Genomic DNA, 230,686 nt, shown 5'->3' with positions numbered 1-230,686 from the left:
CTTCGTCAAATTCAAATTGCAATCACTCATCACATTCAATACCGTTGCCAAACTCCCTCTTTTGTGATCGGTAATAAATCGCAAAGAAGCCTTATTGATTTCTTCTTTGGGCAATACTTTATTTACCTTTTTGAGAATTATAAAGCGGGTCGCGTTGTTCTTTATGGTTTGGATTTCCGGAGCAATGATATTTAAATCATACAATGTTGCGGCTACTTTAGGGGCAATTGCAGCTATGGTCTTTAATTGTCCCTCCTGAATTTTTCTTGCGGTTTCAGCGGTATCCACATCTTCCACCAGTTTGATTTTTGGGTACTGCTTCAAAAACTTCTTGCACTGCAACAACGCCATGGGATGGGAACGCACTTCTTCAATTTGTTCTATCGCCACCCCTTTCAAGGCCATCAAATTATGATGGATGCTCAAATAATGTTCACCTATAATGTGGATGTTATTATGGTAAACCAAGTTGTAATTGGGAATAATAGAACCGGCAATCGAATTCTCTATGGCCATGATTCCCTTATCGGCAGTCCCATTGCAAATATGTTCGATCATGGTATCAAAGGACAAACATTCTACCAGTTTAATGTCCTTTCCAAAATAGTCCATAGCTACCTGATGATGGTTTGAACCCTTGATACCTTGTATGGCGACTCTTAAATCCATTGTAAAAAAAAAGTCCCGATCTACACCGGGACTTAATCTGTTGTTATACGTTATATATATCTAGAACAGTCCCTCGCTTCTCTTAAAAAAGAAGTAGAAATAAAAACCGTTCCAGAAATATGTTTTTGTCATTTTTGATAAAATCTGAGGCTAAGATAGACATTCATATGAAATGCCATCCTAATGCCCGAATTTTTTTCGATTTTTTGTTTATGCGTCCTTTTTTTTGAATTTCCATAGCCGAAACACATGTTTTGTTGGGAATTTTCAATGGAATCATTTTAAAACCTCCGGCAATTCACAAACAGTTAAAACCGTATTTTTGGATTTAAATTCAATTTCATGTCCATTGCCGTTAAGAACATAACCAAGACTTTCGGAAAACAAATTGCCCTGAACGATGTCTCCTTTACTATTGATAAAGGTGAAATAGTTGGCTTCCTAGGTCCAAATGGCGCCGGCAAATCCACCATGATGCGAATTCTGACCACTTATTACAAGGCAGATTCGGGGGAGGCGAAGGTTAATGGATTCAATCTTACTTCAGCTAAAAAGCAGGTTCAAGAAAGTATCGGTTATCTTCCTGAGCATAATCCTTTATATCTGGATATGTATGTGAAAGAATACTTGTCCTTCAATGCCAGTGTTTATGGGGTAGATAAAATTAGAATTGATGATGTAGTTGAAAAAACGGGACTAAGCCCGGAAGCACATAAAAAAATAGGTCAACTATCCAAAGGATACCGGCAAAGAGTAGGTTTGGCCGCCGCATTATTGCACGACCCAGAGGTGCTAATACTTGATGAACCAACTACTGGACTAGACCCTAATCAATTGGTTGAAATCCGTAAACTCATTCGTGAAATTGGGAAAGAAAAAACGATATTACTTTCAACACACATCATGAAAGAAGTTGAAGCAGTTTGTGATAGAGTAATTCTCATTAACAAAGGACAACTTGTTGCCGATAAAAAGTTGGAGGCCCTACGAGATGCGAATGAACAGATTATTGAGGTTGAATTCGATTATCGGGTTGAAGATGTGTTACTGAACAAATTACCTCACGTAGCTCGTGTGAAGAACACCGGAGGATTTGTCTATGAAATCACTTTCAATACGGATAAGGATATGCGGCCTGCGGTTTTTGATTTTGCTCATGACAATAAGTTGAAAACACTCCAACTAAGTCGAAAAAACAAAAATCTTGAAAGTTTGTTCACTGAACTTACCTCCTAACCCCATTTTTTCCTTTCGATTTCTGCTAAAAGTCATTTTGTTGCCATGACAAATGGGTAATTTTGCAGCAAATTTTGAGTATTTCAATATGAAGAAGAACCGTGCTACGCTAGAATTATCGAAAGATGAGATGACCAATTTAGGTTACCGCATTGTTGACGCCATTGTAGATCATCATCATACACAGCAAGATCAATTACCTGTAGCATTGGGATCACGCAAGGAAATGGATTCCCTTTTTCTGGAAGAAGCTCCTGAAAAGGGAGTGGAGTCTGCAAAAGTTCTGGACTTTGTTTTGGAGCATGTTATGACGAACAGTACGAATATGGCGCATCCAAAATCGTACTCCTTTGTTCCTGGGCCAAGCAATTACGTAAGTGTAATGGCCGATGCCCTAGCAACAGGTTTCAATGTTTTTTCCGGCGGATGGGCAGCTTCACCAGCAGCGGCAGAGTTGGAAATCATCACAATCCAATGGCTGTTGAAAATTTTCGGTTTTCCTGCGAAAAAGGGTGGCGGAATTTTTACTAGCGGTGGATCCATGGCCAATTTAACGGCTTTGGCCACAGCACGAAGAATAAAATGTGGTTCGGATTTCTCAAAAGCCGTGATTTACCTCTCTGATCAAGCGCATTCTTCAAACATTAAAGCCATAAGGGTTTTAGGATTTAAAAAAGAACAGATCAGAATAATTCCCACGGATGGGGAGTTCAAATTTGCAGTGAACAAACTTAAAAATTGTATCGCAAAGGACAGGTTGGAAGGACTTCACCCATTTTGCTTAATTGCTACTTCGGGAACCACAAATACTGGAACGGTTGATCCCCTGACAGAGCTATCCTCCATTTGCAAACAAGAAGACATTTGGTTCCATATTGATGGCGCGTACGGAGCAGCAGCAATTCTTGCCAAAAATGGAAAACAAGTTTTAAAGGGTATCGAAAAAGCGGATTCGCTCACGGTAGACCCGCATAAATGGTTCTATCAACCTTATGAAATGGGTTGCCTTTTAGTTCGCAATCATAAGTTTCTTAGTCAAACCTTTACTGAGAAACCTGAGTATTTGAGGGATATTGAGGGCAATACTTCAGAAATTAATTTTTATGACCATGGCATTCAACTGACCCGTAGATTCCGTGCTCTTAAATTCTACATGTCTATAAAAACCTTTGGTCTGCAGGAATTTCGAAAAGCGATCACCTATAATTTTGATTTGGCTGAAGCCGTGGAGAAACGCCTTAGAAAGAGCGGAGAATGGGAGGTTGTTTTTCCTGCAACCCTGGCAGTGATCAATTTCAGATATCATCCTTTGGGTAAAAAGCACAACGCCAATACTCTGGATAAAATAAATCAGTACATTTCAGAGCATGTTGTGGCTTCACGAGAGGCACTTTTAGTCACTACCATATTGCATGGACAAGTGGTATTGCGTATGTGTTTGATAAATCCAAGAACTACAATGGACCAAGTTCAAGAAACATTGGACTTATGCGAGCATTTTGCAAAAGAATGCCCTGATAACCAATAAACTTGTTTATTGTGAAAGTTGCTGTTTTTGCTGTTCAAAAATAGCGATGAACATACGCACACTTATATTTCTGGCGCGCTGTTTTGCTTTCTCTGCATTGGTTCCTACAAAATAGGTGTCGATGGTGCCAATCCAATGTCTTAACCAAATACCAAAGTGATAGTTTGTAATCGTGTATCCGGTTTTGGCGTCAACCTCTGCATGCACCTTCAAGGGGTTTCCCCTGTATTTTGGAACAAAGAACAAATTGGTTTCCCAGAAATTGGTCAGTTTTTCCATATGTTCGGGCCAATCTTCAATCAATTCATTAAAAAAATGTCCGATTTCCTTGTCTGCCCTTACCTTTTCATAAAATTTGGTAACCAATAAATTAACGTCCTCCCTAGTGGTTAAATCCATTCTTTCCATACTACCACAAATTTAGAATTATTACAATGGTACTAATCATCCAACTACTTAGAAACAGATTGAAAACTACCTTTGGCTTTAACTGAGACAAAACCGCTGCATTAAAACCCATACAGGCTATGGTAACCAAAAATAACTGAAACATTTGCCAAGGGCTTACGCCATTAATCAATATAAACATGGCAGCGGCTGAACCCAAGCAACTTTGAGCTATTATTCCGATGGTAGAATACCCACGAATATCTTTTTCAAATACTTCCAGACTTTTAAGATAGCGTTCCATAATCATGTCATTTGTCATTGTTTTTGACAAAATTATTTCGGAACCATCAGCCAATTTTATGACCGAAATCATAAAACTAGATATGAGGCATTAATTCAACGACGGATTTTGTGCGCATCTAGACTCAGTTCTCCTTTTTTTTCCAAGGATTTTATCGCTCTTATGACGGTTTCAACCCTAAGTCCAGTCAAATCGGCTAGTTGCTGTCTGGAAAGTTCCACCAAATAGGGTGTTTCAATAGGAATATCGTAAATATGAACCTTAAAATAATCAATAAGCTTCAGTAAACGATGTTCTGGATTTTCCGTGGAGATCTCAGCAACCATTGTAGCTTTATAATGCAATCTACTTGCCAGCACTTTGGTAAGTTCCAAATGAACTTCGGGATTTGCCTTTAGTAATGTAAAGAAATTCGATTTCTCCAATTTCCATAGTACGGAATCTTCAACAGCTTCTGCTTGCGCCGGATAGCTCAATTCTTCGAAGAGAGGTGGTTCACCAAAACTTTGACCAGCAGTGAAAATTCCTTGAATGAACTCCTTCCCGTCTTCATTGAAATAATTCATTTTGATTCTACCTTGATGAACCTGGTAAAAATATTGAGGTCGTGAATCTAAATGAAACAAGACCTCCTTTTTTCGCACTGAAAACTTGTGCGCGCCATATTGCATCAAAAGGGCTTCGGAAATCATACGTTTGCTTCAAATTCAACGCAATCCAATCGAATATCAGCATCTTTTAATTGCTGTTCCAGTAAGTGACAATAATGATTTGAGGTGGTCTTTTGATAAAATTTACAAGCATAACAGGTGCGCTGTACCGATAGAATACCATTTTTATTTAATTGATAGATTAAATTTCCAAGGATTCTATACAACCCTTTTTGATCCTCCTCGTTCAACTTATCAATTTGCGTAACTAGATAAGAGGTAAAATTCTCAGTATTCTTAACCACATCCTGACCAAGATTAGATAGCAATAACGTGTAACTTCTGCTATCTGGAGAAGAATGATCTTTTATTACCAATGACTTTCGTTCCAATACTTTTATAGCGTCACTTATGGTAGGTTTTGTAACATTAAACTCTTGTGCCAAAGCACTTACATTATTAAGTGGCCCATTATGATGAGCGATAAATATGAGAATTTGTATCTGTATAGGACTTAGACCCAGTTCTTTGGCTTGTTGCCATAGTAACACCTTGAACGCCTGTGAAATTCGTTCAAGTCCAACTACGATTTTACTGGACAAATCGTTTTGCTGGGTATTTGGGTCAAAAACTTTTTTTACGCTCATGTACACAAAGTCTACCGGGAAAACCCGGTAGACAAAGTTAGTTATCCTAATTAACCTTGTACGTTTAAACCTAAAAAATATATGTAGGACTCCTAACTTTATGGATTAAAACTAAGCCTTTACATCTTCAATAGAAGCTCCATAGTTAATGTGCAACACATTTCCATTAGGTGTCAACAAGGCCGGAACCGACTTCACACCGACTGCTTCCGCCTCAGATATTCTGGCCCTTTCTTCGCCAATATTAACTACGCTAACATTGTCGGCACCTAATAGCGTTACTAGTTCTTGTTCCGCATCCACGCATACTGGACATCCTGCATGATAAAAAATTGATTTACTCATTGATTTTAGTTTTTGTTATTGCAAAATTGCAATACAAATATAATAAGGATTCCTAACTTTTTTAATTTATTCGATTTAAATTTTCATCAACATCTTTGTTTTTAAATTTCGCATCTCTTTTTTGTCCCCAATTGTATTTTATGGAACAGGCTAATTCACGGCCATCAGAAAAATAGCTCCCAGATGCCCTCACACCAGCTATCTGGTAACTATCTTCAAACTCCAGTTGTCTGAAAATGTCATTAATGCGCAGGGTGATCATCAAGGATTGCCCAATTTTCTGGGCAAAAGTCAACTCACCGGAACATAATGCGTTCCGTTGAAACAGGCCCTCGTTTCTTTTTGTCATGGCCCATGCACTAAAAGCCAGTGTAGTGTCCTTTGTAATTTTAAATTGATGCTGTGAATAGAGGTATAAAAATGGAGTTGTTCGTCCTTCGACACCAGTATCATCAGAAATTTTATTCCGATTTAGACTGATTGTATTGTTGGATGTCCAAATTCCTTTTGAAAACGGTAGCAATGCACTGATGTAATACCCTTGTTCCTTGTCCAAATTGACTTGGGATAGGGCTGCTACCCCCAGGGAATCATCATAACTTATGGTGAAATTAAATGGGTAGTTTGTTTTATAAAAACCAAACCGCAATGATTTATCCTTGTGCTGGACATTCATAGATACTTCATCAGTGATACTGGGCTGTAAGTTAATATTACCAGTGCCTTCCAATACGGGGTTGATAAATGCGGCAATGGAACTGGTTCGTGCGTAATTTGGTCGTGCTATACTTTTTGCATAACTGCTAGATAAAGAAATCCCATTTTTAAAATCGAAGTGCATAGCAAATTTTGGAAAAAACCTTGTTTTTTTTCTTTCAACCAATGGGGTTTCAATAGTTTCCAGTTCGCTTTTCACTTCATTGTGCTCCATTCGCAATCCCGAATCCAATTTCCAACTTTTTAAGAGTTGCAGAGATAGATTAGTATACGCCGCATATAACTGCTCGGTATATGCAAAATCTATGATTGTATTCTCTGTATCGGAAAGGTTTTCAATCAACGAAAACGCATTTGCCCTGGCTTGACTGGAACTTGCTCCCCACTCCCACTTTGCATCGGTTTTAATGTCATAAGCCACATCCATTCGCAATGCCCAAGTGTTCAATGTGAACTTTTGATCACGTGTTTGTTCCAAGTTATAGTCTTCCGTTGTAATTCCATTGGCGATTTCCGTACCTAATTTCCGGGCAAAATACGAATGTTGTGCACCCAAAAACAATTCCCATTCATCATCAAATGATCTGTTAAAATTCAGGTTGCTGGTAATGTAGTCATTGGAATTGTCATTATCAGTTAGGGTGTATATGGTTGACGATTCTTCTCCAATGGCTAAAAAAGACGCAGTTACAATGTCAAATTCATCGGTTTGAAACTTTCCCACGGAATTGACCGAGATATACGAATCTCCATTTAATGGTAGATAGACGCCCAAACCATAATTTCGCTGGATTCTTTTGTTTTTAGGGACCAAAACCAAATAATCGGAGGTTATTTGTGCTCTTGGAATTTCAAATAAAAAACCATTGCTTTCCCAAGTTTGTAAATGATTAAGATTTGCGCTTGCTCTCACCTCCAATTTGCCATTTCCAAAATTGGTGTTAGCGGCGAGATAATTGTTGTAATTCCTTTTAAAGGAGGCTGTTTCTTGAAGACTACCATTTATTCCCCGTTTGGTGTTCCTTTTGCTTTTGAGTACCAAAACTGCCCGTCCACTTGCTTCATATTTGGAGGAGGGATTCATAATCAATTCAACTGATGATAGATTTGCGACGTTCAATGTGGAAAGTACTTCAAAATCCACCAATTGATTGTCCAAATAAATCAGAGGATTGCCTTTACCAATTACTGTAATATTATCCCTTGCGGGGGACAATTGTACGTTTGGAATCCGTGCAAGTACACCAAGTGTATCTGGAATTGCCGAAAATACAGGGTTTTGGACGTCCACTTCAACAGTACCATTTTTATAGCTAATTGGATTTTTAGTGGCCACCATTGTTACTTCATCCAACTGATTAACACTTTGTGTTAGCTGGTATTCCACGAATTTATTGTCATCCAAGTATACTTCAGTGGATAATTCTTTAAAACCCGCACAATTAATGCGAAGTGAATAGTTACCTCTTGGAAGATCGTCCAACGTGAAAAAACCCTGTTCAATCGGGACATATCTAACTGGATTCGCCTGTTCCTTTTTCAGGAGCAAGACTTCACCAAATTCAATTGTAATTCCATCAGTGTCTGTAATCTTACCTTTTATTGAAAAAGTTTGCTGTCCAAATCCAATAGTCAAGGTTAAATAAAACAAGAGTGTAATCTTATGTTTCAAAACGAATATTTTGAATCAAAGAAATTGACAGAAATGAGTGACTACAAGCTTTGGAGGTCTGATTTAGGTGCTAGTACCTGCATTTTTCGACAATAATTCGCGTCTATTGGTTACTTGGAGCTTATTGTAGATATGGGTGATGTGGGTTTTTACCGTACTTAAACTAATAAAAAGTTCATCAGCAATTTCCTTATTACTCTTCCCTTGCAGTATGAGGTTCTTTATGTTCTCCTCTTGTCTACTTAATGGCGAGATAATCTTAGTCTGTGACTTTATGCCGAGTGTAACAATTCCAATTAGTACAAGCAAAACAATCAGTCCAACATTGAGGAAACGACTCACTTTTAAATCCTGTTCCAGCTTGGTTTGCGATAGGTATGCCAACCTTTTCTCCAAAAACCAATATTCTGTAGGTTGAATGGTACTTTCTTTAAGTTGACCCAACAATGCAATATAATAACTAGGATTTTCGTGGATATCCCTATCCAGAAGCTGATTCTCGGCCAATTGTTTTATCCCGATAAGTTTTACCATCAAAATCTGCAAAGAGTCCTTTACATATGATTTTTGCGAATTTGAGATAATCTCATCGTTTACGTACTGCGTTATTAACTTACTTTGAAAATCCCGCATTTTTTGCCACTCCAAATCTCCGGAATTTGAGGTAACGTATTTCGAGAAAACCCGATTGCCTTTCTCAAAGACCATGCGATCTTTATTGGAAAGCATAAAGGTGACTTGCTTGTTCACTGTATCGTTTACAATTTTGTTCAAACGCCTAACATGGAGTTGATACAGCTTGTTTTTATCCGAGAAGTATTTCTTGTCAATCTTAAAATAACCATCCTCAGAAATGGCTACCTTGGTCAAAGGTCTATTGGCTTTTATGCCTTCAAACTCGTCCAAAGAAACCTGGCTCAGTTCAACCATTGGATGCCAATCTCCTTCCTTATCAAAATTGACGTAACCGGAAACCGCCTGTGCCGAAATGGCTTGGGTGCCCATCAAAACAATGAAGAATATTAGTCTTTGAACCATGATATTCGAAGCTAGTTATTTTTCAGCTAGTATACAATTCACCATTTCGTCCAATTCCAACTGGATTTTTGGATCTGTACAGTTGACCAAAATGGATATGACAGTTTCAGTTTTTGAATAACAGAAAAAATTGGAATATGCCCCAACGCTATTACCAACATGACCGAAGAATCGTCTTCCTGCCTTATCCAGACTTACCTGAAAACCCATACCATAGTACGTAGGATTGCCATTGACGTATTGTGATTTCAGTATTTCCCTTAAAAATGGATTTTCGGCATTCTGTTTTTCCATGATATAGTGTCCAAGTTTGGCCACATCCATACTGGTAGATAGGTAACCTCCCCCGGCCAATTTGTACTGATTGTTCACGGCAACTGCTTCCTTAAAACCATTCCTTGTTTTTGTATAGAACGAAGCTAGTTCTAAAGCTCTTGTTGTAAAATCTACCGTTTTACCATTGATTTCCTCAGGTGTAAATGTGCATTTCAATCCAATGGGTTCCAATACATTTTCTTTTACATAAATTTCAAATGGAATTCCACTGGCTACCTCCATCACACGGGAAAGTAGCGCAAAATCGAAGCTATTGTACAGATATCCTTCACCAGGATTAAATTGCAAAGGATCATCTTGAAATAAGCTCAAGCTGTCTTTAATAGTCAAATTCTTGTTCAAGGCATATTCCTTACCGCGATAGGCTCGTATTCCTGCAGTATGTCCCGCCAATTGCCGAAGTGTAATATCCAAACCTTTCTTTGGATAATCTGGAAGATAGGTGTATACGGAATCATCAAAGTTTAATATTCCTTCCTCCGCCATCTTAGCTAATGCCAATCCTGTGATGCATTTGGAAATACTGGCAATCCTGAAAACTGTATTCGTTACATCTACCTTTGACTTTTCTTCCAAATTGCAATAACCATAGCCATTTTTAAATCTAATTTTCCCATTTTGAATTACGGTAATGGAAAGGCCGGGCACTTTTTTAGAATTTACAAGATTCTGGCAACGCACATCTACCCTGGCAAAATCTGATACTTCTTCTGTCGATTTTGGCGCTGTAGGGATAAACCACGATTTGATATGTTGAATTAACTTGCTAATACCTTTGTGCTATGGATTTTCATTTCTAATCAAAACAAAAATAACGCTAGTTGTAGATTCAGCAAGAATGGAAAAGAGATCCTTTTGAAGACAATCTACATTTGTTCAAACAAATTCCGATAATGACTCAAAACAAGCACAATAAAGATTATTACTATCAACAAATGAATCGGGTTGTTGCCTATATCCATGATCATCTGGATGAAAAGATAGATATCAAAAAATTGGCAGAAATCTCACATTTTTCACCCTTTCATTTCCATCGCATCATGAGGGCCTTGTTAGGCGAGCCTATTGGCTCCTATATCTCAAGGATAAGGTTGGAGACAGCCGCCAAAATGATACGTTACAGTGATGAATCCATGGAGCGCATTGGATATGCAATCGGCTACGATTCACCTTCTTCCTTGAGCAAGGCTTTTAAGTCGCATTTTGGTATCAGTCCTTCGGAATATCGAAAAAACAAATCCATAACTTTTCAAAATGTCAATCCAATGGAAGCAACAGCATTGAACATCAAAAAACCAAAAATCCTGAACATTGAGGATAAAAACTGTATCTACATCACCTTAAAAGGTGCCTATCAAAAATTAGATTATCCAGGGGCTTGGACTACTTTATGGTCCATTGTCAAAAGTCAAAAACTATTTACTGCGGGTATTGAACACATAGGTCTACCTTACGACGACCCCAAAGTAACTGAAGAAAGCAATATCCGTTACGATGCTTGTTTAATCATCCATAAAGAAGCAAAACCCTCTGGCGAGGTTGGGATAAAAAAACTGGAGGGTGGTAAGTTTGTAGTGTTCCATTACCAAGGGACCTATAAAAATTTAGATCAAGTTTATGACCACATATTCAATACTTGGTTACTTGAAAGTGGACACGAACTGCGGGATGCGCCTTTGCGTGAAAAATACCTCAACAATCCTGAACGGACTGAAGAAAGTAAACTGAAGACTGAAATCTATATCCCAATAAAGTGATCAGTCAGTAAAAATCAATCGCCCATTGAAGAGTTCTTCCACGGAAACCTCCGGTGGGCGATTAGTGCTTATCACATCCCCAGTACTCCGAATCACTCCTGAAATTCGCTGTTGTGGATTAACAAAAATGTCATTGGTTCCCCTATGGTTCACGATAACATTGGTGGCAATCAAGTTTTCGGCTTCCACCCGTGAATCTCCTGCTGCTATGTTTACATCAAGTTGTTCTGTAGTGCCTGCCAATTTAAAGTAAGCTATACCATTGACTACTATTTGCACACTTGTTGCGTTCAAATCCAAATCGAAACTGCCATCCGTAGTTTCGGTCTCTGGATTATTGAAGCTCTCTGAGATCAAAGTTAGATTGGGATAGTCCAGCACGCCTTGGCTAGATATCAAAAGTCCTGTGCTGCTCCTGATTAAATCAATGTTAGGTGCTGTGACGTAAATTGTGGTAAGGCCATATTCTCGAAACAAGTTGCAGCCGTTTTCATTGCGCAAAACCAGTCTATCTCCTTCCACTATTGCTGAAATTTCATTTTGAAGAAACTCCCCGGTCTCTACCATAACTTGATGATCTGGCCCTGACCTTAACACTAGATTGATACGTTCAAATACGGTTATTTTGGTAAATGGGCCAATATCCACTGAACGCTGGGTTAAATCACCCGCATTTTGAAAACAGTCCGGAGCATTTTCCCCATTACAGGAGAACAATAACAATGTCACCAAATAATAAACAAACAATCCCTGGTGCTTCAAGTGCATGGATAATCGATATGAACTAAGATGTTTTACCATTTACGTTATAGTCTAATCCCTATACCAAATTCTACAGTTTCTGCTTTTGCGCCATGTGATTTTAAACTTATCGCACCAAAAATGGTATCAGCAAAATAGCGTTTCATTCCAATTCGATTGTAAACTCTTCCTTCAAAATCAAATGGATAATAAACATAGTAGCCTAACTGTGTCTCCACACTCATTTTATTAATGAACAACTCATGGCCCACAAACAACCCAACACGTTTAAAATCGGTATCAGAGGCCACATTCAATTCTGGAAACGAAGTTGCCTGCAAACGAATCAGTTCTTTTAAAAAGTTGGAGAAAAATGCATCTGCCCCAAATTGTATCGCGCTCTTTCTACCCAACCGTTTATCAGCATATGCCGATAAAATCCAGAAGCCATAGCGTCCAGAATTGATCACATCGCTTTCATTTACGCCCCCTCTCAACACCAAATTCAATTTAACAGGTTCTACCGTCTTTTCTGAAATTTGTTTCGAAATAAATTCGGGGTTCATTTTAGGGTTCAAATCGTAGGTAAACCCAAAATTCAATGCAAATGTGTTGGTCGATGTATTAGGTGCTTTAAAGTTAGCATTGGAATAATGGATCAAAGAAAATCCAGCTTTTAATCCCAAGTTCTTCCAAAGTCGGTCTTTTTGATAATTGAGCATCATCATGGTGGAGCTCAGTACATGTGTTCCATACGCATTGTTCCGGAAATTGGAATTTTTGTCATAAGGGTTGGTGTTATATGCCACTCCTTGCCCCACCCTTAACTGGACATTTCGCTTAAGTAGATAAAAATTAAAGTGCGCGTAAACGCTATAATGTTCCCCCAATGTGGGGTTTTGCATGTTTTGATAGATAAAGGTAAAGCCCGTATCCGGGTAACCATAAAGTGCTTCCCATTCTTCTTGACCATAACGTTTCTGGCTCAATCCCAAAATAAAGCCACTGGGATGTTCCGTAATCAAATGGGAAATATCCGGATTGTGCAGAAGTACCGATCCATAGAAAGGACTGGCATCCAATATATACTTCTTACCATCTGTGTCAGTTTGGGCAAAACACTGAAACACAAAGACCGGAACCACTATAAAAAATGAAAGTAGGCACTTCATGAAGCCCAAAAATAGTCATATTTAATCGATGACTTTGCTACAAACAAGGGTATTCCTGTTTAAAAAACTTCTTTGGCGATGGACATGATATTATCCGATTTACCCATGGAATAATAATGTAAAACAGGAACTCCGGCATCTTTTAGCTCCTTGGATTGTTGGATACACCATTCCACACCAACTTGTCGTACTTCTTTGTTGCTTTTACAGGATTCCACGGCCTCTATCAAATCCTCTGGGATATCCACACGAAAAACCTGCGGTAACAGTTGCAAATGCCTTTTAACGGCTATAGGTTTAATACCCGGAATAATTGGCACTTCAATACCTATTTTTCGCACCTCTTCAACAAACTGAAAAAATTTCTGGTTATCAAAAAACATTTGAGTAACAACATAATCAGCCCCGAGATCCACCTTATGTTTCAACCTTTTTAAATCCGATTTGAGTGAGGGCGCTTCCATATGTTTTTCTGGATAGCCCGCGACGCCTACACAAAAATTAGCACAATTATCAGTTTCAATGACTTCATGCAGGTAATTTCCTTTGTTCAATTCCTGAATTTGACCCACCAAATCCGATGCGAATTTATGACCCCCATTGGTTGGCGCAAAGTACTTTTCCTCCTTCATCGCATCACCCCGCAAGGCCATTACATTATCAATACCTAAATAATGACAGTCCACCAACAAATACTCTGTTTCCTCGCGTGTAAACCCGCCACAAAGGACATGGGGTACCGTATCCACATCATATTTGTGTTTGATGGATGCACAAATACCAAGAGTTCCTGGTCGCATTCTGGTCAACTTTTTATCCAATAACCCATCCCTGTCGATATATACAAACTCCTCACGCGAGGTGGTCACGTCAATAAATGGAGGTTGGAATTCCATCAATGGGTCAATATTGTCGTATAGTTCTTGTATACTCCTTCCTTTTACTGGTGGAATAATCTCAAAACTGAAGAGTGTCTCTCCTTTGGATTGTTTAATATGGTCTGTAACTTTCATTCGGTTTTAAGGTCAATTTTCAACAATATTTGGCGCTAGCCATTTTTCTGCTTCCGAAATTGCGATATCCTTGCGCTTTGCAAAATCCTCAACTTGGTCTTTTTGAATTTTACCCAATCCAAAGTACTTGGCTTCTGGATGTGCAAAATAATAGCCACTAACGCTGGCAGCTGGCCACATTGCCAAGCTATCGGTTAATTCCACTCCTATACGTTCTTTAACTTGAAGCAATTCCCAGATGGTTAATTTTTCCAGATGATCAGGACAAGCTGGATAACCCGGTGCAGGACGTATTCCTTGGTATTTTTCATCAATAAGTTCGGTGTTGGACAAGGACTCTGTAGAGGTGTATCCCCAATACTTGGTTCGCACCTCTTTGTGCAGGTATTCTGCAAAAGCTTCCGCAAGTCGGTCAGCCAATGCCTTCACCATAATGGAACCATAGTCATCCAAGTTTTTTTCATAGGAGCTGGCCAATTCTTGGGTTCCAAACCCCGTGGTAACACAAAAACACCCTACATAATCTTGGATTCCGGAAGATTTTGGAGCAATGAAGTCGGCCAATGCAATATTGGGCACTCCTGCCCTTTTCTTCAGTTGTTGCCGTAATGTTCTAAATATAAATGGTTGTGTACCTTCCAGTTCAAGCTTAATATCATCATCTTCAATTTGGTTTGCCGGAAATATTCCAAACACCGCCTTGGCCTTCAATAATTTCTGATCCAAAATCTCATCAAGCATGGTCTTGGCATCCTCAAACAATTCGGTGGCTTGTTTCCCAACTATTTCATCGGTCAAGATATTAGGATATTTACCGTGTAAGTCCCAGCTTCTGAAAAATGGACTCCAATCAATGTAATCCTGAAGTTTCTTTAGGTCAAAATCTTCCAAAACTTGAATTCCCATTTGATTGGGTTTTACGATATCCTCTGGTTTCCAATCAATTTTAAGCTTGTTCTTTCTAGCATCATCAATGGATAGATATTCCTTTTGCTTGCTTCGATTCAAAAACTTGTCCCGAAAACTTTCGTAATCTAATTTGATCGCTTTTTTATAGCCATCCGAGGTCTCCTTTTTTAGCAAATCCCCAACAACGGTTACAGCCCTTGAAGCATCATTGACATGTACTACGGATTGACTGTAAACAGGATCAATTTTTACAGCGGTATGCGCTTTACTCGTTGTAGCACCGCCTATTAAAAGTGGAACCGAAAAACTTTGTCGTTCCATTTCTTTCGCTAGAAAGACCATTTCATCTAGAGATGGGGTAATCAAACCGCTTAATCCAATAACATCCACTTGTTCATCCTTGGCTTTTTGGATAATGACTTCTGGCGGTACCATAACCCCTAAATCCACAATCTCATAATTGTTGCAGGCCAACACCACACTCACAATGTTTTTACCAATATCATGCACATCTCCTTTAACTGTGGCCATAAGAATTTTTCCTGCTGCAGCGGTATTTTTATCCTTCGAGGCTTCAATAAATGGTGTTAGGTGTGCAACTGCCTTTTTCATTACACGGGCAGATTTCACTACCTGCGGTAAGAACATTTTGCCGCTTCCAAATAGATCACCAACGACATTCATGCCCTTCATCAAATTCCCTTCGATGACCTCTAAGGGACGAGAAGCCAGCAAGCGCGCTTCTTCTACATCCTCCACAATGTATTGATCAATACCCTTGACCAAGGCCCTTGTAATCCGATTTTGAAGCGGTTCCTTACGCCAAGACAAGTCCACTTTGGATTCCTTGGCTTTACCCACCACGGTTTCAGCAAATTCCAAGAGTCGTTCAGTAGCATCGTCTCTCCGATTTAGAATCACATCTTCTACATGCTCCAGTAAATCTGCAGGGATATCATCATAAACTTCTAAAAGTGCAGGATTTACGATACCCATATTCATACCTGCTTCGATGGCATGGTATAAAAAGACAGAATGCATGGCCTCACGCACAGGATTGTTCCCTCTAAATGAAAATGACACATTGCTCACACCCCCACTCACGCTGCAATACGGTAGGTTGTTACGAACCCATCGTGTACCTTCTATAAAATCCAACGCATTTTTTCGATGCTCGTCCATACCCGTTGCCACCGGAAAAATATTCAGGTCAAAAATGATGTCTTCAGGCGGAAAGTTCACCTGGTTTACAAGAACATCGTAGGAACGTTGAGCTATTTCTACCCGCCTTTCGTAGGTATCTGCTTGTCCAACTTCATCAAATGCCATCACAATAACAGCCGCACCGTATCTTTTGATTAGTGTAGCCTGCCGGATGAATTCTGCTTCTCCTTCTTTTAAACTGATTGAATTGACCACGCACTTACCTTGTACCACCTGAAGACCGGCCTCGATGATTTCCCATTTGGAACTATCAATCATGATGGGAACCCGTGCAATGTCAGGTTCGGAAGCTATAAGGTTTAAAAAATTGACCATGGCTTCCTTACCATCGATAAGTCCGTCATCCATGTTGATATCAATAATCTGGGCACCTCCTTCTACTTGATGTCGTGCTACATCCAGGGCTTCTTCCAACTTGCGCTCTTTTATCAATCGTAGAAATTTCTTTGAACCTGCCACATTGGTTCTTTCACCCACGTTGATAAAATTACTATCAGGGGTAATTATCAAGGGTTCAAGACCGGAAAGTTTTAGATATCGTGATGGTTTATTTAGCATTTCTATGGAAGGTTATTCAATTCTGAGGTATTTTTCAACGATATATCTTTTGATTCCTGCTTCCGGGACATCTTCAACTCCGGATTGAATCAGGGTATCACCTTTGATTTCTATTTGGAAAGGAAACCGATGTCCTCTTATTTCCTCATAATCGATATATTCAAGAATTTCGGTATAAGCATTCCCATCCAATTCGTAGGTTCCTGCACCTGCATAAAAACCCTCATCCCCATTCTTTGGTTGATTGATAAATGCGAAATGGTCATTATTCAGGATTTTGATAAAATCTGCTTGGGATAGATCCTTTAGTTCAATACTATCATTTTCCCTTATTTCCCCATAAACCAGTTTCCATGTTCCAGCAATGCCTACTAAACTAAGTTTGTTGTTGGCGACACTAATGGGGTTTTCCTTCTTTTTGCAGCCTTGGGCAAACAGGATAAAAACTAGTATTGGAAGGCTATGCTTTAAAGTAATTTTCATCGCTTACGAAACTGTCTCTTGTTCTAACTTTCTTGGTTGAAACTGCGCCGCCAAATCAGCAATAGCTTTTATATGCTCAGGTGTAGTACCACAGCAGCCCCCAACAATGTTAACCAATCCTTTTTCCAAGTATTCTTTAATTTGCGCGGCCATTTGTTCTGGTGTTTCATCATAAGCTCCAAATGCATTGGGTAATCCAGCATTTGGATGTGCTGATACTCCAAACTCTGTTTTGGCTGAAAGTACTTCCAAATGGGGAACCAACTGACTTGCACCCAAAGCACAATTGAAACCAACAGTAAGAATTGGCAAATGCGAAATAGAAATTAAAAAAGCTTCTGCTGTTTGACCTGACAATGTCCTGCCTGAGGCATCCGTTATCGTACCACTAACCATTACCGGAACATGGATATTACGCTCTTCCTTCACTTCCTCAATGGCAAAAAGGGCAGCTTTAGCATTAAGTGTATCAAAAATGGTTTCAACCAACAAAATATCCGCACCTCCATCCAACAAGGCTTCCACTTGCTCTTTGTACGCTATTCGTAGCTCATCAAAAGATATTGCCCTAAAACCTGGATCGTTTACATCAGGCGACATACTAGCGGTTTTATTGGTTGGACCAATACTGCCAGCAACAAACCTCGGTTTAGTGGGGTCTTTTTCGGTAAACTCTTGTGCCACTTCCTTGGCAATTTTTGCAGATTGGTAGTTGAGCTCGTAGACCAATTCCTCCATGTGGTAGTCTGCCATGGCTATGGTTGTCCCGGAAAAGGTATTCGTTTCAACGATATCAGCTCCTGCTTCAAAGTACTTTCTATGTACTTCTGCAATAGCATCTGGCTGAGTCAAGGATAACAAATCATTATTACCCATTAAAGGATGCTTCCAATCCTTGAATCTATCACCTCTAAAATCTTCTTCCTTGAATGCATAACGCTGCAACATGGTTCCCATGGCGCCATCTAGAACCAGTATGTGTTCCTCCAGTAATTTCTCAATTTTTGACATATCCTATCAATACATTTATTCCTAAGTCCAATCTACTCAGGAAGGCTGTTAAATAAATGATATCAAGAATTGTGAAAAAGATACGGAGTCCCGTAATGCTTGGTTATCCTTCCCATTTGGTTGGGTAGAATTTAGCACCTTCTCGAAGTCGAGGGTTGCTAAGGTTTCATCGGGTCTATTCCCTCCACCTTTCTTGATAACAAATTCAGTCTTTTTATGAACTGGGGACAAAATAAAAGTGTTTTGTCCTTAAAAACAACAGATTTCTGTTTTTTGTTTGCAAACACCCTTAAAGTATTGAAACCAAAAAGGTGCTTGCTGACTCAAAATTAGTGCTAATTGCTATTATACAATACTTTGTACAACTTCTTTTTTTGCTTCCTTTTTAGAGCCATCAAATCCTTGTACACCCCCTACTGTGGTATACTTCATGACAAACCTTTTATCCGGATTGATGATTTGATATGCGTATTGACACATTACAGCAGCTTCGTGAAAACCGGAAAGGATCAATTTTAGTTTTCCAGGATAGGTATTAACGTCTCCAATGGCAAATACACCTGGAATGTTGGTTTGGTAATCTTTAGCATTATTGACTTTGATGGCATTTTTCTCAATTTCCAAGCCCCAATTGCCAATTGGACCTAATTTTGGGGATAGCCCGAACAATGGGATAAAGTAATCCGTTTCCAAATAGGTCTGCCCTTTGGCTTCGTCATTGTGCTTGATTACAACGGCTTTAAGTTGATCTTCGCCATGGATTTCCTTTACCTCAGCTTCCGTATAGAGTTGAATTTTTCCGATTTTAGCCAATTCAGATGCTTTTTCAACAGAATCCAGTGCACCTCTGAATTCGTTGCGACGATGCACCAATGCTACTTCTGAAGCTACATCAGCTAAATAAATCGCCCAATCTAATGCAGAATCACCACCTCCTGCAATCACAACTTTTTTATCGCGATAAACCTCTGGGTCCTTGATCATATAGACCACGCCATTATCTTCATAGTCCGCAATGTTGGAAATCAACGGTTTTCTTGGCTCAAAAGAACCAAGCCCACCCGCAATTACCACCACGGGAGCATGATGTTTGGTTCCTTTGTTCGTGGTAACAATAAAGGAGCCATCATCTTGTTTCTCTAGGGTTTCTGCACGTTCACCCAAAGTAAATCCCGGTTCAAACGGTTTTATTTGTTCCATCAGGCGATCCACCAAGTCCCCTGCCAATATTTCTGGGTAGGCGGGAATATCATAAATCGGTTTTTTAGGGTAAATCTCTGAACATTGGCCACCAGGTTCTGGTAAGGCGTCAATCAAATGGGTCTTCAATTTTAAAAGTCCTGCTTCAAATACAGTGAACAAGCCCGTAGGACCCGCACCGATTATAAGTATATCCGTTTTTATCATCTTATTGTAATTCTGCTAACTCAATTTCCTTTTTACTGAACTCATTTTGCAATTGGATTAGGTTGTGCCTGTGATTTACAACCGCTCCAATCACGATTATTGCAGGATTGGATAACTGCTGCTCCTTTGCCTTGTACTCAATGGAAGCAACAGTTCCAATTCCTATTTTTTCATTTACCGTGGTGCCATTTTGAATGATGGCAACAGGGATATTTTGTTTTCCTTCTTTTTTGAATAATTCCATGATTTCATGCAATTTGGACATCCCCATTAGAATGACCACTGTAGCATTGGATTTTGCTGCCAAGGCAACATCTTGGGAAAGCTCATGCGATTTTGTTGTGCCTGTTATTACCCAAAAACTTTCGGCAGCTCCTCTTTTTGTAACTGGAATGTTTTGTGCAGCAGGTACTGAAACAGAAGAAGAGATTCCAGGAACTACTGCTACATCCAAACCAAATTCAGCGGCATATTCCATTTCCTCTGCACCTCTTCCAAAGACAAAGGGATCACCTCCTTTAAGTCTTACCACATGGCCTTTCAATTTTGCTCTTTGGACAATCAACTCATTGATTTGAACCTGTTGGTAGGCATAACAACCCTTGCGTTTGCCCACAAAAATCTTTTCTGCTTTTGGAGCATACTCCAATAAGGCGGTATCTACTAAGGCATCATACAAAACCACAGCCGCGCTCTGCAATGCCTTAATCCCTTTAAGGGTAATCAAATCCACATCGCCTGGACCAGCCCCAACAACAGTTAGTTTTCCCTTATGCATGACTCAACTCCATTTTTCTAAAAGCTTCCAAACGATCCAATACCAACATGGCGTCGGATAGAAAATTTTGAGCAAATTCCTTAGAAGGCTTTTGTTTGTTCAATTGCAATGCCAAAGCTTCAAAACCGCCAGTAAATGGTATTTTTCTTGTAGCGACATAATGCGTATCAAAATCACGGATGATACCTGCATGGGTATTGACTTTTACTTTTCCGGAAGTAAGAAGTGCTTTTGCCGAATTCACGATAGATTGATAGGAGTAATAAACACTCGCTGCCCATCGTTCTTCCAACAATGCTTCCCTTGCACTATCAATTTTCTCCTGACTCTCAAAGAAAAGGGTAGCCACCAAATCCACTATTACACCTGCGCATTCTCCTATTCCGATTTCCTTTTTATACTTCTCTTCGTTTCCCCAATCAATAAAATCATCAAGAACAAGATTGTCAACGTCTGCCAATGGTTTTAGAAAATCATAGAAATAGGGTTCTCCTTTTTCCCAATAATAATCAGCAAAACTTGCTCCATTTCCATTGGCGTTGAAATCATCCAAAATCAATCGCAATGCCTGTGGGCCTCTTTTACTAGGAATCTTGATAACCTTATCTGCAAAGCGGGCGTTGCCGTTCCCAAAATTTCCACCGCCTAGCAATACCTGGAGCGCCGGAGCAACTAATTTATCCTTTGTTCTAACGGACATACCTTGAAAACCGATGTTGGCCATTGTGTGCTGACCACATGCATTCATACAGCCACTAATTTTAATTACCACATCCGGATTATCAATATACTCTGGATATTCAGCCTTGATTAACCGTTCCAATTCCTCAGCTATTCCTGTACTACTTGCGATACCAAGATTACAGGTATCCGTTCCGGGACATGCGGTGATATCCAATGCTTTATTATACCCAGCTTCAACAAAGTCCAATTTTTCCAATTCTTGATAGAAAAAAGGTATTAGTTCCTCTTTGACATAAGGGATTAGGATGTTCTGTCTTAAGGATAATCTGATTTCACCAGCAGCATAGTTTTGCACCAATCGAGCCAGTTTTCTAGCCTTATCCGTATAGAAATCACCCAAAAGCACTTTGATACCAATTGCAACGTACCCTTTTTGCTTTTGCGGAACCAAATTGGTGGATTTCCATTTTTCAAATGCAGCTTGGTTAGGTATTACGACATTCGGTGTCTCAACTTCAGCTACCGAAGTAGATGGGTAACTTTCATAATCTATGGGGTAGGTTTGGTGCGGAATTGCCAATTGCTCTTGTTCCAATAGTATCTTGAAACCGTCCAATCCAATATCCTTTAAGAGAAACTTCAATCGCGCTTTTGCCCTACTTTTCCGTTCACCATGACGATCAAATATTCGTATGACACCTTCCATCAATGGAATGATCTTATCCGCAGGCAAAAAACTATAGAGTTCATCGGCATGACGAGGTTGTGAACCTAATCCTCCAGCCAACATGACTTTAAATCCTCGTTCCCCGTTTTTTACCTTAGCGATGAATCCCAAATCATGCATGTAGGACAATCCTGTATCGGCATCACTCGCAGAAAAAGACACCTTGAACTTCCTTCCCATTTCTTGCCCAATAGGATTTCTTAGGAAATATTGGAAAACGGCATGGGCATAAGGTGAAACATCAAAAGGTTCGTTTATATCAATACCCGCTGTTTCACTAGCCGTAACATTTCTCACGGTATTTCCACAAGCTTCACGAAGCGTAACATCATCCCGTTCCAATTCGGCCCAAAGTTCTGGGGTCCTGTTAAGATCTACATAATGGATTTGTATATCCTGTCTGGTGGTAATATGCAATCTACCTCGTGAATATTCATCAGAAACATCAGCGATTCGGAGCAACTGTTTGGAGGTGACTTTTCCATAAGGTAGTTTAATCCGAATCATTTGCACACCTTGTTGGCGCTGACCATAGACCCCTCGGGCCAAGCGAAGACTTCGGAACTTTTCCTCATCAATATTTCCCCCATTGAATTCTCGGATTTTTCTATCCAATTCAATAATATCCTTTTCTACAAGTGGATTTTCTATTTCTGTTCTAAAGCTTCTCATATTCCTAGTTTTCCTATCTAATTAATAGGATATAATTAAAATTTTTCCTTACATCGTCAAGAATAACGTTTATAGTGGATAGTCTACTCTATAAACCCTACTCCTGCCGTATGATTAGTTCTAGTATCTATTATGATAAACGAGCCATTGGTTCTATGATCTTTAAAACGGTCATAAAAAATCGGCTTGTTGAATTTCAAACGCACTTTAGCAATGTCATTCATTTGTAAAGTGTTTGCGTTTTCTTCAATTCCGCTATAATCCGGATTGATTTTATGCTCTATAGCATCAACTTTGGCCAATACCTTATTGATTCCGTGTTGAACCACATACTTGCCCCCGGTAACAAGACTATCAGAATCCATCCACGATACTGTTGCCGTCAATTGCTTGTCAATAGTAGGTAAATCTCCAACTTTCACTAACATATCACCCCTACTCACATTTACCTCATCTTCTAAGGTAATGGTAACGGATGAGCGTCTTGGTGCTGTCTGGTATTCCTGATCATAAAAGAAAATATTCTTGATCTTGGATCTTGTCATGGATGGTAATACCACAATTTCATCACCAACACTCAATTCCCCGCCGTACACTTTACCAGTAAATCCACGGAAATCATGAAATTCTTCTGTTTTTGGGCGCACAACATATTGAACTGGGAACCTTGGAGTACCCGTGTTGTAGATGTCTTCCAAATCCAATTCTTCTAAGTGCTCCAACAACGTTTGTCCATTATACCAAGGTGTGCGCTCAGAACTATTTACCACATTATCTCCCTTTAAGGCACTTACAGGAATAAATGTGATTTTTTGACCTTGATAATCACGTTTGGCCATCAATTTTTCAAAATCTGACTTTATCGTATTGAATACTTCCTCAGAATAATCGACCAAGTCCATTTTATTGATCGCCACAATCACATCTTTAATACGAAGTAGATTGTTGATGAAAAAATGCCTATTGGTCTGTTCGATCACCCCTTTTCTGGCATCAATCAAAATAATGGCAGCTTGGGACGTGGATGCCCCAGTAACCATATTTCTCGTGTACTCCACGTGGCCAGGAGTATCTGCTATAATGTAACTCTTGGAAGCAGTAGAAAAGTAAATGTGGGCTACATCAATCGTAATTCCCTGTTCTCTTTCTGCCACTAGACCATCTGTTGCCAGTGAAAAATCCAGATAATCATATCCTTTTTGCTTACTGGTTTTTTCGATGGCTTCCAATTTATCGTCAGTCAATGATTTGGTATCATAAAGCAGCCTCCCAATTAAGGTACTTTTACCATCGTCTACACTTCCTGCTGTTGCTATCTTAAGTACTTTCAATGTCTTTTTCTTTAGTTCGATTTAGAAATAACCTTGTTGTTTGCGCTTTTCCATTGCCGCCTCAGAACGTTTATCATCGATTCGTGCTCCTCGTTCCGAGATTTTTGATTCCCGTATTTCCACTACTACTTTTTCGATAGTATCAGCATGGGATTCAACAGCAGCGGTACAACTCATATCGCCAACGGTACGGAAGCGAACCATACGTTCTTCAACTGTTTCATCTGCTGCTCTAAATACAACGGCGTCTTCTGCAGACCAAATCAATCCATCTCTTAAAAAAACATTTCGCTTATGCGCAAAATAGATGGATGGTATTTCTATATTTTCTTTTTCAATGTAGCTCCAAACGTCAAGCTCTGTCCAATTACTTATTGGGAAGACACGGACATTTTGACCTAATTCTATCTGACCGTTCAACATATCGAACAATTCCGGTCTTTGGTTCTTTTCATCCCATTGTCCAAAATCATCACGTACAGAAAAGATGCGCTCCTTGGCACGTGCTTTTTCTTCGTCACGTCTGGCACCACCAATACAGGCATCAAATTTGAACTCCTCAATGGCATCCAAAAGTGTAGTGGTTTGAAGCATGTTTCTACTTGCATATTTCCCGGTCTCCTCAACTACTTTGCCTTGATCAATGGAATCCTGAACTTTGCGTACTATCAATTCCACGCCCAACTCATCTACCAACTTATCCCTAAATTCAATGGTCTCTGGGAAATTATGCCCCGTATCAATGTGCATTAATGGAAATGGAATCTTTGCGGGCCAAAACGCTTTCTGCGCCAATCGAACCAAGGTAATGGAGTCTTTCCCTCCAGAAAATAGGAGTACAGGCTTTTCAAACTGGGCCGCAACCTCGCGAAAAATATAAATGGCTTCATGCTCTAAGGCATTTGCAATAGGTCTTTCCGGTAGTTCCAACACTTCAGGTTTTACTATTTCTTCTGTTAATGTATTCAAGTCTTTGTTTTATTTAGATTTCCGATAATCGGAAAATAAGGTTGTATTCTTTAGTTTAAGTATGTAATCCACATTCACGATTCTCCAACACTTTGGTCGGATCAAAATATTTATGTTCGTTTGGTAGATCGTACGATTTTAAATAGGCATCCAATTGCGTATCATCCCAATAATAAAAAGGACTGACTTTTAGTACTCCATCATTGCTTAAGCTCAGCACATCCAAAGAATCGCGGTGAGCGGTTTGTCCTTTTCTCAAATTTGTAAACCAAACATCTGGTTTATGCTCCTCCATTGCCCTTCGAAAGGGTTCTAGTTTCACCTGCTCTGTAAAAACAGCATGCAACGGGTCTTCAATGTTTGGTATTCCCATTACAGCATCACGATGTGAAGAGGTTTGCTTAGGCACATACAATTGAACGTTCAAGCCCAATCGGGAAATTAGTTCTTCTGCATGTTTGTAGGTGTTTGGGGTATTATATCCAGTATCGCACCATATTACAGGAATATCGGCGTCAACATCGGTCACCGCATGTAATATAGCAACCTCATAAGGTCTGAAATTGGTGGTTACTACAGGATTGGTTCCATTGCTAATGGCCCACGAAATAATCTCCTGTGGCGGAATTCCCCTAAACTGCTTGTTTAAATTCTCAATGTCTGCAACTGTAAATGCCATACGATTATAACTTTATCTACCCCAAGAAATCTTATTCCAAATGCGCTCGTGGAAAAAATAAAGGACCATCTTGGTGACCAATTCCACCAAACCGATGGAAAACGCCAATGAAAGGGTCCCTGTAATGATCCAAGAGATTATGATGGTGTCCAACGTACCAACAATTCTCCAACTTATGGATTTTACGATACTTCGCTTTGGACTTTCGGAGTTTTTATCCTTGGTATAGGTATCTCTCTTTCCTCCGTTATCTAGAATTAATTGGTCTGCTATCATTTGCTATTTTAATACCCTACTAACTTAATAGGAAATTCAAAAGTAGGTTATATTTTTTGAACCAATCGTTAATTTGAACACAAAATTACCTTTACCCTATCGTTTTTATAGATTTTAACAAAATAGCTTTGAAAATTTAAGAAATTCCCACCCTAGAATAGATGGATCTGAAGTTTTGTGTATTAGGCGATCAAGTCAGCCAATGTATTGTTCCGGTACACTTCCAAGGCCCCATCCCGAACTTGCAGCATTAATTTGTGCACTGAACATTTGTTCTCGTCTGGACAGTCATCGCATTTTTCGTAGAAATTTAGGCTAACGCACGGCACCATTGCAATTGGACCTTCCAATACACGTATTACCGCGGTCATCACAATTTCCTCTGGTTCTTTAATCAGGTAATAGCCTCCACCCTTACCTTTCTTAGAGCCCAAGAATCCATTTCTACGGAGTGTAAGTAATATACTCTCCAAAAATTTTTGGGATATATTCTCGTGCTTTGCGATTTCAGCAATTTGCACCGGCTCCTTTGAGTCAATTGAAGCTAGATAAGTAAGTGCTTTTAAGCCGTATTTTGTCTTCTTGGAGAGCATCTCACGAATATAGCCAAAAATTCGTGTTGATTAGGTTGATGACACCTTTATCGCTCCAAAGCTTGTTGAATATCTGCAATAATATCATCAATATGCTCCAGCCCCACAGAAACCCTTACCGTTCCATCTGTTATTCCAACTGCCAAACGTTCCTCTGAGGAGAGTTTACTATGTGTTGTTGAAGCAGGATGGGTTACTATGCTACGGGAATCCCCAAGATTTGCTGAAAGTGATAACAACTGTATTGCATCAAAGAAATTTCTACCTGCCTCTAAACCACCATTTACTTCAAATGCAACTACACAACCACCGGCTTTCATTTGCCTTTTGGCAACCTCATAATTTGGATGTGACTTCAAAAATGGATATTTCACCCATGAAACTTTTGGGTGACTTTCCAAAAATGTTGCCAATTGTAGGGCATTTTCACAATGCCTGTCCACTCGCAACGCCAAGGTTTCCAAACTCTTGGAAAGCACCCACGCGTTGAAAGGCGAAAGTGCAGGGCCAGTGATTCTGGCAAACCTGTAAATTTTGTCCACAAGGGCCCCATCACCAACTGTTATTCCTGCCAATACCCTACCTTGACCATCCATTAATTTGGTACCGGAATGAATAACCAAATTAGCGCCAAACTTTATAGGCTGTTGTAAATAGGGTGATGCAAAACAATTGTCAATAATAAAAATCAGATTGTATTTTTTGGCAATAGCCCCTAGAGCTTCCAAATCTAAAACATCTACACCTGGATTGGTAGGGGATTCCGCATACAGAATTTTGGTATTTGGTTGGATCAAAGCTTCAATACCATCCAATTCATCTACATCAAAATAATCCGTTGCAATATTCCATTTTGGGAAAAATTGGGTAAACAATGAATGTGTAGAACCAAAAACACTTTTTGACGAAATGATGTGGTCACCACTTTCCAGTAATGCTGCAAATGTGGAATAAACGGCAGCCATGCCTGAAGCAAATGCGAAGCCAGCCTCAGCTCCTTCCATTTTACAAACTTTCGCTATAAACTCATTGGAATTGGGATTTGAGTATCTAGAATAGATATTCCTATCCTTTTCTTCAGCAAAGGAAGCCCTCATATCTTCGGCATCCTCAAATACAAAGCTCGAGGTAAGATACATAGGTGTAGAATGTTCCAAAAATTGCGTTCGTTCCGTTTGCGTACGTATGGCTTCTGTTTCAAATTTTCTGCTCATGCCAATTACATTTTTTCTGCTATTCGTAATATATCGCCAAAAACTCCCCGGGCCGTCACTGCCGCACCGGCACCAGCTCCCTGTATAACCAGTGGGTTTTCACCGTATGATTCAGTATAAATCTCAATTATGGAATCAGAACCGCTAACCTGACCCAACGCACTTTCCTTTGGAACCGATATCAACTTCACTTCCAATTGTCCTTTGTCCTGTTGCAAATCACCATGTAAGTCGCCTACATAACGAAGCACATGCCCTTCTTGCTGTTTTGCTTTAATAGCATTGAAAACAGCGTCCATTACTTGTATCTTAGACTGGAAATCCTCAAAACTGGATTCACGTAATTCTTCCGGTATCAGGTTCTCAATGTCGATATCGGTAAATTCATTTTTAAGATCCAATTCCCTGGCTAAAATGAGCAACTTTCGTCCTACATCATTTCCTGAAAGGTCTTCTCTGGGATCAGGCTCTGTAAATCCCTGTTTCATGGCATCTTCAACAATTTCTGAAAAACTGGCCTCAGATTCCGAATAGGTGTTGAAAATATAGCTCAATGAACCTGAAAAGACTCCCTTTATTCGTGTTATGTTCTCGCCAGATAAATGCAATAACTTTATGGTATCAATCAATGGAAGACCAGCTCCTACATTGGTTTCGTACAAATATTGTTTTTGATGTTTTTCCAAATCAGAACGTATGGCATTGTAAAAATCGAACTGCAATGTATTCGCAATTTTATTTGAAGACACTAAATCAAACCCGTTTTCAATCAGTAAACCATAATCAGTGACAAAGGTTTCGCTGGCAGTATTATCAACAGCTATCAAATTTTCCAAATGATGGTCCTTCGCATATTGAACGATATCCAGAATTCCATAATCTTGTCCTTTCTTCTCCAAATCCGATTCCCAGGTATGCGCTACACCTTTTTTATTTAGTAATGCCTGCTTAGAATTGGTAACAGCAAAAACCCTAAGATCTATCCCTTTTCTTTGTTCAATACTTTCCTTTGATTCCAAAATTTGGTCAATTAAGGTCCCTCCCACATTTCCATGACCGAAAATTGCCAGATTCACTTTTTTGGCGATACCAAAGATCTGACCATGAACCACATTGATGGCTTTATTCAAATCCGATTTACGAACTACCAAACTGACGTTTTTCCCGGTTACGGTATTGTTGAACAGCAAGGGCACTATATGGTTTTTTACCAAGGCATTGAAGGGTTTATGGAATGTACTTAAATCCATTCCAACAATGGATATCACCGAAACATCCTTCTCAACTGTAATCTGATTCACATCTTGGGCTGAATAATCGGTTTCAAACTCAACATCCAGTACTTTTTTTGCTTTTTGGGCCTGTTTGGAATCCACCACCAAGCCTATACCTCGCTCAGAAGATCCTTGCGAGATTATACCCACACTGATGTTGTTCTGCCCCAAAACCCTAAATATCCGGGCATCGATTCCCACTTTTCCCAGTAATCCACGTCCAGACAGATTCACTAGAGACACGTTTTCCAAAACAGATAATGACTTAATGCCTCCATTACCAGTTTTTGGACCTATTAATGTACCCTTACTTTGATCATTAAATGTGTTTTTAATTCGCAGCGGAATATTCTTTTCTATTAATGGGATAATCGTCTTTGCATGAAGAATGTTGGCACCAAAGTTCGCCAATTCATTAGCCTCCTCATAAGAAATGGAATCAATGAGTTTGGCATCTGACACCAAATCTGGATTGGCTGTATAAATTCCATCAACATGGGTATAATTGACCAGCACTTGGGCATCTAGATAATTGGCCAAAAGAGCAGCGGAATAGTTACTTCCATTCCGACCCAAGGTAGTAGTTTCACCATTTTCCGTTGACGCGATAAAACCGGTTGTAACTACTATTTCCCCTAGTTCCAGTTCCCGAAAACAACGAATTACATTTTCTTTTGAAACAGATTCGTCTACTTCAGCATTGTTAAACGCATCATCGGTTTTGAGCAAAGTACGAGAATCTACGAAGCGTGCAGGCACATTTCTTTTTTGCAACAAGGCAGTTACCACCTTTGCAGATATCAATTCACCAAAAGCCAATAACTCATCCTGGGTTTTTAGACTATAATCCCCGGTCAACGAAACCCCTTTGAGCAATTTTTCAATTGTTTGGAATTCGCTTGCTAAATCAATATTGTCCACTACGGCTTTTTGATAGCTTGCAAATGCCTTCAGGTCTTCTTGGAATTGTTCACCTCGGGCTGCTTTATTCAGCATTTCTTCCAACTCGTCCGTGGCCTTACCTCTTGCGGAAAGTACCACGGCAAAATGTTCTTGGTTGTTGGCACGTTTTTCAATTACAGAAAGTACATTTTCCAAGCCCTCTCCATTGGCCAAAGATTTACCTCCGAATTTTAAAATCTTGATTCGTTCAAGTATGGATTGCTTTTGGAAAATTGGATTCAATAAGTTCTCCAATTGCTGGAATTCTATCAAAAAAGCATCATGTCCGTGCAAGGATTGAACTTCACCATATGTGACATTGGCATTAGCTTGTGCTAGGTGGCGAAAGGTTTCCTTGTTTTCCTCAGCTGTAAAAAATAAATCCGAATTAACTCCAATGATGTGGATCTTGGTATCACTTGCCTGTAATTGTTGAAATGCTTCATCGCCATTTCTAGTGATATCAATGGTTTTTAGCAATTGGTTCATCAACTTGTAGGCGGATAACTGAAAGCGTTCTTGCAATTTCTTACCATGGTGCATCAGCCAACTCTCCACATTGAAAACCTGGAGCTCTTCATTAGTGCTACGTTTAAATCGTTCCTTAAACGACTCTGGCGTACGGTAACATAACATCGCATGCATTCGGGCATCATGGACTGGTTGTTTGGAATTCACCAAAAACTGCTCTTGGATTTGGCAATTGGCGATCAACCAATCGGTCGATTTCCAATCTGAAGCAACCGGAATCAAATGCCTGGTCAAATTAGGATGAAGCGCCGCCATTTCCCAGGCTATACCTCCACCCAAAGAACCACCAATAATCGCAAACAATCGTTCAATTTTCAATTGCGCCAACCCCTGCAAAAAAATACGAGCTACATCCCCCGCAACAAAATCCTTGTAATTGTCCACTACAAAACCATCATAGCCGTTACCTGGCACATTGAACGCTAGAATAGTATAGACTTCGGTGTCAATGCATTTCTCTTTCCCTATAATCTCGGACCACCATCCGTTTTCACCAGTAACATTTGAATTTCCAGTAAGGGCATGATTGACCAATACAATAGGAGCCGTATGTAGTTTTTGCCCAAAGATTTGATATGACAGTTCCAAATCTTGGGATTTGCCATTGAGGGTTGTAAACTTCTTTATTTCCAGTTTGCTGAGCATTCCTTTCAACTATTAAAACCTATTATCCGTCTTGCTAATCTAAAGTTGCAAAGGCACTTTCCAAATCCGCTTTTAAATCTTCAAGATTTTCCAAGCCTACGGAAAGTCGAATTAAATCCTTTGTCACTCCGGTTGATTCTTGTTGGGCATCATCTAACTGCTGATGGGTTGTGCTTGCAGGGTGAATGATCAAAGATTTGGTATCTCCAATATTGGCCAAGAGGGAGAATATCTTTGTTTCATCGGCAATTTTTTTGGAAGATTCAAAGCCACCGTTTACACCAAAAGTCAGTATGCTACTTTGGCCATTGGGAAGGTACTCATCTGACAATTGCTTGTATTTGCTGGAATCCAATCCTGGATAATTGACCCAAGTAACTTCATCTCGGCCCTCCAACCATTTAGCTAATGCCAAAGCATTTTCACTGTGTTTTTTCATGCGAACTTCGAGTGTTTCCAACCCTTGGATGATTTGAAAAGCATTAAAAGGACTTAGGCAAGCACCATGGTCGCGCAAGCCTTCAATTCGCACCTTGGCAATAAAAGCTGCTGGTCCCAATGCATCATGATACACCAAACCATGATAGCCAGGTGAAGGTTCAGTGAATTCCGGAAACTTCCCGTTGGCCCAATTAAAGGTGCCTGCGTCAATAATAGCACCTCCTAAGGCAGTTCCATTACCATTGATGTATTTGGTCAAGGAATGGATAACGATGTTCGCGCCATGCTCAATAGGATTCAATAAGGCTGGTGAAGCTACCGTATTGTCCACAATAAATGGCACTTCAGCAGCTTGCGCTTCTTTGGAAATCGCTTTTAAATCAAGAACATCCAATTTTGGATTTCCTAGAGATTCTACAAAGAATGCCCTTGTATTTTCCTGCACAGCTTTTCCAAAATTTGAAGCATCTGATGGATCTACAAATGTGGTGGTGATTCCCAATCTTGGAAGGGTTACACTAAACAGGTTATATGTGCCACCATAAAGGCTATTGGAAGCAACTATATGATCTCCCGCTTTCAACAATACAAGTAATGCTGTATTGATAGCACCTGTACCTGATGAACATACCACAGAGGCAATTCCACCCTCCAAAGCCGCAAGTCGTTGTTCCAGTATGTCGTTGGTAGGATTATTGATTCGGGTGTAGATGTTTCCGAACTCAGCCAAAGAGAACAGATTGGCTGCATGGTCCGAATCATTGAATACATATGCTGTACTTTGATAAATAGGTACTGCCCTTGTTCCTCCATTGGCAGTAACATCGTGCCCTGCATGAAGGGCGTTGGTTGCAAATTTTTGATCACTCATGATTTCCAGTTTTTTAAATTTTAGTCAACAAAAACAATTTAAAAAGCCAAACCCCGGTCAATTTTAAATCAACGGGTAAAATCAAAAAGTTATAAGAAAGAGAAATCGAAGCTATTCGATCGTTGTTATCTATTCCCTCACAGGATAGAATTTAGCACCTTCTTGGATCAGGGCCAAGGGTTGCTAAGGCTTCATAGGGTCTATTCCCTCCACCTTTCTTGATAACTATTCAATACGTGTTTGAACTTAGGCAACAAAGATAAAGGCAGAAAAATTTAATATCCTAATCATTTCTGCAAAAAATAAGTAAATCCTAATTCAACACGGTAAATTCAATTTCTGAATCCGTGAAAACGGAATGTGTTTGGGTTTTGAAGTCACTTTCTTGAGCTTTAAAGATATTATCCACATAGGTTTGCGGATTTAAATCAATAAGTGGGAACCAGGTACTTTGTACCTGAACCTGCAGTCTATGTCCTTTTTTTATGGTGTGATAAACATCTTGCAATTTAATGTTCACATCCGTTTTTTTATTGGGCTCAAAAGGCTCTGGATTAGAAAAGCTATTCCTGAAACGGCCACGTAATACCTCACTTCTCACCATTAAATGATAGTTCGCCATTTTTAGGTGGTCCTGCATTTCTTCATTTGTTTCAGAGTTTGAAGGATGTACGTCTATAATTTTGACAATCCAATCCGCAGCAGTACCAGTGGTTGCGACTTTTAATTTGGCCATGATGTCCCCTGCCAAAGTCATATCCTTTTCCATCACCTCGGTTTCAAAGACCAAAACATCAGATCTTCGAGCCGCAAAGCGCTGATCGTCCGTCATATATTTTCTTGGGGTAAATACCGATTTGATATCTTCTGAGTATGGCACAGGTTTTTTGACATTGCTTACAAATTTCAATGCCAATGGAGCACCCTCGGTTGTCGTTAATTTTTCCTCATCAGCTAGATAGAATGTTTTTTTCTCAGCATTTTTAGGCGGCCACGAATCCAATGTACTCCATGCCTTTTTCCCAGAATCAAAAACATAAGCCTCGGGTAAACCAGTATTATGATCGCCACTGCCTTTTAAAAAGTGGTTGAAGAATTTGGTTTCAATGTTCTTTTGATAAAACAAGGAAATTGAATCCCCAAAATAGTAGTTACCTACTACATTCCTATCCTTGGTTCTTGCCCAACCTCCATGATCCCATGGTCCGAAAACCATGGTATTATAATTTCCTTCATTGTGAGCCTCAATGTTTTTATAGGTCTCCAAGGGCCCATAAAGATCTTCTGCATCAAACCAACCACCGACAATCATCGTAGCAACGTGTGATTTTACATCCTTTAAATGTTGGATAATACCCCTACGTTGCCAAAGTTCATCGTAATTAGGATGTTCCTTTAATTCATTCCAGAAGTAATCGTCAGTAACTCCATCCGGTCTAAGTGTAGGGGTGTCAACAGTTTCATATTCAAAAAATGAGTTTAGGTTTTCCAATGGGCCATTATCCAGAAAGAATTGGTATTGATCTTCAGTCTGAATATCCGGTAAAACATACCAAGCCGTGTCAATAGGTTGATCATTGTTTGGTCTGGGGGTACCGAATAAAGAAGTTGCTCTAAAATAACTCAACAAATAGGCTCCATTGTGATGGAAATCATCAAAAAAGAAATCTCCAATACATGCTTGTGGTGATGCCGCCTTTAAAGCAGGATGCGCATCAACCGTAGCATACGTGGCATAAAATCCTGGATATGAGATACCCCAAACGCCTACTTTACCGTTGTTATGTTCTACATTGTTAACCAGCCAATCTATGGTGTCATAGGTGTCCGAACTCTCGTCTACTTGATCATTATTGGTTTTATTTGGAATGTAAGCGCGCATATTCTCATAATGTCCTTCGCTAAGCCATCTACCTCTTACATCTTGATATACAATGATATTCCCTTCCTTCATAAGATGTTCATTCGGACCTATTCGCGAGCGGAAATTCTCTTCGCCATATGGTCTTGAACTATAAGGGGTACGTTGCATTAAAATGGGGTATTCCTTGGATGTATCCTTGGGCGAATAGATTGTCGTATGAAGTTTCACTCCATCCCGCATTTCAATGTCAACCTCCTTTTTAGTATAGTTTTCTGAAACGTAATTTTCGTCCTTGACTTTAGTTTTTGTAGTTTCTTGGCAGGATTGTAAGACCATCATTACTAAAATAACGACGGACAAACGGAAGGAGATTCGCATGAATTTGAATTTTGATTGAGGCCTAAAGCTACAAAATATCGCTAGCACGTCCCCTTTTTTTTATGTCCGGATTTCGGTTAACTTCGTTTGTAACGAAAAACCAACCCATTCCTAAAAATGGCAAAGCAAAAACGCAAGTTCAACGATCTAGGCTTAGGCACTAAAAATGATGTTGGCGGATATAGGGCATTGAACAAGGATGGAACCTTTAACGTGAAGAAAATCAATGTTCCGTTCTTTGAACGCTTGAATTTCTTCCATTCCTTGATTACCATGTCCTGGTCCCGTTTTTTTGGATGCATTCTGCTGGGATATTTTGTAATCAATACTGTTTTCGCATCCATTTATACCTTAATCGGTGTAGAAAACTTAACGGGTATTGAAGCTGCAAACGGGTTTGATGAATTCATGGAAGGCTTTTTCTTCAGCGCACAGACCATAACCACTTTAGGTTACGGAAGAGTTGCACCAATGGGGTATCCTGCAAACATAGTTGCCGCAATAGAATCCATGTTGGGTCTTTTGGGTTTTGCCCTTGCTACCGGTGTACTTTATGGCCGGTTTTCAAGACCTTCCTCCAAAATCCGTTATAGCCAGCATGCGGTTATTGCTCCCTATCAACAGATCAATGGCTTCATGTTCCGAGTTACCAATCCACAAAATAATCAGTTGTTGGAGATGGAAGTGCAAATCAATTTGGCAATGCAAAGAGACAACTCCGAATTGCGTGACTTTTTTGCCCTGGATTTGGAACGAAAGTACGTGGCCTTCATGCCTTATATGTGGACTATAGTACATCCTATTTCGGAAAGCAGTCCACTTTTCAAGATGTCACCAGGTGACTTGGCCAAAAAAGATGCAGAATTCATTATTGCCATAAAGGCATTTGACGAATCATCTTCACAGACCGTGTACTCACGATCTTCATATAAAGCTGATGAAATCAAATGGGGAGAGAAGTTCGTTTACACCGTTAAACGCGAAAATGACGGGTTGACTATTGACGTAGGTAAAATCGATACCACCGAAAAAGCTACATTGAATCCGTGATTTAAATCCCGAATTGCTTTTTCACCTCATCTACTTTATCAAGCTTCTCCCATGTAAATAGCTCCACTTCCTTTTCGATTCTCCCATTGTATGGAGATTCAAATATTTTGGCAACCATCTGCGGTTGTTTTCCCATGTGACCATAGGCTGCGGTTTCCAAATAAATGGGGTTCCGCAACTTTAATCGCTCCTCAATGGCGAAGGGTCTCATGTCAAACAATTCAGCCGTTTTACTAGCAATTTCCCCATCTGTCAAATCTACTTTTGCAGTTCCATAAGTATCCACAAAAATAGAAGTGGGTTCCACTACACCAATAGCATAACTTACCTGTACCAAAATTTCATCGGCAACACCAGCTGCTACCAAGTTTTTGGCAACATGCCTCGCAGCATATGCCGCACTACGATCTACTTTACTAGGGTCCTTTCCACTAAATGCGCCACCTCCATGCGCGCCTTTTCCACCATAAGTATCCACAATAATTTTGCGACCCGTAAGTCCAGCATCTCCATGAGGTCCACCAATTACAAATTTGCCTGTAGGATTGATATGGTATTTGATTTCATCATTGAAAAGCTTCTGAATAGCTGCAGGCAGTAAGGCTTTTACTTTCGGTATCAATACTTCAATTATGTCCTTTTTGATTTTGGCAAGCATGGCATCATCTTCATCAAAATCATCATGCTGCGTGGACACAACAATCGTATCAATACGTTGCGGTACATTGTCGTCTGAGTATTCTATGGTAACCTGTGCTTTGGCGTCAGGTCTTAAGTAGCCAATCTGAGAGCCATCATGTCTTAAATCTGCTAGAACTTGAAGAATTTTATGGGAAATATCTAAAGCCAATGGCATGTAATTTTCCGTCTCCTTCGTGGCGTACCCAAACATCATACCTTGGTCGCCAGCACCTTGCTCTTCCTTCGCACCACGATCCACCCCTTGGTTTATATCTTGGGATTGTTCATGAATCAATGATATCACCCCACAGGAATCCCCGCTGAACTGATATTCTCCTTTTGTATACCCGATGGTATTGATAACTTCCCTGGCAATGTTCTGGACATCCAAATAGGTCCGGCTTTTTACTTCACCTGCTAAAACAACCTGTCCAGTGGTTACCAAAGTTTCACACGCCACTTTGCTTTCTGGATCAAAAGCCAAAAAGTTATCCAATAATGCATCACTTATTTGATCTGCGATTTTATCTGGGTGTCCTTCACTAACAGATTCGGACGTAAACAAATATGCCATTTTCAATTTTTAGTTGGACTCGATTTGACGGAAAGACGCAAAGAAGTTTACAAATCCCAGAAGAGAATTCCCTTATTTTTTGGGATAAACTGCTTTAGCATTTTTATACTCCGAATCGAATTCGGAACAAGAGGTTGCAATCAGTCAAATCTGTCCTCATTTGGAAGCACAAAAGTACACCTTTGGCACAAAATTTAAAACTTTATTCTTTGCTTGGTATTTCATCCCATTTCCTTCCTATTTTTTTCACCAACTGGATATACTTTGTATATTGCGTGACTGGGTTCCCCCCAATAAATTATAGACCAAACTTAAACACCACTACCCCATGCACGTTGCTGTAGCAGGAAACATTGGAGCCGGAAAGACCACCCTAACCAACTTATTGGCAAAACATTACAAATGGGACGCCCAATTTGAAGATGTAGTTGACAATCCCTATCTGGATGATTTTTATACCCAGATGGAACGATGGAGTTTCAATCTCCAAATCTACTTTCTGAATAGTAGATATCGTCAAATTCTGAAAATCAGGGAAAGTGGTAAAAACGTGATTCAAGATCGTACCATTTACGAAGATGCTCATATTTTCGCACCCAACTTACATGCCATGGGACTTATGACAAATAGGGATTTTGAGAACTACTCCAGCCTATTTGAATTGATGGAAACCTTGGTTCAACCACCTGATTTATTGATTTATCTCAGAAGTTCAATTCCAAATTTGGTCAATCAAATACACAAAAGAGGCAGGGATTATGAAAACAGTATCTCTATTGATTATCTAAGCCGATTGAACGAACGTTACGAAGCTTGGGTAAATACATACGAAAAAGGGAAACTTCTCATTTTCGATGTTGACAATTTGAATTTTGTGGATAATCCAGAAGACCTTGGAACCGTAATCAACCGAATTGACGCTGAGCTTCACGGACTTTTCTAGTCCTATACCTATAACTACTTTGAAATTCTATTTTTCACTCACCCAAAGGGTGCAGTGACTCATTCTTGGTTTTTATTGAATCGCTTTCAGCCTAGATTGGACAATGGTATTAACTGCCTATATCCTTACTAGGCTTAAAAATGAAAATTATGGAACCAAAAAAGTATCAAGAAATGGAATTGAAACGTAACAGCATGCTCTATTTTGTTGTTGGGCTTACCGCTGTCCTGCTATTGACTTATGTAGCATTGGAATGGAAATCTTACCAAAAAACACCTTATGTTGATCTAACGGATGCAACATTACTTAACGAATTAGATGAATTACCTCCTGTTACCATTCAAAAGTTACCACCTCCGCCACCACCTAAAGTCCAGCCAACTATCTTGGAGATTGTACCTGATGTGGAAAAGGTCATAGAAACCGACTTCGCCTCTACAGAAACGGATTATTTGGATGAAGTAATTGAGGTTGATGATATTCCTGTGGTTGAAGAACCAATACTGGATGAAATCTCATTTATTGCAATTGAAGACGCACCCATATTTCCAGGTTGTGAAAACGCCCAAGACAAAAAGGTATGCTTTCAAGAAATGATGCAAAAACACGTTAGACGTAATTTCAGATACCCTGAAATAGCTCAGGAAATGGGATTACAAGGTAGAGTGAATGTAATTTTCACCATCCAAAAAGACGGAAGTATAGCAGATGTCCGAATGCGCGGTCCGCATGAAGTATTGGAAACAGAAGCATCAAGAATCATTGGGAAACTTCCAAAAATGACCCCTGGAAAGCAAAGAGGCACACCGGTAAAAGTTCCATTTTCAATCCCTATTACTTTCCGATTGAATTAAGCTTGATCATATATCTGAAACAAAAAAGGCCTCGCTATTGCGAGGCCTCTTCTATATTATGCATTAAGGAATTTACCCTTTGGACTCTTCCGTATATTCGTCCACTAACTTTTGGACTTCTTCTTTGGTAGCTCCAACAAACTCCTTTACTTCTTCTTTTTCTTCTCCAGCTTCAGTATGTATGGAAGTAACCACTGCTTTAAACTCACCTTCAGCCGTATTGCTCATCTCAACACGAACTTGCTTTTCAACAGCAACAGTTTCCTTCATACCCTCAGTAGTAATTGAAATCTTTGTGCCATCCTCTTTAAGCATACTCACTTCATCAGCAGGGGAAAGGCTCACCAAACTAGGAGCAATTACCAATGCCACAACAGACATTAATTTCAACAAGATGTTCAAAGATGGTCCTGAAGTATCCTTGAAAGGATCACCTACTGTATCTCCTACTACCGCAGCTTTATGCGCGTCAGAACCTTTACGTCCTTCACTCTCAATAGTCTTTTTTGCGTTATCCCATGCACCACCGGCATTGGATTGGAAAATTGCCATAAGTACACCAGCGGTAGTTACACCTGCAAGTAAACCTCCTAGCATGTTGGCTCCTCCAAGGAATCCAACAGCAACAGGAACTGCAATTGCCAACAATCCAGGTAATACCATTTCCTTGATGGAAGCCTGTGTGGAAATCGCAACACACTTATCATATTCGGCAACTCCGTCAGCAGCATCAAAAATCTTACGATCTTCTTCTGTTGCTTTTGATAAATCAGAATCATACTTCACCATGATTTCCAATGCATTCTTAAGTGCAGGAATATCCCTGAACTGACGACGAACTTCTTCGATCATAGCCATCGCAGCGCGTCCAACAGCATTCATAGATAAAGCAGAGAACACAAATGGTAGCATACCACCTACCAATAGACCAGCCATAATTTTAGGCTGGGAAACATCGATGGATTCAATACCCGCAGTCTGCATAAACGCAGCGAACAATGCCAAAGCAGTCAATGCTGCTGAAGCAATTGCAAATCCTTTACCAATAGCAGCGGTAGTGTTACCAACTGCATCCAATTTATCCGTACGTTCTCTTACCTCACTTGGCAATTCAGCCATCTCAGCAATACCACCGGCGTTATCGGATATTGGACCGTAAGCATCAACAGCCAGTTGAATACCTGTATTCGCTAGCATACCTACCGCAGCAATTGCAATACCGTAAAGACCAGCAAAGTGGTGGGAAACAATGATTGCAGCTGCAATCAATATAATTGGAATCATGGTAGACATCATACCCACACCAAGTCCAGCAATAATATTAGTAGCAGAACCAGTTTCTGACTGACGCACAATAGAATTAACAGGCTTAGTTCCTGTACCCGTATAATATTCAGTTACTTTACCAACAAGCAATCCAGCAACCAAACCAGAGATTGTTGCCCAGAATACACCCATTGCACCAAATGGCAATCCTTCAATTGATTCAGGAATAAAACCATTGATCAAAAAGTAAGAAGCTACCAACATTAAACCTGCAGAACCAAATTCACCAATGTTCAATGCTGTTTGTGGGTTACCACCATCCTTAACTCTTACAAAGAAAGTACCGATAATGGACATGATGATACCAACAGCGGCCAAAGCCAATGGCAAGTAAACTGCTCCTAGACCATCAAAATTAGGAGTAACAATAATGGCTCCCAAAACCATGGTACCAATAATGGAACCTACATAAGATTCAAACAAGTCCGCACCCATACCAGCAACGTCACCTACATTATCACCAACGTTATCCGCAATAGTTGCAGGGTTAAGCGGGTGATCCTCTGGAATACCTGCCTCAACCTTACCAACAAGATCAGCACCTACGTCAGCAGCCTTAGTATAGATACCACCACCAACGCGCGCAAAAAGTGCAATAGAAGAAGCACCTAAGGAAAAACCAGATAATACATTCAATACTTCCGACATTTCCCAACCTTGTCCGCTATAAATCATAAATAGACCGCTCAAACCAAGCACACCTAATCCAACTACACCAAGTCCCATTACAGCACCTCCGGCAAAAGCAACTTCTAAGGCCTTACCTAAGGATTGTCTCGCAGCATTTGTAGTTCTTACGTTCGCCTTTGTAGCTACCTTCATTCCAATGAAACCTGCCAATGCAGAACAAATTGCACCTACAATAAATGATACGGCAACCATTCCGTTGGAGCCATCTTCACTGCTTCCTTTAAAGTAAAGCAAGATTGCTACCGCGATAACGAATATGCTAAGTATTTTGTATTCTGCCTTTAAGAATGACATTGCACCATCAGCAATGTTTTTGGCGATACGTGCCATCTTCTCATCCCCTACTTCTTGTTTTGACACCCATATGTTTTTGATAAAAACATACAATAAGGCCAAAACACCGAATGCAGGCAGAAATTTTACGATTAATTCCATAATTGTCTAGTTATTTATGAGTTTTTAAGTGGCAGCAAAAGTAGTAAAATACACACTAATAAAAAAAATGCGCTTTTGATGACCAAAAGCGCATAATTAGCTCGTTCTTATTACCTAAATGGTAAAGGTTCGTTTCTTTTTGTGTTCACTCTCTTCATAGCGCTCCACACATTTTCTATAAATTTCAATGGCTTCCTTGGCATCACCCCAACCACCGGTATCTACTTTCTTTTCTTCCAGGTCCTTGTACACTTTAAAGAAGTGTTCTATTTCCTTTTGACGATGTGGGTTGATATCACTTACATCATTTTTTTTGTTCCAGACCGGGTCACTAACAGGTACACAAATGATTTTTTCATCCGGTCCTTTTTCATCTGTCATATGGAAAACCCCTATAGGTTTAACTTCCATCACTACCATTGGATATGTGGGTTCGGTACCTAACACCAAAACGTCCAATGGATCTTTATCCAGCGCTAAGGTTTCGGGCACAAAGCCGTAATCACCAGGGTACATCATGGAAGAAAACAAAGTTCTATCAAATCGGATTTTATGAAGGGCAAAATCGTATTCGTATTTATTACGACTTCCTTTGGGTATCTCTATTAAAACATCAAAAGTAACTTCTCCTTTTTTCGCCATCGTATCGCATTAAAATTTTTGCAAAAATAGTCACATATAAAGGAACGAAGCCAACAAAATGCAGTGAATATGTTGATTAAAAGTTAAATCCGAAGCTTCCAGTCACCCCAAATCGACGGGCATCGGGATTGTCAAGGTAATTCCCACGGAAATTAAAATCGATGCGGAAGATTTTGAAGATGTTTCCAATTCCAAAGGAATATTCCCAATAAATCTGATCTTCTGGCGCCATAAGCGGAATATTGGCTGGTGCACTCAAAGCTCTGTTTTCATCGGACAATTGTCCCCAAGCGCCTCGTAATCCGACAATTTCCCTCAAATTCCAATTTCGGAGTATGGGAATGCGGGAAAAGATGCGTCCGTTGAAATTATGTTCCAAATGCAAAGTCGCGTAGGTATCCGTCACAAATTCATAGAAATCCAGATTGGGAAAAGTATTGTACAAGGAGAAAAGTGTTTGGTTACCAGGCACAACACTTAACAAACTCAAAGGTACTTCACCAAAGGTCTTACCAAGCTCAACACTACTGGTCAATCGTCCAAAACCACCAATCTGCCAAGGTTGACGATATGAAAATTGCAAGCGTTCGTAATCGAAATCACTTTCCAAAAAGCCTTCTATACCTTTGGTATAGTTCAATAGTAAGGTACTGTAATCATCATTGACGTTTACTGGTTCCACACCATAACCAATGATCCTTCGACCTGGGGTATAAATCAATGTAGTATTGATATCAAACTGTTTTACCTCTGATGAAACCCCTGTGGGTGATTCTGGATCTACATAATCCAAATTAAAATCTTCGGGCAAAGCAGAACTTAAATTCCGAAAACTACTACCGAAGCGAACCCTGAAATTCTTCAAAGGTTCCATTTCAACATTGAAGGTAGAAAGGTCAATGTTGGTCAATCTATTATTATTACCCACGGTGACCAACGAAGATGATGCTATACTTCTTCCCAAAACATCATTGGTACTGGTCAGACTCAATCCGAGTTGTTCTATATCACGCCGATGTCCTCCTGACACGATCAAGCGAGATTTGCGATCCAGCAAGAATTTAGCAGAAAATCCGTGTTTAAATTTTTTATCCGTAAATCCATAAGCCATATACCCTTCCAGTCGCCAGGTATCGTTTTGCCCAAAATAGGTTCGAGCACCGGCCCGAATTCGAGTTCCTTCGGCATCATTGAATCCAAAAGTGCTGTAAATATCCCCAATGTCTATGTTCCATTTATCAATTTCCACATAACCAGAGCCCAGAATACTTACAATATCGTAGTAGGTTCTGAATTTGGGAACGGTTTTGAGGGTGTCCAACAATTGGAAAATTCCGAATTCATCATCATTTAACCGTTCCAATCTAGCATTGGACCAAAATGTACTATCCCTTGAAAAAACCCTGGGGTCATAGGGGTCGGATACCGATTTATAGAAATCTTCGGGTCTACTGGTGTTAAATTGGTAATTGTCATAAACAGATGTTCGTTTACCATAAATTCCCCGGGACTTCTCTTTTTTGGAAATACTGAAATCACTCAGCATATAATCCCGTTTCAATAGGAATACGGAATCGTTCACTACATCAAACTCCTGTTCAATGTAAATTTCCTTCACCCAATTAATGTTCGCACTTTTAGTAACCTGCAAGTTGATCTTCTTAATCGCGAAGGTGGTATCTGCAACCCAAAAATCCCCTTTAAAGGTCAACTCGTTTTTACGTCTGGGATAATAGATAATGTTATAGCACCATTTGTTATCAATATAGGTACTGTCCGATAACACATAATTATAGGTATCGACCCCTGTCTTGGATAATGGACTGGTAAAACTCTTGTCGAAGAACTTCAAATAATTATCATAGACATCGTAATCCGTGTATAAATCCTCAACAAATGCCGTAATTGCCTGATGTCCTTCAAAGCCGGAGCTTTTATTCCCTAGAACATCTTCTTTTTCCTCTTGGATCACATTATCCCCATACACCTTGGAAAAAGTTTCATTGAGAAACATTGGTAGATAGGTTTTACCGGTAACTCGGGAAGTATCCAAATTCTCGAACATGAATTCCAGACCTCGGAATAGCTTACTCTTGATCAAGGCACTGTCAATGGTATTTAAGTCAAATTCAATTTTCTCGTATTTATCGTATTGATACTGCTTAAATTTTCGAACCCCGTTCTCACGTTTTTTGGCCCAAATCTTTTTAAGAATATCAACCGCTGGATTGTTTTTCTTGGATTGCTTACCCGTATAAACCACAACCTCCTTCAACTGCTCCATGGATTCGTTAAGCACAATTTCCATGTTGTAGTTCACTTTTTTATCCAGTTGGATATCCATCGATTCGTAACCAATAAAAGATATAGTTACCGAATCATAGGTATTATCGGATTCAATATAAAACCGCCCATTATCATTGGTAATGGTACCCTCCGTGGAATTTGGGAAAACGATATTGGCAAATGCAATAGGAGAGCCAGACTCATCTATTACAATACCACTAAGTTTAGTCTGTGAAAAGCCGGTAAAAAACGAAAAAAAGAATATTATGATTAGGAATCGTTTCATGATATGATGAATAGAGCAATCTAAAATCCTAAGGATTCCGCATGCTTTAATGGTCAATTTGATTTTAAACGTAATTATCTATCAAAAACTATTCCTTAAAAAGAAACCTCGTCAACAATTGTCGACGAGGCTAATATACCTTACAAATATAAACTGATTATTTATATAACACTTTCTTAACAGCCTTGATCACATCCTGATGATTTGGCAACCATTCTGCTAATAATACTGGAGAATACGGTGCTGGTGTATCTGCTGTATTGATTTTTACTATCGGAGCATCCAAATAATCGAATGCTTTGTCCTGAACATGATAAATAATTTCGGTGGCCACATTGCCAAATGGCCATGCTTCTTCCAAAATCACCATTCGATTCGTCTTCTTGACAGAATTCAAAATTGCGTCATGATCCATAGGACGTACAGTACGTAAATCTATGATTTCACAGCTAACACCTTCTTTTGCAAGTTCATCAGCCGCTTTATATGCCTCTTTTATAATCTTACCAAAGGACACAATAGTTACGTCCGTTCCTTCTCTTTTAATATCTGCAACACCCAAAGGAATAGTGTACTCTCCTTCTGGAACTTCACCTTTATCCCCATACATCTGCTCAGATTCCATAAAAATTACCGGATCATCATCACGGATAGCCGATTTCAATAAACCTTTGGCATCAGCAGGATTTGAAGGTACAACCACCTTTAAACCTGGGCAATTGGCATACCAGCTTTCAAATGCTTGTGAGTGCGTAGCTGCTAGCTGACCCGCAGAAGCTGTAGGTCCACGAAAAACAATAGGGCAAGGAAATTGCCCAGCGGACATCTGCCTAATTTTAGCTGCATTATTGATAATCTGATCAATTCCCACCAATGAGAAGTTGAAGGTCATGAATTCAATTATTGGGCGGTTACCAATCATGGCGGAACCTACACCGATTCCTGCAAAACCAAGTTCTGAAATAGGTGTATCCAAAACCCTCTCAGGACCAAACTCATCCAACATTCCTTTTGAAGCTTTGTAGGCACCGTTGTATTCGGCTACCTCTTCTCCCATTAAGTATATGCTATCATCTCTTCGCATCTCCTCGGACATTGCCTCGGCTATGGCTTGCCTGAACTGTAGTGTTTTCATTAAGTAGTACTAAAAAGATTCGTTAGTGTGCTTAAAAACGCACGCAAAAATAGCAAAAACCATGGGAACATTATAGGACATCAAAGCAAAAAAAGAACAAAATTTATTATGCATGCATAATAAATTTTGTATTTTTATAGCTATCTTTGAAGCCTTAAACATATATATCATATGAAGATTTTAGTTTGCATTAGCAACGTCCCGGACACCACTTCTAAAATCAATTTTACAGATGGTGACACCAAGTTTGACACAAATGGAGTTCAGTTTGTGATTAACCCCAATGACGAATTTGGATTGACCCGCGCCATGTGGTTCAAGGAAAAACAAGGGGCAGCAGTTCATGTAGCCACCGTTGGTGGTGCTCAAACCGAACCGACGATACGAAAAGCATTGGCCATTGGTGCCGATGAAGCCATACGAATCAATGCTGAACCTACCGATGGTTTCTTCGTGGCAAGACAATTGGCGGAAGTCATAAAAAACGGAGGATACGATTTGGTAATCGCTGGTCGTGAATCCATTGATTACAATGGTGGAATGGTACCTGGTATTGTTGCCACACTATTGGACATGAATTTTGTGAATACTTGTATTGGTTTGGAAGTTGACGGTAACAACGCTACTGCATCTCGTGAAATAGATGGGGGAAAAGAGACCATTAGTACTAGCCTGCCTTTAGTCATTGGTGGACAAAAAGGTTTGGTGGACGAAAGTGACCTTCGAATCCCAAACATGCGTGGAATCATGATGGCACGTAAAAAAGTCTTAAATGTAGTAGAACCTGTGGATGCACCACAACCTACACAAGATCAAAAATTTGAAAAACCAGCTGCAAAAGGACCTGTTAAACTGGTTGATGCTGGTAATGTAGGCGAATTAGTGAATTTATTGCATAGCGAAGCTAAAGTCATTTAAAAAAGAAAACATGTCAATCTTAGTATATACAGAATCCGATAAAGGAAATTTCAAGAAAAATGCCCACGAAGTAGCTTCTTATGCTTACCAAGTTGCACAAGATATGGGTGAATCAGTCACTGCTGTTACCATCAATGCCAATGACGACAGTAATTTGGGAGCGTACGGTGTTTCAAAAGTACTCAAGGTATCCAATGGAGATTTAGACACCTTCAATGCAAAAGCCTATGCCAATGTACTGGCACAAGCTGCGGAAGCTGAAGGTGCAAAAGTGATTATCCTTAGTTCAAGTGCCGATACCAAATTCTTGGCACCTATTCTAACTGCAAAGTTAAACGCAGGTTATGTACCCAATGTGGTAGCAGCGCCAGATAGTACCTCCCCGTTTGTGGTAAAGCGTACGGCGTTCAGTAATAAGGGATTTGCACACACCGAAATCAATGCGGACACCAAAATTGTAGGGGTTTCCAATAATTCCTACGGGGTGCATGAAAATCAAACTGATGCCGCCGTTGAAGACTTTTCCGCCAACCTTGGTGATGCAGATTTCGCCACTAAATCCGTGGAAGTAGATAAGGTAATAGGTAAAGCTACTATTGCTGATGCTGATATTGTGGTTTCAGGTGGTCGAGGACTAAAAGGACCTGAAAACTGGGGCATGATTGAAGAATTAGCCGATGTTCTAGGAGCAGCAACGGCCTGTTCCAAGCCCGTTTCCGATTTAGGATGGAGACCTCACGGCGAACACGTAGGGCAAACCGGTAAACCTGTGGCAAGTAACCTTTACATCGCGATAGGCATCTCGGGTGCCATTCAGCATTTAGCCGGTGTTAGTTCATCAAAAACCAAAGTTGTTATCAACAATGATCCAGAAGCGCCCTTCTTTAAAGCAGCGGATTATGGCATCGTTGGGGACGCTTTTGAAGTGGTACCGGAGCTCATCGAAAAATTAAAGGAATTTAAAGCGCAGAACACTTAAATTTTGTTAATTTGCCTTTTGCAAGGGGCTGTTCAGATAATGGTAGTGCCACTTATTTGAACGGCCTTTTTCATATTTAGGAGGTTGATATGAGCTTAGTACGATTAAAAATAAAGGGGATATCCTATAGCCAAACCCAAAATGGTGCCTATGCCCTTATTTTGAATGAAGTGGAAGGTGATCGCAAGCTGCCCATCGTAATCGGTGCGTTTGAAGCGCAGTCCATTGCTATTGCGTTGGAAAAGGAAATAAAACCGCCAAGACCTCTAACTCACGATCTTTTCAAGAATTTTGCCGACCGTTTTGAAATTGTGGTCAAACAAGTCATTATCCACAAATTGGTCGATGGGGTATTTTACTCCAGTATCATTTGTGAACGGGACAAAGTAGAGGAAATAGTTGATGCCCGTACCAGTGATGCCATAGCACTCGCACTTCGGTTTGATGCCCCTATTTTTACGTACAAAACCATTTTGGACAAAGCAGGCATCTACCTCAAATTCTCCTCTAAGGAAAATGAAGAGAATGAAGACGATGATAGCATTGTAGTGGATGAAATCCTCCAAGAAGGAGAAACGGTTGAAATCGAAACTGGAGCATCATCTCAAGGATATCGAGAGATGACACTCGAAGAACTCCATAAAGAATTGGACAAGGCAGTAACCAATGAAGACTACGAAAAGGCTGCCAAACTTCGGGACGAAATCTCCAAACGCAAATAACCCCTTCATGCCAAAATATTCCAGAATTTTCTTTGTGTTTTTGTGTTTTGCCGTAACCACTGCATTTGGACAAGAAATTCTTCCTGCAGATTCAGTTGCCACTACGGTTGACACCACCATAATAAACGATATTTCCCAACCCAATACCCCACAATTGGTACCCAACCAAGGTTTTTCCATAAATACCCTATGGCGTGGTGCCCTGGGTATGGTGGTATTGATACTGATTTCCTTTTTATTCAGTGCAAACCGCAGCGCCATCAACTGGAAGACGGTTGGAATTGGACTTTCGATTCAATTTATAGTTGCTATCGGCGTACTTAAAGTATCATTCATAAAAGTAATTTTTGAATGGATTGGCGATAAATTCATAAGACTTTTAGATTACACACGGGCAGGAAGTAAGTTTCTATTCGAAGGATTGGTAGTGGATATGGATACCTTCGGATTTATTTTCGCTTTTCAGGTACTTCCCACTATCATATTCTTTTCGGCCCTTACTTCGGTTTTGTTCTACTTAGGCGTCATCCAAAAAGTAGTGCGGGCATTGGCTTGGTTATTATCCAAATCTTTGGGCATTTCAGGTGCGGAGAGTCTTTCCATCGCCGGAAACATATTTTTAGGTCAAACTGAAGCACCGCTGCTTATCAAGGCCTATTTGGAAAAAATGAACAAATCCGAAATCCTTTTGGTCATGATCGGTGGAATGGCCACGGTGGCCGGAGCCGTACTAGCGGCGTATATCGGATTTTTAGGTGGCGATGACCCAGAGCTTCGATTGGTTTTTGCAAAACACCTGTTAGCGGCATCGGTAATGGCTGCTCCAGGGGCAATTGTGGTTTCAAAAATTCTATATCCCCAAACTGAAGAAGTAAATACAGATGTTCATGTATCTTCCGAAAAAATAGGTGCAAACATTTTAGATGCCATTTCCAACGGAACAACCGAAGGATTAAAATTGGCCATGAATGTAGGTGCCATGCTTTTGGTATTTGTGGCCTTTATTGCCATGATCAATGGCATTCTAGGTTGGTTTGGCGACCTTACTACTTTCAACAATTGGATTGCAGCCAACTCCCCCTACGAAAGCTTCTCCTTAGAAGCCATTCTCGGTACGATTTTCGCTCCATTGATGTGGTTGATAGGTGTAGCCAACGAAGATATTATGCTCATGGGGCAATTGCTGGGAATCAAATTAGCTGCAAGTGAATTTGTGGGTTACATCCAACTCGCAGAGCTCAAAACCATGACCAATAATCTACATTTTACATACAATAAATCCGTGATCATGGCTACTTACATGCTATGTGGATTTGCCAATTTTGCCTCAATCGGTATACAGATTGGTGGAATTGGTTCTTTGGCTCCAGGGCAACGCAAAACCCTTTCCGAATTCGGTATGCGCGCCGTATTGGGCGGTTCCTTGGCCTCACTACTTTCGGCCACTATCGCTGGAATGATTCTGGGATAGCGCGAATGATGAAAGGTCAAGGGTTAAGCTAGGGCCGGAAAAGTATTATCGACCTCGAAAACACGTAAAGGTCGTTGTTATGCGCAATTTTCGAGAGTTGGAAGTATGGAAAGATGCCAGGAAATTGGTGAAAGAAGTATACCTAATCACCAAGCTTATACCAAAACAAGAGACCTATGGTCTTATTCAACAGATTCAGAGATGTGTAGTTTCAATACCTGCCAATATCGCTGAAGGATGTGGTAAATATTCGAACAAAGATTTTGCCCGATTTCTACAAATAAGTTTAGGATCCGCATACGAGCTTGAATCCCATATCATTTTATGTCAAGACTTGGGATATATCAACATCAAACAAGCTGCTTCAATAATTTATCAAATCCAAACATTACAAAGGAGAATAGCATCCTTGATCAAATACCAAAGATAACTCTCACCTTCACCTTTCACCCCTAACCCTTAACCCTCCACCCTTAACCCTCCACCCTTCATCTTCCACCTTTCACCCTTAACCTCTCCCCCCTAACCCAACGGTTAATAAATTGCTCAAAACTCCCGCCCTTTACCTTTTACCCTTTCCCCTTTACCCCGTAACTTTAACCCCACTATGAAACAATACCACGACTTACTCAAACACGTACTCACCGAAGGAAATGCCAAAGGAGACCGTACAGGTACAGGAACCGTCAGCGTTTTTGGCTATCAAATGCGGTTTGATCTTTCCGAAGGCTTCCCTATGGTAACCACCAAAAAATTGCACTTAAAATCCATTGTACACGAATTGTTATGGTTTTTAAAGGGTGATACCAATGTGAGTTACCTGCAGGAAAACGGAGTACGTATTTGGAACGAGTGGGCTGATGAAAACGGAGACCTAGGTCCTGTCTACGGACACCAATGGCGTAATTGGAACAGTGAGGAAATCGACCAAATAAAAGAGGTCATCGAAACCTTGAAAACCAATCCGAACAGTCGTAGAATGTTAGTTTCTGCTTGGAACCCCAGCGTATTGCCAGATACTTCGGTATCGTTTAGTGAAAATGTGGCCAATGGAAAAGCCGCCCTTCCCCCCTGTCATGCCTTTTTCCAATTTTATGTGGCCGATGGCAAACTGTCTTGCCAATTGTACCAACGTAGTGCCGATATTTTCTTGGGCGTACCGTTCAATATTGCATCCTACGCGCTATTCACCATGATGATGGCGCAAGTTTGTGGTTATGAGCCCGGTGATTTCATTCACACCTTTGGTGATGCCCATATTTACAACAACCACCGAGATCAGGTGGAACTACAATTGAGTAGGGGCCCAAGACCTTTACCAACCATGAAAATAAATCCAGCCGTCAAAAATATCTTCGATTTCACCTTCAATGATTTTGAACTGCTCAATTACGACCCGCACCCGCACATTAAAGGCGTTGTAGCGGTATAAACAACCTTAAAAACCACAGCCATGACGTCAAGAATTGAAAATGTGTTACAAGTTGCATTCTCAATACTGACGCTTTGCACTGCTTTAAATTTTGCCCAGGCACAAGAGCACCCCAATGTAATTGTGATCATTACCGATGATCAAGGTTATGGGGATTTGGGTATTACCGGTAACCCCCATGTACAGACCCCGGTTATTGACCAATTTGCTACCGAAAGTGTACGCTTTAACAATTTTTACGTCTCCCCGGTCTGCGCCCCTACCCGTTCCAGTTTAATGACGGGTAGATACTCCTTGCGTACAGGCGTGCGCGACACCTACAATGGCGGCGCGATCATGGCATCCAATGAGGTGACCATTGCCGAAATGCTGAAAAAAGGAGGCTACACTACAGGCGTTTTTGGCAAATGGCATTTAGGCGACAACTACCCCAGCCGACCCAGCGACCAAGGTTTTGACGAATCTTTGATCCATCTTTCTGGTGGTATGGGACAGGTGGGCGACATTACCACCTATTTTAAAGGAGACACCAGCTATTTTGACCCTGTACTTTGGCACAACAACCAACAAGAAGCCTACCAAGGCTATTGTTCGGATATTTTTGCGGATGGCGCTATCCAATTCATTGAGCAAAACAAGGATGCCCCCTTCTTTTGTTACCTCTCCTTTAATGCACCGCATACCCCGTTACAGGTACCGGACGAATACTACCAAAAGTATAAGGACATTGACCCTACCTCAGGATTTGAAGGCGATAATCGCCCTTTTCCGGAAATGAGTGAAAAGGACAAAGAAGATGCACGAAAAGTGTATGCCATGGTCTCCAATATTGATGACAATCTTGGCAAACTCTTTAAAAAATTGGAAGATCTGAACATAGCGGACAACACCCTGATCATTTTTATGACGGACAACGGCCCACAACAGCGACGCTACGTGGCCGGGATGCGTGGCCGCAAAGGCAATGTATACCAAGGTGGGGTGCGTGTACCTTTTTATGTGAAGTACCCCAAAGCTTTTGCCCAAAACAAGGACATAGAAACCCTAAGTGCCCATATTGATGTGCTGCCTACCTTGGCCGATGTCTGTAAGGTAGACCTACCCATAAACCGGCAACTCGATGGAAAAAGTCTGCTCCCCTTGATCCACGGCAAGACGGTGGATTGGGCAAACCGTTCCCTATTTTTTTACTGGACGCGCCGCTATCCCGAACTGTACTACAATATGGCGTTGCAAAAAGATGGTTACAAATTGGTGGGAAAGACCAATTACAACGCCGCCCTTGAGGATTTTGAATTGTTTAATCTTAAAACCGACCCATATGAGCAAAACAACTTGGTTTTGGAAGACAAAGCGAAGGCCACAGCCCTTAAAACAGAGCTTGATGGACTTTATAACGAATTAATCACTTCTGAAAACCTCATAAACCAACCTCGAATTGTTGTGGGGAGCAAAGCTGAAAATCCCATTTTCCTGAACCGGAACGATGCCGGAGGTGAACGCGGTATCTGGAACCAAGAAGAAATTTACGGTACTTGGAAGGTGCGTATTGAAGAAGGCCATTACAACATACGCATGAAGTTTATAAAACCTGTAAAAGCTGGTGGGCGACTCTATCTGGAAGCCAACACACTAGTAAAACAGCAGACAAATTCCCAAGATAACGTGGATGTACTGGAACTAAAAAACGTATATCTCCCAAACATGGACTGCGACCTATTGACCCATTACGCCATTGATGGCAAACATATCATGCCGTTTTGGGTGGAATTCAAAAGGATAAATTAAGTAAATTTCCCCGGGGTAAAAATAGCGGAAACAATTATTCAAGATAGTACTATCAGTCCAAGGAGCTTTAGAATATTTAAAAAGAAGAAGGGGTTTTACATTTATCCTGAACAATGGGGAGCAATCATTTTAACCATTTTTGTTTTCTCCATCATTTATTTAGAACCATCATTTGGTTATTATCTTAAAAACTGGAGAATCATTTTTGCCATAATATGGAGCCTTTATATGATTGGTTATACCATCAGCTGTTTCTTCAGATATGAAAAAGAACTAGGTACCTATTCAGGAAATCTATCACTGTTTGAAGAAAAAATAATCGTTGATGATAAAGAATACGATTTATCTAAAGTTAGAGAATTAAGTTTTCTCAGCTCTACGGTAAGAGGTAAACACATAAGTTCACGTTTTACATTTTCCCCAATGTTGTCCAATGGCTTGAGTAGTAGATTTACGCTAACTTCAAAAAGTGGGCAAAAAATACAAGGTAACTTTCTTCAAACCGAATCAAATAGACTTAAATATTGCAAGGAAATCCTGGTTCACTACCACAAGAAAGGGATTGTTAGTTGGCACCAACTTCTGAATTTATTGGAAATTGATAAATATCAGAAAATTCAAGAATTCAAAAAAGAAATAAATGCTGATGGGTAATAGCACAGATAACTAATCTCAATAAGCCCCAAAAATCCGCTATGCCAAACAAAAAAATCTACAGATATACAAACGTTGAACTGTTTGACCAAATAAAAAACGGTTCTTCCAAAACCTTGGTAGACGAAGCGCAAACTGAACTTGATAAACGTGATTTGTCCGATTTGGAATTGAACAAGCTGGAAGAAGAGTATTCGAAATTCAAGGATTATCAGGAAAAACGTAAGGATGAACCTTTGACACGAGAGGAATGGTTCAACTTTTTCTTCTGGTCTTTTTTACAGCCAAATTCGCGGTGGATCAAGGATAACTTCTCGGAATCGGAATATGAACGGTTTCAAACACATGGGTTTGACAAAAAACTCCGGCAAGTGAGAGAAGCCAAATTCTACGGGTTTATCTTTTGGTTTATTATTATCACAGCATTTGTTTTCTTTGTTTTGCCAAAATTAGGTTTATAAAGAAGAATTTTAATCATTAGCAAAAAGCTACTCTCGATATTTAACATCATACATGTTTCAAAAACATCTCAGGAATACAACACTTTTAATTGCATGGATTTTCACTTTAATGTCATGTAACCAAAGCCGTTTTGTGGAATACAAGCCACACTATTTGAGCAAGAATAACGAAGATAAATTCTATGGTGACCCCGAACTAGACTCTATTGAATTTAATAACACCATTCAAGTGCTTGAGTATTATGGTCACACATATAAAACTAATGGGAACAAAATTTTTATTACTAAAACCTTGAACGGTGATTGGGAACTTTTATGGAATTACACCACCAAGGCAAATGATCCAGATTGGTTAAAAACGCACGAGCCTGAAAAAACAAAACCAAAGGTCAAACTAGTACGATTAAACCCAGATTTAATTGGAATTTACGAATTCAAGACAGCTGAACAATCCGGAAATCATTATATAGCTATTGACACCTTAAAAGGGGAGTATAATGGACTTTATTTTGGCACGGAAGCTAGTGGTGGGCATGGTATTTTTTTTTACGGAAATAGCATGGAAAACCTAAAAATCGAAAACGAAAAAATAAGTTTTGAAATTGGAAGAAGAGATTTATATCAAACTACCAGATTTAGAATTATGAAACACGAAACAGATCTAGTAAAAGACTCTGCAGTTGGAGTTTCCAAAGAAAAACTAAAGTATAACGGAGAAATATTGAGCCATGAGTTAAAATTGATGTGTAAATCTGACTTAGAATATTGTTGGGAAAACAAGCTTAGTTTTCAAAAACTAACCGAAAAAAACAAATGAACAATCAATTAAAAGAACAATTAGAATTATTAGCGAGCTAAAAAGCCAACCGAATCAATGACTACTTGCCATTTCTCCTATTCACCCCCTCAAAACTCCAATAATTCCTCTTAAGGCGGTTACCACTTGTTGAATTTCCCGTTGGGTAAAGGCTTCTTCTTCCACATAAAAGAGCATTTCTATTCCAAGATCTAAAATTTTGGTGAATTCAGCGGAGCCGCCATAACCATCTTCAATCAAATCGGTTAATTCTTCGGTCAAGTTTATTTTATCAGAATTCTTCATCGTCATAATATAATATGACCCAAATATATCGTTTTATCGTCAAAAGTCATAATTTGTTATGACCCTGTATCGACTTAATCTATCCAAATTTGTTTTGCTAGGAACTTTTAGATGTTGTCGAAACAGGAATTATCAAAAAAAATAGGCGCTCGAATCAAACAATTGAGGAAAGAAAAAGGTATTTCTCAAGCTGAGCTGGGCAGACTATGCAACAAAGACAAACAACACATCGAACTTATAGAAAATCATAAGGTTTCTGCGAACACGTATACGCTATACACCATTGCAAATGCCCTTGATATTGAGCTCAAAAAACTATTTGACTTCTAATATATGCTTAGGACTGGTTTTTTTCTGTATGTATTCATCACTACAATTGCAATCCATTTTAACTCTAACCAAAACTACACTATGGGATTTTTTGATAAACTATTCGGCAATAGTTCACAGATTCAAGCAACAAGTGAATTATTGAATGAAGAAGTTTTTTGGAATATTGTAGACTTATCTCTTCAAAAAACCAACAATCAAGATGATCAAGAAAGGTTTCTTATAAAGGAAATTCAACGATTATCCCCAAAAGAGATTATTGGATTTAGATTAAGAACGGATAAACTACTTTACGACACCTATAACTCAGAAATGTGGTGTGCGGGCTACATAATGAATGGAGGTTGTTCCGACGACGGATTCGAGTATTTTAGAAATTGGGTTATTTCCAGAGGTAAAGATGTTTACTATTCGGCTAAAGAGAATCCAGACACCTTAATTTCTCAATATGACGAAAGCATCGATATTTACGATTTTGAATCATTTTGGTATGTCGCCCTAGAAGCATTTAGTCAAAAAACCGGAAAAGAACTTTACGATTATATTTCCGAGGATTTTCAGTTTGGAGAAGGAAACTACCCTCAATTTGAATTCAATTGGTCAGAAGAGAAACCCGAAACAATGAAAGGTATCTGTCCAAAATTATATGATAAAATGTGGCGTTAATTCACCTTGATTGGTTAACAAATTACATCTGGGACATTTCCACTTTAGTTATCTTTAACGCTTCACCATTCTAACCCATAAAGTGCAAAACCTCTTACAGTCCATCGCCACCCGTGCTTATGTAAGCGTACCGCTTAAAGAGGCCATCCAATCCAGTTTTGAGGTGGTGAAGGCCCAAAAAGGCGAGAAAGTACTATTGGAAAACAACAAGGCTGGACATCTTTATTTTATAGAAAAAGGGGCGGTACACACTTATCATTACCATAATGGCAAGCAAATTACTTCGTGGTTCTACACGGAAAACCAATTTGTTACCGCTTGGTACAGTTTTTATGCACAAAAGCCCAGTTTTGAGGAGGTGGAATGTCTGGAGGACTGCGTACTGTACCGTATCAGTTATTCCAATTATCAAAAACTAATTGCGGATTACCCGGCCTTTGGCAACTTTGCCCGTTTGCTGGCCGAAGAAATGCTGGCCTTTTTGGACGAGTTCTCCAAAGGGTGGTCCTTTTTATCCGCCAAGGAAAAGTACTTATTGCTCAAGCAGAGCTTCCCCCAATTGGAGCTTCGGGTAAAATTGGGGCTTATTGCCTCTTTTTTAGGTGTTACCCAAGAGACTTTGAGCCGTATTCGCGCCCAAAAGTGATTTTTTGATATAGATCAAAAGAACACAAATTTTGCCCTCCTACTTTTGTCCAAAACAATCAGATATGAAAAATTCAACCTTAGTTTTTAGGAGTTTGGGGATTATCATTTTCCTAGCCGGACTGGCACACCTGTTCTCATTTGGTGTGGAAATATCAGACGACAACCCCGTTCCTACGCAGGAAACCAACAGTGCTCCTGTAGAAGAATCGGAAGCCGCAACTCCTTCGGAAACACCAACGGCAACATCAGCCAATGATCCAGAAACAGATTTTCTCATCGACAAATGGCAGGTGAGCTATAAAACGGAGGATTACAATGGCGCGATCATCTACGATATCAAAAAGGAGGATAAGACCTTCAATGCCTACTTACATCAATACGTAGATCAGATGGGCTATGCCGTAAATGCCGAGGGTGACAAGGTCCTTACCGTAACCAAATTCAATGGTCGCAAAGGCAAGGGCATTTACACCATTACCTACGAGGGTAAGCAATACGAAGTGGCCTGTAAGATCGCCAGAGTAAATGAAAATACCTTTAACCTAAGTTATGACTACTACGGCTACGCCGATGTAGAAACCTGGAAAAGACACTAACATGATTGAATTTTTAGCAAAAAAACTGGAATGGTTGGATGTAAACTATTGGTTTTACATTTTCAACGACCTGAGTCTGTTCTATATCATCATACCCTTTTTTATACTGGAGCTCATTCGTTATGCCTACCTCAAACGCCTGAGCAAGGATCTGGTATTGGACAGTATCGCCAACATCCTCACCTTTGGTGGCTTCTTTTTAATTGAGATCATCCTGGGCATCCTAGCCATCACCAAGGTGTATTATTGGGTCTACAACAACATCAGCCTACCGCATTTGGAGCTCAATTGGGCCACGATCATTTGCTGTGTGCTCCTGGCCGATTTTGCCTATTACTGGGAACATCGTACCATGCACCGGATAGGTATTGGGTGGGCCACACATACGGTACACCATAGCTCGCCCCACTTTAATATGTCGGTTGCGTACCGCTTTGGGCCGCTGGATGCCATTATGCCCATTGTGTTTTCGCTACCCATAGTTATGCTGGGCTTTGATCCTATTCTGGTACTGCTGTCCGAAGTATTTGTACAGGTCTTTCAGACCTTATTGCATACGGAGATCATTGGCAAACTCACCAAACCCATTGAGTTTATCTTTAATACACCTTCGCACCACCGGGTGCACCACGGCTCCAACCGGCAGTATTGGGATAAGAACTATGCCGGAATTTTGATTATCTGGGATCGTATGCTGGGCACTTTTGAGCCCGAAAAAGAAAAGGTGGTCTATGGTATTTCGCAACCCATAAACAGTGTCAACCCTATTGTAGTGTTCTTCCATGGTATAAGTCGCTTTGTGAAAAAACTAGGGGAAATCAAAGGCTTTTCCAATAAGTTACTAGCCTTTGTAAAACCTCCGGATTGGATGCCCAAACAATAAGTATTTTTAAGCATATGAAACCGAACAATTTTATATTCGCCGACCTTTCTACATACACTCCCAAAGAGACCATGGTCTTTTACGAAACTGTTTTTGGGTGGACCTATTATGAATCGGATGGCTACTACTCGGCCTACAAGGGCAATAAAGAGATTTGTGGGCTGTACGAAACCCCAGAAAAGTTCAAACAAATGCGCATGCCCCATTTTTGGATGTCCTATATTCAGGTGAGCAGTGTAGACCAGACAGTGGACAAAGCAAAGAAGCTGGGCGGGATCATTGAAATGGTAGATGAGAGTGTATTGGGCAACGTAGCATTGATTCGTGACCCCCAAGGGTCGGGATTTACCGTGTACGAAGGCGAAAACCTTACCCACACCCGTACCCAAAACGAGGCCAACACTCTCATTTGGAACGAACTCCACGTATCCAATGCAGCCAACGTAATTCCTTTTTACGAAGGAATCTTTAATTGGGATTTCGTAAATCGCGGTAACGACACCTACAACATCCAAACCCATAATGGAGACCATATTGCGGACCTTATGGAAATCCCCAACGATTTTAAGGGTAAATATGAATACTGGGTCTGCAGCTTTGGGGTGGAAGACCTTTCCAAAACACGAGATAAAATCTTGAATCTAGGAGGCACCTTGGTGTCTGATGAAGGTGATAGAATTCTGTTAACCGATAATTCTAGGGAGGCGTTTTTTTATGTGCAGGAAGTATAGCCATGTAAATCACAAGGTGTAATTTGTAACAAAATGAAGCACTTGGCTACTTTTAATAGAGATCAACTGAGACTTTTGGCATGCGCAACCTAAAGGAAGGTACTTATTTTGGCGAATATCTGGATGCACGGGAAAACGACTTCTTTAAACTAAGTTTAACGGCCTATTCCCCAGAAAGTGTCTTGGAAGACCATTACCATGACAACAGCTATATAAGTGTACTTACTTCTGGCAGCTATTTAGAGCATAGTGATGGTTCGAATACCTTGGTTCAGCCTTCGGATGTATTGTTTCGTCCCACTTCTTGGTGCCATCAAAACACCTTTCTGGAAGATTCAGCAACTTGCTTCAATATCGAGTTCAAAAAAGATTGGCAACAACGCTTGGATTGGGAAGTAAAACTACCAAACACCCACATACATTTCAATAAAACGGCCTTCCCTTCATTGTATAAACTGCTCCTCAACTTTAAAATCGATTACAATGCCGACCTAAGCACCGAATTGATTTTGGATTGGTTGCATGTAATCAGTCCTTACAAAATGGACAGTGGTTCCAAGGCATGGATCCCTAAGGTTGATAGTATCCTTAAGAACGAACTTGAACAGTTTCATTCATTGCAATCCCTTTCAGAACGCATACACGTGCATCCTGTTTATATGGCAAGGGCCTTTAAGGCTGAAAAAGGGCTCACCATAGGAGAGTTTCAACTCAAGTCCAAATTACATAACGCAGTCTATTTATTGTCCACTACACACCAATCCATTTCGGATATTTCATATGCCAATGGATTTTTTGATGATGCCCATTTCATCCGTTCCTTCAAAATGGCCTATGGAATTTCGCCCAATCGGTTCCGGAATATCCTAAATAGTTAATCTGGTACAATTTCCTAAACGTAATACGCTTGATTTTTGTCTAATCAATCAAATCACGTAATCATGTTTAAATTCAAAGAAATCCTTTGTGCCTTCTTACTCCTTTCAGTTTTCGGAGGGAAGGCACAGCAGCAAAAATCAACGCTTCCATATAGTGAAATCTATGCCTACGGTATGGATGCCAACGTAACGCCAATATTCAAACTTCTGAATAAAGATGGCCTAAATGCGAAAGATCTAAAGTTCAAAACCACATTTGAACAACGATTTAAGGGCGATGCAGATAAGACCATTGGCACTCCAAACTCCCAAATAGAAACCTTGATTTCGTATTTCAAAAGTTATTGGCGAAAATCACTATTGGACCCTTACCAAAACTTTGAACGGGAATTGGCTGGTAATGTGGTTCCTTTCTTAATGAAAAATTACCCACCCGTACGCGGTAAAAAAGTTACGCGGGACAGTTTGGGCTTTTATCTTAGGGATTACATTCTAGAGCAAGGGATGTACACTACCAAAGAGGTCACCTATCACGGCAGACTAATTGATTTAATGGTCTGGAAAAAGCAAACTCCAAAGGTTTACCAAGTAGATCTAGGCAAAGGCGAAATTCAGGACGTTCCCGTTTATTTTATGGAAGATTTTGCCACATTAGGCTGGATGGAATATGCCACCTTAGGCGCCCACCATCCAGGAGGCTGGACGGAAGCAGAAGGTATTTATTGCGTAAAAAAAGCATATGATTTAACCAGTGAGAATTTTAGAATCAGCTATTTGGCTCATGAAGCAAGACATTTTGCAGACAAGCCTTTGTGGCCAGATCTAAAATCCGCCGATTTGGAATATCGGGCAAAACTAACCGAGTTAAGTCTGGCCCAAGACACGCTGTTTAATTTGATCACCTTTTTTTCTGAAAACAGCAATAGCGAAAGTGAAAACGGGCATCAAATCGCCAACTATTTTGTGATTCGGGATTTATCCAAAAAACTATTCAAAACAGAGGTGGAAATTGAGTTGGCAAAATGGAAAACTGTTGGAGTCAAAAAAATCAATAAAGCCGCTATGCAGTTACTCAAAAAACATACAAAGGCCTTAAATGCCTCAGGAGCCTCCACGCAATCTTTTATTGCCAATTAAAAACCCGTGAGCTGCAAATGGCAGGTTAAGCGGAAGATACATTTTGATTAACTTAGAATGGTAAAACCTATTTCGATGGACCTCAGCAGCCTTGACCAATCATATACATTAAGTCAAACTCAACTTGATTTTTACCGAAAAAATGCCTTTATCAAAATCAAAGAGGTCTTGTCTCCTGAAATAGTTACCCATTTTAACAGCATCATTTCTGCGAAGGTTAAAGAGCAAAACACCCAAACCTCACCTTTAGAGGATCGTGACACTTATGGAAAAGCCTTTTTGCAGATATTCAATCTTTGGACTTTGGATGACAACATCAAAGCACTGGTATGCTGCAAACGACTAGCTCAATTGGCTGCTGACCTTATGGAGGTGGAGGGTGTACGCATGTATCATGACCAAGCCCTTTTTAAAGAAGGCGGCGGAGGAATAACACCTTGGCATGCCGATCAATATTACTGGCCCTTGTCCTCAGATAAGGTCATTACGGTATGGATTCCCCTGCAAGCAGTCCCTTCGGAAATGGGACCATTGGAATTTGCAGCTGGCAGTCAAAATATCCTAACGGGAAGGGATCTTTCCATCAGTGATGAAAGTGAAATACAGATTGACGAAAAACTCAAAGTAAGTGATTGTCCAAAAATTTCTGAACCTTTTGATATTGGAGAGGTCAGTTTTCATTCCGGATGGATTTTTCACAGGGCCGGACCAAACACTACAACGCGAACTCGTAAGGTGATGACTTCCATTTATATGGATAATAACATGCTATTAAAAAAGCCTGAAAACGATGGTCAAATCAATGATTGGAAGACATGGTGTCCTGGGGTAGCAATAGATTCCGTCATTGATTCACATTTGAATCCGGTTTTGTTTAAGTACTAATCCTTACATCGATTTAAGTACCTTTAGCCTCCAAAAAACCGCACAAAACCAATGCATAATTTTGAACACCAGGCAATGGCCACTCGTTTTCTAATTACGATGACCGAAGTGGATATTAACTATGCGCGAAACGTGACCCAGCGTTGCTTTCAACGCTTGGATGAATTGGAACATTTCCTTAGCCGATTTGTCGCTGACAGTGATATTAGTCGTATTAACAAATTGCATGCGGATTCCCAATTGGCTTTGGAACATGAAACTTGGGAAATCATTAAACAAGCAATTGAAGTGCAGCAATGGACCCAGGGTACTTTTGATATTGGTGTAGCGGAACACATGAATATTTTTCGGGCTGCCAAAGAGGGTATTCTAAATGAATTCGAGATGAATAAGGCCTTGATCAAGGCCCAAGAGGAAAAATCAAAAGCCAGTCTTTACGTAGATCCAGAAAAGCCTTATTTCTATTGTATTCAACCAGGTATGTACTTTGATCTGGGCGGTATCGGAAAGGGTTATGCATTAGATCAACTTTCACTTCTGCTTCATGAAATGGAAATTGAAAATTATTGCATCAGTGCCGGGGAGAGTACCATATTGACAAAAGGTTCGCCGAAAGAAGGTGAAAAGTGGACTCATTCCTTAAGTGCCTCCGAAGAACATAAAACCATAACATTGGATGCTATTGCAGTGAGCGCCTCTGGAACCTTTCATCAAGGCAATCATATTTTTGACCCTAGGACAGGTAAAAATTCTGGTGTTTCAGAATTTGACCGAATCTGGGTAGCAAGTAAAAAAGCTGCATATTCAGATGCATTTGCAACCGGATTTTTTCTTCAATCTGTAAAGGAAATTGAAAATATTGTTAAAAACGTACAGGAAATTGCATGGGTGGCGTATAGCAAGGATGGAAAGCTCTTTTCCATTGATTGAAATAGCTTACATTTGAACGACTAGCCACATTTACTGAACTAAACAATTAAGATTTTCAATGAGTACTTCAAATCATACGGACAGAAGAAACTTTATCAAAACGTCTACACTATTCGGAACAGGATTGATGCTGGCCAACCCATTCAGCATTACCGCTAACCCGCTAAAAGTTGGCGACAAAGTTAATGTAGGTGTTGTTGGCTGCGGTGGCCGAGGAGGGGGCGTTATATTCAGAAACATCCCAAAAATTCCAAGTGCCAATTTGGTAGCTGTCTGTGATATTGTGGAAAGCCGAAGGGAGAATGCAAAAAACCAGTTCAACAGTCAGTATGGGACAAAGGTGAAGGCCTATGAGAATTTCTATGAGATGTTGGAAAAGGAAAAATTGGATGCTGTAGTCTTGACAACTCCAGATTTCTGGCATATGAAGCATGCAGTAGACGCACTGGAAGCCGGAATCCATGTGTATTGCGAAAAAGCAATGTCCAACAATATTGAAGATGCCCGTAAAATGGCTGAGGCCATGAAAAAATCAGGCAAATTACTCCAAATTGGGCGGCAACGTCGAAGTGATGACCGCTATCGTTTTACCCATCAGATCTTATTGGAAAAAGAACAAATGTTCGGTAGGCTTACCCACGCTATTGGCCAATGGAACAGATCCCGTATTTGGACACAACAACCCAACAAAAAAGACAATCTTGATCTTGGCAAATTAAAGCAGTACGGTTTTGACACTGTGGATCAGGTTTACAACTGGCGTAATTATAAGAAATTAGGCGGTGGTGTAGTTTCCGATTTAGGGTCACATCAGATTGATATTTTCAATTGGTATTTTGGCGCTTATCCGCACACCGTTTATGCCGCAGGCAACAATTCGTACTTCAATTTTGAACAAGCGGATACCATGGCCACAATCTTGGAATACGATACCCCAAAAGGACCTGCCATCGGTATTTATGAAAACATCTCTAACTCTAGGGCTATTGGTGTTTATGAGCGATTTATCGGGGATGATGGCGCATTTATCATTTCACAAGGAAAAGACAATAAAATATATCGTGAATCACGTGTTGAGGCCAACAAATGGCAACAATATATTGATGCAGGTTACATTAGCAACCTAGCGGATATGCAGAAATACAAGGAAAAGGAATCAGGGGATTCCGGGATTAAAGAAACCGCACCTCAAATCAGCTATGACATCAATGAAATGAAGGATATGGACAAGGTGTACAATTTAGCCAGTCATACGGCCCACTTGTTCAATTTCATTGAATCTGTCCGGGAAGAGGAGTCCTTGAATTATGACGCTATTACCTCTTACAAATCTGAGGTATGTATCTACAAAATCCATGAAGCTATCAATGCTGGTGGTAATCGAATAAAAATTGAAGCGGAAGAATACGAGGTTTAGACCATTTCAAGGCTAATCTCCTATCTCATAAAAAAGAAGCACCCAGACTAATGCCTGGGTGCACTTTGCAAACAATTAACTCTAACTTTAGAACATTCTCTTTTTCATGTTTGCTTAATGGGGCAATTCCCGTGTAACTTCTATGGAATTGGATAGCGCGTAATAACCATCCAGGTCCGCCACGTTCATTCCTGCTTCCAGTCCTGAAAGACCAGCTTCATACGTAATATGCCAGATAAAGCAGACACCAACACCTGCGGCATCAAAGTCAACACCTTCTACAGCATCCAATGTTGGAGGTAAGCCTAAGATATTGTTTGAATCATCAGTAATTACCCAACCTTGCATAGAACCATTGAGCTCGGAATCGTCAAGGGTTATACCACTTACCATATCAGGAGTGCCATCCACTTTGAACACAAATGGACCTCCAGCTAGACTTCCCGCATTCAGGGCATTTCTGGTTACGGTCAAAGAGTTTGAAAGTGCGTAGGCACCGTTTAAATCAGATACATTGTTCCCGGCTTCCAAACCAGTTAAACCATCCTGATATGTGATATGCCAGATTAAACATACACCTGCGCCAGCAGCATCAAAATTGACACCTTCTACAGCTTCCAAAGTAGGTGGAAGACCTAATATATTGTTTTGATCGTCTGTAATTACCCAACCTTGGTTAGTTCCGTTCAAATTGGTATCATCCAGTGAAATTCCACTGACCATATCTGGGTTTCCATCGACAGTAAAATCAAACGGACCCCCATTGATACTCCCAGCATCCAACGCATCTCTATATACAGTCAATTCGTTGGAAAGGGCATAATAACCTTGCAGATCAGAGACATTCATTCCTGCTTCCAAGCCGGTCAAACCTTCTTCATAAGTGATATGCCAAATCAAGCAAACCCCAACTCCAGCAGCATCAAAATCTACACCTTCTACTGCATCCAATGTTGGTGGCAAGCCCAAGATATTGTTTGAATCATCCGTAATGACCCAACCTTGCATGGATCCATTCAATTCTGAATCGTCCAAGGTAATTCCACTAACCATATCTGCCACACCATCTACAATAAAGTTGAATGGTCCACCAGCCAAAGAACCAGCATTCAAAGCATTCCTAGTCACCATGATGGAGTTTGACAAACCGTAAGGTCCTTCCAAATCAGAAACATTGTTACCCGCTTCCAAACCAGTTAAACCCTCCTCATAAGTGATGTGCCAAATGAAACATACTCCTGCTCCCGCACCGTCAAAATCCACACCTTCAACAGCTTCCAAAGTTGGTGGCAAGCCTAAAATATTGTTCTCATCATCGGTAATAACCCAACCTTGCATAGAACCTGTTAGCTCAGTATCATCCAAGGTAATTCCACTGACCATGTCAGGTGTCCCATCCACAGTAAATGTAAATGGACCTCCGGAAATACTTCCAGCATTCAATCCATTTCTGGTAACCATAATGGAATTTGACAAAGCGTAGTTACCGCTTAAATCCGCAACATTGTTACCCGCTTCCAAACCGGTTAAACCATCTTCATAAGTAATATGCCAAATAAAGCAAACTCCAACACCGGCACCATCAAAGTTTACACCTTCCAGTGCTTCTATGGTTGGAGGTAATCCCAAAATATTGCTTTGATCATCTGTAATTACAAAAGTTTGATTGGTACCATTAAGATTGGTATCATCCAATGAAATTTCACTGACCATATCAGGCGTTCCGTCTACTACGAATGTATAAGGTCCACCAGATAACTCCCCAGCATTCAAAGCTGTCCTGGTAACGGTCAAAGCATTGGACAAGTCAAAATCCCCATTGAGATCATCCAAATTCATCCCTGCTTCCAATCCGCTTAATCCTTCTTCGTAAACCAAATGATAAACAAAGCAAACACCTACACCTGCTGCGTCAAAATCAACGCCTTCCAATGCTTCCAAGGTTGGTGGTAAGCCTAGAATGTTCCGTGAATCATCTGTAATTACGTAAGTGGTGTTGCTACCAGCCAAATTTGAGGCATCCAATGCAACCCCGGAAATCATATCCGGTGTTCCATCAACCGTGATGTTAAAAGGTCCGCCTGAAAGCGTCCCTGCTTCCAGCACAATGGGTTCATCGTCATTTTCGTTGCTACAACCTGCAGCTAAAACGACAATTCCCACTAGAATCCATAATTTTTTTAAGTTGCTCATTTTCTGTGTTTTTTTAATTGCAACACAAAGCACGTTTACAATCATTGCAGAAGTATCACAGAAGATTAAAGAAAGTTTAATTGCTGTATTTCAGTGTTTTACGATAATATATTGAAAATTTTGTAAAGAAATCACGTAAAATCGGACTTTTAGTAAGGGATTATGCATCAAGTTTTTAGCATTTGGTGAACTTTCCGTGATACTTTACTATTTAATTAGCCGAATATGAAAAAAGTGTTGATTGTTGAGGACGATTTGGAAATCGTTCGCTTGTTAGAAATCCATTTAAAGGATTTAGGCTGTGAAGTCCTTACGGCAACGCAAGGGGATACCGGTCTGGAAAAAGCAATCAATGAAAATCCGGATTTGATAATTCTAGATGTGATGTTACCAGAAATGGATGGCATTGAAATTTGTCAAAAAGTTCGGGCAAAAAATATCACTACACCTATTATGATGCTTACCGCACGTTCTGAAGAGATCGACAAGGTCCTTGGATTGGAAGTAGGCGCAGATGATTACCTTACCAAACCTTTTAGCGTTCGAGAATTCATTGCTAGGGTCAAAGCGATCTTTAGGCGTCAGAAAATGGATGTGGTGGAGACCGCACAGGAAGAAAATCCCAAACTGATGCAATTTGACGTTTTATCCATTGATATTGATATGCGCAAAGTGCTATTGGATGGCAAAAAAGTAGAGCTTTCACCAAAAGAGTTTGAGCTTTTGGTATTGTTGTCTTCAAACCCGGGGAAAAGTTATGATCGCAGTAAACTCCTCAATATGATCTGGGGCTATGATTTTAAAGGGTATGAGCATACCGTGAACTCCCACATCAATAGATTAAGATCCAAAATTGAACCCGACATGAGCAATCCTAAATTCATCCTAACCACCTGGGGTGTAGGGTATAAATTCAATGAGGAATTGCTGGAAAACCAACTGAGACAAGCATGAAAAACAGTATACTCTCCTTACGCTTTATACTAAAACTTACACTGTCGTTTTTAGCGATTCTTTTGCTAGCTGGAATTGGATATACCATTACATCCATTTATCTCTCCAATAAGTATTTTAACGAAACTACCCAGCGTCTGCATGCTAATTTGGCACACGACCTTATTGAAGAAAAATTTGCAAATACCCAGCCATTCGATTCTGTTGGAAACGTGAACAAAGCGTTATTTGGGGACATCATGCATGATATGATGGCTGTAAACAGGGCCATTGAAGTGTATTTACTGGACAAACAGGGAAAAGTGCAGTACTCAGTGGTTTTGGACCATGATGCTCCGGAAACCAAGGAAAAAAGAATTAATCTTGAACCTATTCATCAATTCATCAATGAAAGTGGTAGTAATTACGTATTGGGCGATGATCCAAAAGACTTAAGTAAACAGACCATTTTTTCTGCAGCGGAATTCAATAAGGATGGTCACGAAGGATATGTCTATATCATTTTGGCCGGCGAGGATTTTCTAGCGACACGCAGCGATCTATTTAATAGTTATTTCATGCGATTAGGTCTTCGGGGTTCCTTACTCACCCTCATATTTGCCACGCTACTAGGTGTTTTGGTTATCTGGTATTTGACCCGAAGTCTTCGTAAAATCATCTATGCCGCAAAACGCTTTCAACAAGGTGACCTGGAGTACCGAATAGAGAATGCTGAAAAAACAGACCTAGCCAATGTGGCCAGCACGTATAATAGCATGGCGGATACCATTCTTTCCGATATTGAAAAAATCAAGTCAGTTGAACAACTACGGCAAGAACTCATCGCCAACATTTCCCATGATCTACGAACACCTCTTTCTGTTATTCAAGGATATATTGAGACCTTGCATATGAAGGATGAACAATTAACACCAGAGGAAAGAAAAGAATACCTTAAAACAGTTAGCAGAAGTAGTGAGCGATTATCTAAACTGGTTTCTCAGCTATTTGAATATTCTAAATTGGAAGCCAACCAAATCCAACCAGAAAAAGAACCGTTCTTGATCAGCGAGTTGGCCAATGATATCCGAAGAAACTATGCATTGATTGCTGAGCAAAAAAACATTGAACTTAAATTATCCATGGAAGACAACGTCCCACTTGTCTTTGCTGATATTTCACTGGTGGAACGGGCCATTCAAAACTTAATGGACAATGCCTTGAAGTTTACCCCTGAAGGTGGTAAAGTCACAGTGAAAATCGAGTCTGGAGAAAATGATGTGGAAGTTACAATCAAGGATTCCGGACCGGGTATTAAAAAGGACAATCAAGCCTTGATTTTTGAACGGTACCGTCAGACCAAAAACGGGAAGGAAAAAGCAGGGGCTGGCTTAGGGTTGGCCATAGTCAAGAAAATTATGGAAATCCACAATAGCAGTATCAAAGTGTTCAGTAAACCCAACGAAGGAACATCTTTTAGTTTTAGTCTTCCGGTATATGCCGCAAACTAACGCATATTCCCTATCTTTAATAGAAAATCCCATTCATGATTCTAACAGATTCCTTGTTGGATTTCTTTTTGGAAACCCGGCAGACTTCGGAAGATTTGTGCAAACCGCTGGAAATTGAAGATTATGTAGTTCAACCAATTGTAGATGTAAGTCCTCCTAAATGGCATTTGGGACACACCACTTGGTTTTTTGAGGAATTTATCTTGAAACCGCATTGCGCAAATTATCAGGAATTTGATGCTGATTTCTCATTCGTTTTCAATAGCTATTACGAAACTGTAGGTAAACGTGTTGTTCGTTCTGATCGCGGTAATCTCTCCAGACCTTCTGTGAAAAAGGTTTACGAATACAGAGCATATGTAACCAATCATATCAAAACATATTTTGAAACTAATCCCGCCAAAGAACTGCATGATTTATTGGAAATTGGGATTCATCATGAAAAGCAACATCAGGAATTGCTGCTGACCGATATCAAATACATACTTGGCAACAACCCTCTTCTACCGGAATACTCCGCAACCTTTCTAGACCATCCGATTGAAACCCATCAACAAGAATGGATTCATATGGAAGAAGGCATTTATGGAGTTGGCCATGCCACTGAGGATTTTTGCTATGATAATGAATTGGGAAGGCACAAGGTTTACTTACATCCCTATGAAATATCAAACAAGCTAGTGACCAATGGTGAATTCACGGAATTTATTATTGCTGGTGGCTACAGTCAATTTGACCTTTGGCATGCAGAGGGATGGGATTGGGTAAATCAAAATAAAGTGGTTTCTCCGTTATATTGGCATAAAATCGATGGAGAATGGTGGCATTACACATCTTCCGGACTGAAAATGGTGGATGGGAATTCACCATTAACACACATTTCCTATTACGAGTCCTTTGCTTTTGCGCAGTGGAAAGGATGTAGGCTACCAACAGAATTTGAATGGGAAGCGGCGCAAAGTTATTTTCCATGGGGCAAACGCTGGGAATGGACGGAAAGTGCTTATTTGCCTTATCCCAATTACCAAAAAGCACCCGGTGCCCTAGGCGAATACAATGGCAAATTTATGGTCAATCAAAAGGTATTACGCGGAGGTTCGGTGGCCACACCAAACAACCATACCAGGCCAACCTATAGAAATTTTTTCCAACCACCACTGCGTTGGCAATTCACCGGTTTAAGGTTAGTTAAATAATCCCGACGAAGCAATTATGCAAAATCAGAAAACCAAAAACTTCACCTCCGAATTTGAAAAGGAGGTGTTTGAAGGATTGACTGCTTACCCAAAACATTTATCCTCCAAGTATTTTTATGATGAAATTGGAGATAAACTGTTCCAAGACATCATGGCCATGCCTGAATATTATCTCACCGATTGTGAATTTAATATTCTGGGCGCCAACAAATCTGAGATTTCAGCATTGTTTCAAGCAGATAATGTCCCATTCAGTCTGTTTGAATTAGGGGCTGGCGATGGTAAAAAAACCAAGATTCTGCTTAATCATTTGGTCGAGAACAAGACCGTTTTTGATTATCGACCTATTGATATCAGTCAAAACGCCTTGGATCAATTAGAAGCCTCGTTAAAGGCTGAAATCCCGAATTTAGAAGTAAATCCCATTCAAGGAACCTACTTTGAAACGCTTCGTGATATAAATCAAGCCAACGGCAGAAAGAAAATCATTCTCTTTTTGGGTTCCAATATTGGTAACTTATTGCATGAGCAAGCGGTTGATTTTCTCAATAATCTAAGAGATTCCATTAATGAAGGTGATTTGGTCTTTATGGGATTTGACCAAAAAAAACACCCACAAACCATCCTGGATGCCTATAATGATCAAACTGGGATTACCGCTGCATTCAATAAAAATATTTTACGGCGAATCAATCGAGAGCTAGACGGTAATTTTGATTTGGATAAGTTTATCCACTGGGAAGTTTATGATCCTGAAACAGGTACTGCCAAAAGTTTTTTGGTCGCCACTGCGCCAGTTTCCGTAACCATTGAAAGGTTAGGCTTGGAAATACGTCTTAATCAGTGGGAAACAATCCATACGGAAATTTCCCAAAAATATGATGACGCTGTTGTGGAATGGCTAGCCGATAAATCAGGTTTAAGCATTGTATCCCAATTTACGGATGCACAGCAGCATTACAAGAATTACGTATTTAAAAAATAACAGATGAAAGCCATTTGGAACAATACTGTAATCGCCGAAAGTGACGATACGGTAGTTATTGAAAACAACCATTACTTTCCCGCAGAAAGTATTAAAAAGGAATTCTTTAAATCCAGCGAAAGCCATACCACATGTCCGTGGAAAGGTGTAGCCAGCTATTATACTTTGGAAGTGGATGGCAAAGAAAACAAGGATGCCGCATGGTTCTACCCTGAAGTAAGTGAATTAGCTAAACCCATTAAAGGAAGAGTTGCATTCTGGAAAGGGGTATCCGTGGAAGAGTAACACCGAATCTAATCCATAAAAAAAAACCAAGATCATAGGGTAAAATTACCCAAATCTTGGTTCTTTTTATTTTAAGGAACTGACTAAACTATAACTCCAGAACAGCGTTTTCTGCTCCTGCAAAGTCATTCCATTGGTAACGGTCAGCTGCTTCATCATTGATGTAAGCACCGTCTACTAAATATCTAAATTCAAATGAATTTTCCTTAGGTAGATCAAAAGTACCTTTGAACGTTCCATTCTTCAATTTCTTCAATGTACTTCCTTTTGGACTCCAGTTATTGAAATCTCCAACAACCGCAACATTCTTTGCTTCTTCCGCAGGCACGGTAAATGTAACCTTACATACCGGCTTGCTTTTTAGGTATTGTTTCTTTATTGCCATGATACTCTAATTTTCATTAGTAAATACAGGACAAAGCAAACTATAAAACAGTTTCCCCACAATAAGTCAAAAGCGATTTATCAAATTCGTAAAATGCCGCTAACAATGGGGTTACTTTGAAAAAATATCGGTTATAAAATTTGCATTATACAATAATTGCCATTTAGGATTTTAGTAAATCCACAATCGCATCAATCTCATTTTCTGTATTGTAGAAGTGAAAACTTAGCCGAATTCCGTCTCCTCGCTGTACACAAACCACATTTTCATCACTTAATTTTTGAAAAACATTCTTGTCTGCCCGAATATTGAAAATGCTACTGTGGTCCTTTCTATTGGCAACATAAGGTTGGAGTAGGTCCAAATCTGTAAATGCTTTATGAGCTTTTTGTGACAATTGCTTTACTTGGGCCTCTATATGATCCATTCCTATATTGCTTAAAAAATCCATTGAGAACTGAAGGCTACCAAAATTCAAGGAATCCAAATGACCGGGCTGCAATAGTTTATTCAATGGGATATCAGTCGACAAATCTCCTGCGCGATCTACCGACCAGTTGCCTATGGCCTTTACATCCAATCTTTCAGATACACCATCTCGAAGTAAAAAGAATCCATTACCATATCCGGCCAAGAGCCATTTATACGCACTTGCACCTAGAATATCTATACCAGATTCCAAAAAATTGAAGTTTTGTGTACCACAAAATTGTGTGCCATCGGCTATGATCAGTAAGTCTGGGTAATCCTTTTTAATGTTCTTTAAGAACTCCAAATCAATCTTGACGCCATTGATCCATTGCACCAAACTAAGGGCCAACACATTAAAATTCCTAGTTTTCAATTTATCAAGAATATGTTGCTCCATATTCTCCGCGATTGAAATGTACTCTCGCTCAAAATTTCTTCGCTCAAAGGGCCAATTAAGTGAGGGATAATCATTATCCAACAACAACACTTTATATTCCTTAGATAATCCCTCTAGAAGCATATTCAAACCAATCGTGAAATTTGGCACCAGTGCTACGTTCTCCTTTTCACAACTAAAAAAATCAGCGATCGTCAACTTGACTTCGTCAATCTTATCATACCAAATTTCCTTCATTCTGCTCCCTCCAATAAGAAAATCAAGATCGTGTTCCTGGCGCCACTCCATAAGATCTTCATACAACAAGCCGGTTGCAGCTGTGTTGGCGTATATACCTTGTTGGAGGAATGGAAACTTCTTTCTTAGATGGTTCATGGGCGCTAATTTGGATTGATATCAATTATATTTGTTGTTAAAGATAGCCATTCAATGTTTTCCAAAAAGAAACCTCAAAACACTGTTGACATGGAGCAGCACGAACTGCTGGAAAATGCCCAAAAGCGCATCCGTCAGAAAAAGCGCCTGTTCTCTCACTTTGTCATCTTTTTAATTGGTAGTATTCTTTTGGTATTGATTAATAAGATTCTTAAGTATGGCGAAAGTTATGATTGGTTTATCTGGGGAATCCTGATTTGGTCGTTTATTTTTCTATATCACGCTTTCAATGTATTTGTGACCCATAAGTTTATGGGAAATGACTGGGAGCGTAAACAAAGGGAAAAGTTAGTGGCGCAACAAAAACAAAGAATTTCGGAGATTCAGAAGGAGATTGAAACAGAGTTTCCGCTTTCAAATGTCAATAAAAAAAAAGATCAATGAAGCGATTGATCATTATAGCTGCTGCAGGTGAAAACAATGCTTTAGGAAAAGACAACGATTTACCTTGGCATTTACCCGACGATTTCAAAAGGTTCAAATCCTTGACTTCTGGCCATAAAATTATCATGGGACGAAAAACCCTTGAAAGTTTTCCTAAAGCGTTACCCAATCGTGAGCATATTGCTATAACACGAGATAAAGGTTATGAACCCAAATTTCCCTGTAAAATAGTTCATTCCCTAGAGGAGGCTTTGGCTTTGGTAAACGTAAATGAAACCGCTTTTATCATTGGTGGTGGTGAAATTTATCGGCAATCCATAGCAATTGCCACTGAAATCGAATTAACCCGTATCCATGCTTCTTTTGATGCTGATGCCTATTTTCCTGAGATTGATGAATCAGTATGGAAACTAACCAAAGAGGAACATCATCCAAAGGATGACAAGCATGAATATAGTTTTACCTATCTTACTTATACTCGAGCATAGCCGTTAAAATTGGAGAAACTTCACAGTGGTATTCCCGCCCCCAACAAGTTGCTCCAAAACAGTGAACTCTGCATTGGAAAAAAACGTATGTTGAGACGGACGCAGTGATGCCAATAGTCCATTTTGCTCCAAAATAGCCTTGGTTTGCCGGGCAACTGCTTCACCAGAATCAATGATCACAACAGTGTTCGGGACAATCTGTCTTAGCACGGGTATCAAATAAGGGTAATGCGTACATCCAAGGACCAAATGATCTATACCTTCATCCAGCATTGGTTGTAAGTACGTTTTTAAAAGTTCTTTGGTTTCATCTGAATTTACCTTGCCTGCCTCTATCAATTCCACTAAACCTGTTCCTTCTTGTTCCAGGACCTCGATACCGGCCGCAAACATTTTGGATGTGCCGAAGAACAAACTACTAGACAGCGTACCCTTGGTAGCCAGTATACCTACTTTTTTGGTGTTGGTTTGAAGTGCCGCAGGCTTAATGGCCGGTTCAATACCTATAAAAGGGACTTGATAGTTGACTCTTAGGTAGGCTATGGCATTTGTTGTCGCGGTATTACATGCAACAACAATCAGTTTACAATCGTGCTTTAATAAGATTTCTGTATTCTTTATGCTCAACCTAAGGATTTCTTCTTTAGAACGCGCACCATAAGGAGCATTAGCACTATCCGCCAAATATATGGTGTCCTCTGAAGGAAGCAGTTGATGGACCTCTTTCCAAATGGAAGTACCCCCTACCCCGGAATCGAAGAACCCAATTGGTTTTGTCATGCTTAAAAATAGCTACTAAAATTGATGGTACAAAAAAACCGCTTGTCCTAAGAGAAGCGGTTTTTTAAATCGTTATCGGGTCCTTAGAAGCCTAATTCCTGTTTTACATCAGGTAAAAGATCTTTTCCTTTGGCAACGATCAAGCTCAATCCTGGGCTTGCGTCCACTACATAATCATAACCTTGGGCTGCGGCTACCTTTTCGATTGCTGCTTTGGCCTTATCGGAAATTGGAGCAAACAATTCTTGCTGCTTTTTCTGCATTTCCTGAAGAGCTGCTTGTTCAGCCTCCTGGATATTCTTTTCATATCCTTGAAGTTCTACTGCTCTCTTCTGGTTTTCCTCTTCAGATTTAGAAGTAGCTTCGTTTGAATATTGGGTATATTTATTTTTTAGCTCAGTCATGGAGCTTTCGATATCCGCTCTGTAAGTTTCCTGCAATTTCTTAAGCTCGGCTTGAGCTGCTTTCATCTCCGGCATTTCGGACAACAATTGCTGTACATTGATATGCGCAACCTTACTTTGTGCGTTTACAAAACCCGTAGCTGCAACAAATAAGACTAGGGCTACAGCAATCTTCTTTACATTTTTCATGATTCTCTAAGTTATACTATTTTGAATTTTACTATTAGTGTTTCAATATTATTTTTGTATTGAATCCTGTTGTTGTTCTTGCGCTTTTTTTCGTTCCTCCAATTTGGCTTTCCGTTTGGCATCGCGCTCTTCCAATAATTTCTTTCTTCTTGCTTCGTAAGCCTTTTTACGTTCTTCCCGTAGTCTCAATTGTTCTGTTCTACGGTCTTCAGCAGCTTTTGCTTTGGCAGCTTGGCTTTCATCTGCTTGGGCTTTACGTTGTTTCAAGGCTTCACTGATCTCCTTATCCTCTTCTGCCTGCTCTTCCTGAAAGCGATCCAGCCTATTTTGTTCCTTTTCTTTCTTATTGGATTTGCTCACCTTTCTTGTGCGAGCTATTTCCCTTAGAACCAAGTCACTGATATCGTGTCTTTTTTCGGAATACAACATTACGACATCTGCTGATTTATCAAAAATAAAATCATATCTTTTATTTCCGCCTATCTTCTGGACCTCATTGAAAACTTGATCCTGGATAGGCTGTATCAGCAATTGCTTTTGCAAAACCAAATCTCCTTGTGGACCAAAACGATCTTGCTGATAGTCCAGCATTTCCGTTTCAAGTATTTGGATTTCCTCCTCACGTTCTGCAATGAGCTCATCCGTCAACAAAACTTTTTCAGCCATTAAATCCTTCTTCATTTGCTCAACTACACTTTGTTTGAGCTCAATTTCCTGTTTCCACTTTAAAGCCTTGGTATTTAATTGTTCTGTGGCATCCCGATATTCCTCTACATTTTCGAGGATATACTCCATGTCTACATAGCCAATACGCACACCTCGCTGGGAGAAACCATAAAAGGATAGCATCAAAACAAGTAATGTCAAAAGAACTTTGGTCTTCATTTTTTGTTTCCGTTTGTTACAAAGAAAATATCATGCCAAAATAACTAATTAATTTATAATGAGCTATTTACATTTTTAAGACATGATAATCTTATGGTTAAAACTGCTGCCCGATAATGAAGTGCGTTTGCCAGCCACTTGGTCCTGTGGAGTTTGGATTTGCATCTCTATCAAACCCATATCCAAAGTCTATACCCAATAGACCGAATGCCGGCATAAAAATTCGAAGCCCCACTCCGGCAGATCTTTTTAATTCAAACGGATTATACTCACTAAAATTGTTGAAGGCGTTACCTGCTTCTAAAAATGAAAGCGCATAGATGGATGCCGATGGTTTCAAAGTAAGTGGATAACGCAATTCCAAGGAGAATTTATTATAAATGGTTCCCCCATCTCTTTCTTGGTTACCAGTAATTGGGTTTATACTAAATGGCGTCAAGGAGCTATTTTCATAACCTCTTAATTGAACTACGTCCCTACCATCCAAAGTAAAGTTTCCTAAACCATCACCTCCTACGAAGAATCGTTCAAATGGAACCGCTCCTATATCATTGTTATAGCTACCCAAGAACCCAAATTCTGCATTGGTACGTAACACTAATTTATCCACTAGATTGGTGTACCAATCTCCTTTGAACTTGATTTTATAAAATTCCAACAACTTGAATCTTTCTTCCTCCAAGCGTTCCAATTCGTTACTTAATTCGTTGAACTCAATTTGTTCTTCTATGGTTCCAGGTGTAGGGCCCAATTCGAACAATCGTGTTGTAATATCATTAATATCGGTTTTAATTTGCTTGAAGTCCTTTCCACTGAACCAGGAATAGGGTGGTGTGAATTTAGCCGTCAATTCAAAGTTGGAACCGCTCAATGGGAAAATTCTACTAGGTCCTTGCGAACTACGAGAGATACCCAACGTATAACTCAATGAATTGGAACTACCGTTACCAAAATTAAATAGACCATTGTTAAAATCGTTGAAATCATACAACTGATACGCCAAGGAATGCGAAATGGTAAAGAAATCATCTGGCCATTGCACCCTCTTTGCCAAACCAGCAGAAACTCCGGTAATTGCAAATCCTCGGTCCCTGTCTACATCTATTCTACCTTGATTATTGAAATTTGTTGCAAATTGTTGCGTTCTGGAAAGTGACAAGTTGAAACGTACCGGTTTTTTACCTCCAAGCCATGGCTCCGAAAAATTCAAACTATAAACTCTAAAGGTCCTACTTGCTTGTAATCTAAGGGCAAAAGTTTGACCATCTCCCATTGGTACAGGCTTATAGGCCTCACCATTAAAAATGTTCTTTAAAGAAAAGTTACTGAATGAAAGCCCTAAGGTACCGATGAAGCCACCTCCACCGAAACCACCTTGTAGTTCAATCTGACTGGAACCCGACTCCACCAAACTATACTGAACATCCACAGTACCTGCATTGGGGTCAGGGTTTTGAATATCCGGAGCGATTTGCTCAGCATCAAAAAATCCTAGTTGCCCTAATTCACGAATACTACGAACAATATTGTCCTTACTGTACTTCTGACCTGGACGTGTTCTTAGTTCACGGAAAATCACATGGTCATTGGTCTTATCGTTCCCAACTACGGTAACATGATCCAAGAAAGTTTCCTTCCCTTCAATAATTCGTATTTCAAAGTCAATGGTATCGTTTACTGCAGATACTTCAACGGGATTTATACTTGAGAATAAGTATCCGTTGTTTTGATAAAGATTGGTAAGGTCTTGACCATCTGGTTTGGTATCATCCGCTATACGCTTCTTAAGCAGTACACCATTGTATGTTGCACCCTTTCGAATTCCGAGTATTTGGCTTAACTGTCTATCCGTATAAACCGAATTACCAACAAAATTGATGTCACCAAAGTAGTATTTATCACCTTCCTCAACTTTGATACGTAAATCAATATTGTTTTCATCTACCTTGACAAAGGTGTCATTCAAAACACGGGCATCTCGGTATCCTCGTTCTGCATAGGCATCAACTAAACTAGAAAGGTCTTCTTTATAATCTGCCTCTATAAATTTTGACTTTTTCCAAAAACGGTAAAATTTCTTTTTCTTGGTATTTTTCAGCGATTTTTGAAGTCGTTTATCGCCTAATTTCTCATTACCGTCAAATACAATATTCCTGATTTTGACCTTATCACCTTTTTTAACATTGATGACCATGTTCTCAGTATTCGTCCCAGTTGTATCGGACGCAGTAACAATTTGTACCTGAGCATTTAAAAAGCCTTGTTTTTTGTATTTGTTCTGAAGGTAATTCTTGGTGTTAGCAATTAAGCTTTCGGTAATTTTCTTTCCCTTTTTAAGATCGGTGTCATTGATGATATCCTCAACCTTTCGCTTTTTAACCCCATATACGGTAACGTTGGATAAGGTGGGGCGCTCAAGGATATTCAACTCCAAGAAAATCTCATTCCCTTCAATTTTTGTGTAGTACATCTCCACATTGCTGAAAAGCTCAAGACTCCATAACTTTTTTATAACGGCACTTATCTCATCCCCTGGAATAGTTATGGGTTGACCAACCCTTAAGCCTGTATAGGTTTTTACAGTCTGCTCATTATAACTTTGCAGACCGGTAACCGAGAGACCTCCCAAAATATAATCCTTCCCGTCCTCAAATGAGGTTTCTTGTGCAAAGCCATTGGCGGTGAAAAGAAGTAAGAGGAGTAGTTTAAGGTATAGCCGGGTAGTATATTGTGTTTGCTTAATTGAGTTGTTCGCTTGTTTTTCCAAATCGTCGTTCTCTATTTTGGTAACTTAATATTGCCTCTACCAAATGATGTTCACTAAAATCGGGCCAAAATACGTCAATAAAATATAATTCGGCGTATGCAATCTGCCAAAGTAAAAAATTACTGATTCTTTGTTCTCCACTAGTACGGATCAGCAGGTCCACATCTGGCAAAAAATGCGTGTAAAGATGTGTATTTATAACGGTTTCGTCAATATTTTCAAGTGAAATTATATTATTTTTAACTTTGGATGCAATCTCCTTTACCGCGGATTTCAGCTCTTCCCGTGACCCATAACTAAGTGCCAGAGTAAGTGTAGTTCCTGTATTACTGGATGTCTTGGAAATTACTTCCTGCAACTCTTTTTGCGCCTTGGAAGGCAAAGAATCAATATTACCAATGGTTTTGAGCCTTATGTTATTCTTATTAAGCGTTTTCAGCTCTTTTCGCAATGAAGCAACTAGAAGTTTCATTAAAGTTTGTACTTCCAGTTTTGGGCGGTTCCAATTTTCTGTTGAAAAAGCGTAAAGTGTTAGGTAGTCTATTTGGAGTTTGGCACAGTTTTCCACAGTTCTTCGAACCGCCTCAACACCATTTTCATGTCCAAAAACCCTTAATTTCCCTCGCTGTTTGGCCCAGCGACCATTACCGTCCATAATTACGGCAACATGCTTGGGAATCTTATTTTTATCTACGTCCGCTAAAGTGTGCATTATTATTCAAAACAATCCTGGCAAGGTTTACGTCCAAAGGTATACGTCAATGTAAAACCTGAAAAAACGTACCAGTCGTCGCTCAAGATGTTTCCGAATCTAAATTGCTCAAAATTGGAACCCGTGGGATTACTTGCATCCAAGTTATCCGTAAAGGTATATCGTGCCCCAATTTCAGCACCCAAAATCAAAAACTGATTTAGGCGATACTTGGCCCCTACCGTCATTGGAATTGCAAAACTACCGTCTTTTTGGTTAATATCCTGCACTTGAAGGGCATCAAAATAATTAAAATCGTACCTGAAATAGGTAAAACCCGTGTAAAGGTAAGGTGTAAAGGCAGGTCCCAGCTTATGAAGGTTATATTCAACAAAGTTGAATTCCAGTCCCACTGATGCTTCCAAAACGGAATTATCCACCTCATAACCCCTTTGAACCCTTGCCGGTTGACTTGATTTAGTATCATCAAAAGAGAACTTCCCATAGATGGCTGTTGCACGCCAGGAGTATCTCTTACTTTTATTCCATTTAAAGATTCCACCAAAAGCTGGGCCACTAGGTAAGATATAATTGGTTCTACCTACGTCTCCAATACCATTGGCACCACCAGCAAACACACCAATTTCATAGGTTTGTGCGTTTACTTGCAAGGCAGCACAAAAGAAAATAGCAAACAGGACTATTCGCATGCTTTTCAAAAAATTATACATTTTAGAAGTAGAGGAAAGTCTATAGAATATTGGGTTACAAAAGTTCTCCCTTGTTAAACAGTTTTTGACTTCTTTTATTGTTTCAACACTGCTAATTGCGTTTATCTTCGCCCCAAAGTAATTTGTTCCGCAGGGTTTTTAAGAAGCTTTCTGACTTATATTCAATCATTTTTATCGTAAAATCGGATTTTCTGATTCGAATTTCCTTTCCATTGGGAATGCTCGCAATTCTTGAATCCAAAGAGACCAAATGATTTTCTTCCCGTCCTGAAACCCGAAGCCGTATGTGAACATCATCAGAAATCACCAAGGGCCTAGCACTAAGATTATGTGGAGCAATAGGTGTTAATACCAAAGATTTAGCTGTTGGCACAATAACAGGTCCTCCACAACTCAAGGAATACCCCGTTGAACCTGTTGGTGTAGCAATGATAAGACCATCTGCCCAATACGAAGTGAGATATTCTTCATTAAGATAGGTATCCACAGTAATCATGGATGTTGTATCCTTTCTACTGACGGTTATTTCGTTCATTGCAAAGTTCAATTCCCCAAACTCTTCCAGATCAGGGCCAAGGGCCACTTCTACCAAACTGCGTTCTTCTATACTGTAATGTCCTGCTACAAACTCTGTAACTACTTTTCTAACATCTTCTTTTTTGAAAGTGGACAAAAATCCAAGTCTTCCGGTATTGACGCCTACTATTGGTATTCCCAAATCACGCACATAGGTCACAGCGCGCAACATGGTCCCGTCACCACCAAAACTTACGAACATATCAAAAGTACTGTCCAAGCCGGTATCCTGAGAAAACTTACCATACTCATATCCTGAGAGGCATCCATCTATTTGCATACAGAATTCCTCTTCTATAAAAACAGTGGCATTTTCCCCTTTCAGTTCTTCCAACAAGTCCCACACACAAGTTTTGTCTTGCTCATTGAAAGTCTGGCCATAAATCGCGACTTTCATATTAAACGTTAAGGTATTTTTCCAAGTAATCCGATCGTTGCTTTAGGTCTTCCAAGAATTGATCATCAGAGTTTCCAAAAACTATGGAATAGTTATAGCGCCTAAAGGTCTGTGCAACTTCATTGAGGTTCAGCGTACCTATCTTAAGGGTAATCTGAACAACATCATTTTGGGAATCCGTGATAAATGCACCTAGAAGTCGTGCATTATTGCTTTCCACAATTTGGGCAATTTCGCTAAAGGAGTAATCCTTAATCCCCGTTGCAATAACCAAAATCCCACCAGGCTCTTTAAAAAATGGTGTGTCAATAAAATCGGCTACAACATCTCCAAGGTCATAATAGCCAACAATAACTTGTTGCTCATCCAATACCGGGATAATATTGGCTTCATTTCTGGCAAAAGCCTCCAACACATCCAACCACAAGGTGTCTTTCTTTACAAAAAAGTTTTCCAAATCAATTCGAAACGCATCAATCGTTTTATCTGGCTCAAAGCAAGCAAGGTCATTTTCAGACAGCGAGCCAATATATGATCCGTTCTCGGTTACCGCTACATGCGAAAAAGTGGTTTCCTTAAAAAAACCAATAACTTCTTCCAAAGTTTCTGAAACCTCGAAAATAGGGACAGTGTTGATAATTTTGCTTTGGATTTGCATAACTATTCTATTGGGTGCAAAATACTAATTTTATATCGCAAAAGGCGTGCCCAATTTGTATTTTTGACATTCCAAAAAAAGGAAATCCATGACAAAACTTAGTGTCAATATAAATAAGCTGGCCACGCTTCGTAATTCTAGAGGTGGTAATGTTCCCAACCTCGTAAAATCCACTCAAGATATAGAGTCGTTCGGTGCTCAAGGAATTACCATTCATCCAAGACCTGATGAACGCCATATCCGTTATCAAGATGCGCGAGACCTTAAAAAGGTTGTCTCAACAGAGTTCAATATTGAAGGAAATCCCATTCCCAAGTTCATAGACCTGGTTTTGGAAGTGAAGCCAACCCAAGTAACATTGGTACCAGATGCTGAAGATGCCATTACTTCAAATGCCGGGTGGGATACGCTAAAACACAAGGATTTTTTGATTGACGTAATAAAGACCTTCAAGAAAAACGGAATTCGCACCTCTATATTCGTAGATCCGGATGTAAAGATGGTACAGGGTGCTGCAGAAACTGGCACTGACCGCATTGAACTATATACCGAAAGCTATGCGGATGCATTTCTAAAAGGTGAAAAGGAAACTGGGGTTCGTCCTTTTGCCGATGCCGCTTACGTAGCAAATGACTTAAACTTAGGCGTCAACGCAGGGCATGACCTTAGTTTGGATAACATTACGTTCTTTAAGGACAACATTCCCAATCTATTGGAAGTTTCCATAGGTCACGCACTAATTTGTGAATCCATTTATTTAGGGATTGAAAATGTGGTTAACATGTACTTACACAGATTGAAGTAATGGAAGTATTGCATGCTAAAATATTAGGCGAAGGCAAACCCTTGATTATTTTACATGGTTTTCTAGGGATGTCCGATAATTGGAAAACACTAGGTGCCAAATATGCCGAGCAAGGATATCATGTGCATCTTGTAGACCAGCGCAACCACGGAAAGAGTTTTCACGCTGTAGAATTTGACTATCAGCTAATGGCTCAGGATGTATTGCACTACATGTACATAAACAACTTGGACAGCGCAGCAATCATCGGGCACTCAATGGGAGGTAAAACTGCAATGCAACTCGCAACTTCACATCCAGAAGTCATCAACAAGCTATTGGTTGCGGATATTTCGCCAAAATACTATCCCCCGCATCACCAGCCTATAATTGATGCATTAGGGCATTTGGATTTTGACATCATCAATTCCCGTAAACAAGCGGATGAAGTACTTTCAAAGTATCTGTCAGAGTTCGGCACTCGGCAATTTTTACTAAAAAACCTTTATTGGGCTGAACCTGGAAAGCTTGGGTTGCGCTTAAATTATAGCGTTTTAAAGGATAAAATGGATGAAATTGGTGAAAGCATTGACACCAATGCTACCTTTGATGGACCCACACTTTTTCTAAGAGGAGATCGATCAGAGTACATTCTTCCCAACGATTACACCGAAATAAAACGACATTTCCCAAAGGCTGATATCCAAACAATAGAAAAAGCAGGACACTGGTTGCATGCGGAAAATCCCAGTCAGTTTTTTGATAAGTCCATAGCATTTCTGAATTCGTAAAAAACAATGCATTTTATTATGCATGCATAATTTTTTTGCCCATTTTATTGTCTGGATGACAAATTTGATATAGATTTGGTCAAATCGGGGTAACCATTAGGTAACCTAGTCTAACTCAAATAGCTATTAGTATGAAAAAGTTTTATGCCCTATTACTCCCTCTACTAGGGTTGATTTTTGTTGCGTGTGAAGATGATGACCCAGCAACAAACCCGGACCCTGACCCAACGCCATCATATACAGCAGGATCTGCGAATTTTTCCAATTATGTTGCGGTAGGAAACTCACTTACCGCTGGATTTTCAGATAACGCATTGTTTATTGCAGGACAAGAAGCCTCCTTTCCAAACATGTTGGCTTCCAACTTTGCTTTGGTTGGTGGTGGTGCTTTTAACCAACCTTTAATGAATGACAACTTAGGAGGTCTGACCTTACAGGGCAATCCGATAAGTAATAATAGATTGATTTTATTGTTCACACCTGATGGTCCCGCACCAACTGTAAAAGACGGTGCCGGCAGTACAGAAGTATCTACTAAACTTTCGGGTTCCTTTAATAACATGGGAGTACCAGGCGCAAAAAGTTATGAATTGCTTGCTCCAGGTTATGGCAGCGTAGCAGGAGTGGCCATGGGAACTGCCAACCCATATTTTGCACGTTTCTCATCTTCGGAAACCGCTACCGTAATTGGTGATGCCGCAACACAAGGGGCAACCTTCTTTACTTCCTGGATTGGTTCAAATGACATATTATTATATGCGACAAATGGCGGCTCTGGCGTAGATCAGACAGGAAATCTTAACCCAGCCTCCTATGGCAGGAATGATATTACTGACCCAATGGTATTTGCCGGTGCATTGGATGGCATCCTTAGCACAATGACAGCCGGTGGCGCTGATGGTGCTATTGCTAATTTACCTAGCGTAACAGATGTTCCATACTTTACAACCGTTCCGCATAATCCCGTCCCACTTGATCAAGCAACTGCAGATTTGTTAAATGGAGCATATGCTGCTTACAACGGAGGCCTATTACTAGCGCAGAGTTTTAACTTGATAACGGCTGATGAAGTGGCAAAAAGAACAATATCGTTTGCTGCTGGAGACACCAATGCTGTAGTATTGCTTGATGAAGATTTAACAGATTTGACAGGTGTTGATCCAGGTTTAATAAATATGAGACAAGCTACTGCAGAGGACCTGTTGATTTTACCGTCCAGTGCATTCATAGGCACGTTAGCGAATCCCGCAGATCCCACTTCAATTAACGGTGTAGCAATTCCATTGGCAGATAATTGGGTTTTAACCCCAGAAGAGCAATTGGCTATTGAAACTGCTTTAAATGCATATAATGCCACAATTGCTGCGCTAGCCACCCAATACGATTTGGCATTGGTTGACATGAACACCAAATTGGCCGAATTGAACAGTACTGGATTCCCTCAAGCCGACGGAAGTGTTGTAACCAGCACCTTCGCTACAGGAGGAGGATTTTCGTTAGATGGAGTTCATCCAGCACCTAGAGGTTATGCTATTATTGCAAATGCTTTTCTTGAGGCTATAAATACCAAATATGGCTCCAACCTACCTGGGGTAAATCCTTTGGATTTTACTGGACTATACATCGATTGATCTACACTTAAATTCACTATATTAAGGCATCGCAATTGCGATGCCTTTTTTATTTAAACCATACCTCATGAAACTTATTTTGAAACTATTACTGAATGCCTTGGCGGTTGTCATACTAAGCTATGTATTGCCCGGTGTTGGAGTGGATTCGTACCAAACCGCAATAATTGTTGCCTTGGTATTAAGTGTCCTCAATTTTTTAGTGAAACCTATTTTGGTGATTCTTACGTTACCCATTACCATCCTCACCCTGGGATTATTTCTTTTGATAATCAATGCGATCCTTATTTTGACTGCCGCGCATTTCATTCCAGGATTTGAGGTTTCAAGTGTATTATGGGCTATAATTTTCAGCCTATTGCTTTCCTTCCTGCAATCAATTTTACACTCTTTACTGAAAGAGGACAAGTAGAAAAGTTTTCATTTGAAATTCAACACTTTAAAAAGTTGCCCTACTAATGAAAATGCATTACTTTTGCCACCCATTTTTGAATAGCAAATTAGGTAGGAGATGAATATCACAAAAGAGCAGATAGATGAGCTAAACGCCGTGGTGAAAGTGGCCATCAGCAAGGATGATTATCAAGAAAAAGTTGACAATATCCTAAAAGATTACAGAAAACAAGCCAATATTCCTGGTTTCCGTAAAGGTCAGGTACCCATGGGTCTTATCAAAAAGCAGTATGGAAAAGCTGTTTTGGTGGACGAGGTGAATAAATTACTTCAAGACAACCTCAACAAATATCTTACCGAGGAAAAGTTGGATGTTTTGGGGAATCCTCTTCCAAAGCAACAAGATAATTTTGACTGGGACAATGAAAATCTTGATTTTGAATTTGAATTGGGATTAGCACCCAACTTTGATGTAAAGGTCAAGACCAAAAAAGCCGTGACCCACTATAAAATTGTTGCAGACAAGAAGATGATAGATGAGCAGGTGGAGCGTATTCAAAAACAATACGGCAAATTGGTTTCCAAGACAGAAGTAGGCAAGAAAGATGAAGTTACAGGGACTTTTGTTAATGAAGCAGAGGAAATTGAGCATAAAACCACTATTGAATTAGATAAAATCAAAAGCAAAAAAGCGGTTGATGCCTTAGTGGGCAAAAAAGTAGGTGAAAGTGTTAACCTAAAAACCAAAGGATTGTTCAAAGAGGATTACCTATTGTCCAGTGCTTTGGGAATTGATCGCGAAAAAGCTGAAAAACTGAATATTGATGTAACCTTCAATATTGAGGAAATCAATGAGCGTGAAGCAGCAGTATTAGATCAAGAGTTATTTGATAAGCTTTTTGGAAAAGACGGCGTAAGTTCTGAAAAAGAATTACGTGAAAGAATCAAAGAAGATTCTGAAAAGCAATTTGAGCAACAGTCCGATCAAAAGCTTTTGAATGATATCACCGAAAAATTAATTGATGACACCAAATTTGAACTTCCATCAGAATTCTTGAAAAAATGGATTCAGGTGAGCGGTGAAAATCCTTTGACTGACGATGAAGCCAGTGAAGAATTCGAAAAATCTGAAAAAGGACTTCGCTATCAGTTGATTGAAGGTAAAATCATAAAAGAAAACGACCTTCAGGTACAATTTGATGAACTAAAAGAATTTGCCAAAGGTTTCATCAAATCACAAATGGCGCAATACGGTCATATGGATCCACAAGAAGAAGAGTTGGAGAACATCGCCAACAGGATTATGGGGAACCAAGACGAGGTAAAAAGATTATCCGATCAATTGATGAGTCAAAAATTATTGACTTATTATAAGGAAAACGGCAATTTAAAGGTGAAAGAAGTTAACTATGACGACTTTGTCAAGGAAGCTTATAGCTAAACAGGAGCTAAAAGAAAATTAAGTATCTTTACGGTGCCGGAAAATTTATTTTTCGGCACCTTTTTTTTAAGCAAAATCGAAAGAAATCCTATGGATTACGGTAAAGAATTTAAAAAATACGCCACACAACATCACGGAATTAACAGCATGTATTATGACAAGATCATGAGTAGCATGTATCCTGTGGGCATGACTCCAAATATTATTGAGGAAAGACAATTGAACGCCATTGCAATGGACGTCTTTTCTAGATTGATGATGGATCGTATCATCTTTTTAGGTACAGGAATCAATGATCAAGTGGCTAATATTGTTCAAGCACAGTTGCTGTTTTTGGAAAGTGCAGATGCATCCAAAGACATTCAAATCTATATCAATTCCCCGGGAGGAAGTGTTTATGCCGGTTTGGGCATTTATGACACCATGCAGTTCATTAAACCTGATGTAGCAACCATTTGTACTGGTATTGCAGCATCTATGGCAGCTGTATTGCTTTGTGCGGGTCATGAAGGTAAAAGAAGTGGCCTTACCCATTCCAGGGTAATGATCCATCAACCTATGGGTGGTGCACAGGGACAAGCCAGTGATATTGAAATCACTGCTCGGGAAATTTTGAAACTAAAAGAAGAACTCTATCACATCATTGCTAAACATTCTGGACAAAAATTTGATAAGGTAAGTGACGATAGTGATCGTGATTACTGGATGAAAGCCGATGAGGCCAAAAAATACGGTATGATCGATGAAATATTGGTAAGAGAGAAAGGATAAAAACGACTGATACCGTCAAAACCACCGCTTTGGAATAAACCAAATGGAGTTTTTTTCCGTTATTAGTGGTTGAACAGTAATGTTAGTAAGCTGAATATGGCAAAGGAAAACTTGGAATGTTCGTTTTGTGGAAGAAAGAAGCCGGAAACCAATTTATTGATAGCTGGCTTGGATGCGCACATCTGCGATCGCTGTATTGAACAAGCATACAGTATTGTAGCTGAGGAATCCAAACAATCCAAAAATCAAGACCTATCCTCAGAATTGGTCTTAAAAAAACCAATGGAAATCAGAGATTTCCTTGACACCTTCGTGATTGGACAAGAGCGCACAAAAAAAGTAATGTCCGTTGCCGTTTATAACCATTACAAGAGATTACTACAACCCAAAAGCAAGGAAGACGAGGTAGAAATCCAAAAAAGTAACATTGTGATGGTAGGGCAAACCGGTACGGGGAAAACCCTAATTGCCAAGACCATAGCAAGAATGCTTAATGTACCACTCGCCATTGTAGATGCCACTGTGCTTACGGAAGCAGGCTATGTTGGTGAAGATGTGGAAAGTATACTTACACGCTTGTTGCAAGCTGCAGATTACAATTTAGAAAAAGCAGAACGCGGTATCGTATTTATTGATGAGATAGATAAGATTGCCCGTAAGAGTGACAACCCTTCTATTACGCGTGATGTATCCGGTGAAGGTGTTCAGCAAGGACTTTTGAAATTGTTGGAAGGAACAGTAGTCAACGTACCACCTAAAGGTGGCCGGAAACATCCAGATCAGAAATTCATAGAAGTCAACACCGAAAACATACTTTTTGTTGCAGGAGGTGCCTTTGATGGTATTGAACGAATCATTACCAAACGTTTGAACATGCAAGCTGTAGGGTATAGCGCTTCTAAAGCTGAAGATCGTTTGGACAATGAAAATATCTTGCAATACATTATTCCAAAGGATCTAAAAGAATTTGGCTTGATCCCTGAGATAATTGGACGTCTACCCGTTTTGACACATATGAACCCATTGGATGCCAAAACCTTGCGCGCTATTCTTACTGAACCTAAAAATGCCATTATCAAGCAATACGAAAAATTGTTTGCCATGGACGGCATAACCTTTAGTATTACAGAGCAAGCCTTGACCTACATTGTGGATAAAGCAGTCGAATACAAATTAGGTGCAAGAGGACTTCGCTCATTATGCGAGGCAGTATTTACTGACGCAATGTTTGAGCTTCCAAGTACTGAAGACAAAGAATTCAAGGTTACAAAAGCCTACGCTGAGGAAAAACTATCCTACGAGACCATCAAAAAATTAAAAGCAGTATCCTAGATTGCTTTTTTGGTTACTTTTTCCAAAAGATCCAAGCAGACATCGGTAATGATTTTTTCGTCGGAGTACAATTGATGCCCAAAACTTGGGATAATCTTTAAGTCAGCACCAACTTTCATAGCCCATTTCATACTTGGCTTGAATTTGTCACATTCACCAAAAATCAAATCCATTGGAATTTCAGGCTTGTTTTCCTCAAAACGAATTCTAGTAGGAGAAATAGCGGTCAAAGATTTCATCGGCAAGCCTTTTAATGCAGCTTTCCATGCTATGGTACCGCCAGTACTAAATGCCAAATAGTGTGCTGGCTCCGTTTCCTTTTTAAGTAAATGGGCAACCGCAGTATCAATACCTCCATTTACAAAGGCATTGTGGATGTTCTCTTCTGTTAATACAGGAATATCAATGTCTGCCAGTTGTTGGCAATCGTGGAATTCAATATTGTAGTATTGTTGTAAATAACCAAAATATGAAGTAATCCAAAGTCCTTTTTTTACCCCCCACATATCGGAGATAACTACAAGTTTTTCAGCCATGTTAGTACTTTTTTAGTTTAGTTTTAAGATTAGGGAACTTAAAATTATCTGAACCAAACTTCAGTCATTAACGATAGAATACCATATTTATTTGTCCAAAAGAAAAAATTGTTCGACGAATGGCAAAGATTTACGAAAACGTTTTCGTAAAATGTAGAAAATCCAATTAACTATGTATTGAGTTCATTTGCAAAAGCTCTTCTAGGTGATTTCGCTCGTTTGATAACCTAGGAATCTTATGTTGCCCCCCAAGCTTATTCTTGGATTTCAGCCAATCATGAAATAGATTTTGACGTGCCACATGAACTGTGGGCATTTTAAGGGTAATATTATTGTATCTCTTGGCTTCATAATCAGAATTCAAGGACTTAAGGGCGTTATCCAAAAATTCAGTGAAATAGTTTACATCTTCCGGAGGTTTACGAAACTCGATTATCCATTCATGTGCCCCCTTTTCAGATCCATCCATAAATATGGGAGCCGCGGTGTAATCCATTATCTCCGCATTCGTCTTTTTACAAATCTGCTTCAATGCCTCTTCCGCGTTTTCAATGATCAATTCTTCACCAAATGCGTTGATATGATGTTTGGTCCTACCAGTAATTCGGATACGATAGGGATTTGTGGAGGTAAATCGAACCGTATCACCAATCTTGTAACGCCATAGACCAGCATTGGTGGTTATCACCATGGCATAGTTGACCCCCTTTTTCACATCCCATAGTGGCACCGGTTTTTCATCTTTCTCATAGGTATCCATGGGGATGAATTCATAGAAAATGCCATAGTCCAACATCAACAAAAGATCATCTGCATTATTTCGGTCTTGGATACCAAAAAAACCCTCTGAAGCATTATAGGTCTCATAATAATTGAAATTACGTCTCGGGAGCAATTTCTTATACTGATCTCGATAAGGTGTGAAACTTACGCCTCCATGGAAATAGACTTCTAGATTTTCCCATATCTCGAACAAATGATTTTTACCGGTCTTTTCCAAGACATTGTTCAACAAAACCAGCATCCAAGAAGGCACACCGGCTAAACTTGTCACATTTTCTTGAATACTTTCCTCAATTATGGCTTCCAATTTGGATTCCCATTCGCTCATCAGAGATACTTTACTACTTGGCGTACTGCTGTATTCTGCCCATAGCGGCATATTATCAATTAGAATGGCTGAAAGATCTCCAAAAAATGTTCCATTGTCTTCGTAGAGCTCCTTACTCCCTCCTAGTCGCAGGCTCTTACCGCGAAACAATTGCGAATTCTCATTGTTGTTCAAATAAAGGCATAACAAATCCTTACTGGATTTATAATGACAATCTTCTAAGGCTTCCGTGCTAACCGGGATGAACTTACTCTTGGCATTTGTTGTACCACTACTCTTGGCAAACCATTTAATGGAGGTAGGCCAAAAAATGTTTTGTTCACCCTTCCTAGACCTTTCAATAAGATCTGCCACACCCTCATAATTTCGGATAGGCACACGCTCTGCAAATTCGGAATAGCTGGTAATATCTTGAAAACCAAATTGCTTTCCTATTTGAGTATCCTTGGCAAAATCCACAAGGTTATGCAGCAATTCCTGCTGAACATCCAATGGATATTTTAAAAAAAGCTCCATTTGATGATAGCGCTTTTTCAGTAACCAAGATGCGATGGAATTAAATAAGGGTATTGGCATTTTTCGGTATCTTTAACCAAGTTGGGGCAAGGCCACATGAGCTAAAATAAAGTATCTCCCCTAGATTTTCAAATCAGTTTTAAATCAGTCATAAAACTATGCTATACGAAGGTGTACTCCGTAAAATGCAAACCGAGAACGGAAATCCCATTCAATATTATCTGGAATTCGAGAACGATTTCATCCATATGAACCAAGCCTTGAACCGAAGGATTCAAATAGATTTTATCAAATTTCAATGCCTTGGTACTGGAAAAAACGAACCCATTTACCGACAAGGGTTTTGTAGATCCTATTTTTTTGAATCCGCAGCAGCAGGTGAATGGATTATGAAGCCCGAACTCAGCAAAGCACACTTAGGCATAGAAGACCGTGATTTGGAGTACGAAAAAAAGGCACAATTACAACCTCATATCGTGTATCTGGCAAATTCCAGCAATGTTAAGGTTGGAGTGACCAGAAAAAGTCAAGTCCCAACAAGGTGGATTGATCAAGGTGCACATGAGGCCATGGAAATTGTTGAAACACCAAATCGTTATTTAGCAGGAATCACAGAAGTTGCCCTAAAAGCCCATGTAAGTGACAAAACGAGCTGGCAGAAAATGCTAAAGAATGACATTGAAGATGTAAACTTGGCAGAATGGAGGGACAAGTTAAAAGACTATATTCCATCAGAAGTGGCAGATTACTTTATTGATTCAAATTCAGAAACGCATCTCGAATTTCCAGTCCTGCAATATCCTGAAAAAGTGAAAAGTCTTAATCTCCTAAAAACACCTAGTTATACCGGGGTATTGAAAGGCATAAAAGGGCAATACCTCATCTTTGAAGACCAAACTGTCTTTAATATCCGTGCAAATGAAGGGTATTATGTTGGAATCGATTTTCTTTAATACCATTGTTGGACGCTACGTAAATTGGCCCTTCCTCGGATTGACTTTTTTATTCGGGTTTCCACTTTTTGGCCAACAAGCGCAAAAAGTCTTATTTGCCCCAAATACCATATCCACAGAGAATGTTGAGTATGCCACCACTTTTTCTCCAGATGGCACTATAATCTATTTTGCACGTAGTTTCCAGGCTTGGGGTTCTGGTGAGATGAAAAGTACAATTTACAGATCGGAACATAAAGACACCCATTGGACAGAACCCAAAATAGCAGAATTCTCCGGAACTTTCAATGATAGTGACCCACACCTAACTCCGGATGGAAATCACATGTATTTTATCTCAAGTAGACCTATTGACGGTTTTCCTTCTTCCTCCAACATATGGGTGATCTCAAAATCGGATAATGGTAGTTGGGGAGTTGCAAAACCATTACCATACCCCATTAATTCAGATGCAAGTGAATATAGTCCCACCACAGATAGATCTGGCAACCTCTATTTTGCATCCACAAGAAACGGAGGTATGGGGCAAGGTGATTTGTATTTTACAAAACAGGAAGACGGGCAATTGCTATCCCCAACAAATATTGGGAAACCCATAAATACATCCAAAGGTGAATGGAATGTAGAGGTAAATGACAATGGCAACATTCTCCTGTTTGAAGCTTCTGAGCGTAGTGAAAATGTTAGCGGCTATGGAGATCTGTACATTAGTTTCAAAAAAGGTGTGTCATGGTCAAAACCCCAAAACATAAAAGAGCTAAACACTTCAGGTAGTGATTTATATCCTGTCCTTAGGGAAGCAACCAAAGAACTATTCTTCACTAGCAGTGACAGTCTACCTAGTAAAGACACCAATATTTATAGCATTGATATTTCCCAAATTATCAAAGACTATCGCCGAAAAGCCATAAATTGATACGTATTGCAAACAACAGACAATGATCGTGGCTTCAAAATTATTCAGATTGCTATTCTTTTGCTGTGTGCTGTTGCAATCCACCAATGATGTAATTGGTCAAACCAAATTTCCAGAAAAATGCCTAACAAATCATCCTTCCGAAGATCGCTATGCTTCGTATTCTCCAAATGGTGAATGGATTGTATTCGAATCCAATAGGGATGGAAACTGGAATATTTATCTAATGGATAAAACTGGAGGTCAAGTGAAACAAATCACACAAGACCCAAATGATGATCGCAGGCCATCTTGGCATCCTAATAGCAAAAGCATCCTCTTTGAATCTTCTCGCAAAGGGCAAACGGCACTTTTTACTTTCAACCTAAAAAGCAAGCGAATAAAACAAATCAACAATAGTAGCGCGTATGGAGAGCCTATGTTTGCATCATTTTCCCCAAATGGCAGGCATATAGCTTGCAGTTACATTGTTGGCGAGAACAATTCCCATATCCTCTTATTGAACCAAAAAGGAAAAATAATAAAGACATTGGTTGCAAACGCCTATCGCAACTTCTATCCAAAATGGTCCAATGATGGCAGTAAACTAAGTTACTTCTCAAGGAAAGAAACAGCTAACGTGGATGACGAAATCTATATTCTTGATGTAAAAACAGGAAAAGAAAGTAGGATTACAGATTGGCCCAAACACAATTTCTGCCCATCCTGGTCCAATACTGATGACAAACTTGTTTACGCCACCTCTATGAAAGAAACACGCCCAGAAATATTCATTCGAAACATTGATGGAAGTGATGAAAAAAGAATCACATTCAATGAAGATGGGGATACCCTACCCAATTGGCATCCATTTGAAAACAAAATTCTTGTAACCGCTTATAGAAATGGTAATTACGAAATCTGTGAAATAGAGCTTTGAATTCTTATTCCACCGAGTCCTTTTTCTTTTTACCCAGCAAACTACCCAATACCGATTTAGCCGTTTTTTTCACAGCGTCATCATCCGTGTTGGTTGAATCTTCAGTCGTTTCCTTGTTGCCCAATAGGCCACCAATGGTTTTCTGGAGGGAATCATCTTCAGCTTGGGCGGAATCCTTTTCTTGATTAAATACATCCGCAATTAAATCCTTGGCTTTGTCCTTTCCTTGATTCACCAATTTTTGTTTTTGGATTTCTACAAGTTGGTTTGTCAATTTGGAAATTCCGGAGCTCCAATCAGTTTGAACCTTAGGATTAGAGTAGTCCCCACCTATTTTTGCAGTAACGGGAATTGTCAGGCTTTCCAAATCTGAATCATCCAATTTGGCGATTAGGCTATTAACCTCATCACCTAAGTATTTGGAAGGCACATCCAAGGTAGCGTTGTATTGCAATTGACGGTCAAACGTATGGCTCCCAGCAACATTTACCGCAATATCCTTGTATTTTAACTCAAACGGTTTTACTGAAACGGCGCCATTATCAAAACTCAAAGCTGTTTTAAGCCCACTTAAATCCAATTCTTCCGAATTCAGGAAATTAAGCTGATCATTCAATGCGGAGAACAAAGGCGCTTTTTCCGCATCTACTTTTGTAGCCAAAAGTTCCGCCAGAAGATTTCCCGAAATGGTAGCCAAATCAGGCGTAAAATCATTGTTTAAATTTCCACCGATCTTCATGTTGGAGTTAAACGTTCCCTGCAAGGCATTCGCCAATGGCGCCAATGTTTTAAACAATTCCATAGCACCAAACGACTCACCAATATTCAAATTTTCCAAACCTAAATCCATGGCGAACATGGCTTGGTCCTCTTTAGTTGAAACAGAACCATTGACACCAACTACCCCTCCAAACAAATCCGACCGTAATCCTTCTAGAATTGCCGTTTCATCCTTGATGATGAGTTTTCCCTTTACATTCCTCAAGCTGAGATTATCATACAAAACCGTATTGGCGGATGCGTTGATGGTACAATCCAAGAAGGAGGGAATCTTGATTTTTTCTTCTGTGTTTTCCTGACCATTATTAGGTTCACTTTTTTCCGAAGCCTCTTCTACCATAAAATCATTCAAGGCAAAGGTATTTGCGTCAAGACTGAAATTGCCCTCCACATTTTCATTGTTGAACAGGAATCCAAGCAGATTGGTTAAAATTCCACTGGCCTTAAAGTCCGTATTCCCAGTTTTGCCATCAAACTTTTCAAGAATTACTTGGTCAGGTGTCAAATTAACTACCGCAGTGGTAATAGTTACCGGATGCTTTAGTTCTTCGGAATTGTATTCAAAAGCATCCAATTGTAGCTGACCCGCGGTTCGTGTATTGCCGTATGCTTTGCGCTCCAAAGAAGACATATCAAAGGCTGTGGTCACATCGGCTGTCAGTTTTCCTTTTAAACCATAATCTTCGGGCATTGGATACGCCCTAGAAAGGTTGGCTAAATTCACAACTCCATCCAAATGCGCATTTACCTTGGTATTCCCGGTCAATTCACGCAGTTTGGCGTTCATATTAAACTTATCTTGGTCAATAGCAAAAGAAAGTCTATTGATATCCACGTAGGTATCATCTGCTAGTCCTGATTCATTTTTAATCTCTGTATCAATAAAAACATTTTGCACAGACTTGGGCAGTTCTGGATACTTGAACGATGCGTTTTCCGATTTCAACTTGATACCAAAGGTTGGAATATGGATGGCATCAACTATTCCCTTAAAATGACCTTCCACTTCAAAATTTCCAGAGGTTTGAACGCCATCAAGGTTTGTTGCGTACGCCTCAGGAACAACAGCCAAAAAATTCTTGAAATCTGAAGATGGTGTCTTGAATGTAATGTCCACTTCCTGGTTTCCTTCATTAACCTGCACAAAGCCATCAAAGACCAGCGGTAATTGGTTCACCATGGCCTTATTGTCCAAAAAGGAATATTTGTTTTGATTCAAATCTATTCCTATCAATGCATCCAAGAACAACTTGTTGTTGTTTAAATACCTTGTACTATCCATTTCAAAGGAGACAAGGGCATCGGTCAAGGTATTCAACTCCGATTGTTCCAATGACAAATCCCCTGTACCCGAATGGTTCAGTTCGGTTAGGGAAAGTCGCATTCCTGACTCAAGGTCTTTATATATAATTTGGGAATTGGTTATAGCGTAAGTGTCCAATTCCAAACTAAAACTATTTGTTTCTGATGCGGTTTCGTCCTGGGGAGTCGAAGAAGCTTTACCTATATCATAATTGGCATTCCCTTCTGCATCATTCTGAATCAATACATTCGCACCATCTACCTCCAAGCTTTTTATCCCAATAGGTTCTTCTGCTGATTTTAAAAGCTCGGATATCCCCATTTTCAAGGCAATCGCATCTGCAGCAAACAGTGTATCGCCTTCAAAAGGAACATTATTGATCAAAGAAAGGTCCTGAAGTTCCAGATGTGCATTGGGAAAACTTTTAAGCAAACTCAGACTAGCCGATTCAAAGTCCAATGTAGCATTGATGTTTTGGTTGACCTTGTTTTTGATGATTTCGGAAATCTTACCTTCCAATAGCAACGGGAGTGTAAAGAGCAACCCTACACTAATAAGCAGGCCAACTCCAACGATTTTAAGCAGTTTTCGTTTCATAATTTGGGAATTTGTAACAAAGTAAGAAAGAAGAACTTAATCCAAGTGAATCTCCTCCCCTATTTTTAAGTTAAATCTTTTCCGCAAGAGATATACGAAAAGATAGAGCAAAGGGGTGTCCAAGAGCGCAATAAATACTTTAAAAAGAAAACCACTAATCACCAAACCATAGAATAATTCCCATGGAATCTCTCCAAAAGTACAGAGTAACAGCACAACTGTAAACGTATCTATAAACTGAGATGAAAAGGTAGAAAAGTTATTCCGGAGCCATAAATATTTGCCTTTAGTAACCCTTTTCCAAAAGTGGTACAACTGAATATCTATGAACTGGGCCAACAAATAGGCCATCATTGAAGCAAAAACAGCCACAACAGTATTCCCAAACACCGAACTGAATAGTTCATTGTTTACAGGGGACCAATCCGTTGCTGGCGCTAAATTGGCCGTGGTAACTATCAACAAGGAGAAAAAAGACGCAAAAATACCTGCAATTACCACCTGATTCGCCCTTTTCTTTCCGAATATTTCCGAAATCAAATCCGTAATTAAAAACGTAATGGGATAAGGCAATATACCTACGGAGACTTCAAAGAGGGGTGCGCCAAAAACTTCAATATCCCCAAAAGGGTTCCAATAGAAGAATTTTTGGAATATTAAATTAGACACCACCAATGAGGTGATGAACAAAGCTCCCAAATAGAGGTAAATGGAAAACGCTAACTTCTTGTCCTTTTGCGTCATCCGTTATTTTATGTTGAGACTAAATGGCATTCTGGCCTGTATTCCTTTTTGATTGCTGATATTCTTGAATTCCTTTAATATGCTATAGGCTTCTTCCCCCAACTCTTCCTTAATGAAGATGGCACCAAGATTTGATTTTGCACTGGACATATCATCCATAAAACGTTCAAAATTGGATTTGTACTTTGGATATTTACGTATACCATAATTGTCCAATTCAGCCATTTCAGCTGCCGCCTCAATGGCATCATCCAAGCTGCCAAGTTCATCGACCAAACCGTTCGCTACGGCATCCACACCACTCCAGACCCTTCCTTGCGCCAAGGCATCAATCTGCTCAATACTCATATTTCTTCCTTCCGCTACACGATTCAAAAATGTCATATAGGTATCCTCAATACCTTCTTGAACCACTGATCGGAACGAATCCGACATAGGTTCGAACAAAGAATAATCAATGGAGTTTTGGTTGGTACCCACTTGTTCCGCATTGATTCCGATGTTGGTAGCCAATTCATGTGCATTGGGAATGGTTCCAAAGACCCCAATAGAACCTGTAATGGTAGTCGGTTCCGCAAATATTCGGTCACCACCAACGCCAATATAATAACCTCCTGACGCCGCTACGTTTCCGAAAGAAACCACCACGGGTTTCTCTTTTTTTGCCAATACAACTTCTCGCCAAATAATGTCTGAAACCAAGGCGCTCCCGCCCGGTGAATCCACACGTAGTACGATTGCTTTTACACTTGAACTGTTCGCTGCTTTTTGTAAGGCACGGGTCACGATACCTTGTCCGATGAATTCTTTGCCACCTTCACCATAAAATATCTCGCCTTGCGCATAAATCACCGCAACTTTGTCGGAACCTTTTTTAAGTCGTTTCCCGCCGGAAATCATCATATAATCCTCAAAATCCACATAATTGAGGGATTCCTGTGATTCCAAGCCCATTTTCTCCCGAAGCAGTTCCTCATATTCATCAAAATGTACATGTCCGTCTATAAGATTGTTCTGTACGGCATACTCCGGTGTCCTGGCTCCCAAGGTATCCGCAATACGGTTCAAAGCGTCATTGCTCAGATCTCTTGATGCACCAATGTCAGTAATCATTTGATCCCAAAGGGAAGTTATCAGCACTTTGATTTGCTCCCTATTTTCATCACTCATGCGATCCGAAAGATAAGGTTCAACAGCGCTTTTGTATTTACCATGACGAATTACCTCCATTTTCAACCCGGTTTTTTCTTGAAGGTCTTTAAAGTAAAGTACTTCGGAAGCTAGTCCCTTGAAATCCATGGCACCAACCGGATTTAAATAGATGGCATCAGCCACACTGGCCAAATAATAGTCCTTTTGACTGAAAAAATCGGAATGGGCATAGATAAACTTACCTGAAGCCTTGAAATCGGAAAGTGCTTCCCGAATTTCCTGGGTTTGCGCCAATCCCGCTTGTATAAAACTTGTCGTTAAACTAATTCCCTCAATAGTATCATCAGTGGTTGCCACGTGAATACCATGGACAATGTCGTCCAATCCAACTTCATTCTCCCACAAACCTGCAAACGGATCCGTTTCATCCCTGCCAACATAATCGCGGATTGGTTCCGTAAAACTCAATTCCAAAATGGAGTTCGGTCCTACCGCAACACCTTCATCTGCATTTCCTACCAAAAACAGGAAAAAGAAAAACATGGCCATCAAAATTCCAAACGCCATCAAACAGCCCAAAATAGCAGCCAAAAGATTTCTCAAAAACTTCATGCAATCAAATTTTATTTAGGTCCAAAGATAACCATTGTGGATTGTTTTGTTATTTTGTTTCCTTGATTATGAAAGGAACACAAAAGGCATATCTGTCGTTGGGCAGTAACATGGGAAACCGTGCCCTTACGTTGCAAAAGGCGGTTTTGGAGATTTCCCGACAATTGGGAAAAGTGGAGGCCGCTTCTGCTGTGTATGAAAATGAAGCGGTTGGTTTTGAAGGTGGTGATTTCCTCAATGCCTGTCTTGTTATTCAAACGGAACTTGCACCTACGGATTTGTTGGTGAAACTGCTACAAATCGAAAAGGATTTTGGTCGCGAACGTTCGCAAACCGAAGGCTATACATCACGCACATTGGATATTGACATCATCCTTTATGATAACCAGGTTATCCAAAATGAGAATTTGACCGTTCCGCATCCTAGCATGCACGAACGTAATTTTGTTTTGAAGCCTTTGGCGGATATTGCCCCACAACTGTATCATCCAATTTTGGAAAAGGACATCCGGAACCTATTGCAACAATGTAAGGACCGAAGTGACCTGATAAAGACCAATCATAAACTACAACTAGACAGAGCTGCCGTTTTTGGACAGTTGCAGTTCTTGGCCATTGAAGGAAACATTGGCGCGGGCAAAACCACGCTTTCCAAAATGATTGCAGACGATTTTAATGGCAAATTGGTCTTGGAACGCTTCGCGGACAATCCTTTCCTTCCTAAGTTTTATGAGGACCAATCCCGCTATGCCTTTCCTTTGGAAATGTCTTTTTTGGCGGACCGTTACCAACAATTCACGGACGACACTTCCCAGTTTGACTTGTTCAAGAGTTTTATGGTAAGTGATTACGACATCTTCAAATCCTTAATTTTCGCAAAAATCACCTTACAGGAGGAAGAATTCAATTTGTACCGGAAGGTTTTCAATTTTATGTACCGCGAGGTTAAAAAGCCGGATATTTACCTATACCTCTATCAGAATACAGAACGTTTATTGGCCAACATCCAAAAAAGAGGTCGGGATTACGAACAAAAAATACCGAGCGATTATTTGGAAAAAATCAACCAAGGGTATTTGGATTTCATCAAAGGGCATCCCAATCAGAACAGCATGATTTTGGATATCAGCCACTTGGATTTTGTACATAATCCCCAAGATTATGAAACCGTGCTTTTAGCAGTGGAAAACGCTATTTTGAATCTTTCCTTTTAAGAGAAATTTTAGAAAAAATTTTGGATATAACGAATGGTTTTATTTTATTAGACCTCTCTAAACGAGAAACTAACTAACTCAAACTATATGTTTAGCCCTGATTTTTCAGGGCTTTTTTGTTTTTTGACCGTTCTGTTTGTTCCAAATATCCCAAACAACAATTCCTGCACTTACCGAGATATTCAATGAATGTTTTGTCCCAAATTGCGGAATTTCCAAAACCTCCTTACAGACCGAAACCACATCCTGGGAAACTCCTTTTACCTCATGACCAAAAACCAAGGCAACGGTCTCACCCATATTCGGTTCGAATGCATCCAGCATAATAGCAGTTTCCGCTTGCTCTACAGCAATGGTCCTGATACCTTTGGTGTTTAACTCTTCAATCAAAGGCAGCGTTGAATCTCGGTATTCCCAATCCACACTTTCTGTGGCACCCAAGGCAGTTTTGCGAATATCCTTATGTGGTGGCGTGGCCGTAATCCCGCACAAATAGATCTTCTGTACCAAGAATGCATCTGCGGTACGAAAAACGGATCCGATGTTATTCAAGCTTCGGATATTGTCCAAAACCACAATGATTCGCGACTTTTCCACTTTTTTAAAAGCCTCCACATCCAATCTTCCCAATTCGCTGTTTTCCAGTTTCCGTTTCATATTTTTCAACTATCCCGGCAAAAATATCAACAATAATTTTGGAAAAAGGTGGAAAAGGCTACATTCGTTTGAATCGCATCTTTCTAATTTCAAATAAGAGCAATTGGCAGCTTCATCCAAATCCAAGAAGGTTACTCCTTTAATGCAGCAATACAATACCATCAAGACCAAACATCCTGATGCCTTATTGCTATTCCGTGTAGGCGATTTTTACGAGACTTTTGGGGAAGATGCCGTAAAGGCCTCCAAGATTTTGGGCATTATCTTGACCCACAGAAACAATGGGGGCGATAAAACGGAATTGGCAGGTTTTCCGCACCATTCGCTCAACACCTATTTACCAAAATTGGTAAAAGCAGGACAGCGGGTGGCCATCTGTGATCAGTTGGAAGACCCAAAAATGACTAAAAGCATTGTAAAGCGGGGGGTTACCGAATTGGTTACTCCGGGTGTCGCATTAAATGATGATATTTTGACCGCCAAGGATAACAATTTCCTTTGTGCGGTTCATTTTGGGCGAAACCGATTGGGCGTTTCTTTTTTGGACATTTCCACGGGGGAATTCCTAACCGCTGAGGGTAGCTCGGAACAGGTGGACAAACTATTACAGAATTTTGCTCCTAATGAAATCTTGGTGTCCAAAAGCCATAAAAAAGAGTTTTTGGAGGTTTTCGGTCCGCATTTCCATAGTTTTTTTCTTGAAGATTGGATTTTTCAGGAGGATTATGCATTTGAAAGTCTAAATGGGCATTTCAAGACCAAATCATTACAAGGTTTTGGGATAGACCATTTGACCCAAGGCATCATCGCCTCAGGAGCAGTTCTGCACTATTTATCGGAAACGCAGCACAAACAACTGCAGCATATCAATAAAATCCAGCGGATTGCAGAGGAGGAATATGTTTGGATGGACCGATTTACCATCCGAAACTTGGAACTCTACCATTCCACCAACTTGAATGCGGTGACCCTCTTGGACATTATCGACAAGACCTTGTCGCCCATGGGTGGTAGACTGCTTAAACGCTGGCTGGCCCTTCCGCTCAAAAACCTAGAAAAAATACAACTACGGCATCAGGTGGTTTCCCATCTAAAAGCTGATGACACGCTTTTGGAGAAAATTCAGCATTGGATCAAACCCATGGGTGATCTGGAGCGTTTGATCTCCAAATTGGCCACAGGTAAAATCAACCCCAAGGAAGTCATACAATTGAAAAACTCTTTGGAAGCCTTGGTGCCTATCAAACAACTTGCCCAAGAAAGTCCGAACACTTCCTTACAGCAAATAGGTTTGGAATTGGACGCTTGTGAAAGTTTGCGCACCAAAATCAAAACGATTTTGGATGAGGATGCCCCGGTTAACCTTGCCAAAGGCAAAACCATTGCGGATGGTTATTCCGAGGAATTGGATGAATTGCGAAACTTGGCTTTTTCCAGCAAGGATTACCTGGATAAAATGTTGGAACGGGAAACCGAACGTACAGGTATCACTAGCCTGAAAATAGCTTCCAACAATGTTTTTGGATACTATATTGAAGTGCGCAACACCCATAAGGACAAAGTCCCAGAGGAATGGATACGCAAACAGACCTTGGTGAATGCGGAACGCTATATTACGGAGGAACTCAAGGAATACGAGGCCAAGATATTGGGTGCAGAAGAACGTATCCTTCAATTGGAGCAGCAATTGTTTGAGCAGTTATTGGTCTGGATGCAGGAATTCATCAGTCCGGTGCAGCGCAATGCCTACTTGATTGCCAAGTTGGACTGCCTTTGTGGTTTTGCCCAGCTGGCCCGGGAAAACGATTATGTGGAACCGCAACTATCGGATTCCACCCAACTCCATATTAAAGATGGGCGACATCCGGTAATAGAAAAGCAATTGCCCCTTGGGGAAAGTTATGTGACCAATGATGTATACCTAGATCGAGAGGCGCAGCAGATTATTATGATCACGGGACCCAACATGAGTGGTAAATCGGCCATATTGCGGCAAACTGCCTTGATCGTTCTTTTGGCCCAGATGGGAAGTTTTGTTCCTGCTTCGGAGGCCCATTTGGGTATTGTGGACAAGATATTCACGAGGGTAGGTGCCAGTGACAACATCAGTATGGGCGAATCCACCTTTATGGTGGAAATGAACGAGACTGCATCGATTTTGAACAACCTTTCGGAACGGAGTCTGGTCTTATTGGATGAAATTGGAAGAGGAACCAGCACCTATGATGGAATATCCATTGCCTGGGCCATCTCTGAGTACCTGCATGAACATCCGGCCAAGGCCAAAACCTTATTTGCCACCCATTACCACGAACTGAATGAAATGTGTAACACCTTTGATCGCATCAAAAATTACAATGTTTCGGTTAAGGAATTGAAGGACAATGTACTCTTTCTCCGAAAATTGGTGCCCGGTGGCAGCGAGCATAGTTTTGGAATCCATGTGGCAAAAATGGCGGGCATGCCCCAACAAGTCATCCAAAAGGCCAATAAAATCCTGAAAAAATTGGAAAAGTCGCATTCCAGTGATGAGATTTCGGATACGCTTCAGGCGAGCCAAAATGAAATGCAGCTCAGCTTCTTTAATCTGGATGATCCACTATTGGAGGAAATCAAGGATGAAATCCTTCATTTGGACATAGATACCTTGACGCCGGTGGAGGCTTTGATGAAATTAAATGAGATAAAGCGGTTATTGAGTAAAAAGAAAACGGCTTCTTCCTAAAAAATTCTTTCGCATTTAAAGAAATATATTAAATTTGCATCCGCACCGGAAAAATGGGTGCTAGTTCTTGTAAATGCGAAAATAGCTCAGTTGGTAGAGCATCACCTTGCCAAGGTGGAGGTCGCGGGTTCGAATCCCGTTTTTCGCTCGACTTCAACTCCGCTCACAGCACAAGAGTGGAGTTTTTTTTTGCAGTCCAATGCTCGAGTGGTGGAATTGGTAGACACGTTGGACTTAAAATCCAATGGCCATTGTGGCCGTGCGGGTTCAAGTCCCGCCTCGAGTACCAATTAGTAGAAAAGTCGTAACCTAGTTTACGGCTTTTTTTGTTTGAGGAGTTGGGCAAATTATAATTTGTAAAAGTTCGAAGACAAAATAGGCAATTCCCGCCTAGAGTACATAATCCCTGAAAGTCTTAAGATTTTCAGGGATTTTTATTTCTTGATGATTGAAGAACCATTACAAATCGTCAAATGGGCTTGTGATATTTAGGAGAGTTGGCTCCGTTACATGCGTATAAATCATTGTGGTCTTAATGGAATTATGCCCTAAAAGTTTTTGAATTACTCGAATGTCTGTTCCTTTTTCCAAAAGATGCGTGGCATAACTATGCCTAAGGCTGTGAGTAGTAATATTTTTACTGATCTTCGCTCTTTTTGCCGCAAGTTTGAGCAACTTATTGAGACTGGAAGCACTGTACTTACCTCCTTTTTGTCCTTCAAAAAGATATTCTTTTGGTAAAAACTCCTTATAATAGCTACGTAATTTCCCAACAATTTTTTCAGCTAAGGGTACGATCCTATCCTTATTTCCTTTTGCGTTTCTTATATGGATGACCATCCTATCGGAATCAATATCTCTAATTTTCAACGCTAAAAGCTCTCCAATACGCAATCCAGCACTATAAGTAAGTGCAATCATACACTTGTGTTTGGCGTTATTTGCATTTTGTATTAATAGCATTACCTCTTTTTTAGAAAGGATGACAGGTAATTTTTGTGGCTTTCTAGCTGGAAACAAAAACTCTAGATTAATGTTTTTGTTAAACATTTCCTTGTAATAGAGTTTTAATGCAAGTGCAATTTGTTTTTGGTAAGAATAGGAAACCTTTTTCGTATGCACCATAAAATAGAAATAACGGTGAAGCTCTGTTTCATTTATTTGGTCCAGCGGTTTTTTAAAAAAATGTCTTGCAAGTTTAACAATAGAGGCATAGCTATTGATTGTATTATCACTATACCTTTTAACCTCCAATATTTTCATAAAATCCCGCACCGACATACCATTGGCAATATATAGAAAATGTATAAATAAGTAGTACATTTAGTACAAATATGAAGGGATATACGGAATAGTCTTTATATCCAATAGTTGTAAGTAATTTTCGAAAACCACACTCAAAAAAATAAATCGAATTGAATTGAAAGAAAAAAAGAGGAAAAATAAATGGCAATTTCAGATTTTAATTGTGTTTATCATTTCGTTAATAGGAATCGGATTTTGGAGCAGTTTAAAGGAAAAGAGTGAACTTAAAAATTCAAAAATTACAGTCGGAACCATTACTGAAATCGAAGAAAGGTTTCAGAGAGGTTTTTTTGTGCAATATGAATTTATAGTAAACGGAAAAAAATATACCGAAAATCAAAAACTGACGATAAAAAAGGAATCTATAAAAATTGGAGATAAGTTTGAAATTAATTATTCGGAAAATAACCCTGAATACAACGAACTTGAATTTGAAAAAAGAGTTGTGGAATGAATAAAAAACTACTTACAACAATGTATAACCGCAATTACGGCGGATTCGACTACGTCAGAATCCACTCGGAATTGCGAACGTCAGTGCCAAACCGAAAATTAAAGCATATAAACCCGTAACTGACGGTTATACGAGACCGTTGTATACCATTGTGGAAAAACTAACCACTCATTAAAAATATTTGGACCGTAATCACTTCGAATTTCTACTTGTCGGATATTTGAACTGTTGCTCTTTGAATTGACCGATTTCTTCCCTGAGTGTTTGGTTGATACTTTGGATTAAATCATTTTGGACTTTCATAATGCTCAATAAATCGTGCATAGCATTTAAGTTTTCTAGTTGTCTGTAAACAATTTCTTCTAAATCTGCTTTGGTATATCTTTTGCTCATAATATTATGTTTTTAAAATATTCAAAAAAAACCTTAATAGGTTTATTTTATGCTTTTAAAGCATAACAAAGATATTAAAAATATTTAATTGAATACTAAAAAGCATAAAATAATGCCATTAACATTAAAAATGAAGTCATTACATTTGGCTTTGAACGATAATAATTCATCATGGATAAAGAAGTTTTCAACCGAATAAAGGCTGTTTTAGCTGAACAAGGAAAAACTAATAATTGGTTAGCTGACCAATTAGAAATGAACCGAACAACAGTATCAAAATGGTGCAGAAATGAGATGCAACCAAGGGTAGAAACATTGTTTCTAATAGCTAAAGTTTTGGATTTAGACGTTAGAGAATTATTAATCTCAACAAAAAATTAGTGCTTGAATGCTTGAGATAAAAGAACATACAACTTTAAAGAAATCACTTGAAGAAGATTTACCAAAGGAATTGGTAGACATTGCGGACAAAAAAAGAAGTAATCTTTTTGCTTGGAGAGGTCAATTTTCTCCACAATTAATTGAATCTCTAATTGAGAATTATTCTGGGGAAAATGATGTAATGTATGACCCTTTTTGTGGTAGTGGAACTTTACTTCTTGAATCAGCCCTATTTAATTTAAAAGCTTTTGGTACAGAATTAAATCCAGCAGCCTTCGGCTTAGCTTCAATTTATAGATTAACTCAAATTGACAGAGACATACTCAACTCATCAATTGAATTTGTTGAAAACCTCATTCTTGATTATTTCCCACTTGAGGATTTATTTAATAATGCACAAGGCAAAGATTTAAATGACCTTAAAAATGAGCTGGTAACAGCTCTAAATGAGAATAAAGATTCAATCAATGGATTAATAATAAATGCATTGATAATAGGGCTAGATTTTGAGCAAAAAAAGCTAACGCACGGAAAATTGCAAGTAGCATGGGAAAATCTTAAATCAAAAATTAAAAGCCTACCTCAGACTAATAAAGAAATAAACATATTTCTTGGAGATGCCCGAAAATCAAAAATCAGGAATAATTCAATAGATTTTGTTATTACTTCTCCTCCATATATAAACGTATTTAATTATCATCAAAACTATAGGAGGTCAGTAGAAGCTACAGGATATAATGTTCTTAGAGTAGCAAAATCAGAAATAGGTTCAAATCGAAAGTTCAGGTCCAATAGATTTTTGACAGTTGTTCAATATGCAATGGACATTTTCCAAGTTTTTGAAGACTTAAAAAGAATTTGTAAGCCAGATGCGAAAATCATTTTCATTGTTGGACGTGAATCATCTGTTCGTAAAACATCATTTTCTAATGCAAAACTTCTAACTGAAGTCGCCAACTTGCTAGGATTTAGATTGGTAGGAGAACAACCAAGAATGTTTAGGAATAAATTTGGATTAGAAATTTATGAAGAGATTCTTCGATTTTCAATAGACTTTAATTTCAAAGAATCATCTATTAAATCAGCAAAAGAAATAGGAATTAATTACCTGAAAAAAGCATTAAAATATGCTCCTGACGAAAGCCTTGAAGATTTGAAAGAAGCTATTCAAAAGGGCACTAGTGTAGAACCATCAATTATATATTCAAAAGATTAATATGAGTTTACCAACTCCTCATCTCGATAAGCTAAAAGCAGCTCTTGAAAACGAAAAGTTACCAGCAAATGAAAAGCCTAGGTTACAACAAGCAATTCAAAAATATAATCAATGGATTGCCGATATTTCAAATATTGACAACGATAGTGAATCGTTAATCCCTGATTTGATTCAACTATTTAATGATTACAAGTTCTATATAGATTATGACTTAATCTTCTGTAGCCCTAATGATTTTCTCTACAGACAGAAAGGACAATTAAAACTTGATAATACCGTAATTGAAGAATTTCTACCTCATTTGACCTCAAAGAAATTTCCATCTTTGAATAATACTATTGTCTTTGGTCCTCGAAAGTGTTTCTCTGCAATGTACTTTAAGTCAACTCTTAATGATACTAAAAAAGGTGGTGGAGTTGAAATCAGAACTAAAGACCAAGACTTTGCCATAGCCAAAAAATTGTTTATTAGAACTTCGCACAATGATACGTTTACAGAATATGAGACTAAAGATGCCTACTTAGGTTATGTAACCTCAGAATGTAAAACGAACCTTGATAAAACAATGTTTCAGGAAGCAAATGCAACTGCACATGATGTAAAAACAGCTATACCAGGTTCAAAATACTTTCTATTATGTGAATGGTTAGACATGACCCCAGTAAGTACAGCACCAACAGACATTGATGAAGTATTAATTTTGAGAAAGGCTAAACGAATAAGCTCTAACATCAGAAAAAATTACTCAACTTCGGCAGGCAGAGTTGCAAATGCAGATAGTTTTAAGAACTATTTAGAAAGTAACCCTTATGATGCTAATGTCTTTACAAGGTTTCTCAATCACATTGAATCTATGCTTAATGATGAAGACCCAGAGGAGGGTTCTGTACTAACTGATGGATACTTTTAAAAATAAAACGGCATACAACAAGGTATAAAAAACATAACCACCCTGCGGGATGGCAACGTTTCTTATACAAAACGTTGTGTTTCATTCAGGAATGACTAAAGAGCATAGAATAATCTTAAATGCAATCGAAGAAGCACTGAATCGAGACCCCGAACTGCGATTTGGTCAGGCTCTATTCAATTTGAGCATTAACCAATTTGTCAATCCCGACAACCCAGCGGAAGCCGATTACAAAATGAGAGACATTCATGGAGATAAGGACTCAGATATAATTGCTCGAATTAGAAGGCAACAAGAATGGAGAGAACTTCAGCAAAAAATCATGAGTGCTCTTGAAAAACCAGATTTGAATGGAATCGGTGGAATGACTGTAAACGAACGGCTTTATGTTTCAGGGCTAATGGATGATTTTGATAAATACAAAAAATCAAATAAGCGATTTGCCCAATTCATCTTGGAAAGATTGAAGGTTGACAGAGACTCGATTGAGAAAATATTAAAATAAAAACGTGCTACAACAAGAGCTAAAATGCATGCCCAACCAACCTAACCGTTGCACGACATTTTAGCCAGAACGTTGCTATTTTAACGATTCTCCTAAGACCAAATTAATATTTATGAATCCTTATCCAAATCATAGTAAACGAATACACTATCATTTATAGTCATGGGAGAAAAACATGCAGTTCGCATCAACAAGTACTTTAGTGAAGTTGGGTATTGTTCCCGCAGGGCAGCTGATAAGTTTGTGGAGCAAAAACGGGTTACCATAAACGGCAAGGTTGCGGAAATGGGCAGCAAGGTTTCCGCAGGTGATGAAATTAGATTGGATGGTCAACTGATTTCCGCCAAGATCGATAAACTAGTTTACCTTGCCTTCAACAAACCTAGGGGCATTGTTTGCACCACTGATACCAAAAGAGAGAAAAACAATATCATTGATTTTATCAATTACCCTGAACGTATTTTTCCGATTGGAAGACTGGACAAGGACAGTCAGGGATTAATTCTGTTGACCAATGATGGCGATATTGTAAATAAGATTCTTCGCGCCAGGAATAATCATGAAAAGGAATACCTGGTTACTGTAACTCGACCAATTACGCAATCGTTTATCAAAAAAATGGGCAATGGCGTACCAATCTTGGGAACGGTGACCAAAAAGTGTTTTGTTGAGCAGGTTGGTAAATTTGAATTTAAAATCACCCTCACCCAAGGTTTAAACAGACAAATCAGAAGGATGTGCGAACATCTTGGGAACAAGGTTTCAAAATTGGAACGTTATCGCATCATGAATATTGATTTGGATGTTCCCATCGGTAAATGGCGCCATTTAACAAAAGGGGAACTCATTCAAATACAAAAACTATTGGTTGGTTCATCCAAAACAAATGAAAGCAATTAATCCGAACCAAAATCGCAGGACCCAGCATTAAACCACCACCTATGAGCCATCAAAAAGCTTCAAAACACCTATGTTTTTTCGCACTGATTTTCTTGATTCATTCCTTATTCGCACAAACTACAGCCAAAGAAAAGATGGCACAACTCAACTATTTGGTCGGAGAATGGGTAGGTACTACAAAAATCATTAGCAATGGGGTGGTTACCAAAGAAGGTGCGGCCTACGAGAATATAGCTTACGATTTGGACAGGTCCATTTTGGTAATCGATTTGAATACCGAGTTTTTGCAGCTCCATACCATTATCAATTACGATGAAAAAGACCAGAAATACTACTACCATCGCTTTTCAAAAGACGGTGCAACAGTATACCCTGCGGAATTTAAGGGTGGACAACTTATCGTTTGGCGTGATGAAAAAACGCGGTTTTTTTTCACCGGAACCACAGATGGTGGCTTTCAAGAATACGGCGAAAAAATGGTCGACGGAGAGTGGAAAAGGTTTTTTGAAGATACTTTTATCAATACGCAGTGAAAAATAGTACAGAAAATAGCGTGCAGGCCAGAGTCTATTCTCTTGGTTTTTTCATGTTGGAATAAAAACCCTTTGCATAAATCCATTCCAATCTACATAGCAAACTAATCGAAAAGCACTAAATTAAGACCATGAATTAGAACTTCAAAAACAGCTTCACATTTAAAGCAGGACAAATTTGATTTAACCAAAGCTTATGAAAAAATGAAAACAACTACATTTTTAACATTTGTAGGTGAATATTGTGGCAAGGCAGAAGAAGCTATTAATTTCTATGTATCCATCTTCCCCAATTCTGAAGTAAAAAACATAATCAAATACTCAGAAGGAGAGGCTGGAGGAACACCCGAACTTATTAAACATGGCGTGTTTATCTTAAACGATGTAGAATATATGGTTTCAGAAAGTAATTATGATCACGCTTGGTCTTTTACTCCTGGAGTTTCCATTTTTGTATCCTGTGACACCGAAGACCAGATTCAAACGCTGTTCGAAGCACTTTCTTCAAATGATGGACAGGTTATGGTTCCACTAGACAATTACAGAGGCATTGGCGATTACGGATTTGGTAAAAAATTTGGATGGTGCGAAGATAAATATGGCATTTCTTGGCAATTAAATCTTTCGGAATAAAGAAAATGGATTCCACATTCCTTTTTGGATAAACCACTTGAACTGATAGAGAAAACGTCTCCACGCTTAAAAAATTAAATGTAATATTACACTTATTCAATTTGAACTATAACGATTAAAATCCTTACAGGAACTCACTACAAGCACTACGGTTTAGAGATAGTTCTTTTCGCATATAAGGCTTTCGTATGATGCTAGTTTTTACTAGCTTAGGGAAATTGTAACCGACACACATCCTCATATGAAAACAACTATCCTAGGCTTCCTAGCCTTTATCTTATTCCTCCCCCTTAATGTTGCTGCCCAACAGCTTCCCGCCAAACAGATGGATCAACTGAAATTCCGTCATATTGGCCCAATTGGTAATCGAATAATTTCTGTCACTGGTGCTGCGGGCGACCCTATGACCTATTATGTAGGTGCTGCCTCTGGGGGCATTTGGAAAACGGTAGATGGTGGGCTCAACTGGAAGCCTGTTTTTGATAAACAACGGGTACATTCCATTGGTGCGCTTGCTTTGGCTCCGAGTGAACCTGAAGTAGTTTACGCCGGCACGGGTGAATCTTTTATTCGTTCAAATGTTTCCATAGGAAACGGTGTTTGGCGATCAACTGATGGCGGAGCCAATTGGACACATCTTGGTCTGGAAAGCACAGGACGAATCAGTAGAATCATAGTACATCCCACAAATCCTGAAGTAGCATATGTGGCAGCCTTAGGGCATGGCTATACCCCACAACAAGAGCGTGGAATCTACAAAACGACGGATGGTGGAAAGACTTGGAATCAAGTACTTCATGTGGACAAACGCACCGGAGCTTCGGATTTGGTTATGGACCCTTATAATCCTCGGATTCTTTTTGCTGGAATGTGGTCCTTGGAAATACGCCCATGGACACGCACAAGTGGAGGACCCGGTGGTGGCATTTATCGATCTCTTGATGGTGGCGAAACCTGGGAAAAATTAAAAAGTAAAGGCCTTCCAAAAGGTGAAGTGGGCAAAATTGCGTTGGCAATGACTCCTGCCCAACAAGGAAGATTATACGCCTTAATTGAAACAGGAGATGGGATTCCATTGGGCGGTGAACCTACAAATACCGGAGAACTTTGGCGTTCCGAAGACAGAGGAAATACCTTTGCATTAATCAATTCAGATAGAGACCTCACAGGACGTGGAGCCTATTATACCAGGTGTACGGCATCACCTGACAATGCCAATGAAATCTATTTCTTTTCTGCCGCATACGCTACCAGTATCGATGGTGGTAAAACAGCCTCACTTGCAGCCCCAGGAACAGCACCCAATTGGGACCATCACGAAATGTGGGTTGACCCCACCAATGGTAACCGACAGATTGTGGTAGGTGATGGTGGCCTATCCATAAGCCATAACCGTGGGAAATCATGGCATAGAGTCCAATTGCCCGTAGCGCAGTTATACCATGTAACCACAGATACTGCCGTACCTTACAACGTTCTTACCAACAGACAGGATGGCCCTTCCATGAAAGGTCCAAGTAGAAGTAGAATGCAAAGCTTTTTTGGCGGTTTTATCCCAACAGGCCTATGGCATGATGTAGGTGGTGGGGAAAGTGGCTTTGCCACGGCTGACCCTACGGACCCAAATATCGTTTGGTCCAGTGCATCTGGATTTGGTGCACTAGGTGGCGTAGTTACACGTTACAATGAAAATTCAGGGCAATTTAGACAGGTTGAAGTATGGCCAGAACTGACCGCAGGTATGCCAGCAGCTGATGTCAAATACAGATTCCAATGGACTTTCCCATTGCTCATTTCACCACATGACAACAACACCGTTTATGTGGCAAGTCAATATGTACATCGAACAACCAATGGTGGGCAAAACTGGGAAATCGTCAGTCCAGATTTAAGCCTTAATGACCCAAGCAAACAGCAGTTTTCAGGAGGTCTTACAGGCGACAATATTGGGGTGGAATATGCCAATGTGGTTTATGCATTGGAAGAATCCCCATTGAAACAAGGCCTGTTATGGGCCGGTACCAACGATGGGTTGGTACATATGAGTCAAGACAATGGTACCAATTGGAGCAATGTTACCGCAAAAATCCCTTCAATGCCAAGTTACGGTGCTGTGCGGAATATTGAGGCTTCCAAGCATGCAGAGGGGACAGCTTACCTTACCGTGGACGCCCATGAGATGGGCGATTTTAACCCCTATGTTTACCGAACCACTGATTATGGAAAAAGTTGGACAAAAATCACTGCAGGAATAGAACGTGGAAAATTGAGCTATTGTCGCATGATCAAGGAAGATCCAATAAATCCTAATTTGCTCTATTTGGGAACCGAGAATGCCTTGTACTTCTCCTTGGATAAAGGCGCCAATTGGCAATCCCTAATGACCAATTTACCCTCTAGCCCTATGTATTGGATGGACATTCCTGAACATTTCAATGATTTAGTAGTGGGCACCTATGGTCGTGGAATTTGGATTTTAGATGATGTAACACCACTTCAGCAATTTAATGGAGATGTGAAAAATTCTGCCCTGCATTTATTCAAACCGAAGAATGCATATCGATTACAGCCGGTTTCTATGGTAATGCAATTCTTTAAGGAAGCTTCTTTTGGGGATGACCCACCAGCGGGTACATCGCTTCATTACTGGCAATCGGGAGAAGCAAAAGACAGCGTTTCCCTTGTTATCGCCAATGCAGATGGCAAAACAGTTAGAACCCTTAAACATAAAGGGAAACCGGGAATTAATCGTGTATGGTGGGACTTTAAGGAAGACCCAAGTACCAAATTGGTTTTACGGACCAAACCCCTATATGCACCTTGGATTCAACTATCAGAAAAAAGAACCCGGAAATCATTGGTGCCACCTATGTCTCTAATGGCGAGTCCAGGAACCTACACTGTAAGTCTTCAAGTTGGTGATGAAGTACAGCGTCAGAGTTTTAATTTGATGAAGGATCCCAATACAGAGGGAACTGCAAGTGACATCGATGCGCAGAAAGAGCTTTTGGATAAAATCCGAAGCGATTATGAGGCGATTTCAAAAACCGTGAATGAGGCAGAAAAAATTCGGCGACAACTGAAAGACATGCTTCCTCTTGTTTCCGGTGATAAAGCTGAGCAAGTTCAAAAACTGGATAGTACGGCGACAGAAATTGAGAATAAGATGCTGCAATTAAAGCATACAGGCAAAGGTCAAGATCAGATTCGATTACCAGGTATGCTCATGGAAAAATTGAATTACTTAGCGGGCACTATTGCTGTTGCCGACTTCAAACCGGCAAATCAATACGTGGAAGTGTATGAGAAGTTACATGGCGAATGGCAAGCCGTTCAACAAGCATGGAATCAATTCAAAAACAATGAGATTTCCAACTTTCAAAACACGATGCATAGTAACACTGACGGACCAATAATCCTGGGTACGGAGAAGTAAGGTTTTTTGTTTTCGATGTGAACATGAAAACAGAATTATTATAGTCAAAAGGTCTCGGTTAAATTAAAGTATAACCGAGACCTTTTGTTTTTAGTGACCATTAGAAAATCTTAAAATGAATTTCAGAAAAGCTACCAGAAATGATGTAAACGAAATAGTCCAAATGATTGCGGATGATGAACTGGGGAAAACACGTGAAAACTTTCAAATCCCATTGCCCACAGCATATCTTCAAGCCTATGAAAATATTGACAAGGACCCAAATCAGGAATTGATCGTTGTTGAAAACGAGAAATCTGAAATCATTGGAACCTTGCAATTGTCATTTATACAATATCTTACCTACCGGGGCGGCATACGAGCTCAAATTGAAGCAGTTCGAATACGAAAAGACCACATGGGCCTGGGAATTGGGAAAACAATGTTCGAATGGGCCATTGACCAATCCCGAAAGCGAAACGCACATTTAATTCAGCTCACAACAGACAAAAAACGTCCGAAAGCCATTAAATTTTATGAAGACCTTGGGTTTAAAGCAACCCACGAAGGAATGAAAATGCATCTGCAATGAAAAAATAGTTGAAATGAAAACCTATTGCCTTGGATATGAATAAAAGATTGATAATATTATCTTTAGTTCTTATACTGATTGGCTGTAAAAACCAATCGGATCAGACAGCTCGAAGTTGGGATATTCCTTCCTCAAAAAACTGGAATCATCATGGTTTTCTGAACGTAGAAAGTATCACCTATGATAACCTGAATCAGGTTTTTTATGTTTCCAATGGTTTGGATTATAAACCAGGTAGCAACGGCTTTATCTCCAAAATTTCCAAAGAAGGTCAGCTAATGGACCTGAAATGGGTAACTGGCCTCAATAGACCAACTGGAATGGCCATTTATGATTCCATTTTGTATGTCGCCGATGTCAATTCTCTTGTGCAAATAAATACCAAGAATGGGAAGATTATTAATCGTTTTGCTGAACCAATTTCCAATTCAGGTTTAAACGATGTTGCTATTACTAAAAAGGGGGAAGTCTTCGTTTCCGCTTCATTCGTACATTCCATCTTCAAACTAAACAATGGCGTTTTGGAGCAATGGCTTAAAGAACCAGAAAAGCTTAAATTGGCAAATGGGATATGTTTTCAAAATGATAAGCTAGTTGTAGCTGGATTGGATATCAGTAGCATTGATTTGGGTTCCAAAGAAATCGCCTTATTGCCATTGAACCCGATGATAAAGGACTTTGATGGCATTAGCCCGGATGGTCAGGGTGGCTATTTTTTAACAACGGTAGAAAACAGCGGCCTTTATTATTTTAACGGAAAAGAAAACATTATTAAGTTGCTGCAAACCGATGCCTACTTTGGGGATATTGAATTCAATCCAAAAAACAATGTTCTTTATGCCCCAAGAGGTGAAAAAAATGCTGCCGAATTTTTCATATCTGAACTGATTTTGGAACTAGGCGATTAGCCACATCTATTTTCAAAAAGTGCTTTACCATACCTTTGCGGTCTAAAGCAATCCATTCACAATACCAACACGATGAAATTTTCAAAATCACTTAGCCTTTTTTGTTTTTTAATGATGATCCATTTTTCCTTAATTGGACAAACCCAGGTGATGTCATTCAATATTCGATACGACAATCCAGACGATGGGGAAAATTGGTGGGAATTTAGAAAAAGTGAGGTTGTGACTCTATTAAACCATTACCACCCTGATTTTTTCGGATTGCAAGAAGCATTACCACATCAAAGTGATTTTATTGCCAGCAAACTTCAAGATTATGATCATATTGGACATGGCAGGGACGGCATTGGCACGAATAGTGAAGGCGTCCCGTTATTTTTCAATAAGGATAAATACCAGCTATTGAAAAGTGAATTGTTCTGGTTGTCCGAAACTCCAGATAAACCATCCATAGGCTGGGATGCAAGTTTAAATCGGATCGTTGTATATGGTGGCTTCAAGAACAAGGAAAGTGGGGAGACCATTCATGTTTTCAATTGTCATTTTGACCATCTTGGAGCAAAAGCCAGGGAAAAATCCGCAGAACTACTTATGAAGTACCTGAACCAACATCAATTGCTAGATGAACAGATTATCGTAATGGGGGATTTAAATTGCTTGCCCATGGATAAGCCCATAAAGATATTGTCCCAACATCTAAAAGACTGTTTTTCCGAGAACATTGATGGCAGTTATGGTCCTATCGGTACATTCAATGCGTTTGACACTCAAAAAGTGCTCACAAAAAGAATTGATTATATCTTTGTACGCAACATAATGGTAAGCAGCTATAGGGCTATAGACGATAAAAGAAAGATTAATCTATACCCCTCAGACCATCTTCCTGTCCTAATAAAATTTTAAGCATAAGTAAAGCTTCTCTTCTTTGTTGGTATTGTTGCCAAGGAAACTCTAAATAATAATCCACTGCAGGCGTTAATTGAAAATTCAAAGCCACTACCAGTCATAATATCAAGCTGCTAATCAGTTTTCAAGGTATTATTTCACTATTTTTAGGAGAATGGATTCTATCCAGCATTTAAGCGGAATCCTTTTGACACCAACAGTGAAAAGTTTGAAATGAGAACAGCTACCATGGCGTGGGTAATCGCAATTTTGATTTCCCACAATGTTTATTCGCAAAACAAAAGGTTACGTGACTATGGAATTGAGATTGGTGTTTTAAAAACTGGAAAAAACAATGCAATTACCGATGTTGAAGGTGTCAAAGTGGGACACACTACCCGATATAAAGGGGAACATATACGAACAGGCGTAACGGCAATTTTACCACATTCTGGAAATTTATTTCAATTAAAGGTTCCCGCGGCCATCTATATCGGAAATGGATTTGGAAAGTTGGCAGGATACAGTCAGGTTAAGGAATTAGGGAATATAGAAACGCCTATTGTCTTGACCAATACACTTAGTGTTCCTGTTGCCAGCGATGCCCTTATAAGCTATACCCTAAATGCCAATCCAAATGTACGCTCTGTTAATTCCATTGTTGGCGAAACCAATGATGGTTGGTTAAATGATATCCGGGGAAGACACATCACGCAAGACCATGTGCTTGATGCGATAGATAAGGCTAGCAGTGGTCCCGTGGATGAAGGAAATGTTGGGGCGGGAACAGGTACTGTGTGTTTTCAATATAAAGGTGGAATAGGAACAGCGTCACGTGTAGTAACCGATAAATTTGGAGGTTACACCGTAGGTGTATTGGTACAGTCCAACTTTGGAGGCGTTTTGGAAATCAACGGTGCACCAGTTGCAAAGGAGTTGAACAATTATCCTTCCCAATTCAAATATGACGTAGATGGGTCCTGTATGATAGTGGTCATTACAGATGCCCCTCTGGATTCAAGAAATTTGGAGCGACTGGCTAAACGAGCCATTATGGGCTTGGCAAAAACTGGAGGGATAGCATCCAATGGTAGCGGAGATTACGTTATTGCCCTTTCCACAGCAAAGAAAAATTTAATTCCATATTCAAGTGAAGAAATACACAGGGAATCCAAGGTAATGCGAAACGAGGCCATGTCACCTCTCTTTCTTGCCACTATTGAAGCCACGGAAGAAGCAATCTTAAACTCCTTGTTTGCGGCTGAGACAATGACCGGTAGGGATGGTCATGAAGTGAAGTCAATCCCCAAAAACAAAATCCTTGAAATTCTTGAGAAACACCATAAAATTAAAGGAAACTGATGGCTCCTGATTAAAATGGTGCACATATATGACTACTATAAAAACCATCGATAATCATGATTTTACAGTTTGTTAGTTTAAAATCCAATCTACAAGAGGATGTCCTTTTTTATAAGGCCAAGGAAAGAGAGTCCAAATTCAAAGCCATTCCAGGGCTCATTCAAAAATATTATGTAAAAAAGGATCAGCCAGGCCACTATGGTGGTATTTACGTTTGGGATTCTGCAGAATCACTTCGACTATTCCGCGAATCGGATTTGGCTAAAAGCATTCCTGAAGCCTATGAAGTAACCGAAGCACCAAAAATTGAAATAATGGACATCTTGTTTCAATTACGGGACTAACCAACATTCTGATATTGTACGAATTTCCGAGCAATGCATATCCAATTTAAAAATAACTACTTTTAAATGGAGCTACTAATTGCGTTGAATCAACCAGTTCGTTTTCAGTATTTAAACTGAATTACCAACCTACAGTTAAAAACAAATATGAAGCTTAGATTTATCTTCTTGCTATTCACTGCGCTTATTTCCTGTGAGAAAAGAGAGTCAAATTGGATTGATAGATCTAAGCATGAAGGACTCTTTAAACAAGAACTAACTGATGAATTTGAAGTATATGCTTCCTTAGAAGAACCGAAAAACATAAATAATAGTATTTTATTACTTGACACGTCAAAAAAATATTTTGATAACGTTTTTAGCGAGAATCTCAAGTTTGCAGTACTTTTTATTGATAGTGAAAATTGGGACAAGTATGCATTTTCACCTCCACCTGGAATGCCTCAAGCATACTACCAAGGTAACATGGTTTTAGGTCTTGGTAAATCCGTGATTGCACTTAATGCGGAAAATGGAATTAAAAATGCACCTGAACCAGTCCATAAACTCCTTAAAAAACACTTTGGGGAAGACATAGATCTTGACCTTTTTTACCGAGATGCACTTTCCTTGCATGAATTGGGGCATTTGTATCAGTTCTACAGAACTGGCAAATACTCCCAACGCAAGTGGTTAAATGAATTGTTCGGCAATTTATGTCAAGTTGGGGCAGCAAGGAGTCTCGATTCGGAAATGGTGTTCAACCGTATGGATGTACTGCAATCTGTAATGTCAAAAGGAAAACAATGGGATAATCTAAAATTCAAGACTTTAAGTCAATTTGAGAATGATTATTTCACGATTATGCAAGCAGGACAAAACTACGGTTGGTATCAAACCCAGTTTTTTTTTAGAGCAAAAAAACTTCATGAATTATTTGGAGATACTATTCTAAACCAGTTCAGGAATTTTTTAATGGAAACCAGTCCTGAGGTTGCTGGTGAATTGGATGACGAGACCTTACAGAAACTCATACGCGAAAGGTTTGGAAATGATTTTTTCGAAATAGTACAGTGGGATTACCATTGATAACAAAACAAACATGAAAACCATCAAAAAATGAAAAAACCATCTTCTGTAGCTGCACTGCTTACTGTCTTTTTTGCATTATTTACTACCTCATGTATTGTTGTAACCAACGACAAAGCAACAGTTAACATTCAACTTGCCTATCCTTCAGAGCATTACGAAGAAGCGTTGGACGGACGTTTGATTCTCTTGATTTCTGAAGGGATAGAAACCGAACCTCGATTTCAGCTTAGGGATGATGCCAAAACCTGTCAAGGCTTTGGTATGGATGTATTGAATTGGAAGCCAAACGAGACACAACAATTTAACTGTGATGCATTTGGTTACCCGATTGATAATTTTCAAGATTTACCCTCTGGAGATTATTATGTGCAGGCACTTTTCCATAAATATGAAACCTTTGAACGCGCCGATGGACATATAGTAAAATTGCCAATGGACAGAGGTGAAGGTCAGCAATGGAACCGTGCTCCTGGGAATCTTTACTCCACTCCACAGAAAATTACCATCAATAATGGAGAGCTGCCAAATCTTACGCTAAACTTAGACCAAAAAATTCCCCCTATCGCGGAGCCCGAAGACACTAAATACATCAAACATATAAAAATCAATAGTAAATTACTGAGTGAGTTTTGGGGCAGAGATATGTATTTGGGCGCGCATGTATTATTACCTGAAGGATGGGAGTCACATCCCGATGTAAAATATCCGCTCGCTATAATGCACGGACATTTTCCAAGTGATTTTGGAGGATTCCGAACTACGCCACCAGACCCTGACCTTAAGTCAGAATATAGTGAGCGTTTCAATGTGGACGGGTATAATCGTATTGTTCAGCAAGAAGCCTATGATTTTTATAAAACATGGACCGGTCCAGATTTTCCGAGGGTTCTCGCCATCAAAATACAACACCCAACCCCCTACTATGATGATTCCTATGCAGTAAACAGTGCCGCTCAGGGTCCTTATGGCGATGCGATCACCTACGAACTTATTCCCCATATCGAAGCAGAGTTTAGGGGAATTGGAGAAGGATGGTCACGATTTGTCTATGGCGGAAGTACCGGAGGATGGGAAGCACTTGCCGTTCAAGTTAAGTATCCTACGGAATACGGTATGTGCTTTGCGGCCTGCCCTGACCCAATAGATTTTAGGGCTTACTGTTTGGTAAACATCTATGATGATGACAATGCCTACTACCAAGAAGGAACATTCCGAAAAACACTGGTAGCAGGGCATCGCGATTATTTAGGGAATGTAGATGCCACGCTGAAGGATATGAACTATCGAGAATTGGTGTTGGGATCAAAAGGACGTTCTGGTCAGCAGTGGGATATTTGGGAAGCAACATATTCCCCTGTAGATGATGAGGGTTATCCCAAAAGAATCTGGGACCGCTTAACCGGAGAAATTGATAAGGAAGTGGCAGCCTATTGGAAAGAAAATTATGACCTTGCCTATATCCTCAAAAGAGATTGGGCAAAACACGGAGAGGATTGGAAAAACAAAATCCACTTGTACTGCGGGGATATGGATAATTACTACTTGAACAATGCCGTTTATTTGGCCGAAGAAATCCTCTCTGAAACCACGGCACCCTATTATAACGGAGAAGTGGACTATGGGGATAGAGCGGAGCATTGCTGGAATGGAGATCATGACAATGTAAATCATATCAGCAGACTGCGATACCATCAAATGTTCATCAAAAAATATGTAGATAGAGTACAAAACGTTGCACCAAGTGGGGCTGATTTGACCAGTTGGAGGTATTGAGTGTTCTCATTTCAATCATTTTAGGCCACGTGGGAATTAATTTAGATGCGCACCATTATTCACTATTAAAATGACTGAAAGTCTTATTAATTCAATTTCCAAACACGTTGAATTAAATTCTGATGAGGAAAATTTGATAAAGACGTTTTGGAGCAATAAATCACTTGACAAAGGCGACTATATTCTCAGGAATGGTGAAACTTGTCGGACCGACAACTTTGTGGTAAAAGGAGCGCTAAAGGCCTATATTATAAATACCGAAAGTGGGAAAGAAGAAGTACTGTACTTTGCGATAGAGAATTGGTGGGCAACTGATATCGAGAGCTTTCGAACACAAAAACCTTCTGCCTACAACATACAAGCAATCGAGAGTACGGAAATTCTTCAAATCCGATATGATGCATTTCAGGATATGCTTCACCAAATTCCCAAACTTGAACGCTTTTTTAGAATTATTCTTGAAGGCTATGTTGGAAGTCTACAGCGAAGATTAATCATCAACAATGTCATGGATGCAGAAAAAAGGTACTTCGATTTTATAGCAACCTATCCCAAAATAGCAGAACGGGTACCCAACTATTTAATTGCCTCGTATTTGGGCATTACTGCCGAGTTTTTGAGTCGTATCCGAACAAAAAAGCAGTAATCTTAAACTATATCAATTTTTTTCACTTTTTCGATTTGGAACTTTGTTGTGTAAATCAAAATCGAGTAAAATGAATAAAATACTGATAATTAATGCGAGTGTGAGAAACAAAAAATCGCATAGCAGAAAATTGACTCAACTTTTTGTAGAAAACTGGAAAAAGAAAAATCCTGATGACATTTTTACCCATCGAGAAGTTGGCTTGGAAACAATCCCAGCAGTTGATGAAAAATGGATTGCCAGCGCTTTTATCAAGCCTTCGGACAGAACTGAAAAAAACCAGTTAGGTGTTAAATTGAGCAACCAACTGGTCAATGAATTTAAGGATCATAATATTTATGTAATCGGGACTCCTATGTATAATTGGTCAATTCCCAGTGGTTTAAAATCCTATATCGACCAACTTATGAGAATTAATGAAACTTGGAAATTTCGCTCAGGTAAGCCTGATGGGGATTATGTTGGACTTCTTAAGAATAAAAAAATGTTTATTCTGTCCAGTCGTGGAGATACCGGATATGGTGAAAATGAAAAAAACGCACATATGAATTTCCAGACGACCTACTTGAACTTCATTTTCGGTATTATGGGTATAACTGATATTTCTACAATTTCTTTGAACAATGAAGAATTCGGCGGTGAAGTATTCGAGCGTTCAAAAAGAATCATCTATAAAGAGATAGAACGGATATGAAATAGTGTATCGGATTTATGTCTAAGTGCGCATTAAAACATAGGCTAAAGTTAAGACCCGATCGGTTGTCTAATTTTGCGACAAATTAGTATCTTCAAATCCTAGATACTATTAACAGCCGAATACGTCAGTTAAGGGAATTAATTTGCTTTTTAAGTAGCTGTAAATGCATTGACAAGGTTGTGATAATTCAAATTAACCAACCATTGAAGCATGATTAAATCTATTTCACTTTCAACAACTTTTACTGACAAATCCCGATTTTGTACGACCCTAAAATTACTTCTAATCAGCCTGTTGTTGCTGCCCCTGACCAATCAAGCGCAACGAAGAAAAAAGGCAACCACAGAACCTACAGTAAAACTAGTGGATTCCTTGTTCCATGGTTTGAAGTGGCGTAATATTGGTCCATTTAGAGGCGGAAGGAGTGTTACCTCATCTGGCGTAATAGGCCAACCCCACACCTACTATATGGGATCTACGGGCGGGGGTGTTTATAAAACCACAGATGATGGGATCACCTGGAAAAACATTTCCGACAAATTCTTCAAGACAGGTTCTGTTGGTGCAATTGCAGTATCAGAAAGCGATACAAATGTGGTTGTAGTTGGCATGGGTGAACATGCTGCTCGAGGTGTTATGACCTCTATGGGTGATGGTGTTTATAAATCAACCGACGCGGGAAAGACCTGGTCGCACATAGGTCTGGACAAAACACGTCATATTTCTGATGTGATTATCCACCCAACAAACCCAGACATCATTTACGTTGCTGCCCAAGGTGCGCAATATGCACCAACCAATGAGCGTGGTATTTATAGAAGTATGGACGGGGGTAAGTCTTGGGTACAAGTATTATCAGTCAATTCAACAACTGGTGCATCGTCTTTATCCATGGATATGACCAATCCACGGATTTTATATGCTTCAATGTGGCAACATCGCCGTTACCCTTGGATCATGGAATCCGGTGGTGCAAATTCCTGTTTGTATAAATCAACGGATGGCGGCGATACTTGGAATAAAATGGAAGAAGGCTTACCAAAGGAATTTGGCAAATCCGGAATTTCGGTTTCAAGGGCTAATCCAGAACGTGTTTTTGCCGTCATTGAGGCCGAAGGAAAAAAAGGAGGGGTTTATCGTTCCGATGATGCCGGAAAAAAATGGAAGCAGGTGAACAGTAACCGCGTGAACATAGCTCGGTCATGGTACTATATGGAGATTTTCGCGGACCCTCAAAACGAAAATGTAGTCTATGTTTTGAATGCCCCGGTGATGAAATCCATTGACGGAGGTAAAAGCTTTACCAACATTCCTGTTCCCCATGGAGACAATCATCATTTGTGGATCAATCCTTATGACAATACGAATCTTATCAACTCCAATGATGGCGGTGCCAATATATCGTTTAACGGGGGTAAAAGTTGGAGCACACAGCAAAATCAACCCACGTCACAGTTTTATCGGGTAATTACAGATAATCTAGTTCCCTATAACGTTTATGGCGGACAGCAAGATAACTCAGCAATTTCAATTGCCAGTCGTACCAATGACGAAGGTATTGACTGGAAAGATTGGTATTCCGTAGCTGGCGGAGAAAGCGCTTTTATAGCTTTTGACCCGGATAATCCGGAAATCGTATACGGCGGAACCTATCAAGGCAATATCAGTAAATGGACCAAAACTTCAAGGGCACAGAAACCTATCAAAGAGTATCCAGAACTGGGCTTGAGTATTGCGCCCAAAGACGCCAAATACCGCTACAACTGGAATGCCCCGATAATTACATCACCGCACAACAGAAGCACTATCTATCATGCAGGAAATGTGGTCTTCAAAACCACGGATGGTGGACTAAATTGGACTTCAGTAAGCCCAGACCTCACTAAAAATGAAAAAGACAAACATGGTCCTGGCGGAGGTCCTTATACCAACGAAGCTGCTGGAGGAGAAAATTACAATACCATTACCGCGTTGGTGGAATCGCAGCACCAAGAAGGTTTGCTTTATGCCGGTAGTGACGATGGGTTGTTGCACATTACAAAAAACGGAGGGACAAGTTGGGAAAACATCACCCCTCCCGGAATTTCGGATGGTATCATCAATAGTATTGACATCTCGGAACATAATCTAGCAGTGGCTTACGTAGTTGTTATGCGGTACAAATCATTGGACCTTAACTCCTATATTTTCAAAACCAATGATTATGGCCAAACTTGGACCAAGATTGTCAATGGCTTGGATGATCCAAACGGATTTACAAGAGTGGTTAGAGCCGATAAAAAACAAGCTGGTTTACTGTTCGCCGGTACCGAAACCGGCCTATATGTTTCGAATGATGATGGCGCAAATTGGCAAAGGCTCAACTTGAATTTACCCGTGGTTGCCATCAATGATTTGATCATACAAGACAATGATCTGGTTGCTGCAACTTCCGGTCGTGGATTCTGGATTTTGGATGATTTGGGAGTGCTTCAAAACATAACGAGTGCTTCTCACGCATTTCAGATTTTTCAACCAAAACCAAGTTATCGAATTTTTGGTGGTGTATCCAAGGCTGTTGGACAAGGTAGTAATCCAAAAAGCGGGGTGACCTTTGATTATTACTTAGACAAGGATGCGGATTCCTTACACCTAAAACTGGATGTACTTGAAGGTTCAAAAGTGATTCGCTCCTATACCAACAAAAAACCGAAAGATTTTAAAACATGGCCAGGAGGTCCCTCCAAACCAGAAGTCCTACCCTCTAAAAAAGGGTACAACAGATTTACGTGGGACTTTAATCGCGAAGCTATTCCCGCCATCAACAAGGTTTTTGTGTTTGGGGGCCTAGGAGGATCAAGTGTGGCTCCTGGTAGCTATACATTAAGGTTAACATTGGAGGGAGAATCTGTGGAAACAACTGCGGAAATCCTACCTAATCCAGCCATTAAGGCTACAGCTGCAGATTTTACGGAACAACAATCTTTGCTAGTTGGAATAGAAAAAACACTTAAAGAAATGCATGAATCCGTCAATCAAATGCGATCAGCCAAGTCGCAACTGACCAATTATGCAAAACTGTTGAAAGTGAATGTCAAAGCATCCGCGTTAGTTGAAAAAGGGGAAGTATTACAGAAACGCATTAATAATTGGGAGGAGAATTTAATTCAAGACAAACAAAAAACATTTCAAGACGTAATCAATTTCAACAATAAACTCAATGCACAGCTTATTCAACTAATGAATTATATAGATCAGGCAGACCCAAAGGTCACGCAAGGAGCCAAGGAGCGTTATAAGGACTTAATGGAAGATTGGAAAGTGTATGCAGATGAGCGGGATGCTATAATCAACACAGAAATGAAGGAATACAATGCATTATTCAGGTCTTTGAATATTCCTGCATTGCTAATTGAAGAGAAGTAGTGCATTAGCTATTTTATTCCAGAAATTCGGTAAATACTTGTAGCCGAGTAATTAAAAGTTCAGGTTTTCAAGACTTCTGTTTTAAATGAAGACTTGCCATTCTTGCCTTTATCAATCGCCCCAAGATGGTTTATTAGCGAGCAAATAATTGTAATTCCTTAACTTTAAGGTAATTCCTCCTACACATTATTGGTATTTGAGACGCGGAAGTATTCCGTGTTTAGTCGTTACCAAAGTTTTTGGTGACACATATAGCATGCAAAATAAATCAACCAAAATTCTATGTATAATGAAACAGACAATGCTTCTCCTCGCACTAGTTGGTATGTGGATGAACTCATATTCCCAAAGTGATAGCCTTGTAATCCAAAACAGGCAAGATCGGAACAAAGAAATTGCCCGCAACTTTTATCAGGACCTCTGGTTTACAGACAACACGGACAATTATACTGAATATGTTGCCGACACCTATGTTGTCCATGACATCGGTGATCGTAAAGGTGCTACTGAACCCGCTGTGGAACAGAAAAATATCGCTGACTTCTTTTGGGACAATGGGAATTGGGACTCTAAAGTCAATTACCAAATAGCTGAAGGTGACCTGGTAGCAACACGCTGGGAAGCAACCTATGACCCATCCACATTCACTGGCAATTTTCTAATTGGTGAAGGCACGATACCAATCATCAATGTTTTTCGAATCAATGATGAAGGTAAGATTGTGGAAATATGGAACCATAGACATGATATTGATACGCCTAGAACCATGCAATTCACCATAAAGGGATTGTTAATTGGGCTGTTGATAGCCTTGATTCCTACCCTTATTGCATTCCGATTAAAAAGAAAACTGAAAGCGGTACGTAAACAGTAAACGAAACCTTAAAATGGAAGTTACAGCAGAAAAAAATGAAAAAATCGCCAAAATGACCTTTTCATCAGTCTACCCCCATTATGTGACCAAGGTGGAGAAAAAAGGTAGAACTGTGGAAGAATTACATCAAGTGATTGATTGGTTGACCGGTTTTAGCAAAGACAAACTGCAAGAATTAATTGATAGAAAAGTGACTTTCGAAACTTTTTTCAATGAAGCTGAAATCCATCCCAATGCACATCTCATTAAAGGGGTAATCTGTGGTTATCGCATTGAGGAAATACCGGATGCTTACATTTTGTATAGGAATTGCCGGTATTTGGACAAGTTAGTGGATGAGTTGGCCAAGGGAAGAAAAATGGATAAAATTCTACGTACCGAAAAAACATGACCAAAAAGGAAATCCCTAAAAAATGGAAAGCATATCAAAAAATTTGTTTTCGATTTGCTTTCATATGCTTTCTTCTTTTTATCCTGCTTATGGATTGGTCCGTAAATCCAATATTGTCCCAGCTTTACTATTACGGGCCACTATCCACCCTATTGGACAATCTGGTTACCTGGGTAGGTCAAGAACTTCTGGGAATTAGCGATATCATCATTTCTCCATATGATGGTGAACATAATGATAGAACCTATGTCTATTTACTTTACACCATTATTACCGTTATAGCCGTAATTGGCTCATTTGTATGGAGTTTAGTAGATAAAAAACGTCAAAATTACCAGCAGGCTTATTACTGGTTAACCGCCATTATCCGGTATTATCTGGCATTCACCATGTTTCTGTTTGCTCTGGAAAAATTCTTCAAAACACAATTCCCTGACTTAGGTTACTATACGCTTACCGAACGTGTTGGCGATATGTCTCCTATGCATCTAGCCTGGGCATTTTTCGGATATTCCTACACCTACAATATTTTTATGGGTCTTGCCGAAAGTGCGGCATTGCTATTACTTTTCAGAAGGACAACTACACTAGGCGCCTTATTAACCATGGCTACCCTTTCAAATGTTATTGTCGTGAACTACAATTACGATGTTCACGCAAAAATGTATCCTACTGCCTTATTTCTTATGGCATTCTTTCTAATACTTCGCGATGTCAATAGAATAGTCGAATTTTTCATTAGTGAAAAGCCCGTTTCACTACCCGCAATTAAAGCACCTAAATTTAAACAACGCTGGATGTCCAAGGCAAAAATCATTCTTAAAAGTGCGGTCATTGGTTACTTCATGATCTACTTGATTTACGATTATACCAACTACAACAAAAGTATTAATGAAGACACTAGCATGAAGGCAAAATACCTTGGGATATATGATGTAAACTCGTTTATTATCAATAACGATACTTTATCCATGAGCGACCCTGCGCGGTGGAACCAAATCATTATTGGCGACCAACTATTGGAGGCAATACGATTCCAAGAAGACAGCTTGGCCTACATCAAATCGCTAGCTGAAAAAAATGAAATCATAGTTTATGGAGACCCCACTGAACTCGCTGTCAAAATGCAAGAGATTTATAACGAAAAGGGATTATCTGATGCCACCTGGATGCAGATGGATTCCATATTGGTCAACCGTCAAATAGCAAGTAGGTTTCGTTTTGAAATAATCAACGATTCAATAGTACATTTTGAAGGAAGTATAAAAAATGATTCCATATACCTTGTTGCAAAACGCAATGGTAAGGCCATAAATTCATTTAGATTGATGAAAAGGCGTTTCCATTGGATAAATGAGACAAGCTATTTTTATTAATTCACCCAAAATGAATTCCAAATTAGAAAACCTATGCTTGGATTAGAAACAGAAAGATTGATTTTTCGTCAGTGGAAGGATTCCGACTATCCTATCTTTATCTTTAATCTTGCAAGAACTTAAGTAAATTTATCAAATCAGCGCACTGAATATGGACAAATTGAATTGTTTTAGCATTATCGGGATTTCCATTGTTACGACCAATGAAAATGGGCAATCCCTGATAGATATTGAAAAACTGTGGGATCGATTTTGGAGTGAAGACATTCAAAAACAAGTACCCAATAAAATCAGTGAAGACATTTATGCCGTTTATACGGACTATGAAAACAAAGACATCGGAAAGTATACGGTGATCATTGGTCTTCCTGTTGGCAATTTGAATGTAATTCCTGAAGGGTTTATAGGCAGAGAACTATGTATTGGTGAATCCATAAAATATACCTCAAAAGGAAAAATGCCCGATGCAATCGTTGCAACTTGGACGGATATTTGGCAGGATCAAGAACTCAATAGAGCTTTTCGCGTAGATGTCACTGTTCATGGTGAAAAGTACTATTTAGGTGACGATGCAGAAGTAGAGACCTTCATCTCGGTAACGTTGTTATTGTAAGCGGAAATCTTAACTGTTAACCCAAACTAAAATTCTCATGTATGGCAAGTAAGAACATTATATTCATAGCTAGAAGTTTAGATGGTTTCATTGCTGGAAAAAATGGCGAACTGGATTGGCTGGAATCCATTCCAAACCCAGAGAATGTAGAAATGGGATTTTCAGATTTAATGCAGGAGATTGATGCCATTGTGATGGGTAGAACCACCTATGAAACGGTTCTTGGTTTTGGGATTGATTGGCCATATGAAAAACACGTCTTCGTATTGAGCAGCACGCTAAAAGAAATTCCTGAAAACCTAATCGGAAAGATTACCATTTTGAATGGAGAGCTCAGCAGCATCCTAGAACAAATTCGAAGCCAAGGATTTAAGGTTCTTTACATAGATGGCGGCAGAACCATTCAGAATTTTTTGAAGGAAGATTTAATTGATGAATTGATTATTTCCACGATACCCATTTTATTGGGCGGAGGCTTCCCTTTGTTTGGCAAAATTGACAAACCTTTGAACTTTGACCATGTTTCTTCCAAAGTATTTTTAAAGCAAATCGTGCAAGACAAGTATAGAAGAAGAAAGTAACATTACGATTGGGCTGTGAATCATATTTAACTAATTAATAACAGCCCCCTACGGCTTTGATAAACCTCAGATTGCTAATTTCATCCCTGATTCAACAGATACCAAAAACACCATTAAAATGTCAATACGCAAACCGTACTCAATTGCAGTAAATGCCATCTTCTTTCTTTTCTTTTTACCCTTGATGGCGCAACATCAACACGATGATTTGCACCATTGGGAAATCCCGAGTAAAGATCCGGATCGTATTATGCTAACCTTTAATGGTAACCCTGCCACCAGCAGGGCGGTTACCTGGAGAACAGACACAAGTGTTACGCAAGCAGTTGCCCAAATAGCAGAAGCCACGGTCAATTCTAAATTTACCGAAAATGCAGAAACAAAGGCAGCAACTACTGAACCTTTTGATTTAGGACTTTACAAGGGCAATGCGTCCTTAATGGTAAACTACCACAGTGTATCCTTTGAAGGGTTACTACCAGATAAACAGTATGTCTACCGCGTGGGTGACGGATATGACCATTGGTCTGAATGGATACAATTCCGAACCGCAAAATCACGCTATGCCCCTACTCAATTCGTTTATTTTGGTGATGCACAGAACAATGTTCTTGCCCATTGGTCAAGGGTTATCCGTATGGCCTATTTAATGGCACCAAGTGCTTCATTCGCGATTCATGCAGGAGATTTAATCAATAGTGCACATAGTGATCAGGAATGGGCGGAGTGGTATAAAGCAGGAGGGTTCATTCACAGTCAATGGACGGCTATTCCGGTTGTAGGTAACCATGAATTCAGACCTGTGGCAGAAGGTGAACCGAGAAAATTGGCCCTTCAATGGCGACCTCAGTTTACATTACCTATTGAAACGGATCTAGACCCAGCACTGCATGAAACAGTGTATACGGTGGACCATCAAGATGTACGCATCATCGTACTCAATTCCAACGAATTACTGGAGGAACAATCCGCATATATAGAAAAACAACTTAAAGAATCACAGGCCAAATGGAACATCATCACCTGTCATCACTCGGTGTTTTCACCGGCCAAGGGACGTGATTTTCAATTTGCCAGAGAACATTGGAGGCCAATTTTTGACAAATATGGAGTTGATTTGGTTTTAAATGGTCATGATCATACCTATGCCAGAGGTCACGTACCAGAAAGATCTTCAGAAACTGATTCGAATGGTTCTGTTGGAACTATTTATGTTACCTCCGTAAGTGGGCCAAAACAATACAGCTTGGATTCCGAACAAATGAAAACCTATGAGGAACAAGGCTATCAACTGGACAACGCTGCGGAACAAACCCAATTCTTTCAGGTCATCACAATCGAGGGCAACAAATTAACCTACGTTGCCTATACAACCTTGGGGGATGAGTATGATAGAGCGGAAATTACCAAGGATTTCAAAACCAAGAAAAAGCAGCTTAAGCAGTAACCGTAATTGCTGAGTACGTCTGATCAGACGTACAATCTTAGCAATTTCAACCAATTTGACAATTTAGGTACGCTTGCCGCTATTCAAATGGCATTGAAATCAAATGTGATATTTCCTACTTCAAATTGATAGGCATAAACCGATTGTTTTATTAGTTTGTACCAAAACTAGAATTGCCATGAATGTTAAGAAACAATACGCACTTGGCGTACTGTTGGTTTTAATTCAGAGCTGCGCTACGGATGCTGTTGATGCTGACCCTACGGTTTTTTATTGGGACCAAACCAAGTGTGCAGATCCCTGGGAAACTACTGAAAACGATTCCAACGAAGTAACTGAAATTGCGCTAAAGGACTATTTGGAGAACAATGATGTTTCGGTGCAAAATATTGAGTTTGACCAATCAATCCTACCTGAACAATGTGAAGCCTGTAATTGTGTAACTGGACAAAGAATAGTGGTCGATGTAAATCTCACCAGTATCGCTAAAATGGGCAATTTGGGGTTCTATCAATAAATTTTTGATGAATCAATACAAGCAATCTTCGATAATTACTTTGAAATCAAAATCCATGTTTAATACCTTCCAAATCGCTAGGAGCAAACACAAACAAATTAGCGTACAATTTCATCTACTTATTTGCGTACTCCTAGTTGGTATTGCAAGTTGTAAGCAACATAAAACGGAGCAACCTAGTGAAATCGCAGTAAAATCTTCGGATTCATTAGTGTATGACACGGCACCTCGTTGGCAGAATGATCATACATTGCTTTTCTATACCTACAGACACGACCCTGAAGGTGCTGAGCTTTACACCATAAATACGGATAAAACAGCACTAACTCGGCTTACAGACACTTATCACAACGAATGGTGGAGTGACACCGTGCTAGGCGAGGACATTATCTATGTAAGTTCGGATTTTGGTAAATCCGAACGATTTGGAGGTTCTGAGATATTTTCATTGAAAAAGGATGGAACGTTTACCCAACTTACTAAAAGTGTTGACACCACTGCATTCAACACATCGCCAAGAGTATCCCCTGATGGGAAACAGCTACTGTATTGCTCCAATTGCATTGGAAAAGCCGTAAACAGTGATATCATACTGATGCAAAGCGATGGCAAAAATCCGGTAAACCTTTCTAAAAATCCCGCTGCGGATAAACTAGCTTGCTGGTCGCCAGATGGTACTAAGATCCTTTATCAAAGTAACCGAACAGGAAGCTACAATTTATATCTAATGGATTTGAAAAATGAAGAACTAACGCAACTTACAGACAATTCATTCAATGATATACAGGCGGATTGGTCTTCAGACGACACCATAGCTTTCGCCTCGGATAGAGATGGCGACTTTGAATTATTCACAATGGCTTCAGATGGTACAAATCAAACACAAATCACATTTAACGAAGTTCGGGACGTGCTCCCCAGTTGGTCACCAAATGGAACCATGATCGCATTTTCTTCCTACCGTTTTGGCGAAAAAGACAAAGGGGACATCTTTTTGATCAATCCAGATGGTACCAAGGAAGCAAGACTCACTGATCGGTAATCCAATATTCTTATCCATGCTATTTGACAATTTTGGTTAACTTCTCCTTTAAAACCTCAATTGGAGTTACCATAGTTCCAATTGTTGATTCTTTGAACAATGGAAGAAGAAAAACCTAGACTTTCCAGGCTAACGGCAATACTTACCCAATTACAGTCCAAGCAATTGGTAACAGCCTCCCAATTGGCCAACCGACATCAAGTAAGTATAAGGACTATTTACCGGGATATACGGACATTGGAAAAGTCCGGAATACCCATTATAACACAGGAAGGAAAAGGGTATTCCATCATGGAAGGTTATCATCTACCGCCGGTACTTTTTACTGAAGATGAGGCGAATGCTTTAATAACTATAGAGCAATTGGTACTTAAAAACAAAGACCGCTCCTTAGTTGAAAACATGTCTAGTGCTGTGGAAAAAATAAAATCTATCCTACGGTACTCCCAAAAAGGCAATGCTGATTTATTGGCCGATCGTATATACTTTGGGGGTAATAACAAACAAGAGCGTAGCAGCAATAATCTCATGCAATTGCAAGCGGCAATTATTCATTTTCAATTGCTTCAGATTGAATACCGTTCTTCTGAGAAAAAACAAACAGCCCGTAACGTTGAACCCTTTGCCATTTATAGTATCAATGGAAATTTTATACTCATTGCTTTCTGCAGGTTAAGAAAAGATTTTAGGGCTTTTAGAATAGATTTTATTTTAAACATCAAACACCTTAATGAAGTGTTCAGTCCCCACCAAATGACATTGAAGGACTATTTTGAACGTTATGTAAAAAATTCAAATTACCCCTGACACACCCTTGTCACAATGCTCCATTACTTTTGCGATAGTAATCTATTAAAACGCATACATATGGAAATTTTTCAAATTATAACACTTTCACTATCAGGACTTATGCTTTTTTTTGTGGGTATTATGAGATTATTTAAACCTGCAAATTCGTATTGCCTCAAAACCTATTTAGCCAATCCTAACAATACTTTAAATAACGACCGGGACTTATCTAATGAAATGCGAGGAATTGGATCGGTAACACTCTTTGCTGGCATCTTAATCTTACTTGGTTTACTACTATCAGATTTCCGATTTACTTCTTTTATTGTGGCAACACTCGTTTTTGTAGGTTTTGCTTTGGGTAGGATCTTAAGCCAAGTTGTGGACGGAAAACCGAGCAAAGATTTAATTCAAGGCTTGGTATTTGAATTGATTTTTGGCACGCTAAACCTTATTTGTTTAATTTATTTGCTTACCTAATTGGATTTCTATTCAATTTTCATCCATCCACCACAGTTGTCTCCAATGAGCAGTCCCATCATTGGTTTGAGCTATACCAGGGGTACTGCGTCCATTCTGAATGTATTGGGTAAGCAGTTCTTTTAATACAGATGCCTTTTCTGAATTTGAATCCAACAGGTTTTGGGTTTCTTGAGGGTCAGTCTTTACATTGAAAAGTTGCATTTTTGGCAAGGTATCCAAAACGGTCTGATCTTTACCGGGCCTGGGAAAGCTCCATCCACCAGACCCAGGACACATGGCCAACTTCCACTCCCCTTTCCGTATGGCAAAACTGCCATTAATGGAATGGTGAACCGTAGCTTCGCGTAGCGGTTCGTTCAAGGTATGCCCCTCTAAAACCGGTAAAATATTATAACTGTCCTCACCTTCATCATCCTTTAATTCATATCCAGAAATTGCAGATACTGTCGCCATTAAATCATTGAGACTTACCACCTCATCACTGATTCTGCCAGCTTTGACCTTACCGGGCCACCGAACTATAAATGGCACGCGATGACCACCTTCATAGATATCCGCTTTATGACCACGAAATTGCCCATTGGGAAGATGCCCCAATTCTTTCATCTGTTCAATATTGGCAGCTGGCGAACATCCGTTATCGCTGGTAAAAATTACCAAGGTATTGTTGGAAACACCTGCCTCATCAAGGGTCTGCATCAAAACACCCATGTAATGGTCTATCATAACCATGAAATCACCATACGGATTTAAATTACTTTTTCCTTGCCATTCCTTTAAAGGTAAAATAGGAGTATGGGGGGATGGTAATGGTAGGTATAAGAAAAATGGTTTTGCAGTATTGGATTGTTCTTTGACATATCCAATGGCCCTATCGAAAAAATTAGGAGTCACTTGATCATGAATAAAGTCAGGCGCTGTAGGGCCTTCACGCCACCAACTATATTCTCCAGTGTTAACCGTACTTACCGTAGGAATTGCCGTTACTTGTCCGTTTTCCACATAAACATAGGGTGCCATATCCAATGAGCCACTATGCCCATATGCATAATCAAAACCCAGATCATTTGGATTGTTGGTGATCGGTTTAGAAAAATCAATATTGTCAAAATCTTCAGGATTCCAGCCCTCGCCTGCCTCCAAGGTGTCAGTTTGCGCCCAATCCCATCCTAAATGCCATTTTCCAATAAACGCCGTTTGATATCCCCGTTTTTTTAAAATGGAAGCAACGGTACTTCTCGTGTTTGGAATCAAAGCATTTGATCTACCAGTCAGTACGCCTTGTTTTAATGTGGAACGCCAATTATACCTACCCGTCAAAATACCATAACGTGTTGGGGTGCATACGGACGAACTTGTATGCGCATCTGTAAATCGCATTCCACCAGCTGCAAGACGATCTATATTGGGTGTATATATCTTTCCGGTTGGATTGTAGGCACTAATATCACCATAACCCAAGTCATCTGCCAATACAAAAATAATATTGGGCATTCCTTCCGCTTCAGTTTCTGGCTTATCATTACAACCAACCCACATGAAACATTGGATTATCACAAGTATAGAAGGTATCCGAAGCCTTATTGAGTGCTGAAGCATATATTTGTATTAATTTAGTTTACCTGACTGATTTTGAACACAAAAGCATAGTAATCCTCCGGTTGGAAATTGTTAGGATTAAATTCTGGAAGGGTTACAATTACGTCCTTACCCTGCTTTTGGTACGCTAGATTTTCACCAGTGGCCAATAACGTAATCTTGGTGTCCGTCTTTAACTTTACATCCTTGATGACAAGTTCCTTACCAGGCCATTTAGGACTGATGGCATAAACATCATTGTCTTTTTTAGTAAAGAAAAGCTCCTTCACTGCCTTGCCAGGTTGTTGCCACACCGTTTGTTTCAGTATATAATCGCCTTCCACATAACTTTGGCCTTCTTCCAATAATTGAAAATTTCTATCACCTGGTGACCATTGGTAGGAGCGCTTCCATTTTTTTGTACCATAAATGGCGTCTCCATTGGTTGCTAACCATTTTCCAATTTGAAGCAGGCGTTCTTGCATTATTACAGGAATCTTACCGTCAGCAGCGGGACCAACATTGATGCAAAGATTACCTCCTTGGCTCACAATATCCGACAGCATTAAAATCAACATTTGTGGGGAATTGTAGTCTTCAATGTCTTCGTTCCTATTGTAACCAAATGATAGACCCATACCGCGAATTTCTTCCCACGGTTTATCAAAATTCACTTCTTCCCGCAGGTATTCCGTCGTGTAAAACCCACCATGCTTATGACGTTGTCCTTTAACCCATCTATCATTGATGACCACGTCGTCCTTCACTTTTGAATCATTGAATAACCAAGCCAACAACTCTTTGCTTCTCCAATACGAATCATCTTTTTCCCATTCTCCGTCGGCATAAATGAGGTCCGGTTCATAGTTATCCACCAAATCCTTGAATTGTGGGTGGTAGTAATCAGTTACGAATTTGTCCAATCCCGCCTGGTACCAAGGATGGTACCATTCATAGAGTGAGTAATACAATCCTGCCTTAAGGCCTGCATCCTTCATTGCGGTAACAAAATCTCCAACCAAATCACGCTTAGGTCCGGTAACCACACTATTCCAAAGGTGACCTCTAGATTTTGTTGCATGCTCATTCGGCCACAATGCAAATCCATCGTGATGCTTGGACGTCATCACCACATATTTTGCTCCTGATTTTTTAAATATTTCCGCCCATTTAACGGGATTATACAATTCAGCTTTCCACAATTTTGCAAAATCGATATAGTTAAAATCCGCTCCGTAAGTACTTTTGTGAAAATCTGGTATCTCTTGCCCTGTAAATTTTCCATTACCAAATACACTTTCGGACTGAAACCAAGTTTGATACCACTCCTCATACGTACCTTTTGGTGACCAGGACGGCACAGAGTAGGGTCCCCAATGGATAAATATTCCAAATTTGGCATCGGAAAACCAATCTGCTACTGGTCTAGAGTCCAAAGATTTCCAATCTGCAGTATACGTCTTCTCTTGTGCGTTAACTAAAGGTTGATAAACCGTGATCGCCAATGCAATCAATAATAGTCTAGTTCTCATGCTATAATTCTATTAGTATGGGTATTTTTTTTACTGAAATACTCCTTATAATCTTTGATACAAGTCTTTCAAATCCAAGGGGTCATTCATTTTTATTTGCAAATCCATCAAATCTGTAAACATTGATTTTACCAAATTTGTCATTTCTGGCTTCGCTGCAAGATCATTCATTTCCAATGGATCCTTATCCAAATCGAACAGCAGGACCTTTTCTATTTTGGGATAAACAATCAGTTTGAAGCCGTCCTTGCGTATCATGCGTTGCGAGTCCTTTTCGAATGCACCATACACCCCATCATTCAAAAACCCTTGTTCAGTTTCTCCATTAATCAATGGAATTAGACTATGAAACTCCACATAATCCGGCTTTTCAATTCTAGCTAGATCCAAGCTTGTAGCCATTAGATCCTGCAAATAGACATCCGTTGTAACTTTTTTATCTTGGGGAATATCCGGTCCGGCGATCATCAGGGGAACGCGGATGCTATGATCGAACATGTTTTGCTTTCCCAATAGTCCGTGATGTCCAACTGATAATCCGTGATCGCCTGTAAAGAAGATGTAGGTATTGTCCATTTTCCCCGAAGCTTCCAAGGCATCCAATATTTTACCTATTTGAGCATCCAAATGTGTGATGATTGCATAATATTCCTTTAAATGGGTCTTAATCGCAAAAGGAGTACGTGGAAATGGTGCCAATGCCTCATCTCGCATGGTGAAACCACTATTCATAGCTTCATTATAAGGGTATTCCGGCAGCCAATTTTCCGGTAAGGGAATGTTATCCAACTCATATTTATCCAAAAACTCCTGAGGTGCTTGACGCGGATCGTGAGGAGCATTAAATGCCAAATACATAAAGAATGGATCTTGTTTGGTTGCAGCGTTCTCAAGATAATCCAAGGCATCTTCCTTTATTACCTCACTCCAGTGTTTACCCCCTTCCCAAAACCCTTTAAATTTTGGATCACTAGGTGACCATAAGGTATCTTGCGCACCAATTGGTCTAAAATAAGCTACCGGCATCATGGATTTTACGTCCTTGTTTTCCTTGTAAGCTTTATGTATTTCCGGCCAATTGGCTTCACCTCTTAAGTCATCGGGCATTCCGGGCCTAATATTACGTGCTGTATCGAAAACATAATCTGCTGGTGCTAATACATGCCATTTCCCGGTCATATAGGTGTTGTAACCTTTTGAAGCCATCAAACGCCCCCATGTATTGTTGAGTGCAACCGTATCTTTTTTTTGCCAATCTTTGGTCAAATCGTGGGCATTCCACATACTTCTACCTGAAATAATCATTGCCCTTGAGGCTACGCATATGGCACCATTCCACCCACCCATATTATAAGCATGCGTGAAAGTAGTGCCACTTTTGGTTAGTCGGTCAAGATTTGGCGTTTCAATTGTGGTATTGCCCAAAGCGTGTATCGCCTCATAAGTATAATCGTCCGCAAACAGAAACAAAAAATTGGGTTGTGCAACCGTTTCAGTTTCTTCTTTACAAGCCATAATACTTATTAAACAGATGGATAGAAGAAGTACTTTCTTGATATTCATAGTTTCTATTGTACTACTGCATTAGGATATTCTACAGGTTCTCCTGTTTCTTTGTCCGTTGGCATATGGGCTGAAACACTTTCTAAATAATCGGAAAGTAGCTTTGCCAATTCGTTGCCCTTTTCTGAATTGGTAGTATAAAGATCATTGGTTTCGCCAATATCTTCCTCAAGATTGAACAATTCGAAATTCCGGTCTATATGGTGATAAATCAACTTCCAATCTCCTTTTCGAACGGCACTGTAAGGAGTAAATTCGTAGGTGCTTGGAAAATGCCAAAATATAGGACGATCTTTTTCATATGTTCCATTACCGGTCAACAGGGGCATAAAACTCTTACCATCCACACTTTTATCTGCTTCTTCCTCCAAACCGGCCATTTCCAATAGTGTTGGAAAGATGTCCTCGATTATCAAGTATTGGTTATTCACCGTCGCTGGGTTCACAACATCTGGCCATTTTACCAATAAAGGTACGCGTGAGCCCCCTTCATATGGGGTTAATTTATGGCCCCGCAAGGGCACATTTATTGGTGTATTTTTAGGAGCGCCATTATCAGACATAAACACAATAATGGTATTATCCGTAACACCCAATTCATCCAACTTATCCAAAATATCACCTAAGGATTTATCCATTCCTTCTACCATCGTGGCTAAAGTCGCCTCAAACTCATTCATTCCAGCGTCAATGTACTTTTGATAAAATCTCTGATCAATTTCCCAAGGTGCGTGTACCGCATAATGGGACATATAGAGATAGAATGGTTGGTTTTCTGATACGGCGGTTTCCAGCGCTTTGTTGGCCTCAACGGTCAATGCTTCCGTTAAAAAGATATCCTCGCCATGGTATTTTTCCAATCCCGGCACATTCCATACGTCCATTCCGCCTCTCCAAGTAGCGCTAAAGTTATTTTGCCCAAGGTAACTCCCAGGTCCTCCTGCAGCATGTCCAGCAATATTTACATCAAACCCTAGATTCAATGGATCTTCTCCTGGTGTTTCCTTAGCCCCAAAATGTGCCTTACCCGCATGGATTGTTTTGTAGCCCGCAGTTTTTAACAATTGCGGTAAGGTTTCAGCATGTACTGTCCTTTCTATACCTGGGACAGGTTGCAAACCATTTACGTTCCACTCAGCAGCTATCACCTTTTCATGCTCATATTCCGTGGCTTTGTTTTTAATGAGAGTCCAGTTGGTTACGCCATGTCTTGCACCATTTATTCCTGTCATTAAACTTATTCGCGAAGGTGAGCAAACCGCTGTTGCATAGGCCTGGGTAAATTTCATTCCGTCTCTTGCCAAACGCTCCATGTTGGGTGTGCGGTATTGCTTATTTAATGCCGTAACTTCTGTATGAAATGGTACTGAAGTGTTTTGCCAACCCATGTCATCAACAAAAAAGAATACAATGTTTGGTGGTTGTTCTACTTCCGTTTTTTCAGCACAGCTCCATACCGAAATACAAGCCATAACAAGCATTAGCCATGTGATAGGGACTAAACTGAACTCATTCTTTTTAGATTTCATGTTTTATGGATTTAATAAATTAAACACCTTGTCTTTATTCCATAGCCAATTCCAATCATTTGTTGGACTTTACAGCGACATGATTGACCAAAGTCCCGATCTGATCTATGGATATGCTAATCAAATCCCCAACAGCCAAACTGAATTCATCTGGCGGAACCAAACAGGTTCCTGTCATTAAAAAGACTCCGTCTGGAAAATCACATTCCCGGAATAAAAACCCGACCAGTTCGTCAAAACCACGTTTGATTTTAGATATGGCCACATTCTCTTCATACATGATTTGGTCCTTACGCGCTATTTGGATATGGATTTCCGTAGTTGAAGGAATCTGGTTTTCCAAAACCAATAAACAAGGGCCTATTGCAGCACTTTTTTCATAGGTTTTCGCTTGTGGAAGGTATAACGGATTCTCACCTTCAATACTTCTGGAACTCATATCATTCCCAATAGTATACCCTTCAATATTGCCATTGGAATTAACAAATAAGGTGAGTTCAGGTTCTGGTACGTTCCATGAAGAATCCTTGCGAATGAATACTTCTTCACCGTGGCCAACGCATCTACGAGCCGTAGATTTAAAAAACAACTCCGGCCGTTCGGCGTCATACACCTTATCGTAGAAAATAGCGCCTCCAGAAGCTTTGGCTTCATCCATTCGTGCAGATTTGCTACGTTCATAGGTAACACCGGCCGCCCAAATTTCCTGACTTCCCAAAGGTGGGTCCAATTTAGTTTGACGTAAAAAGGAATCGTTGGTTTTATTCCAGCTATCAATTTCATCGGATAGCGTCCTGTGCAAATTTGGTCTGTTCAGAAAAGCATCCCAATCCAGAACCTCTTTCGTATAAAAAGTACCCTTGTATTCGATATAGGCAGTAGTACCTGTTTTATAAACTTTCATCCGACAAATTGGCTTATCATTTGCTCTTATATGCTATTGCGGTTTGTTTGGAAACGCCTAGACCATCAATGCCTAATTCCATTACATCTCCGGGTTTAAGGTATAATGGCGGGTTTAAACCCAATCCAACTCCAAACGGTGTGCCGGTTGAGATAATATCTCCAGGTAACAACGTCATGTACTCGCTTATGTAACTGACTAAAGTTGGGATATCAAAAACCAAATCTGAGGTGTTGGAAGATTGCATTGTTTTTCCATTCAGTTTTAACCAAAGATTCAAATCATGGGGATTGGAAATTTCATCTTTAGTTACCAAATAAGGTCCAATTGGCGCAAACGTATCGCAGCTCTTACCTTTTACCCATTGTCCGCCCTTTTCCAATTGGAATTCACGTTCACTTACATCGTTGTGCACCATATAACCGGCCACATAGTCCATCGCTGATTCCTTGGCCACATAACTTGCTTTCTTTCCAATAACTACTGCCAATTCCACTTCCCAATCAGTTTTTGTACTGCCTTTTGGAATAACAACATCATCAAAGGGGCCTGTAATTGCTGTGGTGGCTTTAAAAAACAATACTGGTTCTGTGGGAACATCCATACCACTTTCTGCAGCATGTTTTGCGTAATTGAGGCCAACGCATACGATTTTAGACACGCCAGTGATTGGAGGTCCAAGGCGCACATCATCGGTCAATTCTATTCCTTCAGCATCGTCGGACGCGATATATTCGTGCAATTTTTCAATACCATTTTCGGTAAAAAAGGAATCATCAAAATCACCTATAATAGCTGTCACATCATATAGCGTGGTATCAACAAGTACTGCGGGTTTTTCATTCCCTGACTTTCCGTATCTAACTAATTTCATAAGTGCTTTTACTTAATTGTTTTATGAATATTGTACCGTGTCATTTGCTCGGATATCTTGCCAAACCGATCCATTCGGAAATTCATAGGCAACCAAGGATGATTCCTTAATTTCTATGCTATACCCTGGCATTGTAGGCACTTGATAGGCTCCATTCTTTATAACCACAGGATCTAGGAAATGTTCGTGCAAATGATCCACATATTCAATAATTCGTTCATCTAATGAACCACTTATGGCTATGTAATCCAACATACTCAAATGCTGCACATGCTCGCATAGTCCAACACCTCCTGCGTGCGGACATACGGGTACATTGAATTTGGCCGCCATAAGCATGATGGCCAATAACTCGTTGACACCACCTACCCTACAACTATCGATTTGGCAAACGTCAATAGCATCTGCCTGCATAAATTGTTTGAAAATAACCCGATTCTGACAGTGTTCCCCTGTAGCAACTTTAATTGGCCTTATGGCATCAGCAATTGCTTTATGCCCTAAAACGTCGTCTGGACTGGTAGGTTCTTCAAACCAATAGATATCGTATTTGGCCAATTGTTTGATATTCTTGATTGCTTCATCAACATCCCATTTTTGGTTTGCATCCATCATTAATTTCAAGTCTGGGCCAATTTCTTCGCGGATTATGGATGCTCTTTTCATATCCTCATCCAAATTACCGCCCACTTTCATTTTAATATGCTTCCAACCCTCTTCCACGGCTTCTCTTGACAGTCGCCTAACCTTTTCCTCACTGTAACCAAGCCATCCTGCCGAGGTGGTATAAGCCGGATAACCATTTTTCTTTAAATAGTTGACCCGGTCTTGCTTGGTAGCTGCTTTCGCTTTTAAAATCTCCAAAGCTTCCTCTGGGGTTATGGCATCGGTTATATAACTGAAGTCAACGCAACGAACCAATTCTTCCGGACTCATATCTGCCAAAAGCTGCCAAAGCGGTTTATTGTTTATTTTGGCATAGAGGTCCCAAATCGCGTTAACAACCGCTCCCGTTGCCAAATGGATAACACCCTTCTCAGGCCCTAACCACCGTAACTGACTGTCTCCAACAATCAGTTTGTTCCAAAACTTACCAAAATCTCCAACTATATGTTCTATCTCTTGCCCAACAACGAGATGGGAAAGTGCCTCAATAGCCTGAACACATAATTGATTCCCTCTACCAATCGTAAACGTCAACCCATGCCCTTCCACATCGTCCTCACGATCCGTCTTGAGTATAACATATGCTGCTGAATAATCCGGATCGGGATTCATGGCGTCTGATCCATCTAAATCCTGACTTGTGGGAAATCGTATATCCTTGGCTTCCAAGGAAATTATTTTACCATTCATTGATTGGTATTTTATGATGATTAAAACAAATATATCTGATGAATAGGGTAGAAACCACTTTACTATATGCAACTACTTGTACTTGGTTTGCAGTACTTAAGCTCATAGTACTTTTGAATTAAATTGGCTTACCTATTCTATTATTCCTATTTCCGCAATTGAGACTTTCCTTTTACCTTCTACTTCTTCTTTGGCAACTAGCTTTAAATATCTTGCGGTGGTAGCTGCCTTAAATAATTGTTCCTGTACTATTGGATTGTGTTTGATATTGGAAAATTCGCCTTTCATTTGTTCGGTCCAAACCAATCCATCCAAACTAGTGAATAGCTGATAGGTTCTAATTTTACCACCCGAATTGGACGGCATATAAGTGAATCCATCAACCTCCAAAACTTCATTGAAATCTATAACAAGCTGACCTGGGACAGCTAATTCAATTTCAGTGGATAAATCATCGTCAATAGATTTTTCAAGGTTAGTGGTCTTTCCCTTTCCAGTAGTAGTCGCTATCCAGCTGTGTTTACTTGTACCTAACCAAATATGCACGGGTTTACTGTTGATTCCTTCCTTCGTATTTCTGGAAATAGCTTTAATACTGCCCGATTTATTCACAGGAAAAGGTTCAGTATATGGAATGCTATTTTCCGTAGGCTCGGAACCGTCTAGTGTATAATACAATTGCTCACTTGGATTTAATGCTTCTATAGTGACCATTCCATTTTTATCACGCAAGATCTTTGGGCCATGTACAAAAGTTGGTGCATTGAATGCTTGTATCGTTTGTAGAATTGGACATGCCCTAGCATCCGTAATATTTATCCGTAGCGCAATGGCATTTACCCGGGTGGTCCTAAGTATACGTTTATAACCAATGGTGGTTTCATTCGTAATGGTTTCCCAACGACCGTTAACCAAAGCCTCCACATTAAATTCACGAACGCGTTGACCTAATTTTATATATTCTTGAAGCAAAACCCTGTTCACAGCCCTAGGTTCATCAAACTTGAACGTAATTGATGCCGTCTTCAAGGAATCATCCGTAGTCCAATAGGTTTCTTTATCCCCATCGATTAAGTTTTCAGCGGAATATATACTGGAATTCCCACGAATATTATCAACCATGACCTTGGAATCCTTTAATAATTCCTTTTCAAAGTCACTTTTAATAACCTCAACCATTTCCATAAGTCTTGCTTCGTCATTATCGTGTACCAAACCTCTGCGGTCCACGGGCAAATTCAATAATAGATTGGCATTTCGACCTATTGATTTGTAATAAATGTCTACAACCTCCCCAAGTGAGCGAACATGATTGTCTTGAGTGGCATGATAAAACCATCCTGGTCTGATGGAAACATCCGCTTCTCCGGGAACCCAACGTTCACCGTCTTCATGACCACTCATAAACTCGGTATAATGGACGTTCCCTTTCAATAACTCCTCTTGTTTTAACATACTCCAATTGGTGGAATTGGCATAACCCTCCTCATTTCCAATCCAACGGGCTTCTGAAGGGCCAATACCCCAAACCAATGTTTTAGGGGACCATTTATAAATGGAATCATAGGTGGTTTGCCAATCGTAATATTCCAAGGTGTTTATTTTACGGGTTTCGTTGGCACCTCCGTAATATCCATCGCCTCCGTTAGCCCCGTCAAACCACATTTCGAAAACATCCCCGTAGTTTGTCAGCAATTCCTTCAACTGATTTCGAAAATAAATGACGTATTCCTCCCTACCATATTCCGGATGATTTCTATCCCATGGCGACAAATACAATCCCAACTTCAATCCATATTCCCTGCATGCATCTGCCAATTCCTGCACCACATCCCCTTTTCCATCTTTCCATGGGGAATTCTCAACAGAATGATCGGTGTATTTTGATGGCCACAAACAAAACCCATCATGGTGTTTTGCCGTGAGAATAATTCCTTTCATTCCGGCTTCCTTAGCTATTCTGGCCCATTGCCTAGTATCTAGCTCAGTTGGGTTGAACAATTCTGGTGATTCATCACCAAACCCCCATTCCCTATCGGTAAAAGTATTGGTTGTAAAATGCACAAAAGCATAGAATTCCAATTCGTGCCACTCCAATTGTTTTGCTGAAGGCAAAGGCCCATGTGGTTTTGGTGGCGCAACGGTGGGTTGGCAACCTACAATTATGACAGTTATGACTAGTCCAAGAAATTTTAAAATTGGTTTAAGCATGTATTCGTTTTTTACGTATCCGTAATTGGTTCTTCATCTAACTAACCTCAATCAAGGGGCAGCAAATCGGGCCCTAATACAAGGGTTTGATTTTCTCCTAGTGTTATGTTTCTTTTGATGCCATTGTATTCTAAAGTGCAGTTGTTTCCAAGAATTGACTTGATTCGCGACCATTGTAAGCGTCCTTTATGCCATTTCATGTCTATTTCAAAATTCCCTCTGGCCTTCAAACCCGTGACAGATCCGGATTTCCATGCATCTGGAAGCGCAGGTAACAATCTGATTCTTCCTCCTTGGGATTGCAACAACATTTCAGCTATTCCAGCCGTTGCTCCCATATTCCCGTCCAATTGAAATGGTGGATGGGCACACAATAAATTGTTATAGGTACCGCCTCCTTGAATCATATCGAATCCTTCATCCGTGGTGGTCCTTAACAATCTACTGATCATTTTATGCGACCTGTTACCATCTTGTAACCTTGCCCAAAAATTAATTTTCCATCCTAATGACCACCCAGTCCCTTCATCACCTCTAGCATTAAGGGATACTTTTGCCGCTTGGGCCAAATCCGGAGTATCCTCCAAATTGATTTGATTGCCGGGATGCAAGGCAAATAAGTGTGAAATATGTCGATGTTTGTTTTTAGGATCATCTCGATCTTCCTTCCATTCCTGTAGTTGCCCCCAGCTTCCAATTTGTGGTGGCAACAGCTTGTTTTTTGCAGACTCCAATTGCTTTTTAAATTCGGACTCCTCTTCCAATAACTCACAGGCCGCTATACAATTGGTGAATAAGTCCCAAACAATTTGCATGTCCATTGAAGCTCCAGACGAAATCCCACCATGTTCTGGGGAGTATGATGGGGCAGAAACCAAAAAGCCGTCCTCAGATTCCACCAAATAATCCAACCAAAATTGCGCTGCTTCTTTCATCAAAGGAAAAGCTTGTTCTTCCAGATAAACTTCATCTTGTGTATAGCCATAATGTTCCCATGCATGTTGGCTAAGCCAGGCAGCTCCACCAGGGAAAAAACCCCATGGAAAATCCCATCCCGGCGCTGTAAACCCAAAGGTGTTGTTCATAGTATTCACAATCCAGCCATCGGCATTGAAAAAATCTCTTGCACTGCGCTTTCCGGGCTCCACCAGGGTTTCCATATAATCCAGCAATGGCTTATGGCACTCACTCAAGTTGGTACTTTCAGCCGGCCAATAGATCATTTGTTCATTAATGTTCATGTGGTAATCCGATGCCCACGGCGGAGCCATTTTATCATTCCATTTACCTTGTAAGTTGGCCGGCAGGGTTCCTGGCCTTGAGCTACTTATCAACAAATACCTACCGTACTGAAAGTATAAGGATTCCAAACTTGGATCAGCGAAGCCTTTTCCATACTTTAACAATCGTTCATCCGTAGGAAGCGTGTTCGCTTCGGTTGACCCCAATTCTAGTGAAACCCGATTAAAAAGGGTTTGGTAGTCCGCAATATGCTCAGCTAATAAATTGTCAAAACTTTTGGTTTTAAGTATAGTTGCGCGTTGCGCTAAATGTGATTCAAAATCATTGCCCTTATAATGAGGATAATCAGTGGTATAGTCGGTTTCCGCGATTAGTTTTAAGGTTACACTCTTGGCGCTTTCGACATTGATTTTGTTTTCAGTAATTGAAATCTGACCGTCATTGGAGGTAACCAATACACGTGCACCAAATGCCATACCGTTATTTTGCAATTTTCCTTCCAAAATGAGTTCATCCGCATGCTGATGGTACTGAACATTTGTATGCGGGGTCTGCAGTTCTATATCATAATCAAGTCCTCCGTTTGCATCATTTTCAAATTTGAAAACCATGACGCGATTTGGATAATTAGCAAAATAGCTCCGTTTATGATTGGTATCCCCTGATTTGTAACGCACTTCAGCTAGTGCCTTGGAAATATTCAATTCCCTTTTATATTCAGTTATAGCACCTACATTTTCTACTTCCACGTACAAATCTCCAAAGGCTTGGTATGCGCCATATCCTTCCCATAGCCCATGCTCAGTATTGTTCTTAATTACTCCTGTAAGTTCCTTTCCAGCTAATTGGTGTGCTTCTTCGTATTTTCCAGCAGAAAGTAATTCCCGAACCAATGGTAGGTATTCATGAGCTCCTGCCCTATTACCCCCGTTATATGCTTCCCATTCCCCAGGACCTCCCGACCATAGGGATTCTTCATTAAATTGAATCTGTTCTTTATCAATTCCACCAAAGACCATGGCTCCCATATAACCATTCCCAATGGGCAGCGCCTCCCGCATCCATGACTTTGCTTCTTTGGTATACCAAAGTTTCAATTCATCTGGTTTTGGATTCTCCAATTGGGTCGTACAAGCAGTTGCCAAAACCAAAAGCAATATTCCTATCAGTTTCATACTGAAAATACCGATGTTAATTGGAGATTTCATAGTTAGGTATAAATGTAAATTTCATTAAGCTGGGATACCACTGATAGGTATACTACCATCCATACTTAGTTTGCTCTGTTTAATCCTTATTACGTCATTTTGTATACATACTATCATATTATGGAGGTCTATCTGCGATACATTTTCTATATCACATATGTAAGATTGCTTCAAAAACAAGCTCGTGTGCAAAAGAAGTATCACAACAGGTTAATGTGATTCTTGCCTTTGGAAAGACAAAAATCTAATTTTCCATCACCAAGGTTTGTCAGCTAGACAATACCTCATTAAATTACTTTTGATGAAATTTTCGCTCAAAAATAAAGTTGCCCTTATTACGGGAGGTGGCAGTGGTATTGGACAAGCAATTTCCAAAACCTTTGCTCAGCAGGGAGCTTATGTTCATATTATTGAATTAAATTCAGAAAATGCCGATGCCACCATCGCTGAAATAGAAAAAAGCAATGGACAAGCAGAATCACATTCTTGTGATGTTTCAAATCAATCCCAAGTACAAAAGGTCGTAGCTAATATTTTGAATAAACATGCCATCAATATATTGGTAAACAATGCCGGTATTGCGCATGTGGGGAATGTGGAGGGCACCTCTGAAGAAGACTTAGACCGACTGTACGCCGTGAACATAAAAGGTGTTTATAATTGTATTCATGCTGCCATACCACATATGAAGAAATCTGGTGGTGTAATCTTAAATATGGTTTCTATTGCTGGATCGGTAGCCGTAGCGGACCGCTTTGCCTATTCCATGACCAAGGGTGCTGCCTTGGCCATGACCTACTCCGTTGCAAAAGACTACTTAGATTGCAATATAAGATGCAATAGTATTTCTCCGGCAAGAATCCATACGCCTTTTGTTGATGGTTTTTTAAATAAGAATTATCCCAATAATGTGGAGGAGATGTTTGATAAACTTTCCAAAACACAGCCAATCGGAAGGATGGGTAAGCCAGAAGAGGTAGCTAATCTCGCTTTGTATTTATGTTCCGATGAAGCAGCATTTATAACCGGCACGGATTTCCCCATTGATGGAGGATTTATAAAATTAAACGGATAAAATACGCTTGGTTCCATGGTCATAGATAGTCATCAACATTTTTGGAAATACAATCCGGTAACTCACGGATGGATAGATGATTCCATGGCCAAAATCCGTAGGGATTTTACTCCAACTGATCTACAACCAATTCTTGAAACCAATGGAATTGATGGTTGTATAGCTGTTCAAGCCGACCAAACTGAATCTGAAACGGAGTATTTGTTGGACTGTGCCAAGGAACATCATTTTATTAAAGGTGTAGTGGGCTGGGTAGATCTTATGGCACCCAATGTTGAAGCTCGCTTAGCGTATTTCGCACAACATGAATCACTAAAAGGAATAAGACATATTGTGCAAAGCGAGCCAAACGATTTTATGCTGCGATCCGAATTTCAATCAGGAATAGCAAAATTAAGCCAGTTTGGACTCACCTATGATATATTGATTTATCCTCAACAATTGGATGCCGCCATTGCATTGGTTCAAAAAAATCCTGACCAGCAATTCGTCCTGGACCATATTGCGAAACCCAGCATTTCGAAAGGAATGGACAAGGCTTGGAAATCAAAAATAAAGGCATTGGGCGAATTGGAAAATCTGTATTGCAAAGTTTCCGGAATGGTCACTGAAACAGAGGAATTTCGGTGGAATGTAGATGATTTTAAAGTATTTTTAGATGTGGTGACACAAGCTTTTGGCGTGGATAGATTGATGTATGGTTCTGATTGGCCCGTATGTTTGGTCGCAGCCAGTTACAAGGAAGTACTTTCTATTATCAAAAACTACTTTTCTGATGAAGAATTAGCTAGTATCATGGGTTTGAATGCCTGTAAATTTTACCATTTGGAACAAAGCGGAGGTTAAATGGATTTAGAATTGAAAAATAAGGTTATTGTGGTTACAGGAGGTTCCAAGGGAATTGGAAACGGCATATGTAACGTACTTGCTAATGAAGGAGCAATCCCAGTGATTGTTGGCAGGACAAAACCTGATGTGATAAAAGCCGTGGAATCTATAAAACAAAATGGCGGAAATGCTTTTTATGCCATTGCCGAATTGACAGATCCGCGCCAATGTAAAGCTGCAGTGGATATCGTTATCCAAAAATTTGGTAAGATAGACGGTTTGGTGAACAATGCCGGAATCAATGACGGCGTAGGATTGGAAAATGGTGGATACGACAAGTTTGTACAATCCATAAACAGAAATCTTACCCATTATTATCTAATGGCCCATTATGCTTTACCCCAATTAAAAGCCAGCAAAGGAGCCATTGTGAATATTGGTTCCAAAACTGCAGAAACAGGTCAAGGAGGAACATCCGGATATGCCGCTGCCAACGGTGGTAGAAATGCACTGACACGAGAATGGGCGGTTGAATTGCTTCCCTACCAAATCCGCGTTAATGCAGTAATTGTTGCAGAATGTTACACTTCTTTATACGATAAATGGATAAAGACCTTCCCTGAGCCAGAAAAAAAACTAACGGAAATAACCGAACGCATACCCTTGGGTAAGAGAATGACCACTGAAACAGAAATTGCCAACATGGTGGCTTTTCTTTTATCGAATAAATCCAGTCACACTACAGGACAGATTATTCATGTAGATGGTGGATATACCCATTTGGATAGAGCACTTAAATAACCAACCAAACTTTACACCAATGCCAGAAAATCAAAAAGCCCCCGTAGTTTCCAAATCCGTTTTGGTTCCTTTTATATTGATTACCTCCTTATTTGCTTTATGGGGTTTTGCCAATGACATTACGAATCCTATGGTTTCCGCTTTCAAGAAAATCCTTGAATTGAACAACACCCAAGCTTCATGGGTGCAAGCTGCTTTTTATGGGGGTTATTTTACCATGGCCTTGCCAGCTGCATATATCGTAAAGAAATATTCCTATAAACGTGGAATCATTTTTGGATTGGTATTGTATGCCACAGGTGCCTTGTTGTTCTTTCCTGCCACAGCCATGGAGAATTATTTCTTTTTCTTATTGGCTTTGTACATTTTAACCTTTGGTTTGGCATTTTTGGAAACTACTGCTAATCCATACATCATGGCCATGGGAGATGAAGAAACCGCTACCCAACGACTTAATTTGGCACAAGCATTCAATCCACTTGGTGCCTTATCTGGATTGTTTGTAGCACAAACATTCATTCTAGGTGCTTTACAATCCGACGATGTTGACGCCAACGGCAACAGCATTTATGAAACACTTTCTGAAACTGCAAAAGCAGCTGTTAAAACATCAGATCTGACAGTTATCCGGAATCCATATGTTGCACTGGGCATATTTGTTTTAGTAATGTTAGTAGTAATTTCCGTAGTGAAAATGCCAGAAAAGAAAGAGGACAAAAATTCAGTTGGCCTTTGGGATTCTATTAAGCGGATATTCAAAAAAGAACGATTTGTTGGAGGTGTATTATCGCAAATGTTCTATGTGGGCGCTCAAATTATGTGTTGGACCTATATCTATCAATATGCAGAAAATTTAGGAATAGATAATCGGAATGCAGTTAATTATGCATATGCTGCCCTAGGTATTTTCTTAGCAGGTCGTTTTCTATGTACGTACCTCCTCAAATTCATAAATTCTGGAAAACTGCTCATGTTATTGGCCATGCTTGCCATTGTTTTTTGTTCGGGAGCAATATTTATTGAAGGAATGACAGGCCTATATTCGCTGGTCATGGTCTCGTTTTGCATGTCATTGATGTTCCCAACCATTTATGGTATTGCATTAAATGGTCTAGGGGACGATGCCAAAGCTGCGTCTGCCTTCCTGGTGATGGCCATTGTTGGTGGTGCCTTTATGCCAATTTTACAAGGTTTGATATTGGATATTGGTGGCTCTGGTTACGCTGATGTTAGGATTCTTGGTGTACCAGAAGTGAACTTTTCATTTGTATTACCGCTTTCGTGTTTCTTGATTGTCGGAATCTACGGTTACAGAACCTTTAAAGTCTACTCAAAAGCCTAAACCCATGAAACATTATGCTTTGGCTTTGGACTTGAAAAACGACCCAGAATTGATTGCTGAGTACAAACAATTCCATAAAAAGATATGGCCAGAAATTGAGCTGAGCATCAAAGAATCAGGTATTGAATCAATGAAAATCTATCTATTAGGCAACCGCCTTTTTATGACAATTGAAGCACTTGATTCCTTTTCATTTGAAACCAAAGCGGAAATGGATGCCAACAACACCGTTGTGCAGCAGTGGGAAGAACTTATGTGGAATTACCAACAAGCACTACCCATGGCAAAACCAGGTGAAAAATGGTTGCTTATGGAAAAAATATTCGAACTTTAGTCAATACCTATTGCATATATGGCGCAATCCGCATCTATAACCATAAATTCCAAATACCCTTCCATTTCGGATTTAAGAATGAAGGCTAAAAGGAAAATACCCAAGTTTGCATTTGAATACTTGGACGGCGGCTGCAATGAAGATGTTAATCTAATCAAGAATACCGCAGAAATACGTCAGGTAGAGCTCACACCTTACTACATTGAAAAGCATGAACATTCCAATATGCAGACCGAACTGTTTGGACATATCTACGATGCTCCATTTGGAATTGCACCTATCGGTCTTCAAGGTTTGATGTGGCCCAATGCACCTGAAATTTTAGCCAAAGCTGCATATGAACATAATATCCCTTTTATCCTCAGTACCGTAACTACAAGCAGTATTGAACGAATTGCAGAATTAACACATGGCCGTGCATGGTTCCAACTGTATCACCCCGCCAAAGATGAGTTAAGGGACGACATTCTAAAAAGGGCAGAAGATGCTGGCTATCCCGTCCTGGTTTTACTTTGTGATGTTCCAACATTTGGATTTCGTCCGAGAGATATAAGAAATGGCTTATCCATGCCTCCAAAGATGTCAATCAACAACCTTATTCAAATCTTGGGCAAACCACATTGGGCTATACAAACATTAATACATGGCCAACCCAATTTTGAAACTTTACGCCCTTATATGCCCAAAGGATTGGATTTGAGTAAACTTGGTAAATTCATGGACCAAACTTTTTCCGGCAGATTGAATGAGGATAAAATTGGTGCCATTCGCGATAAATGGAAAGGTAAAATTGTGCTAAAAGGCGTCGCCAGTGAAAGTGATGCCGAAAAAGCAATTAAACTTGGATTAGACGGCATTATAGTTTCCAATCACGGAGGCAGACAGTTGGATGCCGGTGAATCCACTATTAAACCTTTAAATCGTATAGCAGAAAGCTATGGATCCAAAATAAAGGTCATGATGGACAGCGGAATACGATCAGGCCCGGATATTGCCAGAACCTTGGCTTCAGGCGCCGAATTTACTTTTCTTGGACGATCCTTTATGTATGGCGTAGCAGCACTTGGCAAACAGGGAGGGAATCATACCATTTCATTGCTAAAAACAGAATTGCAACAAGTAATGGAACAAATTTGTTGTGAATCCATAAAGGACTTACCTAAACATTTGGTAAAGTAGATGGATGTTAATCCGATAAGGAAGATTTTCCTTGATTGAATTTTTTGATGTAGTCCGATGGCGAAATATTCATGATATTCCGAAACTGCCGATTAAAATTTGAAATGTTGTTGAAACCGCTTTCATAGCAAATCATTGAAATACTATATTGGTTTTCTTGTAGCAATTGACATGCATACCCTACCCTCAATTCGTTGACAAACCTGGAAATTGTTTTACTATTCATTTTTTTGAAGTATCTGCAAAATGAGGATTTATTCATACACGCAATATCCGCTAGCTTATCCAGTTCTATATTTTCCTTGAAATTGCAATAAATGTAATCGTACACCTGGTCCATGTTGTGGTTGGTATCCGTCTGATTGCTATTTGCCGTGCCCTCAGCAGCATTGATTACGCTATACCCCTTGTCTTTTCCCAAAACCATTAGTAGTTGCAGCATCGCGATGATTTTTTCAAAATTTCCCATCTTGAACATCGCAGTGATACGCTTTTCAACCACACTTTTTAAGCTGGAATCGAATTTGATGGCTCCTTTTGCATCCTCGAAGAAACTACCCAATTCTGAAGCCTCCGGCAATTTTAATATATCACTTTCCATTAAAGCCTTATCAAAATGAATAACCAAGGATTCAGCTTTTAACTTGGAACCTTCTTTAAAATACCTTTGGTCGTTCAGCAACATATGGGGAACATTGCTGCCAAACAAAAAAACATCTCCTGGCTCAAAGCGTTCCATGTCGTTGCCAAGAAAAATAACCCCAGAACTTTTTTTGATCAGCACCAATTCAATTTCGGGATGGTAATGCCATACCTTAAAAAAATAAGGAAATGAATGCAGTTTTTCGGATAGTGTCCGATTCAGGCGATTGGTTCTATCGACTAATTGAGGTTTCATAGGTCACAACAAATCACACCTACTCCAGGGATAGGTACGCCTGTCTGTTTTTTAGTTGAACTTTGGTTTAACCCTTAAAGTTAATTCAACAATATGCAGTAAACAAATAATGGAAACTCTATAACATCTTTGTACTTCATTGATAACTTTCCAAAACTTTCTGAAAAACCGAAACCCGTTGTTGAACAAACGAATCTTGTGCATTAACGTTCAATGGTTGCTTTTCCATTCTATCTTCATTTAGATTGTACAACTCCCCGTTGTTATAATACTTCCAGTTTTTATCCTGGACGTAACGCTTTGGTTCAAATTTTCCCCAGTTCGGACTATAATCACAGAAAATCCAATCCCTTGCTTGACCTTTTTCATTGACCAATTGTGGATAAAAACTTAACCCATCCGTTTGATTCACATCTAGTTTTTCACCTTTAGCAGCTTCAACGAGCGTAGGCAAGAAATCCGTAAAGTCCACCAAGTTATCATTACTGCTTTCTGGTTTTATTTTACCCTTCCAATGGGCAATAAAAGGCACGTGGGTTCCTGCTGCAGTTGTATATCCTTTATCGCCTTGAATAGTATCCTCATAAAATCGTGAGATTACATCCCTGTCCGTTCCGTTGTCTCCAACAAACAATATCAAGGTATGCTCTTGAATTCCTAGAGTTTCGGTATGATCTATAATTCTTCCAACCAGCTTATCCATATAGGTGACCATCTCTCCAAAATATTTTGGATCATTGGTTTTGGAAGCATTATCAAAATGGGCGAATTCAGGATTTTCAGGTGTCGGAACAAAAGGGTCATGCGTCAATACCATGGGGTAGTATACAAAAAACGGATGCTCCCGATTGGTTTTCATAAATTCCTCGATATGATCAACGAACAGATCAGGTCCGTACTTATCCTTGAATTCCACAACACCTTTACCTTTGATGCTAACAACTGGGGATTTATACCTTGAGCCTAAAGTATCCACTTGCCATAAACAATAATCTTCAAAACCGGCTTCCTCCGGTAAGGAACCAATTTTATTGCCAGCCAACTCTTGCTGATACGTATTGCCGAGTAACTGCCATTTTCCCGCCACATAAGTCCTATAACCCAAATCTTTCATATAATGGCCAAAGGTTTTCTCCTGTTTGTCCAACAGACCAAAACCTATATAGTTTCGAAAATTGTACTTACCCGTCATTATTTGCACTCGGGAAGGGGTGCATAGTGGAGTCGAATAGCAATTTTGGAATCGCATTCCCTGAGCCGCCATTTGATCTAAGTTGGGTGTCAAATAGCTATTACTGCCATTTACACCAAGGGTTTCGTACCCTAGATCGTCCGCCATGATCAAAATAATGTTGGGCGGACGTGTTTCCGTGGAAGATTCGTTTTTAGAATTGCATGAAAACAAGAACAACAGTATAAAACCAAAAAATCCAAGCTTTTCCATCACGCTAATTGATTTTATAGGTAATTCCAAGATCATTGGTTCGGACCTCAACCAATTTTTGGACTAATCTATCCTTAAACCATTTGACTTGTTGGGCATATTCAGGCAATTGAGCCAGATTATGGAATTGTTCCGGGTCTTTTTCCATATCGAACAACTCGATGCCTAAAGCGGCATCTTCCCCATATTGTATATACGCCCATTTGTCATTACGCAATAAAAAGGTTTCGCCATTTTGGGTTACGGAAAACGCCATATCCCTGACTTCATGTTCAGGATCAGTCAAGGTTTGAACCAGACTTTTGCCTTGCAAGTTTTGGGAATAAGGCAACCCAGCTAACTCAGCAACCGTTGGATACAAATCCAATAACTCAGCAAATGAATGGCAAATCGCAGCCTTTTTCCTGGGTACCTTTATAATCAAAGGCACCTTAGCGGATTCTTCCTTGACACTCACTTTCATCCAAAATTCATGTTCTCCCAAATGAAATCCATGATCAGAAGTAAATACAACAATGGTATTGTCATCCAAACCCTCTTCTTCTAACGTTTGGAGCACCTTGCCTACCTGCCTATCCATATAGGTGACCGACGCATAATAGGCAGCAATCGCTTTTTGTTTCTGAACATCGGACATTTCAGCATTCTTACTGGTCACATAATTGATTCCCTTCTCCGGAATATCATCCCAATCTGATTCAAAATTGTGGGGCAGTTTTATATTCTGAAAAGGATAGGGTTCAAAATCCTCCCGTGGGGCAACAAACGGTACATGGGGACGTACAAAACCAACTGCAAGAAAAAATGGTGTGTCCTTATGTACCCGTAAAAGTTCCGATGCCTTTTCCGCGGTTTTCCCATCGGCATGCACCAAATCGTTTCCATCTGCTTTCACAATGGTCATTACATTGCCACCTTTTATGGGTTCAGACCCATCTGGATTGTTTTGAACCAATTCACCGTCACCAGGGGCTTTCCATTCCGGACCTTGGCTATTGAAACGCTCAGTCCATGAGGCAGGGTCATCCGTGCCATCCGAACCTAATTCAATATCAATTGGCACACCCATATGGTAGATTTTGCCTACCCGTGCTGTGTAATAACCTTTGTTCTTGAATAATTGCGGCCAAGTTATACGTTCATCCCCAATATTCTCACGCCCACTCACATAACCATAAGTTTGAGTGGCATTTGGATAGTAGCCAGAGAGAAAAGATGCTCTTGACGGACCACAAACGGGATATTGACAGTAAGCTCTGGTGTATCGTGTTCCTTGAGCTGCCAATCCGTCAATATTTGGCGTATGTATCCGCCCATTGCCATAGGAGGAAATCGCCGTAGTGGTTAAGTCATCCGATATGATAAAGAGCACATTCATTTTGTTCGGCTTACTGCAACCAAACACTATAATGAAGACTATAAGGGAGCATACAAGTTTAAGGTTGATTCGATACATAGGTTTGGTTTAGTGGTCATTTTAGCTACCGTGAATTTACAGGAATTTCAAATAGTATGACAACATTCATTCCGTGTTAGATTCCCGTTAAAACTTACTTTGATCCCATGCGTAACTTTTATCTTTGAAGTATCAATTTTTTCGCAAACTTTCACCATCTATTCTTATGAATTTCAACCAATTGGATGACATTGTACCTTTGGATTTGATTGGTACGATCTTTGGGGCCATGAAGCACAAAAAATTACCAAAAACCCATTTACTTCATGAAGCTGGCACCATCTGCAAAGACATTTATTTTCTTCAATCTGGAATGGCAAGAACTTATTTTTACAAAGAAGGGAAGGACATTACAGTACATTTGGCTTCTGAAGGTGAAATCATTACTGCTGTGGACAGCATTATTAGTTTGAAAAAAAGCAGATATAGTGTTGAATTGCTTGAGGACAGTGAATTATTCTACATCTCTTACCAAGATTTACAAACAATACTCTCCAATCATCCACAATACGAAAAATATGTACGTTTGGTGCTGGAGCGCATGTATACAGAAGGCGCAGACCGAATTGAGGAATTTCTATTTTTCACGGCCAAGGAACGTTATGACAACTTACTAAAAACACGTCCGAAATTAATTCAACGTGTTAATTTAGGGCATATAGCATCCTATTTGGGTATGACTCAAGAAACCCTGAGTCGAATTCGGAGAACCGCATGATTTTTTTGACAATTGTCAAAGATTTCGGGATTTTGTCCGGTTAAATTTGTATCAAAATCTCAACATCATGAATGTGAAATACATCAAATTATTTTTACGGTTAGCACTATCATCTGCTTTTTTATCTGCAGTGGCTGATCGACTTGGTTACTGGCCAGATGAGCTTTCAGCTTGGGGCAATTGGGAGGCCTTTGAGGCTTACACCCAATCCATTAACCCATGGTTTCCTAAAAGCACAATTCCAATTGTAGCAATTGTTGCTACCGTTTTGGAAGTACTATTTGCGCTTCTGCTTTTGGTTGGATTCAAAACAGAGCTTATTGCCAAACTATCTGGATTATTACTACTACTTTTTGCGTTGGCAATCAGCATTGCCTATAATGTAAAAGGTGCGTTTGATTATTCTGTGTACTCTGCAGCTGCAGCGGCCTTTGCACTATCCACAATCCATTCAAAATACTTAGAACTGGATTCTTATTTGAGTTCTTCAAAAGAATAGCCTTAAGTTCATACCAAATTCAAAAGCCCTGATTTAAATCAGGGCTTTTGATTGGAATTGCCTATGTTCTTGAGTTAGTTTATATGTGGCAATACATTTTAAAAAAAACGAGAGATTGTGAACCTCAAAAAACTATCTTCACTAAAGTTGGATAAAATCAATTCGTTGGGTTCAATGGCACTAAAAATACGTGCTTCCAGTTCCATTCTCCAGTTGGAACCGAATCGTCTCGACCCTTCTACACTGAAGATTTTACTGCTGGATTCCAAATCCGCAATACCTCCAATTAAAATGGATGTATCCTGTACATCATTGAAAGCAATTCTACTACCAAAAAAAACGTCATTTTGAAGTGCGGTAAGTGCAAGTTCATCACGTTCGTCGAATAAATATTCACCCAATAGCCCAATATCTAGTCCATTACCGTCAATATTGCTAAAGGTATATTCCAAGCCAGCAACCAAAGCGATGAAATCCTGAGCGTCCGCATTTCTATAGATGGATTCAAACTTCCATAGGAAGGCATCATGTGTTATCTGCAAATCAAGTCCTGTTTGATGAATTACCGGATAGAATGCATTTATGTTTCCAAGCGCATCAAAAACAAATAAAGGTTCCCTACCGGTTCCATAAAAATGAGAAAGCCCCAAATCGAAAATCCCAAAATAGTGTTTCCAACGTATTGCCAAGTCTTGACGCCATTCTTTGGCGCCACTTTCATACCCTAAATCGTCCTTATCTATAACTGTCCCAAAACGTAATCGTCCTTCCTCGCCTGCAAATGTGCGTTTTCGATGGTAGGGCAAATAAAAAAAATCGAAGGTTCCAAAATTCTTGGTGATATAGCTAAACTGTGCCATGGGTTGCCCCAATTTCTCTTCCCCGTCAAAAGTCTCAACCGCATCTGTTTGGTTTATGATATCAACTAGGTGATTACTTTCAGCTACCCCCCAATAGACTTTCTTTAAACCTAAACTTAGTTCCCAATTATTCTTTGCCTTTTGGTAGTACAATTCACGAATGTCCCAATGTGTACGTTTATCATCCCTATCCAACCTTAAGAAACCAGTAAAGTTTATACTCTCATATCCTTTGTTCCATTCCAAAGTATATTCTGGTCTTATGGCAATAGACGGGTAATGGTCCTCCTGACCTGGAAATTGGGCATTATCCATAAAATAGCGGTACTCTGCTTCCAATTCCAGTTCCAGGTCATGTATGGGCTTTTCTTTTTCTTCTTGCGATTTCCCAACAAACAAACCAAGAAGGAAAACCATTGCAAAAATCGTGTTCTTTCCAATTTTTCGCATATCTAGATGGGGTATTATTGAGATGCCATAACCAAGGTATACAAGCTTTCTTCTTCATATGATCATAACTAACACTTGTACGCGAACAGTTCCTCGGTCATGGCACTCATTCAGACAAAAATGGATCAAGGATTACCTCCCTGCCCTTTTCAATGCAACTTCTGTAAAATCCTCGTCAACCAATTCAGAACCAAAATTGTATTCGCTGAATTTCAACAAAGTTTCTTTGTTACTTTGATGATTGACCATATTAAGGCTCAATGCCCTCCAAAACTTGTTTTTGTAAAGTTTATAATCGCTGTAATCCAAAGTCTTCAACAACGCATTTTTACGATCATAGAATTCAATCTTTTCCAAACGATACCCTTTCCCTTTGTTATAGGTCGCCACTCTTCTTGTATAACCTGATTTTGGATCAACTGGGTCCTGTTCCACAATCAACATATCTCCATCTTCCTTTAGAAATTTATAAGCGTATTTTTCCACTTCTTGGGATGAGAGGTCTTCGTAGGCGAACTCGCTACCTACAAATGGCCCTGATTTGTTGTTTGATGAAATTCGCTTCACTCTTTTGATTGAGGGCAGATATAACCACTGATCATCCGCACCTACTTTATGGGTAAAGGTCAGTGTCGCTGTACCCTTTACGTCTTTAGGACTGTCAAAAACTATCAGCGATTTATCACCATCCTCAGTCAGTTCCAAAGTACGTGTTGTCAGGTAGCGTTCACTGGTCTGACCATTTTTATTCTTTAAAGTCATTTTGAGTTCCACAATGGAACTTCCGAATCCCTCATCCGCTTTTTCTGCGGCCTTTGCAATTTGTAATCCGCGTTCCTCCGACGACTGGCCGTAACTCATGGAAATAGCCAATATTGCTGTAAACGCTGCTGTAAAAATTCTATATTTTTTCATGCTGTATAATTTGAATGTTACTGTTTATTTATCCAATTGAACTTGTACGTGTGACGGTGTTTCCACTTTACCCTTGTCCCCACTTACCAAAATTAGAAGTGAGGGCAACAGGATGAAGTCTATGATCAGTGCCGCCAAAATGATGATTACTGTAATACGGGCCATATAACTATTCAAGGCAAAACTTGACGTGGACAGAACAATAAATCCAGCTAACAACACAGTTGTTGTAGTCACCAAAGCCTTACCCACGGTTTCAAATGCATAAATAATTGCATCCTTGGCATCATAACCCAATTCACGTCTTGCCCTTAAGAATTTGCTCATAAAATGCACGGTATCATCCACAATGATTCCTAAGGTCATCCCAAAAACGATGACCATACCAGTGTTGATAGTACCTTTTAACAAAAACCACAGTCCAAAACCGACTAAAACTGGTGTCACGTTTGGAATGATGCTGAGTAATCCTAATTTCACGTTTCGCAGTGCAATCATCAACACCAATGAAATCAATAACAGTGCAATGATGTTTCCTTTGAGCATGCTATCTGCTTGTCTAAACCCAAGTTTTGAGAACATCAAAGTAGGGCTCACTCCTATTGAATTCATAGCTTCAGGAGTGTTGTCCCTAAGCCACTTTTCGGAGCGTTCTGCAAATGCAATCATTTCTGCGCTTGAATTGTTCTGAAGTGTTACGGTTACCCTAGATTCTGACTTGTCCACATTTATTTGATTGTTTAAGTCCAGGCCAAAAGGCAATGACAATTCGTAAAGTAGCAGATATTGTGCAGCCTCCTCGCGATTCTCAGGTACCTTATAAAAAGATTGATCATCCCCATGCATAGACCTGTTTACTCTTCTGGCCACCTCACTAAATGCGTTAACATGCACTACTTCGGGTTGTTCTTCCAACCAATCTTCAAAATCATTAAGTTTTTGAAGATATTCCGGGTTGTTGATTCCACCACTTTCTCCACTTCCAACTGAGAATTCAACATTGTAAAAACCCGTCAGGTTTTCGTTTATGAAATCACTGTCCTGTCTAAACTGAACCGTGTTATCAAAGTATTCCACGAACTCATCATTGAACACATTTTTAGTGGCCAAATAGGTTAACATTCCAATTATGGCTAATGAAATGACGGTCAATTTAACAGGCTGCCGAACAACATACTGTCCAAGCTTAGCGTAACCACTAGTAGTTACTTCTTTATTCGTTTTTACTGCTTTAGGTTTCCATATTGGAAAAATGGCCATTAATGCAGGTAGGGTTGTTGTTGAAAATAAAAATGCCATAGTCATTCCAAAAGCCACGATGTTACCTAAGTCCCAAAAAGGTGGTACATCCCCATAGTTCAGGGTCAAGAAGCCAATAACCGTGGTCAAACTAGTGATGAACACAGGCATAAAATTCAACCGCATGGATTCTACCAGTGCTGCCTTCTTGTCCAGACCATCTTTGCGCCATTTCTGGAGATAGGTAATCAAGATGTGTATACTGTCCGCAACGGCAAGCGTTAATATCATTGTTGGGAAAACAGCTGAAGGCGGTGTTAATTTGATACCATTGAGCCCAACAAAACCAACCGCACTAACAATGGAAAAGATTACCACAAATAGCGTGGCTATTGTAGCGAAAATGTTTCGCGTAAGAATCAAGGTGACAATTATTACAATAAGCAGCATGACCATGGTCAACATTAAATCCTTTTGGGAGGATTCAAAAAATGCAGTGTTCAACGGTACCAATCCCGTGGTGTACACATCAAACTCCGGATGTTTTTCCTGAAATTTGGATATCATCTCCCTTGTAGCAATAGTAACTTCCGGGATTTCTTTTGCACTATCCTCACCAGGTAACCGAACAGTGATATTGATTGCAGTTACACTACCTTCCTCATTGATGATTCGATGAACAAGTAAAGGTTCCTTCAGTGCCTTTTCTCTGATGCCTTCAATTTCTTCATTGGTTTTGTTCGCAGAATCATAAGAAAGGTCATCAACATATAAATCATCCCCTACCGCACTGGTATGTTGAAAATTGGTAACAGCATCTACCCTTGATGAATAAGGCGTATTCCAAGCTTCAGCTGTAAGCTCCTCAATCGCAATAAGGTTTTTCCGGGTAAAAATGTCACCATTTTTAGGTGCTAGCACAACAATTATATTGTCGTCCTTGGTATACTTGTCCTGTAAAGCGTCAAAAGCTTCCAATTCAGGGTTTGATTCGCTAAAGAACACATGATAGTCCCCATCAAATTCCATCTTACCCTGGGATCCGAGTCCCATGGCAAGTAGTAAAGTCATAATAAGTACGGGCCATTTGTATCTGATCACAAAATTTGCCCAGTTCTTCGCAAACGCGTTTGCGGCATTTTTGGTTTTTTTGATTGCATTCATTGATTAAGGTTTATTGAGATGTTTTTGAATTGACGAATTGTCAAGATGTTTTTGGACATGTTTTTATATAATTGTCCGGTCAACTTTTTATTTATACTAATGCTACATAGGTAAGTAATTAATTATTATAATAATTGACCAGTCATCTATTGGATGGTCAAAAAAAAAATTAGCTGAACATAAAGGTTCTTAACATCGACATAAAATTGTCTATTGGATAAGCACTTTGCAATTCCTTCATTGAAACCATGGCTCCTTTGCCCGCATCTTCAAAAAAAGAAACTACATCCTTAGCGTTCAATTCTTTACTGATTTCACCTGCTTCTTGAGCTTCAATGACCACTTCTGCAATCGCTTCATGAATCATCTTTTCCTTGGTTACTATCGAATTCCTGATTTTTTCGCTGTGTTCTGCCATTTCACTACCTAAATTACAGGCCAAACAACCCATTTTACAATCCAATTCTTCCAGCAAGACATTGTTTCTGAATTGATAAAAGTTTAAAATTCTTTCTTTGGGTGAAAAATCAGTATTATCCAATATTTTTTTTGCCGGTTCAAAATGTTCCCTGAAGTACACTTCAAGAGCTTTCACAGCAAAATCCTCCTTGCTATCAAAATAAAAGTAAAATGATCCTTTCGGCACTCCCGCTGCCTGAACAATATCGTTGACGCTGGTGGCATTGTATCCTTTGGACCACATCACCTCCATGCCTTTTTCCAGTAATTGACACGATTTTTGCTCTCCTTTTGCTGTCTTCATCTCCATCGCGGCCACAAATATATGACCAGTCGTCTAGGTTTCCTATTTTCTAATAAAACTTTAACAAATTACAAAATTTCCTTTATCAACAAACCATTATTGGAACCCGTTGATATGACTTCCAATCCCAATACTTCCATTAGAAAATTATTTGTGGCGATTTGCACGGATTCCAAATCCTTGGATGTCAAATAACTTGTCATTACATGATTACCAGTTTCCGCAAAAGCCTCTTTACGTTTCAGATTATTAGGTGTACCCAATTGATTGTACATTTCAAGCATCGCCGGAACGGAAACCACTTGGTCCTGCAATGACTCATTCTTATAGTAATAGCCAAGGAAAACAGGTTGTTTAATATTTTGAAAGGTTTCTGGAACCATGGTGTTATCAATTAAGGATTGCAACTGTGTTAATGACTCCAACCTATAATTTGTAGTCCAGTATTTCTTTTTCTCCGTGGTGGATTTAAATTCATGATAGTTACTTTGTTTAACCAATCGAGCCAATTGCAAACCCCAGGGTCCCGAGAGCAGTTTTGCATTTGGGTCATAAATTTTAATGTTAGGTGAATACAATATAATTGCCGCAATATCTGGATCACCTTGAGCCAAATGTAAAGCCAATGTCCCTCCCGTTGAGGTGGCCATTACAATCACCTTTTCACCCATCATTTTTGCTACGGCAATGGCCTCTTTTGCTGAGTTGATTACGGCATCTGATGTTATGTTCATCATTGGTTCTTGTTCATCCAAACCATGGCCTGCCAACCTTGGCAAATACAGATTACAACCAAATTTCTTAGCCGTCTGTATATGAATTGGGTTACCTTCCATCCTACTCGCAGACCAACCGTGCAAGTAAACGATGCTATATGTTGTCTTGGCTGGAATACTATCAAACCAAATGATTTTGGCCGCATTGTCCGATTTTATGTTACCAATTGAAGCTTCATTTTCAGCAATTTTCCGCTCCAAATCCTTCAGGTTTGTAGCCACATTAGGAAGCGTAATATCCAAATTTGGTTTATTCACCTTAGGTCCCATTAGGTAACCAACAATCAGAATTGCAATTAATATGAAAAATCCTTTTAGCAGTTTCTTCATGAGCTTCATCTAGTTAAGATTTTATTGGAATCAATAGCGATTTATCATTCATTTGTACGAAGAAGCATAAATATACTATTTTAGACACACGTACTTTTCACTACATGTCAAAATTAAAAACGCTTCTCAGAAACCTAGGACCCGGTTTACTCTTTGCAAGTATGGCCATTGGTACCTCCCATTTAGTACTATCAACAAAAGCCGGTGCCCAATATGGTTGGGTCATGGTAATTCCGATTGTTCTCGCCAATATTCTTAAATATCCATTTTTTGAATTTGGTATTCGATATACTTCGGTAACGGATCAAAGTTTGATTCAAGGTTATTTGAATTTAGGTCGAAAGTATTTGTGGATATACGCTTTGGTTACCGTGGTTTCAACATTTACAATTCTCGCCGCACTTTATATTGTTACTGCCGGACTATTGATGAACTTGTTTGACATTTCGGGCGTAAGTGAAGGGGTTGTAGCCCTTTGTTTATTCGTTTTCATAGGTACAGTTTTGATTATCGGTAAGTACCGGTTTTTGGAAAACTCTTTAAAGGCCGTAATCTCCATCTTGTTCGTAGCGTTACTTATTACAACAGTAATGGTTTTGAATAAAGGAGCAGTTCCTGGAGCTGAAACGTTCCAAAGACCCGAAATTTTCAATGAAGTTGGCATTCTGTTTTTGATTAGTTTGGTGGGCTGGATGCCAACAGCGGTGGAAGCTTCTGGTTGGGTGAGTCTTTGGAGCATGGAAAACCAGAAAACCATGAAAGAAAAGCCAACCCTTAAGGAATCGTTACAGGAATTCAATGCAGGCTATATAATGACCGCGTTATTGGCTGTTTTCTTTTTGATCATAGGTTGGATGACCCTGTATGGCACTGGTACAGAGTTAAGTGGAAATGCCGTGGTTTTTGCTGATCAGGTAGTAAATCTTTTCACTACCCATATTGGTAATTGGGCGTATATATTGATTGCGGTTGCCGCATTCGCAACTATGTTCAGTACATGTATGACCGCACATGACGCGGTTTCTCGTGTCAGCTTGGATGTACTTCAAAAACTATTTCCAGATAAATCTATTTTTAGTAGTAAGCACTCCTTTGCGGTTACTGTAATTTTAATGGCACTGATCAACTGGATTGTAATTGTAGGGTTTGGTGCCAACATGGGGAATTTAGTAGCACTGGCAACCTTTGTCTCCTTTGTTATGGCTCCTTTAGTTGGGTGGATGAATTTGAAAACAGTGATGGGGAACGATGTACCCGAAGCACAGCGACCTAAAATGGGATTGCAGATACTTACTTACCTAGGAATGATATTTCTATCTTTCTTTGCCCTTTACTATTGTTGGATACTTTTAGTTTAAGCATTTCAATCAAACATTAGATTATCGTTGAGTACTACAATCAATGTTCGCTGATTTTGTTTGTGTAGGAATTCTAAACAATATACCCCATTGGTACAATTATTCAATATTTTATCTTCCCCATAGCCAATAGAATATAAAATATTACCTGCTGGTACGCCCTTTCCAATCAAATAGTCCTTAACCGCATCTGAACGTCCTTGGGTGAGTCTAAAATTAGTACTACTGCCACCACGGCTATCGGTATGAGTTTCAATTCTCAGTTGTGCTTGAGGAAATTCCTTTACGAATGCGACCACCTTATCCAATTCTTGGGTAATCTCAGGTGTAAGCTGTGTTCTACTCCGAGCAAAAAAGAATTCATTCAGTTTTACTACTTTTTGATTTTCCTTCTCTTCTACAAGATCATCATAGGCGGATATGGAAACATCCGTATTATTACCTTCAAGCGCATCCAATTCTTCTTCCGAAAAATACTTTTCTTTAAATGAATAACGATCCTTATTGGTAACCAACTTCAATTCGTTTGTCCAAGGTATTTCCATACGATAAGTACCATCTGTGGCAGTAAAGGTTTCTGATAATAGATTTCCTTCAAGACCCAAAAGCCTAACTTCCGCCCGCTCAACTGCTTCACCAGGGTCGTTCGTTTTAACAACACGACCTTTAAAAATCAATGTCTTGAGTCCTGGCTTTTTGTCCACTTTAAAGCCATATAGATCATCATTTCCTTTTCCTCCAAGTCTATTAGATGCAAAATAACCCAGCATGCCCTCTTCGTGATCTCTAATTATCAATCCAAAATCATCCTTGGATGAGTTGACACCTTGACCCAGATTTACTGGAATGCTAAATGTATCGCCCTCAATATTTGACTTATAAATGTCCATTCCACCTAAACCATAGAAAACATCAGATGAAAAATAAAAACTATCATCAAACAGATAAGGTGCTATTTCATTACCAGGGGAGTTAATTCGTGGACCTAGATTTATAGGTGCTGACATTATTTGTCCTTTATTCGTGTGTACATAATATATATCCGTTCCGCCATAGCCATAATCAAAATTGGCAGAGAAATACAATTTCTCGCTCTCTTCATCATAAAATGGGTAATAAAAAGAAGTGCTTAAATCCTTGAGCAACATACGATGTGGGCCATTTTTAATCTGCATCCCAACGGCCAAGGAGTTTTTTCCATTGGAATCGAATGCCAATTCCCCATTTTGAGTATTAGACAACACATAGAATATACTCTCCAATTTTTCGGAATAAAAAGGAGTGGCCTTGTGATAATTGGAAGATGGAATTCCCGTGAATGGCATTGCAGCGTTTATCTGGCCATCAGAGCTCAATTCCCCTTCATATATGTTCAAGTATCCTTCACCCGTTGGAACATACCGGAATTTTTTGTCTTGTGACCGACCACTGGAAAAAAGCAGTTTATCACTATGAAAGGAAGGCGAAAAATCTGATTGAGGACTATTTCCATTTAAATTGAAAATCTTGAATTCAGTTTCAGAAATACTATTTGCACCATTCAATAATTGGTTGTTGAACTCAAGGTTCTCCATAAATTCTGTTTCAAAATTGGAGAATTTAGTAGCCAAAATCGCTTCAATTCGATTCTTACTGGATGTCATTGATAAACTTTGAAGCATTTTATTGAAATGGTGATTCCCCATTGGGATTTCCTTCTCATACAATTCAAAATAGGTCTCTGACGCTTTTTGAAAGTTATCGATATTAAAATATGCTTCTGCTAAATTCAAAAACTGTTCTGGTGTCAATGTACCTTTCAACATCTCCGATTCATAGGCCATTACCGCCTGACCATACTGATACTGAAAAAAATAGTCGTCTCCTTTCGATTTTTTACCTTGCCCGTAACCTACCAGGCCAATACATGAAAAGGCTACTAACGAAAAGCAAAATGTTTTAATCTTTGACATAATCAGAAAAATCTTGGCGAGTCAATTTGTTTAGGTTTACCCTTTAGGTTTTTATTTTTATTTCTTGGCCCTCGAGCAGTTCCCTCTCTACCTATATAAAATTTCAATACTGCTTCATGAGATCGCCCGGAAAATTCACCGAGACCATTCGTATTGTAATCATAAGTGTATCCTATGAAAAGTGAATTGGATATTTGAAATCCTGCCAATCCACTTACCGCATTATCAAATCTATAAGCCCCACCCAAGGTAAATACATCCAAAAATTGAAAATTCGCAGATAGATTTACTGTAACTGGTGCTCCACCGAGTGAATTCAGCATAAATGCTGGTTTGAACTTAGTCCTATCTGAAAGTTGAAAGACATAACCTCCAATAAAATTGTACTGAAGCTTGTCCTCAACTATGGTCGCTACTTCATCGTTGTATAAGGCGTTGGTTAGGAAATTAGGAACGGACATCCCCAAATACCAATCATCCTCATACAAAAATAAACCGGCACCCACAGTTGGATAAAAATTACTAAAATCATTGCCAAGGATTGCCGGATCGGATGGATCCACAAAACTACCTTGAGAATAATCAAGACTTAAAAAAGACCCACCAGCAGACATACCAAAAGACAACTTTGCGTCATCAGATAAATTGATTTGATAACTATAAGCCATGTTGGCATATGTTTGTTTGGATGGTCCCAGCTCATCCAATACCACATTTAAACCCAATCCCATACGTTCATTGGAAAACGGCACATTTGCGCCAAATCGCATTGTAGTTGGAGCCCCTGGGATATCTACCCATTGCGCACGATATAAGCCAGAAATATCGGGATGCTCAACGGTTCCAACATAGGCCGGATTAAAGCTCCCAATATTATACATGTATTGTGTATACTGGGGTTCCTTTTGTGCCCATGAAAAGCCTACAAAGGAAACCAAAGTCAGTACGAACAATCTGTATTTTACAAAACTTCTGGTTTTCAACATCCGTAATTATCTAATTATTTGAATCCATCCTTTTGATACTTGGCTTCCATCGCCTTCAAGATCTAACACATAAAAGTAAGTGCCTTTGGGCAAATCCCCATTTTTGCCTTTGCCTGACCACGTGCTGTTATATCCTTGCATTTCAAATACCGAATTGCCGTACCTGTCAAAAATCTCTAAAGTATTATTTGGATAATTTTCGTGATCAACCAATATCAAGGTATCGTTGATACCATCACCGTTATTGGGAGAAAAAATAGTACACAAGGTTCCCGGCGAGGTGCACTGTTCCTGATTTGCCGTAATCGAAACTGATGCTGTATCATTACTGGAAACACCATCATTAGGAAATGAACTAATGATACTTGCCGTATTCTGCAGTGCTCCAGAAACTACCACGGTTACCGTAATTTGTAGTGTCATAGTCTCTTCAGGTGCCATTTCATCTATTGACCAAATACCTGTTAATGGATCATACACACCATCCGATGAGGAATGGGATACATAAAGGAATCCAGAATTACTATCGATCAGGTCTTGTACTTCAATATCCAAAACGCGATCCATTGTAGTGTTTTCCAATGTGATGGTGAAGATGATTTCACTTTGAATCAAAGGCGTGTCATCATCAACTTCCTTGGTAATCGCCAAATCAATATCTGGAGGATTACAAGCTGGCGTTAGAAAAGGGTCACAACCATCTAGGGGATTAGTAGCTTCTTCAGGCACCAATGGTGTACTTGGGTCGTCAATTACCAATACCTCTTCTCCATCTGTTAAACCATCTCCATCAGTATCTGGGTTATTTGGGTCTGTCTCTAGGTTGCTTTCTTCCCCATTGGTCAATCCATCACCATCATTATCTACGATACAATCACTTACCAAAATTGTGACTTGCACTGACGTATTTGTACATGGTGCAATAGCGCCCGTAGTAGTAAATTCAAACACGTAGTCACCAGAAGGCAGTCCTTCAAAATCAACAGTATTGTCGCCATTAATTACCAGGGCTCCACTAGAAGGATCAGTTACAACGGCCCAATTTCCAGCATCTTCTCCAGTAAGCGTATCATCTAAATCCAATATTGTTGGACCTCCATTTCCGGCTGCATTACACGCTATAGTATTGCTTGGTACACCTGTCGATGGGTTTGGATTTATCGTTGCAATTACTTCTGTTCTTATCGAGGTACATCCATTGGCTGTAGCTTCCACAAAAAAGGAAGTAGTTTCCGTTAACGAAGGTGTTTCAAAATTTTCCCCTGTTCCCAAGAAATTTCCATCAGTGGCACTATCGTACCAATTTAGCACCGCATCATCAGAAGTTGAAGCTGTTAATGTTAACACCCCTGGACCACACCTATCATCGCCAGAAGAAGTATTGACTACTGGTGTAAGATTCAATGTTAAAGTAACCGTTAAAGTTGGGCTTGCACAACCGTTGACACTGTCATAGAAAAAACCAAAATAGGAACCTGGCGCAGCCACATTGCTACTTCTATGTGCAATGGTCTCCAATGGGTCAGGGTTTGTACTCCAAGTCAGGACGCTCCCAACAGGTGCGGTATTAGTTACGTAATCATCTAAATCAGCAGCAACAAGATCACAGAAATCTGTAGGTTGGTCCGTATCAAGTACTGGAGCACTATCCCCAGCATTACACGGTGTTGAGCAATCGATTACTGATATGGTCAAAACTGAATTTTGATTCACACAAGGTGCTTGTGCCCCAGTTGTAGTGTAGGTAAAATCATAATCTCCTTCTGGTTGACCGTTAAAATCGACCACATTACCAGCTCCAATATTGATTGAAGCACCCCCTGGCGCACTAGACAAGGACCAATTTCCTGCATCAGCACCGGTCAATTGATTATCCAAATCCACAGTACTTATTCCATCCGCAGCATTGCTGCAACTAGATACGTTTGTTGGTGTACCCGCAGAAGGCGTTGAGTTTGCGACTATATTCACCGTCAATGTTGGACTGGCACAATTATTCAATGCATCGTAGAAAAAACCGTAATACGTGTCAGCTGTATTTACTGTACTTGTAGGTAAAAAATCACCTGTTATTGCAGTATTGGGGTTGGTACTCCATCGTAAGTCTGAACCTGCTGGAGGAACACTTAATGTGTATAAATCCAAATCTTGGGAAAATGCATCACAAAATTCAGTAGGTATTAATCCGTTAAGGGTTGGCGCTATAGTTCCTCCGGCACAACCATCCTCACTCTCAATCGTTACGGTGGCATTGTTAGGTGATCCTACAGTATAACCTGTTCCACCGGCTAATGTAACAATGACAGTTTCATTTACTTCGATTAATAAATCATTAACTGGAGTCAATGTTATCGTCGCGGTCTGCGCACCGTTGGCTATGCCAACACTGGCACCTATCGCATTGTAGTCTCCTGCTCCTGCTGTGCCCCCCACCGTATAGTTCACCGTGATCGTTCCTCCGCTGGTGTTCACCGCGTCAAGGCTTATTTCGTACTCCCCCGTGGTCACTCCCGCCTCAGTGGCCGTGTCGTCCGTGGCCGTGATCGTGGCAACAGGGTCCGCTGCAACGTCCTCGCTCTCTATCGTGACCGTCGCATTGTTGGGTGCTCCGACAGTATAGCCCGTGCCCGCCCCCAAGGTGACGATGACCGTCTCATTGGGCTCAACATCCGTGTCGTTAACAGGGGTCAATGTTATCGTCGCGGTCTGTGCACCGTTGGCTATGCCAACACTGGTGCCGATGGCATTGTAGTCACCTGCCCCTGCAGTACCCCCCACCGTATAGTTCACCGTGATCGTTCCTCCGCTGGTGTTCACCGCGTCAAGGCTTATTTCGTACTCCCCCGTGGTCACTCCCACCTCCGTGGCCGTATCGTCCGTGGCCGTGATCGTGGCAACAGGGTCTGGAGCGACATCCTCGCTCTCTATCGTGACCGTCGCATTGTTGGGTGCTCCGACAGTATAGCCCGTGCCCGCTCCCAAGGTGACGATGACCGTCTCATTGGGCTCAACATCAGTGTCGTTCAACGGGGTCAATGTTATCGTAGCCGTCTGTGCACCGTTGGCTATGCCAACACTGGTGCCTATCGAGTTGTAGTCCCCTGCCCCTGCAGTGCCCCCGACAGTATAGTTCACCGTGATCGTTCCTCCGCTGGTGTTCACCGCGTCAAGGCTTATTTCGTACTCCCCCGTGGTCACTCCCGCCTCCGTGGCCGTGTCGTCCGTGGCCGTGATCGTGGCAACAGGGTCCGCTGCAACGTCCTCGCTCTCTATCGTGACCGTCGCATTGTTGGGTGCTCCGACAGTATAGCCCGTGCCCGCCCCCAAGGTGACGATGACCGTCTCATTGGGCTCAACCTCAGTGTCGTTAACAGGGGTCAATGTTATAGTCGCGGTCTGCGCGCCATTAGCTATTCCAACACTGGTACCTATCGCGTTGTAATCCCCTGCCCCTGCAGTGCCCCCCACAGTATAGTTCACCGTGATCGTTCCGCCACTGGTGTTCACCGCGTCAAGGCTTATTTCGTATTCGCCCGTGGTCACTCCCGCCTCCGTGGCCGTATCGTCCGTGGCCGTGATCGTGGCAACAGGGTCTGGAGCGACATCCTCGCTCTCTATGGTGACCGTCGCATTGTTGGGCGCTCCGACAGTATAGCCCGTGCCCGCTCCCAAGGTGACGATGACCGTCTCATTGGGCTCAACATCAGTGTCGTTAACAGGGGTCAATGTTATCGTCGCGGTCTGTGCGCCGTTGGCTATGCCAACACTGGTGCCTATCGCGTTGTAGTCCCCTGCCCCTGCAGTGCCCCCGACCGTATAGTTCACCGTGATCGTTCCTCCGCTGGTGTTCACCGCGTCAAGGCTTATTTCGTATTCGCCCGTGGTCACTCCCGCCTCCGTGGCCGTATCGTCCGTGGCCGTGATCGTGGCAACAGGGTCCGCTGCAACATCCTCGCTCTCAATCGTGACCGTTGCATTGTTGGGTGCTCCGACAGTATAGCCCGTGCCAGTTCCCAAGGTGACGATGACCGTCTCATTGGGCTCAACGTCAGTGTCGTTAACAGGGGTCAATGTTATCGTAGCCGTCTGTGCACCGTTGGCTATGCCAACACTGGTGCCTATCGCGTTGTAGTCTCCTGCCCCTGCAGTGCCCCCGACCGTATAGTTCACCGTGATCGTTCCTCCGCTGGTGTTCACCGCGTCAAGGCTTATTTCGTACTCCCCCGTGGTCACTCCCGCCTCCGTGGCCGTGTCGTCCGTGGCCGTGATCGTGGCTGTATAATCGTCATCATTATTGATCGTACCCAACCCTTGGCTATCAGTGATTGTTCCCGCGGTAGTACTTATCAAATCAACCGTTAAAGTTTCATTACCCTCAACTGTAGTATCTTCAGTAGTGATAATAGTTATTTGCCCACTACTGAGACCATCGGAAATGGTGAGTACATCATCATTGTCCGTATAGTCATTATCCGCTGTGGTTGCCGTACCGTCATTGGTTTCAAAAGTAATGTCTGTATCACCCACACTAGGTGCAGAAAGCGTTACGGTAAATACCAAATTATCTCCCTCAGCTTCCGTTTCATCGCTAATTGTGATATTCTGGGCATATGCATTTACGGAACACAGAATAATTAACAGACCAAATACAAATGATTGCTTACCCAAAAAGGAATTTTGAATTTTCGTAGCACTTTTCAAGAAGGTCAACATTGCCTATTTTAAGATTTTTGATAGGGTTTTTAGGCCATCGTCGGTAGGTTATTTGGGAAGAATCAATATTACTAAAAATTGAAGGAAAGCACCAACTTTACAGATTAAATCTAGCTTTCTTGGGTGAATTACCCAATTGGGTCAAAAAATCAAGAATTAAACAGTCGCTAAGGAAGTTTCAGCACTTGAATCTATTTTCCTGACCAAACCTTGAAGTACTTTACCGGGACCAACCTCAACAAAAGATGTAGCACCATCTTTAATCATCTGCTGTATACTCTGCGTCCATTTTACAGGGGCGGTCAATTGAAGAATCAAATTTTGCTTGATTTCTTCAGCACTAGTTACGGCAGTAGTCGGTACATTTTGGTAAATTGGACATAAAGGATTATTAAAATTTGTTGCCTCGATGGCAGACGCCAATTCTTCCCGAGCTGGCTCCATAAGTGGAGAATGAAATGCACCGCCAACAGGTAACATAAGCGCTCTACGCGCACCTGCTTCTTTTAATTGATCACAAGCTACCGTTACTGCATCAACATCACCTGAAATCACCAATTGACCTGGGCAATTGTAATTTGCTGGAACAACAACGCCGTCAATTCCAGCGCAAATACCTTCCACTACATTATCTTCCAAGCCTAAAACAGCCGCCATTGTACTTGGTTTTAACTCACAAGCCTTTTGCATTGCCATAGCACGCTGTGAAACCAATTTCAAACCATCTTCAAAATTGAGGGTACCGTTTGCAACCAAGGCCGAAAATTCTCCCAATGAATGCCCTGCGACCATATCTGGTTTGAACGCATCACCAAGTACTTTACTCAATATTACGGAATGCAAGAAAATGGCCGGCTGGGTAACTTTCGTCTGTTTTAAATCTTCTGGAGTACCTTCAAACATAACATCGGTTATAGAGAAGCCTAGGATTTCATTTGCGTCTTCAAAAAGCTCTTGTGCCACTGGATGGTTTTCGTAAAGATCTAATCCCATACCCACAAACTGGGCCCCTTGTCCTGGAAATATATATGCGTTCATTTGGTGTAGTTTTAATTCCGCTAAAATAGGGTATTTTGTTTTCTCAATCCTGCGGTTTTACGGAATACTTGTTTCTTCATTCTTCCTTAAACCATCCAGAATAGGTAATGTACGCATTTGCAATACGATCTATTTCCCCAGCGCTGAGTTCTGGGCTGATATCCTTTATTTTTTTCGCTGGCATTCCAGCGTAGATTGTCCCGCTTTCAACATGTGTTCCTTTGGTAAGGACAGCTCCAGCAGCAATGATTGAGTTACTTTCCACGATACAATCATCCATTAAAATACTTCCCATCCCAACGAGTACATTATCTTTTATGGTACAACCATGGACTATTGCGTTATGGCCAATGGAAACATTGTCCCCTATTGTAGTTGGAGACTTTTGATACGTGCCATGGATTACTGCACCATCTTGTACATTTACCTTGTTACCCATTTTAATGAAGTTCACATCGCCACGTACCACGGCATTAAACCAAATGCTGCATTGGTCTCCCATGCTGATTTCTCCAACCAAAGTTGCGTTCTCAGCGATAAAACAATCTTCGCCAATTTTAGGGGTATTCCCCCTAACTGATTTTAGTACCATAGTTATCTGGTTTATTGAAAATATGAAAGTAATGTTGCTTTTTTAGATGCGGAGACGGACAATTCCTTGCCATTGGAAAGGACCACACTCCCACCCTTTCCTTTTTTATATTTAATAACCTCTCCCACATTTACGAGATAGGATTTATGAATGCGGGCAAAGGCATAATCGGACAAGGCATCTTCAAAATATTTCAATGTTTTGCTCACCAAGATTTTCTTTTTTTCCAAATAAATCTCGGTATAGTTGTCATCTGCTTTACAGAAGTAAATATCGGAAACATCCAAAACCTGAAAACCATCTTGTTGCGGAATTGTGATCTTGCCTTCTGCCTTTAACGGTTTTGCTTGAAGAACTTGACCTTCTAATGCATCTTCTTTCTCTTTTATTTCGTGGACGTATTCCACAGCTTTAATCAATTCATCAATATTGATGGGTTTCATCAGGTAATACGCGGCATGATTGTTTAATGCATCAATTGCATAATGGTTATACGCTGTAACAAAAACCGTCTCAAACGTTCTTTCCGGCAGCTTATCCAACAAATCAAAGGCATTCCCAAATGGCATCTCAACATCCAAGAACACCAGATCCAATTCGTTTTGATTTATCAACTCCAAGCCTTCAGCTATATTTGAAGCTTCCCCAAGTAGCTTTACATTAGGGCAATATTTAGCCAGGTAATTTCTTAAAATTTCCCTGCTATTCGCCTCGTCTTCAACAATTATAGCCTTCAACTCCATGCGTCTTTTTTCAATTTCAACACTACTTTAGTGCCTGTTGTGTCATCATTTAAATCTGAAATGGAAACAGCTACTTTATCCTTGTACATCTCATTCAATATCTGAATCCGTTTTTTGATATTGCCCATGCCTTTGGATTTTTGCTTTTTTTGGTTTTCGGTTTTAAGGGCGGCCGATTTTTTCCTTCCTATGCCATTGTCCTCAATCGAAATTTCCAAAACATCCTTGGTTGCCTCTTGAATGTTAATATTCAAAAATCCTTTTTCTTCTTTATATCTGAGTCCATGCCAAATTGCATTTTCTATATATGGCTGTAACAACATTGGTGGGATTGAGAACGCTTCAATATCCAATTTTTGGTCGATTCTGATTTGGTAATCGAATTTATCTTCAAAACGGGAATGTTCCAATTTTACATACAGCTCCAACAGCTCCAATTCTTTACTTAATGGGATAAAATCCTCCTCCGAATTTTCTAGCACGCTGCGCATCAAAACCGAAAAATCGCTTAAAAATCGATTGGCACTTCGTTCATCACTTTTGGCAATGAAATTGTTCACCGAGTTCAATGCGTTAAAGATAAAATGGGGGTTCATCTGAGTTCTCAATGATTTTAAGGCCAAGAGATTGTTAGCCAGTTTTTGTTGTTGATTGGTCCTGTAAAATAGAAACGCCATCAACGCCAATAACATCATCCCAAAAAGCAATGAGTAGATGATCCATTTTTGCCGTTTGCTGGACTCCTCATATAATTGCTGTTCCGTCACCGCCAAGCTATACTTACTTTGGGAAAGTTCCCGTTCTTGTTCCAGAGTGGAAATTCGATTTTGCTGGGTTGCTATCTCTCTATTAAACCGTGCTGCCCTAGAAATTTCTTGCTCCTTGCGCGCATACAGGCTATCTACAACGGCAACATAATCCTGATACGTCTCCAGCGCCTTGGTAAAATCGCCTTTGTATTTGTACACCTCGGAAAGTCTCCGAGTCGCATCTTTTTGTACTACCAAATCGTCTTCATTGTCTGCCTCCACAATGCTTCGCTGCAAATATGGAATAGCTTCATCCAACTTATCCTGTGCTATATATGCCCTACCAATTTTATAATTGATTTGTTGGGAAGTAATCGTGTCCGGTAATCCGATGTCACCACTACTTTTGTTCACGGTTGCCGCAGGTAATTGCTGCAATTCATTAAGACTTTGCTTGCGCAACTGAATTTCATCATCATACCTGTTTTTCTCATTATAGAAATCGGCTACTTTTTCATTTTCCTGAATTTGTCGTTCTGGCGCAACTTCCTTGGATAGATTTAGGGAGTTATTAAAAAATCCTTCGGCTTCGATGATTCTATTATCACTGGCATATGCATCAGCTATCTTGGAGTTCAAATCAATCACTTTTGGTGAGATTTGATTTTTTTGGGCAATCTGAAGTCCTTCTTGGTAATAGTCCAGAGCTTTGGTAACATCCCCTTGCCCTTTGTAAGCATCGCCTAATCCCTCATTGATCTGAACACGTTGATAGGGTACCAAACCATTAACATCCACTAAGGGTAACAATGTGGACTCCGCCAAATCATATTGGTTATTCAAATTATAAGCCTGACCCAGGAGCAATTCAGTTTTGGCAGTACGTCTTGCCGCCAAAGCATCTTTCAAACTGCTAATGGCCAAGTCATATTGCGCATGATAGAGATAGATTTCCCCCAAAGCAAATAATGAATTGGACAATTGAACCCTATCCGCACGTTTTCCTAGTTGCGCAATGGATTGGGTAATAAAATCAACGCTTTTTTCCAGATCTGACCGCTTATAAGCATTTGCTGAATCCAAAAGTTGTTGATGACTATCCTTCGCTTTAGAAACTGTATTAGTCCGTTTATTTTTTTTCTGAGACCTGGATGCTTCATATCCTTTTACATAGACAACTATGTCTTCATCCGAAGTTACTTGGTGACGTACCGTTTCAAAATCCTGACTTTCAAAAATCAGCATATCTCCGACAGCCGCCCTAATAACAAATTCTCCTTGACCATTGGTAGTTGTATAATAACCCGTATCTGTGGAAACTTCAACCCCAGGGACCGGCATGTAGTTTTCCTTTCCTTTTACCGACCCTTTGATTTGCACCAATTCTCTTCGTGTTTGTTCCTGGGCCATTCCGTAAAAGGAAAAAACCAGAAACACAATCCATATGTATGTCTTCTTACCCATGGTAGCAATACTGATGTAAACTTAGTTCATCCAAAGCGTAATAGAAAATGGCCAAAGCTTAATTGCAATCCTTTTTACACACCAATATCCGGCTTTACAAAACCATACTTCCCGGTCACTCATCCAAAATGACTGTTTACTCATTTCGAGTTTTTATCCAAAAAAGCTGGTTCTAGTTTTAGCCCATATTTAATAAACATTGAACTATGAAATATCTAAATCAATTATTAGGAATGGTGCTTTTGGTCACAGCAAGTACTTTATATAGCTGTAATCTAATGGCAAAAGAACATAAAACCACCACGTTGCTCACAAGTGTCACGAAGGAACAACCGGCAAAACAGTTTGTGAAAATCGCTTTATTGTTGGACACTAGTAACAGTATGGATGGATTGATCAATCAGGCCAAAGGTCAGCTTTGGGATATTGTAAATGAATTTACCCATGCCAGATGCGGCAATGAAATCCGTCCAGAATTGCAGATTGCGCTGTACGAATATGGTAATGACAATTTATCTTCAAGCGAAGGATACATAAGACAAGTTCTGGGCTTTAGTGATGATCTGGATGAAATCTCAGAAAAACTATTTTCCTTAACAACAAATGGCGGAGAAGAGTTCTGTGGCGAGGTCATTCAAACCTCCTTAAAACAATTGGATTGGGGCAAAAATCCAGATGACCTTAAAATGATTTTCATTGCTGGAAACGAACCATTTACCCAAGGCAAATTGAATTATAAGGACGCAGCCCATAATGCTAAGGAAAAAGATGTTGTGGTAAATACCATTTTCTGTGGCAACTACGAACAAGGCATCTCAACAGATTGGAAAAATGGCGCTTCAATTACCGGTGGTGATTATATGGCGATTGATCATAATCAACAAGTGGTGCATATAGAAACTCCTTATGACGACATCATAATCCAGCTTAATTCCAAATTGAACAAAACCTATGTCTCCTATGGTTATTTAGGTTCTCAAAAAGTTGCAGCACAAGCAGCGGAGGATTCCAAAGCATATTCTATGGACAAGGAAGTTGCCGTTAAAAGATCAGTGAGTAAAAGTTCAAGACTGTACAAAAATTCCAAATGGGATTTGGTTGATGCCGTTGAAGCAGACGAGGTAGAGCTTGCTCAATTGGCAGAGGAAGAATTACCTGCGGAATTAAAAGGAAAGTCGAAAAATGAAATAGAACGCTATATATCCGAAAAAAAAGAAGAGCGCAAGGCCATTCAAAAACAAATTCAAGAACTGAATGTAAAGCGTAAGAAGTTCATAGCCGAAAATCAAAAAGAGGAATCGGGTGAGCTTGAGAATGCCATGCTAAATGCGATTAAGACTCAAGCAGCAAAGAAAAACTACAAGTGGGATTAGTTGTGTGATGATTGTAGTTTGAATGGTCCATCCTGCGGGGTGGGCCATTTTTAGTTATTGGCAGCCGGGCAATAACAATCGTATCGTTTGCCGTCATCGCTTTGACCAAATTCATACCCCAAGGTAATCTGATGGAATCCTCCATTATCAAAACGGATATCGCCAGACTGATAGGAATAATTATATGAAAACAAAAACTGATTCACATTGACACCGATAATAGGCGTGAACAATTGCAGTCTCTGTTCTCCAAATCCGCCGTTGGTCTGAAACTGGGCTCCATCAAAACTTCTGCGATAAGAAAGTCCGGCCCATACCGTACCAAAACTAACATCCCTATAGACCTTAGCATTGATATCTATTGTTTTTTCCTTTGTAAAATCTGTTAATTGAAACAAAATTGAAGGTTCAATTCTAGTTGTCCTTCCAAAAACATATCCTGCAGACAACAAATATCTTCTAAGATTGTCAAATTCAGCTGCGGTGTATAAGTCCCTTCCACTTCCCAAAACATTCAAAATAGCCGCATGGGCATAGAATTCCATGAAATTATAGGAAACACCTAAATCAACATTGAAATAACTTGTGGTGTTTTTAGTTCCCGTGACTATTGGATCAGGAATTATGGATCTAAACTCGGTCTCATCCAAACTGCTTAAAATGACTCCTGCACTAAGTCCAAATGAAACTTGGTTCAAAGTTCGGAAATCACCTCCCATTTGTAGATGGTGGGCGTAGGTAGCCTTAAACCCTGTTTGGGAATGATATCCGTTACTATCATTGAACAATATTGCTCCAATTCCGCTTTTGTCACCAACTCTGGAATTAAAATTCAAGGTTTGCAAACTTGGCGCTTCATCAACATTGAACCATTGTTTACGAGCTGTTAATCTGATTTTGGTTCCTTCGGAAATACCAGCCATAGATGGATACACCAAATAGTAGTTATCCGCCAAATAATCGAAATATACCGGAATACCTTCTTGCGCCTTGGATGTAAGGCCGAACAAGAGCATAATAATCAGTGAGGTTAAATAGCGTCTCATGCAGTGTTTTGGGCTATAGTTGGGGTTTAAAGGTAATCAAACATTTAAATAACGCCCGACGCCATACATTATTATATATTTTGCCCCTCATCTTTACTTTGGTATTTTTGTACAAATTTTGGCTATGAAAGAATACCACATTACCGTTGCACCTACAAATAACCCAAAAATCCTAAAATTTGAGGCAAATCATTTTTTGGCAAAAGCCAATTATGAGTATAAAAACATAGATGAAGCCAAGGCATCACCTTTGGCGCAACAGCTATTCTATCTCCCATTCATAAAGACCGTCTATATTTCCGGCAATTTCATCGCTCTAGAACGATTTGATATTGTAGAATGGGAAGATGTGAAGGATGAAGTAGCACAACAACTAGTGGAATACCTAAATGACGGCGGGCCTGTAGTAAATGAAGAAGAGGTTCAGAAAAAACTACCTATCACAGTATATGCTGAAGTGACACCAAATCCGGGGGTTATGAAGTTTGTATCCAACAAAAAAATAGTTCCTGCCACCTATGAGTTCAAAAATATAGACGAAGCCAAAGATAGCCAGCTAGCACAGGAGCTTTTTCATTTCCCATTTGTCAAGGAAGTGTTTTTTGATGAAAATTATGTTTCAGTGACCAAATTTGACGTTGCTGAATGGGAAGATGTTACCATGGAGCTTCGAGAGTTCATCCGTAATTTTCTTTTGGACGGGAAAGAAGTAGTATCCGCGGCAAGTATTCAAAAATCAAAGGAAACGGCGGAACAGCAGGTTAATCAGAACCAATACGACGATACTTCACTTCAAATCATTGATATTTTGGATGAGTATGTGAAACCTGCCGTTGCCAGTGATGGTGGCAATATCCTATTTCAATCCTATGAGGAAGAAACCAAAACGGTGAATGTAGTACTTCAAGGTGCTTGTAGCGGCTGTCCTTCCTCCACCTTCACCCTTAAAAACGGCATAGAAACCATGCTCAAGAACATGATGGGTGACAAAGTAAACGAGGTGGTCGCCATCAACGGTTGATTTCCCTATTGAAACCGCCAATAGTGGTCAATTTTTGGTAAATTGAATAAATTTAAAATCATTAACTATTATGGCAGTTTTAAAAGTAATCGAAGTATTGGCCAATTCTGACGAAAGTTGGGAACAAGCCGCAAAAAACGCCTTGGAGCAAGCATCCAAGTCCGTGAAAAACATACGCTCGGTATACATCAATGAGCAAAGTGCGTCTGTAAAGGATGGCAAAATTGATGATTACCGGGTCAATGTAAAAATTACCTTTGAGGTAAAATAATCAAAGGGCAGTACATAAAACGCCCTAAATGGGCGTTTTTTTATGTCCGAATATGACTGTATGATCAAAAAAACAATCCTCATATGCGTGTTACTTTCATTAGCAATTGGTTGCATGCAAAAATCCGATAAAGTGACACACAAGCACACCAATGCCTTAATCAACGAAACAAGTCCTTATCTGCTACAACATGCCCATAACCCGGTAAATTGGGAAGCATGGCGACCTGAAGTTTTGGAAAGGGCGGTCAAGGAGGATAAACCACTGCTGATAAGTATTGGATATGCTTCTTGCCATTGGTGCCATGTTATGGAGAAGGAATGTTTTGAAAATGATTCTGTTGCCCAATTGATGAACGATAATTTCATCAACATAAAAATTGATCGGGAAGAACGCCCCGATGTAGACCAAATTTATATGGATGCCATTACCATGATGTCAGGGAATGGTGGTTGGCCACTGAACATTGTGGCACTACCTGATGGACGTCCATTTTGGGGCGCAACCTATCTTCCAAAGGACAATTGGACAAAATCCCTTAATCAATTAATTGAGTTGTATAAAAATGACAAATCACGAATTGTCAGTTATGCAACGGACCTGGCCAATGGTATTAATGCCATCAACCTAGTAGAGAACAAATCGTACTCTGGAGTTTTTACCTTGGAACAATTGGATGAAGCAGTAGCAAACTGGTCGCGCCATTTCGATAATTTTCTTGGTGGACATAAACGGGCTCCAAAATTTATGATGCCCAACAACTGGGAGTTTTTGATGAATTATGCTTCAATGAACGACAAACCCGAACTTATGGAACAGGTTGAAGTCACATTGAATCGTATTGCATTTGGAGGAGTATTTGACCAAGTAGGAGGCGGTTTTTCGAGATATTCCGTGGACACAAAATGGCATGTGCCACATTTTGAGAAAATGTTATACGATAATGGGCCACTCACTAGTTTGTATGCGAAAGCGTACGCCTTGACCGGCAACGACTTATACAAGGATATCGTTCAGAAAACCATAGGCTTTGTTCAAGAAGAACTCATGGATGAAAACGGCGGGTTCTACTCCTCATTGGACGCAGACAGTTTGGATGAAAATGGAGCGTTGGAAGAGGGTGCCTATTATGTATGGACCAAGGAACAACTTACGGAGTTATTAGGCGCTGATTTTGAATTGTTCAAGGACTATTACAATATTAATTCGTATGGTCTTTGGGAACATGGCAACTATGTACTGATCCGTGATAAGGAAGATTTGGAGATTGCCGAGAAACACAACCTAACCGTCTCGGAATTACGGGAAAAAATAGATAATACACGAGCGATTTTAAAGGGAGAGCGCAATAAAAGGTCAAAACCAAGATTGGATGATAAAATCTTAACATCATGGAACGGCCTTATGTTAAGTGGTCTTGTTGATGCATACAGATACCTAGGACAAGATGAATATCTCGAATTAGCGCTCAAAAACGCTCAATTCCTAGAAACTGCCATGGTAAAAGAGGATTACTCCTTGTATCGAAACCATAAAGATGGAAAAAGTGATATTGATGCCTTCTTGGAGGATTATGCTATTTTGAGTGAAGCCTTTTTGGGGCTCTACGAAGTGACTTTTGATGAGAAATGGTTAGATCATGCCAAAAAATTGATGGAATACGCCAAAGTCCATTTCTATGACGAAAATTCAGGGATGTTCTTTTACACTTCGGATTCAGACAAATCTTTGATTAGAAGATCTATTGAAACCATAGATAAGGAAATTTCTTCTTCAAACTCCATTATGGCCAAAAATCTCTTGAAATTCCATAAGCTATTTCCAGAGGAAGGCTTTGGAGATATAGCAGAGCAAATGCTAAGGAACGTTCAGGATGAATTCCTGCAAAGTGGTCAAGGCTATACCAATTGGCTTAACCTTGTCTTATTTGAAAACCAAAACTTCTATGAAATAGCTGTTGTTGGCGAAAATTACAAGCAATTGGGAAAGGAAATCAGTCACAGTTATATTCCTAACAGCATTTTGGTTGGATCCGCGAAAGATGGACCTGTGGATTTGTTGAAAAACCGATATGCTGAGGGCGAAACCTTTGTCTATGTCTGTATTGAAGGGGCATGCAAACTTCCTGTACAAGAAGCTGATGCAGCGATAGCTCTAATTAAATAATAAGACATTCTACCCGGGCCCATAATCAGGCCCGAAACAACTAATTTTGTAATTCAATCTATAAGAATATGAAGGAACTACGGGATTTTGAACAACATTTGGAAAACGCTATTGATTGGTTCTGGGAATTTATGCCGGACCTCGTATTGGCCATCATTATATTCTTTGTCGGATTATGGATAGTGCGATTCATCAATCGTATGGTAAGTCGCTTTTTTGACAAAAAAGATTACGATGAAACCCTGGAAAGTTTTCTTCAAAGCTTTATAAGCGTCACACTTAAAGTTTTGTTATTTGTAGTGGTGGTAACGCAATTGGGCGTAAAATCGTCCTCCCTTGTTGCGATGGTGGGTGCAGCAGGGCTTGCCATTGGATTAGCCTTGCAAGGGTCACTTGCTAATTTTGCTGGCGGCGTGCTCATTCTTATCTTCAAACCCTTCAAGGTCGGCGATTGGATTTCTGCACAAGGTTTGGAAGGCACCGTAAAGCAAATAAGTATTTTCAGTACCAAATTGAACACTTTTGGAAACCAAGTAGCCATAATTCCGAATGGTCAGCTTTCCAATGGTAGTATTGTGAATTACAATATGGAGGATACCCGTAGAGATAAATTTGATGTGGGCATTGGCTACGGTTCCAATATCAAGGAAGCCAAAGACATTTTATTAAAAATATGTGCCGATAGCCCCAAAATACTAAAAGAACCAATACCTGAGGTTTATGTAGGTGAGTTGGGCGATAGCTCAGTAAATCTTACTTTACGGTTTTGGGCAAAAAATGATGTGTTCTGGCCCGCTCATTTTTATGTGATTGAAGAAACCAAACTGAGATTTGATCAAGCTGGAATTGAGATTCCATTTCCTCAGCGTGTGGTGCACGAAGCCAATTAAGCTTTTTTCTTTGTCTGAAGTACGAAATCCTTAAGGTAATAAGGTTCAAAATATGCAACATCCTCAAAATCCTTATTCAGGAATTTTGGATACGCAATGCCTGCCATTTCTCGGGCGGAAGGCACAATTTCTGTATTGAAACTAAACACATCGTCCTTGAGTAGGTCTTTACACTTTTCTGCACCATTTCCTGCGATAAGGATTTTCGAATACTCCTTAAATTTTGCAAAGGAACCTGCTTCTATTATTTCAGCTTGGGTTTCCCTGATTTCTTTCCATTCTGAATTATAAACCGCTGAATAGACTTCCATTCGTCTTGCATCCAAAACGGGAATGATCACTTCATCTGTAGCTGCCTTAACTTGGCTGGCCATACTTTGCAAAGTAGGAATGGAAATCAAGGGGATATTCAAAGAAAATGCCAAGCCCTTGGCGGCTGAAACGCCTATCCGTAAACCCGTGTACGAACCAGGCCCCTTACTCACGGCAATTGCATCTAAATTGGAAAAAGACAAGGAAGCCTCTTCCAAAGCTTCCTTGATGTATACATGTAGTTGTTCTGAATGCGAATAATTTATCGCATTGTTTTCCTTTAAACAGATTACCTTATCTCCATCAGAAATGCTAACAGAGCAATTGGTAGTTGCAGTCTCTAAATTCAGTATTATGGCCATAGCGGCCACAAAGATACTAGTTTAGTGAAATTGGTATCCCAAAATAGAATTCCAATATCTTCAAACGGAAAATGTAATCGTACTTTGTCCTGATTACGGATGCTTCTGCATTGTCGACCCTTGATTGTGCTTGACTGAAATCAAAGGCATTCATCAAACCGACATTGAATCGTTCTTTAGCATAATCGTAAGCAAGTCTTCGCGCTTCCAAGGTTTTTTCGGCAGCTTCATAAGCCTTGTAAAATGTGGTCACATCCACATAAGCCTGCTGGATATTGGTTTCTAAATCCAATTTATCCTGCTCAAACTGAAGTTTAGCCTTCTGCAAACTGATTTGGGAACGCTTCACATTGTTCCGAGTGCTCCAACCATTGAAAATTGGAACATTTAATTGTGCACCATATGAGATACCGTCGAATATCCATAACTGATCTGTAAAGTTTGGTGTAAATGGCACACCATTTCCATCAGGTATTTGTGTCACATCTGAATATCTAGTACCATATTGAAAAAATGCAGATAAGGTCGGGGAATAAGCACCTTTAGCAATTTTCAGGTCTTCCTCTGCCAATTTCACATTGGACTCCGAGAATTTGATATCATTCCTAAAGCTAAGTGCCTTGTCAAAAATTACCTTTGCTGAATTATTCAATATATCCGACGGAGGAATTTGATACTCTGCGTCAGCTACATCAAAATTTTCATAGTCCGTAATCTGTAGCAGCTGAGCCAAATTTATCCTCGAAATCAATACCAAACTTTCCCCATTTACAATTTGTTGTTCTTGATCTGCGGCAGTTGCCTCAATTTCCAATAAGTCGCCTCTAGGCACAACCCCGGATTCAACCAATTCCTTTGTTCTCTTCAGGTCTTGCTCCGTAACCGCATACTGTGCTCTGAACGTCCTCAATTGTTCTTTGTTAGAAATAACCCCCAAATAAGCGTTGGCGACACTTAATTTGATATCATCCTTTAAATCATCCAATCGGTATTGATTGGCTATTGCATTCATCTTCGCACGATTTAGCTGCCTAAGATTACGCAGTCCATCAAATAAAGTAACATTAGAGCTTACGTTACCATTCACGTTAAACGCGGTGCTATTTGTCGGTAAGTTATTGGTTGGATTAATGGAGAATCCTGTATTGCTCGAAATCGTAGTAGTACCATTCAAGTTTGGCAACATGTTACCAATGGCATCGGATTTATCAATTTTCGCATTTTCCAAATCCAGCTCAAACTGTTCTATGGTCAAGTTATTCTCTACGGCAAATGTGACACATTCTTCCAAGGTCCACTTTTTCATTTGCGCGTTGGTCATTAGTACTGTTCCCAGTACCATGAGCAATGTGATCTTAAATTTCATTTGTTTTTTGATTTTTCAGATTGATGAATATGGGTTGGCTACACTTATGAATCATCATCTTCCTTCTTCTCCAATTTGTTCCAAACCTTGACTTTGTCACCTTCGTCAAGTCCTGATACGATTTCCACATCGATACCATCGCTTACACCCAGTTCCAATTCCTTGCGTTCAAATTCGTTTTCACCAGTTTCCACTTCCACATAAGGTTTTTCAGATTCCTTATCAAATTGAAGTAATGCTTCCTTCAATGCCAATACATCCTTTTTCTCTTCCAAAACAATAGAGGCATTTGCACTATATCCGGCTCTTACATAAGTGCTGTCGTTTACTACTAAATCTCCTTCTATTTTAAATTGGACTGCACCTTCTTCCTCTACACCTTTTGGAGCAATGAATTTCAACTCAGCGTCAAACTTGTTTTTTTCCAAGGCACCTAGACTGATTTCCAACGGCATACCAACATGTAACTTTCCAACTTCAGCTTCATCCACTTCGCCTTCAAAGATCATTTTGTTCATATCAGCGATAGTGGCGATTGTAGTACCGTCATTGAAGTTGTTACTTTGAATTACCTGATCTCCTTCTTCCACTGGAATCTCCAATATAGTTCCGGATACCGTTGCACGAATATTCGTGTTGGCACTAGAAGAGCCACCAGCCGAACCCTTACGGATGATTTGGTAATCAGCACGGGAATTTTTCAACTCCTGTATTGCCTGGTCGTATGTTAGTTGTTGGTTGTTGAAATCCTGACTTGAAATCACTCCTTTGTCAAACAGTGCCTTATTCCTATCATACTCGATTTTGGCATTGTTAAGCGCCAATTCTGCATTTCTAACACGACCTGCTGCCTGATTCAAGGATTGCTCATTGGGAACAACCTTAATGACCGCAATTAAGTCCCCAGCCTTTACTTCGACACCTTCATCCAAGTAAATTTTATCAATGATTCCAGAAATCTGTGGCTTAATATTGATTTCATCCTCTGGAATAACCTTACCGGTTACAATAACTTTGTTCACGATATCCTTTCGCTCCAAAGACTCGGTTTCATAAATCTGGGTCGGTTCGCTATTTTGTTTCAAAAAATAGACGGTAGCAGCTAGAATACCGATTATTACAACCGTGATTAACCCGTATTTTACGTACTTATTCATTTTTATTTATTTGATCGTTGTTATTTAATTTTTGTTTTTCGTTATTCTTCTCGTAGTGCTTCAATTGGCCTAACTTTTACGGCTCTGTTTGCTGGAATCATTCCAATAAGCAGACTCAAACTTACCATCAGAAAGAAGGAAACCGTAAACTGAGGTACGCTCACCATTGGTTTTACAAATGGGAAGTCTTCTCCACTACCCCACATCGAATCCAAAAAGGCAAGAATACCTACTGAAATAGCAAATCCTATCAATCCAGCAAAAGCGGTCAAGACAATAGCTTCTACAACAATTTGACGTCTTACTACACGGGGAGTTGCTCCCAAGGCACGTCTTACCCCAATTTCCTTTGTACGCTCTTTTACGGTAATTAAAAGAATATTACTAATGGCAATTACACCAGCGAGCAGCGTAAAAATCCCTACAAAAAAGGAAAAGCCTTTCAATACCGTGGTAAAAGCCGAAATATTGTTGAATATCTCTGACATATCAAAACTACCAATGGCCCGTTCATCATCTGGATGGATATCGTATTTGTTCTTTAAGATATCCTTAATCCTACTCTCAACAATGGTGACTTTAGTGTTAGGTTCAACAGCAATGGCCATCCAGCCCATGCGATCTCCCGTGTTAAATGCTTTCTGGAAAGTGGTAAAGGGAATGAACACCGCATTTTCACCGTCAATATTAATATTGTTGTTAGGTTTATAAATTCCCACTACGGAAAAGAAAACCCCATTGATTCGAATATCCTGTCCAATCGCATCTTCTCCTTTTTCAAAAAGAAGTTTGTAGGTTTCCTCTCCAATTACGCATACCTTTTTGGAGTCATCGATATCCGTTTGGTTTAAAAACCGACCTTCAACCAACTTCTTTTTGGTGATATTATCAATTTCGGGATAATCCCCATAAACCGAGGAACCACTAGTTTGACCATTTCTATAAACGGTAACCACATCACGGTGTCCCCCCAATTCAATTCTTGGTGCCAAAACTTCAATCTCTGGAATTTCACGCTTTAAAATTTCAGCATCCTCAATTTTATAGCGGATACGTCTGCCACGTTCAAAACCTTTATACGGTTCAGATGTGGATTGACCCCATACAAATAAACTATTGGAGGCAGTACCTGCAAAAATCTTATCAAAACCATTACTCATCCCGTTAGAGGAACCTAGCAGCAATACCAGAATTACCATTGCGAAAATGACACCCAACATGGTCAAGAAAGTGCGGAACATATTCTTTCCCAAGGTGTGGAATACTTCAATCCATAAATCTCTATCGAATAACCACATAATTATTTATCACTTAGTGCCACAATGGGTTTTACATTTGCCGCTTTAATTGCGGGAATCAATCCTGCCAAAACACCTGCAACAATTAAAATAATGGTTGCTGTTATTACAGTTGACAAGCTAACCGACGGATTTGAAAATGCCGGAGTATCTATAGTAGGGCCTATTACGGACAATATGATCCAAGCAAATATCAGACCTATGAATCCGGAAATAGCCGTAATGAAAACCGACTCTAAGAGTACAAGATTGATAATTTGCTTTGGTTGGGCGCCCAAGGCCTTGCGCACTCCAATTTCCTTTGTTCTTTCCTTGATTGTGAACACCATTATATTCCCAATACCAACAATACCAGCAATCAATATTAAAAAGCCAACACCGATACTGATAGCGCTTAACACTGTGGTAAAACTGCTAATATTATCAAAAGCTTCCGCATAATTCCAAACATTGATACCGGCCTGGTCCTCTGGAGCAACTTTATGTCTACGCTTCATCAAATCTTCCAATTTCCCAGAAAATTCCAAAGCTCGTGTCAAATCATATGTTGGGTTATAGGTCAACACCACTTGATTGATGATATTGGTGTTGCCATAGATTCTTTGATAGGTGGTAATTGGCGCATAAATCCTTCGTTCTGCATTGTCATCCCCATCATCCGTAAAAATTCCAATTACCCTAAAGGGTAATCCATTGAATTCTACAAATTTCCCTAGGGGCTCCTCGTCCTTGAACAAATCTTCTGCTACCTTTCTACCCAATACGGCAACTTTGGCTCGGTTTTGCACATCCGCATCGTTGAAAAACCGTCCTTCTGTAATCAAAGTTTTTTCAATGATTTGATGATCCGGGTGAACCGCTTGCACGGAATAAGACCCTGTTTCTGCTTTATAGCGCGCCGTTGTTCCGGTGAAATAACGGGAGCTGATGTACTCTATATCTTTAGGAAAACTACTTTTAAGGTATTCGTAGTCATCATTTTTGAGTTGGATACGTCTTCCTGCTTCAAAACCACCATATGCCTCTGCTGTAGTTCCGGGTCGAATAAAAATGGAGTTGGTGGCATCGTCATTGAACTGATTGGTGAATCCATTCTGCATTCCGTTAACTGAAGCCAGTAGCATTACCAATATGAAAATAGCCCACCCTACGGAAAAACCGGTGAGGAATGTCCTCAATTTGTTGTTCCTGAGGGTATGGAAAATTTCTTGCCAAATATCCCGATCAAACATATTGTTGGGCCCTTACTTGTTCTATTTTTTTATCTTCCACGATAACGCCATCCTTTAAATGCACAATTCGCTTGCACATATGAGCAATGTCTTCCTCGTGTGTCACTACCAATATGGTATTGCCTTCGTCGTTTATTTTTTGGATCAAATCCATCACCTCATAGGAGGTTTTACTATCCAATGCTCCTGTTGGCTCATCCGCCAATAGTACTTTCGGTTCGGCCGCCATTGCCCTTGCTATGGCCACCCTTTGTTTTTGACCACCAGAAAGTTCACTTGGCAAATGCGTAGCCCATTCCTTTAAACCTACTCTTTCCAAATAATTAAGTGCTTTTTCCTGCCGCTCTTTCCTTCCTACCTTTTGATAGTATAGGGGCAAGGCAACATTTTCCAAAGCTGATTTATAATTGATCAGGTTAAAGGATTGGAAGATGAATCCCAAAAATTTGTTTCGATACTGTGCCGCTTTTGTTTCGCTCAAATCCTTGATCGGAACATTGTCCAAGGTATATTCGCCACTGTCGGCCAAATCCAACATACCCAAAATATTAAGTAAGGTGGATTTACCAGAGCCAGAGGATCCCATAATTGCGACAAGCTCACCTTCTTCTGCTGTAAAATTGATTCCCTTTAATACGTGAAGGGAATTGCTTCCCATCCTATAGGATTTGTGAAGGTCTTTAATTTCTATCATGATTGGTTAATCTTTGATCTAAGGGATTGTAACTCTTGTAATAGGACTATTAAGTGCCTGAATTGTTACAAGAATTTTTAATTTTTTTTGAATCAGGTATTAATTGGCGTTTTCTTCGTCTTCAACTGCGTTCCAAACCTTGACTTTATCATCTGCCGAGAGCCCGGATTTGACTTCCACGAAGATACCATCACTAATTCCCAATTCTACATCTTTGCGTTCAAATTGTTGATCTGCAGTCTCTATTTCCACATAAGGTTCTTTGGTTTCTCCATCAAACTGCACTAATGCTTCCTTCAATGCGATGACATCATCAGCCCTTGCCAATATAATTGAGGCGTTCGCACTTAAACCAGCCCGTATAAACACGGAATCCCGTTTTTTGAGGGTTCCTTTTATTTCAAATTGTATGGCTCCATTTTCTTCTTTTCCTTTAGGCGCGATATAATCCAGGACGGCATCAAAAACCTGATTTTCAATGGCACCTACTGTTATTTCCAATGGAAGGTCTTCTTTGATTTTACCTACTTCGGATTCATCCACCTTTCCTTCAAAAATCATTTTTTCAACATCTGCAACTGCAGCTATAGTAGTTCCTTCATTAAAATTGTTACTCTCAATTACTTGGTTACCCACTTCTACAGGTACTTCCAGAACCATACCACTTACAGTTGATTTGATCAAAGTATTAGCTGCATTGCTCAACCCTCGGGTTGTTCCTGTTTTTACAATATCAAATCTTTTGTTTGCTGCGCCATAGGCCTGTTTCGCTTGATCAAATGCTACTTGCGCACGCTCTAAATCTGCTTTAGAAATTACACCCTTACCAAACAGCGAGCTTTGTCGCTCATAATTTCTGCGTTGGTCATCCAAATTGATTTTGGCCTCATCAATGGCATTTCTAGCATCGTTCAATGCGTTTAAATTTGGCACCACCTTGATTTTGGCCAATAGATCCCCAGATTTTACGTAGTCCCCGCCTTCCACATAGATTTCTTCGATAACTCCCGAAATGTTTGGTTTGATCAATACCTCTTCCAAAGGAAGAATGCTTCCGGTAGCCACTGCTTTCTTTACAATGTTTTGTTTTGATGGTTTCTCAGTTTCATAAACCACAGGGTCTTCAGAATTCTTTTGATAGAGGTAATACATTGAACCTCCAAACACTACCACAATGAGTAATAAGATGATAATGGTTACTGACTTTTTCATTTTGACTTTATAGTTAATTGATTGAATTAGACTTATTCCGTTCTTAAGGCTTCTATGGGTCTTACCTTAATGGCACTATTGGCCGGTATAAAACCTGCAAGTAGCCCTGAAATTATTAAAATCATCATGGCCCCACTTACCACACTTACGCTTACACTAGGGTTTACGAACATGTCCACTGGACCAGTGTTGTCCAGTAGGGAATTAATACCGTAAATGACCAATGATCCAAATATAATTCCCGCCATCCCTGAAATAATGGTCAAGAAAATTGATTCCATAAGTATCTGTTTTTTTATGGACCAAGGTTGTTCGCCCAATGCACGGCGGATGCCAATTTCCTTGGTTCGCTCCTTAACAACAATGAGCATAATATTGCTCACACCAATGATTCCGGAGAGTAGCACCATAATTCCTACCAGATAGGCAATGGCCTTGAGCCCTACAAACAAACTTTCTACCCGATTAAATTGTTCGTAAAGATCAAAATGCCCAACAGCACGTTTATCTTCTGGGTGAATTTTATGTCGGGTCTTCATCACATCGATGATATTGTGTTTCAATTCGGAAATGGAACTTCCGTCATGGGCGGTAATTGCCATCCAACCTACATCTTCACCTCTATTAAATGCCTGGGAAAAGGCAGTAAAAGGCACATAAATCTCCTTTTGTGCTTCTTCACCATCACCGTCGTTGTTCTTTTTCTTGTAGGTGCCGATAACCATAAAATTCACACCTTGAATCTTAATATAACTTCCTAGCACTTCTTCGTCTTTGTCATACAACTCGGATTTTACGCCTTGCCCTATGACCGCTACTTTTCGTTTATCCTTTATATCATTATGATTGATAAACCTACCTGAGGTGACCGACATGGGATCCTGGTTTATGATTTCAGGATAATCACCATACACATTATAGGCACCTACCCGAATACCTCGTATTACATTACCACCACCACGAAAACCACCTAGCTGATTGCGTGGAGAGACAAAACGAAGATTGGGAACATTATCCCAAATGGCTTGTACATCACTTACTTTGAACTCAAAGCTGCGATCTTTTGGTAGTCCTTCATAAGGTTTGGTAGTCCTGCGTGTCCACATGAACATGGTATTGGTAGCGATATCCCCAAAATCCGCTCGGATGCCATTTTCAAATCCTTTGCCTGCAGCCAATAACACAATAAGAATGAAAATACCCCAGCACACACCAAATGCGGTTAGAATGGTTCTTCCCACGTTGCTGGTCAGTACTTCCAATATTTCTCGCCATCTATCCCTGTTGAACATTTTGTTAGCGTTTAATTGGTTGTTATTCGTCTCTCAAGGATTCTATTACTTGAACCCTTGTTGCCCGTAATGCCGGTACCAAACCTGCCAATGCACCTGCCACAACCAAAACCATTACTGTAGAAAAGGCAACATTGAAATTTACCGACGGGTTCTTCACATATTCAATTTGAACATGGGGTCCAACAAACTCCAATAGGGCCATACTAAATATAAGTCCGGCAAATCCTGAAATTGCAGTCACAAAAATGGATTCGTGAAGAATCATACCCACTATGGACCATGGCTTGGCCCCCAGTGCTTTCCGTATTCCAATTTCCCTTGTTCGTTCCTTGACAACAATGAGCATAATGTTACTCACGCCTACAACTCCGGCAATGATGGTACAACCACCCACGAACCAGAAGAACAATTTCATATTGTTGGTTATGCCATAGTAGCGCTTAGCTTCTTCCATCGCACTCCAAACACGAACACCAGATTCATCATCCGGAGCTACTTTATGTTCTTTTTTTAAGTATTCCCTGAGATTGTCTTTGAATTTAACGGCTTGTGCCACAGCTTCGTCAAAATTCTCAGCAGGAGGCAAGGTGTAGGACATCGTATCTAATCTGTCGTTACCATTAAAAACACGTTGTGCAGTAGATATTGGAATGTAAATTACTTCTTCTTCCCTTTCATTTTGCTCGTTAAACACTCCAATTATAGTAAAACGGATTCCAGAAATGTCTATGATTTCCCCGATTGGTGATTCCACATCCTTGAATACATCTTCCTTTATCTTTTTACCGATAACCGCCACTTTACCCAAAGACACTTCATCCTTATAATTGATAAAACGACCTTCTACGGTGGAAAAACCTTCAATGAATTGAAATTCTGGGGATACGCCTCGGATGCCATACACGAGGGATTCACTGCCGTAATTAATATTTACACTGCGAACAAAGACTCGGGGAGACTCATATTCAATATCTTCCTTGAACATTCTGCCTGCCATTTCGTAATCCGTATTCTTGAATTGGATTACCCTACCTGGATTAAGACCTTGGTAAGCTTTTGATGTAATCTCTGGCCATGCCCAAATACTGGTGGTAGCATCTTGTTTGAACTCGTGTTCAATGCCATTGCGCATGCCTTGGCCAAATCCCAATAAAATTACCAATATAAATATGCCCGAAGCCACGGATAGCCCGGTAAGGAAAGTTCGCAATTTGTTCTTGCGGATGGTGTCAAAAATTTCTTGCCACCTTTCGATGTCAAACATGATGGTCGGTGTTTGATGATTGATGAAATACGCTAGCGTATATCTAATTAGACAATCATCCCACAAAAATGTTACACTTTTGGCAAGAAAAAATGTTAATACCTTAAATTTTCTTTATCCTTTTAGCTTTTTGTATACGAAAAAGAAAAGTGCTCCCACTAAAATATATGGAATGGCCATTAGATAAACGATGCCATTATTTATTCCCTCAGCTGTGCTGCCATCAACATCACTTTCAACTACCGCCCTACACATTGCGCATTGCGCATCCGCAATTTGAGGCACACAAAGCAGCACCAAAAAAATCAAGAACACCCCAAAAGAACGGCCTTTGTTAGCAGTGGATCTTTTTGAGGTCAAAGAACTAAATATAGAGTTGCGATCAATGGACATAATATGGAGAAATCATTAAGTAAACCACCACGCCGGTTACAGCCACATACAACCAAATTGGGAAGGTGAACTTGGCCCATTTCCGATGCCCAGTGAAATCGCCCAAATATCCTTTGGAATAAGTTACCAGAACCAAAGGGATAACTGCTATGGACAAGGCAATATGGGTAATCAAAATAAAGAAATAGATGTATTGAACAACGCCGTCACCACCAAATTTAGTGCTATCAGACGTCATATGATAGGCCACGTACATAACCAGAAAAAGTGCGGAGAGCACAATGCAGGTCGTCATTAGTTTTTGATGCAAACCACGCTTGCCATTTTTGATGGCAATTACCGCCCAAACCAATAAAACAGCCGTTAACCCATTGATTGTGGCATAAATTGGAGGTAAAAAGGTCAAAGGTTTGGCATTAGGGACCTTGTAGCCAAATAAGAGCGCTACAACTACTGGTACCGCGATTGAAATAATCGTTATTAAATTCTTGAATCGTTTTTCCTTGGCTGCTATCACTTCATTTTCCATCATTCCTCCAATAGTAGTTTTTTGATATCTTCTTTTAGTATGGTTATTTGTTGTGCTTCTCCTTCTGCACTAACCCCTTGTTTTTCTGTAATGGTTCCCCTGTAGTAGATCAACGGGTTTCCAAACTCATCATTTCTGGAACGGATATTACCGTTCTTGTCAACTAATGCAAACATCCCAGAATGTTCAAAGCCCCCAGGGACGCTTTCATCCTCATTGGCTACAATATAAAATCCTTCTTGCGCCAAACTATATATTTTATCCCTATCTCCCGTCATTAAGTGCCAATCTGGGTCGGTTATGCCATATTTACCAGCGTACTTTTTAAGAATCTCCGGTGTGTCATATCTAGGGTTTATTGTAAAAGATGCTACACCAAATTCTGGGTAATCTTTAAAAGTATCTTGCAATTCCACCAAATTCTTTGTCATGATCGGACAAATGGTGGGGCAGGTGGAAAAAAAGAATTCCACTACATAAACTTTCCCCAAATAATCCGCATTGGTTACCACCGTACTATCCTGGTTTAAAAAGGAAAACTCAGGAACCTTTCGCTTTTGACCATTACTAATGACAAACCCAACCGAGGATTGACTATTGGGCAAAGTCATACGATCATTTTCAACTACTGTACCTTCCCCTACTCTTTTAGTGATTTCATAAACCGCAAAAATGCCAAATATTAAAATGATGGCTGACACCCAAACATAGGTGTACTTTTTCTTATTTGTTGCTCCTGTCGGCATTGTTCTTTTTTAAGGCGAGGCGATATTCAGCAAGGATAATCTTCACGTCATCCTCCATTTTATTATTCAATTCGGCAACAGAAATGGTGTTAAACCCGTATTTCACCCCTTCATCTTCATCATCTGTTCGCCCTCTTAGATTTTGTTCTTTATCAATAATAAAGACGTAAGGCGTACCTAAATCGGGATCAAGCTCCAAGCTAGTACCAAGACTGTTGAACAGACGTTTTATTTCCGTGGAGCTGCCATAGGTAAAATACCATTTATCTATTTCTGACAACTTGCCCAATTCCTTTTTTAAATCCTGCACCTTGGATTCTTGATCACTGGGTGCAACCATAACAATTTGGAAATCCTTGAATTTCCCAAAACGTTTGTAAATCTTCTGGTTGAGGTTGAAGGCATTCCCTTTTTTCAAATCGATGTTATTTCCCAGAAAACCTAATACGGTAATATGGTCTTTTAAACTAACATCGCCTTCAAAATGGGTGAGGTCTTGAACGGATTTGGTGAGTACTGGCAGTCTACCAAAATTGTTCACCCCTGAAGCGAAAAAAAGATAGGCCACTATTGGAAATACAAATAGGATTACTAATACAAAGCCCTTCTTCATAATTATTTTGCTGAGTGCAAAAATAAAAAAAGACGGTTAAGAAACCGCCTTTTAAATTCGTTAAACATGGATTAAAAATTCCAAGTCATATATCCTTCCTTGAAAACGGTATAAATATAATCCGCTTCAAAAAGCAGAATGAATATCAAATAGCATATCAAGAAAATTGGAGTCCATACAATTGCTCTACGCAAAGAACTTTTCTCATCGCGTAGGTGCATGAAATCCCATGCAATGTAATAGGCCTTAACTAATGTCAAAATGATGAAAATCCAGTTTAGGATTTTCATCCCAAGAAAGAAATTCCCGGTTAAAGCCGCAGGCTTATAAATACCCAAAATAACTTCAATAGCCGTTACTAAGGACAAGAATGCTAGTACACCCCATATTTTTTGAACATTGGATTTAAATTTCCAAAGGCCTCTAAATATTTCTAATTTATGATCGTGTGCCATGTGTTATATTTTGTGTCTTTCCTGTTAGATGGAAATTGATATCAATTAAACGAGATAGAAGAATGTAAATACAAATACCCAAACCAAATCTACAAAGTGCCAGTACAGCCCCACTTTTTCAACCATTTCATAGTGGCCCCTTCTTTCATAAGTTCCAATTATGATATTGAAAAAGATAATGATATTGATTACTACACCTGAGAATACGTGGAATCCGTGGAATCCAGTGATAAAAAAGAAGAAGTCAGCAAATAATCGACTACCATATTCATTATGGATAAGATTAGCCCCTTCAACAACCTGGGTAGCATCCATTAATTTGGCTAAAGAACCTTCACGATCCAATACCGTTTTTTCTCCTTCCTCATTAATTGTTTCTGTTCGAATCAGGATATCGGAATTGGCTTTGAAACCTTCTACAACTTCATTCAATGAGAATGAGGTTTGATAACCTTCATCCATATACCAAACTCCTTCACTTTTAAGGTGTTTTACTCGGTCTTCAGGTAAGGTAACTGCAAAATCCGCTAGAGCAGCTCTTTCTCCAGAATCAGCATGCACAAATTGAAGGATTCTACCACCCTTGGTTTCAACAGCTCCAAAATCACCTTTTATAAAAGTTGCCCATTCCCAAGCCTGAGAGCCTACGAAAATCGCACCACCGATAATGGTGGCGAACATGTACCAGATAACACGGTTCTTTTTCATTTTATGTCCTGCATCCACAGCCAATACCATGGTTACAGAAGACATGATGAGAATAAACGTCATGAAGGCTACATAAATCATCGGGTAATTCCCATGGAAGAATGGTACGTGGGTAAACACCTCATCGGCAATTGGCCAAGTTTCAATGAACTTGAACCTTGAAAAGCCATAAGACACCAAGAATCCAGAGAAGGTCAAGGCATCAGATACGATGAAAAACCACATCATCATTTTTCCGTAACTCGCATTTAGTGGACGATTTCCGCCTCCCCAAACGCTTTCTTCACTACCGGTTGCTACCGTTGTATCCATATATAAAAGGTCGTTTTAATAAAACTTTAGCAAAAATACATCTTTTGCTGTATTGAAAAAGACAAAGTTGAATGAAAACTGCTTCAAGTAAAATTTATTTCACGAAATACATGAAAAGTATGAGGTATACCCAAAGAAAATCCAAAAAATGCCAAAATGTTACTCCCAATTCCAAGCCCAACATATGACCTGGAAGGTATTTACCACGTAGTTGCTGAACCAAGACCACCAAAAGCGAAATTATTCCCGCCACAAGGTGCACAATATGTACGGCGGCAATCAAAAACACATAAGACATCTTAATGTTACTGGTAGGCCCTGTAAAGTAGTAACCGTTATCCAACATCTGTGAAAAACCAATGAACTGGAACACAATAAAGGTAATCCCAAGGCCCAAAGTGGTAATAAGCAGGATACTTGCCTTTTTTTGCGCATTTGTTGCAACAGCCTGTTTGGCCATGAAATAGGTAATACTGCTTAAAACAATTAAGACCGTACTGATGAAAAATGCCTGTGGCAAATCCAAATCACTGATCCAATCCTCGCGCTTACTGCTCACAATATAGGCACTGGTCCAACCAGCAAAACCCATAATCAAACTAACGATGCCAAACCATAGCATCATTTTTTTTGCCCTTCTGTTTTTTACTTCAATATCAACTTCGGTCAAATCCATAGTACTAACCAATAAACTTATCTAAAACGTAAATAATCTGAATCAATGAAATGTAGGTCACACTGGCCAACATCAGTTTCCTTGCTGCGGGATTGTCGCGTTTTTCATAGAGTTTGAAAGCGAAAACCAACATTACAAGTCCGGCAATCAGAACCAAAATCGCAGCAGGAATGGACAAATGCAATCTTCCTGTAAAACCAAAAACCGGCATGACGGAAATTACGATCATCCAAATGGTGTAAAGGATAATCTGAAGAATTGTCCCGGTATCCTTTTTACCCGTTGGCAACATCTTGAAGCCCCCTTTTTTATAATCTTCATCCAACATCCATCCTAAAGCCCAAAAATGTGGGAATTGCCAAAAAAATTGAATCATAAACAGTGTTCCGGGTTCAATTCCAAAATCATTGGTAGCAGCAACCCAACCCAACATAAAAGGTATGGCTCCTGGTATGGCACCAACAAAAACGGAAAGTGGTGTTATTGTCTTCAGTGGTGTGTACGCACTGGTATATAAAAAAATGGAAATAGCGCCGAACATGGCGGTTTTAGGACTTAAAATATATAAGGCCACCACCCCTAGGATGGTCATGGTCACCGCAATGGTCAAAGCCGTTTGAACCGTCATCCGTCCAGCGGGAATTGGGCGGTTCCGGGTACGCTTCATCAAAACATCCAAATCCTTTTCTATCACCTGATTATAGGCATTGGAAGCGCCAACCATGCAATAGCCGCCAAATGCCAATAGCAAGAGTGAAACCAAATCAATCTGATAGGCACCTAAAAAATATCCAGCAATAGATGAAAACACCACACTTACCGCCAATTTGGCCTTGGTGATTTCCTTGAAATCAGCGAACATCAAGGAAAAAGTAGTGTTTTTAACAGTACCCACAGCGGTTTTCATGCAAATTTTTATTGGCAGGCAAAGATAACGCCAGCCTATATCATTTCCAACCTATTGCTAGTCTTTGTGTTATTTTTGAAAATGGATTACGTCCAAGTCCATATATCAACCCTAAAAATCAATTCTATGCGTTTGCTTTTAGCCCTTGGCATTTTGTTCACTTCCATGGTCCAAGCCCAAAATGATGAAGTCGCCATAACGGTCGACACGCTATCCCAAAACGTTTATATGCTAACCGGAAGAGGTGGGAATATTGGCATTTACACAGGCGAGGAACATCTTTTTATGATCGATGATCAATTTGCACCACTTAGTGCGAAGCTAAAGCAAACCATAGCTACATTATCTGATAAACCCATTACGTACTTGATAAATACGCATATGCATGGAGATCATACAGGCGGTAATGCCAATTTCAATACTTCTGAGACCACCATTGTAGCTCAGGACCGCGTTCGTACCCGACTAGTGGATCGTGGACAAAAAAGGGTTGCGGATGCTAAAATGTCGCAATCCGATTATGAGAAAAGCCTACCTGAAATTACCCATTCCAATGGGATGACATTTTATGATGGTGATGAAACAATATTGTTAATGCACGTGCACAATGCCCATACTGATGGCGATACACAGATCTATTTTGTAAACGAAAATGTACTCCATATGGGCGACACCTATTTTGCAGGTAGATATCCCTTTATTGATCTTAACAGTGGCGGAAGTTTGGATGGCTATATTGAAGCGAGCAAGCACGCATTGTTGGTCATAAACGAGGACACCAAGATCATTCCTGGACATGGCAGACCTTCAAATAAAAAGGAATTGGAAGGTTTTGTTGCCATGCTGGAGGACATCCGTGGTTTAGTACAACACGAAATTGATGCTGGGAAAAGTCTTGAAGAGGTAAAGAACAATACCTCCTTGTTGGCAAAGTATGATGTGACCCACGGAAACGCCTATATCAATCCTGAAAAAATGCGCGAAACGGCTTATCGAAGTCTTGCAGACAAATAGAATACCAAAAAAAGCCCTGACGTTTCCATCAGGGCTTTTTCATTCCTGCCTCAACAGGAATCCTAAGTTTTCTATTACTGAAGCTTAAAGGTAATTGGAATACTAAATGGAACTTTTACAGCTCTACCTCTTTGCTTACCAGGAGTCATTTTAGGTAACTTCTGGATAATACGCATTGCTTCTTTCTCCAAGTTTTTATCTGGACCACGCATTCTAATGTTACCGATGCTTCCATCTTTCTGGATAACAAAGATTACGTTTACCCTTCCTTGAACACCCATTTCCTGAGCAATTTCAGGGTAACGGAAATTCTTACGGATATGCTTCTGCATCATATCCTGGAAACATTGTTTTTTATTGCTTGATCCTTCACAACCAGGAAATACAGGTACGTCCTCAATTACAGCAAAAGGAACTGAAATGTCTTCATCAATCTCTTCAACCTCAACTTCCTCAACTTCCATTACCTCTTCTTCCTGACTGGTTTCGGTAGATTCGATTACAGTTTCTTCAACTTCTTCTTCATCTTCTACTACTTCGATTACTTCAGGAGCTGCTGGTGGTGGAGGTGGTGGAGGTGTCTTGATCTGCTCCGTCATCGGAACTTCCTCGTCCAACTGATCTTCAATATTCATGGAAATGTCATAATCGTTTGCCTTATCATATTTTTTCCACTCCATGGCTCCGTAAACCAACCCCAAAACAGCGGCCAACCCTATTACAAAATAGAGTGAACTGTTTTTTCCTACATCTGCTTTTGGATTCTTTTTTAGTTCCATCGTTCTGAATTTAGTGTTTGCTAATTTAATTATTAATTGATGAAATAAACAATTAAAATTTCCATTTTAACGGCCTTTCTTTAGAAAAATACCATTTAATTAAGAGAACTCCTGCGAATGCCCCCAAGGTATTCGCTATAACATCCCCGGTTTCGGCCATACGGTCCTGGGTAAATGTATTTTGTAGAACCTCAATTATTATACCATATAATATAGCCGCAATAAGACTGAATCTTATTCCATTCTTCATTGCAATTTTCCAATTACTTCTTTCCCGAATCATAAGACAGGCAGCAATGGCAAAGACAAAATAAAACACAAAATGGGCAGCTTTGTCCAAATGTGGAATTTCATCTGTGTCCGGCCCAACATCTGGAAAAGAAAATAAGCTGAGAAATGTTATCAACATTACCCAGCCTATAAAAAGTATGGTAAATATATATTTTTTAAGCACCAATCAATGCTTTGTAATCTTCATCGCTCATTAAGTCATCAATTTCTGATGCATCGCTGATCTTGATTTTGATCATCCAACCTTCACCGTAAGGATCAGAATTGACTTTTTCTGGCTCATCTTCTAGCGCTTCATTAAATTCAACGATCTCACCGCTCAAAGGTAAAAATAAGTCAGAAACGGTCTTAACGGCTTCAACAGTACCGAAAACTTCTTCCCTATCCAATGTTTCATCCAAAGTCTCAACTTCCACATAAACAATATCGCCAAGTTCTCCCTGGGCAAAATCGGTAATTCCAACGGTGGCAACATCCCCGTCAATTTTAATCCATTCGTGGTCTTTGGTGTACTTTAATTCTGCTGGTATGTTCATTGTCTATTTGATTTAGTCAGATGACAAATGTAACGGATCAGCTTTTGCTTTTCAAGAATTATTTACAACATTAATAAATGGTTGGAAAAATGATTCCCAAGACGCTAAACATTAGTTTCCGAAATTGTAACGCAAGGTGAACCCAGCATTGATTGTGGTCTGTGGAAATGCTGTGGATACGGCGAATTTGGAAAAGGAATGATCATAGAAGAACAGGGCGTTCAAACTCTTGCTCAAGGCATAGTCAGCAGTGAACTTCAATGACGCCAATTTCTGTCCTGATGTAATCTGATTGTTATCTATGTCCAAATTCCTGATAATGGTGATATTGTCACGCAACGAGAGATCTGCCTTTAGATTCAAGTCACCCTTCAAGCGCGTTCGCTCTCCACCAATATTGGTTACAAACTTCACATCTTTGAATCGATAACCCAAGCCTAAAGTATATTCCTTACCGTTGATTTCCGTCATCAAATTATTGTCGAAACTCAAAGTCAACACCCTATCTGTTCGCACCTCTGCCAAAAGACTGAAGGAATTCTTCATTTCAAAATCAACACGAATCAATGGATTAAACTGATCCGTCAACACCACATTATTAATAATGTTTTCCGGCAACAGGTCTTCCGTTTCTGGATCAAACTGATTGTTTTGACGCTCTAAATTACTTTGGATGGAGTTGACACTGTAAGATGCTCTATACCCATGAGTCAATGAAAAACGCTTGAACTTCTTTTTAAACCAACGATTTTTCATCAAACCGGTATATTTTACATTCCAGTTTGGTATTGGGATTTCGCGGTAAACATCCAAGTTCACTCTATTTACATCTTGTCCCGTATATGCTGCAAAGAAGGCAGGTAATAGAACCTCCTGCTGGGTTTTGCCATAGCGCTGCGGAAAACCGTCTTCATCAAGTGGTCCAGGATCCTGCCCACGATCCGAAACCAACCTATTGGCAATGGTAATTCGGTTCGCTTTGAATTGCTCAAAGGTTTTGGAATCGAACTCATCACTCTTGTTGAAAATAGTTCCGATCATAACCGTTGAAATACTAAAATTGCTCAGCTCGTTCACCAAACCATTCTGCTCATTGATCCATTCTTCAGGACTGTAGTTTTCTTGTAAACTTCTTGTAAGCAAACGATCAGCGGTAAGGTCAATTGTCAAATCTTGTGTGGGCTGGGCCGTTGCCGTTATGTTCAATTGGCGATTGGTATTCTGCATGAACTGCGAATTGAACTCTGGGAATGTTGTCAACCAGCCATTCCGGGCAGCTTCATAACGCACATCCGCTTGACTACCGAAAACAAAGCCCAAGCTTGGTCTTGCTGTTCCAATAAATCCGATGGACTGGGTATATCCAGGCAAAACGGTTCCACTATTTCTACTGTAGTTGACATTTACACGTTTCACCATGGTCAATACATCAACCAACGTATTGAAGCCTTTACCCGTTTTCTTTAAAGGTTTTTGATCTTCGTCACCGGATGCTGGATTTCCTGCCTTATCTCTACGTTGTTGTGCCTGCGCAGCTGTGACCTTGCCATCTCGTTTCTTGAGTCCGATATAGTCGTAAAAGCGCTGCATGCCGAGGTTGGCCGTCAAGTTATGGGTACTGGCATTTTGAACCGTATTGATGTTCTCACCTGCAACTTCCAACAACGCGTCACCACCGCGTTGCCAATCAAAATTACTGGTGTAACTGTATTGAGCGTTGATAAAATTCAAGAATGGGAATTTATCAAATGGCAATTCATAATTCAATTGCATGTTCTGCTGATGCCTATTTGGCTCTCCAATATCGAAGAAACCGTCCCATAGATCTAAAGTTTCATTGATGCCTGAATCTGGATCGTCATCTAAATTGAAATAATTTCTAACAATGTTGTTATTGGAAGCGGTCAAATTCAACCGCAAGGATTTTGTAATGCTGTAGTTAAGCGTGTATTGCCAGTTGAACAAGTAGTTGCGCTGTTGTAATAATGGTAATTCCAAAGCATCAACCCCTGGCTCCAACACATCACGGAAGCGTTGTTGGTTGAATGCGCGATTGTAATTCGCGTTTACCGAAACACTTGTAGGCAATAAATTGAAATTCAAGTCTTTTAACCATTGCCAGTATTTCCCAGTCAATAAGGAATCATTTTTGGCAAACGGAGCAACAGGTGCAGGTTTAAAATTATGATTGTACACAAATCCTGTGGTCACATTTTGATCCCGTAAATCAGCTACTTCAAAATCCCTGTGGTTGGTTTCATTGTAGGAATAGTTAAACGTGAAATTTTCTACGTCGAAGAAATTTTCCTTTGCCTCTGGCCCCCTATTTTTCCGCACACCAATCAAGTTGATGCTTCTTCGTTTGGTATAATCTTCTGCTTGTTCTTTAATTGTTTCTGCTTCTTCTTGTGTAGTAGCGGCGGCAATTCGATCATCCAACTTAAGATCATCGTAAACCGGGTCAAATTCTGGTGTAATCAGCGTTTCGGAAATCCCATAATTGAATGGAATCTGGATTCCCCATTGCTTTGGCAGCAATTGTCCCACATTTACATTGGTCACAACATCATAGGAAATGGCATCTTCACGTGAGCGTTCATTTGGCATTTGATCAATGGAACCAAAACCTGAGGTACTTTTGCTTCCTGTGGCAGTAACATTTGCAAAATCGGCCATGTTAGCATCTAATGCAGCTATTGCCGCCCAACCGCCATTATTGTCCAATCCGGCCAAACGTAATTCATTGAACCACACCTCACCTCTTGCAGGCAGATCATCAATATTCTTAACCCCCACCATCATACCACGGATACTACCTAAAGATGGATTACCACGTATTCCAATACGTAGCGTACCCAAGGTTCTTGGCGCAAATTCATCTACCAAAACAGCCTCACCATCCACAATTTCATAAAAATTGATTTGGTTCAAAGATTGTTCTGCTATACCGCGTGATTTCACTTTGTTCAAATCACTAAGTGCAATATCTATTTCATTTACTTCTGGCCAGATTTCCTCAGCAGATGTAGCATTGAAGGGAGTAAATTGAAGCGGAAGTTCTATTTGATAAAAATTCTCTGAGAAATCTGTACCTATCCTTAAAAAACCAACCAATGGGGTATCGTCATCTGAATAATCCCCATTTAGGATTTTTTCGGCGTGCATGAACATTTTAATACGCTCATATTGCCTCACATCAATGTTTACATTTTTAAACACCCCTCTAGAATCCCGTGATTCCAAATTCTCCACTACAAAAGAAAGCGATTGCTCATTTTGTCTTATAATGGTGTTGTTATTGTTCAATTGCTCACGAACCACCCCAGGAGGCAAAACATACGGGATAGGCTGACGACCAAAGTTCTCTTCAATGTTCACTGTGTTCACATCTGTAATGGTTCCATCATCCGAAGGATCATTGTCCACATCGGGCTGCAATGAATTGGTGTAACTCCTCCAATCTCCGCGAACCAAATCCAAGGTAGCAAAACGAAGCACCATATCATCTTGGAATCCTGTCATGTACATCCGCATAAAACTAATGGATCGGAAATCCGTAATTCCACCTACAGCATCTGTGAAATCGCTCAAAGGAATTTTATACTGAATCCATCTTCTGTTCAATTGTGTGCCGTTTGGAAGATCAGGGGTAAGACCTTCTCGAATATCCGTTACATATTGGTCATTGATAGCAGTGTTGGGTCTAATTTGGATGCGATACTCATAATAGCTGTTTACCGTGTTCATGGTCAAATCGCGATCAATATCTTCTACATCAGGTAAAGTTGTTGACCCTCGATTTGTATTGGTTACGGCCACAGGCGAGTTACCGTCAGGGTTATTAAAGTCAAAATATCGCTCTAAAATTCCACCTTCCCTGTTCAAGTAGTATTGATAATTGTCCAAAGCGGGATCTTCCGCCGGTCCATTGTAAATAGCAGCTTCCTCGGTATCATCGAAACCATCAAAACCAACATCCTGAAGCGCTCTATTATTTTCATCAGCATCAAAAGCATAAACCAGCGATTGGGTGGATGGTACTTGACCCCAAATTGTCGACCTTGGAATTTCGTTATTGGTGCTTGCAGGTAACCCGTTTTCGTATTGCTTTCTACCATCCTTAAGAATGTCCTCGGATATATTTCCCAAATTGATAACCAATTCACCCGAGTTGGCTCCAATAGCTTGCCCATCCACATAAGGATCAAGCACCCAAAACTGAACAAACTCCACGTTGGACTGCTCAAAATTGGTACTACTCAATGGTCTCATGATACCGGCCCATTTGTCTTGGGGTACTTCTGCATCAAAATTTGGGTTGGCATTGTAGGGACCTTTTGCATTTGGATAGTACACCATGTCCAACGTACCCTGAACCTGTGTTTGCCCTTGGGCGATATCTGTTTCTGTAAAAACCTCATTGATAAACACCCTCCGGGTTTCATTCAAGGAAATATCATTATCTGATATTCCTGATGGTCTTTGGTTGGTATAAAATATAGGGTCGATGGTATACCAGGCCATTTTTGCACGCTCATAACCCACATCAATATCGGTTCTGTCCTGCAAGAATTCCACTGGTGGACTCGCCAAAGTCCATCCCAAACTGGAACGTATATCGATTAACGCCTGCGCACCTTCAAAATCATCCAAATAGGTCGTTGTCTCTCCTTGGAAATCCGCATTCTTGGGTGAATTTGGTTTTAGGAATGCCACCTCTCCACGCAAGGAAAGATTAGAGGGTACATCGGTATCTATGTTCGGTAATTTGTTCGCTAAACGCGTCAAGAAAGGCAATTCGGTACTGAAATTACCATTCAATCCAAAAATAGTGTTGTTCACAGGTTCTACCCCAAAATTGGATTTTTGGGTCAAGGGTCGCTCATTTAAATTGAGAATGGTCCCACCCAAAACAAAATTTTCATTGAATTGATGCTCAACATTTACGCCCGTGAATCTTCGTGTCTGTTGCCCAAATACTGCATTATTTTCAACAGATATATTGATCGGTGTATTGGATGCCGCCAAACTAGGGTCTAAGATTTGAACCGTACCGGCTTGATAATTCACTGTATAATCAATTCCTTCTTGCAATTGTCGCCCTCCAGCTGTTACCCGTACAGAACCCCTTGGAACATTGAAAGCTCCAATTGGGATTCCATTATTTCCTTCAGATTTATAGCGTCCTTTTATTTGGAATCTATTTTTTTCTGCATCCTGAAGTGAAGCTGCCTTGGTTTTGGCATACATATTTCGGAAGACATAGCGTTGCTGGTTGGGGTTATACCCTTGGTCGTTTTCTACATCATATGTACCTCCACCTAATTGATCAAATAAGAATTCACCGAAAGGTTCCACCTTGGTGAAAATGATACGACCACTTTGGGTATCCACAGTAATTCCGGGTACATAGTCGAAGAAACCATCACCGCCGGGCTGTACATCATTATAAATATTCAAGCGGTCCAAGTTAAATACATCAATAAGAATTCTTTCTTCCAATCCTGTTGGCCAACCTTGGTTAGGGTCAACTGGGGTAATGTAATTTCTTGGGGTAGGGTCCGAATAGAGAATATTTAGCTTAAAATCTTCCTGACTTAATTGAAAAGCACCAGTTGCATAGATGTTCTTCATCATCAAATCCCAAATAGGATCGTCCACGTTGGTGATGTTACTTTTCAGCAACTTTAGGATCAACGTATTGTTCTCAATAATTGGATTAACGCCTCCTGAAACTGTTGTTGCATCAACACCTCCATTTGCAAATTCACCAACCTGGAACACCTGATCTCCGATGGTATACTGGAAAGCAACGCCCAAAACCTCATCATTGCTCAATCTTTGGTTCAAGGAAATATACCCTAACTGCGTATCGAACTGGTAATCCCGTCCTTGTTCCAATTTTCGGGCATTTTCCAAAATTGCATAATCAAATCCTTGATTCACTTGATATCCTGGAATGTTGAATCCTTGCTCTACGGTTGCGATATCTCGAATGGCATCGGTAAGTGCTCCGGTTCCAATTTGGTTTGGATCAAAATCGTTAGCGCCGTTTTGTGGTGGCGCGTTGTTGCCAAACACATTGAAGAAACCGGCAGGGGCACCACCGGCTAAACCTATTCGTGTTTTCGGATTTCCATCCTGATTCAATTCTCCTTCTCCCAAATCTTGGATAGCCACCACGTTCCTAACATTCAAAGTCTGCTGGTTTCTATTGGTCACCCAAACTTCAAGACGGGTTATTTGGACTTCACTCCGGATAAAGGGGTAATTTTCCAAGGCTCGGTCATAATTATCTCTAAAATATTGTGCTAGGAAGAAGTGTTTGTCTTCGTCATAATCCAAGGCTGTCAGGGCAAATTCATTAAGCGTTCCACCTCCTTGCGCCACAACAGTATTGTTTTGTGATCGCTGTTCTGAGAAGACAGCTGTTACGGTGGTTTTTCCAAATTGCAATTGGGTCTTTACTCCAAATAGACTCTGAGCACCTGTAATCAAGGAACTGTTTAGTGGCATGTTTACATTACCAACCTCAATTTTTCTTAGAATATCATCTTCAGTTGGCGTGTAATCCAACTTTACCAAGTTCTGGAAATCAAAAGTAGCCTCTGTATCGTAGTTGGCCGTTACTTGTAAACGTTCACCTACTTTACCTAAAAGACTTAAACTTATACGCTGATCAAAATCAAATGAAAGGTTGGTCCTGTTCCTTGGCGATAAGGCTGGGTTATCATTTTTTTGCCATAAGATTCCCAAATCCATAGCTACAGAACCTTGGGGTATTACTTCAATGGTATTTCCACCAAAAATGGATTCAAAAAAGCTACTGTTCACATAAAAATTGGGCAATAGGTTTTTACGGGCTTCCTCGCTTCCTTCTTTTTTTCCGGTAAAAGCATCAATCTTTTCCTTGAAATAGGATTTCATTTGCTCTTTACGCACTAACTCAAAGTATTGATCTGGCGTTAATATTATCGGATAGGAAACATTAAAATCCCCAATACTTTCGGTGTATATGTATCGGTCAGTTTTTGGATCGTAGGAGTACTTGGCAATAATGCTATCTGGATTTTCCAATATCAATCTACCTAGTGCAACTCCCGTTTTCACGGAATCTTGCGCTTGCTCGGTAGTTTCCTGGCCCCAAGAATTGGCGGCGATTAGAAAACAGATAAAAAAGAAAAAGTACCTAAATCTTATCGATTTAAGTATCGGTTTTGCCCCTCTTTTCAAACTAGTTACAAATTTTTCAGCGCTCGTTTAATAATGTCCTCAACGCTTAAAGTAGTGTCCTCGGCCAGTACCTTGTCCACAACCTTTTCTGACTGCCTACGGACAAAACCGAGAACCTCTAAAGCAGATAACGCTTCTTCTTTGCTAGTATTGTTTGATTGAAGGGAAACTTCACCCATATCATAGACTTTTAAAATCTTGTCTTTTAAATCCAAAATGACACGCTGGGCAGTTTTAGCTCCTATCCCCTTGATTGCCTGTATGGAAGGGACATCTCCATTGGCAATTGCATCCCGAACTTGGGTCGGTGATAAAGACGATAACATTGTTCTTGCCGTGCTAGATCCAATGCCCGAAACTGATATTAAAAGTCGAAAAATCTCCCGTTCGGCTTTTTCCACAAAGCCGAATAGGGTATGTGAATCCTCTTTCACCTGTAGATGGGTGAAAAGTCTTATGTTTTCCTCATCCTTCAACAAGGAAAACGTATGTAGTGAAATGTTCAGAAAATAGCCAACACCATTGCATTCTACAATTACATAGGTTGGGTTCTTTTCAACAAGTTTTCCTGAAAGATGGGTAATCATGGTTTTACTTTTCTGCTAAGTTACTCTTCAGCATGCATATGCGCCAATCTTCGTTTCTCTCTTTCTTGGGCATCAATAACAGCTACAGCAGCCATATTCACCATTTCATCAACACTGGCACCCAATTGTAAAATATGAGCTGATCTTCTTAAACCAACCATTATTGGCCCTATTGATTCCGCATTATGGAGTCCTTTCAATAATTTATAGGTGATATTGGCAGAATCCAAATTTGGGAAAATCAATGTATTGGTCTTTTTACCCGCTAATTTGGAAAATGGGAAATTGTTATGACATAAATCCTGATCTAGGGCAAAATCCGTTTGAATCTCACCATCTACGACCAAATCGGGATTGGTTTCATGTAATATTCGGACAGCCTCCCTTACCTTTTGCGCATTAGGATGACTGGAAGACCCATAATTTGCATAGGACAACAAGGCCATTACTGGATTAAATCCGAAGGTATTGGCCACATTTGCGGTCATCTGGGCAATTTCCGCCAATTCTTCTGCATTTGGATCTACATTTATGGACGTATCTGCCAAAAACAAAGGTCCACGGTCAGTAATCATAATGTTTACGGTTGAAGCATTGGTCACACCTTTAGCCCTGCCCAAAACCTCAAAAACAGGCTTCAATACTTTAGGGTATGCTCTGGAATAGCCAGAAATCATGCCATCGGCATCACCTTCCAACAGCATCATGGAACCGAAATAATTTCGTTTCCCCATGTTTATCCGAGCACTATATTGCGTTTCACCTTTTCTTTTTCGGGATTCCCATAGTTTCATTGCATACCTGGTACGCACTTCACTGGCTTCTTCTGATCTTGGGTCTATAATTTCAACTTCCGCATCAAAATCCAAATCCTTTTTAAGACCTTCAATAATCTCACGATTACCTAAAAGAATAGGAATGGCAATTCCCTCTTCATAAACAATTTGTGCAGCCTTCATCACATCCAATAATTCGGCTTCGGCAAACACAATACGTTTTGGATTGATTCGAGCTCTATTATGCATCAAACGAACCACTTTATTATCGTTACCAGAGCGTTGGTATAATTCTTCCTCATACCTTGCCCAATCTTTTATGGGTGACTTTGCCACTCCACTATCCATGGCCGCTTTTGCAACAGCTGGTGGAATTTTTGTAATCAATCTTGGATCAAATGGTTTTGGGATGATATAATCCTTCCCAAAGGTCAAACGAGTGGCGTCATAGGCAATATTGACCTGTTCTGGAACTGGCTCACGGGCTAAATCTGCCAACGCCCTCACCGCAGCCATTTTCATTTCTTCATTGATCTTTGTAGCACGAACGTCCAAAGCTCCCCTAAAAATAAATGGAAATCCCAAAACATTATTCACCTGATTTGGATGGTCTGAACGACCGGTCGCCATGATGATATCCTTTCTGGTTTGGCAAGCCAAATTATATTCTATTTCAGGGTCTGGATTGGCCATGGCAAAGACAATAGGGTTTTTGGCCATGGATTCCAGCATTTGGGGTGTCATGATATTGGCGATGGAAAGGCCAATAAAAACATCGGCATCCTTGAGCGCTTCGTCCAAGGTGTCAATTTTGCGATCTGTAGCAAATTCCAATTTCTCCTTGGTCAAATTGGCGCGGTCACTTCGTATTACCCCCTTGCTGTCAAGCATGGCAATATTTTCAGCCTTGGCACCAAATGCCTTATATAAACGTGTGCAAGATACTGCAGCCGCTCCTGCCCCACTTACCACGATCTTCACCTCATCAATCTTTTTACCTGTTATTTCCAAGGCATTTAGCAAGGCAGCAGCGGAGATGATAGCAGTTCCATGCTGGTCATCATGCATTACAGGAATATCCAGCTCTTCCTTTAACCGTCTTTCAATTTCAAAGGCTTCCGGCGCTTTGATATCCTCTAAATTTATCCCTCCAAAAGTTGGTGCAATCGTTTTTACGGTTTCAATGAACTTTTCAACATCTTCCGTATCCAATTCAATGTCAATCCCATCGATATCAGCAAAAATCTTGAAGAGCAAACTCTTTCCTTCCATTACTGGTTTGGAAGCTTCTGGACCAATATTACCTAAGCCCAAAACCGCAGTTCCGTTTGAGATTACGGCAACTATATTTCCTTTTGCCGTGTATCTGTAAACGTCCTCCTTGTTCTTTTCAATCTCTAAGCAAGGTTCTGCCACTCCTGGGGAATAAGCCAATGCCAAATCGCGTTGTGTAGCATAAGGTTTGGTGGGTACAACTTTTATCTTACCGGGCTGTGGTTTAGCATGATATAGTAATGCTTCCTTTCGCTGTTTATCTTTGCTCATACCTGAAATTTGAATCGGTAAATTTATGGCATTCCGTTAGAATACCTACATAAAATCGGAATCCATTTCCTGAATACGCTCAGGATGTAAGTTCAAATAGAAAACTGATTATGCATCTTTTTTGACATTCAACCGCATGGCCAAAACTGCCGCAATAATAAAACAGGTACCGGCAAAGAACATCGCGTTGATTGAATTCGCACCTAAAAGGTTTTTGAATATGGGCCCAAATGACAAAGTTTGAATTCCCATTGGGATTACAATCATCATGTTTAGAATACCCATATACACTCCTCTTCTTTCTTGCGGTACGATTTTGGAAACCATACTATAAGGAATTCCCATCATGGCCGCCCAACCGATTCCAAATAGAATCATAGGGAATAGTACCATTACAGGGTCCGAAATATTGGGAATGGCAAACAATGCCAACCCGGTACCCACAAGACTTAGAGCATAAATTTTCTTACCTCCGAACTTGACGGTAAGTGGAACCAAAATAAGGGCCACTACCGCTGTTACAATATTATAAGTTGTACTCATTTTAGCCGCTTGAGCTGCCGCTTCAGAAGTATCAAACCCCATTGTAGCACGGAACAAAGGTGTAATAAACTGCCAGTAAACAAAAAGGGCATACCACTGAAACAAGTAGACTCCTGAAAGCTTCCACATAAATTTGGGCATTTCCTTAACTGCGGCTCCAATTTCCCTGAACGGCATTTTAAAGCGTTCGATAAAAGGCAAGCCCTTGTGCTCATTGATTTCTTTTAATTCTTCATCTGATGGCGGAATCTCAGGGGTCTTTAATACAGACCACAATATAGTTGCGATTGACAAAAAAGATCCTATGAAAAATGAGTTATATAGCCACGTTGGGATTGAGCCGGTTGTCTCCTCACCGCCTCCAAACCAAGATTGAAACAAAAAGATTGAAGCATTCGCCAAAAGGATACCGGCTCCTACAAACAAACTTTGCATTTGGTATCCAATATTTAGTTGACTATCAGGAAGTTTATCTCCTACAAAAGCACGGTAGGGTTCCATGGCCATATTATTTCCTACATCCAGTATCCAAAGCAAGCCAACCGCAAACCATAGCGCCGGACTTAAAGGGAAAGCGAACAAACAGAGACTTCCCATAATCGCACCAATCAAAAAGAAAGGTTTACGCCTACCCCATTTTGGTGACCACGTCTTATCAGATACTGCTCCAATTATTGGTTGCACTATCAAACCGGTTACGGGTCCAGCAATGTTTAATATGGGCAACATTTCCTCTGAGGCACCTAAAAAAAGAAAAATTGGATTTATTGCCGTCTGTTGCAGTCCAAAACTGTATTGGATTCCCAAAAACCCAACATTCATATTCCATATTTGCCAAAAACCTAATCGGGGTTTCGTAATTGTGCCCATGCCTGCGAAGATTTAATTCAATTGGTATTTACTCAATAATTCAATTCTATGAATATAGTATTTTCCTTAGTCGATTGGTAAAATACAATGGCCAAAATTGAAATATTACCAACGAAAACGTTTGAAATTTATGGAGTTCTTATTTCAGGAATTGGATATTGCGTTTTAAACCTTCGTATTTGGTTCGTTTTACCGCGGATTTTCTAAATAACTCACGAAAAACTTCTTCGGTTATTTCTTCCCAATCTCCCTTACTCATATGCAATAGCTCAGGGTGAGGTTGAAACAAAGGTTCTTGGTGAGGTTTCGAGAATCGGTTCCATGGGCAAACGTCTTGGCATATATCACACCCAAACATCCAATTATCCATTTTGTCTTTGAATTCGGTTGGAATTGCATCTTTGAGTTCGATAGTAAAATAAGAAATGCATTTACTTCCATCAACAACATATGGTTGCACAATGGCATCCGTTGGGCAGGCGTCAATACAAGCTGTACATGTACCACAATGGTCCGTTGTTGGATTGTCATAATCCAATTCCAAATCCAATATCAATTCAGCAATAAAGTAAAAGGACCCTACTTGTTGTGTTAAAAGGTTGCTGTGCTTTCCAATCCAACCCAAGCCGCTTTTAGCTGCCCAAGCTTTGTCCAAAACCGGGGCGGAATCCACAAATGCCCTTCCATGTACCTCGCCAATTTCCTCTTGTATAAAAGACATTAGGGATTTAAGTTTATCCTTAATTACAAAATGATAGTCTTTGCCATAGGCATATTTGGAAATCTTGTAAGCATCAGACTTTTGTTTGTTCTCAGGATAATAATTGAGCAGTAGCGAAACGACCGATTTAGCACCATCCACAAGTTTGGTTGGATCCAATCGTTTATCAAAATGGTTTTCCATGTATTGCATTTGTCCATGCATTCCATTTTGAAGCCAATTTTCCAATCGCGGTGCTTCTTCTTCCAAAAATCCAGCTTGGGATATGCCACAAGACAAAAAACCGAGGCGCTTGGCTTCGGTCTTAATTAAAGAAGTGTATTTATTTTTCAATTCGTTCTTGGACACCCGTGGCTCATCATAAATCCTAGGTGCTCAAGATACGAAACCAAATACGATCACACCATAGGAATTTCAGGAATGGCCATGTCAAAATCACGAGCGGTTTGCAATACTTTCTGGATTATTTCAGGACTCACCGACTTTTCAATGGCACCTTCTGTCCCATCCTCTATCCCGTAGGTTCTGAAAAACTTGGAAAACCCTTTAGGACTATGAATATTTATCCAAGAGCAGGTTTTATCGCTTTTGTTATTGAAGGTGTGCAAGGTTCCAGGTGGTATATCTATGGATTCGCCAGGACCAAGCGTTTGGGTTGTTCCGTTTACAAAGAACTCCATCTCACCATCCAAAATCAAAAATGCCTCTTTGTAATTGGAATGCACATGCGGTGGTGGGCCTTGACTTCCTCCCGGTGTTTCGCAGGCAATTAAATCGTAATCTCCGGTTGTTGGGTGAAACGTGATTTTGTGTCCTAGAACCCAAACTGTAGCTGAATCTTTCATTTCGTGAGATTTTTGTCTCACAATACTACACAATTGTTTTTACATTTCAAAATTTTATAAGACATTTGTCTCATGAGTAAAGGGCATTTAGAATCAGGAAGGCAGAAACAAAAACAAGAAACACGGAATAGCATCTTACAGGCCGCAAGCAAACTTGTGGAACAAGAAATTCCAATTACCATGGAAAACGTTGCTGCTGAAGCCAATATATCCCGAGCAACCATATACCGCTATTATTCTAATATCGATTCACTTTCAACGGAACTGGTTTTGCAATTGAATGTACCAAATACAGAAGCGTTACTTGAACAGCACGCCAATCACAATTTAAAAGATGCCCTATTAGCTGTTCAACAAGAGCATCTGAATTTTATACTGGAGCACGAGAATACTTCCAAAAAATTCTTGGGTGCCGCTTTATTATCCGACCCAAAATTGGAACGCGGTCAAAACCGACGCAATCTACTCAGAAAGCTATTTGCCGAAAAAGCACCAGACATGGATTCGAAAGAGACTGAAATGCTCGTTAGCTTAGGGGTTTTGTTAATTGGAATTGAAGCTGTAATTGCTTCAAAGGATGTCTGTGCCCTGAGCAACGAGAAAATGTTGCATACCTTGAAATGGGGCTTGGATAAAATTTTGGATGCGAGTTTATCAGAATAACTCTCCCTGTGGCCCTCCTTTGACTTTACCAAGGTGTTTATAGGCCAACTCCGTAACCTCTCTACCACGGGGGGTGCGCATAATAAACCCTTGCTGTATCAAGAAAGGTTCATATACTTCTTCTATGGTCTCCGCACTTTCCGACACTGCAGTTGCCAACGTAGTAATCCCCACTGGACCTCCTTTGAATTTATCTATGATGGTAGAAAGAATTTTATTGTCCATTTCATCAAGACCGTGTGCATCTACATTCAAAGCTTTCAAACCAAATTTTGAAATCTTCATATCAATGTTGCCATCTCCTTTTATTTGGGCAAAATCCCGAACTCTTCGCAATAGCGCATTGCAAATCCTAGGTGTACCTCTACTCCGACCTGCAATTTCAATTGCTGCTTCATTGGAGATGGGTACTTTTAAGATATGGGCGCTTCTTTCCACAATTGTCGATAACAATTCAGTATTGTAGTATTGAAGTCTGCTTTGTATGCCAAACCTTGCACGCATCGGCGCTGTAAGCAACCCAGAGCGGGTTGTAGCTCCAATCAATGTAAATGGACTTAAATTAATTTGAACGGTGCGGGCATTTGGTCCAGTTTCAATCATGATATCGATTTTATAGTCTTCCATTGCTGAATACAAGTATTCCTCAACAATGGGACTCAATCGATGGATTTCATCAATAAAGAGTACATCGCGTTCTTCAAGATTGGTCAAGAGTCCCGCTAAATCCCCTGGTTTGTCCAAAACTGGCCCTGACGTAACCTTAATCCCAACACCCAACTCATTTGCAAGGATATGGGCCAAAGTTGTTTTACCCAATCCGGGAGGCCCATGAAACAATGTATGGTCCAATGCCTCTCCCCTAAGATTAGCTGCTTGGACAAAAATCTTTAGGTTTTCCAGAACCTGCTCCTGGCCCGTAAAATCATCGAAAGTAACAGGGCGCAATGCCCTTTCAATATCTATTTCCTCTTGGGAAAAATTCTGGGATGTAGGATCTAGATTTTCGTTCATAAATAACTATTGTTCCTCCTTTTTCAGTAATTGGGTAGTATTAGAAAATTCTACAATATTAACTTTTGGATTTCCGTACAAATATACTCTTGTGTTGTCAATTGCACTTAACTCCAATTCCTTGTAGGCATAGATTCTTGCAGTTGCCGCATTTTCAATTTTCAGTTTTACATTGCCCGCTTCCATCTTTCCTGCCTTGGCTTTAGAATTGTCCGTTAGGGTCAAATCAATCTTTTCTGAAGTTCCTTCCAGGGTAAGCGAGCCATTTTGCTCTACATCTACAAGACTCACACCATTAACTGCATATATGTAGCTTTCTGCGCGCCCATTAATACTGATATTCAATGAATCTACATCAACATTAAAATCCGCCCTACTGCTGTCTTCCATATTGATATCCATTACCGCTGCACTTGCCTGAAGATTCAGTTGAGCATCTGAAAAGGCATCTACAAAGAGTTCATCACTACTGATCATTTCTGGAGTTGTGATACTTCCTTTTTTAGCGGAAATTGCCCTAAGCTCCGTAAAATTCACAGTGATATCCAGTTTCTTTTTAGCGGTGATATCATAAAAAGAACTAATGATAAGTGTTCCATCTTCAACCTTGAACTTTAGTATATCCACCAAGTTATCGTCTGCTTCTATGCGATAGCCAGGCCCAAAAGATTTCTTTAGGACAATATCCAAATCATCATTCAATTGAACCGCATCAAACATAGGCAGTTCACCTGTTACTTCTGTTACAATTCGACTCCCTTTGATTTTAGGTTTTCGTTGTGCGCAAAGTGTTACTTGACACATTAACACTATGAATAGAATGACCAGTTTTTTCAAGGCTATTGGATTTATAGGGTTATTAAAGATATTACAATTCGTATTAACAATTGCTGTACCAAAGTCACTCAACAAAAAAGCCCATCCTAAAAGGATGGGCCAATTTTTTCGATTAAACCTTTATTAATGGTTTAATTCTTCCTCATTGTCTTGTAATGGGACTGTCTGAGGTACAAAGTCTTGTCCAGGAAGAATATATTCTCCGTTTTCATAGGTCTTACTGTAGTCGTAAGCCCAACGATGCACATGTGGGATAGCTCCTGGCCAGTTTCCATGGATATGTTCCTGTGGTGCTGTCCATTCCAATGTTGTTGCCTTCCAAGGATTCAAAGGCCCTTTCTTTCCGTAGAAAATACTACGTATGAAGTTAAAGGCAAAAATCAATTGAGCTCCAGCTGTAATGATGGCAAATACTGTCATCAATACCTGTACATTAGTCAATTCATCGAATATTGGGAATGCTGTATTCTCATAGTATCTTCTTGGAACACCAGCCATACCAACAAAGTGCATTGGGAAAAATATCCCATATGATCCAATTGCTGTTATCCAGAAGTGTACATAACCTAAATTCTTGTTCATCATCCTACCTTGGAACATTTTTGGGAACCAGTGGTACACCCCAGCAAACAATCCATATAGTGCAGAGATACCCATTACCAAGTGGAAGTGGGCAACTACAAAATAAGTATCATGTACGTTGATATCCAAAGTACTATCCCCTAAGATAATTCCGGTCAATCCTCCTGTAATAAAGGTAGAAACCATACCAATGGAGAATAACATCCCAGGATTTAACTGGAGATTTCCTTTCCACAGGGTCGTTATCCAGTTGAACGCTTTTACCGCTGATGGTATCGCAATCAATAGGGTAGTAAATGTAAATACAGAACCTAAGAATGGATTCATCCCTGAGATGAACATATGGTGACCCCATACAATTGTGGATAAGAACGCAATTGCCAAGATAGATGCAATCATCGCCCTATATCCGAAAATGGGTTTACGTGCGTTAACCGCCATTACCTCAGATACAATACCCATAGCTGGAAGTATTACAATATATACCTCTGGGTGACCCAAGAACCAAAACAAGTGCTCGAACAATACTGGTGACCCCCCTTGGTAATGTAACACTTCTCCTTGAATAAAAATATCTGAAAGGAAAAAGGATGTTCCGAAACTTCTATCCATAATCAACAACAATGCTGCTGATAGTAATACTGGGAAGGAAATAACACCGATTACAGCTGTAACGAAGAAGGCCCAAATTGTCAACGGCAAACGTGTCATTGACATACCTTTGGTTCTTAAGTTCAACACTGTTACGATATAGTTCAAGGAACCCAATAATGATGATGCGATGAAAATTGCCATGGAAACCAACCAAAGTGTCATCCCGGCACCCGAACCTGGTTGTGCCATAGGCAAGGCGCTTAGCGGCGGATAGATCGTCCATCCTGCTGCTGCTGGTCCGGCCTCAACAAACAATGAAATCACCATAATAACGGCAGACAAGAAGAACATCCAAAAGGAAAGCATGTTCAAAAAGCCCGATGCCATATCACGTGCACCAATCTGCAAAGGAATTAAAAGGTTACTAAATGTACCACTTAGACCGGCCGTCAATACAAAGAACACCATAATGGTTCCATGCATGGTCACCAGACCCAAATAGATATCAGCGTCCATTACACCATCTGGCGCCCATTTACCTAAGAACGCCTCAAAAACAGAGAAGGATTCCCCTGGCCAAGCTAATTGCATTCTAAACAACAATGACATTGCTATTCCGATGAAGCCCATAATCAAAACACCCGTAATAAGATATTGCTTCGCAATCATCTTATGGTCTTGACTAAAGATATATTTGGTTACAAAGGTTTCTTTATGATGATGTCCGTGATCGTCGTGTCCGTGTTCAGTAGCTGACATAATCTATTTTAAATTTTGTTATCGTTTTTTTTAGGCAATTATTCGGCAAGTGCAATGGTTTCCTTGAATGTTGCCTGTTCGGCTATCCACTTATTGTATTCTTCTTCCGTTTCTACAATAATCTTCATTTGCATATTGTAATGTGATTTTCCACAAATCTTATTACAAAGCAAAATATAGTCGAACTCCCATGGTTCTGAGTTTGGTTTACCTTCCGCAGCCCTTTTGGCTCTGATGGCATTTGTTCTTTTAACTTTATCAACCACATCTGGGTTCAATCTCATATCCGCAGTGGTAACCGTTGGAGTAAATGAGAACTGGGTGATCATTCCTGGCACACAGTTCATTTGTGCTCTAAAATGTGGCATATAGGCTGAATGCAAAACGTCTTGAGAACGCATCATGAAGTTTACTTTGCGTCCTACTGGCAAATGCAATTCTTTTACGATGACGTCATCAGCCCCGTTAGGGTCAGATTCATCCAGACCAAGGACATTGGCACGATCAATATCAATCAAACGAACACTTGCATCACCAAGTACGTTGTCATCCCCTCCATATCTAGCGGACCAGTTAAATTGTTGGGCATATAATTCCACAATCAATGGGTCATCATCCTCATTGATGTCCATAATGTTTGTCCATGTGTACAAACCCCACAAAATCAAACCTGCTAAAACAATTACTGGTATAATTGTCCAAATAAATTCCAAGCGATCATTATCTGCAAAGAATAAAGCCTTCTTACCTTCTTCTCCTCGGTATTTATAGCCGAAATAGTGCAATAATGCTTGTGTAATAAATTGCACAAAAAAGATGATGGCGAATGAAACCCACATCAATTGATCATACTCGCCACCATGGGCAGAAGATGCTTCAGGTAATAGGAATTTGGAATATTTTGCAAAACTGAAAATGGTAATTCCGTAGATGAAAATGAGGAAAGCATAAAGCAAATAGCCATTGTATTTGTTATCCTTATCTGTTGCTATTCCCGTGTTTTCTGATTTTAGCTGTGACAATTCAAAAATCTTGGTCATTTGCCAGATTGCAATTGCCACTAATACTAAAACAGTCAATGTTAATAATGCAGTCATTGTATATCTCTCTAAGACTTAATCGTATTAATAATGAAATTGTCTACTTTCTTCAAGGAAAGGATTTCGTTTTGGCAACAACGGAGCTTTTGTAAGCGCCGTGAACACCCAGTAAACAAATAATCCGCCAAAGAAAAGTATTCCTCCAATCTCAGGTATTCCTATATGCCATTGGTCTCCCACCGTAGCAGGCATAATCATGTTGAACACATCCAAATAGTGTCCTGCCAACACAACAATACCGGCCATAACCACAAACCAATTTACTCGCTTGTAGTCACTGTTCATCAATACCAATAATGGGAAGATGAAGTTCATGACCAACATACCGAAGAATGGCAATTTATAATCTTCAATTCGTGCAACGTAATAAGTTACTTCTTCTGGAATGTTTGCATACCATATCAACATGAACTGTGCAAACCATAAGTAGGTCCAGAAAATACTAATAGCAAACATAAACTTGGCCAAATCGTGTAAATGGCTATCGTTAACTTCTTGCAAATATCCTTTGGATTTCAGGTACATCACTACCATGGCAATAACGGTAATCCCTGATACAAACATACTTGCAAACACGTACCAACCAAACAATGTACTGAACCAGTGTGGGTCAACACTCATGATCCAATCCCAAGACATCATGGATTCGGTTACAAGATAGAATACCAAGAAACCTGCAGACCATCTAAAATTCTTTACGAAGTTGGAATTATCATCTGATTCGTCTTGGGCCAATGATAATTTTCTTGAATATTGTCTGTAGAAAATCCAACCTCCCAAAAAGATTGTTGCTCTAACCAAGAAGAACGTAGGATTCAAGTAGCCTGCTTTTCCTTGTAAAAGTTTATCATGGGCAACAACATCAGCATCCATCCATACGAACATATGGTTCATATGCAAAACGGAAAGTACCAAAATCACGAACACAATAATTCCGCCTGGTACCAAATAGGCCGTAATTCCTTCCATTACTCTAAATAATAAAGGAGACCAACCTGCTTGGGCTGCACGTTGTATAGCGTAAAACGCAAGTACACCCAATGAGATCATAAAGAAAAAGAAAGCAGCAACATATAACGCAGACCATGGTCTGTTTTGCAATTGGTGCAACAAATGTTCATCATGTGAGGCATCGTGTCCTTCACCATGAGCTTCTTCTGCTCCATGATCGCTGGCAACTGCGTGGGTAGTAGCTTCTTCACCATGTCCACCACCATGACCATCATCATGTGCAGCGGCAACAATGGCTTTTGCTTCTTCAACAGTGCTTGGCGCAGAAACAAAACCGATTGCCAAAAAAATCAGTCCCACTGCCATTGCAATGAAAGATCCTATTCTTAGTTTGTTTGAAAACGTATACATAGTAAACTTGTCCAATTATTTTGTTAGGTCTTCCTTTAATTTCATTACGTACTCAGCTACTTGCCACATTTCTTCCTCATTCGCAAATTGTGCGGCATAAGAGCCCATGGAATTCAATCCATAGTACATGGTATGGTACGTACTTCCTACGGTAATGTTACGTGCCACGTCATCATAACTTGGCACACCCAATATTTTCTCACGCTTCACCAAAGTACCTTGCCCTTTTCCTTTTGGACCGTGACAAATGGCACAATAGATATCATACAATTCTTTTCCTGTTGCTAAATTGGCTTCCATATCCAATGAATCCAATGGACTAGGCTCCAAACGAGCTAAATCCTTTCCTTCTGGAGTATTCTCGAATTTGTAAGGCAGATAACCTCTTGCAACAGTATTTGCTGGAGGAATCAAAGCAGATGAAACACCTTTGAAAATTCCAATTCTTACGGTTTCGCCATCGTTAAAGCCTTGATAAGCTTCATACCCAACTGGCTCATACATGTTTGGCATGTATTGATAGTTTGGGCTGTTCTTGTCAGCACAAGATGCCAAGGAAAGAACCAAGGCGAAAACAATACTTATTTTACCTAAATGCTTCATATTATTAAGACTCCTTTTCTGTAACTTTTATCTCCACAGCTCCAGTTTCCTGTAACAATGCAGTCAATTCATCCTCGTTATCATGAACACCTATTTCCATTAAAAAGTGATCATCAGTAGTTCTAACATCTGGGTTCTCCGCTTTTTTGAATGGCCACATTCTACTTCTTAAATAGAACGTAATCACCATTAAGTGCGCCGCAAAAAACACAGTCATTTCAAACATGATCGGAACAAATGCCGGCATATTTTCCAAGTAACTAAAGCTAGGTTTACCACCTATGTCCTGAGGCCAGTCAGCAATCATGATGTAATTCATCATGATAATGGCCACTGCCAATCCCAAACAGCCATACATAAAGGATGTAATAGCAATACGTGTATCTTCAAGACCCATAGCCTTGTCCAAACCGTGCACTGGGAAGGGCGTATATACCTCTTCAATATGATGGTGCTCTGCACGTACCTTTTTCACGGCATGCATCAACACATCATCGTCATTGTAAAGTGCCTGTATAACTTTTGAAGCCATAACTACTTTTTATCGTTTAGTTTTTTAGCCTGTCCAGCCCAATCATCTCGCTGTGCTCTTCCTGGGAAAGAACCTGTAATTGAATCCAACAGATCATATTCTTTTTCGGTCATCTTACTTACCTGGGCAAATGTGAATATTCCGATTTGGTTCAAGGTCTCTTCCATTTGCGGACCTATACCTTTTACTTTCTTTAAATCATCGGCAGTGTCCTTATCCGCATCAAAAGTTCCGATAGCGTCCAACAATGATGATACTTGAGCAGAATCTGCCTCAGCTGATTCCTTTTTTTCAGCTTTCTCTATTTTACCAGTGGCTGCTGGTTTTTCGTATAAAGGTTTTCCAGCATCCCTAAGATTTTTAAAACGCTCACCAGAGGATTTCAAAATGGATTTTACTTCCGCCTGTGCAATAACCGGGAATGTTCTTGAATACAAAAGGAACAATACAAAGAAGAATCCAATGGTACCCACAAAGATTCCGATATCGACAAAAGTTGGTGAGAACATTGTCCAAGAAGATGGAAGGTAATCCCTGTGTAACGATGTTACGATAATCACGAAACGCTCGAACCACATACCAATATTCACGACAATCGAAATAAAGAAGGAGAACATGATACTGGTTCTCAATTTCTTGAACCACATGAACTGAGGCGAGAATACGTTACAGGTCATCATAGACCAGTAAGCCCACCAGTAAGGTCCAGTTGCACGATTCAAGAATGCATATTGCTCATATTCCACTCCTGAATACCAAGCGATGAACAACTCCGTAATATATGCACAGCCCACTATGGAACCGGTAATCATAATTACAATGTTCATCAATTCAATATGTTGTACTGTAATATACGCTTCAAGGTTACATACTTTACGCATGATGATCAAAAGTGTATTTACCATTGCAAATCCAGAGAAAATTGCCCCTGCAACGAAATACGGTGGGAAAATGGTAGTGTGCCATCCAGGAATTACCGATGTAGCAAAGTCAAAGGATACAATAGTGTGTACGGAAAGTACCAATGGAGTTGCCAAACCTGCCAATACCAAGGAAACTTCCTCAAAACGTTGCCAATCTTTTGCGCGACCAGTCCAACCAAAACTTAAAAGACTATAGATTTTCTTCTGGAAGGGCTTTATTGCACGGTCACGGATCATGGCAAAATCAGGCAGCAATCCTGTCCACCAGAATACCAATGACACCGAAAGATAAGTGGAAATCGCAAACACGTCCCAAAGTAGTGGCGAGTTGAAGTTCACCCAAAGAGATCCAAATTGGTTAGGTATAGGAAGTACCCAGTATCCTAACCATGGTCTCCCCATGTGAATAATTGGGAACAAACCAGCCTGAACAACTGAGAAAATGGTCATCGCTTCTGCCGAACGGTTAATTGCCATTCTCCATTTTTGACGGAAAAGCAACAATACTGCCGAAATCAATGTTCCTGCGTGACCAATACCTACCCACCAAACGAAGTTGGTGATATCCCAAGCCCAGTTAACGGTTCGGTTTAGACCCCAAACCCCAATACCTGTTGAAATGGTATAAATGATACATCCCAGACCCCAAAGGAATGCCACCAATGCAATGGAAAATACAATCCACCATTGTTTGTTGGCTCTTCCCTCTACAGGAGCAGCGATATCCACAGTTACATCGTGGTATCCTTTATCTCCAAGTACTAAGGGCTTTCGAATAGGTGCTTCGTAATGCGATGCCATAATTTATCTTCTAGTTACTTCTTATTTATTGATTAAGCCTCGTTGGTGTTTCTCACTTTAACATGATAGAACACATTTGGTTTAGTTCCCACATGCTCCAATAAATGGTACATTCTATCATCTTCTTTCAACTCAGCAATCTTGCTATGCTTATCGTTGATATCCCCAAAGACCATTGCACCACTGCTACAAGCTGCAGAACAAGCCGTTTGGAATTCGCCATCCTTGATTGGACGCCCATCTCTCTTGGCATCCAAAATGGTTTTCTGCGTCATTTGGATACACATGGAACATTTTTCCATTACCCCTCTGGAACGTACATTCACATCTGGGTTGATCACCATTTTACCAAGATCATTGTTCATGTTGAAATCAAATTCATCATTGTCATGGTACAAGAACCAGTTGAAACGACGAACTTTATAAGGACAGTTGTTGGCACAATATCTAGTACCTACACAACGATTGTATGCCATTTGGTTTTGACCTTGTCTACCATGAGATGTTGCCGCAACTGGACATACGGTTTCACAAGGTGCATGGTTACAATGTTGACACATCACTGGTTGGAAAGCTACTTCAGGATTTGCCGAAGCATCTTCCATTTCACCAAATCCACCTAGCGCACCATTATCACCGAACAAGCCTTCAAGGTTATCCTTCTTTTCATTGTCCTGTTCAAATGTCTCCTCAGACGAGTAATATCTATCAATACGCAACCAGTGCATATCCCTAGAGCGACGAATCTCCTCTTTACCAACAACTGGCACATTGTTTTCCGCGTGACAAGCAATAACACAAGCCCCACAACCAGTACAAGCATTTAAATCTATGGAAAGGTTGAAATGATGTCCAATGGAACGATCAAATTCTTGCCATAGATCAGCATCTGGTGATGTTACCGGAATTTCTTGGTGATTAAGACTGACATGAGGCATTGGATTCCACTCTTGATGATCTTTAGTATTGAAAATCTCTAAAGTGGTCTCTTTTATAATATCGCCTCTACCCATTAAGGTTTTGTGCAACTGTACACATGCGAACTCATGATCTCCAGCAGCTTTCTCAATGGAAACTGACTGAACATCTGAAAAATCTTTATATAAAGTAAAGGCATTGACACCTGTAGCCATTTCTTCTTTCATTCCGGCTTCCCTGCCATAACCAAAAGAAATACCCACGGTTCCAGCTGCCTGACCTGGCTGGATCACAACTGGAACTTTTTCAAGTACCGTTCCATCCACCGTTAAGTTTACGTAACTACCGTTCATTCCACCATCCGCTACATTGTAATTCTCTAAATCAAGATTTACAGCGTCAGCTTTGGATACGGTTACGTAGTTATCCCACGACACTCTTGAAATTGGATCAGGAAACTCTTGCAGCCATGGGTTACCGGCCTGTTTACCATCTCCCATTCCAACTTTGGAATACATGATCAACTCCATTCCTGAAGCTGTGGAATTTACCAGCGTGCGCACAGCAGCAGTAACAGAATCCATTGCGGAATTACCTTCCGCAGTCTCAGCATCAGTTTCAACTTCCGCGGCCGCACTATTTTCTTCTGCACTCACAACTGAAGGTACAAAAACACCATCTTGCAATGCCTTATTCCAATCTGCACCTTGCAAAATAGTAGTGCTCCAATTTTCTTTGATATACTCGTAGTAAGATTGCCCTTTACCCATCCAGTTCAACAACGCCGTCTGGAATTGACGGGTATCGAACAATTCACGAATCGCCGGTTGTGCCAAACTAAACTGACCTTTCTTGAGTTGCGCATCTCCCCAAGATTCCAAATAATGTGAAGCAGCAGCTACAAATTGCGTAGACTGGGCAGTTTCATCGTTGCTGAACGAGAAGTTTACGGAAACATCCACCTTACCAAGACCAGCAACAAAATCTGCGGAGTTTGGTAAAGAATAAACAGGATTCACCCCGTCCATGATCAACAATCCAACTCTTCCCGCGTTCATATCGGAAATCAATTTGGAAACCTTTGCGGTATTACCTTGTCGCACATATTTTGGACTTGAAGCATCGAAAGCCTCACTTGCCAACATCTTATTTATGGCCAATACGACCATCTGTGCATTAATATCATTCAATCCGGTTACTACAACCGCTTTGTTCCCAGCTTTTTTGATTTGAGCGGCAATGGCCTCAACAGCACCATCTACATCCGATGTTCCACCACCAACGCTTGTGCCATTCAATTTGCCGTATAATTTAGCCAATGCGATTTTTTGTTGGGCAGCAGTCATTGGGTAACGCTTATCTGCATTAGCCCCAGTCAATGACATATTTCCTTCCAACTGGATATGTTTGGCCATCTTTCCTTCTTTTGGAACACGTCCTTTGGCATATGCACTATCATAACCTCCACCTTGCCAATCTCCCAAGAAATCCGCACCGAAAGAAACAATCAAATCCGCTTTGCCAAAATCATAATCAGCCAAAGCTCGTTCACCGTAGGCTGCTTCAAAAGCATTTAGGGCAGCATCCTCAGAAATCGCATCGTAAACCACATGATTTACATTCTCGCCATATTCAGCTTTGAATTCAGCGATCAATTTCTCTGTTGAAGGACTTGCATAGGTTTGCGTCAACAATGCGATTTGTCTATTGGAACCTTTAAGGCTACCCAATTTGGATTTCACATTCGCATCCAAAATGTTCCATTCAACTGCCTCTCCGTTTTGTGAAGGACCTTGAACCCTTTTGCTATCATATAAAGATAAAACAGAGGCCTGCACTCTTGCATTTGCACTTCCATTCACCTTAGCATCCGTATTATTTTCAATCTTGATAGGTCGACCTTCACGGGTCTTTACCAAAATACTGGCAAAATCAAATCCATCAGCGATTGTGGTCGCATAATAGTTAGCAACACCCGGCACAATATTGTCAGGCTGAACCACATATGGAATTGATTTACGCACTGGACCTTCACATGCAGCCATGGTAGCCGCAGCCGTACTAAAGCCCACATACTTCAAGAAATCCCTACGGTTTGTTGTTGATGCAGACAAATTTTCTTTATCCCCTAAAAACTCATCAACAGGAATCTCCTCGGTAAATTCGTTGTTTCTTAGCGCCTCAACAATGGAATCGTTTGGATTTAACTCCGCTTCGCTCTTCCAATATTTTTTGTTTGATGCCATACGATATATCTGAGATTATCTTCTTTTTATTTTAATAGTGGCATTTACCACATTCTAAACCACCCATCATAGCAGCGGTCAATTCTTCCACACCATACTTTTTGGAAAGTTCAGCGTGAATGGCCTCGTAGTATTCATTACCCTCGACCTTAACATTGGTTTCTCGGTGACAATTAATACACCAACCCATAGTTAATGGTGCATATTGATACATCACTTCCATTTCCTCTACAGGACCATGACAAGTCTGACATTCAATACCTGCCACTGAAACGTGTTGTGAGTGATTGAAATATGCAAAATCAGGCAGGTTATGGATTCGCACCCATTCCACCGGCTGGGTCTCACCAGTATAGCGCTGGTTTTCTTCGTCCCATCCTACGGCCTTATATAATTTTTTGATTTCTCCTGTGTAGAATTCATTGGTATAACCATTTGCCAAATCTTCAGCACTTGGACCTTCAGGATTGCCCTTATATTCATAAATCGATTTGTGGCAATTCATACACACATTCAAAGAAGGAATCCCAGAAGTTTTGGAAACCCTAGCCGATGAGTGACAATACTTACACTCAATTTTATTATCACCAGCGTGTACTTTATGCGAGTAATGAATTGGCTGTACTGGAGCATATCCTTGATCAACTCCAATCTGCATCATCCAACCATAAGCAAAATATGCACTCGCCAACAAAAAGAAGATAGCAGTGACCAAAACCAAGAATTGATTTTTGGCAAAAGCTTTCCAAATCGGAATTGTTTTTTCCTTCTGCGCTTCCAATTCAACT

The 230,686-nt window shown here is 40.0% G+C and carries 204 protein-coding genes, 2 tRNA genes and 2 riboswitches (2 of these 208 only partly in view); of the genes, 93 read left to right on the top strand and 113 right to left on the bottom strand.

Features of this window, described 5'->3' with window-relative positions:
* On the bottom strand, positions 1-669 hold the 5' portion of the coding sequence (locus tag M3P19_RS13600) for a prephenate dehydratase (RefSeq protein WP_249658237.1). Its footprint begins 162 nt before the window's first position; 669 of the gene's 831 nt are visible here — the first part of the coding sequence; it begins with the start codon at positions 667-669; its stop codon lies beyond the left edge, outside the window.
* 342 nt (positions 670-1,011) lie between these two features.
* Here M3P19_RS13600 and gldA point away from each other — a divergent pair, with 342 nt between their 5' ends.
* Complete coding sequence (gene gldA / locus M3P19_RS13595) at positions 1,012-1,905, top strand: gliding motility-associated ABC transporter ATP-binding subunit GldA (protein ID WP_249658236.1); 894 nt, start codon at positions 1,012-1,014, stop codon at positions 1,903-1,905.
* A gap of 88 nt (positions 1,906-1,993) precedes the next feature.
* Positions 1,994-3,433, top strand: coding sequence for a pyridoxal phosphate-dependent decarboxylase family protein (locus tag M3P19_RS13590; protein ID WP_249658235.1), 1,440 nt, complete (start codon positions 1,994-1,996; stop codon positions 3,431-3,433).
* A gap of 6 nt (positions 3,434-3,439) precedes the next feature.
* Here M3P19_RS13590 and M3P19_RS13585 read toward each other — a convergent pair whose 3' ends face one another.
* The 8 genes from M3P19_RS13585 to M3P19_RS13550 all read right to left on the bottom strand — a co-directional run bounded on the left by M3P19_RS13585 (position 3,440) and on the right by M3P19_RS13550 (position 10,264).
* Positions 3,440-3,841 (bottom strand): group III truncated hemoglobin, encoded by a 402-nt coding sequence (locus M3P19_RS13585; RefSeq protein WP_249658234.1) that lies wholly within the window; start codon positions 3,839-3,841, stop codon positions 3,440-3,442.
* A gap of 1 nt (position 3,842) precedes the next feature.
* A complete protein-coding gene (locus M3P19_RS13580; RefSeq protein ID WP_249658233.1) occupies positions 3,843-4,124 on the bottom strand; it encodes a hypothetical protein in 282 nt (93 codons plus the stop codon).
* Positions 4,125-4,219: 95 nt separating this feature from the next.
* Positions 4,220-4,816 carry a Crp/Fnr family transcriptional regulator gene (locus M3P19_RS13575; protein WP_249658232.1) on the bottom strand — a complete coding sequence of 199 codons (597 nt, stop codon included), beginning with the start codon at positions 4,814-4,816 and terminating at the stop codon, positions 4,220-4,222.
* Positions 4,813-5,421, bottom strand: coding sequence for a MarR family winged helix-turn-helix transcriptional regulator (locus tag M3P19_RS13570; RefSeq protein ID WP_249658231.1), 609 nt, complete (start codon positions 5,419-5,421; stop codon positions 4,813-4,815). Before M3P19_RS13570 ends, M3P19_RS13575 begins: the two co-directional genes overlap by 4 nt.
* 111 nt (positions 5,422-5,532) lie before the next feature.
* Positions 5,533-5,766, bottom strand: coding sequence for a thioredoxin family protein (locus M3P19_RS13565; RefSeq protein WP_249658230.1), 234 nt, complete (start codon positions 5,764-5,766; stop codon positions 5,533-5,535).
* A 61-nt stretch (positions 5,767-5,827) separates the two neighbouring features.
* Positions 5,828-8,155, bottom strand: a complete 2,328-nt coding sequence (locus M3P19_RS13560) for a TonB-dependent receptor family protein (RefSeq protein ID WP_249658229.1) — start codon at positions 8,153-8,155, stop codon at positions 5,828-5,830.
* Between the two features lie 63 nt (positions 8,156-8,218).
* Positions 8,219-9,193, bottom strand: coding sequence for a response regulator transcription factor (locus tag M3P19_RS16930; RefSeq protein WP_283777954.1), 975 nt, complete (start codon positions 9,191-9,193; stop codon positions 8,219-8,221).
* 15 nt (positions 9,194-9,208) lie between these two features.
* Positions 9,209-10,264, bottom strand: a complete 1,056-nt coding sequence (locus M3P19_RS13550) for a serine hydrolase domain-containing protein (protein ID WP_417953932.1) — start codon at positions 10,262-10,264, stop codon at positions 9,209-9,211.
* 158 nt (positions 10,265-10,422) lie between these two features.
* On the opposite strand from M3P19_RS13550, the gene M3P19_RS13545 reads away from it, so the two are divergent.
* Positions 10,423-11,286 carry an AraC family transcriptional regulator gene (locus tag M3P19_RS13545; protein ID WP_249658227.1) on the top strand — a complete coding sequence of 288 codons (864 nt, stop codon included), beginning with the start codon at positions 10,423-10,425 and terminating at the stop codon, positions 11,284-11,286.
* On the opposite strand, the gene M3P19_RS13540 is transcribed toward M3P19_RS13545, so the two are convergent.
* The 18 genes from M3P19_RS13540 to M3P19_RS13455 form a co-directional block, all read right to left on the bottom strand.
* The gene (locus M3P19_RS13540) at positions 11,287-12,054 is read right to left on the bottom strand and encodes a head GIN domain-containing protein (RefSeq protein WP_249658226.1); all 768 of its coding nucleotides are present in this window, start codon (positions 12,052-12,054) and stop codon (positions 11,287-11,289) included. It lies immediately after the preceding gene.
* Positions 12,055-12,092: 38 nt separating this feature from the next.
* On the bottom strand, positions 12,093-13,199 hold the full coding sequence (locus M3P19_RS13535; protein WP_249658225.1) for an acyloxyacyl hydrolase: 1,107 nt from the start codon (positions 13,197-13,199) through the stop codon (positions 12,093-12,095).
* A 59-nt stretch (positions 13,200-13,258) separates the two neighbouring features.
* Entirely contained in the window at positions 13,259-14,212 is a 954-nt protein-coding gene (gene metF, locus M3P19_RS13530; protein WP_249658224.1) for a methylenetetrahydrofolate reductase [NAD(P)H], read from the bottom strand.
* A gap of 12 nt (positions 14,213-14,224) precedes the next feature.
* Positions 14,225-16,903: a methionine synthase gene (metH, locus tag M3P19_RS13525; protein ID WP_249658223.1), complete on the bottom strand. Its 2,679-nt coding sequence runs from the start codon at positions 16,901-16,903 to the stop codon at positions 14,225-14,227.
* 12 nt (positions 16,904-16,915) lie between these two features.
* Positions 16,916-17,386, bottom strand: coding sequence for a hypothetical protein (locus M3P19_RS13520; protein WP_249658222.1), 471 nt, complete (start codon positions 17,384-17,386; stop codon positions 16,916-16,918).
* 3 nt (positions 17,387-17,389) lie between these two features.
* Positions 17,390-18,397 (bottom strand): homocysteine S-methyltransferase family protein, encoded by a 1,008-nt coding sequence (locus M3P19_RS13515; RefSeq protein WP_249658221.1) that lies wholly within the window; start codon positions 18,395-18,397, stop codon positions 17,390-17,392.
* Between the two features lie 100 nt (positions 18,398-18,497).
* Positions 18,498-18,600: riboswitch (SAM riboswitch) on the bottom strand.
* Positions 18,601-18,742: 142 nt separating this feature from the next.
* The gene (locus M3P19_RS13510) at positions 18,743-19,804 is read right to left on the bottom strand and encodes an NAD(P)/FAD-dependent oxidoreductase (RefSeq protein WP_249658220.1); all 1,062 of its coding nucleotides are present in this window, start codon (positions 19,802-19,804) and stop codon (positions 18,743-18,745) included.
* 1 nt (position 19,805) lies between these two features.
* Positions 19,806-20,582 (bottom strand): uroporphyrinogen-III C-methyltransferase, encoded by a 777-nt coding sequence (gene cobA, locus M3P19_RS13505; protein ID WP_249658219.1) that lies wholly within the window; start codon positions 20,580-20,582, stop codon positions 19,806-19,808.
* A complete protein-coding gene (locus tag M3P19_RS13500; protein ID WP_249658218.1) occupies positions 20,575-22,665 on the bottom strand; it encodes a nitrite/sulfite reductase in 2,091 nt (696 codons plus the stop codon). Before M3P19_RS13500 ends, cobA begins: the two co-directional genes overlap by 8 nt.
* 83 nt (positions 22,666-22,748) lie before the next feature.
* On the bottom strand, positions 22,749-23,996 hold the full coding sequence (locus M3P19_RS13495; protein ID WP_249658217.1) for a sulfate adenylyltransferase subunit 1: 1,248 nt from the start codon (positions 23,994-23,996) through the stop codon (positions 22,749-22,751).
* 21 nt (positions 23,997-24,017) lie between these two features.
* Positions 24,018-24,905 carry a sulfate adenylyltransferase subunit CysD gene (gene cysD / locus M3P19_RS13490; protein WP_249658471.1) on the bottom strand — a complete coding sequence of 296 codons (888 nt, stop codon included), beginning with the start codon at positions 24,903-24,905 and terminating at the stop codon, positions 24,018-24,020.
* 115 nt (positions 24,906-25,020) lie between these two features.
* Positions 25,021-25,644: a phosphoadenosine phosphosulfate reductase domain-containing protein gene (locus M3P19_RS13485; protein WP_249658216.1), complete on the bottom strand. Its 624-nt coding sequence runs from the start codon at positions 25,642-25,644 to the stop codon at positions 25,021-25,023.
* Positions 25,645-25,656: 12 nt separating this feature from the next.
* A complete protein-coding gene (locus M3P19_RS13480) occupies positions 25,657-25,920 on the bottom strand; it encodes a DUF2061 domain-containing protein (protein WP_249658215.1) in 264 nt (87 codons plus the stop codon).
* A 182-nt stretch (positions 25,921-26,102) separates the two neighbouring features.
* Positions 26,103-26,513 carry an RrF2 family transcriptional regulator gene (locus tag M3P19_RS13475; protein WP_249658214.1) on the bottom strand — a complete coding sequence of 137 codons (411 nt, stop codon included), beginning with the start codon at positions 26,511-26,513 and terminating at the stop codon, positions 26,103-26,105.
* 47 nt (positions 26,514-26,560) lie between these two features.
* Positions 26,561-27,727, bottom strand: coding sequence for a trans-sulfuration enzyme family protein (locus M3P19_RS13470; protein ID WP_249658213.1), 1,167 nt, complete (start codon positions 27,725-27,727; stop codon positions 26,561-26,563).
* A gap of 5 nt (positions 27,728-27,732) precedes the next feature.
* Positions 27,733-31,119 carry a bifunctional aspartate kinase/homoserine dehydrogenase I gene (thrA, locus tag M3P19_RS13465; protein ID WP_249658212.1) on the bottom strand — a complete coding sequence of 1,129 codons (3,387 nt, stop codon included), beginning with the start codon at positions 31,117-31,119 and terminating at the stop codon, positions 27,733-27,735.
* A 34-nt stretch (positions 31,120-31,153) separates the two neighbouring features.
* Positions 31,154-32,431: an O-acetylhomoserine aminocarboxypropyltransferase/cysteine synthase family protein gene (locus tag M3P19_RS13460; protein ID WP_249658211.1), complete on the bottom strand. Its 1,278-nt coding sequence runs from the start codon at positions 32,429-32,431 to the stop codon at positions 31,154-31,156.
* 122 nt (positions 32,432-32,553) lie between these two features.
* A riboswitch (SAM riboswitch) is annotated at positions 32,554-32,659 on the bottom strand.
* An 85-nt stretch (positions 32,660-32,744) separates the two neighbouring features.
* Positions 32,745-34,673 (bottom strand): CocE/NonD family hydrolase, encoded by a 1,929-nt coding sequence (locus M3P19_RS13455; protein ID WP_249658210.1) that lies wholly within the window; start codon positions 34,671-34,673, stop codon positions 32,745-32,747.
* 117 nt (positions 34,674-34,790) lie between these two features.
* On the opposite strand from M3P19_RS13455, the gene M3P19_RS13450 reads away from it, so the two are divergent.
* Positions 34,791-35,723: an ion channel gene (locus M3P19_RS13450; protein ID WP_249658209.1), complete on the top strand. Its 933-nt coding sequence runs from the start codon at positions 34,791-34,793 to the stop codon at positions 35,721-35,723.
* Position 35,724: 1 nt separating this feature from the next.
* Here M3P19_RS13450 and metK read toward each other — a convergent pair whose 3' ends face one another.
* Positions 35,725-36,978 carry a methionine adenosyltransferase gene (gene metK / locus M3P19_RS13445; RefSeq protein WP_249658208.1) on the bottom strand — a complete coding sequence of 418 codons (1,254 nt, stop codon included), beginning with the start codon at positions 36,976-36,978 and terminating at the stop codon, positions 35,725-35,727.
* Positions 36,979-37,306: 328 nt separating this feature from the next.
* On the opposite strand from metK, the gene M3P19_RS13440 reads away from it, so the two are divergent.
* Entirely contained in the window at positions 37,307-37,921 is a 615-nt protein-coding gene (locus tag M3P19_RS13440; protein WP_249658207.1) for a deoxynucleoside kinase, read from the top strand.
* A 149-nt stretch (positions 37,922-38,070) separates the two neighbouring features.
* Positions 38,071-38,775, top strand: a complete 705-nt coding sequence (locus M3P19_RS13435; protein ID WP_249658206.1) for an energy transducer TonB — start codon at positions 38,071-38,073, stop codon at positions 38,773-38,775.
* Between the two features lie 72 nt (positions 38,776-38,847).
* Here M3P19_RS13435 and M3P19_RS13430 read toward each other — a convergent pair whose 3' ends face one another.
* The 4 genes from M3P19_RS13430 to M3P19_RS13415 all read right to left on the bottom strand — a co-directional run bounded on the left by M3P19_RS13430 (position 38,848) and on the right by M3P19_RS13415 (position 45,575).
* Positions 38,848-41,226 (bottom strand): sodium-translocating pyrophosphatase, encoded by a 2,379-nt coding sequence (locus M3P19_RS13430; protein WP_249658205.1) that lies wholly within the window; start codon positions 41,224-41,226, stop codon positions 38,848-38,850.
* 114 nt (positions 41,227-41,340) lie between these two features.
* Entirely contained in the window at positions 41,341-41,868 is a 528-nt protein-coding gene (locus M3P19_RS13425) for an inorganic diphosphatase (protein ID WP_249658204.1), read from the bottom strand.
* Positions 41,869-41,944: 76 nt separating this feature from the next.
* Positions 41,945-44,440, bottom strand: coding sequence for a DUF5686 and carboxypeptidase-like regulatory domain-containing protein (locus M3P19_RS13420; protein ID WP_249658203.1), 2,496 nt, complete (start codon positions 44,438-44,440; stop codon positions 41,945-41,947).
* Positions 44,441-44,597: 157 nt separating this feature from the next.
* Positions 44,598-45,575 (bottom strand): pyruvate dehydrogenase complex E1 component subunit beta, encoded by a 978-nt coding sequence (locus M3P19_RS13415; RefSeq protein ID WP_249658202.1) that lies wholly within the window; start codon positions 45,573-45,575, stop codon positions 44,598-44,600.
* A gap of 171 nt (positions 45,576-45,746) precedes the next feature.
* On the opposite strand from M3P19_RS13415, the gene M3P19_RS13410 reads away from it, so the two are divergent.
* From M3P19_RS13410 to M3P19_RS13365, 10 genes are all read left to right on the top strand, one after another.
* The gene (locus M3P19_RS13410) at positions 45,747-46,493 is read left to right on the top strand and encodes an electron transfer flavoprotein subunit beta/FixA family protein (RefSeq protein WP_249658201.1); all 747 of its coding nucleotides are present in this window, start codon (positions 45,747-45,749) and stop codon (positions 46,491-46,493) included.
* Positions 46,494-46,503: 10 nt separating this feature from the next.
* Positions 46,504-47,472 carry an electron transfer flavoprotein subunit alpha/FixB family protein gene (locus M3P19_RS13405; protein WP_249658200.1) on the top strand — a complete coding sequence of 323 codons (969 nt, stop codon included), beginning with the start codon at positions 46,504-46,506 and terminating at the stop codon, positions 47,470-47,472.
* 89 nt (positions 47,473-47,561) lie between these two features.
* Positions 47,562-48,194, top strand: coding sequence for a bifunctional nuclease family protein (locus tag M3P19_RS13400; protein ID WP_249658199.1), 633 nt, complete (start codon positions 47,562-47,564; stop codon positions 48,192-48,194).
* 7 nt (positions 48,195-48,201) lie between these two features.
* Positions 48,202-49,665 (top strand): NupC/NupG family nucleoside CNT transporter, encoded by a 1,464-nt coding sequence (locus M3P19_RS13395; RefSeq protein ID WP_249658198.1) that lies wholly within the window; start codon positions 48,202-48,204, stop codon positions 49,663-49,665.
* A 79-nt stretch (positions 49,666-49,744) separates the two neighbouring features.
* Positions 49,745-50,095, top strand: a complete 351-nt coding sequence (locus tag M3P19_RS13390) for a four helix bundle protein (RefSeq protein WP_249658197.1) — start codon at positions 49,745-49,747, stop codon at positions 50,093-50,095.
* A gap of 177 nt (positions 50,096-50,272) precedes the next feature.
* Positions 50,273-51,097 (top strand): thymidylate synthase, encoded by an 825-nt coding sequence (locus tag M3P19_RS13385; RefSeq protein ID WP_249658196.1) that lies wholly within the window; start codon positions 50,273-50,275, stop codon positions 51,095-51,097.
* Between the two features lie 21 nt (positions 51,098-51,118).
* A complete protein-coding gene (locus tag M3P19_RS13380) occupies positions 51,119-52,885 on the top strand; it encodes an arylsulfatase (protein WP_249658195.1) in 1,767 nt (588 codons plus the stop codon).
* A gap of 228 nt (positions 52,886-53,113) precedes the next feature.
* Entirely contained in the window at positions 53,114-53,539 is a 426-nt protein-coding gene (locus M3P19_RS13375; RefSeq protein WP_249658194.1) for a hypothetical protein, read from the top strand.
* Between the two features lie 41 nt (positions 53,540-53,580).
* Complete coding sequence (locus tag M3P19_RS13370) at positions 53,581-54,000, top strand: hypothetical protein (RefSeq protein ID WP_249658193.1); 420 nt, start codon at positions 53,581-53,583, stop codon at positions 53,998-54,000.
* 154 nt (positions 54,001-54,154) lie between these two features.
* A complete protein-coding gene (locus M3P19_RS13365; RefSeq protein WP_249658192.1) occupies positions 54,155-54,817 on the top strand; it encodes a hypothetical protein in 663 nt (220 codons plus the stop codon).
* A gap of 81 nt (positions 54,818-54,898) precedes the next feature.
* On the opposite strand, the gene M3P19_RS13360 is transcribed toward M3P19_RS13365, so the two are convergent.
* Positions 54,899-55,102, bottom strand: coding sequence for a hypothetical protein (locus tag M3P19_RS13360; RefSeq protein WP_249658191.1), 204 nt, complete (start codon positions 55,100-55,102; stop codon positions 54,899-54,901).
* A gap of 111 nt (positions 55,103-55,213) precedes the next feature.
* Between M3P19_RS13360 and M3P19_RS13355 the strand changes: the two genes are divergently transcribed.
* The 11 genes from M3P19_RS13355 to M3P19_RS13305 all read left to right on the top strand — a co-directional run bounded on the left by M3P19_RS13355 (position 55,214) and on the right by M3P19_RS13305 (position 64,203).
* The gene (locus tag M3P19_RS13355; RefSeq protein ID WP_283777953.1) at positions 55,214-55,432 is read left to right on the top strand and encodes a helix-turn-helix domain-containing protein; all 219 of its coding nucleotides are present in this window, start codon (positions 55,214-55,216) and stop codon (positions 55,430-55,432) included.
* A gap of 81 nt (positions 55,433-55,513) precedes the next feature.
* Positions 55,514-56,098: a DUF4240 domain-containing protein gene (locus tag M3P19_RS13350; RefSeq protein ID WP_249658189.1), complete on the top strand. Its 585-nt coding sequence runs from the start codon at positions 55,514-55,516 to the stop codon at positions 56,096-56,098.
* Positions 56,099-56,180: 82 nt separating this feature from the next.
* A complete protein-coding gene (locus M3P19_RS13345; RefSeq protein ID WP_249658188.1) occupies positions 56,181-56,744 on the top strand; it encodes a Crp/Fnr family transcriptional regulator in 564 nt (187 codons plus the stop codon).
* A 64-nt stretch (positions 56,745-56,808) separates the two neighbouring features.
* Positions 56,809-57,342: a hypothetical protein gene (locus M3P19_RS13340; protein WP_249658187.1), complete on the top strand. Its 534-nt coding sequence runs from the start codon at positions 56,809-56,811 to the stop codon at positions 57,340-57,342.
* A 1-nt stretch (position 57,343) separates the two neighbouring features.
* The gene (locus M3P19_RS13335; protein WP_249658186.1) at positions 57,344-58,225 is read left to right on the top strand and encodes a sterol desaturase family protein; all 882 of its coding nucleotides are present in this window, start codon (positions 57,344-57,346) and stop codon (positions 58,223-58,225) included.
* 14 nt (positions 58,226-58,239) lie between these two features.
* Positions 58,240-58,956 carry a VOC family protein gene (locus tag M3P19_RS13330; RefSeq protein WP_249658185.1) on the top strand — a complete coding sequence of 239 codons (717 nt, stop codon included), beginning with the start codon at positions 58,240-58,242 and terminating at the stop codon, positions 58,954-58,956.
* 80 nt (positions 58,957-59,036) lie between these two features.
* Positions 59,037-59,834 (top strand): helix-turn-helix domain-containing protein, encoded by a 798-nt coding sequence (locus M3P19_RS13325; RefSeq protein WP_249658184.1) that lies wholly within the window; start codon positions 59,037-59,039, stop codon positions 59,832-59,834.
* A 63-nt stretch (positions 59,835-59,897) separates the two neighbouring features.
* Positions 59,898-60,971 (top strand): hypothetical protein, encoded by a 1,074-nt coding sequence (locus M3P19_RS13320; RefSeq protein WP_249658183.1) that lies wholly within the window; start codon positions 59,898-59,900, stop codon positions 60,969-60,971.
* 75 nt (positions 60,972-61,046) lie between these two features.
* Positions 61,047-61,856 (top strand): phytanoyl-CoA dioxygenase family protein, encoded by an 810-nt coding sequence (locus tag M3P19_RS13315; RefSeq protein WP_249658182.1) that lies wholly within the window; start codon positions 61,047-61,049, stop codon positions 61,854-61,856.
* A gap of 51 nt (positions 61,857-61,907) precedes the next feature.
* Positions 61,908-62,786: an FAD:protein FMN transferase gene (locus tag M3P19_RS13310; RefSeq protein ID WP_249658181.1), complete on the top strand. Its 879-nt coding sequence runs from the start codon at positions 61,908-61,910 to the stop codon at positions 62,784-62,786.
* 58 nt (positions 62,787-62,844) lie between these two features.
* Positions 62,845-64,203: a Gfo/Idh/MocA family protein gene (locus M3P19_RS13305; protein WP_249658180.1), complete on the top strand. Its 1,359-nt coding sequence runs from the start codon at positions 62,845-62,847 to the stop codon at positions 64,201-64,203.
* Positions 64,204-64,317: 114 nt separating this feature from the next.
* On the opposite strand, the gene M3P19_RS13300 is transcribed toward M3P19_RS13305, so the two are convergent.
* Positions 64,318-66,396, bottom strand: a complete 2,079-nt coding sequence (locus M3P19_RS13300) for a hypothetical protein (protein WP_249658179.1) — start codon at positions 66,394-66,396, stop codon at positions 64,318-64,320.
* A 225-nt stretch (positions 66,397-66,621) separates the two neighbouring features.
* Between M3P19_RS13300 and M3P19_RS13295 the strand changes: the two genes are divergently transcribed.
* Genes M3P19_RS13295 through M3P19_RS13275 form a run of 5 tightly spaced genes read left to right on the top strand, consistent with a single transcriptional unit; the run spans position 66,622 to position 71,306 of the window.
* Entirely contained in the window at positions 66,622-67,350 is a 729-nt protein-coding gene (locus tag M3P19_RS13295) for a response regulator transcription factor (protein WP_249658178.1), read from the top strand.
* Positions 67,347-68,840 (top strand): sensor histidine kinase, encoded by a 1,494-nt coding sequence (locus M3P19_RS13290; protein ID WP_249658177.1) that lies wholly within the window; start codon positions 67,347-67,349, stop codon positions 68,838-68,840. The genes M3P19_RS13295 and M3P19_RS13290 overlap by 4 nt, the downstream gene beginning before the upstream one ends.
* A 35-nt stretch (positions 68,841-68,875) precedes the next feature.
* Positions 68,876-70,036 carry an ergothioneine biosynthesis protein EgtB gene (gene egtB, locus M3P19_RS13285; RefSeq protein WP_249658176.1) on the top strand — a complete coding sequence of 387 codons (1,161 nt, stop codon included), beginning with the start codon at positions 68,876-68,878 and terminating at the stop codon, positions 70,034-70,036.
* A 16-nt stretch (positions 70,037-70,052) separates the two neighbouring features.
* Positions 70,053-71,021, top strand: a complete 969-nt coding sequence (locus M3P19_RS13280) for an L-histidine N(alpha)-methyltransferase (RefSeq protein WP_249658175.1) — start codon at positions 70,053-70,055, stop codon at positions 71,019-71,021.
* A gap of 3 nt (positions 71,022-71,024) precedes the next feature.
* Positions 71,025-71,306, top strand: a complete 282-nt coding sequence (locus tag M3P19_RS13275) for a DUF427 domain-containing protein (RefSeq protein ID WP_249658174.1) — start codon at positions 71,025-71,027, stop codon at positions 71,304-71,306.
* A gap of 88 nt (positions 71,307-71,394) precedes the next feature.
* Here the strand turns inward: M3P19_RS13275 and M3P19_RS13270 are convergent, their stop codons facing one another.
* Both M3P19_RS13270 and M3P19_RS13265 read right to left on the bottom strand, forming a co-directional pair.
* Entirely contained in the window at positions 71,395-71,691 is a 297-nt protein-coding gene (locus M3P19_RS13270; RefSeq protein ID WP_249658173.1) for an isoamylase early set domain-containing protein, read from the bottom strand.
* Between the two features lie 163 nt (positions 71,692-71,854).
* Complete coding sequence (locus tag M3P19_RS13265; RefSeq protein WP_249658172.1) at positions 71,855-72,934, bottom strand: aminotransferase class V-fold PLP-dependent enzyme; 1,080 nt, start codon at positions 72,932-72,934, stop codon at positions 71,855-71,857.
* Positions 72,935-72,988: 54 nt separating this feature from the next.
* Here M3P19_RS13265 and M3P19_RS13260 point away from each other — a divergent pair, with 54 nt between their 5' ends.
* Together M3P19_RS13260 and M3P19_RS13255 are read left to right on the top strand one after the other, a co-directional pair.
* Positions 72,989-73,378: a 2TM domain-containing protein gene (locus tag M3P19_RS13260; RefSeq protein WP_249658171.1), complete on the top strand. Its 390-nt coding sequence runs from the start codon at positions 72,989-72,991 to the stop codon at positions 73,376-73,378.
* Complete coding sequence (locus M3P19_RS13255) at positions 73,375-73,866, top strand: dihydrofolate reductase (RefSeq protein ID WP_249658170.1); 492 nt, start codon at positions 73,375-73,377, stop codon at positions 73,864-73,866. The genes M3P19_RS13260 and M3P19_RS13255 overlap by 4 nt, the downstream gene beginning before the upstream one ends.
* A 3-nt stretch (positions 73,867-73,869) precedes the next feature.
* On the opposite strand, the gene murI is transcribed toward M3P19_RS13255, so the two are convergent.
* From murI to M3P19_RS13215, 8 genes are all read right to left on the bottom strand, one after another.
* A complete protein-coding gene (murI, locus tag M3P19_RS13250; protein WP_249658169.1) occupies positions 73,870-74,646 on the bottom strand; it encodes a glutamate racemase in 777 nt (258 codons plus the stop codon).
* Positions 74,647-74,729: 83 nt separating this feature from the next.
* Positions 74,730-75,239: an OmpH/Skp family outer membrane protein gene (locus tag M3P19_RS13245; protein WP_249658168.1), complete on the bottom strand. Its 510-nt coding sequence runs from the start codon at positions 75,237-75,239 to the stop codon at positions 74,730-74,732.
* A 48-nt stretch (positions 75,240-75,287) separates the two neighbouring features.
* Positions 75,288-76,124, bottom strand: coding sequence for an OmpH/Skp family outer membrane protein (locus tag M3P19_RS13240; RefSeq protein WP_249658167.1), 837 nt, complete (start codon positions 76,122-76,124; stop codon positions 75,288-75,290).
* 97 nt (positions 76,125-76,221) lie between these two features.
* Positions 76,222-78,891 carry a BamA/OMP85 family outer membrane protein gene (locus M3P19_RS13235; protein ID WP_249658166.1) on the bottom strand — a complete coding sequence of 890 codons (2,670 nt, stop codon included), beginning with the start codon at positions 78,889-78,891 and terminating at the stop codon, positions 76,222-76,224.
* A complete protein-coding gene (locus M3P19_RS13230) occupies positions 78,863-79,603 on the bottom strand; it encodes an isoprenyl transferase (RefSeq protein ID WP_249658165.1) in 741 nt (246 codons plus the stop codon). Before M3P19_RS13230 ends, M3P19_RS13235 begins: the two co-directional genes overlap by 29 nt.
* Before the next feature lie 2 nt (positions 79,604-79,605).
* Positions 79,606-80,292 carry a type IX secretion system protein PorG gene (gene porG, locus M3P19_RS13225; protein ID WP_249658164.1) on the bottom strand — a complete coding sequence of 229 codons (687 nt, stop codon included), beginning with the start codon at positions 80,290-80,292 and terminating at the stop codon, positions 79,606-79,608.
* A 112-nt stretch (positions 80,293-80,404) separates the two neighbouring features.
* Positions 80,405-81,286 (bottom strand): NAD kinase, encoded by an 882-nt coding sequence (locus tag M3P19_RS13220; RefSeq protein ID WP_249658163.1) that lies wholly within the window; start codon positions 81,284-81,286, stop codon positions 80,405-80,407.
* A gap of 1 nt (position 81,287) precedes the next feature.
* Entirely contained in the window at positions 81,288-81,944 is a 657-nt protein-coding gene (locus M3P19_RS13215; RefSeq protein WP_249658162.1) for a CBS domain-containing protein, read from the bottom strand.
* Between the two features lie 88 nt (positions 81,945-82,032).
* On the opposite strand from M3P19_RS13215, the gene M3P19_RS13210 reads away from it, so the two are divergent.
* The 7 genes from M3P19_RS13210 to clpX all read left to right on the top strand — a co-directional run bounded on the left by M3P19_RS13210 (position 82,033) and on the right by clpX (position 89,087).
* Positions 82,033-82,749 (top strand): pyridoxine 5'-phosphate synthase, encoded by a 717-nt coding sequence (locus M3P19_RS13210; protein WP_249658161.1) that lies wholly within the window; start codon positions 82,033-82,035, stop codon positions 82,747-82,749.
* Positions 82,749-83,519, top strand: a complete 771-nt coding sequence (locus tag M3P19_RS13205; protein WP_249658160.1) for an alpha/beta fold hydrolase — start codon at positions 82,749-82,751, stop codon at positions 83,517-83,519. The genes M3P19_RS13210 and M3P19_RS13205 overlap by 1 nt, the downstream gene beginning before the upstream one ends.
* 131 nt (positions 83,520-83,650) lie before the next feature.
* Positions 83,651-85,150, top strand: a complete 1,500-nt coding sequence (locus M3P19_RS13200; protein ID WP_249658159.1) for an SGNH/GDSL hydrolase family protein — start codon at positions 83,651-83,653, stop codon at positions 85,148-85,150.
* Positions 85,151-85,217: 67 nt separating this feature from the next.
* Positions 85,218-85,562, top strand: a complete 345-nt coding sequence (locus tag M3P19_RS13195) for a phage holin family protein (RefSeq protein WP_249658158.1) — start codon at positions 85,218-85,220, stop codon at positions 85,560-85,562.
* 99 nt (positions 85,563-85,661) lie between these two features.
* The gene (gene tig / locus M3P19_RS13190) at positions 85,662-86,984 is read left to right on the top strand and encodes a trigger factor (protein WP_249658157.1); all 1,323 of its coding nucleotides are present in this window, start codon (positions 85,662-85,664) and stop codon (positions 86,982-86,984) included.
* A gap of 90 nt (positions 86,985-87,074) precedes the next feature.
* Complete coding sequence (gene clpP, locus M3P19_RS13185; protein WP_249658156.1) at positions 87,075-87,755, top strand: ATP-dependent Clp endopeptidase proteolytic subunit ClpP; 681 nt, start codon at positions 87,075-87,077, stop codon at positions 87,753-87,755.
* A 96-nt stretch (positions 87,756-87,851) separates the two neighbouring features.
* Positions 87,852-89,087, top strand: a complete 1,236-nt coding sequence (gene clpX / locus M3P19_RS13180) for an ATP-dependent Clp protease ATP-binding subunit ClpX (protein ID WP_249658155.1) — start codon at positions 87,852-87,854, stop codon at positions 89,085-89,087.
* Here the strand turns inward: clpX and M3P19_RS13175 are convergent.
* Together M3P19_RS13175 and M3P19_RS13170 are read right to left on the bottom strand one after the other, a co-directional pair.
* Positions 89,084-89,623: a hypothetical protein gene (locus M3P19_RS13175; protein ID WP_249658154.1), complete on the bottom strand. Its 540-nt coding sequence runs from the start codon at positions 89,621-89,623 to the stop codon at positions 89,084-89,086. The genes clpX and M3P19_RS13175 overlap by 4 nt on opposite strands.
* A gap of 166 nt (positions 89,624-89,789) precedes the next feature.
* Entirely contained in the window at positions 89,790-91,310 is a 1,521-nt protein-coding gene (locus tag M3P19_RS13170) for a GH3 auxin-responsive promoter family protein (RefSeq protein ID WP_249658153.1), read from the bottom strand.
* Between the two features lie 98 nt (positions 91,311-91,408).
* Here M3P19_RS13170 and M3P19_RS13165 point away from each other — a divergent pair, with 98 nt between their 5' ends.
* From M3P19_RS13165 to M3P19_RS13155, 3 genes are read left to right on the top strand one after another with little or no spacing between them, the layout of a single operon-like run.
* Positions 91,409-92,203, top strand: a complete 795-nt coding sequence (locus M3P19_RS13165) for a DUF2797 domain-containing protein (protein WP_249658152.1) — start codon at positions 91,409-91,411, stop codon at positions 92,201-92,203.
* Positions 92,169-93,119 carry a TolB-like translocation protein gene (locus tag M3P19_RS13160; protein WP_249658151.1) on the top strand — a complete coding sequence of 317 codons (951 nt, stop codon included), beginning with the start codon at positions 92,169-92,171 and terminating at the stop codon, positions 93,117-93,119. Before M3P19_RS13165 ends, M3P19_RS13160 begins: the two co-directional genes overlap by 35 nt.
* Positions 93,120-93,147: 28 nt before the next feature.
* Positions 93,148-94,038 (top strand): TolB family protein, encoded by an 891-nt coding sequence (locus M3P19_RS13155; RefSeq protein ID WP_249658150.1) that lies wholly within the window; start codon positions 93,148-93,150, stop codon positions 94,036-94,038.
* A gap of 4 nt (positions 94,039-94,042) precedes the next feature.
* Here M3P19_RS13155 and M3P19_RS13150 read toward each other — a convergent pair whose 3' ends face one another.
* Genes M3P19_RS13150 through sppA form a run of 3 tightly spaced genes read right to left on the bottom strand, consistent with a single transcriptional unit; the run spans position 94,043 to position 99,226 of the window.
* Positions 94,043-96,718, bottom strand: a complete 2,676-nt coding sequence (locus M3P19_RS13150) for an AsmA-like C-terminal region-containing protein (protein WP_249658149.1) — start codon at positions 96,716-96,718, stop codon at positions 94,043-94,045.
* Positions 96,719-96,754: 36 nt separating this feature from the next.
* Positions 96,755-97,462 (bottom strand): queuosine precursor transporter, encoded by a 708-nt coding sequence (locus M3P19_RS13145; protein ID WP_249658148.1) that lies wholly within the window; start codon positions 97,460-97,462, stop codon positions 96,755-96,757.
* 3 nt (positions 97,463-97,465) lie between these two features.
* Positions 97,466-99,226 carry a signal peptide peptidase SppA gene (gene sppA / locus M3P19_RS13140; RefSeq protein WP_249658147.1) on the bottom strand — a complete coding sequence of 587 codons (1,761 nt, stop codon included), beginning with the start codon at positions 99,224-99,226 and terminating at the stop codon, positions 97,466-97,468.
* Positions 99,227-99,294: 68 nt separating this feature from the next.
* Between sppA and folK the strand changes: the two genes are divergently transcribed.
* Positions 99,295-100,440 carry a 2-amino-4-hydroxy-6-hydroxymethyldihydropteridine diphosphokinase gene (gene folK / locus M3P19_RS13135; RefSeq protein WP_249658146.1) on the top strand — a complete coding sequence of 382 codons (1,146 nt, stop codon included), beginning with the start codon at positions 99,295-99,297 and terminating at the stop codon, positions 100,438-100,440.
* Positions 100,441-100,545: 105 nt separating this feature from the next.
* On the opposite strand, the gene M3P19_RS13130 is transcribed toward folK, so the two are convergent.
* A complete protein-coding gene (locus tag M3P19_RS13130; protein WP_249658145.1) occupies positions 100,546-101,097 on the bottom strand; it encodes an RNA methyltransferase in 552 nt (183 codons plus the stop codon).
* A gap of 142 nt (positions 101,098-101,239) precedes the next feature.
* Between M3P19_RS13130 and mutS the strand changes: the two genes are divergently transcribed.
* The 3 genes from mutS to M3P19_RS13115 all read left to right on the top strand — a co-directional run bounded on the left by mutS (position 101,240) and on the right by M3P19_RS13115 (position 104,111).
* Positions 101,240-103,822 (top strand): DNA mismatch repair protein MutS, encoded by a 2,583-nt coding sequence (gene mutS / locus M3P19_RS13125; protein ID WP_249658470.1) that lies wholly within the window; start codon positions 101,240-101,242, stop codon positions 103,820-103,822.
* A gap of 75 nt (positions 103,823-103,897) precedes the next feature.
* Positions 103,898-103,970: transfer RNA gene (locus M3P19_RS13120), tRNA-Gly, on the top strand.
* 53 nt (positions 103,971-104,023) lie between these two features.
* Positions 104,024-104,111, top strand: a tRNA-Leu gene (locus M3P19_RS13115).
* Between the two features lie 170 nt (positions 104,112-104,281).
* Here the strand turns inward: M3P19_RS13115 and xerA are convergent.
* Complete coding sequence (gene xerA / locus M3P19_RS13110; RefSeq protein ID WP_249658144.1) at positions 104,282-105,145, bottom strand: site-specific tyrosine recombinase/integron integrase; 864 nt, start codon at positions 105,143-105,145, stop codon at positions 104,282-104,284.
* A 97-nt stretch (positions 105,146-105,242) separates the two neighbouring features.
* On the opposite strand from xerA, the gene M3P19_RS13105 reads away from it, so the two are divergent.
* Entirely contained in the window at positions 105,243-105,581 is a 339-nt protein-coding gene (locus M3P19_RS13105) for a hypothetical protein (RefSeq protein ID WP_249658143.1), read from the top strand.
* Positions 105,582-105,773: 192 nt separating this feature from the next.
* Here M3P19_RS13105 and M3P19_RS13100 read toward each other — a convergent pair whose 3' ends face one another.
* Positions 105,774-105,974, bottom strand: coding sequence for a hypothetical protein (locus M3P19_RS13100; protein ID WP_249658142.1), 201 nt, complete (start codon positions 105,972-105,974; stop codon positions 105,774-105,776).
* A gap of 171 nt (positions 105,975-106,145) precedes the next feature.
* Here M3P19_RS13100 and M3P19_RS13095 point away from each other — a divergent pair, with 171 nt between their 5' ends.
* The 28 genes from M3P19_RS13095 (at position 106,146) to M3P19_RS12960 (ending at position 134,260) form a co-directional block, all read left to right on the top strand.
* Entirely contained in the window at positions 106,146-106,355 is a 210-nt protein-coding gene (locus M3P19_RS13095) for a helix-turn-helix transcriptional regulator (protein ID WP_249658141.1), read from the top strand.
* Positions 106,356-106,362: 7 nt separating this feature from the next.
* A complete protein-coding gene (locus tag M3P19_RS13090) occupies positions 106,363-107,571 on the top strand; it encodes a DNA methyltransferase (protein WP_249658140.1) in 1,209 nt (402 codons plus the stop codon).
* A gap of 1 nt (position 107,572) precedes the next feature.
* Positions 107,573-108,481 (top strand): Bpu10I family restriction endonuclease, encoded by a 909-nt coding sequence (locus M3P19_RS13085; RefSeq protein WP_249658139.1) that lies wholly within the window; start codon positions 107,573-107,575, stop codon positions 108,479-108,481.
* Between the two features lie 49 nt (positions 108,482-108,530).
* Complete coding sequence (locus tag M3P19_RS13080) at positions 108,531-108,986, top strand: hypothetical protein (protein ID WP_249658138.1); 456 nt, start codon at positions 108,531-108,533, stop codon at positions 108,984-108,986.
* A 162-nt stretch (positions 108,987-109,148) separates the two neighbouring features.
* Positions 109,149-109,886 (top strand): 23S rRNA pseudouridine(2604) synthase RluF, encoded by a 738-nt coding sequence (gene rluF / locus M3P19_RS13075; protein WP_249658137.1) that lies wholly within the window; start codon positions 109,149-109,151, stop codon positions 109,884-109,886.
* A 41-nt stretch (positions 109,887-109,927) separates the two neighbouring features.
* A complete protein-coding gene (locus M3P19_RS13070; RefSeq protein WP_249658136.1) occupies positions 109,928-110,419 on the top strand; it encodes a hypothetical protein in 492 nt (163 codons plus the stop codon).
* A 204-nt stretch (positions 110,420-110,623) separates the two neighbouring features.
* A complete protein-coding gene (locus M3P19_RS13065) occupies positions 110,624-111,052 on the top strand; it encodes a VOC family protein (protein WP_249658135.1) in 429 nt (142 codons plus the stop codon).
* A 241-nt stretch (positions 111,053-111,293) separates the two neighbouring features.
* Positions 111,294-114,488, top strand: coding sequence for a WD40/YVTN/BNR-like repeat-containing protein (locus tag M3P19_RS13060; protein WP_249658134.1), 3,195 nt, complete (start codon positions 111,294-111,296; stop codon positions 114,486-114,488).
* Between the two features lie 115 nt (positions 114,489-114,603).
* Positions 114,604-115,059 (top strand): GNAT family N-acetyltransferase, encoded by a 456-nt coding sequence (locus tag M3P19_RS13055; protein WP_249658133.1) that lies wholly within the window; start codon positions 114,604-114,606, stop codon positions 115,057-115,059.
* 35 nt (positions 115,060-115,094) lie between these two features.
* Entirely contained in the window at positions 115,095-115,967 is an 873-nt protein-coding gene (locus M3P19_RS13050; RefSeq protein WP_249658131.1) for an NHL repeat-containing protein, read from the top strand.
* Between the two features lie 150 nt (positions 115,968-116,117).
* The gene (locus tag M3P19_RS13045) at positions 116,118-116,870 is read left to right on the top strand and encodes an endonuclease/exonuclease/phosphatase family protein (RefSeq protein ID WP_249658129.1); all 753 of its coding nucleotides are present in this window, start codon (positions 116,118-116,120) and stop codon (positions 116,868-116,870) included.
* Between the two features lie 216 nt (positions 116,871-117,086).
* The gene (locus M3P19_RS13040; protein ID WP_249658128.1) at positions 117,087-118,214 is read left to right on the top strand and encodes a DmpA family aminopeptidase; all 1,128 of its coding nucleotides are present in this window, start codon (positions 117,087-117,089) and stop codon (positions 118,212-118,214) included.
* Positions 118,215-118,270: 56 nt separating this feature from the next.
* The gene (locus M3P19_RS13035) at positions 118,271-118,558 is read left to right on the top strand and encodes a YdhR family protein (RefSeq protein ID WP_249658127.1); all 288 of its coding nucleotides are present in this window, start codon (positions 118,271-118,273) and stop codon (positions 118,556-118,558) included.
* 147 nt (positions 118,559-118,705) lie between these two features.
* Positions 118,706-119,626: a hypothetical protein gene (locus M3P19_RS13030; protein WP_249658126.1), complete on the top strand. Its 921-nt coding sequence runs from the start codon at positions 118,706-118,708 to the stop codon at positions 119,624-119,626.
* A 30-nt stretch (positions 119,627-119,656) separates the two neighbouring features.
* The gene (locus M3P19_RS13025) at positions 119,657-121,402 is read left to right on the top strand and encodes an alpha/beta hydrolase-fold protein (protein WP_249658125.1); all 1,746 of its coding nucleotides are present in this window, start codon (positions 119,657-119,659) and stop codon (positions 121,400-121,402) included.
* A gap of 70 nt (positions 121,403-121,472) precedes the next feature.
* Positions 121,473-122,048, top strand: coding sequence for a Crp/Fnr family transcriptional regulator (locus M3P19_RS13020; RefSeq protein ID WP_249658124.1), 576 nt, complete (start codon positions 121,473-121,475; stop codon positions 122,046-122,048).
* Between the two features lie 70 nt (positions 122,049-122,118).
* Entirely contained in the window at positions 122,119-122,742 is a 624-nt protein-coding gene (locus tag M3P19_RS13015) for an FMN-dependent NADH-azoreductase (protein WP_249658123.1), read from the top strand.
* Positions 122,743-122,955: 213 nt separating this feature from the next.
* A complete protein-coding gene (locus tag M3P19_RS13010) occupies positions 122,956-126,150 on the top strand; it encodes a VPS10 domain-containing protein (protein WP_249658122.1) in 3,195 nt (1,064 codons plus the stop codon).
* Between the two features lie 289 nt (positions 126,151-126,439).
* On the top strand, positions 126,440-127,024 hold the full coding sequence (locus tag M3P19_RS13005) for a nuclear transport factor 2 family protein (protein WP_249658121.1): 585 nt from the start codon (positions 126,440-126,442) through the stop codon (positions 127,022-127,024).
* A 13-nt stretch (positions 127,025-127,037) separates the two neighbouring features.
* Positions 127,038-127,415 (top strand): DUF2200 domain-containing protein, encoded by a 378-nt coding sequence (locus M3P19_RS13000; protein WP_249658120.1) that lies wholly within the window; start codon positions 127,038-127,040, stop codon positions 127,413-127,415.
* Positions 127,412-128,791 (top strand): hypothetical protein, encoded by a 1,380-nt coding sequence (locus M3P19_RS12995; protein WP_249658119.1) that lies wholly within the window; start codon positions 127,412-127,414, stop codon positions 128,789-128,791. Before M3P19_RS13000 ends, M3P19_RS12995 begins: the two co-directional genes overlap by 4 nt.
* 151 nt (positions 128,792-128,942) lie before the next feature.
* Positions 128,943-129,404, top strand: a complete 462-nt coding sequence (locus M3P19_RS12990; RefSeq protein WP_249658118.1) for a GyrI-like domain-containing protein — start codon at positions 128,943-128,945, stop codon at positions 129,402-129,404.
* 41 nt (positions 129,405-129,445) lie between these two features.
* Entirely contained in the window at positions 129,446-129,985 is a 540-nt protein-coding gene (locus M3P19_RS12985; RefSeq protein ID WP_249658116.1) for a dihydrofolate reductase family protein, read from the top strand.
* Positions 129,986-130,103: 118 nt separating this feature from the next.
* The gene (locus M3P19_RS12980) at positions 130,104-131,432 is read left to right on the top strand and encodes a purple acid phosphatase family protein (RefSeq protein ID WP_249658115.1); all 1,329 of its coding nucleotides are present in this window, start codon (positions 130,104-130,106) and stop codon (positions 131,430-131,432) included.
* 178 nt (positions 131,433-131,610) lie between these two features.
* Complete coding sequence (locus tag M3P19_RS12975; RefSeq protein ID WP_249658114.1) at positions 131,611-131,949, top strand: hypothetical protein; 339 nt, start codon at positions 131,611-131,613, stop codon at positions 131,947-131,949.
* Between the two features lie 55 nt (positions 131,950-132,004).
* Entirely contained in the window at positions 132,005-132,991 is a 987-nt protein-coding gene (locus M3P19_RS12970) for a TolB family protein (RefSeq protein WP_249658113.1), read from the top strand.
* 99 nt (positions 132,992-133,090) lie between these two features.
* Positions 133,091-133,798, top strand: a complete 708-nt coding sequence (locus M3P19_RS12965) for a helix-turn-helix transcriptional regulator (RefSeq protein ID WP_249658112.1) — start codon at positions 133,091-133,093, stop codon at positions 133,796-133,798.
* A 60-nt stretch (positions 133,799-133,858) separates the two neighbouring features.
* Complete coding sequence (locus tag M3P19_RS12960) at positions 133,859-134,260, top strand: DUF4345 domain-containing protein (RefSeq protein ID WP_249658111.1); 402 nt, start codon at positions 133,859-133,861, stop codon at positions 134,258-134,260.
* A 12-nt stretch (positions 134,261-134,272) separates the two neighbouring features.
* Here M3P19_RS12960 and M3P19_RS12955 read toward each other — a convergent pair whose 3' ends face one another.
* The 9 genes from M3P19_RS12955 to M3P19_RS12915 form a co-directional block, all read right to left on the bottom strand.
* Positions 134,273-135,802: a sulfatase family protein gene (locus M3P19_RS12955; protein ID WP_249658110.1), complete on the bottom strand. Its 1,530-nt coding sequence runs from the start codon at positions 135,800-135,802 to the stop codon at positions 134,273-134,275.
* A 74-nt stretch (positions 135,803-135,876) separates the two neighbouring features.
* A complete protein-coding gene (locus M3P19_RS12950) occupies positions 135,877-137,373 on the bottom strand; it encodes an alpha-L-fucosidase (protein ID WP_249658109.1) in 1,497 nt (498 codons plus the stop codon).
* A 45-nt stretch (positions 137,374-137,418) separates the two neighbouring features.
* A complete protein-coding gene (locus tag M3P19_RS12945) occupies positions 137,419-138,888 on the bottom strand; it encodes a sulfatase family protein (protein WP_249658108.1) in 1,470 nt (489 codons plus the stop codon).
* Between the two features lie 53 nt (positions 138,889-138,941).
* Positions 138,942-140,465, bottom strand: a complete 1,524-nt coding sequence (locus tag M3P19_RS12940; RefSeq protein ID WP_249658107.1) for a sulfatase — start codon at positions 140,463-140,465, stop codon at positions 138,942-138,944.
* A gap of 55 nt (positions 140,466-140,520) precedes the next feature.
* Positions 140,521-141,369 carry a fumarylacetoacetate hydrolase family protein gene (locus M3P19_RS12935; RefSeq protein WP_249658106.1) on the bottom strand — a complete coding sequence of 283 codons (849 nt, stop codon included), beginning with the start codon at positions 141,367-141,369 and terminating at the stop codon, positions 140,521-140,523.
* Positions 141,370-141,385: 16 nt separating this feature from the next.
* A complete protein-coding gene (locus M3P19_RS12930; protein WP_249658105.1) occupies positions 141,386-142,243 on the bottom strand; it encodes a fumarylacetoacetate hydrolase family protein in 858 nt (285 codons plus the stop codon).
* Between the two features lie 21 nt (positions 142,244-142,264).
* Positions 142,265-143,599: an L-fuconate dehydratase gene (locus M3P19_RS12925; protein WP_249658104.1), complete on the bottom strand. Its 1,335-nt coding sequence runs from the start codon at positions 143,597-143,599 to the stop codon at positions 142,265-142,267.
* Positions 143,600-143,731: 132 nt separating this feature from the next.
* Positions 143,732-145,810 carry an alpha-L-fucosidase gene (locus M3P19_RS12920; RefSeq protein WP_249658103.1) on the bottom strand — a complete coding sequence of 693 codons (2,079 nt, stop codon included), beginning with the start codon at positions 145,808-145,810 and terminating at the stop codon, positions 143,732-143,734.
* Between the two features lie 47 nt (positions 145,811-145,857).
* The gene (locus M3P19_RS12915) at positions 145,858-148,260 is read right to left on the bottom strand and encodes a glycoside hydrolase family 95 protein (RefSeq protein WP_249658102.1); all 2,403 of its coding nucleotides are present in this window, start codon (positions 148,258-148,260) and stop codon (positions 145,858-145,860) included.
* Positions 148,261-148,561: 301 nt separating this feature from the next.
* Between M3P19_RS12915 and M3P19_RS12910 the strand changes: the two genes are divergently transcribed.
* The 6 genes from M3P19_RS12910 to M3P19_RS12885 are packed head-to-tail and all read left to right on the top strand — an operon-like array spanning position 148,562 to position 153,819.
* On the top strand, positions 148,562-149,335 hold the full coding sequence (locus M3P19_RS12910; RefSeq protein WP_249658101.1) for an SDR family NAD(P)-dependent oxidoreductase: 774 nt from the start codon (positions 148,562-148,564) through the stop codon (positions 149,333-149,335).
* 15 nt (positions 149,336-149,350) lie between these two features.
* Positions 149,351-150,181 carry an amidohydrolase family protein gene (locus tag M3P19_RS12905; protein ID WP_249658100.1) on the top strand — a complete coding sequence of 277 codons (831 nt, stop codon included), beginning with the start codon at positions 149,351-149,353 and terminating at the stop codon, positions 150,179-150,181.
* Positions 150,182-150,964: an L-fucose dehydrogenase gene (locus M3P19_RS12900; RefSeq protein WP_249658099.1), complete on the top strand. Its 783-nt coding sequence runs from the start codon at positions 150,182-150,184 to the stop codon at positions 150,962-150,964.
* Between the two features lie 19 nt (positions 150,965-150,983).
* A complete protein-coding gene (gene fucP / locus M3P19_RS12895) occupies positions 150,984-152,306 on the top strand; it encodes an L-fucose:H+ symporter permease (RefSeq protein WP_249658098.1) in 1,323 nt (440 codons plus the stop codon).
* A gap of 4 nt (positions 152,307-152,310) precedes the next feature.
* Positions 152,311-152,640: an L-rhamnose mutarotase gene (locus M3P19_RS12890; protein WP_249658097.1), complete on the top strand. Its 330-nt coding sequence runs from the start codon at positions 152,311-152,313 to the stop codon at positions 152,638-152,640.
* 18 nt (positions 152,641-152,658) lie between these two features.
* On the top strand, positions 152,659-153,819 hold the full coding sequence (locus M3P19_RS12885; protein ID WP_249658096.1) for an alpha-hydroxy acid oxidase: 1,161 nt from the start codon (positions 152,659-152,661) through the stop codon (positions 153,817-153,819).
* A gap of 7 nt (positions 153,820-153,826) precedes the next feature.
* Here the strand turns inward: M3P19_RS12885 and M3P19_RS12880 are convergent, their stop codons facing one another.
* The 3 genes from M3P19_RS12880 to M3P19_RS12870 all read right to left on the bottom strand — a co-directional run bounded on the left by M3P19_RS12880 (position 153,827) and on the right by M3P19_RS12870 (position 157,539).
* Positions 153,827-154,717, bottom strand: a complete 891-nt coding sequence (locus tag M3P19_RS12880) for an AraC family transcriptional regulator (RefSeq protein WP_249658095.1) — start codon at positions 154,715-154,717, stop codon at positions 153,827-153,829.
* Positions 154,718-154,853: 136 nt separating this feature from the next.
* Complete coding sequence (locus M3P19_RS12875) at positions 154,854-156,161, bottom strand: sulfatase family protein (protein WP_249658094.1); 1,308 nt, start codon at positions 156,159-156,161, stop codon at positions 154,854-154,856.
* Between the two features lie 4 nt (positions 156,162-156,165).
* Positions 156,166-157,539: a sulfatase gene (locus M3P19_RS12870; RefSeq protein ID WP_249658093.1), complete on the bottom strand. Its 1,374-nt coding sequence runs from the start codon at positions 157,537-157,539 to the stop codon at positions 156,166-156,168.
* Positions 157,540-157,783: 244 nt separating this feature from the next.
* Here M3P19_RS12870 and M3P19_RS12865 point away from each other — a divergent pair, with 244 nt between their 5' ends.
* Together M3P19_RS12865 and M3P19_RS12860 are read left to right on the top strand one after the other, a co-directional pair.
* A complete protein-coding gene (locus tag M3P19_RS12865; protein WP_249658092.1) occupies positions 157,784-158,335 on the top strand; it encodes a Crp/Fnr family transcriptional regulator in 552 nt (183 codons plus the stop codon).
* A 67-nt stretch (positions 158,336-158,402) separates the two neighbouring features.
* Entirely contained in the window at positions 158,403-158,834 is a 432-nt protein-coding gene (locus M3P19_RS12860; RefSeq protein ID WP_249658091.1) for a DoxX family membrane protein, read from the top strand.
* A 98-nt stretch (positions 158,835-158,932) separates the two neighbouring features.
* Here M3P19_RS12860 and M3P19_RS12855 read toward each other — a convergent pair whose 3' ends face one another.
* The 5 genes from M3P19_RS12855 to M3P19_RS12835 all read right to left on the bottom strand — a co-directional run bounded on the left by M3P19_RS12855 (position 158,933) and on the right by M3P19_RS12835 (position 165,340).
* A complete protein-coding gene (locus tag M3P19_RS12855; RefSeq protein ID WP_249658090.1) occupies positions 158,933-160,144 on the bottom strand; it encodes a hypothetical protein in 1,212 nt (403 codons plus the stop codon).
* 132 nt (positions 160,145-160,276) lie between these two features.
* Positions 160,277-161,059: an outer membrane lipoprotein-sorting protein gene (locus M3P19_RS12850; protein ID WP_249658087.1), complete on the bottom strand. Its 783-nt coding sequence runs from the start codon at positions 161,057-161,059 to the stop codon at positions 160,277-160,279.
* Between the two features lie 24 nt (positions 161,060-161,083).
* Positions 161,084-163,462 carry an efflux RND transporter permease subunit gene (locus M3P19_RS12845; RefSeq protein WP_249658086.1) on the bottom strand — a complete coding sequence of 793 codons (2,379 nt, stop codon included), beginning with the start codon at positions 163,460-163,462 and terminating at the stop codon, positions 161,084-161,086.
* Between the two features lie 169 nt (positions 163,463-163,631).
* Complete coding sequence (locus M3P19_RS12840; protein ID WP_249658085.1) at positions 163,632-164,231, bottom strand: TetR/AcrR family transcriptional regulator; 600 nt, start codon at positions 164,229-164,231, stop codon at positions 163,632-163,634.
* A gap of 62 nt (positions 164,232-164,293) precedes the next feature.
* On the bottom strand, positions 164,294-165,340 hold the full coding sequence (locus M3P19_RS12835) for an alpha/beta hydrolase (protein WP_249658084.1): 1,047 nt from the start codon (positions 165,338-165,340) through the stop codon (positions 164,294-164,296).
* Between the two features lie 95 nt (positions 165,341-165,435).
* Here M3P19_RS12835 and M3P19_RS12830 point away from each other — a divergent pair, with 95 nt between their 5' ends.
* A complete protein-coding gene (locus M3P19_RS12830) occupies positions 165,436-166,689 on the top strand; it encodes an NRAMP family divalent metal transporter (RefSeq protein ID WP_249658083.1) in 1,254 nt (417 codons plus the stop codon).
* A gap of 5 nt (positions 166,690-166,694) precedes the next feature.
* Here M3P19_RS12830 and M3P19_RS12825 read toward each other — a convergent pair whose 3' ends face one another.
* The 7 genes from M3P19_RS12825 to M3P19_RS12795 form a co-directional block, all read right to left on the bottom strand.
* Positions 166,695-168,641 carry an OmpA family protein gene (locus M3P19_RS12825; RefSeq protein WP_249658081.1) on the bottom strand — a complete coding sequence of 649 codons (1,947 nt, stop codon included), beginning with the start codon at positions 168,639-168,641 and terminating at the stop codon, positions 166,695-166,697.
* Between the two features lie 2 nt (positions 168,642-168,643).
* Entirely contained in the window at positions 168,644-169,627 is a 984-nt protein-coding gene (locus M3P19_RS12820) for a PorP/SprF family type IX secretion system membrane protein (protein WP_249658080.1), read from the bottom strand.
* A 6-nt stretch (positions 169,628-169,633) separates the two neighbouring features.
* Positions 169,634-174,340: a Calx-beta domain-containing protein gene (locus M3P19_RS12815; RefSeq protein ID WP_249658079.1), complete on the bottom strand. Its 4,707-nt coding sequence runs from the start codon at positions 174,338-174,340 to the stop codon at positions 169,634-169,636.
* A gap of 156 nt (positions 174,341-174,496) precedes the next feature.
* The gene (gene fabD, locus M3P19_RS12810) at positions 174,497-175,378 is read right to left on the bottom strand and encodes an ACP S-malonyltransferase (RefSeq protein WP_249658078.1); all 882 of its coding nucleotides are present in this window, start codon (positions 175,376-175,378) and stop codon (positions 174,497-174,499) included.
* Between the two features lie 76 nt (positions 175,379-175,454).
* Positions 175,455-175,970 (bottom strand): gamma carbonic anhydrase family protein, encoded by a 516-nt coding sequence (locus M3P19_RS12805; protein ID WP_249658077.1) that lies wholly within the window; start codon positions 175,968-175,970, stop codon positions 175,455-175,457.
* An 11-nt stretch (positions 175,971-175,981) separates the two neighbouring features.
* Positions 175,982-176,713 carry a LytR/AlgR family response regulator transcription factor gene (locus M3P19_RS12800; RefSeq protein ID WP_249658076.1) on the bottom strand — a complete coding sequence of 244 codons (732 nt, stop codon included), beginning with the start codon at positions 176,711-176,713 and terminating at the stop codon, positions 175,982-175,984.
* Positions 176,704-178,926, bottom strand: coding sequence for a histidine kinase (locus M3P19_RS12795; RefSeq protein ID WP_249658075.1), 2,223 nt, complete (start codon positions 178,924-178,926; stop codon positions 176,704-176,706). The genes M3P19_RS12800 and M3P19_RS12795 overlap by 10 nt, the downstream gene beginning before the upstream one ends.
* A gap of 206 nt (positions 178,927-179,132) precedes the next feature.
* Between M3P19_RS12795 and M3P19_RS12790 the strand changes: the two genes are divergently transcribed.
* Entirely contained in the window at positions 179,133-180,299 is a 1,167-nt protein-coding gene (locus M3P19_RS12790; RefSeq protein ID WP_249658074.1) for a VWA domain-containing protein, read from the top strand.
* 50 nt (positions 180,300-180,349) lie between these two features.
* Here the strand turns inward: M3P19_RS12790 and M3P19_RS12785 are convergent, their stop codons facing one another.
* Complete coding sequence (locus M3P19_RS12785) at positions 180,350-181,345, bottom strand: PorP/SprF family type IX secretion system membrane protein (protein WP_249658073.1); 996 nt, start codon at positions 181,343-181,345, stop codon at positions 180,350-180,352.
* Positions 181,346-181,469: 124 nt separating this feature from the next.
* Here M3P19_RS12785 and M3P19_RS12780 point away from each other — a divergent pair, with 124 nt between their 5' ends.
* The 4 genes from M3P19_RS12780 (at position 181,470) to M3P19_RS12765 (ending at position 185,693) form a co-directional block, all read left to right on the top strand.
* Positions 181,470-182,366, top strand: a complete 897-nt coding sequence (locus tag M3P19_RS12780; RefSeq protein ID WP_249658072.1) for a NifU family protein — start codon at positions 181,470-181,472, stop codon at positions 182,364-182,366.
* Positions 182,367-182,436: 70 nt separating this feature from the next.
* On the top strand, positions 182,437-182,637 hold the full coding sequence (locus tag M3P19_RS12775; RefSeq protein WP_130613447.1) for a dodecin family protein: 201 nt from the start codon (positions 182,437-182,439) through the stop codon (positions 182,635-182,637).
* Between the two features lie 114 nt (positions 182,638-182,751).
* Positions 182,752-184,803: a thioredoxin domain-containing protein gene (locus M3P19_RS12770; protein WP_249658071.1), complete on the top strand. Its 2,052-nt coding sequence runs from the start codon at positions 182,752-182,754 to the stop codon at positions 184,801-184,803.
* 68 nt (positions 184,804-184,871) lie between these two features.
* The gene (locus tag M3P19_RS12765) at positions 184,872-185,693 is read left to right on the top strand and encodes a mechanosensitive ion channel family protein (protein WP_249658070.1); all 822 of its coding nucleotides are present in this window, start codon (positions 184,872-184,874) and stop codon (positions 185,691-185,693) included.
* Here M3P19_RS12765 and tsaB read toward each other — a convergent pair.
* From tsaB to cyoE, 17 genes are all read right to left on the bottom strand, one after another.
* Complete coding sequence (gene tsaB / locus M3P19_RS12760; protein WP_249658069.1) at positions 185,690-186,367, bottom strand: tRNA (adenosine(37)-N6)-threonylcarbamoyltransferase complex dimerization subunit type 1 TsaB; 678 nt, start codon at positions 186,365-186,367, stop codon at positions 185,690-185,692. The genes M3P19_RS12765 and tsaB overlap by 4 nt on opposite strands.
* A gap of 16 nt (positions 186,368-186,383) precedes the next feature.
* Positions 186,384-187,733, bottom strand: coding sequence for a TolC family protein (locus tag M3P19_RS12755; protein WP_249658068.1), 1,350 nt, complete (start codon positions 187,731-187,733; stop codon positions 186,384-186,386).
* Between the two features lie 44 nt (positions 187,734-187,777).
* A complete protein-coding gene (locus M3P19_RS12750; RefSeq protein ID WP_249658067.1) occupies positions 187,778-188,890 on the bottom strand; it encodes an efflux RND transporter periplasmic adaptor subunit in 1,113 nt (370 codons plus the stop codon).
* A gap of 41 nt (positions 188,891-188,931) precedes the next feature.
* Positions 188,932-190,188, bottom strand: a complete 1,257-nt coding sequence (locus M3P19_RS12745; protein ID WP_249658066.1) for an ABC transporter permease — start codon at positions 190,186-190,188, stop codon at positions 188,932-188,934.
* A 2-nt stretch (positions 190,189-190,190) separates the two neighbouring features.
* Complete coding sequence (locus M3P19_RS12740) at positions 190,191-191,366, bottom strand: ABC transporter permease (RefSeq protein ID WP_249658065.1); 1,176 nt, start codon at positions 191,364-191,366, stop codon at positions 190,191-190,193.
* A gap of 46 nt (positions 191,367-191,412) precedes the next feature.
* Entirely contained in the window at positions 191,413-192,114 is a 702-nt protein-coding gene (locus tag M3P19_RS12735; RefSeq protein WP_249658064.1) for an ABC transporter ATP-binding protein, read from the bottom strand.
* Positions 192,115-192,213: 99 nt separating this feature from the next.
* Positions 192,214-193,326, bottom strand: a complete 1,113-nt coding sequence (locus tag M3P19_RS12730; RefSeq protein WP_249658063.1) for an efflux RND transporter periplasmic adaptor subunit — start codon at positions 193,324-193,326, stop codon at positions 192,214-192,216.
* Positions 193,327-193,358: 32 nt separating this feature from the next.
* Positions 193,359-194,618: an ABC transporter permease gene (locus tag M3P19_RS12725; RefSeq protein WP_249658062.1), complete on the bottom strand. Its 1,260-nt coding sequence runs from the start codon at positions 194,616-194,618 to the stop codon at positions 193,359-193,361.
* A gap of 22 nt (positions 194,619-194,640) precedes the next feature.
* Positions 194,641-195,885, bottom strand: coding sequence for an ABC transporter permease (locus M3P19_RS12720; protein WP_249658061.1), 1,245 nt, complete (start codon positions 195,883-195,885; stop codon positions 194,641-194,643).
* A 114-nt stretch (positions 195,886-195,999) separates the two neighbouring features.
* Positions 196,000-196,200, bottom strand: a complete 201-nt coding sequence (locus M3P19_RS12715; protein ID WP_417953931.1) for a hypothetical protein — start codon at positions 196,198-196,200, stop codon at positions 196,000-196,002.
* A 67-nt stretch (positions 196,201-196,267) separates the two neighbouring features.
* Positions 196,268-196,807, bottom strand: a complete 540-nt coding sequence (locus M3P19_RS12710) for a DUF420 domain-containing protein (RefSeq protein ID WP_249658469.1) — start codon at positions 196,805-196,807, stop codon at positions 196,268-196,270.
* Positions 196,807-197,553, bottom strand: a complete 747-nt coding sequence (locus M3P19_RS12705; RefSeq protein WP_249658059.1) for an SCO family protein — start codon at positions 197,551-197,553, stop codon at positions 196,807-196,809. Before M3P19_RS12705 ends, M3P19_RS12710 begins: the two co-directional genes overlap by 1 nt.
* On the bottom strand, positions 197,531-198,166 hold the full coding sequence (locus M3P19_RS12700) for a hypothetical protein (RefSeq protein WP_249658058.1): 636 nt from the start codon (positions 198,164-198,166) through the stop codon (positions 197,531-197,533). The genes M3P19_RS12705 and M3P19_RS12700 overlap by 23 nt, the downstream gene beginning before the upstream one ends.
* A 71-nt stretch (positions 198,167-198,237) precedes the next feature.
* A complete protein-coding gene (locus M3P19_RS12695; RefSeq protein WP_249658057.1) occupies positions 198,238-198,621 on the bottom strand; it encodes a cytochrome C oxidase subunit IV family protein in 384 nt (127 codons plus the stop codon).
* Between the two features lie 45 nt (positions 198,622-198,666).
* Entirely contained in the window at positions 198,667-199,641 is a 975-nt protein-coding gene (locus tag M3P19_RS12690) for a cytochrome c oxidase subunit 3 (protein WP_249658056.1), read from the bottom strand.
* 94 nt (positions 199,642-199,735) lie between these two features.
* Positions 199,736-200,317 (bottom strand): cytochrome c oxidase subunit 3, encoded by a 582-nt coding sequence (locus tag M3P19_RS12685; protein WP_249658055.1) that lies wholly within the window; start codon positions 200,315-200,317, stop codon positions 199,736-199,738.
* 4 nt (positions 200,318-200,321) lie between these two features.
* Complete coding sequence (gene cyoE / locus M3P19_RS12680; RefSeq protein WP_249658054.1) at positions 200,322-201,224, bottom strand: heme o synthase; 903 nt, start codon at positions 201,222-201,224, stop codon at positions 200,322-200,324.
* A gap of 126 nt (positions 201,225-201,350) precedes the next feature.
* Here cyoE and M3P19_RS12675 point away from each other — a divergent pair, with 126 nt between their 5' ends.
* Positions 201,351-202,238: an MBL fold metallo-hydrolase gene (locus M3P19_RS12675; RefSeq protein ID WP_249658053.1), complete on the top strand. Its 888-nt coding sequence runs from the start codon at positions 201,351-201,353 to the stop codon at positions 202,236-202,238.
* A 74-nt stretch (positions 202,239-202,312) separates the two neighbouring features.
* Here M3P19_RS12675 and M3P19_RS12670 read toward each other — a convergent pair whose 3' ends face one another.
* The 9 genes from M3P19_RS12670 to M3P19_RS12630 form a co-directional block, all read right to left on the bottom strand.
* A complete protein-coding gene (locus M3P19_RS12670; protein ID WP_249658052.1) occupies positions 202,313-203,017 on the bottom strand; it encodes an energy transducer TonB in 705 nt (234 codons plus the stop codon).
* Positions 203,018-203,069: 52 nt separating this feature from the next.
* Positions 203,070-203,471, bottom strand: a complete 402-nt coding sequence (locus M3P19_RS12665) for a VanZ family protein (RefSeq protein WP_249658051.1) — start codon at positions 203,469-203,471, stop codon at positions 203,070-203,072.
* Entirely contained in the window at positions 203,464-203,844 is a 381-nt protein-coding gene (gcvH, locus tag M3P19_RS12660) for a glycine cleavage system protein GcvH (protein WP_249658050.1), read from the bottom strand. The genes M3P19_RS12665 and gcvH overlap by 8 nt, the downstream gene beginning before the upstream one ends.
* 111 nt (positions 203,845-203,955) lie before the next feature.
* Positions 203,956-211,077, bottom strand: coding sequence for a T9SS outer membrane translocon Sov/SprA (sov, locus tag M3P19_RS12655; protein WP_249658049.1), 7,122 nt, complete (start codon positions 211,075-211,077; stop codon positions 203,956-203,958).
* Positions 211,078-211,082: 5 nt separating this feature from the next.
* Positions 211,083-211,664, bottom strand: coding sequence for a Holliday junction branch migration protein RuvA (ruvA, locus tag M3P19_RS12650; RefSeq protein WP_249658048.1), 582 nt, complete (start codon positions 211,662-211,664; stop codon positions 211,083-211,085).
* Positions 211,665-211,684: 20 nt separating this feature from the next.
* Positions 211,685-213,985 carry an NADP-dependent malic enzyme gene (locus M3P19_RS12645; RefSeq protein WP_249658047.1) on the bottom strand — a complete coding sequence of 767 codons (2,301 nt, stop codon included), beginning with the start codon at positions 213,983-213,985 and terminating at the stop codon, positions 211,685-211,687.
* 108 nt (positions 213,986-214,093) lie between these two features.
* A complete protein-coding gene (locus M3P19_RS12640; RefSeq protein ID WP_249658046.1) occupies positions 214,094-215,398 on the bottom strand; it encodes an MFS transporter in 1,305 nt (434 codons plus the stop codon).
* A gap of 139 nt (positions 215,399-215,537) precedes the next feature.
* Complete coding sequence (gene queG, locus M3P19_RS12635; RefSeq protein ID WP_249658045.1) at positions 215,538-216,467, bottom strand: tRNA epoxyqueuosine(34) reductase QueG; 930 nt, start codon at positions 216,465-216,467, stop codon at positions 215,538-215,540.
* Positions 216,468-216,517: 50 nt separating this feature from the next.
* A complete protein-coding gene (locus M3P19_RS12630) occupies positions 216,518-216,964 on the bottom strand; it encodes a cupin domain-containing protein (RefSeq protein WP_249658044.1) in 447 nt (148 codons plus the stop codon).
* 72 nt (positions 216,965-217,036) lie between these two features.
* Between M3P19_RS12630 and M3P19_RS12625 the strand changes: the two genes are divergently transcribed.
* Positions 217,037-217,627: a TetR/AcrR family transcriptional regulator gene (locus M3P19_RS12625; RefSeq protein WP_249658043.1), complete on the top strand. Its 591-nt coding sequence runs from the start codon at positions 217,037-217,039 to the stop codon at positions 217,625-217,627.
* Here the strand turns inward: M3P19_RS12625 and ruvB are convergent.
* The 10 genes from ruvB to M3P19_RS12575 all read right to left on the bottom strand — a co-directional run.
* Positions 217,619-218,641: a Holliday junction branch migration DNA helicase RuvB gene (gene ruvB / locus M3P19_RS12620; protein ID WP_249658042.1), complete on the bottom strand. Its 1,023-nt coding sequence runs from the start codon at positions 218,639-218,641 to the stop codon at positions 217,619-217,621. The genes M3P19_RS12625 and ruvB overlap by 9 nt on opposite strands.
* Before the next feature lie 6 nt (positions 218,642-218,647).
* On the bottom strand, positions 218,648-219,478 hold the full coding sequence (locus M3P19_RS12615; RefSeq protein WP_249658041.1) for a GIN domain-containing protein: 831 nt from the start codon (positions 219,476-219,478) through the stop codon (positions 218,648-218,650).
* Between the two features lie 123 nt (positions 219,479-219,601).
* Complete coding sequence (locus tag M3P19_RS12610; protein WP_249658040.1) at positions 219,602-221,413, bottom strand: cytochrome c oxidase subunit I; 1,812 nt, start codon at positions 221,411-221,413, stop codon at positions 219,602-219,604.
* Between the two features lie 38 nt (positions 221,414-221,451).
* Positions 221,452-222,510: a cytochrome c oxidase subunit II gene (locus M3P19_RS12605; RefSeq protein ID WP_249658039.1), complete on the bottom strand. Its 1,059-nt coding sequence runs from the start codon at positions 222,508-222,510 to the stop codon at positions 221,452-221,454.
* 27 nt (positions 222,511-222,537) lie between these two features.
* On the bottom strand, positions 222,538-223,875 hold the full coding sequence (locus M3P19_RS12600; RefSeq protein WP_249658038.1) for a quinol:cytochrome C oxidoreductase: 1,338 nt from the start codon (positions 223,873-223,875) through the stop codon (positions 222,538-222,540).
* Between the two features lie 15 nt (positions 223,876-223,890).
* Positions 223,891-224,478, bottom strand: a complete 588-nt coding sequence (locus M3P19_RS12595) for a c-type cytochrome (RefSeq protein ID WP_249658037.1) — start codon at positions 224,476-224,478, stop codon at positions 223,891-223,893.
* Positions 224,479-224,482: 4 nt separating this feature from the next.
* The gene (locus M3P19_RS12590; RefSeq protein WP_249658036.1) at positions 224,483-225,010 is read right to left on the bottom strand and encodes a DUF3341 domain-containing protein; all 528 of its coding nucleotides are present in this window, start codon (positions 225,008-225,010) and stop codon (positions 224,483-224,485) included.
* A gap of 2 nt (positions 225,011-225,012) precedes the next feature.
* Positions 225,013-226,734, bottom strand: a complete 1,722-nt coding sequence (gene nrfD / locus M3P19_RS12585; RefSeq protein WP_249658035.1) for an NrfD/PsrC family molybdoenzyme membrane anchor subunit — start codon at positions 226,732-226,734, stop codon at positions 225,013-225,015.
* Positions 226,735-226,766: 32 nt separating this feature from the next.
* Positions 226,767-229,898, bottom strand: a complete 3,132-nt coding sequence (locus M3P19_RS12580; protein ID WP_249658034.1) for a TAT-variant-translocated molybdopterin oxidoreductase — start codon at positions 229,896-229,898, stop codon at positions 226,767-226,769.
* Between the two features lie 31 nt (positions 229,899-229,929).
* On the bottom strand, positions 229,930-230,686 hold the 3' portion of the coding sequence (locus tag M3P19_RS12575; protein WP_249658033.1) for a cytochrome c3 family protein. 593 nt of this gene lie beyond the right edge of the window; only the last 757 of its 1,350 coding nucleotides appear in the window; its start codon lies beyond the right edge, outside the window; it ends in the stop codon at positions 229,930-229,932.

This window comes from Flagellimonas spongiicola (assembly GCF_023502425.1).
GTDB classification, from domain to species: Bacteria; Bacteroidota; Bacteroidia; order Flavobacteriales; family Flavobacteriaceae; genus Flagellimonas; species Flagellimonas spongiicola.
Note: the sequence above shows the minus strand (reverse complement) of the source record. Positions and strands in the feature narration are given on the sequence as shown.

Coding starts and splice junctions, on each gene's coding strand:
- gldA (WP_249658236.1), top strand. CDS start 1,012: ATGTCCATTGCCGTTAAGAACATAACCAAGACTTTCGGAAAACAAATT.
- M3P19_RS13590 (WP_249658235.1), top strand. CDS start 1,994: ATGAAGAAGAACCGTGCTACGCTAGAATTATCGAAAGATGAGATGACC.
- M3P19_RS13585 (WP_249658234.1), bottom strand. CDS start 3,841: ATGGAAAGAATGGATTTAACCACTAGGGAGGACGTTAATTTATTGGTT.
- M3P19_RS13580 (WP_249658233.1), bottom strand. CDS start 4,124: ATGGAACGCTATCTTAAAAGTCTGGAAGTATTTGAAAAAGATATTCGT.
- M3P19_RS13575 (WP_249658232.1), bottom strand. CDS start 4,816: ATGATTTCCGAAGCCCTTTTGATGCAATATGGCGCGCACAAGTTTTCA.
- M3P19_RS13570 (WP_249658231.1), bottom strand. CDS start 5,421: ATGAGCGTAAAAAAAGTTTTTGACCCAAATACCCAGCAAAACGATTTG.
- M3P19_RS13565 (WP_249658230.1), bottom strand. CDS start 5,766: ATGAGTAAATCAATTTTTTATCATGCAGGATGTCCAGTATGCGTGGAT.
- M3P19_RS16930 (WP_283777954.1), bottom strand. CDS start 9,193: ATGGTTCAAAGACTAATATTCTTCATTGTTTTGATGGGCACCCAAGCC.
- M3P19_RS13545 (WP_249658227.1), top strand. CDS start 10,423: ATGACTCAAAACAAGCACAATAAAGATTATTACTATCAACAAATGAAT.
- M3P19_RS13540 (WP_249658226.1), bottom strand. CDS start 12,054: ATGCACTTGAAGCACCAGGGATTGTTTGTTTATTATTTGGTGACATTG.
- M3P19_RS13535 (WP_249658225.1), bottom strand. CDS start 13,199: ATGAAGTGCCTACTTTCATTTTTTATAGTGGTTCCGGTCTTTGTGTTT.
- metF (WP_249658224.1), bottom strand. CDS start 14,212: ATGAAAGTTACAGACCATATTAAACAATCCAAAGGAGAGACACTCTTC.
- metH (WP_249658223.1), bottom strand. CDS start 16,903: ATGCTAAATAAACCATCACGATATCTAAAACTTTCCGGTCTTGAACCC.
- M3P19_RS13520 (WP_249658222.1), bottom strand. CDS start 17,386: ATGAAAATTACTTTAAAGCATAGCCTTCCAATACTAGTTTTTATCCTG.
- M3P19_RS13515 (WP_249658221.1), bottom strand. CDS start 18,397: ATGTCAAAAATTGAGAAATTACTGGAGGAACACATACTGGTTCTAGAT.
- M3P19_RS13510 (WP_249658220.1), bottom strand. CDS start 19,804: ATGATAAAAACGGATATACTTATAATCGGTGCGGGTCCTACGGGCTTG.
- cobA (WP_249658219.1), bottom strand. CDS start 20,582: ATGCATAAGGGAAAACTAACTGTTGTTGGGGCTGGTCCAGGCGATGTG.
- M3P19_RS13500 (WP_249658218.1), bottom strand. CDS start 22,665: ATGAGAAGCTTTAGAACAGAAATAGAAAATCCACTTGTAGAAAAGGAT.
- M3P19_RS13485 (WP_249658216.1), bottom strand. CDS start 25,644: ATGGCATTTACAGTTGCAGACATTGAGAATTTAAACAAGCAGTTTAGG.
- M3P19_RS13480 (WP_249658215.1), bottom strand. CDS start 25,920: ATGATAGCAGACCAATTAATTCTAGATAACGGAGGAAAGAGAGATACC.
- M3P19_RS13475 (WP_249658214.1), bottom strand. CDS start 26,513: ATGCTCTCCAAGAAGACAAAATACGGCTTAAAAGCACTTACTTATCTA.
- M3P19_RS13470 (WP_249658213.1), bottom strand. CDS start 27,727: ATGAGCAGAAAATTTGAAACAGAAGCCATACGTACGCAAACGGAACGA.
- thrA (WP_249658212.1), bottom strand. CDS start 31,119: ATGCTCAGCAAACTGGAAATAAAGAAGTTTACAACCCTCAATGGCAAA.
- M3P19_RS13460 (WP_249658211.1), bottom strand. CDS start 32,431: ATGAGTGATCAAAAATTTGCAACCAACGCCCTTCATGCAGGGCACGAT.
- M3P19_RS13455 (WP_249658210.1), bottom strand. CDS start 34,673: ATGCGAATCTCCTTCCGTTTGTCCGTCGTTATTTTAGTAATGATGGTC.
- M3P19_RS13450 (WP_249658209.1), top strand. CDS start 34,791: ATGGCAAAGCAAAAACGCAAGTTCAACGATCTAGGCTTAGGCACTAAA.
- metK (WP_249658208.1), bottom strand. CDS start 36,978: ATGGCATATTTGTTTACGTCCGAATCTGTTAGTGAAGGACACCCAGAT.
- M3P19_RS13440 (WP_249658207.1), top strand. CDS start 37,307: ATGCACGTTGCTGTAGCAGGAAACATTGGAGCCGGAAAGACCACCCTA.
- M3P19_RS13435 (WP_249658206.1), top strand. CDS start 38,071: ATGGAACCAAAAAAGTATCAAGAAATGGAATTGAAACGTAACAGCATG.
- M3P19_RS13430 (WP_249658205.1), bottom strand. CDS start 41,226: ATGGAATTAATCGTAAAATTTCTGCCTGCATTCGGTGTTTTGGCCTTA.
- M3P19_RS13425 (WP_249658204.1), bottom strand. CDS start 41,868: ATGGCGAAAAAAGGAGAAGTTACTTTTGATGTTTTAATAGAGATACCC.
- M3P19_RS13420 (WP_249658203.1), bottom strand. CDS start 44,440: ATGAAACGATTCCTAATCATAATATTCTTTTTTTCGTTTTTTACCGGC.
- M3P19_RS13415 (WP_249658202.1), bottom strand. CDS start 45,575: ATGAAAACACTACAGTTCAGGCAAGCCATAGCCGAGGCAATGTCCGAG.
- M3P19_RS13410 (WP_249658201.1), top strand. CDS start 45,747: ATGAAGATTTTAGTTTGCATTAGCAACGTCCCGGACACCACTTCTAAA.
- M3P19_RS13405 (WP_249658200.1), top strand. CDS start 46,504: ATGTCAATCTTAGTATATACAGAATCCGATAAAGGAAATTTCAAGAAA.
- M3P19_RS13400 (WP_249658199.1), top strand. CDS start 47,562: ATGAGCTTAGTACGATTAAAAATAAAGGGGATATCCTATAGCCAAACC.
- M3P19_RS13395 (WP_249658198.1), top strand. CDS start 48,202: ATGCCAAAATATTCCAGAATTTTCTTTGTGTTTTTGTGTTTTGCCGTA.
- M3P19_RS13390 (WP_249658197.1), top strand. CDS start 49,745: ATGCGCAATTTTCGAGAGTTGGAAGTATGGAAAGATGCCAGGAAATTG.
- M3P19_RS13385 (WP_249658196.1), top strand. CDS start 50,273: ATGAAACAATACCACGACTTACTCAAACACGTACTCACCGAAGGAAAT.
- M3P19_RS13380 (WP_249658195.1), top strand. CDS start 51,119: ATGACGTCAAGAATTGAAAATGTGTTACAAGTTGCATTCTCAATACTG.
- M3P19_RS13375 (WP_249658194.1), top strand. CDS start 53,114: ATGATTGGTTATACCATCAGCTGTTTCTTCAGATATGAAAAAGAACTA.
- M3P19_RS13370 (WP_249658193.1), top strand. CDS start 53,581: ATGCCAAACAAAAAAATCTACAGATATACAAACGTTGAACTGTTTGAC.
- M3P19_RS13360 (WP_249658191.1), bottom strand. CDS start 55,102: ATGAAGAATTCTGATAAAATAAACTTGACCGAAGAATTAACCGATTTG.
- M3P19_RS13355 (WP_283777953.1), top strand. CDS start 55,214: ATGTTGTCGAAACAGGAATTATCAAAAAAAATAGGCGCTCGAATCAAA.
- M3P19_RS13350 (WP_249658189.1), top strand. CDS start 55,514: ATGGGATTTTTTGATAAACTATTCGGCAATAGTTCACAGATTCAAGCA.
- M3P19_RS13340 (WP_249658187.1), top strand. CDS start 56,809: ATGAAAAATTCAACCTTAGTTTTTAGGAGTTTGGGGATTATCATTTTC.
- M3P19_RS13335 (WP_249658186.1), top strand. CDS start 57,344: ATGATTGAATTTTTAGCAAAAAAACTGGAATGGTTGGATGTAAACTAT.
- M3P19_RS13330 (WP_249658185.1), top strand. CDS start 58,240: ATGAAACCGAACAATTTTATATTCGCCGACCTTTCTACATACACTCCC.
- M3P19_RS13325 (WP_249658184.1), top strand. CDS start 59,037: ATGCGCAACCTAAAGGAAGGTACTTATTTTGGCGAATATCTGGATGCA.
- M3P19_RS13320 (WP_249658183.1), top strand. CDS start 59,898: ATGTTTAAATTCAAAGAAATCCTTTGTGCCTTCTTACTCCTTTCAGTT.
- M3P19_RS13315 (WP_249658182.1), top strand. CDS start 61,047: ATGGACCTCAGCAGCCTTGACCAATCATATACATTAAGTCAAACTCAA.
- M3P19_RS13310 (WP_249658181.1), top strand. CDS start 61,908: ATGCATAATTTTGAACACCAGGCAATGGCCACTCGTTTTCTAATTACG.
- M3P19_RS13305 (WP_249658180.1), top strand. CDS start 62,845: ATGAGTACTTCAAATCATACGGACAGAAGAAACTTTATCAAAACGTCT.
- M3P19_RS13300 (WP_249658179.1), bottom strand. CDS start 66,396: ATGAGCAACTTAAAAAAATTATGGATTCTAGTGGGAATTGTCGTTTTA.
- M3P19_RS13295 (WP_249658178.1), top strand. CDS start 66,622: ATGAAAAAAGTGTTGATTGTTGAGGACGATTTGGAAATCGTTCGCTTG.
- M3P19_RS13290 (WP_249658177.1), top strand. CDS start 67,347: ATGAAAAACAGTATACTCTCCTTACGCTTTATACTAAAACTTACACTG.
- egtB (WP_249658176.1), top strand. CDS start 68,876: ATGATTCTAACAGATTCCTTGTTGGATTTCTTTTTGGAAACCCGGCAG.
- M3P19_RS13280 (WP_249658175.1), top strand. CDS start 70,053: ATGCAAAATCAGAAAACCAAAAACTTCACCTCCGAATTTGAAAAGGAG.
- M3P19_RS13275 (WP_249658174.1), top strand. CDS start 71,025: ATGAAAGCCATTTGGAACAATACTGTAATCGCCGAAAGTGACGATACG.
- M3P19_RS13270 (WP_249658173.1), bottom strand. CDS start 71,691: ATGGCAATAAAGAAACAATACCTAAAAAGCAAGCCGGTATGTAAGGTT.
- M3P19_RS13265 (WP_249658172.1), bottom strand. CDS start 72,934: ATGAACCATCTAAGAAAGAAGTTTCCATTCCTCCAACAAGGTATATAC.
- M3P19_RS13260 (WP_249658171.1), top strand. CDS start 72,989: ATGTTTTCCAAAAAGAAACCTCAAAACACTGTTGACATGGAGCAGCAC.
- M3P19_RS13255 (WP_249658170.1), top strand. CDS start 73,375: ATGAAGCGATTGATCATTATAGCTGCTGCAGGTGAAAACAATGCTTTA.
- murI (WP_249658169.1), bottom strand. CDS start 74,646: ATGACAAAACCAATTGGGTTCTTCGATTCCGGGGTAGGGGGTACTTCC.
- M3P19_RS13245 (WP_249658168.1), bottom strand. CDS start 75,239: ATGAAAAATGTAAAGAAGATTGCTGTAGCCCTAGTCTTATTTGTTGCA.
- M3P19_RS13240 (WP_249658167.1), bottom strand. CDS start 76,124: ATGAAGACCAAAGTTCTTTTGACATTACTTGTTTTGATGCTATCCTTT.
- M3P19_RS13230 (WP_249658165.1), bottom strand. CDS start 79,603: ATGCACACTTTAGCGGACGTAGATAAAAATAAGATTCCCAAGCATGTT.
- porG (WP_249658164.1), bottom strand. CDS start 80,292: ATGCGAATAGTCCTGTTTGCTATTTTCTTTTGTGCTGCCTTGCAAGTA.
- M3P19_RS13220 (WP_249658163.1), bottom strand. CDS start 81,286: ATGAAAGTCGCGATTTATGGCCAGACTTTCAATGAGCAAGACAAAACT.
- M3P19_RS13215 (WP_249658162.1), bottom strand. CDS start 81,944: ATGCAAATCCAAAGCAAAATTATCAACACTGTCCCTATTTTCGAGGTT.
- M3P19_RS13210 (WP_249658161.1), top strand. CDS start 82,033: ATGACAAAACTTAGTGTCAATATAAATAAGCTGGCCACGCTTCGTAAT.
- M3P19_RS13205 (WP_249658160.1), top strand. CDS start 82,749: ATGGAAGTATTGCATGCTAAAATATTAGGCGAAGGCAAACCCTTGATT.
- M3P19_RS13200 (WP_249658159.1), top strand. CDS start 83,651: ATGAAAAAGTTTTATGCCCTATTACTCCCTCTACTAGGGTTGATTTTT.
- M3P19_RS13195 (WP_249658158.1), top strand. CDS start 85,218: ATGAAACTTATTTTGAAACTATTACTGAATGCCTTGGCGGTTGTCATA.
- tig (WP_249658157.1), top strand. CDS start 85,662: ATGAATATCACAAAAGAGCAGATAGATGAGCTAAACGCCGTGGTGAAA.
- clpP (WP_249658156.1), top strand. CDS start 87,075: ATGGATTACGGTAAAGAATTTAAAAAATACGCCACACAACATCACGGA.
- clpX (WP_249658155.1), top strand. CDS start 87,852: ATGGCAAAGGAAAACTTGGAATGTTCGTTTTGTGGAAGAAAGAAGCCG.
- M3P19_RS13175 (WP_249658154.1), bottom strand. CDS start 89,623: ATGGCTGAAAAACTTGTAGTTATCTCCGATATGTGGGGGGTAAAAAAA.
- M3P19_RS13170 (WP_249658153.1), bottom strand. CDS start 91,310: ATGCCAATACCCTTATTTAATTCCATCGCATCTTGGTTACTGAAAAAG.
- M3P19_RS13165 (WP_249658152.1), top strand. CDS start 91,409: ATGCTATACGAAGGTGTACTCCGTAAAATGCAAACCGAGAACGGAAAT.
- M3P19_RS13160 (WP_249658151.1), top strand. CDS start 92,169: ATGAAGGGTATTATGTTGGAATCGATTTTCTTTAATACCATTGTTGGA.
- M3P19_RS13150 (WP_249658149.1), bottom strand. CDS start 96,718: ATGAAACGAAAACTGCTTAAAATCGTTGGAGTTGGCCTGCTTATTAGT.
- M3P19_RS13145 (WP_249658148.1), bottom strand. CDS start 97,462: ATGACGCAAAAGGACAAGAAGTTAGCGTTTTCCATTTACCTCTATTTG.
- sppA (WP_249658147.1), bottom strand. CDS start 99,226: ATGAAGTTTTTGAGAAATCTTTTGGCTGCTATTTTGGGCTGTTTGATG.
- folK (WP_249658146.1), top strand. CDS start 99,295: ATGAAAGGAACACAAAAGGCATATCTGTCGTTGGGCAGTAACATGGGA.
- M3P19_RS13130 (WP_249658145.1), bottom strand. CDS start 101,097: ATGAAACGGAAACTGGAAAACAGCGAATTGGGAAGATTGGATGTGGAG.
- mutS (WP_249658470.1), top strand. CDS start 101,240: ATGCAGCAATACAATACCATCAAGACCAAACATCCTGATGCCTTATTG.
- xerA (WP_249658144.1), bottom strand. CDS start 105,145: ATGTACTACTTATTTATACATTTTCTATATATTGCCAATGGTATGTCG.
- M3P19_RS13100 (WP_249658142.1), bottom strand. CDS start 105,974: ATGAGCAAAAGATATACCAAAGCAGATTTAGAAGAAATTGTTTACAGA.
- M3P19_RS13095 (WP_249658141.1), top strand. CDS start 106,146: ATGGATAAAGAAGTTTTCAACCGAATAAAGGCTGTTTTAGCTGAACAA.
- M3P19_RS13090 (WP_249658140.1), top strand. CDS start 106,363: ATGCTTGAGATAAAAGAACATACAACTTTAAAGAAATCACTTGAAGAA.
- M3P19_RS13085 (WP_249658139.1), top strand. CDS start 107,573: ATGAGTTTACCAACTCCTCATCTCGATAAGCTAAAAGCAGCTCTTGAA.
- M3P19_RS13080 (WP_249658138.1), top strand. CDS start 108,531: ATGGCAACGTTTCTTATACAAAACGTTGTGTTTCATTCAGGAATGACT.
- rluF (WP_249658137.1), top strand. CDS start 109,149: ATGGGAGAAAAACATGCAGTTCGCATCAACAAGTACTTTAGTGAAGTT.
- M3P19_RS13070 (WP_249658136.1), top strand. CDS start 109,928: ATGAGCCATCAAAAAGCTTCAAAACACCTATGTTTTTTCGCACTGATT.
- M3P19_RS13065 (WP_249658135.1), top strand. CDS start 110,624: ATGAAAACAACTACATTTTTAACATTTGTAGGTGAATATTGTGGCAAG.
- M3P19_RS13060 (WP_249658134.1), top strand. CDS start 111,294: ATGAAAACAACTATCCTAGGCTTCCTAGCCTTTATCTTATTCCTCCCC.
- M3P19_RS13055 (WP_249658133.1), top strand. CDS start 114,604: ATGAATTTCAGAAAAGCTACCAGAAATGATGTAAACGAAATAGTCCAA.
- M3P19_RS13050 (WP_249658131.1), top strand. CDS start 115,095: ATGAATAAAAGATTGATAATATTATCTTTAGTTCTTATACTGATTGGC.
- M3P19_RS13045 (WP_249658129.1), top strand. CDS start 116,118: ATGTCATTCAATATTCGATACGACAATCCAGACGATGGGGAAAATTGG.
- M3P19_RS13040 (WP_249658128.1), top strand. CDS start 117,087: ATGAGAACAGCTACCATGGCGTGGGTAATCGCAATTTTGATTTCCCAC.
- M3P19_RS13035 (WP_249658127.1), top strand. CDS start 118,271: ATGATTTTACAGTTTGTTAGTTTAAAATCCAATCTACAAGAGGATGTC.
- M3P19_RS13030 (WP_249658126.1), top strand. CDS start 118,706: ATGAAGCTTAGATTTATCTTCTTGCTATTCACTGCGCTTATTTCCTGT.
- M3P19_RS13025 (WP_249658125.1), top strand. CDS start 119,657: ATGAAAAAACCATCTTCTGTAGCTGCACTGCTTACTGTCTTTTTTGCA.
- M3P19_RS13020 (WP_249658124.1), top strand. CDS start 121,473: ATGACTGAAAGTCTTATTAATTCAATTTCCAAACACGTTGAATTAAAT.
- M3P19_RS13015 (WP_249658123.1), top strand. CDS start 122,119: ATGAATAAAATACTGATAATTAATGCGAGTGTGAGAAACAAAAAATCG.
- M3P19_RS13010 (WP_249658122.1), top strand. CDS start 122,956: ATGATTAAATCTATTTCACTTTCAACAACTTTTACTGACAAATCCCGA.
- M3P19_RS13005 (WP_249658121.1), top strand. CDS start 126,440: ATGAAACAGACAATGCTTCTCCTCGCACTAGTTGGTATGTGGATGAAC.
- M3P19_RS13000 (WP_249658120.1), top strand. CDS start 127,038: ATGGAAGTTACAGCAGAAAAAAATGAAAAAATCGCCAAAATGACCTTT.
- M3P19_RS12995 (WP_249658119.1), top strand. CDS start 127,412: ATGACCAAAAAGGAAATCCCTAAAAAATGGAAAGCATATCAAAAAATT.
- M3P19_RS12990 (WP_249658118.1), top strand. CDS start 128,943: ATGGACAAATTGAATTGTTTTAGCATTATCGGGATTTCCATTGTTACG.
- M3P19_RS12985 (WP_249658116.1), top strand. CDS start 129,446: ATGGCAAGTAAGAACATTATATTCATAGCTAGAAGTTTAGATGGTTTC.
- M3P19_RS12980 (WP_249658115.1), top strand. CDS start 130,104: ATGTCAATACGCAAACCGTACTCAATTGCAGTAAATGCCATCTTCTTT.
- M3P19_RS12975 (WP_249658114.1), top strand. CDS start 131,611: ATGAATGTTAAGAAACAATACGCACTTGGCGTACTGTTGGTTTTAATT.
- M3P19_RS12970 (WP_249658113.1), top strand. CDS start 132,005: ATGTTTAATACCTTCCAAATCGCTAGGAGCAAACACAAACAAATTAGC.
- M3P19_RS12965 (WP_249658112.1), top strand. CDS start 133,091: ATGGAAGAAGAAAAACCTAGACTTTCCAGGCTAACGGCAATACTTACC.
- M3P19_RS12960 (WP_249658111.1), top strand. CDS start 133,859: ATGGAAATTTTTCAAATTATAACACTTTCACTATCAGGACTTATGCTT.
- M3P19_RS12955 (WP_249658110.1), bottom strand. CDS start 135,802: ATGTGGGTTGGTTGTAATGATAAGCCAGAAACTGAAGCGGAAGGAATG.
- M3P19_RS12950 (WP_249658109.1), bottom strand. CDS start 137,373: ATGAGAACTAGACTATTATTGATTGCATTGGCGATCACGGTTTATCAA.
- M3P19_RS12945 (WP_249658108.1), bottom strand. CDS start 138,888: ATGGCTTGTAAAGAAGAAACTGAAACGGTTGCACAACCCAATTTTTTG.
- M3P19_RS12940 (WP_249658107.1), bottom strand. CDS start 140,465: ATGAAATCTAAAAAGAATGAGTTCAGTTTAGTCCCTATCACATGGCTA.
- M3P19_RS12935 (WP_249658106.1), bottom strand. CDS start 141,369: ATGAAAGTTTATAAAACAGGTACTACTGCCTATATCGAATACAAGGGT.
- M3P19_RS12930 (WP_249658105.1), bottom strand. CDS start 142,243: ATGAAATTAGTTAGATACGGAAAGTCAGGGAATGAAAAACCCGCAGTA.
- M3P19_RS12925 (WP_249658104.1), bottom strand. CDS start 143,599: ATGAATGGTAAAATAATTTCCTTGGAAGCCAAGGATATACGATTTCCC.
- M3P19_RS12920 (WP_249658103.1), bottom strand. CDS start 145,810: ATGCTTAAACCAATTTTAAAATTTCTTGGACTAGTCATAACTGTCATA.
- M3P19_RS12915 (WP_249658102.1), bottom strand. CDS start 148,260: ATGAAATCTCCAATTAACATCGGTATTTTCAGTATGAAACTGATAGGA.
- M3P19_RS12910 (WP_249658101.1), top strand. CDS start 148,562: ATGAAATTTTCGCTCAAAAATAAAGTTGCCCTTATTACGGGAGGTGGC.
- M3P19_RS12905 (WP_249658100.1), top strand. CDS start 149,351: ATGGTCATAGATAGTCATCAACATTTTTGGAAATACAATCCGGTAACT.
- M3P19_RS12900 (WP_249658099.1), top strand. CDS start 150,182: ATGGATTTAGAATTGAAAAATAAGGTTATTGTGGTTACAGGAGGTTCC.
- fucP (WP_249658098.1), top strand. CDS start 150,984: ATGCCAGAAAATCAAAAAGCCCCCGTAGTTTCCAAATCCGTTTTGGTT.
- M3P19_RS12890 (WP_249658097.1), top strand. CDS start 152,311: ATGAAACATTATGCTTTGGCTTTGGACTTGAAAAACGACCCAGAATTG.
- M3P19_RS12885 (WP_249658096.1), top strand. CDS start 152,659: ATGGCGCAATCCGCATCTATAACCATAAATTCCAAATACCCTTCCATT.
- M3P19_RS12880 (WP_249658095.1), bottom strand. CDS start 154,717: ATGAAACCTCAATTAGTCGATAGAACCAATCGCCTGAATCGGACACTA.
- M3P19_RS12875 (WP_249658094.1), bottom strand. CDS start 156,161: ATGGAAAAGCTTGGATTTTTTGGTTTTATACTGTTGTTCTTGTTTTCA.
- M3P19_RS12870 (WP_249658093.1), bottom strand. CDS start 157,539: ATGAATGTGCTCTTTATCATATCGGATGACTTAACCACTACGGCGATT.
- M3P19_RS12865 (WP_249658092.1), top strand. CDS start 157,784: ATGAATTTCAACCAATTGGATGACATTGTACCTTTGGATTTGATTGGT.
- M3P19_RS12860 (WP_249658091.1), top strand. CDS start 158,403: ATGAATGTGAAATACATCAAATTATTTTTACGGTTAGCACTATCATCT.
- M3P19_RS12855 (WP_249658090.1), bottom strand. CDS start 160,144: ATGCGAAAAATTGGAAAGAACACGATTTTTGCAATGGTTTTCCTTCTT.
- M3P19_RS12850 (WP_249658087.1), bottom strand. CDS start 161,059: ATGAAAAAATATAGAATTTTTACAGCAGCGTTTACAGCAATATTGGCT.
- M3P19_RS12845 (WP_249658086.1), bottom strand. CDS start 163,462: ATGAATGCAATCAAAAAAACCAAAAATGCCGCAAACGCGTTTGCGAAG.
- M3P19_RS12840 (WP_249658085.1), bottom strand. CDS start 164,231: ATGGAGATGAAGACAGCAAAAGGAGAGCAAAAATCGTGTCAATTACTG.
- M3P19_RS12835 (WP_249658084.1), bottom strand. CDS start 165,340: ATGAAGCTCATGAAGAAACTGCTAAAAGGATTTTTCATATTAATTGCA.
- M3P19_RS12830 (WP_249658083.1), top strand. CDS start 165,436: ATGTCAAAATTAAAAACGCTTCTCAGAAACCTAGGACCCGGTTTACTC.
- M3P19_RS12825 (WP_249658081.1), bottom strand. CDS start 168,641: ATGTCAAAGATTAAAACATTTTGCTTTTCGTTAGTAGCCTTTTCATGT.
- M3P19_RS12820 (WP_249658080.1), bottom strand. CDS start 169,627: ATGTTGAAAACCAGAAGTTTTGTAAAATACAGATTGTTCGTACTGACT.
- M3P19_RS12815 (WP_249658079.1), bottom strand. CDS start 174,340: ATGTTGACCTTCTTGAAAAGTGCTACGAAAATTCAAAATTCCTTTTTG.
- fabD (WP_249658078.1), bottom strand. CDS start 175,378: ATGAACGCATATATATTTCCAGGACAAGGGGCCCAGTTTGTGGGTATG.
- M3P19_RS12805 (WP_249658077.1), bottom strand. CDS start 175,970: ATGGTACTAAAATCAGTTAGGGGGAATACCCCTAAAATTGGCGAAGAT.
- M3P19_RS12800 (WP_249658076.1), bottom strand. CDS start 176,713: ATGGAGTTGAAGGCTATAATTGTTGAAGACGAGGCGAATAGCAGGGAA.
- M3P19_RS12795 (WP_249658075.1), bottom strand. CDS start 178,926: ATGGGTAAGAAGACATACATATGGATTGTGTTTCTGGTTTTTTCCTTT.
- M3P19_RS12790 (WP_249658074.1), top strand. CDS start 179,133: ATGAAATATCTAAATCAATTATTAGGAATGGTGCTTTTGGTCACAGCA.
- M3P19_RS12785 (WP_249658073.1), bottom strand. CDS start 181,345: ATGAGACGCTATTTAACCTCACTGATTATTATGCTCTTGTTCGGCCTT.
- M3P19_RS12780 (WP_249658072.1), top strand. CDS start 181,470: ATGAAAGAATACCACATTACCGTTGCACCTACAAATAACCCAAAAATC.
- M3P19_RS12775 (WP_130613447.1), top strand. CDS start 182,437: ATGGCAGTTTTAAAAGTAATCGAAGTATTGGCCAATTCTGACGAAAGT.
- M3P19_RS12770 (WP_249658071.1), top strand. CDS start 182,752: ATGCAAAAATCCGATAAAGTGACACACAAGCACACCAATGCCTTAATC.
- M3P19_RS12765 (WP_249658070.1), top strand. CDS start 184,872: ATGAAGGAACTACGGGATTTTGAACAACATTTGGAAAACGCTATTGAT.
- tsaB (WP_249658069.1), bottom strand. CDS start 186,367: ATGGCCATAATACTGAATTTAGAGACTGCAACTACCAATTGCTCTGTT.
- M3P19_RS12755 (WP_249658068.1), bottom strand. CDS start 187,733: ATGAAATTTAAGATCACATTGCTCATGGTACTGGGAACAGTACTAATG.
- M3P19_RS12750 (WP_249658067.1), bottom strand. CDS start 188,890: ATGAATAAGTACGTAAAATACGGGTTAATCACGGTTGTAATAATCGGT.
- M3P19_RS12745 (WP_249658066.1), bottom strand. CDS start 190,188: ATGTGGTTATTCGATAGAGATTTATGGATTGAAGTATTCCACACCTTG.
- M3P19_RS12735 (WP_249658064.1), bottom strand. CDS start 192,114: ATGATAGAAATTAAAGACCTTCACAAATCCTATAGGATGGGAAGCAAT.
- M3P19_RS12730 (WP_249658063.1), bottom strand. CDS start 193,326: ATGAAAAAGTCAGTAACCATTATCATCTTATTACTCATTGTGGTAGTG.
- M3P19_RS12725 (WP_249658062.1), bottom strand. CDS start 194,618: ATGTTCAACAGGGATAGATGGCGAGAAATATTGGAAGTACTGACCAGC.
- M3P19_RS12720 (WP_249658061.1), bottom strand. CDS start 195,885: ATGTTTGACATCGAAAGGTGGCAAGAAATTTTTGACACCATCCGCAAG.
- M3P19_RS12710 (WP_249658469.1), bottom strand. CDS start 196,807: ATGGAAAATGAAGTGATAGCAGCCAAGGAAAAACGATTCAAGAATTTA.
- M3P19_RS12705 (WP_249658059.1), bottom strand. CDS start 197,553: ATGCCGACAGGAGCAACAAATAAGAAAAAGTACACCTATGTTTGGGTG.
- M3P19_RS12700 (WP_249658058.1), bottom strand. CDS start 198,166: ATGAAGAAGGGCTTTGTATTAGTAATCCTATTTGTATTTCCAATAGTG.
- M3P19_RS12695 (WP_249658057.1), bottom strand. CDS start 198,621: ATGGCACACGATCATAAATTAGAAATATTTAGAGGCCTTTGGAAATTT.
- M3P19_RS12690 (WP_249658056.1), bottom strand. CDS start 199,641: ATGGATACAACGGTAGCAACCGGTAGTGAAGAAAGCGTTTGGGGAGGC.
- M3P19_RS12685 (WP_249658055.1), bottom strand. CDS start 200,317: ATGGATTTGACCGAAGTTGATATTGAAGTAAAAAACAGAAGGGCAAAA.
- cyoE (WP_249658054.1), bottom strand. CDS start 201,224: ATGAAAACCGCTGTGGGTACTGTTAAAAACACTACTTTTTCCTTGATG.
- M3P19_RS12675 (WP_249658053.1), top strand. CDS start 201,351: ATGCGTTTGCTTTTAGCCCTTGGCATTTTGTTCACTTCCATGGTCCAA.
- M3P19_RS12670 (WP_249658052.1), bottom strand. CDS start 203,017: ATGGAACTAAAAAAGAATCCAAAAGCAGATGTAGGAAAAAACAGTTCA.
- gcvH (WP_249658050.1), bottom strand. CDS start 203,844: ATGAACATACCAGCAGAATTAAAGTACACCAAAGACCACGAATGGATT.
- ruvA (WP_249658048.1), bottom strand. CDS start 211,664: ATGATTACCCATCTTTCAGGAAAACTTGTTGAAAAGAACCCAACCTAT.
- M3P19_RS12645 (WP_249658047.1), bottom strand. CDS start 213,985: ATGAGCAAAGATAAACAGCGAAAGGAAGCATTACTATATCATGCTAAA.
- M3P19_RS12640 (WP_249658046.1), bottom strand. CDS start 215,398: ATGGGCACAATTACGAAACCCCGATTAGGTTTTTGGCAAATATGGAAT.
- M3P19_RS12630 (WP_249658044.1), bottom strand. CDS start 216,964: ATGAAAGATTCAGCTACAGTTTGGGTTCTAGGACACAAAATCACGTTT.
- M3P19_RS12625 (WP_249658043.1), top strand. CDS start 217,037: ATGAGTAAAGGGCATTTAGAATCAGGAAGGCAGAAACAAAAACAAGAA.
- ruvB (WP_249658042.1), bottom strand. CDS start 218,641: ATGAACGAAAATCTAGATCCTACATCCCAGAATTTTTCCCAAGAGGAA.
- M3P19_RS12610 (WP_249658040.1), bottom strand. CDS start 221,413: ATGTCAGCTACTGAACACGGACACGACGATCACGGACATCATCATAAA.
- M3P19_RS12605 (WP_249658039.1), bottom strand. CDS start 222,510: ATGACTGCATTATTAACATTGACTGTTTTAGTATTAGTGGCAATTGCA.
- M3P19_RS12600 (WP_249658038.1), bottom strand. CDS start 223,875: ATGTATACGTTTTCAAACAAACTAAGAATAGGATCTTTCATTGCAATG.
- M3P19_RS12595 (WP_249658037.1), bottom strand. CDS start 224,478: ATGAAGCATTTAGGTAAAATAAGTATTGTTTTCGCCTTGGTTCTTTCC.
- M3P19_RS12590 (WP_249658036.1), bottom strand. CDS start 225,010: ATGGCTTCAAAAGTTATACAGGCACTTTACAATGACGATGATGTGTTG.
- nrfD (WP_249658035.1), bottom strand. CDS start 226,734: ATGGCATCGCATTACGAAGCACCTATTCGAAAGCCCTTAGTACTTGGA.
- M3P19_RS12580 (WP_249658034.1), bottom strand. CDS start 229,898: ATGGCATCAAACAAAAAATATTGGAAGAGCGAAGCGGAGTTAAATCCA.